Below are 230,686 nucleotides of genomic sequence, written 5' to 3' on the forward strand. Positions count from 1 at the left end.
TGAGTTTAAAGATTTTTCCTAAATCAAATCTCGTAGAAAATCCTCGTTTGCCTTTGCTTAAATGAGGTAAAATCCATTTTTCCAGTTTATCTTTGCTTATGAGTTCCAGATTTTAGTTCTTTTTTTTTGCAACTCTAAATTGCTAATTTTCTGGAAACTCTTTTTCTAAAAAAGTTTAAACAGGCTTAAATAAAAAATAAGAGTGGGGGTTGAAAAATTTCCACTTTTTTTGTGAATATTAGGAATATGGATCTTTATTTTTATAAGAGTTTTGTTACTTGATAAAGATGCGTTAAAAAATTTTGCTTGATATTTTCTAATTTGAATATCTTTAAAACCACAAAAATTTCAAATCTCAAATAAGAAATCTCAAATTTAGAAATGACTTTTAAAGAACAAATACAACAGGGAATTCCTACCGAATTACCTCAGCCAAAACCATACGAACAAAGTATCAATCACGCACCGAAACGTAAGGAGATTTTAACGGATGAAGAGAAAAAACTCGCTCTGAAAAACGCTTTACGTTATTTCGATCCAAAATTTCACGCAGAGTTATTACCCGAATTTAAAGAAGAACTGGAGAAATACGGAAGGATTTATATGTATCGTTTCCGTCCGGATTATGAGATGAAAGCGAGAGATATTGCGGAATATCCGGGAAAATCGGAGCAGGCAAAAGCGATTATGTTGATGATTCAGAATAATCTGGATTATGCAGTGGCGCAACATCCTCACGAATTGATTACTTATGGTGGAAATGGTGCAGTTTTCTCAAACTGGGCGCAATATCTTTTAACAATGAAATATCTGTCTGAAATGACGGACGAACAAACATTAACGATGTATTCCGGACATCCGATGGGATTGTTTCCTTCACACAAAGATGCGCCAAGAGTAGTCGTGACGAACGGAATGATGATTCCGAATTATTCCAAACCGGATGATTGGGAGAAATTCAATGCGTTGGGTGTGACACAGTACGGACAAATGACGGCAGGAAGTTATATGTATATTGGTCCACAGGGAATTGTTCACGGAACAACGATTACGGTTTTGAATGCGTTCAGAAAAATAAATAAAGAACCAAAAGGCGGATTGTTTGTGACTTCAGGACTGGGCGGAATGTCAGGAGCTCAGCCAAAAGCAGGAAATATTGCAGGTTGTGTTACGGTAATTGCAGAGGTAAATCCAAAGATTACCAAAATCCGTCACGACCAGAAATGGGTGAACGAAATTCACGAAAACCTGGATGAATTGGTTGCAAGAGTGAGAAAAGCTCAGCAAAATCACGAAACGGTTTCTCTGGCTTATCTTGGAAATATCGTTGAGGTTTGGGAGAAATTCGATGCAGAAAATTTAAGAATCGATATCGGTTCAGATCAGACTTCGCTTCACAATCCTTGGGCAGGCGGTTATTATCCGGTCGGACAGACCTTTGAGGAATCCAATACGATGATGGCAGAAAACCCTGAATTATTCAAAGAAAAAGTTCAGGAAACCTTGAGAAGACACGCGGCAGCTATCAATAAACATACAGAAAAAGGAACCTATTTCTTCGATTACGGAAATGCTTTCTTGTTGGAAGCTTCAAGAGCCGGAGCCGATGTAATGGCAGAAAATCCGACTTTGGGAAGAGAATTCAGATACCCTTCATATGTTCAGGATATTATGGGACCGATGTGTTTTGATTATGGATTTGGTCCGTTCCGTTGGGTTTGTACGAGCGGAAAACCGAAAGATTTACAGAAAACCGACGAAATTGCCTGCCAGATTTTAGAGGAAATGATTAAAAATTCTCCAAGCGAAATTCAACAACAGATGAAAGATAACATCCAGTGGATTAAAGGGGCTCAGGAAAATAAACTGGTCGTGGGTTCACAGGCGAGAATTTTATACGCTGATGCGGAAGGAAGAATGAAAATTGCTGAAGCCTTCAACAAAGCCATTGCCAATGGAGAAATCGGGGCAGTGGTTTTGGGTAGAGATCATCACGATGTTTCGGGGACGGATTCGCCGTACAGAGAGACTTCCAACATTTATGACGGCTCGAGATTTACGGCAGATATGGCGATTCACAATGTGATTGGCGACAGTTTCCGTGGGGCGACCTGGGTTTCTATTCACAACGGTGGCGGCGTTGGCTGGGGTGAAGTGATTAATGGTGGTTTCGGAATGCTACTCGATGGAAGCGATGATGCCGACAGAAGATTAAAATCTATGCTGTTCTGGGACGTCAACAACGGAATTTCCCGACGAAGCTGGGCAAGAAATGAAGGTGCTGTTTTCGCCATCAAAAGAGCAATGGAAGCCGAACCGAATTTGAAAGTGACACTGCCGAATTTTGTGGATGAGAGTTTGTTTTAAAACTTTTTAAATATGGAAAAACCTGCTGTGAAGCAGGTTTTGTTTATGAAATTGCAGATTTATCTTTTATTTATAGCGGATTATTGCCCGGAAGATATTATTTAAATTCTTAATTTTTTGATATTCCAGTTATGTATTCTCTCAAGCAATTAGGGGTAGAAGCATACTGGGATAAGTTCGAACATAGTGTTGCGTAATCAAATTTTAAATTACAGCTATATTTTTTTTCGAAAATGTCTGAATGTTTTTTATAGTCTAAGGATTGTAATCTAAATAAAAATAACTCTAATAGTTTAAGGAAAAATTTTCCTCGAAATCTACTTGTTTTATTTTCCGAAGAAAAAGCAGCTAGCTTTTTTTCAAAAGTTGCTGCATCTATTTTTTGTGCAGAAGAAAATATCTTTTCAATATTTTCGATTGTTGAGATTTCAGATATCTGATTTATATTTTCCAATCTTTCATCTAAAATATTTTTTGGAAATAGATCTTTTAAATTTTTATCAATATTTAATCTTGTGCTTTGTTTATTTGTATTTCTAATATCTGCCTGACAAGCTAACCAAATATTTAAATTATTAACAATTGAAATATATTTATTTAAAAGTTCACGATACATTTTCATGCACTTTACGAAATCCGGAGATTCTGGAGTAAATTTAAATTCAGCAATTAAAATTTTTGCTAAGCATTTTTCGGTAATGAAAAAGTTCTCAATGCTATAAGTAGGGGTTACATAGATTGTGTTTGCATAGTTATTGTTGTCAAAATCAGAGTCTATAAAGAATAATGTAGAAACTTCCTTATATACTGCAGAATTTTTAATCAAATTGTGAACTTTCACAACATTACCTTTACCATTACAGATAAAATCTTTTAATTCCTTATCATAAACTATGGTTTCTATTCTGATAGGATAATAAAACCTATCTTCTAAACCTTCATAGAATGCGTAAATGTTTTTTTGATTCTTTTTGTAAGAAAGCATAAACTGTGTATAAGCAACATGTTCATTTTCAGATTCTGATCTGAGTTTTTCTACGATATTATCACTCATCTTATCAATCAATATATACATTCATACCGGTTGCATACATATCCAACTCATTTTTGAAAATAAATGGTGAATGTGTTATGGCGACAAGAAACTCGCATTTATCAGATTCAATAATATCAGGTAAAAGTTGCTTTTGCCAATCTATAGATAAAGAAAGTTCTGGCTCATCAAATAGAACAATAAATCCTTTGTAATCTTCTAAATAAATTCTAGAAAAGATTGAAACAATTTGTTTCTCCCCAGATGATAGTTGGCTCAAATTTACTGGTTCCTCAGTAGAATTTCTTCTTATTTGTATTGTAACAGAACTTTCATCGAATATGATTGATTTATCAACTAAGTATTTGTTGCAAATCATTACGAATGTCTTTATTCGATTGTCTAACTCTTTCTGTTTTTCGTAGATTTCTATTAATTTTGTTAGAAAGAATACCAAATCTTTTTTTTCGTTTAGTTTTCGTGATTCTAAAATTCCCAAAATATTGTTGCGGTCATGTTCTGAAAGGTTTCCTCTAACCCTATTTAAGATAATTTCAATATCTGCCTTCTGTAATTTATTAATTTCAGTTTCGGATGGTTCTGGAAAACCTTTTAGCATTTGAGTTAGAATTTGTCCCGTAACAGCGGTGAATCCAGATAATGACATATCATTAATTTGTTTTAAAACATATGTAATTCTTTGGTCAACATCTTTCATTCCAAATTGAATTAAAGTGTCATTTTCAAAATGAAATATCTCATCTTCTTCTTCCTCTTCTTCAAAATAAAGTTCATCTTCAAAAGGACTATTGTAATGGCGTCTTATTGGTCCCAAATTTTGCAATTCCTCTTCAACTCTCCTATATGTGGGGAAATATATAATTGTTGATGTAATATTTTTATTAATAACTTTAATTATATCTTCAAAAATGATTACAAAATCGTCTAGTAATAATCTTATTAGACAATCAACAAGTATTGATGTTGGAGCGGAAAGAGTTCGGTTAATTTGATTGCTAACAATATAATTTAATATTTCATTATGATCTAAAGTATATTTTCCGTTTTCTTCTTTTGTAATTAATTGTTCTTTAAGATTATCGATGTTAGGAATAATATTTCTTAGCTCATTTACTAATTTTGTTGTTCCACGCTTCCGTTGTCTCTTGTCATCCATTAAATAAGATGTCAAATTTTCTTTAGTAAAAAAAATTACATCATTATTTTCGAAAGTAACTTCAATACTTACAAATGGAATCTTTAGAAGTTTACTCCATTTTCTAGTAAGAGTATAATATAAAGTATTTAAAATAGTTGTTTTACCTAATCCATTCTCTCCAATTAGAATTTTAATGTTTTCGTTGAAAGGTATTTCAACGTTATGAATATTAAATAGGCCTTTTATGCAAAACTTTGATATTTTTGACATGATATATATAGTTTTTTCAAATATACGTAAGCAAAATTAAACATCTATACGGATTTCCATAAAAAGGGAAAAAATTCAAAAAAATATTTCGAGATTAATTTCAAATCAAAACCTCTTGCATCCGCAAGACCTCACAAACACCCTTAAAACAAACTTCCTGCATCTGCATTTTGTTTAAAACAACTTTGTTTGTAACCTCATGCAATTGCAGGAAGTCTCCCACAAGTTGCGGGGAACTTCTTGCAACTGTATTTTATTTCCCACAAAATGTTTGAAACTAAATGCGGAATTATTTATATTTGTTTTGAGTAATTAATACATTTTTAACAAACAAACACATTAAACGATGAAAATTTCATTAGTGAGATTGAGCACTAAAGACCTTGCGACTTTGGCTCAGAGAATTATTTCAAACATTCAGTCAGGAAAATATCCTGTGATTTCCAACCATCCGCTTACCGCAAATTTGCAGACTTCCTACAACGAATACGATTTGGTGTATACCAAACAAATCTACAGCGGAAAAGGACAAGACGTTGCCAAAGCAGACCACGAAAGGGATGTCACTTACACCAATCTGAAAGCATTCCTTAACGGTTACCGAAAACTTCAGACAGCGCCTAATTATCAGTCGGCGGAAGATTTGTACAACGTTTTCAAAACTTTCGGACTGAATCTTGACCGTTTAAGCTATTCCTCACAGACCGCTCAGATGAAAAAGCTGATTGAAGAACTAGAAACTCCGCAAAACCAACAGAGCATATCGCTTCTTTCCCTGAATCCTGCTTTCACGGAAATGAAAACAAAGCATGAAAATTTTGAAACTCTGTTTGCAGATCAGGCGGATGCCAATGCAGATCTCCGAAATCAGTCGAGTGCTTCTGCCATCCGCAAAGATTTAGAGAAAAACCTGAAAGCGTATCTCAATCTGTTGACGGTCATGAAAGAAGTTCAGGGTTGGGAACTGCTCTACACCGATACGAATGAGCTGGTAAAGGCAGCAAAAAATTCGGAGGTGAAAAGGAAGGAAGAAAAACCGGAATAAATTATAAGGACTCAGCTAGGTGCTGAGTTTTTTTGTTGGAGCATAATTTGGCGTTCAGTTTGTCATCCTGTAAGGATCTAAATACGAATCTTTCCAAGCAGTTCTCTAATACTATATTGAGATCCCTACGGGATGACAAACTGTGTGTGGTAATGTGTTTGTGAGAGTTGAGTTTTGCAAAAAATAACCGCAACGTTTGTCATCCTGAAAGGATCTAAGCACGAATTTTTCCATGCAGTTCTCTAATACTATGCTGAGATCGCTACGGGCTGACAAAGTGTGTGTGGTAATGTGTTTGTGAGAGTTGAGTTTTGCAAAAAAATAACCGCAACGTTTGTCATCCTGAAAGGATCTAAGCACGAATTTTTCCATGCAGTTCTCTAATACTATGCTGAGATCCCTACGGATGACAAAGTGAGTGCGTATGTGTGTAAATGCGTTTACAGTATACAGAGTATGTGGTAAAAATTATTTATATTGGCTTAAATAAAAAACACATAATGATTGAATTCACAGAAGGAATATATACATTCTACGTTTATATTCTTACCAATAAAAGTAGAACTGTTCTGTACACAGGTGTAACAAATAATCTACACAAAAGGTTAAATCAACATAAGACAAAGTCAAATCTCAATTCATTTACCGCAAAATATAATATAGAATTCTTGGTTTACTTTGAAAAATTTGGATGGATTCAACAAGCAATTGAACGGGAAAAAGAAATAAAAAATTTAACACGGATTAAGAAATTAGAGCTGATAAGAATTAAAAATCTCAATATGGATTTTTTGAATGATTTGTTTCTACAAGAGTTTTGATACCATTGCGCGACTGTTTCCGAACAATTCTCTAATACTATGTTGAGATCCCTTCAGGATGACAAAATGGGCGTGAAACAGCTTGTGAATTCTGCTTTAAGAAAGAATATCATTACTAATCTGAATTTAGATGATAATAAGCGTCCTGTTTGTCATCCTGAAAGGATCTAAACTCAAGTCTTTCCAAGCATTTCTCTAATGCTAGGCGAGATTCCTACGGGATGACAAACTGTGTGTGGAAGTGTTTTTGTGAATATTGAGTGATGAGTTTAGCGAAAAAATATCCGATACTTAAAAATAATTCCTACTTTTGGGAGCAATTAATTTTTAACTAAAAATGGTCAGCCTATTTTGAGATATGACCCAAAAATGGAAATGAAAATCAAAAAAATAATATTCAGCATAATAACCGCTCTTGTTTTAATTATATCAATATTCCTTTATATGAATAGGGATAAATTTGTCTATGTAGGTTCAGTAGATATTATTGAAGTCGATTGCAGCAAAAAACGTCAAATCTTAACCGAAGTTTTAGAAAGTGACCAAAGGATTAGAAAATCAAATGAAGTCATCAAATACGCTAAAGAAGATCACAGGAATCAAGAATTAGTGATTAGCATTATTGAAAAGTGTGGTATGCCAACATTAAAGGAGGTGAATCAAAGACAAATGGATGCAATTTGGTTGGGACTGCAGCACAGTACTAAAGAAATCAGAAAAAAGTATTTTCCATATATCGAGAAAGCGGTAAAAAATGGAGACTTATCTAAGCAACAATATGCATTGATGAAAGACAGGATGTTAATGGACGACGGGAAGCCACAAATATATGGTTCACAAATAGAAAATAGTAAATTGTATCAATTAGAAAATCCTGAAACTGTGAACGAAAGAAGAAAAGAAATGGGAATGGAACCCATAGAGGATTATTTAAAGAATTTCAATATTCAGTTCAATCCGAATTAACAACACAACATATAATCACATAGACGACTCCGGTCATAATTAAATTAAATGGAGTTTGTCTCCCCGCTGATGCGAACATCTTGCTCGTACTCACTCAATTTAGTTTAAGATACGAGTTTAAAGCTTGCGCCAGCGAAGTATAACGCAGAAATATTCATTTTCAAAAAATCTTAGAAAGTATGAAAAAACCTGCTGTGAGGCAGGTTTTTTCTTTTTATGATAGCGCGGATTTATGATCCGTGTTTTGTTTTTTTGCTCACGGATTGCAAATCCGCGAGATCGGGTCATAACTCGACGAAATGCTGAGTTTTTTGTTTTGTGAATTTACTTCACCGCAATGTTTTATTAACACACAGTTTGTCTTCCTGAAAGGATCTAAGTGCAAATCTTTTCATTCAAATTTTATAATGCTATGTTGAAATCCCTATGGGATGACAAACCGTGAATAGAAGTGTACGCAGGAGTTTTGTTTATAAACAGATAAGCGCCATGTTTGTCATCCTGAAAGGATCTAAACATGAATTTTTCCAAGCAATTCTCTAATACTACGATCCCTACGGGATGACAAGGTGGGTGTGGTAGTATGTGTAAATGTTGAGCCTTGAATGTTAAGTTTTGTAAAAGAAAATAAGCGCAATCTTTGTCATCCTATAGAGATATGAAAACGAATCTTTGCAAGCAATTCTCTAATATTGCGTTGAGATCCCTGCGGGATGACAAAGTGGGTGGGAAAGAGTTATGAAAAAGGTAAGCAATAAGCACACAGTTTGTCATCCTGAAAGAATCTAAGTATGAATCTTTCCTAACAATTATCTAATACTATTTTGAGATTCCTGCGGGATGAAAAAGTGTATGGTATGATATTATAGAGTATGTGGGAAAAATTAGATTTATTGGCTTGAATAAAAACAACACATAATGATTGAATTCACTGAAGGAATTTATACGTTTTACGTTTATATTCTTACCAATAAAAATAAAACTGTTCTATACACAGGTGTAACGAACAATTTACGTAAAAGATTACACCAACATAAGACGAAGGTAAATCCTAACTCATTTACCGCAAAATATAATGTAGAATTCTTGGTTTACTATGAAAAGTTTGGATGGATTCAACAAGCTATTGAACGGGAAAAAGAAATAAAAAATTTATCTCGGACTAAAAAACTAGGGCTGATAAGAATTCAGAATCCAAATATGGATTTTTTGAATGATTTGTTTCAATAAGAGTTTTGAGACCATTACGAGATTATTTCATGAAAATTCTTTAATGTTCTGTTGAGATCCCTATGGGATGACAAGCTGTGTGTAGAAATCTGTGCAGGAGTTTTTGCTTATAAAAAATAACCGCAATATTTATCATCCTGTAAGGATCTAAACACGAATCTTTCTAAGCAGTTCTCTGATACTACATTGAGATCTCTACGGGATGACAAAATGATAGGTAAAGTATATTAAAGAAAATTACCTGTTTCCCTTAAACGTCACTCCCAAAGAAAACACAGGTTTTGTAAACTGATTTCCGTTGAGAAAGTCGCCATTCCCGAATACAAACTGATAGGCTGCCCGAGTAGTAAGGTAAATCCCAAGATCATCTTCTGAAATGGTTGCTAATTTTAGGGAAAAATCCAGTCCGCCCTGAACGTTATAGAAAATATCGCGGCTGAGTTTTTTAGGAACTTCATATTCATTTTCGTACCATATGCCATCAACTTCGGAATGGGAAATTTCGGTTGTCTTTTCATCGGGATTAACAAGGCTGAAAAAGTACAGACCGGTAGAAAGATAAGTGCTCAAAGCCACTTTATCGGTATTGATGAAATCATTCTGCGCTAAAAAATTCAGAATAATGTGATTGGAGCGGGTACGGTCTGCGGAGTAACCAAAATTTTCGCTGTATTTCTTGCTGGTAAAACTGAATGCTCCACCCAATGAGATTCGGTCGTTGACGTATGAACGTACATTTAGATTAGCGGCAGGCTGATATTTATAAATCGTAGGCTGCATTTCAACTCCGGCGAAGATGGCCAGCTTTTCTTTTTGTGCAAAAAATAATTGACAGCTCAGTAAAAGTCCTAAAATATAATGTGTTTTTTGCATGACTCAGTATTTTAAAGCTTAGTAGAGAAAAATATAAAAAATATTTATTGTTCCTCTTATTAATAAGACTCTGAAATGTCTAAATGGTTGCTTAATGAATGAAGGAAAATATAGTGACAAAAGCCGTAGGTTTGAGTAGCAGAATGAAATGAAGGGTATCGAAAGTTTTTCTGAAATGATGAACAAATTTATCCGTGAGCTCACTGGTTCTTGATACATTCCGATTTCATTGGACACTCGAACTGACGTATTCATAAGAATGAATGTCATTAGAATTTATTTAGAAATATTAGTATTAAAATGATATTTTTGGAAATATGAAATTATTGACCGCTAAAAAGATTAAAAACTCATGGAAGTTATTCGATGAGAAGAATAATTTTATTGGTGAAAGATTGTTTGTTGGTTTTTTAGGAAATCGTAAGCAATTGATATTGAATGATAAAATCTATAAAATCAGAAATTCTGGATTTTTTACAAACGAAATTCATTATGAAGATGAAAATGGAAGATTGTGGGTAAGAATTGATTTTGTTCATCAGAGGCTATTTTATTACAGCGAAACTGTTACTGAAATTTATTATTTAAAATCTAAATTGTGGTCGAAAAATATGTCTCTGCATAAACTTGAAAATGATAATTTGGTGATGCGTTTTAATTCTAAAAGGTCTTTTTCTACATATACATTTGAAATTGAGACTGATGAAAATTTTAACAATAACTTACTCAAAATGTCGTTTCTCGACCTTAATTTGAGAAATTTTGAAGATTGATTTATAACTTTATCCTAAAACGATGAACATGACTATCAAAATAAATTTATGAAAAAACTAGGAATCATAGGTTGTGGCTGGCTCGGAAATCACATCGCAGAACGATTATCAAATCAATATGAAATCTTTGCAACTACCACCACAGAATCTAAAACAGAAGAATTACAGTCCAAAGGATATCATACAACTTTGGTAAGTTTTCCCAATGAATTGAATGCAGAGATGAAAGAATGGGAAGTAGCAAAAGAATTGGATGCAATCATTATCAGCGTTCCGTTTTCTGGAATTAGAGGTGCGCAAATTCCGATGAATGACAAGAGACAAAACCTTCTGAACTTTCTTGGAGATTTTAAAGGACAGCTTTTTTTAGCAAGCTCGACCGGTGTTTATCCCGAAACAGAAAAAGAATTTACAGAAGACGATAAACCTGCACACGAAGTTGAAAGTGAAAGTTTTATCTTAGAGAAGTTTCCACAAACCAATATTCTAAGACTTGCTGGATTAATGGGCGGTCAAAGACTTTTAAAGAATTATACTATTTCCAATTTAGATCAGCTGGTAAATCATATTCATTATGCAGATATTTGTTCGGTTGTTGAAAAAATGCTCGATAATAAGTCTGAATCTAAAGTATATAATGTTGTTGCTCCGATTCACCCCAACAAAGAAGAGTTGATTAATGCACAGAAAGATTTGCCATATTCAGGAGAAAGAACAAAGGTTGGAAGAACAATTTCTCCTGAAAGATTGATTGAGGAATTGGATTTTGAGTTTCAATATCCTGATCCGAGGTATTTTCATTTGTAGATTTTTCTAACGCAACGTTCGCAAGAATTTTTTATTTAAAGCAGTCATATTTTTCCGTTCGCAAAGGCACTTCGTTCAGCTAAGGCTTTGGGCGATCGTTGCTGAGTGAAACGCCTTTGCGAACGAAAATATTCTCAAAAATTTAACATGAACCTTGCATTCTTTTGCGTTTAAAATGTAAGTTCAAATATTCTGATCAAATATTTATTATATTTGTCTCATAAATTGATACTAAAATTTATAAAATTATGATAGCTGAAATAGAAAAATATATAGAGATTCAAAATAATATTGATGAGATTCTGAAAAATTCTCCCTTCAAAATGTCTTATATTATTGAAAAATCAGGAATTAAAAAACCGACTTTCTTTAAAAAATTAAAAGAGAAAAGATTTACGCCTGAAGAACTTTTGATTATTTCAAAAACCATCGAACCTCAATGGAGAAATGAAACGAAAGAAGAAATTCTGGAATCGTTAAAACGTTCTGAGGAAGATTTTCGAAACGGACGTACACATGACTACAGAGAAGTGATACAAGCTACAAGATTAAGGTTGGAAAAATATAAAAATGGAAATTAAATTTTCTGATGAATCGCTTTCTGATTTAAGAAATATTGAAGAATTTCTGCTCAAAAAATGGAATACGAAAGTTTTTGAAAGTTTTCTAACGAAATTAGACGAAATAGTTGATATAATTTGTGAGGGAAATGTGGTTTTTGGTAAATACGAAAACACAAAGTATCACAAAGTTTTAATAACCAAGCATAATTCTCTTATTTACTTAATTGAAAATGATGTATTAGTTATTATTAGAATTCTCCAAAACTTCCAAGATCCTGATGAAAATTACCAATCTCTGAATGATTAAATCCATATTAGAACCTTTTTTAGCAATCAGTTTTTTGCTGTTGATATTTTCATACAGTCTGCAGGATTTATCATTGATTTATCCCTCCTATTTTCCGAAGCCGGTTTATGATTTTAAGAGAAACCCATTGAAGTCTTCAACGGTACAATTGGGAAAAAAGTTGTTTTATGATCCTATTTTATCGAGAAATAATACCATTTCCTGCTCGTCCTGTCATTTGTCGAATCAGGCTTTTTCTCATGCCGGAAATCATTTAAGCAAAGGTATTGAAGATGGGATTGGCGACAGAAACTCTCCGGCAATTTTCAATCTTGCCTGGCAAAAAACATTTATGTGGGATGGCTCGGTGGTGAATATTGATGTTCAGGCTTTGGCGCCAATCAATCATCCCAAAGAAATGGGTGAGGACATTAATGTTGCGGTAAGAAGAATTAATAAGTCTAAAGAATATAAAACACTTTTCTACAAAAGTTTTGGGGACAGTTTAGCGACCTCCGAACGTCTGATGAAAGCACTTTCACAGTTCCAACTGACAATTGTTTCTGCTAATTCTAAATATGATAAAGTAAAACAGGGAAAGGCAACGTTTACGCAATCTGAAAAAAACGGCTATCAATTATTTAAGCAAAACTGCAGTTCGTGTCATCAAGAGCCTTTGTTTTCCACATACGAATTTGCCAATAATGGACTATCTTATAATGCCGAATTAAAAGACTACGGAAAATGGAACAAAACATTTGAGCCTGCCGATAAGATGATGTTTAAAATTCCGAGTTTGCGAAATCTTGCTTTTACTTATCCTTACATGCATGACGGCAGATTTCAAACACTGTATGAAGTTTTGGAGCATTACGAAAAAGGAATTGAAAAAAGCCCGACTTTATCCAAACAGTTGGAAAAACCTATTGTTTTTACTACCAAAGAAAAAGAAGATTTACTGGCGTTTTTAGCAACTTTGAGTGATTCTGTTTTGGTTTCTAATGTGGAGTATCAAAAGACAAAATAAATTTTAAAGATTTTATTCCAAACAAAATTAAGGTTTTGAATGGAAGGTTTATAGATTTCTCCTTCGTCGAAATGACAAACTTTGTAGATTAGCTCTATTACAATAAAGCCTGCGTTTCTGCAGGTTTTATTTTATTTATTCACTAAAATATTTTCAATAGATTCCAGGATTTCCTTTTCAATACTGTCTTCGTCAAGGTTTTCGAGGGTGTAGTATTGCTCCTTCATCGCTGCGGTTCCTGTTCCGTTCTGGAAAATCGTATCCTGATGAATGCCGATTCTTTTTAAATTCTTATCGGCAACGAACATGATGTGCGGAAACTTGTCATTGGCATAAAAATTAGAATCTACATTCCTTGAAATTTGCAGCTTGATATTGGTTTGCGAATTGACGCCTAAACCGTTTTTAACTTCTTCGTTAAATGAAATCTTGCAGCCGAAACCGTTTTCTCTTAGCATTCTCCTGAATTCCTGCATTTTCGGGTCTATGTAAGTTTTACATATATTCCTGAAACCTTCAATAAACAAATCGTCCTCGCTTTTTTTCTTTTCAAGGCTTTCTTTGAGCTTCTGTTCTTCCGTTTTTAAGTTTGAAAATAAAGAATTGAGCTTATTGATATTTTCTTCTTTCATTTGAAATTTTGTTTTTCAATACGAATTGTACGGCGTAAATATTTTTCAAATATAATTAAAATCAAAAAAAGTTACCTCAGGAATTTATTTAATATCTATTGGTTCGACGGATTTCAGACACGACCAAGGTGCTTGTAAGACTATCGTGGAGACATTGGTTTCGTCTGTTGAAAAAGAACATTAAAAAGCCAATAAAGAATGTAAAAACATTAAGAATATTCGCAAAAAAGCGTCCTGTAGATTGCCCGAAATTTATCTTCGCACCATCAGTACTTAATAATTTGATGTTTAATGCTTTTTGCCCTATGGTTTGTTGAGAATCACTGCAGTGCATTAATGAAAAATACAGCCAACCGGGTAATAGCGGAACAATCGCCGAAGGAATAATAATGATAAAAACATCAAGCAATCTTGCCAGAAATCTTTCACCAAAATTCGCATAGCGATATTCAATAATTTCATTTGGATAATAAACCTTTATGGTCGTGTTGAGGTATTCTACTATCCCGATTTTGTTAGAATTATAGTTTGTATTGGTTGGTTGTGGGAGAATTTCAGGTGCTTTCTGAATTTCTTTATTGAGATTGATTGGCGATGGGGCAGGTGTTTCAAAAAGACTTTTCAGCTCATAGAGATTCCCTGCTTCTGTCCAGTTGTTGATTCCGTCGTGCAGAATGAGAGTGAATTTATTAATATTCAGATCTTTTAGCTCATTCAATGCATAAGGTCCTTTTCGGTTTCCAGCCTCGTGTATAAAATACTTTTGTTCCATAATTTGTATTGTTCTTTTTTTTGAGGCATAAATATATAAATTGCGGATAATTTATTAATCTTTTTTTCACTAGGAGAAGAAAATTTTCAGATATTTTGTTCAATAGATCATCCAGTTGTTTACAGATAATTGTTTTAGCAGATATTAATTCTCATTCAAATACCCTAAAAATAGAGCGAATCTATTAATTTCATGTTTTAAAAACAGATTTTTACGGCTAAATTTATTCTTTCAAATTTCAAAACTATTAAATATACAATTTTATGAATTCAGCTAATGAAGCATCATTCCGAGATTTGTTCAAATCCGAAAACGAAATTCCGGAAGAATATAAAGTTCCTGAAATTCATCAAAGAGAATATCTTCTCAACGGTGAATTGGTAGAATGGAACGGTGAGGTAACCGAAATTTATTCTCCTGTTTGCATTAAAACAGAAAATGGTTTAGAGAGAAAACTACTGGGAAGCATTCCGAATATAAGTCCGAAAGAAGCGATGGAGGTTCTGGATGCTTCGGTAAAAGCTTACAATAACGGTTTGGGAGAATGGCCAACCATGTCTGTAGAAGGAAGAATAAAATGTATGCAGAAGTTCGTTTATCTGATGATTAAAGAACGCGATCTGATCATCAAGCTCCTGATGTGGGAAATCGGAAAAACTTTGGCAGACTCTACAAAAGAATTCGATAGAACGGTAGATTATATCAACCAGACTATTGATGCACTGAAAGATTTAGACAGAGAATCTTCACGTTTTCAGCAGGCGGAAGGAACAATTGCCCAAATAAGAAGAGCTCCGCTTGGTGTGGTGTTGAGTATGGGACCTTTTAATTATCCTTTAAATGAAATTTTTACCACACTGATCCCTGCGTTGATTATGGGAAATACGATTTTGTTCAAACTTCCGAAACATGGAGTTATTGCGCATTATCCTTTATTAAAAGCTTTTAAAGAAGCTTTTCCGAAAGGAACGGTTAACACTTTATACGGAAAAGGTTCAGAAATCATCACCCCGATTATGGAGAGCGGAAAAGTGAATGTTTTGGCATTTATCGGTTCGAGCAAAGTTGCGAACGGATTAAAAAAATTACATCCGAAAGTAAATCGTTTAAGAGCTATTTTAAGTCTGGATGCAAAAAACGCAGCCATCGTAACCAAAAATGCAAATCTTGACATTGCTGTGAATGAAATTATTCTCGGAGCGCTTTCATTTAACGGGCAAAGATGTACGGCACTGAAACTGATATTCGTTCAGAAAGATGTTGCAGAAGAGTTTACTCAAAAATTAACAGCTGCGGTATCAGCTTTAAAACCAGGGCTTCCGTGGGAAAAAGATGTGAAAATCACACCGCTTCCTGAAGTCAATAAACCTCCTTATTTAAAAGAATGTATTGATGATGCTTTGTCAAAAGGAGCTAAAGTTCTGAATGAAAACGGCGGATTTACCGATGAATCTTTTGTGTTTCCGGCAGTTGTTTATCCGGTAAATAGCGAAATGAAGCTGTATCACGAAGAACAGTTCGGTCCTGTAATTCCTGTTGTTCCGTTTGATCATATTGAAGAACCGATCGATTATCAGGTAAATGCTGACCATGGAATGCAGGTAAGTATTTTCAGTGAAGATGCGATGGAAGTTTCCAGATTAATTGATCCGTTTGTGAATCTTGTGAGCCGCGTGAATATCAATTGCCAGGCTCAGAGAGGACCGGATAATTTCCCGTTCACCGGAAGAAAAGACAGTGCAGAAGGCACACTCTCTGTATTTGATGCGCTTCGTTCGTTCTCAATCCGTTCTTTGGTTGCTGCAAAAGTGACCGACTCCAACAAAGAATTGCTGAATACGATTGTGAGAGATCATGATTCTAATTTCCTGAGTACGGATTACATTTTTTAATTAGCATTTTCGATATAAAACAAAAACCGCAATAAAAAAATATTGCGGTTTTTGTTTTGATTAAGAACCAAATTTCATGCTACGAGAGGGTTTAAAAAGCAAACAGATATTGTTTTATTTTAATTAAATTTAGAAATGTTGTAAAAAAATATGTAACAAATATTTTAATGTTGTACTAACTCTACAGAGCGCAAGAAACCATGACCTCACAACAGGAATTTATAAGCAAAATCGAAAAACATAAAGGAATCATTTTTAAGATTTCTAAAATGTATATGGATGACAAAGATGATCGGGATGACCTTTTTCAGGAAATCACCTATCAGGTTTGGAAGGCTTATCCTAATTTTAAGGGTGAGAGTGAGTTTTCAACATGGCTGTACAGAATTGCATTGAATACGGCAATTATTTTCCTGAAGTCTGAAAAGAAAAGAAGCTTTATAGCTAACGAAGATTTTTCCAATTATAAGATTATCCAGGATGAATATGATCATGAAAAAGAAGAAAAATTAGCTGAAATGTATAAAGCCATCAATCAGCTGAATCCCATTGATAAAGCTTTTATTTTCTACTATCTTGAAGATTTTTCCGGAAGAGAAATTGCCGAACAGATGGGGATTTCCGAAGGAAATGTAAGAGTGAAAATGAATCGGGCAAAGAATAAACTGAAAGAAATCCTAAGTAACAAATAGTTCCGAGATACGGGATTCGAGTTCAGTAATCCATCTTATAACTTCGAATCTCGCAACCCAAAACCCGCAAAAAACAAACATTATGAATATAGATGAACTAAAAAATGCATGGAATGACGATGTTTCTGATGAGACACCGCAAATTTCAACAGAGCAGTCGCAAAAGATAAATCTCCCTTTAGAGAAGATCAGAAAAAACATGCGAATGGAATTCTGGTCGACAGTCGGAATATTGCTTTTCGGATTTGCCGTTGTATGGATTCCGGTTCCTGAAGCACCGTTTAAGTTTAAATTTTATTTAACGGTCTTATTGTTTTCAATGGTCATCGTGGTGTCTTTTTTCTTCAGCAAGTTTTTTAAACTGTACAGAGATATCAGTACTCCCATGATGAAAACATATGAATCTCTTCAGGATCTGATGTTTCAGTTTAAATTAAATGAGCAGTATTATCTTTCATTTATGCTGTCATTTGTACCGTTTTTGGTTTGTGAACTTATTATTGTAATTGAATTTATTCCGCATCGTGTTCCTTTGAGTGATTTAAAAATTGCGACCACTATTATTTCTTCACTTGCAATCGGGCTTTTTGGGTTGTTTTTACTTGCAAAATATTGGTACAAAAGCTTTTATGGGAAATATGTAAGAAAGATAGAACAACTTTTGAGTGAATTGCAGAAATGATAAAAAAGAAAATTTGAAAGAAGTCGCTACTTTTTCATATCGATTATAAGTCGTATCTTCGTTTCAATATCAATGAAATGACAGCAAAGTATTTTTTTATAGTGAATTATTCTTCGATCACGCTTTCGTTGTCTTTGTCATATTTGCATGATGACAAATTTTTAAAAAATTCTAAAGAGTTTATTTAATATCCCTGTCGCGACTCAGGGCAGGGCATTGTTAAGTATTTAAACTCAATTTTCATTTTTCTGAATGTGTATTCTGCATACCTGTCACCTTTTTTTGTGCATGGTTATGTCTGAGTCTGTTATTCAGCATTCGGAAATTCATTTTTTAGAATAAAAATTATGTCAGAACAAATTATTTTAACCACAGGAATATATGATTTAATAAAAGACCATTTAAGGAGAAAAAAGACAACTGCTGCAGAAGAAAAAGTACTTCTTTCACAGCTGAGGAACGCAAAGCAGGTATTGCGTAGAGATTTACCGAAAGATATAGTAACAATTAACTGTGAAGTAAAAATAAAAGATTCTTCACAACATCATGAGCAAAAATTTTTGATTGTACCTGATGATAAGGCAAAAGTGAAGAAAGGAAAATATTCGGTATTATCTGATATTGCTTTGGCAATCGTAGGAAATAAGGTCGGTAAAGTTATTGACTGGCCTTTTAAAGAAGGTAACAGAAAAATTGAAATCCTTAGTGTAGAACATATCAATTAATTTTTAAATATATGGTACTGAAGCTCCCAAATTGGGAGCTTTTTTAGATGTAATCTCTTGATATGAATGAACTTATTGAGTGTAATACGCCGGAAACTCTCTCAAAATAGAATACAAATCCCGCCATTCAAAATACCTCGGACTCACACTGTTTACATTTTCGAAACCTTTGTTTTTAAACAATTTCTTAGTTCGTGTTACATGAAAATATTGTGAAACGACAATGATGCTTTTAAAAGGATACTTTTTCTGAATTTCTAAGGTATTTTCAACGGTCAGTCTGGTATTATCACCTTTATTGTCTACAATGATCGCAGAAGAAGGAATGTTTTTAGTGATAAGATAATCTTTCATTTTCGAACCTTCATAAAAACCTTCTTTTCCCAAACCGCCACTCACGATAATCTTTTTAATGCGTTGATTTTGATAAAGCTGTACTCCCGTTTCCAGGCGTTTTTCAAGTCTTTCCGATAATGTCCCGTCTTTATTCACTTTATTTCCCAGAATGACTGCAACATCAGCTTTAGCTTCGGTATCCGATAAACCGTCAGAAATAATGTATGCAGAATGCATGACAAACCATACAAAAATGATAAAACAGATAATTTTAAAAGCTTTAATAATATGTTTCATTTAATTTAATCCCAAATTTTACTGTCTTTCAGCTTTTGAATATCACTTTTTACCCAATCCAGCTGGGTATCTTTTTTATCAATAATATCCTGCATACTTTCTTTAATTTCGACATCAGGAACAACGCCTTTCTGAGTATTTTCAAAAGTAATATTGGGCTGAACCAACAACAATCCAATCGGTAAATCTATTTTTGAATTCGGCAGTTTTTGGTATGAATAAAATCCGGCGACCGTTCCATCATTTGCTCCGCCTGTTTCTTCACCGACTAAAGTTACGCGCCTGTCAAATTTTAATTTGGATGAAATAATTGACGATGCCGAAAAACTTCCGCCATTAATCAGAACATAAACTTTTCCTCTAAAAGCATTGAGTTTCGGTTTTGTTAATTTATTTTCCTTCATTTTATAGTATGCAGTGCCGTCTTTTCCTTTGCGGATATTTAATGTCTGATAAATAAAATATCCGGGATAGGCTGCCGTTTTTAAGATAAATTCTAAAGGACTAGCTGTTCTGAAGTAGTTGGTTTTAAGCGGTGTTGAGGAGGAAGCCAATTGGGCGGGTTTAATGAGAACAAATGGTTCCGGCGCTAAATAAGAATACAGTTGGTTGATTTCGTAGAGCGAACCACCATAGTTTTCACGGATATCAATGATAAGATAAGAAGATTCTGCATCTTTAATTTTGGCAAAAGATTGTTTGTAAAACTTATTGGAAAATGTTCTTGAGAAACTTTTAATTTTCATGTAAGCAATTGTGCTGTCTTTGTCGAGAAATTTAAAATTCCTGTTGTAAGAACTCGTTGAAGCAACATAATCATTCAGTTTTTTTTCCGGACTGCGCTTTTTCTCGGCTTTGTCTTTTTCAAGGTCTTTTTTGTCTTTTGTTTCACGCTTTAAAGTCAGAGTTTGTCTTTTATCTTTGTAAAGGGTTTCGATTTTGGCACTGTCCATAATTCCTTTTTCGGCAACAAAAAAATTAAAGAAAACATCTTTCAGATAATGAGGAAAAAAAGTGCTGTTGTAGCCGTCACTGGTGATGAGATCCCGGTATTTCTTCAGATAGCCCGAAACCGGAACGTCATTAATGCTTAAAAGTTCAGTTCCTGGCTGTATGTTTTGAATGGAATCTTTATTTTCGATAAAATATAAATGATCGCCTTCTACATAATATTCAAACCTTCCGAAAAGCCCTTTTTTATTTTTTAAAGCTTTAATTTCTTTTCTTGAAAATCTTTTCGAGGGAATTCTCAACGACAAATGTCCTTCACGGATTTTTGTAATGACGGGCTGCAGTTTAAAATAAAACTGTGTCGGAGTAAGAGATTTATTGATGGTTGTTTTTAAACTGTCAAATTTAGAATCAAGATCTTTTTTTGAAATATACCAGTTGAGATTAGGGTGCATTTCCTGAAGTTTTCGGTAGGTGAAATCGATATCCTCACGAAGTTTTTCAGGTGGAATCATGCTTAATCTTTGTTCGTTATATTTTTTCACGGAAGTACAAGAAAAAACGGACAGAACAAATAATACGATTAAAATATATTTCAAAATATAGAGTTTTTGGATAACGAATTTAAAAACTTTTAGATATAATTCAGATTTTAATTTAGAGTATAATTTTTTTACCGCAAAAGAAACAAAAGATTTTATTTCGCTGAAGTTCTTCAAAAGTTTATAAAATTATGACATTGCAAGTTTTTTGCATTTGTGAGCTTTTGAACTTTCTATTTTCACAATTATTCTTTTGACTCTTTTGCGGTAAAAAAATTAAAGAGTAAAATAAAAAAAAGTAAAATTCATTTTCGTGCGTCATTGATGAAAGAGTACTAAACTTAAAGAAAGTTTTTTACATTTGAATTTCAAAATTACAGAATGGTTTATTTTATCATATTGGTTGCAGCTATTGCAATTTTCGCCTATTTAGTATTGTCGATGGAGGCTTTTGGAGCAGAACCGCAAGGTGAACGTCTGAAAAGAATGCTGAAGTCTGAAAATTATAAAGATAAGCAGTTTCAGAACCAAAGTTTCACACCATCTGTAGCAGAAGGTTACAGCATGCCGAAAATTGTGTTCAATTTTTTCTTTTCTAAAAAAGACCCATTGTTGAAACCGTTGAGGGCTATTCCCACTGTGCAGACTGATTTGAAAAATCTACCCGATCACGAAGATGTTTTTATCTGGATGGGGCACTCTTCTTATTTCATCAAAATTGATGGCGTTTCTTTTCTGATTGACCCTGTTTTGAGTACCTACGGTTCGCCGTTTAAGTTTTTTAATAAAGCCTTTGAAGGTTCAGACCTTTACAAACTACAAGATATTCCGAATATCGATTATCTCGTGATTACCCACGATCATTATGATCATTTAGATTATCCAACGGTAAAGTCTATTCGGGAAAAGGTAGGAAAAGTCATTATGCCGCTGGGCGTAGGAGCGCATTTTGAAAAATGGGGCTATGATCCCGAAAAGTTTATTGAAGAAAATTGGGACACCGCCGTCCGATTAAAAGATAATCTTAAAATAACGTTCACTCCTGCAAGACATTTTTCGGGAAGAAAATTCCATAGAAACAGTACTTTATGGACATCTTACGTTCTCGAAACTCCCACTAAAAAACTGTTTTTAGGCGGAGATAGTGGTTATGATACGCATTTTAAAACCATAGGTGAGAAATACGGTCCCTTTGATTATGCTATCATGGAAAACGGACAGTACAACGTAGCATGGAAATATATTCACGCTTTACCGGAAGATGTGATACAAGCGAGTCTAGATATTCAGGCAAAAAATATTATTCCCGTACATTCCGGAAAATTTGCGCTTGCTTTACATCCCTGGAATGAACCTCTGCAAAAAGTAACTCAACTTGGAAAAGAGAAAAATCTTCATATTCTCACTCCGAAAATTGGTGAAATCTTAGATTTGAATAATGCAGACCAGCATTTTCAGAACTGGTGGGAATAATTTAGTTAGTCGTGCCAGATTCCTTTGTATCTTTTGGGATGGTTTTCAAGCTGCTGTCTCACGAAATCGCATTCAGGGTCAATCATCAAGTCTTTTTCTTCTGCATAATTTACCAATTTATCCAAAAGTAATTTAGCATAACCGTGTCCCTCAAGATCTTCATTTATTTTAGTGTAGTAAACATTAAGGAGTCTTCCGTCAACAGAAATCGACATATAGCCTACCTTTTTATCATCAATTAATAATTGCAGCTCGTCCTGATAGGGCGTAATTTCAAACTTTATATTTTCCATAATACTGAGATTTTCGTTGATTAAAGATGAGTTGGGAGAATTTTCTCCTATTAAAATTACAAATTAAAAATGATAATGAATACAAATTCAGAGATTTTTAAAATGAATTGTTAATAAATTAAAAATGATTTCAGTAAAACTTTATGAATGTTTATAAAATAAATAAACTGTAATATTATCTTTGAATTTCTAAAATAATCATCAGATAAATAAATTTGAATATTGAATTATTTTCAACAATATCAATTCATTGTATTGTTTTTAACAAATATTAGCATGTTATAAAATCGATTTGGCATTTTAATTGAAAATTCTCTTATAGTTTTAATTTAAAAAAGATGTGAGATGAAAAAGTTATTATTAACCGCAATGATTGTCGGAACGTTTAGTTTAACGTATGCGCAGTCAGATTATTACAACGATTACAGAAGAAGTATTTCGGATGTAAATTGGGCATCGGTCATTACAGATTTGGTATTATCGCAGACGCAGGCCAATCAGATTTATGCTTTGAACGACAGATATAACGATTATAATTCTTGGAACAGAGTATACGTAAGTAATCCAGATAGATGGATAAACGACAGATATGTAGAGTTAGAAAGAATTATGGGGCATGACAAATATTTAAAATTTAAAAATAAATATTACAAAGGTCAGAATCCGGTAGCTGTTTATAACCGAAACAAGAATAATGATAAACGTTACAAACATATGGATAAGAAAGTAAAGGTATACAAACACAAAAACGGAAACGGACATCTATAAATCAATTATCAACTATACATTCAATTTTAAGAGCGACTGGTCGGCAGATCGGTTGCTTTTATTTTATTCAAAATTAAGTATTGTCATTTCGACGCAGAAGAAATCTAATTTTCTTAATAATTAAAAAACTCAAACTCTAAAATCCTCCAACTCAAATCGTCAATCATTTTATCAATTGAAATTATTTGTTACGATACTTTTGTTTGAATTTTATAATTTTACGCTATGGAATCTAATGAAACAATAAAAGGTTTTTACAAACGTGTCGGTCTGGAATGTATAAAAACACCCGGAGTAGGTCATTTTAATGTGTTTTCAAGAGAAAATTGCTCTTTGATTACGCCTTACAGCAGGAGAGATTATTACAAAATTTCATTGATCATAGGAAAAGGAAAGCTTCATTATGCCGATAAATGGATTTATGTAGACCAACCGGCTTTGTTATTTTCCAACCCTGTAATTCCCTATTCTTGGGAAGCGGAAAACAAGGATCAGAAAGGCTTTTTCTGTCTTTTTACCGATCAGTTTGTGCATGACGGAAACCGTTTGGGAAATCTTCAGGATTCTCAGCTTTTTAAAATTGGCGGAACACCTGTTTTCTTTATTAATGAAGAACAGCAGAAAACTGTCGCCGATATTTTTATTAAAATGATGACCGAAATTCAATCGGATTATCTGCATAAATATGATATGTTGAGGGCTTATCTTCATCTTTTGATCCACGAAACCATGAAAATGCATCCTGCAGAAAATTTTGAACCTTATCAGAATGCTTCGCAGAAAGTAGCTTCTTTATTCATGGAATTGCTGGAAAGACAGTTCCCGATCGACAGTCCGGAAAGATTTTTAAAATTGAAAAGTCCGGTCGATTATGCGGAAAATTTGTCGATTCACGTTAATTCTTTAAACCGTTCTGTGAAAGAGATTACGGGGAGAACGACCAGTCAGCAGATCACTTCGAGAATCATTCAGGAAGCCAATGCTTTATTGAAGCATACAGACTGGAATGTCTCTGAAATTGCTTACGGATTAGGTTTTGAAGAACCGGCTTATTTCACCAATTATTTTAAAAAACAGACCGGAATGACACCTAATGCAGTTCGAACTGCGGTTGTTTGATTTTTATAATTCTTCGTTTGATTTCTATATTGACATCGTCAGTCGGCTGCTGTAATTTTGTACTATAAATTTTAAATCACAATTATCATGAAATTTAGAAAATTAGGAAACACAGGAGAGCAGTTGTCTGCTATCGGTTTGGGATGTATGGGAATGAGCTTTGCATATGGACCGACAGACGAGCAGGAAAGCATCAAGACTTTGCACAAAGCATTGGATTTAGGCGTAAACTTCTGGGACACAGCAGACATGTACGCAAACGGAGAAAATGAAAAATTAATTTCAAAAGTTTTGGTTCCGAATCGTGATAAGATTTTTATTGCGACCAAATTCGGATTCAGGTTTAAGGACGGAAAAGCGAGCCACAGCGGTGCTCCCGGAACCTATTTTGACGGTTCACCGGAGTGGATTAAAAAAGCGGTTGATTTGAGTCTTCAAAGATTAAAAATTGATGAAATCGACCTGTATTACGCTCACAGAGTGGATCCGAATATTCCTGTTGAAGAAACAGTCGGAGCCATGGCGGATCTGGTAAAAGCCGGAAAAGTGAAATATTTAGGATTATCAGAAGCTTCTGCAGAATCCATCAGAAAAGCAAATAAAATTCATCCGATTACCGCTTTACAGTCAGAATATTCATTACTGACAAAAGATGTTGAAAAGGAAATTCTTCCGACCGTCAGAGAGTTGGGAATTACACTGGTTCCGTATTCTCCGTTGGCTAGGGGACTTTTCTCGAATATTAATGAGGTTCAGAATTTTGGCAACGAAGATTTCAGAAAATCACTTCCCCGTTATCAGGAAGAATATTTGGAAAACAACAGAAATTTAGCAAAAGAAATCAATGATTTTGCTCTGTCTAAAGGGGTGAAAGGTACTCAGCTGGCTTTGGCCTGGGTTTTAAATCAAGGTGAAGATATTATTCCGATTCCGGGTACAAAACGCATCAAATATTTGGAAGAAAACATTGCTGCGACGAACATCGAGCTTTCTCAAACCGATCTGGAAACCATAGAGTCTATCTTAAAAAAATACCCCAATACGGGTGAAAGATATAACGAAGGTTCTATGAAATTAGTAAACAATTAAAAAACAAATTTAGATTCCTGAATTTGGACTTGGGAATCTGATTTTCATGAAATTTTTTAGATCAGCAATGGTTACACTTAAAGAAAAAAATAAATTTATTGCTACGATTTTAGCATTTGCCGTAATCCCGATGTCGGGTTTGGCAACGGATATTTATCTTCCTTCAATGCCAAGTATGGCGACCGAATTGCATCAGCCGGAAAGTAATATTCAGCTTACTTTATCGATATTTTTAATCAGTTATGGCTTAACCCAGTTTTTTGCGGGAAGTATCGTCGATTCTTTCGGAAGATATAAAATCTCGATGGCTTCTCTGGCGTTGTTTGTCGTGTCGTTCATCATTACAGCAACAACTCAAAATATCTACATCATCTACGCAATGCGTGTGCTACAAGGAGTTTTGTCTGGATTTGCAGTCGTCTCCAAAAGGGCTTTCTTTGTGGATGTTTATGAAGGCGAAGCGAGGAAGCATTATCTCAGTATCATGACGATTGTCTGGTCGGTGGGTCCTATTATTGCGCCTTTTATTGGTGGATATTTGCAGAAAAACTTTGGGTGGCAGTCGAATTTTTATGTGTTGGCAGGATACAGCTTATTTCTTCTCATCCTTGAATTTATTTTTTCAGGCGAAACCTTGAAGAAGAGAAATCCTTTCCACGTTGAATTTTTGCTGAAGGAATATAATTCAATGTTTAAAGCCAAAGATTTCTTTTATGGAATGTTAATGTGCGGGTTGAGCTATTCGATGATTATGTTCTTCAATCTGTGCGGATCTTTCATTATTGAACACAAAATGGGCTATTCTGAGGTGGTTGCAGGCTACGTTTCTTTAATCCTTGGATTCGCCTGGATGGCGGGTGGTTTTTTAGGAAAAGCATTAATCAATAAAGCGTTTTTGCCGAAAATCCGTTATGCTAATTTCATTCAATTATTTTTAATCATTTTGATGTTTATTGCATCCTATTTTTCAAACAATATTTACAGTTTGGTGGCATTTGCGTTTTTAATTCACGTGACGGCCGGATTTATTTTTAACAATTATTTCTCTTATTGTATTGGAAGATTCCCGAATTCTGCAGGGATTGCAGGTGGTTTAACAGGCGGAATTGCCTTCATCATCACCTCAGCCATCAGTTACGGAATTGTAGCGGTGATCAAGCCTCAAATTCAGCTGGAAGTCGCAGAAGGATATTTTGTTTTGGGAATTTTAGGACTGTTTATTTTAAGTATGATTAAATTAAGAAAAGCACATGCATAATTTTTATATAAGATTTAAATTTTTTTTGATCGTCCACAATATGTTATAATTAAATGCTGTTTGCTGTAATCATGATTATTTTTACCACAACGTACGCTAAGGTTATCCACCAAGTTCACAACTATTGTGTTCCTTGTGAAATCTTTAGTGTGTTTCGTGGTTAAACCGAAGTATGATATATAACGAATATTTAAAAAATTTTCTACTACATAATTTTAACAATGACGCTGTCCAAAAAAAAACAATCTTTTTTTGGGCAGCCTCGCTGCATTCCAAGTGATAAAAGAAATTGGATTAGAGAATCATTCCGCCATCGATAAGGATTTCAGTTCCCGTCATAAAGCTTGCCACAGAATTGTCTGATAAGTAAACAACAGCTTTGGCAACATCCTCCGCAGTTCCCATTTTTTGTAAAGGAATTCCGCTGATCAGCCATTCATTAAGACCTTCCAGCGTTTTTTCGTCCAATCCGGCTTTTGTCATAATTTCTGTTTTTGTCGGGCCTGGACTTACCATATTCACTCTGATTTTCCTTGGTGCCAATTCGGCAGCGGCTGTTTTTGCAATAGAATTTAAAGCGGCTTTACTTGCCTGATAAATCGAGCTGTTGGGTTTGGAAGTTGTTGCAACATTCGATGAAAGGAATACCACTGAAGCGCCATCGTTCAGTAAAGGAATAAATTTACTCAAAGTAAAATAAGCTCCTCTGAAATTAATACCCATCACATTGTCAAAATTTTCAGCACTCATATTTTCAATAGAGCCTAAAGTTCCGGTGATTCCTGCATTAATGAACAAAATATCTACTTTTCCAAATTGTTTTTCAACATCCGCTTTTAACGTTTCAATATCTTCCAGTTTTCCCTGATCGGCTACAAACGGAATGGCTCCTAATTCTTCCGCAGCCTTTTCAACAGCTTCTCTTCGTCTTCCTGTGATGATTACCTTTGCACCATTTGCAATTAATTCTTTTGCGGTTGCATATCCAATTCCGCTGTTTCCGCCCGTTACGATGGCTAATTTGTTATTAAATGTACTCATTGTTTTAAAATTTTTGACAAAGTTATTGTAAATTGATATGCTTTTGTAACAAGTATCACAGAATATATCAGTATCATCAATGATATCATTTAACTTTGCAATTATGGAAAGAGATCAGACAGAAGAGCTTAGGGCATTACAGGATACCCTTTATTTCATCGGTGGGAAATGGAGAATTCCTGTTATCAATTCGCTTTGTAACGGCAACAGACGTTTTCGTGAGATTGAAAGAAGTATTCCGGGAATTACTACAAGAATGCTTTCAAAAGAATTGAAAGAAATGGAAATGAATAAGCTGGTTAAGCGAAATGTTTATCCCGAAACTCCCGTTTTAATTGAGTATGAACCAACCGAATACTGTCGAACGTTTGGAAATATCATTCAGGAAATGATTATTTGGGGTAGGGAACATCGAAAGGTGATTGTGGAGGATAAAATTTAGTTTTCTTAAATACAAATTTCACAAATGATACTGTTAAATATCAGTAGGAACGGGCTTTAGCCCGTTTCCATTTTTAAATACAATCTATTGGGCTTTAGCCAAAACTTAAAATTTATAATGTACTATGAAATTCATCTCTCCGAAATTAGATTATTACGGAAATTTTTATTTTAAACCATTAAGATTTTTATTAAGGAATTTAGAATATTAAGATGAGCTTTGCTTTTAGCATTGTGCTTATAAAAAATCAATTTGATTTTTCTTAATTAATCTTACTAACTTAAATGTTCTTAATGGTTGAAAAAATTCAGCAATCAAATTGTTCCATTAGTGTTTAAAAAAAGTTTAGACAAACAAAAAGCCCCTTTAAAAAAGGAGCTTTTCATCTATATCAAGATCGAGAATTAGATTCCGTCGATGATTTCATTTAAAACTGTACTTGGTCTCATCGCTGCATACGTTTTGTATGTATCCGTTTTGTAGTAACCCTCAATATCTTGTGGTTTACCTTGAGCACCAATGAGTTCAGTATTGATAACTTCTTCGTTTTCTTTCATTGCTTCCGCAATTGGAGCGAATTGTTGAGCCAATTCAGCATCGGCAGTCTGGTTTGCCAATGCTTCCGCCCAATACATTGCTAAGTAGAAGTGAGAACCTCTGTTATCGATTTCTCCAACTTTTCTTGCAGGAGATTTGTCAGTCGCTAAGAATTTAGCATTCGCTTCATCCAATGCATCCGCTAAAACCTGAGATTTTGTATTGTTTTGAGTTTGTGCTAAATGCTCTAAAGAAGCTTGTAAAGCTAAGAATTCACCTAAAGAATCCCATCTCAAATAACCTTCTTCAATAAATTGTTCAACGTGTTTTGGTGCAGAACCTCCAGCTCCTGTTTCGAATAAACCACCACCGTTCATCAATGGAACGATAGAAAGCATTTTAGCAGAAGTTCCAAGTTCAAGAATTGGGAAAAGGTCAGTCAAATAATCTCTCAATACGTTTCCTGAAACAGAAATCGTATCTTTTCCTTCTCTTGCTCTTCTTAACGTTTCAGTCATAGCATCCTTAACGTCAAGAATTTTAATATCTAGCCCATTTGTATCGTGATCAGCTAAGTATTTTTCAACTTTTTTGATCATTTCTCTGTCGTGCGCTCTTCCTTTGTCTAACCAGAAAATCGCAGGAGTATCAGAAAGTCTTGCTCTGTTTACCGCTAATTTTACCCAGTCCTGGATTGGAGCATCTTTAGTCTGACACATTCTGAAAATATCACCTTTTTCAACTTTTTGAGAAAGAAGAACGTTTCCGTTTTCGTCCTGAACTTCAACAGTTCCTTCCGCAGAAACCTGGAAAGTTTTGTCGTGAGAACCGTATTCTTCAGCTTTTTGAGCCATTAAACCTACGTTCGGAACAGAACCCATTGTTGTAGGATCTAACTTCCCGTGAGCTTTCATATCATCAATTACAGCTTGATAGAAACCTGCGTAAGAACGATCCGGAATGATCGCAACTGTATCTTCTTCGTTTCCGTCTTTGTTCCACATTTTTCCTCCGCCTCTTACCAAAGCAGCCATAGAAGCATCAACGATGATATCAGAAGGAACGTGGAAGTTTGTAATTCCTTTGTCAGAATTTACCATTGCCACTCTTGGTCCGTTTGTCAAAGCAGCTTCGATATCAGCTTTAATTTCAGCTTCCTGAGCATTTCCTTTGATTTTATCGAAAAGATCGGCAAGACCGTTGTTTGGATTGATATCTAAAGACTTGAAAGTCTCAGCATATTTAGTGAAAACTTCTTTGAAGAAAGTTTCTACAATCGCTCCGAAAATAATTGGATCAGAGATTTTCATCATCGTAGCTTTCAAGTGAGCAGAAAGAAGTACATTTCTGTTTTTAGCTTCTTCAATCGCTTCCTGAACGAAAGCTTTCAAAGCATTTAAATTCATTACAGAAGAATCGATAACTTCACCAGCCTGAAGACTTGCATAATCTTTCAACTGAGTTTCAGTACCATCGTTTGCTTTGAAAACGATTTTATATTTTGTAGCGTTTTCTACAGTCGTTGAAGTTTCGGTTCCGTAGAAATCACCTCCGATCATGTGAGCAACATCTGTTTTGCTGTCAGAAGCCCAATTACCCATTCTGTGAGGGTTTGCTTTTGCATAGTTTTTAACAGCTTTTGGAGCACGTCTGTCAGAGTTTCCTTCTCTTAATACAGGGTTTACAGCACTTCCTAAAACTTTAGCATATTTAGCCTTAATTGCTTTTTCTTCCTCGTTTTTAGGCTCAGAAGGATAATTTGGAACAGCAAAACCTTTAGCCTGTAATTCAGCAATAGCTGCATCCAACTGAGGAGCTGAAGCTGAAATATTAGGTAATTTGATAATATTCGCATCAGGTTGAGTTGCCAATTGACCTAATTCAGCCAAAGCATCACCGATTTTTTGGTCATCGTTCAAAAACTCAGGGAAGTTTGCTAAAATTCTTCCTGCCAAAGAAATATCCGGAACCGCGATCTCAATGTTTGCTGATTTTGTAAAAGCTTTTACAATCGGTAAAAACGAGTGTGTAGCCAACATTGGAGCCTCATCCGTAAGGGTGTAATAGATTTTTGATTTGTCTGACATTATAGTGTAATTTATTATTTGATTTTTAAGACTCACAAATTTAGTTAAATTTTAATTTTTTCCACTTTAATAATTAATGAGATTTTCCACTTTAAGAATTATTTAACCTTTATTTCAAGCAAAATCAACTGAAATTTGAATAAATTTGATAAACTTTAAAAATATAAATTATGTCTGCAATTACTTTAAAAGGAAATCCGGTAAATACTTTGGGCAGCCTTCCTGATGTAGGTTTCACCGTAAAAGATTTTGCGTTGGTAGATTCTGCTCTGAATGTGAAAACGCTTGAAAACTTTGAAGGAAAGAAAAAGGTATTTAACATTTTCCCGAGTATAGATACGCCTACTTGTGCATCTTCCGCAAGAAAATTCAATGAAGAGGTATCTAATCTTGAAAATACTGTGGTTATCAATGTTTCAAAAGATTTACCATTTGCATTGGGAAGATTTTGTGCTGCGGAAGGTCTGAATAATGTGGAAACACTTTCAGATTTCAGGGGTACTTTCGGTGATGATTATGAAGTAACGATTACAGATTCTCCGATGAAGGGGCTTTTGAGCCGTGCTGTAATTGTTACGGATGAAAACAATAAAGTACTTTATACTGAGCAGGTTTCTGAAATTGCTAATGAGCCTAATTATGAGGCTGCTTTGGTAGCTTTGAAATAGTAAGATTATTTCTCAATAAATTGAAATCATTCTGTTGTTTAACAGAATGATTTTTTTATTTTTGTGCATCAACGCAATAATCACCCATTGAAAAACAAGTTCACCTCTTTTACAATCATATGTTTTCTTTTTTATGGGAACGTTCTCCTTAAAGCACAGGAATATAAGGAGATTCTCGAATTGAAAAAGAAGTTGTCTTTTTCTACCCCGAATAATGAGAAAGTAAAAGTATACAGTGACTTAGCAAATCTCTATTCTGATTCTAAAAATATAGACAGTGCGATTCATTATTCTCAATTATCACTCCCTATTTATAAAAAAAATAATGATACAGAACAAATTGGAAGAGCTAATTTATTTATTGCCAATTTGTTTTTGCAAAAAAATGATTTAGCTACAGGTGAAAAATATTTAATTGAGTCAGAAAAATATCTTCACAAAACTGAAAATTATGAGAAAAGAGCAATGCTCAATCTTTTAATGGCAAGAATTAATACAGTTTATAAAAAAAATGATGTTTCCGCTAAATATTTTAATGAGATTTTAAAATATTACCACGATAAAAGGAATTTTGATAAAAAATTTGTCATGTACTCTTATCAGGGGCTTTATATCAACTATTTTGTGCAACAGGATTTTGTGAAAGGATTTGCTTCTCTCAAAACGTATATAGATTTTGTTGAAAAATATTATCCTGAAAGCCTATACTTAGCGTATAAAGATGCAGGAACTTTTTTCTTAACAAGCAGAGATAATAAGAAATCGTTATACTATTTTCAAAAGGCTTCGGAAATTGCGAGAAAAAATCGTGACCAGGCTCAGATTGTTGATATAGGAATGTCACTCGCTATGGTTTATGGCGAAACCAATCAGCTGGAGTTAGCAAAAAAAGAATTAAATGTTGCCAAAGATTATTATGAGTCAAAAAATAATAAGGCAGGTTTGGCATCGGTTTATTATTATCTTTCAGATATATATTCTAAAGAAAAAGATTATAGTATAGCTCAGGATTTTGCGGCTAAATGCATAAAGTTGAGTTCTGAAAACGACCCTCTTTATGATTACTATAAAAATCACAAAGGAAATGTAGAATTGAAAAAGATCATGGAAGATAGTATAGGTTTGAAAAATAATCAATCTAAGCTTTCTGAACTCAGCCAGCTGGTGAATGAACAACTCAAAAGTCTTGATCGTTTTTCTCAGTCAAAAACGGTTGTTTCACCAGAGCTTTTTATCCAAAATTACGAAGTTCTTCATCGGGCCTATGCATTTCTTGGAGATTATCCCCGTTCTTATTCATACTTGAAAAAAATGTATGAAACAAAAGAAAAGACCTATGGAATAGAGAAAATGAAAGCTCTTTCTTCTGTACAGTCTGAAACTGAAGTAGCCAACGAAAGAGCCCGTATTAAACTCGAAGAAGAAACCAAACGTATTCAGCTTCAAAAAGAAATCGAATTAAAAGCGCTCCGTTTTGAATACGAAAAAAAACAGGCTGCTGCAAAAACTGAAGAAGAGCGAAAAAGATTGGCGCTCGAAGAAGATCTAAAAAGAAAAGAAATTCAGATCAAATTCGATGAAGAGCAAAAGGCTGCTGCATTAAAATACAATCAGGAAAGAAATATTGCCAGAATCAATCAGGAGAAAAAAGATGCCATCGCAAAAGCTGAACTGGAAAGTTCACAAAATCAAAAAAATATCTGGGCAGTCGGAGCTGGTTTGTCGCTGCTTTTATTAGGTTTTGCAGGGTTTTCTTATAATCAAAAACGAAAAGACAATAAAAAAATCGCCGAAGAAAAAAAGAAATCTGATGATTTATTGCTCAATATTCTTCCACACGAAGTTGCTGAAGAGCTAAAAGAAAAAGGGAAGACCAGTGCCAAACATTTTGATGAAGTTTCAGTGTTGTTCACCGATTTTGTCAATTTTACGGCAAATTCAGAAAGAATTGGCGTTCAGGAAGTTCTTAATGAGCTTAATATCTGCTTCACAGAATTCGACAGAATCATGGAAAAATATGGTTTGGAAAAAATAAAAACCATTGGCGATGCGTATTTGGCTGTAAGCGGATTGCCGGTTTCTGATGAGAAGCATGGTAAAAACGCAGTAAGTGCCGGTTTGGAAATTCTTTCTTATATTCAACAACGGAAAAAAGACAACCCGAATGCACTCGACATAAGAATAGGAATTCACTCCGGACCTGTGATTGCAGGAATTGTTGGTGTGAAAAAATTCGCTTACGATATTTGGGGAGATACGGTAAATACGGCTGCGAGAATGGAGCAGAACAGTGTTTTAGGAAGGCTTAATGTTTCCGAAGCAACGTATAAATTAGTGAAAGATGACTTTACTTTCGAGCACAGAGGAAAAATAGAGACAAAAGGTAAAGGGGCTATGGAGATGTATTTTGTTAATCAGGTTTCATTTTAAATTTAAAAATTTTGAAAAAAAATATACTCTTTACATTTTTACTATTCATCTTTGCAGTATTGCAGAACATCTGTTTTGCGCAAAATTCTTTTGAAAAACCAACGGTCTTTACGGCTCAACAGATTAGAGAAGGAGCTTCAATTGAAGGGGAAAGCAAGTTTTACGATAAAGATAATCCTGCTTTTGCTTCACCGGATTTCGACGATTCAGCATGGAAATACATGAACTTCACTTCCAAAAAAGCTTATCATAAAGATCAGCCTTACTGGATTCGGTATTATTTTAAGATCGATTCTGCAATGGTGAACGAATCTCTGTGTTTTAATATCAGCCAGCTTGGCGCTTCGGAGATCTATTTAAACGGAAAAAAGATTGAAAGCATTGGTAAAATAGGAAATGCAAAATCAACTGAATTTAGGATAAAAAATGAGGTTCCTGCTTTGTTTTCTTTAGATAATACGGGGGTAAATGTTTTAGCAATACGATTTCTTCCCATCACAAAAACTAAAAAAACAGTCGTCAACTACAGTCCTATTGCGCTCGATATAGAATTAAACGCCGCTAATGACTTTCTGGATGATAAAGTTGATATGATGCAGGGCTTTAATTTTATTGCAATGCTTATTTGCGGTATTTTTCTTGCGCTTGGGTTTGTTCATTTGCTGTTATTTTTATTTTATAGAAAAGCTGTATACAATTTATATTTCTCTACCTACAACTTGTCCATTGGCTTGTTGAGCTATATGGTTCTTTCGTTTTATGAAATGACAGATCCGGATAAAATTAATACATATTCTTTCCTGTCATTTTTATCAATTGTGGTATTTGGCGCATCACTTACCGGTTTTGTCAATACACTCTTTGGAAAAAGCAAACTTCGGCTGAAAATCATGCTTGGTATCGCAGGGATATTTATTATTCTCTTTTATTTCAGCGCAGCACTTGCGGTTAGTTTTGTGTTTTTTTACATATTTATTGCTGCACTAGAATCTTTTTTCCTGATTATAAGAGCTATGATCAGAAGAGAAAAATCTGCATTTATTGTAGGGGGCGGAGTTTTGACGTTCTTCCTTTTTGTCATTATGCTTATTGTTTTTCAGATTTTAGATTCTTTAAATATTGTAGATCCTGATCAGCTTTTCGGGGATGATTTTATGGGGTATGCTCTGGGCTTTATATTTATCAGTTTTCCTATTTCAATTTCGGCGTATTTGGCTTGGGAATTTGCCTCAACCAATCTACGTCTGGTAAAACAGTTGGATGAAGTTAACAGATTATCCGAATTAAATTTAAAGCAGGAACAGGAAAAACAGCAGATTCTTCAGGATCAAAACGATTTGCTTGAAAAACAAGTCGATGAACGAACTTTTGAGCTCCAGAAAGAAAAACAGAAAACAGAGAACTTACTCCTCAATATTCTTCCCCACGAAGTTGCCGAAGAATTGAAGGAAAACGGAAGTTCAGAAGCGAAGTATTATGATGAAGTCAGCGTTTTATTTACTGATTTTGTTAATTTTACACAGAGTTCAGAGAAAATGGGCGCCGAAAAAATGCTGGTTGAACTGAATGAATGTTTTACGGCTTTTGACTTAATCATGGAAAAACATGGTTTGGAAAAGATTAAAACTATCGGTGATGCTTATCTGGCGGTTTGTGGGTTACCACTTAAAAATGAATGTCATGCTTATCAAACGGTTTTGGTTGCTTTGGATATCATTAATTTTATTGAAGAAAGAAAAAAGACCAACCCAAATGCTTTGGACATCAGAATCGGAATTAATTCAGGTTCTTTGATTGCCGGAATTGTCGGGGTAAAAAAATTCGCTTACGACATTTGGGGAGACACGGTAAATACAGCTGCAAGAATGGAGCAGAACAGCGAAAAAGGAAAAATAAATATTTCCGAATCGACCTATCAGTTGGTAAAAGAAAAAATAAACTGCGAATACAGAGGAAAAATCCACACCAAAGGAAAAGGCGATATGGATATGTATTTTGCACTTGAAATTAAAAATAAATAACTTATAATTTAACCACAAAAGAGACAAGAGACATTGTTTGTTTTTAAATTTTACATTTTGAAAATAAAACAAAACAAAACTTTTTTTAATGTCTTAGCTTAGTGAAACGCCTTTGCGAACGAAAAATATTTTCAAACATTTGAAAGAAATCTTTGCGAACATTGCGTTTAAATAAAACACGATTTATAAATGGAATACGAAAAATTAAAAAAAATCATATTAAACAGGCTTAAAGAAAATCTTCCTGAACATCTTTCCTATCACAGCGTCATGCACGTTAAAGATGTGATAGATTCTGTCGAAAAAATTGCTAAATCTGAAGGTGTAAATGATGAAGATTTGTTATTGCTGAAAACGGCGGCTTTGTTTCACGACACCGGATTTTTGTACGGTTCAAAAGAACATGAAGCAAAATCATGCGAAATTGCGGAAGAATATCTTTCAGATTACGGCTATTCTCAGGAACAGCTTGAGAAAATCAAAGGAATGATTATGGCGACAAAAATTCCACAAACTCCGCATAATCATCTGGAGCAGATCTTAGCCGATGCCGATTTGGATTATTTGGGGAGAGACGATTTTTTTACCATCGGAAATAAGCTTTTTGAGGAACTTTCCATGTTCGGAATCGTTAATTCTGAGCGTGATTGGAATTTATTACAGGAAAAATTCCTGGAAAGTCATCATTATTTTACCGAAACTGCCATCAAAAGCAGGAAAGACAAAAAACAGGACAACCTGAATATTATTAAAACAAAACTAAAAAACGACTAATCATTTTATGAGCTCACCAACTAAACATGGCCCGCTGTTTACCATTTCAGACATTATTTATCTTGTTTTGGGAGTTATTTCAGCGAGTTTTGCTTTGAAATCTTTCCTGGTTCCCAACCACTTTTTAGATGGTGGAGTTACGGGGATTTCCCTCTTACTTCATGAAGTTTATCATTGGAATTTAGGGGTTGTATTATTAGTTTTAAATATTCCTTTTATCGTTTTAGCGTATTTTCAGATCGGGAAACACTTTGCCATCAGAAGTTTTTTAACGATTTTATTAATTATTGTAACCATCTTTTTTGTTCCTTTTCCGGAATTGACACATGATAAATTATTAGTCGCTATGTTTGGCGGATTTTTCATGGGGATAGGTATCGGACTTTCTATGCGTGGTGGCGGAACTTTCGACGGAATGGAAGTTTTAGCTTTATTAACTTTGAAAAAAAGCAGCTTTAGCATCACAGAAATTATTTTAGGGATGAATGCCGTGATTTTCGTTATTGCAGCATTTATAAAAGTAGAAACGGCTTTATATGCAATTATGACGTATCTCGTGGCAAGCCAGATTACCAAATATGTGATTGAAGGAATAGAAGCGTACACCGGAGTAACCATCATTTCAGGAAACAGTGAAGAAATTAAAAAAGCATTGGTTCTAACCATGAATAAAGGGATTACCGTTTACAGGGGAGAAAGAGGTTTTATGAAAGAATCTTTTGAGCAAAGCCAGGATGCCGATATTATTTTTACGATCGTTACGAGATTAGAAGTAAGAAAATTACAGAATATCGTTCGTTCCATCGACCCAAAAGCATTCATTTTCACGCAAACAGTACGAGAACCTCAGGGCGGAATTGTAAAGGAAATTGTAAAGCATTAAAATAGACTTCTGAATTTTTACCGCAAAAGATGCAAAAGAGATAATTGAAAAAAATAGAAGTCTACAAAATGTAAAAACACTTATTGCTTTGTAAACTTTTGAACAGCATTAAAAGCAATAAAATCTTTTGAATCTTTTGCGGTAAAAAATAAAATATGCGTAAAGCCTTATGATTTTAACTCGTAAGGCTTTAATTTTGTACAACCAACAACCAACTAAGCAATGAAACGCTCCGGAACTGCAACATTACCCCTTCACTACGGCAAAGTACCGCCTTGGCTGTACGAACGCATGTCGATTCTTGGTTTATCCATTGTTGAAGTAATCCTTGCAGATTATGGAAAAAATGAGGTTTTGAAAAGATTGGCAGACCCGTTTTGGTTTCAAAGTTTTGGGGCAGTGATGGGAATGGATTGGCATTCTTCGGGAATTACCACGTCTGTAATGGGTGCGTTAAAACGCAGCATCAATCCGGTTTCTAAAGAGCTCGGACTTTATATTTGCGGCGGAAAAGGGCGATTCTCCAAGGAAACTCCGAATGAATTATTACTTATTGCTGATAAAACCGGATTAGATGGAAACGAGCTGGTTCGTGCAAGTAAATTATCTGCAAAAGTTGATAACACTGCGATTCAGGATGGATATCAGTTGTATCTGCACAATTTTATTTTATCTGATGAAGGAAGTTGGTCAGTCGTGCAGCAGGGAATGAACGATTCCGACGGAACAGCGCGTCGATATCATTGGCATTCCGAAAACATGGAATCTTTTGTCGATGCTCCGCATAAAGGGATTCAGGGAATCAACCGTGGAAATATTCTGAATTTAACAGCCACTGAAGCTCAGGAAAACAGAAAAGGAATTCTTGAAATTTCACATACCAATTCAGAAAAAATCATGCAGGATTTTGCGAATCTTATTCTGCCCAATCATCATGATGTTCGTGCTTCAGATGTAGATTTGAAAAAACTCGGAACATTATTGTACATGACGAGAGAAAATCAGCCTGAAAACTTCGAAGAATTATTATTGTTAAAAGGTGTTGGTCCGCGAACATTACAAAGTCTGGCTCTGGTAAGTGAAGTGATTCACGGGGCGCCTTCAAGATTTCAAGATCCGGCGAGATTTTCGTTTGCCCATGGCGGAAAAGATGGTCATCCTTTCCCGGTCCCGATAAATGTATATGATGAAACGATTTCTATTCTGCAGAAAGGAATTGAAAAATCCAAACTTGGAAATTCTGATAAGCTGCAATCCATCAATAAACTTCACACGGTAATTTCTGAAGCCGAAAAAAACTTTATACCCGATTTCGACATCAATGAGGTGATGGAAGAAGAACGGCAAAACTCATGGCGTTTTGGTGGTAAAACCGTTTTCGGTGATGCTGAAAAACCAGCACCTTCAAAGCCAATTCAGCTTTCTTTGTTTTAAATATTTTAGTATTCGACTCGTCAATTCGAGTGTTTTTTCGTGACAAAGTGGAGAAAAAATGTATCGAGAACCGGTGAATGATAAAAAAATAAGTCCTAAGCTCAATAGCTTCTCAATACGATTTTTTTCAAAAAATCTACTCGAAGTGACGAAAATAAATTAAAATATACAACGGATATGTTTTGATTAAAATATACCTGTTTGCCTACACTCAGATTTCTGTTTTAATTAAAATAAGGTTGTTTGTCTTCTCCTGGAAAACTGATTTATTTAAAACATACCTGTTTGCCCTTACACAGAAGCCTGTTTTTATTAAAACATGCATGTTTGTACTTTCAAAGAAATCTTTTTAGGTTAAAACATAGGTGTTTGTATTAAAACAGAAAACTTTTAAAGCTCAATGATACCTGTTTGCATTAAAACAGAAAATCAAATAGCATCAAACCGATGTATTCTTTCATAGATTGATCTGTTGAATAAAAATCTTTTATGATAAAATAAATCACAGAATTCCAATAAAAATTCTATTTTTAAGTTCAATTAAAACAGAACCAAAATGAGCAATAAAGCCTTAGAAATATGCTACGATTTTCCTTTTTTCTTGGATGATGAACTTCAGGAAGTGTTTCAGGCACATGAAAAAGTGTTTTTTCACAAAGGCGATCTCATTTTGGAGGAAGGAAAAACGGCTAATGAATATTATATTCTGGAGAAAGGTTTGGCCCGTTCTTTTGTCAATGATTTTAACGGGAATGAAGTCACGACTAATTTTTTCGTTGAAAATGAAATCATCATTGAAGTTTCTTCAATTTTTCAGAGAATTCCTACTCAGGAAAATATTGTCTGCATCACCGATTGCGAATGTTGGAAGTTCGATTTTGAAACCTTTCAGGAATTATTTCATAAAATCCCAAATCTCAGAGAATGGGGAAGAGCCTGGATGTCTCAACAGCTTTTTGTTTACAAACAACGTTCTGTGGAAATGTTTACGCTTTCTGCTACGAAACGTTATCTCAATCTTTTAGAGCAGAAACCTCATGTTATACAGTTTGCCCCGTTGAAGCAGATCGCTTCGTATCTTGGTGTGACAGACACTTCTTTAAGCCGAATCCGTAAAGAATTGGTTTCGCATCCCAAGAAAAATTAAATCTTGTCTTATGGCAAGTAGATTTCCGCTGCGACTTGGTAATTTTGGTTAAAAGTTTAACACTAAAAAAATTACAAAATGGAAATCACCCAGATTTATGTCAACCTTCCTATAAAAGATGTTCAGAAAACAAGAGATTTTTGGACGAAACTCGGATTTTCTATTAACGAACAGTTTTCCAATGAAAAAGCAATCTGTGTGATCATGAAGGCAGATCATATTTATACGATGTTTTTAAAGGAAGAATTTTTTCAAACATTTACAAACAGAGCTATTGCAAAGGGAGATACAACTCAAACGCTTCTTGCTATTGGAGTAAACAGCCGTGAAGAAGTTGAACATATGGTGAAAACTGCAACTGAAAACGGAGGCTCTACTTATAGTGAACCGCAAGATCATGGCTGGATGTATCAAAGAGCTTTTTCAGGTTTGAACGGACATCAGTGGGAAGTGATGTTTGCTGATATGTCTAAGCTTCCGACAGAATAAAATTTTAAATTAAGAATCTAATTAGTTTATGATCTTAGTGCTCTTATTCTACATGAACTTTGTTTATTTTTCTCTTAAAAATTAAAAATGTAAGCAATTTACTATTACTAAGAATTAAGAAATCAATCCGTTGATTCTTTTTAAGTAATTTAAGAATGAATAATTAAAATATTAAATTCTTAATATTAAATAAAATTTCAAAGATTAAACAAAGCTTTAAAAAATTACAAAAATGAAAATCAATCAAATCTATGTAAATCTTCCGGTAAAAGATGTTGAGAAAACAAGAGAATTCTGGACAAAAATAGGATTTTCAATCAACGAACAGATTACCGATGAAAAAGCCGTTTGTGTGATGATGAACGACAATATTCAGATCATGTTTTTGCAGGAAGAATATTTCCAGACATTTTCTGAAAGACCGGTTCCAAAAGGTGATACTACGCAGGTTTTAGTTGCCATCGGTTTAGACAGTCGCGAAGAAGTTAATCAGGTTGTAAATGCTGCAGTTGCCAATGGAGCTTATCAGCATGAAGAAGCTCAGGATCACGGTTGGATGTATCAAAATTCTTTCTGGGATATCAACGGACACGGGTGGAACGTGATATTTGCAGATCCGTCTCAACTGCCGACAGAATAGTTTAAACATTAATGATACAAACATTTTCCACAAATTTCATAGTCTTTTTCAAATAAAAAAAGATCTCTGTAATCAGCAAAATCTGCGAGAAACATTAAATATAAAATTCACAATATTTTTCACAAATAAATGCAGTCATCTGCGAAAATCCGTGAAATCTGTGGGAAATAAAAAAACAAAGCAAATGGATACACCAAGATCAAAAAAATTAGACATCATTATTCCTGCTTTTCGAGGTCACAGCCAAAATTTTCTAATGGTTCTCGACGGAATTTCAGAAGAAGATGCTTTGAAAAGGATTGAAGGCAGAACCAATCATATCATCTGGATGGTTGGAAACTTCCTGGACATGCGTTATGCAATGGCAAATGTTCTCGGGATGGAAGAAGAATTTGAATTCAAAGACCATTTCTTTCAGGGGAAAGCGTTGGATGAAAACCTGGTTTATCCGACTTTAGAGCAATTGAAAGAAAGTTTTCATAAAATTTCGCCATTGGTTTATCAGAAATTATTGGAAATAAACGATGAAGATTTAGATAAAGCTTTTCCGATGGGAATGAACATCGATTTCTTCCCTGAAACGGTTCTGAATTTTATTGGAATGTGCATCGGTCGTGAAGATTATCTGTGCGGGCAAATCGGTTTGATGCGCAGAATTCTGAACTATGAAGGTATGAAATATGATTTCGATAAAGATTTAAAATATTAAAAATGAATCCGGTTGAAAAAGGTCATAAGCAGGTCAACGGAATTAAGATGTATTATGAAATCTACGGTTCCGGAAAACCTTTGGTACTGATTCATGGTGGTGGCGGTTCGATTTTATTTGATTATAAAGAAGTGATTTCAAGACTGGAAAATAAATTTCAGCTTATTGGAATTGATCTTCAAAATCATGGAATGTCGGAGCATCGCAGTATTCCAGAAACTTTTGAACAGGACGCAAAAGATGTTGCCGAACTTCTGAAAGAAATCAATATAGAAAAAGCTTCGTTCTGGGGCTTCAGCAATGGTGGAAATACGGTAATGCAAATTGCTCATCTTTTTCCTGAAATGGTTGAAAAATTGATTGTTGCATCTGCTTTTTACAAAAGAAACGGAATGATGGATGGTTTTTTCGAAAGTATGATGGACGCAACTTTAGATTCAATGCCTGAGCCGCTTAAAATTAATTTTTTAAACTTGAATCCTGATTTTTCAGCGCTGGAAAATATGTTTGATAAAGACAGCAAAAGAATGCAGACTTTCGAAGACTGGAGTGAAGATATTTTAAAAGGAATAAAGTCTCCGACTTTGTTTATTTCCGGCGATCAGGATGTAATGAAACCTGAGCATGTTTTAGAAATGTGGCGTTTAGTGAAAAATTCTCAATTAATGATTCTCCCTGCAACACACGGTTCTTACATGATGGCCGATTTTGGGGGAAATGTTGATGAAATGCTGATAGATTTTACGGTAAACGAGGTTGAGAAATTTTTGAATAATTAAAATTAATAGAGTTTTCATCTGAATAGATTCTTCAATCCGCTTCGCTTCTTTCAGAATGCTAAGCCAAGTAAATATAACCTATAGCCTTTGCTGAGTGAAATCGAAGATTCGACGAAGTCAAACGCCTTTGCGAACGAAAATATGCGCAATTAAATTAAAGAAAAATCTTTGCGGACTTTGCGTTAAAATGAATATCTGAAGTAATTAAAAGATTGCTTCGTCGCTCCGCTTCTCGCAATGACAATAAAAAATATTAATAATTAAAAAATAAAAATCATGGCTAAATTAAATCCTTACTTAAATTTTGATGGGAAAGCAGAAGAAGCTTTCAATTTTTACAAATCTGTTTTCGGTGGAGAATTTGTAGGCGAAATCCATAAAATGGGAAATGCTCCCGGAACTGAAAATCTATCCGACGAGGAAAAAAACAGAGTAATGCACATTGCGCTTCCCATTGGCGGAGATTTGCTGATGGCATCAGATATTGTTCCGAGTTTCGGGCAGAATCTTACGGTAGGAAACAACAATTACGTTTCTATTTTCCCTGAATCTAAAGACGAAGCCGACAGACTTTTCAAAGGGCTTTCTGAGGGAGGAAATATCGAAATGCCGATTGAAGACCAGTTTTGGGGCGATTATTTCGGAAGTTTTCAGGACAAGTACGGTGTTCACTGGATGGTAAACTATAACGAAGAATATACAAAATAGTCTTATCTTTAAACTAAATTATATTAAAAAAGGGTAGCTGTTTGGGTTGCCCTTTTTACCTCAACCACAAAATTAGATACTATGGAACCTATTAAAATTGATATTACGATTTTAAAACCTGTTCAGAAGGTATGGGATTATTACAACGATCCAAAACACATTACAAAATGGAACTTTGCTCACGAAACATGGCAATGCCCAAGTTCAGAAAACGATTTGCGTGTCGGCGGAAAATTTAAAAACAGAATGGAAGCGAAAGACGGAAGTTTTGGGTTTGATTTTGAAGGAACTTACGATGAGGTGATTCCTAATAAAAGAATCAAATACCATCTGGAAGACGGCAGAAATGTTGACGTTGATTTTCATGAAATCGATACTGACACAACGAAAGTAGACATTGTTTTTGATCCTGAAAAACAAAATTCAGTGGAAATGCAGAGAGACGGATGGTATGCTATTCTGAATAATTTTCATAAGTACGTAGAAAACCACTAATAATCTTTTCATCATGATCAATTTGGTAATAATGGCAAAATGTTTAAGTTCCATTTGCGCTGTAAGTCATGTTGTCAAAGGGAACTTTTTAAAAGGGGTTATTGCAACGCCCGCAAGAAGAGCACTGGAAAAAGAGAAAATAGATTCGCTGGAAAAGTTATCAGATTATTCTGAGAAAGAAATCATGCAGCTGCATGGATTTGGTAAAAATACGATGCAAAAACTTAAGGTTTACATGAATGAGAATCATGTTTCTTTTAAAAATAATTAATAATTAAAATACACCATTTGTCATTCTGACGAAGGAAGAAGCTGTTTAATTTTAAACTAAAGATAGCTTCACCTCGTTCACAATGATGATTAAATTTAAAATTATGAACAACGATATTTTCCCCTGCCTTTGGTACGATGGGGAATCGAAAGAATCTGCAGAATTCTACTGCAACGTATTTAACGGGAAAATTACGGCAGATACACCTGTTGTGATGAATATTGAAATTTTCGGTCAGAAGTTAATGCTGTTAAACGGCGGACCTCAATTCAAAAAAAATGCCTCGGTTTCTTTTATGGTGATTTGTGAAACGGAAGATGAGGTTCAGAAATATTGGAATGAGCTTTCTGAAACAGGAATGGTATTAATGGATCTGAATGCTTATTCTTGGAGTAAAAAATATGGCTTGGTTCAGGATAAATATGGCGTGAGCTGGCAGATTTTCTTAGGTGAAAAACAGCGTGAACAAAAAATTATTCCGACTTTAATGTTCATCCATGAAAATAACGGAAAAGCAATGGAAGCAATGGAATTGTACACGAAAACTTTTCCGAATTCTAAAATCGGAAATATTTTAAGATACGGAGACGGTAGTGAAGGCTATCCCAACCCGGAGCCGGCTCAAAATATTCAACATGCTCATTTTGAAATTGATGGCTATAGTTTTTTCTGTATGGATAATTCTTACGATCATCAGTTTGATTTTAATGAAGGAATTTCAATGGTTGTGATGACCGATAATCAGGACCAAACCGATACATATTGGAATACTTTGACTTCGGATGGCGGAAGAGAAAGTATGTGCGGCTGGCTGAAAGATAAATATGGTTTTAGTTGGCAAATTGTTCCAAAAAAGCTGATTCAATTGATGAGTGATCCGGATCAGGAAAAAGCTCAGAAAGTGGTTATGGCAATGATGAAAATGCAGAAAATTGTTATTAAAGATTTAGAAGAAGCTTACAATTCTTAAAGTTTAAGCCGGAAGCTTGATGATGGAGGCTGGAAGTAATATTAAGTCTGAAAATAACTTCCCACATCCGGCTTCCATCATCCAACCTTTTCCTCTTCGGCTTGCTGTTTGATACATTTCCTGTAAAAGATTTGCTTATGAAGACACAGAACAAGTCAAAATCGCTTTCAAAAGTACCTAAAGACGGTTTGTATCCCGAAATCATCAGGAAAAATTATTTGGGAAGTAAAAAGTTGCTCAACAAAAAAGCACTTATTTCTGGAGGAGACAGCGGAATCGGACAAGCTGTTGCCGTTCATTTTGCAAGAGAAGGGGCAGATGTTGCCATCATTTACAAAGAAAGTGTGAAAGATGCCAAAGAAACTCAGAAACTGATCGAAAAAGAAGGTCAGAAATGTATTCTTTTAAAAGGTGATATTTCTAAAAAAATATTTAGAAATAATACTTTAGAAAAGATTAAAAAAGAATGGAAAACAATTGATATTCTGGTTAATAATGCCGGAATTCAGTTTCCTAAAAGTGAAATTTCTAAAATTAAAGACGAACAAATCAAAGAAACATTTGATGTCAATATTACTTCGATGATTTCATTTACAAGAGATTGTTTGGCTTTAATGAAAAAAGGCGGAAGAATTATTTGCACAACATCGGTTACTGCATATCGTGGAAGCAATCATCTTATTGATTATTCAGCGACAAAAGGTGCAATCGCAACATTTATCCGCTCACTCTCTGTAAACCTTGCCGATCAGAAAATTCTGGTAAACGGTGTTGCTCCCGGACCGATCTGGACACCTTTAGTAAAAGAAACTTTTGAAGATATAACCTCTTTTGGAAAAGATACTCCGCTGAAAAGGGCAGGGCAACCTTCAGAAGTAGCTCCGGCTTATGTTTTTTTAGCGTCAGAAGATTCAAGTTTTATAACGGGCGAAATTATCCACATCAACGGAGGAGATTTTGTCGGCGGATAATTAATTTTACCTAAACCTAACTTCAAAATATGGAACTTTTAAAATTTGAAATTAAAATAAATGCATCCCCCGAAAAAGTATGGACTGTGCTTTGGGAAGATACACATTACAGACAATGGACTTCCGCTTTTACACAAGGCTCTTTTTATATGGGAACCCTTGACGAAGGAAGTAAGGTACAGTTTTTAGACCCTGAAAATAACGGAATGTTCAGTAAAGTTGTAAAAAATATTCCCAATAAAGAAATGGTTTTTCTGCACTTGGGAGAAATTTACAGTGGAATTGAAACTCCGATGGATTGGGGCGATGCTACTGAATCTTACTTTTTGGAGGGAAATGAAGAAGAAACCAAACTCATTTTAGAAATAAACACAACAGAAGAGTTTAAGAGTTTTTTCGAAGAGAAAATTCCACAGGCAATACAGAATGTTAAAAATTTAGCTGAAAATCAATTATAATTCAACACCAATTAAGCGGATGAACTTCTATGTTGTGAAATTCGTGCTGAAAATTTGTGTCATTTGTGTTTAAATTAAAACAAACCAAAAATCAAAATATATGGAAACCTTATCATATGAAATTATAATCGATGCTCCCAAACAAAAAGTATGGGATGCACTTTGGGGAAACGAAACGTATAGTGAATGGACGAAATTTTTCAGTCCAGGTTCACAAATGAAATCTGATTGGCAAGTCGGAGGGAAAACTTATTTCACAAATACTGAAGGTGAAGGAATGGTTTCCACAATAGACAGTCTTGAAAAACCCGATCAGATAATTTTTAAACATTTAGGAATGGTGGACAAAGACGGTAACGAAGACACTCAAAGCAAAGAAGTAATGGAATGGAGTGGCTGCTTCGAAAAATATATCTTAATTGATTTTGATGGGAAAACAAAGCTTCATGTTGAAGTTCAAACCGAAAAATCATGGCGAGATCACATGGATAAAGGCTTTACGCAAGGCTTAGAGGTTGTGAAAAACATTGCAGAGGCAAATTAATATGAACTGAATAGTTTCATTCAGGAGGTTTTTTATAGAAAGCCTCTTTTTTATTTAATTTTAAAAAGTATAAGCTATTGAAATTTTGAAAGCATCATGAAATTATTAACAATTCTTTTTATCACATTTATTTTAGCATTATTGGGGACAAAAATTTTTCAGGGAGACTGGAATTTTCTTTTTTCAGGAAATTTAGGAATGGCCGTTTTCATCGCTTTTACAGGTTTTGCCCATTTCAAATTCCAGAAAGGAATGACCTTGATGATTCCCGATTTTATTCCGGCAAAAATGTTTTGGGTTTATTTTACCGGATTTATTGAAATTGCAGCAGCAGTCGGTTTAATGATTCCTTCAATCCGTGAGCTTACTGCTACTTTGCTGATTGTTTTCTTTATTTTGATTTTCGTTGCCAATATCAATTCATCCAAAAAGAATATTAATATTTTTAAGGCAGATTATACAGGTCCGGGAATGAGTTATCTCTATAAAGAAAGAATACCGATGCAGATTATTTTAATTGTATGGGCTTGGTTTTTCGGAATTTATTTGAATTAAAAAATAGATAAAAATAAATTGAATTACATCTGAATTAGGCAAAATTCAAAACCTTCTTTACGATTTTTATCTCTCATCAAAAAATCTTACTTTTGCATATCTATAAAAAAGTAAAAGAAAAGAATGAATTCCTACAAAAATCCTTTGGAAGAACGCTATTCAAGCGAAGAAATGTTGTTTAACTTTTCTCACAACAATAAATTCCAGAACTGGAGAAAGCTTTGGATTGCCCTTGCTGAAATCGAAAAAGACCTTGGCCTTGAAATCACAGACGAGCAAATCGCTGACTTGAAAGCCAATGCAGAAAATATCGATTACGATAAAGCTGCTGAATACGAGAAAAAATTCAGACACGATGTAATGGCTCACGTTCACGCTTACGGTGATGTAGCGCCTTCTGCAAAAGGTATTATTCACTTGGGAGCAACTTCGGCGTTTGTAGGAGATAACACAGATTTAATTCAGATCCGTGACGGACTTTTGATTTTAAAGAAAAAGTTGGTTAACGTAATGAAAAACTTAGCAGATTTTGCAATTCAATATAAAGATCTTCCAACTTTAGGTTTCACACACTTTCAGCCGGCTCAGTTAACAACTGTCGGAAAAAGAGCGACACTTTGGTTACAGAGTTTAGTTCTTGACATCGAAGAGCTTGATTTCTTCCTGGAAACATTAAGATTCAGAGGGGTAAAAGGAACTACGGGAACTGCAGCAAGTTTCCTTGAACTTTTCAACGGTGATTATTCTAAAGTGAAACACTTAGATAAAGAATTGTCAAAAAGATTCGGTTTCGAAAAGGTTTTCGGAGTTTCTGGGCAGACTTACGACAGAAAAATTGATGCTAAAGTTGTAGCGTTATTAGGAAATATTGCTCAGTCTGCACATAAATTCACCAACGATTTACGCTTACTTCAAAATTTGAAAGAAATTGAAGAACCATTCGAAAAAAACCAGATTGGTTCATCGGCAATGGCTTACAAGCGTAACCCGATGAGAAGCGAAAGAATCGGAGCATTGGCAAAATATGTAATGTCTTTAACGACAAGTTCTGCAATGGTGGCTTCAACTCAATGGTTTGAAAGAACTTTGGACGATTCTGCAAACAAGAGATTAACAATTCCTCAGGCGTTTTTAGCGGTTGATGCAATTCTATTGATCTGGAACAACATTATGAACGGAATCGTAGTGTATCCGAACAGAATCAACAAGCATATTATGGAAGAACTGCCGTTTATGGCGACGGAATACATCATTATGGAAGAGGTAAAAGCGGGTGGCGACCGTCAGGAAATCCACGAAGTGATTAGAGTTCATTCTATGGAAGCTTCCAAAAAAGTGAAAGAAGAAGGAAAAGAAAATGACTTGATCGAAAGAATTTTAAATGACGATTCTTTAAAATTAGATAAATCAAAATTAAAAGAGGTTCTTGATCCTAAAAACTTTATCGGCTTTGCACCGATTCAGACGGAAGAATTCATTGCCAATGAAGTTCAGCCAATTATTGAGGCAAACAAAGATCTGATAGGATTAGAGGCTGATCTTAAAGTATAAATATTGTGCAGTCTTTTCGGGCTGCATATTTTTTTAAAATTATACCTAAATTATTTATGACCAGAACGATTATTTCAGTTTTATTAATTTTAACCTGTCTCTTTTCAAAGGCTCAGGACAGAATTAATTTTACTGAAAAATTCAAAAAAGAGAATCAGGGAAAGTATAAAATTGAAATCAATGAGGCAAAGGAATTGATTCATATAATGCTGGCAATTACCAAATCCGGATTGGAAAATGATGATATGATTCAGCAGGAAGGTGTTTATTATAAAGATGTCATCTCATATTTTAAACCTTTTAAAGATGAAAAGATCATCAAAACTTTCGACTCTTTGCTGGTTGCTTCACCCTACAATTATATTTTTTTAACGGGAAATGGTATTTCCTATGATTTTAAAGGTGAGAAGCTCGTTAAAAATGAAATATTTGTCTTCCCGGCAACTGGTGTTTCAGGTATTAAAATCACTGAAAACCCAATTACGACTTACAAAAAAGAAATTGAAGATTTTGCGGTAAAGTCTAAGTTCAGAGAATTTTACAAAAAACAAAAGCCGTATTATTCTCAAATTATTTCCGATTATGATAGAAAAGCTAATCTGGGCAAACAGTGGAAATGGCTGGAGAAAAATTTTAAAACCAAAATCAACAGCTACATCATCTTCTGTTCACCACTCATCAACAGTTTGAACTACACCGGAGATTTTGACAACAATAATTTTAAGCTGATCTATATGGTTTTGCCACCACTCGATAACTTTGAAAAACTTTCGGAGCTTCAAAATGAGCTGTTCAATACAAGAGTGATGTTTACTGAGATTGACCACAATTATGTAAAAGCACCAAGTATCGCAAACAAAGAAGCTATTGATCAGTATTTTAAAGACAGGAAGATATGGACAGACGAAAATACAGAAGGCATTTTTGCCTATCCAAATCCGGTAAAAGTATTCGATGAATATATGACATATGGCGTTTTTGTTTTGTTCTGTGAAGACAATTATGATCAGAAAAATTTCCTTGAAACTAAGCAAAGCATCATTGCGCTGATGAAAGAAAGAGGTTTTCCGAAAATGCAGGAATTTACAGACAAGCTGCTGAAAGTTCGTGCAGAAAACCGTGATAAAAAAATTGACGATTGGTATCCCGAATTTTTAAAACAATTCGCTGAATAAAAGATAAATCTAATAAAATCCTGAACTTCGGTTCCTGAATCTAATAAAAAATGAACAAAAGAATTTTCGTAGAAAAAAGAGGAATTTTCGATGTTGAAAGTCCAAAAATTTTTGATGAAGTAAAAGCGGTGGTTCCGTCGATCCAAAGCGTAAAAGTATACAACGTTTACGATATTTTTGGATTAAACGATGGTGAATTTGAAAAAGTGGTCAACAGTACTTTCGTGGATCCGGTTACTGATATTCTAATCGAGGAAAATCCTGCACAGGGAATTCATTTCGCCTTAGAATTTTTGCCTGGTCAATATGATCAGCGTGCAGATTCTGCCCAACAGTGTATCGCTTTACTGACTGGAAATGAGAAGTCTAAGGTAAGAAGCGGTAAATTAATCGAATTTGAAGGAGTTTCTGAATCTGATTTAGTAAAAATAAAAGACCTTTTAATCAATAAAGTGGAATCTCAGGAAAAAGATCTGTCAATTTTAGACATTCCTGCGGAAGAAACACCTTCAAAAGTAATTGTTCACGAAAATTTCATCAACTTTGATGATGCTCAGCTTGAAGAATTCTTTAACAAGCACGATTTTGCATTAGGTTTGGATGATTTGAAATTCATTCAGGAATATTTCAAATCAGAAAACAGAAATCCTACGGAAACTGAACTTAAAGTTTTAGACACATACTGGAGCGACCACTGTCGTCACACAACATTTGAAACAGAATTGTCAAATATTGAATTTGAAGGACAGTTCAAACATACATTGGAAACTATTTTCAATGATTATATCGAAAAAAGAAAATTCTTAGGACGCGAATTGAAACCGATCTCTTTAATGGATTTGGCGACAGTTTGCGGAAGATATTTCCATAAAACTGGTAATTTGGAGAACTTGGTTGTTTCTGATGAAATCAACGCTTGTACCATCCAAATCGAAGCGGAATACGACGGTAAAAAAGAACCTTGGTATTTATTATTCAAAAACGAAACCCACAATCACCCGACAGAAATTGAGCCTTTTGGTGGGGCTTCAACGTGTTTAGGTGGTGCAATCAGAGATCCTTTGTCCGGACGTTCTTTCGTTTTCCAGGCGATGAGATTAACTGGTGCTGCAGATGTGTTGGAATCTGTGGACAAAACTTTACCGGGCAAATTACCTCAAAAGACCATCACAAAACAGGCTGCAAACGGATATTCTTCTTATGGTAACCAAATCGGTTTAGCAACTACAATGGTTTCTGAAATCTACGATGAAGGCTATAAAGCCAAAAGAATGGAAATTGGTTTCGTTGCCGGAGCGGTTCCTGTAGACTGGGTAAGACGTGAAAAGCCTGAAGCTGGTGATTCTATCATCATTTTAGGAGGTGCAACAGGTCGTGACGGAGTTGGAGGAGCTAGCGGAAGTTCAAAGGAACAGGACGAAACTTCTATCCATACGATGAGTTCTGAAGTTCAGAAAGGAAATGCCGTTGAAGAACGTAAAATCCAGAGATTATTCAGAAATCCTGAAGTAACGAGACTGATTAAAAAATCGAATGATTTTGGAGCGGGAGGTGTTTCTGTAGCGATTGGTGAAATTGCTGATTCTTTGGAAGTTAACTTAGATGTTTTACCTTTAAAATATGAAGGTTTGAACGGAACTGAACTGGCTATTTCTGAATCTCAGGAAAGAATGGCAGTTGTGGTTGAACCAAAAGATAAAGAACAGTTTATTAAATTCTGTGAAGCTGAAAACATTGTAGCTGTTGAGGTAGCAAAAGTGACGGATTCAGGAAGAATGCAGATGTTCTGGAAAGGCGATAAAATTGTTGACCTTTCAAGAGCGTTTTTAGATACGAACGGCTGTTCAAAAAGTCAGGAAGTTAAAATTACTCACTTGAATGAAGTAAAAGAAGAAACTCTGTCATTCAATGAGGAGAACTTTTTGAAAATTTTAGGAGATAAAAATGTTGCCTCTCAAAAAGGTTTGCTGGAAATGTTCGACTCTTCTATCGGTGCGACTACGGTGGCGATGCCTTTAGGTGGAAAATATCAGCAGACTTTGATGGAAGGAAGTGTACAAACGTTGCCAATTATCGGAGCAAAAGATATTGAAACGGTTTCTTTGGCGAGTTGGGGATTCGATACAGAGATTTCTAAGCAGAACTCTTTGTTGGGAGCTTCTTATGCAGTGGTAGAAAGTGTTGCAAAGATCGTTGCGATGGGTGGCGATTATAAAAATATCAGATTCAGTTTCCAGGAATATTTTGAGAAATTGGGTCAGAATCCTGAAAAATGGGGGAAACCTTTAGCTTCTTTGTTAGGAGCTTATGATGCTCAAATCAATTTCGGTTTGGCTGCAATCGGAGGTAAAGATTCAATGAGTGGAACGTATCAGGATCTGAATGTTCCCCCAACGTTGATTTCTTTCGCTTGTGCTAATGGAAAGAAGAAAAATATCATCTCTCCGGAATTTAAACAGACAGGAAATAAACTGTATTTCTTCAACCACATTCCACAGGAAAACGGGCTTCCAAATTATGATAAATTGAAAGCCATTTACGAATTCATTTTCGAGAATATCAAGGCTGGAAAAATCGTTTCTGTAAAAACGGTAAAAGAAGGCGGAGTTGCTGTTGCTTTGGCAAAAATGAGCTTCGGAAATAGATTAGGTGCTAATGTAAATATTGCTGATGAGAATATTTTATTAGCTAAAAATATCGGTAGCTTAGTCATAGAATCTCAGGAAGAATTAAGTTCTGTTGAACTTCAATTAATTGGTGAAGTTGAAAATTCAAATATTCTGAAAATCAGTAATTTTAATTTTGAAATCGAAAAATTACTTGAAGCAAATACGAATACATTTGAAAATCTTTTCCCAACTGTTGAAAAAGAAAAAATAACGGTTGAATTGGATGAGAAATTAAACTCAATCAATCCAAGAAATATCATTATCAAGAAACACGGAATTGCTCAACCAAGAGTTTTTGCTCCAGTGTTTCCGGGGACAAACTGTGAGTATGATACGTTAAATGCCTTTGCAAAAGAAGGCGCAATTGTCAACAGTTTACCGCTGAAAAATATCAATCACCAGTTGCTTGATGAAAGCATCGATGCGTGGATTGAAGAAATTAAACAGTCACAGATTTTAGCATTCTCAGGAGGGTTTTCTGCGGGAGATGAACCGGACGGTTCTGCTAAATTTATCGTAAATGTTTTGAAGAACGAAAAGATGAGAAACGCCGTTCACGAATTGCTTGACAGAGACGGAATGATTATCGGAATCTGTAACGGTTTCCAGGCGTTGGTAAAATCTGGATTGTTGCCTTATGGTAGAATCAAAGATCTGGATGAAAATTCTCCGACATTAGCTCACAACGCGATCAGAAGACACATTTCCCAGATGGTGAATGTAAGAGTAGTGAATGACGAATCGCCTTGGTTAAAAGGAATGAAGGATCAGGTATTCACGATTCCGATTTCTCACGGGGAAGGTCGTTTTATGGCTTCGGAAGCGGAAATTCAAAAGCTGTATGAAAACGGACAGATTGCAACCCAATATTTAGATTTAGAAGGAAATATCGCTCACGGAATGCCGTTCAATCCAAATAACTCATTGTTCGGAATTGAAGGAATTACGAGTCCGGATGGAAAAATATTCGGTAGAATGGGACACCCTGAACGTTTTGCAGAAGGTTTAATGAAAAATATTCCGACTGCGAATTATCATAATATCTTCAAAAATGGAGTGGAGTATTTTAAATAAGCTTTTAGTTTAGTTACTCAAATAACAATAAAAGGAAAATGACTGTCATTATTGGCAGTCATTTTTTTTGACAAATTGCAACATTTTTTCAATTCCTGAATCTTAATAATAGTAAGACCATCAAAAACTATTATATGAAACTTAAACAATTATTAAGCTTATCTGCATTTATCAGTTCCATTGCAATATTTTCCCAATCGTATAAAATCATTTACGATTTCAAATGGAAAACCGAAGAACATTCCAAAGATTATAATTCGGAATTAACTGTTTTATTAAAAAATGAAGATAAATCTTATTTCGAATCCTTAGCAAAATTTAAATATGATTCTATAAAAACAAATCTTGTCAATCAGGGAAGCAGAAGTTTTCCAGCTCCAAAGCAACAATGGAAATTACAGACTTTAATTTCAAAAGATTTGAAATCTCAAACTACAATTACAGAAGAAAATTTTTTCGATAAAGTTTATTTAACAACTTACAGATGCAAACCGATTTGGAAGATTCAACAGGAAAAAAGTAGATTGTTCAATTATAATGTTCAGAGAGCGGAAACGGATTTTGGAGGCAGAAAATGGATTGCTTGGTTTACCAATGAAATTCCAATTAGTGATGGACCATATAAGTTTTTCGGATTACCTGGTCTCATCCTGAAAATAGCAGATTCTGAAGAGAATTTTATTTTCGAAATCAAAGGGCTTACCAAAGAGCAAAATAATATTGAGGGAAGAAATGCATACACTGCGAAAGTGAATTTTACTCCAAAGCAATGGGAAACTTTCTGGAGCAAATATCAAAAAGATCCTTCGATGATTTTTGCCAATCTCAATTCTCCAAACGCTACTTTTACCTATGTCTATTACGGTCAGAATGTCGACAGCAAAGAAGCCAAAGATTCTTATAACAAAACTGAAAAAGAGAAAATAAATATTTTTAAAATTCCTATCGAATTAGAATTCTGCGAATAAGTTTCAGAAAAATTAGATACCATTAATTCTTTGTATTTATTTTAAAATTCAAATAAAAGTGAAAATTTTAAATAAAATAAAAATAAATTGCAACATTTAAAATCAAATTACGTCTACTAAGTAGAAACAAATAACAAGACTTATAATTTTTGAAAACAGCAACGGTAAATATCAGTGACAAAGAATTGTTGGAGCTCTGTAGTTCCGGAAACAATTCAGGGTATTCTCTGCTTTATCAGCGCTATTCAAAAGCGGTTTTCAATTCGGTGTTCCGTCTTGTGAATGACCGGGAAGATGCGGAAGATATTCTTCAGGAAGTTTTTGTAAAAGCATTTTCGGAAATCAAATCTTTAAAAAATACAGATAGTTTCGGAGGTTGGGTTAAGAGAATTGCCATTAATCATTCGCTTACATTTCTTCGCAAAAAGAAAGTTTATTTTCTGGAAATTGAAGATGATAAAATGTATGATGTAAAAGATGACGAATTGGAAGAAAAACTGGCTTTGGAATTCCGAATTGAAGAACTTCAGAATGCAATTGCAGAGCTTCCGCCGCAAATCAGAACGATTGTCAATCTTTTTCTGTTTGAAGAAATGCCGCAGGATGAAATTGCCAAAACGCTGGATATTCCGGCAGGTACGGTGCGAAGTTATTACCATCGCGCTAAGAAGAAAATTTTTGAAATACTCACTCAAAGATCTCAAAATGAAAGATACGCTTAAAGAATATATAAAAAATCATCGGGAGGAATTTGATACGCTCGAAGTTCCCGATGAAACATTTGATAAAATCATGTTCAGACTGGATGAACAGAATGTTTCTGATAAAAAAACAACCCCTTTGTTTGCCTGGAAAACATGGGTTGCAGCAGCTTCTGTAGCCGTTATTTTCAGTATGGGATTTTATACTTTTTGGAATCAGAAAGAAAGTGAAAAAACAATCGTGAAGGCTCAGGGAAAAATTAAAACAGAAGATGAAGATTTAGTTGATATTTTAAAGCAAAAAAATGTATCAGAAACTGCAAAAATAGAAACAGCTAAACAAGAAATTAAAAGTGAATCTTTTGTAAGTAACAATTTAGTTTCATCAAAAAAAATAAAGGAAACTAAAATTTTGGTTCAAAATAATAACGCAGAAAACGAAAACGATTTTGATAAAACAAAAGCATTAGAACTTTTGGATAATCAATATTCTGCGAGTTCAAGACTGCAGGGGATTGCTTTGTTGAAAGACTTTTCGGTTTCTGATAAACAAGTTATCGAAGTTTTATCTCAAAAAGCACTTTCAGATGAAAATACGAATGTGAGATTAGCAGCGGTGGAAACTTTGTCGGTGCATCTTCAAAATCCCGATGTTGGTAAAAATATGAGACAAATTTTTCTTCAACAAGACGATGCGATGGTGCAGAAAGAATTGATTACCATTTTAGCGAACCAAAATTCATCCGAGCTTAATACGGAAGTGAACGCAAAACTGAGAGAACTCACTTCAAACCCTACAACAGCGGCTTTCGTGAAAGATGAAGCATATGCTGTTTTGATGAAATATTAAAAGCTTTTATATAAACAGATAATTATTAACAAATTTAAACTCATGAAAAAGATATATTTAATCTTGCTTGCTTTATTTACGTTTTCTTTCCATGCACAGGAAAAAGGTGAGCAGACAAATTCTACAAAAGAAAATTCTAAAACTTATAAAGTCAAAAAAAACAACGGCAAAATTCTTCTCAACCTTGGAAAAGTGACGGTAGAAGGTTATAAAGGAAACGAAATCGTATTTTCTGTTCAGATAGAAGATGATGAGGAAGACAAGCGTGCTGAAGGGCTTCAGATTGTGAATGCTTTAGGACTTATTGACAATACAGGACTTGGAATTAATGTGAGTGAAAAAGATGGTGTTTTGGAAGTTAATTCCTTGAAAAAAATGTCATTTCCGGATGTAAAAGTGATGGTTCCTGAAAATATGATTGTTTCGTTTAAACATCAATCCCAATATGGCGGAGATGTGATATTCAGAAATATTCAGAATGAAATTGAGGTAGCTACAACTTACAACAGTATTCGACTGGAAAATATTACAGGTCCTGCAACGGTAAAATCTATTTACGGGAATATTGAAGCGGCTTTCAGTCAGAATGTGAAAGGTCCGTTGTCGATAATTTCGGTTTACGGACTTGCAGATGTTACGCTTCCTAAATCAACAAAAGCCAATCTGAAAACAACCACTAAATATGGAGAAATTTATATGTCTCCTGATTTCAAAATTGATGTTGATAAAAAAGAAGAACTGGTGAGTTATGGGAATGATTTGACCGGAAAAATAAATGGTGGCGGAACGAATATTGAAGTCCGTTCTGATTACAGTAAAGTTTATTTAAGAACAAAATGAAAATAGCACTCACTCTCGCAGTTAGTCTTGTTTTCGGTCTTACTGCAGCACAAGCAGACATTAATAAAAGTTTTTCTACAGATAAAAGCGAAAAATTATCACTGAAATTTGATTATCCACAACTCATCAAAATCAGTACCTGGGATAAAGCGGAAGTTCAGGTTGTAGGGAAGGTAAATATTAATGAGAATGAAAACAATGATGCTTTTCAGATTAAGGAATCAAAAGAAGGAGATTCTTTAGTTATTGAAGGCAAAATACCGGAAATAAAAAATATTCCCCGCAAAATTAAAGTGTATCAGGAAGATCAGAAATTGGTTTTTAAATCTCATGAAGAACTCCAGAAATATTCTAAAGACAACAACGTGACGTTTAATACCATTACGGATGGTGTGGATGCAGATATTCAGCTGGAAATAAAAGTTCCTAAATCTTTAATCACTAAAATTGAATCTAAATACGGGGTAATAGAGTTGAAAGATTTCAATGGGACAATCAATGCAAATGCTGTTTTTGGCGGAATTGATGCAACAATTTCAGATAAAATGGGAAAACTTTCTGCAGAAACGAATTTCGGTCAGATTTATTCAAATCTGGATACTAAATTTACAGGCAAAGACTCGGATGATTTTCGTACTTTAGTTACGGCAACATTTGGAAACGGTCCTCAATATAATTTAGAATCCAAATACGGAAATATTTATCTGAGAAAATAGCATATGAATAACAAAAATCATCATAAGAAAATGACTGTCATCAATGGCGGTCATTTTTCAGATCTGGAAGGATTTTATGAAGAAATTTCCCGGCTTTTTATGAAAAAAGAAGACTGGAAAGTCGGAACGTTGGATGGTTTTGACGATATTTTGTATGGAATTAATTCTGACATTACGTGGAAAGATTCTAAAAAGTCAAATGAAGATTTGGGTTTTGATTTGACTAAAGAATTTTATGAAAATAAAATCAAAATCGGAAAACCATTTAATGTACAATTGATTCAACAGAAATTAGATGATTTAATTGCCGGAAACGGACAAACTCTTTTTGAAATTTTGGTTGAAATTATTGAATCACATGAAAATATACAATTGATTTTAGAGTGATAAAGTTTAATTTTGGTTCAATGAAAAATAAAGTAAAAATACTCCGTGAACAGAAGAACCTCACTCAGGCTGAACTGGCTGAAAATTCTGGGCTTTCTTTGAGAACGATTCAGAGAATCGAGTCGGGGAGTGTGATGAAAGGTTTTACTTTAAAAGCTGTTGCGAAAGCTTTGCATACCAAACCTGAAGAATTGTTTTTTAGTGAAGAAAAAAGTATGAATGTTGACCGTGCAAAACTGATTAATTTCTCAGCCTTATGTGGATTGATTATTCCGTTTGGCGGTGTAATTTTTCCTTTAATCCTTACCTTAAAAACAAAAGATGACACCAATAAAATGTTGGGAAAAGAGATTGTAAGTTTTCAGATTGTCTTGGCTGTTTTTACTTCCGTTTTATTAATGGTTACTCCGTTTGTTCAGAAGTTTCTGTCGATTAAATTTCCTCTTTTTATTGTGGTTTTAGTACTTTTTATATCCATAAAATTGCTCGTCATTCTAAAAAACGGAGTCAGTTTGGGTAAAAATGGCAGTTTAGTTATCAGGTTGAAAAGCAGTATCTTGTGATCTGTATCGCGAAAATGTCGTAAAACTGTCGTCTCTTTTTTTAGTCAGAAAATAATTTTTAAAGCTAATCTTGCCGGAAAAATTATAATGAAACTTTTTAAACGAATTGCTCTTGCTTTTTTGATTCTTTTAACCTTGATTTTATCCGGCGGATATTTCTATTTCAATCAAAAATTCACACCGGAAGAAAATTATTTAACAGTACAAAACGAAAGCGGAAATATTCCCGTAACCTGGTTGGGAAGAGATAAAAATGTGATGCTGTTACCCATTCATTTTCAAGGTAATTCCGAAACTTATTATCTTCAGTTTGATACAGGTTCTCCATACACTCAATTCTATTCAAATTTCGTTAAAAATATAAAAGAAATTTCCGTGAAAAATGATCGAGCTGAAACTGCTTTTCATATCGGAAACACTGAAATTTCATCAAAGCAATTTAAAATTTTTGAAACTAAAAATTCAGATAATGATTCTTTAAAAGTCATCGGAACTTTAGGTGCTGATGTTTTGGAAGATCGAAAAACGGTTATTGATTTCAGAAATAATTTTGTTTTTTTGAATATTTCTGATGTTCCCAAAACATTCAAGTCAAATCTTATTGATTTTAAATTCAGCAAAAGAAAAAATTGTAATTTCAGGAGTTTTGAAAGGCAAGGAAAGAAAATTTCTCTATGATTCCGGAACAAGTGCTTATGAATTTCTTACCTACAAAGAAGAATGGGAAAAATTGAAATTGAAAAATGCAGAAGTGAAAACTGAAAACGCAAAATCCTGGAATCGTATTTTAACGACATTTACCACAAGATGTAATGAGAATATAAAGTTTGAGAATATGGAGATTCCTGTTCGGGAAATAACTTATGTTGAAGGTTTTTCAGATGGACAGTTTTCATTGATGAAATTCACTGGTATGTCCGGAATGGTCGGTAACAAAATTTTCCTCAATCACTGTATTTTTATTGACGGAAAAAATAAAAAGTTTGGTATTGATTGAATTAGCTAATGAAAATATACTTCCAATAGACCAAAACTCCCACGATTACAGAAAGAATTGTCATCAGCATAACCGCTCCCGCAGAAATATCTTTGATGAAGCCAATTCGGATGTCAAAATCTGGCTGAACGATATCACAGATTTTTTCAATAGCTGTATTGAAAATTTCAGCGGCTAAAACGCCAAAAGAAACGATTAGAATAAGAATTGTATCGATGTTCGAAAGTTTTAGATAAAAAATCAGAAACAGATTGACAAAGAAAGCCAACAATTCAAACTGAAAATTTCTTTCATATTTCATCATCAGAAAAATACCCCGGAAAGCATTCTGAAAACTTTTATGAATAGGTGGTTTACGCATGATTAAATATAAAGGTTGTAAATTTATTTTAGGCAGGAATTGGCATTAAACATCCAACTTCCAGCACCCGTCGTCAAAGATAAATTTATTTTGATGGATGTTAATAACTCTCAATATTATTTTTTCCTATCTGTTCTGTATTTATTATATTTGTAGAAACTTATTTTTAAATCTATGAAATTTATTATTTCAAGTGGTGAACTGCAGAAGGCTTTACAAACTGTAAGTGGCGTAATATCAAGTTCTCAGTCGAGACCGATTTTAGAAAACTATCTTTTTGAATTAAACGAAAATAACGTTACCATTACCGCATCTGATGGCGAAACTACACTGATTACTTCTTTGGAAGTAAAGTCTGATGATTCAGGTAAATTTGCTGTTCCTGCCAAGATTTTTCAAGATTTTATCAAAACGTATGGCGAACAGCCTTTAACTTTGGCGGTGAAAGACAACGCTGAAGGTACAGGAAGTCAGCTTGAAATTTTGGACGAGAAAGATAATTTTGCGGTAGCATTAGACAACGCAGATGATTATCCTGAACTTCCTGAATTTGATGCTTCACAGTCTGTAACAATGCCTGCAGGAGTTTTGTCTGAAGCTTTAACCAACACCCTTTTTGCAACAAGCAACGACTCTCTTCGTCCGGTGATGACGGGAGTTTTATTCCAGTTTGGGGAAAACGAGACGAACTTTGTTTCTACAGATTCTCACCGATTGGTTGTGTATAAAAGAACAGATTTGATGAACGCCGAGCCGATGGAATTCATCATGCCTAAAAAACCTTTGAATATTTTCAAAAATATTTTAGCAAGCTCAAACGAAGATCTTACCATCGACTTCAATGAGAATATGGCAAAATTTACTTTTGGTAAACATATCTGGATTTGTAGATTAATTGACGGGAAATATCCTAACTATACTGCGGTAATCCCGAAAGAAAACCCGAATGTATTGACCATTAACAGAAACCTTCTGTTAGGTGCAATTAAGAGAGCGTCAATTATGTCGAATAAATCGACGAATCAGGTTAGGTTTAAATTGTCTGCAAACATTCTTCATCTTCACGCAGAAGATACAGAATATGCAAACAAGGCAGACATGCAGATTCCTTGTGATTATAATGGGGAAGATATCAATATCGGTTTCAGTTCTAAGTTCTTAACAGAAATGTTGGGTATTTTAGGCGCAGATGATATCACGATGAAAATGTCTCAGCCAAACAGACCGGGAATCATTGAGCCGCTTGACGGACTTGAAGAAAACGAAAATATCTTAATGCTTTCAATGCCTGTAATCGGGTTGTAAAATGTAAGAAAAATATATGTAAAAAGGATTTCAATTTTGAAATCCTTTTTTTGTTTTATTGTGCAATATTTTATGGTTAAAATTGGTCATTTAAAGACTCTTTGATTTTGTAAAAAGCTGTCACGTAATTACTGTTAACGTTTTGGGGCTTTGCGATGGTGGGGCAATCGAAGCACAAATCTTCAATTTTGTAAAAAAGTTCAATCGAAGAGCAACCGTTGAACTTTGCAGTTTCGCCCCACTATTGCAAAACCCTTGTTACAGGCAGTTTTTATGTCAAGTCTTTTATATCGTCTTGAAATACGTGCTTTCTATGATAGTCCAAATAGTCTTCACGATTTTCAGGGAAAATTCTCATTTTGTTTTTAGCTGTTGGATTTATATTTAGTTTGTCCCAAGTGTATGAACTTAATTGAGTTCCGCAAATCAATTCTCCTGTGTCTGAAAATGTAATGTAACCTTGGTCAAACAGTCTGTCATAAGTTGGTGAAAGAGCCAATCCGTTCAAATAATCCAACGCTTGGTCTTCTCGTTTTTCTTTAATACAAACGCTATACGGTTTTATATGACTTGCTATTAGAAGTCTTTCGTCAGTTATTTTAGAAAACGGACATTGAGCCATATATTCAATAACTGCTTTTCTCTATCTTTCTTGCCCAATTCTATATGATTTTTTGATTTGTTCAATTTCGGCTGTATCGGCTGGAATTTCTTCAATCGTTTCCAATGCACTTGGGTGGACGAATGTTCTAAACTGATAATCCAATAAAATTCTGAAATAGAAAATTGGAAAATTGTTTTCTTCCGTTGGATTGGTTGGAACAATTTTTAGAATTGACAAATAACTGATTTTTGGAAGAATTAGTGTTCTCCAAAGTTTCCAAATATAATCGTCAGACCTTATATATCCACGATTTTGTCGTTGTGATAGGTTGTCTGATGCGTCATAAATTGTGAAAAATATATGTTCCGTTGGAAGATTTTCTACTTCTGAATATCGTTCTTGATAAAGTTGGCTAATGTCGTTATGATAAATTTGTTCTTGAGCATAATATTCAGCTTTTGCGTCATCTAAATATTTCAGAAGATTTGACTTACTGAAAAAACAAGTCATCTCTTGAACGATAGCACCACTTTCTTTTGCCGATTCTACTGTTTTTCTTTTTTTAGATGTGTCTATATGTTCTAATCCCCAAGTTGAATATTCAAAAAAGTTTAAAATTCTTTGTCCTAATTCTCCGCTATAAGTTCCAACGTGTTTTTTAGATTCTCCGTTTCCTTCAAATTGAGCTAATTTGATTGAACGATGAATAAAGCTGTCTTCTGCCCGAAAAGATTAGTCAATTTCACTTTTAATATTCTTTTTTGATAGAAACCCTTGAACAACTTCATCTATATCTTCATCAGGTAAATGTTCTCTTGTTTCAATGAAATTTAAAACTTTATTTAAAACTTCCCAACGGCTTTCTGCTCTAGGTATGTTCTCATTTTTATCTCCCATTTGCCAAGCAAACTCTATTGCGTATTCAATTATGTCATTTATTTTCATAATATACTATTTTCTAAAAATATTATTGTGATGATATTCTAAAAATTCTTTATTAGGTAAAAATCGTTTCGGCATTTCAATTTCTTTGTTTTCAAAATCCAAGAAAAATTTTTGAATGTTATTTTCTTTTTTGAAATCATCAAAATACTTTGAAACTTTTACTTTATAATCGAAATCAATCGTTATAAAACCTTTGTCAAATGCTTTATCGTGAATAGAATTTAAACACAATCCATTTTCGGGATTTAATCTATTTTTCTCGTCTTTTGACCAAGGTACGATATGGCTTGCAACTATAAAATCAGAAATTGAAATACCAGTTATACAACACTTGTTTTCATAAGAAGCTAAAACTGTACTTCTGAAAAAAGATTGGTTTACCCGGACTTTTACCAATGCTTCTCTTACTTTTCCTTCCTTTATTTCAATATCAATTTCTTCTTCTATTTCGATTGGTTTATTCAATAATTTGGCAAAACTAATTTCACTTTCATAGGCAAGAGTATTCCAATCTTGATAAAATTCTTCAAAAATAACTTTATCTAATTTTCCAGCATTACTTGCTCCTTTAATGTTTCTTTGTTTAAGTGATGGGTCTAAACTCGCAAAATTTACCAATTTCCAAGCAACGGCAGATGGTGTTCTTCCAATTGCGTTAGCTAATTCAATTACAAGTTTATGGTTGTAATTGATTTTACTAAAAGGTATTTTACAATACAGATTAAAAGCAACTATTAGTTCTTCTCGTGTCCAATTTCTTCTTTCTGTTGCCATATTTTAAATTGTTGCGTTAGGGATTGAAGTGGAAATCCTTTTTGTGAGGAACGAGCAAAAAGATTGGAACGGAAAGCCCGACCCGATAGGGGAACGCCCAAATAAATTTTTCATTTTATTGCGAATTTAGTGATGTCCATTTGTTTCATTAGGGCGATGTAAACATCTACGACACTTCCATCTCCTGCTTGTCGGTACATTTGTGTATCGCTTACAACTTGCTTGAAATCGTCACGAAATCCCATAAGTCTTAAACACTCTTTTGGTGTAAGTTTACGAATTCTGCCTTTGTTGTGTGTTACATAATTGTCCACACCCGCACGGTGCATTTTGTGCATTGATTGCAAAAGTGGTCTTGCAATCTCCAAGTCTGTTTTTATAGTTGTCTTAAAATTTTTAGTTCCAGGATTAAGCACATAATCTCGAACTTTATCGGACAAATAATATTTTTCTTCAACTTCGTTTACGTCAAAAATAAATTCATCAAAATCGCTTTCGGCTTGATGTTCAAACACAAAATCTCCGTGCCAATTAAATTGTTGGTTTGCCTTTTGGCAAAGTGCAATATCTCCATTTATCTGCGTATAGCGTTTTGTTCTGTTTTTTGAACTCGTTACGAATTTGATGCCTTTCTCTTTGAGATAATACTTTGTGTCTGTATAATCTTCCAAAAAATCCTGCATTTTGTGTTCTAATTCTACAGGTTCAGGAAAAGTGAAATCTGTAGTTTTATCTTTGAAACCAATTACAAAAATTCGTTCCCGATGTTGAGGCATTCCGTAATTTTTGGCATTCAAAACTTGATAGAAATATTTATAACCAAGTTCGTCAAATGTTGCTTTAATAGTTTCAAATGTGTTTCCGTTATCGTGGTTTACTAATCCTTTTACGTTTTCAAAAATGAAAACATTAGGTTGGCTTTCTTTTACAACTCTTGCAAATTCGTAAAATAGAGTTCCTCTTGTGTCGTCAAAACCTCTGCGTTTTCCAACCATAGAGAACGATTGGCAAGGGCTTCCTCCAACAAGCAAATCTAATTTTCCTTTGTATTTTTTTCCTTTGATGTCGTGAACATCTTTATACCAATTGCTTTCAGCAATTTCGTAATTGGCAAAATAACTCTGCTTAACGAAATCGTCAATATCACAAGCGAATTGAATTTCAGAATTTAGGTTTAATCTTTTTAGAGCGTATTCAATTGCTCCAATTCCTGAAAACATAGTTCCAATTCTAATTGTCGCATTTGGATTTAAAAATTCCTTTTCAGTCCAATTTGGTTCAAACTGAATTGATGTTTGTTGTGTGATGTAGTGGGTTAGTTGTTCATTGACAATATTCAAAACTTCACGATATTCAGGATAAGTTTTGAGTTCGTCAAATATTCGTGTCGAATAGTGGTAGTTTAGTAAAGTCGTTTTGTCGGCTTGTAAAACTTGGCAAAGATTGTCAAACTGTTCAATGTTAAGTTGCCGTTCGTCTTTTTCGATTTTTCCAAGTGTTGATGGGTCAAGGTCAATATGTGAAGCAACCTTGCGTAGAGGATAGCCCAACTCAATCCTTTTTTGTTTTATATATTCCCCAAAAGTTGTTTCCATATTTTTGTTTTATTTCGTTCGGACAATTTTTGCCCAAAAATATGGAATTTGTTTTTGTCTTACAAGTTTTGGTTGGATTTTATTGTCGGACGGTAGTTCTTAAAATTGCCTGTAACTTTTGGATTGACGCACTGCGCCAATCCATACTATAATTACGCTAAAATAAATAATTATCTATTTCAAAACAATTAAATCAACATTAAAAGAAAAATCTTCATTTCAATTATAATTGTATTGAACTTTTTGCTTCCAATTTCTCAATCAAATTACCCTTTACCACCGTAAAAGTATAATCTTTCGCTTCTGCAAAAGAAATCTCATATTTTCTCTCTATATTTCTCAAATCCTCAGGAAATTGAGATAAAAGATGATTGTAATAATCATCCAGGAAATCTTTTGATGGCATTTTGTAATTAATCTTTAACTGAAAACGTCTTAGAAGGGCAGTGTCAATAATTTCTGCGTGATTGGTTGCACAAAGAAGAAGTGCATTTTCAGGATAATAATCAATCAGCTGAATCAAAGTGTTGACCAATCTTCTCATTTCGCCGACATCTTTATCATCGCTTCCACGGGCTTTCCCAATTTGGTCGAGTTCATCCAGAAAAAGAACTGATCTTTCTCTTGCAGCCTTATCAAAAATCATTTTGATGTTCTGAGAAGTTTCTCCGATTCTTGAAGAAACAATATTGCTCAGGTTAAGAATGATAATATTTTTGCCTAATGCATTTGCAATGGCTTTTGCTGTCATGGTTTTTCCGCAACCCGAACTTCCCTGTAAAAGAATTTTGTTGTTGACAGGAAGACCGTATTCCTGCAGTTCTTTGATGTAAGTATGCTCTTTAATAAGCTGTACAAATTGCTGTTTGTTTTGTGGCTCAAGATAAACTTCATCAAGCGTGACAGCTTCTTTATCCTGAATGATAAGATTGTACAGATTCATAGTTGCAGAACATTAAATTTGCTTGCAAAGATAATTTATTTCAAGAATTTTTTTCCTTAAAATATATTAAGCTGAAAGAGTAAGCGTTTGAAAATCTCTTGAGAATTAAAAGATCTGAGAATCTTATGTTTTGGGCTCTTTTACTCCGGTTGAGTAAAAGAGCAGCAGTTAAGAACTGCAAACATAAAAAAAATAATAAAATTTGTTAAATAGAAGAATGTTTTTAATTAAAAACTAATTTCCTTCTCTTTTTACTGTTGCTAAATATGAAGTAATTAAAACAGCACATGTTGCAATACCGATATAAGCGATCATAATTATTGAATTTTTAATTAATTTAAATTTTGTTGCGAATATTATAATGCAAATTTACGGCAATTTTTATAATCTGCAAACTCTCTTATATGATGTTTGTCACTGTTTGGTGTTGGTTTAAAGGTGTTTTAAGAATTGTTTAGATTGTTGTTTCTTAGTTGTTAAGGGAATGTGTATTTGTTATTTGATTATTAAATTAATAAAAAAATGTAAAAATGGTAATTGTTCTGTGTTTGATGTTGTGGATATGTTAATTTGAAAATTATCAAAATAGTATGTTTTGCATTTAGAATTTTGTAATTCTTAAAATAAATTTAATATTGAATTAAAATAAATTTTAAGGGTAAATTTTTAAAGTAAAATCTGATCATTTTCACAGTAAAAACTCGCTCGTTTTCCTTTGCCTGTATCTTTTCGAATAATTTTTTCTCCGCATTTCGGGCAAACTTCACGATGATATACCTGAAAATGTTTTTTCAGTTCGTTGGTGCGTTTCCATTTCAGGAAATCGAAACTATAATCTTTTGTATGCTCAATGATTTTATCGAGTTGCTTTGTTGATAGATTCTTAATTTTGCTTTCAGGATGAATTTCTGCTCTGAATAAGGCTTCGTTTTTAATAATATTCCCAACTCCTGAAAAGATATCCTGATCCATTAAAGCATCACAAATCATCATTTCCGGATTTTGGCGCATTTTATTTTTTGCGTTTTCCGTATTCCATTTTTTGCTCATAATATCTGCTTCCCAGTCAATTTTCTTTAGCTCTTTATTATTGATGATTTTTACTGAACAGGTGTAAAAATAAACTTCTTCATTTTTGAATTGCAAGCCTAAGCGAAGGGTGTGACTGAGATTTTTCTTTTCAAAGAGACTGTAGGAACCATACATCAGCAGATGAATTCTGAAGCTGAATTTTTCAAAGACAAGAAAAGTAAGCTTTCCAAAAGTTCTGACTTCTTTTAGGGTTTCGCCGACAACTATATTTTTATCGGAAATAATGCTCCCTTTTGCATTGGTAACTGTTTTGCCTTCAAGTTTCAGCAAATCTTCTTTCATTAATAATATAGTAGGACCTTCAGGCATGATATGTATTTTCAAGAAAAATTCAAATATTATTCCTTTAAAAATAAAATTTGATTTAATTTTGAAAAATGATGAATTTGAACCAGATTTACACCAGTCATAGAACCGGTAATAATCCAAATACAAGAGCTTCAAGAACCGACTTTCAGAGAGATTTTGACCGGATTATTTTTTCGTCGGCCTTCCGTAGACTTCAAAATAAAACTCAGGTTTTTCCGCTTCCGGGAAGTGTTTTTGTTCATAACCGATTGACGCATTCTCTTGAAGTTTCTTCTGTAGGAAGAAGTTTGGGAAGTGTGATCGGAGAATTTATTGCCAACAATCACAAAAGTGAACTAACAGAAGATTCTAAGAATTTCTACAACCATAATTTAGGAAACGTAATTGCAGCAGCTTGTTTGTGTCATGATGTCGGAAATCCCGCTTTCGGGCATTCCGGAGAAGATGCGATTGCAAGTTATTTTGAAAGAAATGAAAGTGGTTTAAAATCAAAATTTTCAGAAAAAGAATGGTCCGATCTGGTTAATTTTGAAGGAAATGCCAATGCTATCCGTGTTCTTACTCATCAACAGCAAGGGAAAGATTTTGGCGGAACTCAGCTTACTTTTACCACTTTGGCGAGTATTGCAAAATACCCTTGCGAAGCGATTGCTAAGAAAAAGGGAATTATTCACAGAAAGAAATTCGGTTTTTTCCAGAATGAAAAAGAAACTTTCCTTGAAATTGCAAAAGGTGTCAGTCTGATTAAAGAAAATGACGAACCTTATATTTTCAAAAGACATCCTTTCGTTTGGCTCGTTGAGGCCGCTGATGATATATGCTACAATATTATCGACATGGAAGATGCGCATCGTTTGGGAATTGTTTCTACAGCAGACTGTAAAAACCTTTTCTTTGAATTGGTAAAATCGGAAACCGATGATATTGAAAGAATTGATTCAAAACTAAGCTCCATCGGAAATGAAAATGAGCAGATTTCTTATCTGAGAGCAAAAGTGATTAATGCTTTAATCAATAAATCGGTTGAGCTTTTTAAATCTAATTTTATTACTATTCTTGAAGGAAACTTAGATAAAGCGCTTTTGGATATTTATAAATCTGAAAACAAAACCTTACAGGATATTGAAAGTTTTTCCATTGAGAAAATCTACAATCACAGAGCTGTGGTGGAAATTGAAAATGCCGGTTACAATGTGATGTATGAATTGCTTGATCATTTTATTCCTTCCATTTTAAAAGCCAAAAACGAGAGAAAGTCTTATGATACAAAAGCTTTAAAACTTATTCCGAAACAGTTTGTTTATGAAGAGGGTAGTGATTACCAGAAAACCTTGGGAGTGATTGATTTTGTTTCCGGGATGACCGATAATTATGCAACAGACCTTTACCGAAAAATTAAAGGAATCGACATTGGAATGACGATGTAATTTATTCAGTTTCATTTGACACATTTGTAACTTTTTTGTATCTTATCGACATATCCAATTAAAAATAAAACATTATGGTGTATTTAGGTATTTTGGTCTTTTTCGGACTTATAACATTATTTGCTTCGTTCTTCATCGTAAAGCAGGAGACAGCAGCAATTGTTGAACGTTTAGGGAAATTTAATTCTGTGCGTCATGCAGGATTACAGCTTAAAATTCCTTTTATTGATCAGATCCCAAGAAGAATGAATCTTAGAATTCAGCAGCTTGATGTGATGATTGATACCAAGACTTTGGACAATGTTTTTATTAAAATGAAAATTTCCGTACAATATCAGGTAATCAGAACTCAGGTTGGAGATGCATATTACAGACTTGAAAATCCTGAAGCCCAGATTACTTCATTCGTTTTTGATGTAGTAAGAGCGGAAGTTCCGAAAATGAAGCTGGATGATGTTTTCGTCCGAAAAGATGATATTGCTGTAGCGGTGAAAGGAGAGTTACAGGAAGCAATGAACAGTTATGGTTACGATATCATCAAAGCTTTGGTAACCGATATCGATCCGGACGAACAGGTAAAACATGCCATGAACAGAATCAACGCTGCTGAACGTGAAAAAACAGCTGCTGAATATGAATCTGAGGCACAGCGAATCAGAATTGTGGCCGTTGCAAAAGCTGAAGCAGAATCTAAAAAACTGCAGGGGCAGGGTATTGCAGATCAAAGAAGAGAGATTGCAAAAGGTCTTCAGGAATCTGTCGGAATGCTGAACTCAGTCAATATCAAACCACAGGAAGCCTCTGCATTAATTGTTGTAACGCAACATTACGATACTTTGCAGTCGATTGGTGCTAATAACAGAAGTAATTTAGTGCTATTGCCAAATTCTCCGACTGCTGCAAGTTCGATGCTGAATGATTTGGTGGTTTCTATGGCGGCAACGCAGAAGATTGACGATGCTATTGGTTAGTAAAAGGAATCTTTAATAATATTTAAAATACCTCTCAGATTTTTGAGAGGTATTTTTTATTTTTTCACTTTAGAAATCTCCTTTACCAAAATATATCTTATGGAAGAACCATCCATTGGCGGATTTTCAATTTTTTCGGTTCGTACTTTTAAAGTGTATTCAAAACCGGGTTCGTAAGTGAAACCTTCGATATTGCTGTAGAAATTTTCCCAATTGCCGGATTCTTTTTCTTTTACCTGAAGACATTTCATCGGAGCAACTCCAGTGCAGTCGGCCGTTTCCGGTCCTACGATAAATATTTTTTCATCAGTTCCTGTTGTGTTGGCTGTTGTACAGTACGTCAAGGTAAACAATGCCATTGCAGGAAGAGTTGTTTTCAGAATGGTTGTAATACTTTTCATAAACTTATTTTTTAGCCTAATTGACAATTACCGTGCCGAATTTTTTCTATGCATTTTCTCTCGTTTATGAGTTTTCAATAATCTAATTTGAATATTTCTGATCCTTTAACCCGAAATGGTAATGATGCAGAATTAATCAATACTACATGAACATGAAGTAAAGAAATTAAAATGTACTGCTAAAGGCTTTCTTATAATTTGGATGATTATTGTATTTTCGTTTTTCAAATAAAAAGATCAATGACGAATAGAAGTGGGGCAGGGATATTGTTTTTTACAGCGGTTTTTCTGTGTAATGCACAAAAAATAAAAAAAGAAGATGTGATCGGGTTCTGGAAGCTGAAAGAAGCTGGGTTTTACGAAAATGGTAAAAAGGCAGTCAAAGATTTTGATGATTGCCGCCTGATGAGAAATTATTCTATAAGGGAGGATGGGTTTGCAATTTATAACCGTATACAAGGAAGTTCCGGAAATTGTACGCCTAGTGAACCAAGACTTTCTTTCTGGAAAATAAATGAGGACAGAATTGTGTTTTACGTAGAAGATCAGATTCTCGAAGAATCTGTTATTACTTTAAATAAGGATAAAACAATTACATTATCATCCTACATTCCTATACGTATTAAAGTTGATGGAGACAAGTTGGCAGAAAAAGTAATGAATACTGTTCATTATGATATTCTTGAAAAGCAATATTGATGATAGCATTAAATTTCTAAGATAAAGTTACCTATTTGGAGATATAACATCGGTTTTTGTGGTTTGGTGCAAACATGCAAAGGTATTGACCATTATGCCGTTAAAATTAATTTTATGTTTCAAAAAATAACAAAATCCCCTCACAAAATTTGATGACAATTACAATTTCTGTGATTCTTCAGGTTTGTTTTCATTGCCTGTGAATTTCTGCTTTCCAATCAATAGTTCAAAAAACAGCCGGAAATCTGAAATCAAAGACCACAATGGATACCTGAACGTAGCCGGCTTATTTTTTTCAATAATAGCATGACTCAACCAAGCAAAACCATATCCAAAGATGGGAACATACCATAAAAAACGTTCTTTACCTGAATAAATCACGTATCCAATGACAAAAAACACTAAAAAAGTTCCGATAAAATGGAAAATCCGTGTTCCTGTTTTGCTGTGCTCAGTGAGATAATATTGATAAAACTCGGCGAAGGTTTTTATTCTTTCAGACATGGCGTTTATAGTTTTGAGGTCCTAAAAGAATATTAGCAATAATTCCGCCAAATACTTAAAGAATGAAGAGGATGAAAGGTTGAAAATCAATATGTTGATTTAAGCATTCTTGCCTAATGCTTTTTAAAGCTTTCATTTTGTTAGGGTTATTTTGAATATTATAAACCTGAATGATGATTATCCTAAAAAATTATCAGTAATTTAAAGTTCCAATCATAAAAGTTTTGGAGGCATTTAAAGCTTGTGAATTTTTAGTCAGTTCTTTTACAACACCCTTGTTGTTAATATAGCTGGAATGAATAAAATAGGTGTCTTTGTTTTCACGAGTAATGAAACCTGTATGAAAATCTAAACCGACAAGATACACCTGATTTTTATCTTTACTTAAAATATAGTTATCTAAATCCTGTCTTTTGCTAAAATATTTGAAGTCTTTGCAAAGCTTTTTTATCATAATAGATGAAGCTTGTTGTGCCAAATAAGTTCGGTTGATATCAAAACCAAAATCGGTTAATGTATTGGTTACAAAATAACCGCAGGCAATTGTTCCTTTTTGTGGCTCTCTCGAGGTCCCATTAAATGACCATGGAGTAGAAGTCCAGTAATCTGGAATATCATAATTGATATATTTAAAAAGATAATTCTTTTTCTCGTCTCTCGACTTTCTATTAATTGAAGTTAGAAATTCTTTATAGGGAATTTTCTTCGCTTCTGATTTTTCTGTCGATAAATTTTCTTCAGATTCAATTTTAGATTTGTTGCATCCGATAACAATTAAAAATAATAAACCTAAGAGATATTTCATTACTTAATTAAGCGTTTCTAAGCTTGCTGTTTTTATATCCGTAACAGAAATAAATAATTAAGCCTACAGCAAACCATAAACCGAAATAATACCAGTTTTCGTGGCTCATTCCTGTAAGAAGATATAGACATGAGCTTAAACCGATTAATGGGATCAGTGAAAAGTTTTTAATGAAAGTAATTAGACAAAGAGCAAGATTTATTAAGATAAAAAAGAAAATAGAAGCTCTGAATTCACCTTCTTTTGGATCTTTCCAGTCCATCAGATTATTAAAGAAAGATGGTTGGTAAAAATAAAATCCAATCAGTCCGCCAATAAAGATGATAGGAAAAATTATTTTCCCGTTAATATAAGGAAGATGAAAACGTCCTTTAAGTTTTTCTTTAGGAGGAAGCATCAAAACTCCTGCGCAAACCAATACAAAGGCGAAAATAGTTCCGATACTTGTAAAATCTAAAATGAATGTTTTATCTGTGAAAATAATAGGAACTCCCACTACAATACCGGTAACAATTGTTGCAAATGAAGGAGTTTTATATTTAGGGTGCACATCCTGAAATTTTTTAGGCATCAATCCGTCACGGCTCATGGCGTACCAGATTCTCGGCTGTCCCATCTGGAAAACCAATAAAACAGTAGTAATTGCTACAATTGCCACGAAAGAAACCGTAAGCTCCATCCATGCAACATTAGCATTAGACTTTTCAAATATAAAGGATAGTGGATCTCCGATATTGTCAAATTTTCTGTAATCTACCATTCCGGTTAAGACTAAAGTCAGAGCAATATAAATTACCGTACAAAGAACTAAAGAAATGATCATCCCTTTTGGCAAAGTTTTCTGCGGATCTTTTGTTTCTTCAGAAAGTACGCTCAATGCATCAAAACCAATATAAGCAAAGAAAACTCCTGAAACGGCACTCATTACTCCGGCAAAACCATTCGGCATAAAAGATGGCATTCCTGTTTCCAAGCTTACGGGAGTCCAGTTTTCAGTATTTAAATAGGCACATCCAACCAAAATAACCAAGATAATTACGGCTAATTTTAAAATAACCAAAGAGTTGTTGAAATTTTTACTCTCTTTCACACCACGGTAGCAAAGCCATGTAATTAATCCATTGATAACTAACGCGGGAATATCAACAATAAATTTTAAACTTCCTAATAATGGTGCATTTACCCATGCATTAATGAGCTCTTTGTTTTCAGAGCCTTTTTCAAATGCTTTTTTAGCTTCAGTATAACTACAGGTTAAGTAATCAGGAATATGCATTCCAAGGCGCTCAAGAAAACTTGTAAAATAATCCGACCATGAGAAAGCAACATAAATATTTCCGAAAGAATATTCCATAATTAAAGCCCAGCCAATTACCCAAGCTATTAATTCACCAAAACTTGCATAAGCATACGTATAAGCAGAACCGGCTTTCGGAATTCGGCTTGCAAATTCAGCATAGCATAACGCTGTAAATCCGCAGGCAAAACCACAAATCAGGTACAGAAGAATAACACCGGGACCGCCTCTGAAAACAGCTTCACCCAAACTACTGAAGCTTCCGGCTCCAATGATGGCTGCAATACCGAAAAATACGATGTCCCAGACTCCAAGAACTCTCAATAAATTGGTAGATGTGTCTGATTCTGAGTATTGTTTTCTTCTGAAAAGTTGATTCATTGAAAGATTATTTATTTTGAAAAAAACAAATGTAATTATTTCTGATAAATAATTAAGATTTTCTTAATATTTCTTCATGAAAAGTTAATTAATATTAAAAAATAATCCACATACTAACATTATGTAAAAATGCTTGTTTATACAATATCTTTTTGATATTTTCGTTCATAATTTGTGGATAAAATCTTATCTGAAATTTAAAATAAATGGTCTCATTTTTGAAGCCTTTCCCATTTTAAAATTTGATATTAATGAAATCAAAAAAAATACTTTTAGCGGCTGCTGTTTTTTATTTCGGAGTCTCCGAAGCGCAACAGTCTCAATACTTTACCCAAAAGGAAAACTACAGGTTTAATCTTGCTCAGAATCTTTATCAGACTAAAATATACAACGCTTCCCAATACGAATATGCTCGACAGTATTTCTACAATCAGAATCTGGTGCAGTCGAAAAAAGAAGCGGCGCAGTTTTTTGATAACGTAATCGGAGTTATTCTTCAGAAAAATCATGCGGAAGAGGGTTTGACGGCTTTCATGAAAGAATATCCGAACTCGGCGTATTTTGCTCAGGCAAATTTACCTTTGGCAGATTATTATTTGGCTAAAAAGGATTTTAAGGAAGCATTAAAAACTTTAAAGAAAGTAAATCAATATCAATTAACCAAAGAAGAAAATACACAATATATTCTGAAATTGGGATATGCTAAATTTATGATGGGCGATTCTAAAGGTGCGATTGATGCGCTTGAAGAAGCTTATAAAACTGCCGATGAATCTCAGAAAGGCGATATTGCCTATATGTTGGGACACCTGCATTATTCAAAAAGAGAAAATGATCAGGCTTTTCAATATTTTGATTCAGTAAAAGATCAGCCTAAATTTTCAAAACTGGTGCGTCCGTATTATGTGCAGATGTATTATAATGATAAAGATTACGACAAGGCGATTTCGGAAGGAACAGCTTTATTAAATGAAGATATTTCAGATTCTTATAAAGCGGAAGTTCACAAAATCATCGGGGAATCTTATTTCATGAAGAATGATTACAACTCTGCTTATCCGCATCTGAAAGATTATTTGGCGGTACAGCTGAATCCTTCAGAAAATGATTTGTATGAAATGGGATTTGTTGCCGCACAGCTGAAAAAGTATGATGAAGCAGTTTCTTACTACAACCAATTACTGAACAGCAATTCAGCATTGGCACAAAATGCTTATTATCAGTTGGGAAATGCTTATTTGGCGGTTGATAAAAAACAGGAAGCTCTTTCTGCATTCCGTTCGTCTTATCAGATGGATTATGATAAGAGTGTGAAAAAACTGGCTCACGAACAGTACGCAAAATTAAGTTACGACATCGGAAATCCTTTTGAAAACCCTACAAACGTTATTCAGGATTATATTACCATCAACACCAATGATCCGAAAACTTCGGAAATGAGATCGCTTTTGGTGAAATCTTATCTGTATTCCGGCAACTTTAAAGAAACGCTGAATGCGATTGATAAATTACCAAATTCAACTCCTGAAACTGACAAGGTAGATCAGGAAGTTTCTTATTTGCTGGGAACGGAAGAGTTCAATAAAGGTAATTTTGATGAAGCTGAAAAGTATTTCCTGAGAAGTTTAGAATTTGATTTAAATAAAGAATTCCACAGCAGAGCGTTGTATTGGTTAGGGCAGGTTTATTACCAGAAAGGAAATTATCCTTCTGCAATTGTTCGTTATGAAAAATTGTTGAACGAAACTTTCCCTGAAAGACAACAGCTTCCTTACGATTTGGGGTATGCTTATTTTAAGTCTAAAAAGTTTGATCAGGCTGAACAGTATTTTACACAGTATTTAAAAAATCCAAAACCTGAGTTTAAAAATGATGCTGAACTTCGTTTAGCAGATATTAATTATGCCAATAACGATTTGGATCAGGCGATTGCGATTTACGATAAAAACAATGAAGATGCTACAGATTATACTTTATACCAAAAAGCTTTGGCTTTAGGATTTAAAGACGACAATGCAGCAAAAATCACCAACTTAAAATCACTGATTTCAAAATATCCTGCGTCAGAATATATCGATGATGCACAGTATGAAATTGGTGTAGCTTATGCAGCTCAAAATGATTACAATAACTCAAATGATTTCTTCGGAAAAGTTGTTAAATCTTCCTCTGATAAAGATTTGGTAGCAAACGCATCGATTTACAGAGCGCAGAATTATATCGACCAAAATCAAAATGATAAAGCATTATCTGAGCTGAAATCTTTAGGCGAACAATATAAAAATACGGCGTATGCACAGAAAATTGTTCAGGCTGCAAAACCTATCTTCACAAAAAGCGGTGATGTTTCAGGATATGAAAGTTTCGCAAGAAATATCGGTGTAAATGTTGATGCATCAGAAATTGACGAAATCAATTTATCAACCGGAAAACAGTATTTCACGAAGAAAGATTACAAAAATGCAATTTCTTATTACGAGAAATATTTAACTCAAAATCCAACGGGAGAAGGTCTTTATCAGGCTAAATATGAGTTGGGAGAAAGTTATTATCAGACGAATAATCCTACAAAAGCATTGCTGGTTCTTCAAGAAGTTGCCAATGTTCAGAATGATTATCAGGATGATGCTGCAACGAGAGTTTCTCAAATTTATATTGCACAAGGGAATTCGGCTGAGGCTAAAAAATATTTAGAGAACATTAAAAATTCATCGAATATCAACGTTAAAAATTACGCCAATGTTGAATTGATGAAAATGTATGCGGAAGAAAAGAATTTCTCAGAAGCTGAAAAATTAGCCAATGCCGTAATTGCCAACAATAAAAACTCTGCAGCAGTCATTGAAACCGCAAAAGTAATCAAGGCGAGAAGTCTGATGAATTCAGGAAAGGATAAAGATGCTCAAACAGCGTATACTGCTCTTGAAAAATCATCCAATACTGAAGTTGCTGCTGAAGCATTGTATGCAAAAGCATTCTACCAGAATAAAGGAAAAGCATTTAAGTCATCCAACGAAACCATCTTTAAAATTGCCAATAACTACGCATCAGAAGATTATTGGGGTGCAAAAGCTTTGGTATTGATGGCGAAAAATTATGTTGGTTTAAAAGATAATTATCAGGCGAGTTATACCTGTGACCAGATTATCGCAAACTATGCCGATTTCCCTGAAATTGTAGCGGAAGCAAAGGAGGTTAAAAAGACTATTAAAAAGTAAAATCAGAAAGAATGAAACTTAAAGTTTTAATATATTTTTTTTCATTATCCGGTTTGCTTTGTAGCTGTATTCCTTCATATAATGTAGCCAAGGAATATAGAAATGTGAAAGCAGATTTTTCAAAACAAAACGTTTTTGTTGCGAATAAGGATTTGAAAAAAGAGTATGAAATTTTAAAACATTCAGATATTTATAATATTGTTGATGATAGTACAAATACTGCTATATTAAAGCTTTATCCCATTCATTCATATAGTCCGCCATGTGGAAATCCGATGATTGGAAGTATGTTGACTGTAGGACTTCTTCCGTCTTATTTTCCATATACTGAAACGTACAGTTATGATATTACCGAAAACAATACAACTAAAAATTATCAATACAAATTAGAAGTTTATCAAAGCCTTTGGCTGTTTAATATATTCAGGCTTGGTAAAACTTATACAAAGCAAACTGGGAAGGTTTTATTGGGCAATTATATAGCTTCAAATAAATAAGTTCTCATCTATTTTTCAAATAAAGAAAATATGAACAAGAAAATTCAAATATTATCTATATTATTCTTAGGAGTTTCGTCTGTAGCGTTTTCTCAGATTAAAGAAGAAAAGCTGATTCTTAATAAAAAAAGAGAGCCGGAAGTAAAGAAAATTGAGAAGAAAAAAACTTCTGTCGTGATTGAGAAAAATTACCCACCGGAAGAGAAATCTGCAAATCCTGTGAAATATACGATTACGGATGTTCCTGCAGTTTCAGATTTTAAAACTTCAACGATTCAGGGAGAAGATGTGGCTCCGAAATTTGATGGAACAGCACAGAATAATTATTTCCAGCTGGGAATGGGAAATTATGGGAAAATTTTAGCAGATGCTAATATTTCGACAACCCTAAAAAATAAACTTGAAGTTGGAGCAGATGTTCACGTTTTATCAACCAACGGACTTAAAAAAGTGTATCCTTGGGATTCTAAACAGAGCTCGGCAACATTGGGCGCTTTCTTAAATTCTTACGGTGAAAAGGGGAAAATCAATGTGAACGCTGAATATGGTTTAAACAACTATAATTACTACGGAATTTATGCTTTGGCGCCTTCTGCGGATGTTGATTTGAAGCAGAAAGTCAATCAGTTTAAGGTAAATGGTTACTACGACTTTTATTCAAATGAAATTCTGAATGATGTACGAGTGAAATCTTCATTTTTATCGGATCATTTTGATGCAAAAGAAAATCAGGCTTCCATTTTGGCAAATCTTTCAAAACATGCTGTAGAACTTGGAAAAAGCGGAATCGTTATGAATACTGATTTAGGTTTAGGCTTGGAAACTGTAAAAACAGATTTTGCTTTATTAAATAAAAACTCAGCAACGTTTTTCAATGGAGGAATTACTCCGAAACTGACTTTCGCTAAAGGAGAATCTTATTTGATGTTAGGCTCAGGAATCAATTTTCTGAATGCAAGAAATTCCAACTTAATTTTAGAGGAAGAATTAAAAAATAACAAGACCTACTGGTTTCCACAGGCTGAATTTCAGGTGGCGGCTTCAAAAGAATTTAAATTCTACGGTGGAGTTGACGGTGGTTTAAAACTAAATACTTACGCTGAACTGTTACAGGAAAATCCGTTTTTGGTATCTGATCAAATGTTGAGACCTACGGAAACGCAGTATCATGTATATGCAGGTTTAAGAGGAGATATCGATGAAACTTTTAAATATGATGTTTCTGCAGGTTGGGGAAAAATGAAAAACATAATGTTTTTCGGAGCGAATAATCTTTTCTCGAATGAGTTTACTTTAGACAGACCGGGTTACGATTTTGCGAATACTTTTTCGGCAGTATATGATGACGGAAATGTAAGCGATATCAAAGGGAGTTTACAGTATTTTCCTTTAGAAAACCTTATTTTGGATGCTGACGTAAGGTTTTTAAAGTATGATTTAAAAAACTACGATAATATCTACAACGTTCCTTTATTGACCGGAAGCATCGGTGCAAAATATACCATGTTTGAGAAAAAACTGTCTTTAGGCTTCAAAGGAATTTTTGCAAGCGACAGGACGACCAATTCGTATATGCTTGAAGGAGTGGGGAATCCGTCGTTGTTTTTTCAGTCTACAGAAGATACCGATGATAAAGTTGGTGGATATGCTGATTTAAACTTATCCGCAGAGTATAAAATTCACAAAAATTTCAGTATTTTCGCACTCGGAAACAATCTTCTAAGCTCAAAATACCAAACGTACAAAGGCTACAAAGTTCTGGGTGCACAGGTTGTGGGAGGTGTGAAGATTACATTCTAAATATTGGTAAATGATAAGCGATGAATGATTGTTATATCAATTATTAATAATCGGCTGCATAGTTTAATGGATAGAACTTCGGATTTCGGCTCCGACAGTGAGGGTTCGAATCCTTCTGCGGCCACAATGCTAAAATGGCTCTAATTTAATCTAAATTGAGCCATTTTTCTACATAACAAGCTGTAGTAATATTTTATATTTTAGATAAAGTAAAAATTTGTTAGTATAAGAGCTTAAATAATTAAATAAAAAAAGTGAATCAATCGATTCACTTTTACTTTCTCTATATTTTTGATTACCCCTCAATAAACTCCAAAAGATCCTTATTAATAGTTTCGTGCTCCGTAGTCGGCATTCCGTGAGGGAAACCTGGGTAAGTAATTAACTTTCCGTTCTTTAATAATTTAATTGATTTTAATGCAGCATTTTCGATAGGAACAATCTGGTCATCTTCACCGTGCATTACCAAAACAGGAATATCCACCGCTTTCAAATCTTCCGTGAAATCTGTTTCAGAAAACGCTTTGATTCCATCATAATGAGCAACAATTCCACCCATCATTCCCTGTCTCCACCAGTTTCTTTGTACACCTTCTTTTACATTAGCGCCTTCTCTGTTGTATCCGTAGAAAGGGAAAGTCAAATCAATATAAAATTGGTTTCTGTTGTTCAAAGTTTGCTCTCTGATATTGTCAAAAACTTCCATTGGAACTCCGTCCGGATTACTTTCGCTTTTTACCATTATCGGCGGAACTGCACTGATTAAAACCGCTTTTTTAGCTCTACCATTAGCATATTTGTTTACATAGCGGATCACTTCACCGCCTCCTGTAGAATGTCCGATATGAACAACATCTTTCAAATCTAAAAACTCAACCAATTCTGCAGCATCAGAAGCATATTGCTCAATCGTGTGGTTATAAATATTCTGACTTGATCTTCCGTGACCTCTTCTGTCGTGAGAAATCACTCTGTAACCTCTCTGTAAAAAGAAAATCACCTGTGCATCCCAATCATCAGACGATAAAGGCCATCCGTGGTGAAACATCAATACCGGTCCTTCTCCTTGATCTTTATAAAAAATTTCAGTTCCGTCTTTTAATTTTAGTGTACTCATTTTGTTTAAATTTTTAATGTTGTGATTAATTTATTTGATAATATTTGTTGTCTTATTTCTTTAGCAAATGTATGATGGATAAAGTTGATAGAAATTAATCTAGTTTAATTTCGCACATTTTGTTGAATATTTTTTATTGGGGCAGCTGTTTCCGCCTTCCGCTCCCAATCTTTTCACTCCGCTGCGCTGCGTAAAAAGGATTTCCGCTCAAGTCGGGCTGCGTGAGATTCGCTGTTAAAAAAACTTAATTGTACTTTTATAAAGTTTAGTGTGAACTTACACTAACTTAAGTGTAAAAAACTTTGTGCCTTTTGTAGTTTACCCAACCGCATTCTCCCGTATCAGCTGAAACAAATCCATCGCACTGCCATTGAATTTTTTATCATTCACGAAAAAAGAAGGCGTTCCGTTCACACCGCTCATGATTCCGCTTTCAAAATCCGAATCTACTTTATCTTCCAGTTCAGCCTTCTGAATATCTGTTTTAAACTGAGAAACATTTAATCCTATTTTTTCTGCAAGCTCAAATAAGAACAATTCATTCAGAGATCCCTGATTTTCGTAGATCGCATCGTGCATTTCCCAAAATTTCCCCTGAAGATTGGCCGCTTCAGCTGCAATGGCGGCAGGTCTTGCGTATTGATGCATTTCCGACAAAGGAAAATTCCTGAAAACAAATTTTACCTGACTTCCGAATTCTTTCATTAATTCTTTCAAAACAGGATAAGCGGCTCCGCAATACGGACACTGATAATCGCCGTATTCTACAATTACAAGGTCGGCATTGTCGTTACCTTGGGCGTGGTCAGTTGTGCTGACTGATGGTTTTAGTGACATAATTATTTTGTGTTAAGATTTTCCAAAGCTTCTAATATTCCGTCTGCGCCGGGATTGATGGCGGTAGGAGACAGGTAGCTCCATTCGATGATGCCATCTTTGTTAATGACGAATAATGCGCGTTTGCATTCTCCTTCCTCATCATCGTAAACGCCGTATTTTTTTGCTGTTTCTCCTTTTGCTTCAAAGTCGGCCAACAATGGGAAATGTAGGTTTCTGGATTGTGAAAAAGCAAGATGACACCATTTGCTGTCCACAGAGATTCCAAAGAGTTCTGCGTCATATTTATGGAAGAACTTCAAAGTTTCGTTGTATAAAGCCATCTGGTCGCTGCAAACCGGACTCCAGTCTGCGGGATAAAAAGCGAGGATGACATTTCTACCTTTAAATTCTGATAAAGTGACTTTCTGGTCTGGTGTTGCAAACAATGTAAAATCGGGAGCAGCAGTACCTTTTTGTAACATAATATTTAGTTTTTGGGTGTTATTGAATTGAAAATTAATCCTCTACAAGTTAGCAATAAAACTGCAGGTAAAAGCAAAATCCAGTTTTTCAATATACTTAGTAAGAAGGGAGCCGTCACAGCGCCTGACAAAAAGCCCATCCACAAAAGCAAGAGATAGATTGCATTTTCCTTAGCCTCGTTCTTCTCATTTTCATCATTACTCATCGTGAATATTGCCATATTTTTAGCAAGGCTGTTTAATGTTCCGGTTACAAAATCTGTATTCACTTTCAGGGTTCCGATAGACGTTACAATCGTATTCATCATTCCCATTGCAAAACCGATGATGGTAATCGAAGGAATCACAGGGATTTGACGGTAATAATTAATAAAAGTATAAAGCATCAAAATTCCCGAAACAATATAAAAAGTAATCGTTTTAAGGCTGCATTTCTTCCATAATGAAAAACAGGTCCCGGCAAAAATTCCAATTAAGAAACTACCAATTACTGTAACTGATGTGATAATGACTTCATATTTTCCACTGGAAAAAGCCGCTCCCAATTGCGTGGTGTTTCCACTCATAAAGGAAACATAGGTTTTCCATTTGATCAATCCCGTTGCGTCGATATATCCTGCGATGAAGGCTAAAAAGATGGCCAATTTCTCCTGTACTTTAATTTCGTCGGATGACAGAAGAGATTTTTCCGCAATCAAAACCGTTATTTTTCAGGTTGAATGAATACTTTTTTCGAAGGAAATTTCTCAATTTCGCCTTCCTTCAAACCAAAATTCGTTACGACAACATCTTTCGGATTTCCGGCCAACCATTCGCTCAGATCAATGGATTCATAGGTTCCACTGTTGAAGCCAATCAATACTTTACAAACCGTATCGCCTGTATTTTTGATGTAATGTCCGGCTCCCATCGGAACATAACCGACATCTCCCGCACTAAACTGTTCGGTAACAATCGTACCTTCCGCTAAGAAAACCGACATCTCGGCCTGTCCGGAAATAAAATACTGCCATTCATCAGCGTTCGGATGCCAGTGCATTTCTCTTAAAGCGCCGGGTTGAAGTTCCAGAATAGAACCAGCCATTGTTTTGCTGATAGGAAATTCTTTACTCGTTACCAATCTCTGCAAACCACCTCCGGGAATGATTCTCGGCTGCTGGGAATGCAATGGATAACGGTGAAGATTGGTTAATTCAATATCAGATTCTTCAGGTCTTGCTGTGGCATTGAAAGATAATTCATCCGGAACAATTCCTGCTGCGAAATAGACTTCTTTTTGTGGTAACGCTGCCACTTCTTCAAGAGTTAAACCTAAGTTCTGGGCGGCAATTTCAGGCGGTACACTGGATATAAAATCTGTAATGCTGAATGTGTGATCTTCAGAAAAATTACCGTTATCAAAGATCAGAATGAAATGACACTCTTCCGTTCCTGTCGCCTGGATCGAGTGCCCGTACCCTTTTGGGAAATACCATACATCTCCCGGTTCAAAATTATCGGTATAGCTTTTTCCGTCCGGATGAATAATAGTGGTACGAACGGTTCCTGAAATCACATACGCCCATTCTGCGGCATTGGCGTGCCAGTGCAATTCTCTCATACTTCCGGGCTGCAGTCTCATAGAAACTCCGGCAATACCAATTGATGCAGGAAAATCTTTTACGGAAGCACCTCTTGTAGTTCCTCGGTCATTAGTACGTGGGTTTTGTTTTTCTAACTCGTATTTGAAGCTTAAAGTTGAAGTATTCATCATATTATTTTTTAGTGATTATTAATAAGTGTCTGTCTTTAATTTCTATTGTAAAACTACTCCTGAATCTGTGATTTTTAAGCTTTCATTCGGTGAACGGGCAAAATGAGTCGTTGAGTTTTATGATATAAAAGATGATGATTTTTTTTTCAGCTCCGTAGGAGCATTCTGTTAATAGATTGAAATTTGGTCGGGAGGAGTTCCGTAGGAACGACCTTATAATTACTGGTTCACAGGTCGCTTTTACAGAGCTTTAATGTATCTTTATATGTTTATCTATTAATAGTTAATCCCGATGGGATTTTTAATCTGAACAATTTATTTTAGATTAAAGTAAAATGTATTTTATTTCAAACAAGCTACAGGAAACAAAACACAAAGTCTTTTGGTTACAAACAGATTGTTTTTAAACAAAAAAATCACCGGATGAACCCAATGATTTTAATTACTATATAAAATGTTGATTTTAAAAAGGCTGATTGTATTTGCCTGTCAAAGCTTTGTTTTCGATACTTTTTGCAAAGTTGGGCGTTTCTTCGTGGTTGTGAGCATCAGAGGCGGCTTGTCTTGAAGCTGCGGCATCTGCAAGATTAATATTGTGCTCTTTCAAATATTCGAACATTTCCGGAGTTGCTGTTGCGTGGATTTCATTGGTGTACAAAGTCGTGTTGTCATCAATTTTTGTGGCTTTCAGCTCCCATAAAACCTGGACTTTCGTTCTTCCGTTTTTGGTAATGGAATCGGAGATTGATAACATTCTGCAATAATCCGGGCGATACAGTGTGGCTACATAATGCTGAACCATCAAAGCGTCTCCGATTGTTTCAACATTTAGCGAAACCGGTTCGCCGTCAAAAGTAGTAGAAATAGCGGCTCCGATGTGCTGGGTTGAGCATCTTTGATATTCGGCGTCGGGCAAGTTTAATAACCAATCTGCGATGTTAACTTTTTCGAATGGTGCATTGATAATAGCGGTTACACTTGAGTGAGACAGTGCGTTTTCTGGTGTTTGTAGAATTTCCATAATGTTTTTGGTTTTAATTTTAATTGTTTGTATTAATTGATGATGTAAAGCTACAGTCAACTTAATGGAAAATCAGTTGATGTTCGATGAACAGCCAGAAACTGTCGTTGGATGCGTGCTTATATTTATTAACGAATAGAGAGAAATAATAACTTTAATATATATCACTTTTGTCATTCCGTAGGAATCTCAACAAAGTATTTAAAATAATAATTTAGATTCCAGCGGAATGACAAAAGCGAAAAGCCTTTATTATAATCAAAAAAATCACTGCATTTTACAGTGATTCTTATGTGATTAATATTATTTAAAAAGCCATTTCCTAATCAGTTTCGTATAATTCGGCATTACAGCAAAAACCATTAGAAAAACAATACAGCCTGAAACTAAAAGTCCGTCTGAATAATGATTTGCAGGGATTTTTAAAAATCTTAAAAAGGGGAGAAGTACCAATGGAACCAACAATGACAAAGGATAAATGGCTGACCAGGTTACCAGGAACTGTTTCCATCGTACGGGAACTTTTGTTTCATTTTCAGTTTCAAAAAGAAAATCGAGCCCGGATTTTATTTTGTAATTATCATTTTTTCGGAAAAGTGGATTGGCTTTTTCAATCAGTTTTTTTCTGTCGTCAGATTCCATCCATTTTTTGAGATTTTCAATAGTGTCAAACCGAATGATTACCGTGTAAATAAACGTAAGATGGGGAATCGGGCGCACAATCTGATGGTCAATAAAACCTTCTGAATGCTTTGTGAGCGGAACAATATGCTCCAGCCATTTTTCGTATTCTGTCTCTTTGCCGTCTAAAACGTGATGGGTAATTACGACCGATGCGCCTTGAGTTTCCATACTCTTAATTTTAAATGAATGATATTTAAAAAGCTCTTTTATACTGCCACGGAATCTCAACTTTCAATTCCAATTCTTTCGCGGAATGTAAGGCAAAATAAGGGTCACGCAAATGTTCTCTGGCGATGAAAATCAAATCTGCCTCATCATTCACGATAATATCATTTGCCTGAACAGCTTCGGTAATCATCCCGACCGCACCTGTTGCAATCCCGGTCTGTTGTCTGATAGTTGATGAAAACGGAACCTGATAATTAGGAAAAACACGGTCTTTGCTGACGTTGGCAAATCCACCGCCTGAAGCCGTGATAAGATCGACACCGTTTTCCCTGAGAATTTTTGCGAGAATAATGCTGTCATCCAAAGTCCACGCATCCGGTGTTTCCAGATAATCGACCGCCGAGATTCTCACCAAAAGAGGCATTCCGTCAGGAATTGATCTTCGTACTTCGCCAACAGTTTCTACCAGAAAACGGATTCTGTTTTGCAGACTTCCGCCATATTCGTCATTTCTTTTATTAATGACTGTGGAATAGAACTGGTGGAAAAGATAACCGTGACCGGCGTGCAGTTCTATGGTGTCAAAACCTGCCTCCACAGCTCTGTGTGAAGCTTCTACAAATTTTACTTTCAACTCCTGAATTTCATCAACCGTCAATTCCTCAGGAATCACACCGTTCATTTCTGTAGGCGAAGAGGATTTTACAGTCCAGCCACCTTCTTCTTTAGTAAGTGGTTTCATTTTTTCGTTGGGATGTTTCAGGCTTCCTTTTCCACCGGAATGCCAGAGTTGCATTCCTATTTTTGCATCCTGCTCGTGTACAAAATCGACAATGTTTTTCCACGCATCTTTCTGCTCGTCATTCCAGATTCCGACGTCGCTCAGAGTAGCTAAACCTTCTGGAGATACAGCGGTGCATTCGGTCATTATCAAACCTGCTCCGCCAACGGCTCTTCCACCGAGATGGACAAGATGCCAATTTCCCGGTATGCCGTTTTTTGCACTGTATTGTTGCATTGGTGATACCACGATTCTGTTTTTCAGGGTCAGCTGGCGCAGGGTTAAAGGTGAGAATAAGTTCATTATATTTTATATTTACAGTGATTGTAAAAATAATTTGCTTTCATCAAGTGATTTCAGCAAAATATCTTCTGTTTCTTCCAAAGTCTGTTTCGATATTGGATTTTCTTCGTTGGTTAATTCCAAAATGTTGAGTTTTTCCTCTAATAATGGTAGTAATCCCATTATGGCAACACTTGATTTCAAATCGTGTGCTCTTAATTTTACGACCGTAAAATCGGCTTTTTCATAACCCGATTCCATTTCCTGAAGATGCCCCGGAATTTTGTCTAAAAACTGCAGAGTGACCGTTCTTTCAAAATCTTTGTCACCATTGCTGATGGATTTCATATAAGTAAGATCAATATATTGATAAACAGTACTGTTTTCGTTAGCTTTTGCTTGATTATTTTTACCTTCTTTCAATCCGAAACCTGAAATCAATTTAAATAATTCATCTTCATTAACGGGTTTGGAAATATATTCGTTCATTCCGCGGCTCATACATCTTTCGCGTTCTCCCGCCAATGCGTGTGCCGTCATTGCGATAATCGGGATATCAAGTTTTAGTTCTTCACGGATTTTTTGTGTTGCAGCATAACCGTCCATTTGTGGCATCTGAATATCCATTAAAATCAAGTCGCAATCGTTATTTCTGAGATATTCCACCGCTTCCAGACCATTGTTTGCAATATCATAATCAATGTTCCATTGCGATAGAAGATGTTTCATCAGGCTTTGATTGATCGCGTTATCATCTACAATTAAAACTTTTAAAGGTACATTGGATTTATCTTTGAAATAATTGATGTTAACAGAAGGCGCCCCATTAATCTGTTCTTTCGCAATGGCATAAGGAATGAAAAAATGAAAAGTCGTGCCTTTTCCCTGTTCACTTATTACCTCAATATTGCCATTTTGCAATTGAATCAGACTTTTTACTATCGATAAACCAAGCCCAGTTCCACCGTAATTTCTTGTTGTAGAATCTTCTCCTTGATTAAATCTTTCAAAAACTTCGCTGAGCTTTTCTTTATCGATTCCAATTCCGGTATCCGAGACTTTAAAACCGACAATGACTTCATTTTCTGTCAGTTGTTTATTGTAAATTTCAATAGTAATGCTACCTTGATGGGTAAATTTGATGGCATTTCCGATGAGATTGACTAAAATCTGAGTTAATCTTGTTGCATCACCATTCAAAGTGTCGGGAATAGATGGATCTATCTTACTGGAAATCGTCAATCCTTTTTCTTTGGCGCGCTCCACAAAAAACGTTTCGACAGAATTCACCAATCCATTGATACTGAATATTCCTTTGGTAATGCGCATCATTCCGGCTTCGATTTTTGATAAATCCAGAATATCATTGATAATCGCCATCAGATTTTCTCCTGAACGTTGAATGGATGAAACGAACTCTTTTGAAGTCTCATCCAATGGTCTTTTCTGTAAAAGGTTGGTAAAGCCCAAGATTCCGCTCAGAGGTGTTCGGATTTCGTGACTCATATTAGCAAGAAAATTTTCTTTGGTTTCCGCGGCAACGGTTGCTTTTTTCTTAGCTACGTCCAATTCCTGAATTAATAATCGTTGACGTTTGAACTGGCGGAGAATATGATAGCCAACGATGGATCCGCTTAAAATCAAAAGAATCAGCAAGGAAATATCATACAATCTGGCTTTCTGTCCCATTTCCTCGTTTTTTTTGCTGAGGTCTACCATATGAAGTTTACGGCTTTCATAGATCTTTGCCGTGATAGAAGTAATCTCATTTGATATTTTTCTGGCTCTTGGGTTGGCAATGGAAGTCTGATCGTCCATATTTCCGAGGGTATGATAACGAAGCAATAATTTGTCCTTCGTTGTTTTCTTGTCCATCGCGAGGACGCTCAACCGGTGAATTAATCTTTCTTCTTCCGCATCAGCATTATCTTTGGAAAGAGAATCCAGAAAGTTTTCTATCTGGCTGATCTTTTGGTCGATGCCTTCAAGGTGGGTGGTATCATTGGTGGCAATGGAAGCTCTGATTCGGCTTTCAACACCCAGAATGTCACGGTCGATTTCACGCAGATGATTGCTGGAACGCAATTCGTTGAGAAGCTTATTGTTATTACGGATTAGCTCCTTTGTATTTTGAGCTGAATTAATCTGAACGGCTATCAATAGGAGAGAACCCGCAATAAATGTGAGGATGATAAAATAGCTGAAGCGCTTGTTGTTCATTATTGAGGATATCTTTTTCATAAATGTTTTTCTTTGTTTTTAACCCAAAGTCCGCAAAGATTTTTTTACTCTTATTGAAAATATTTTTTAAGCTCGCAAAGACGTTTGACTTCGTCGAATCTTCGATTTCACTCAGCAAAGATTTCAAGATTAAGTTTGTCATTCCGTAGGAATCTAAGCGATGATTTAAAAATGAATCTCTAAAAAATAAGTATAGATTGACTTCGTCGAACCACTTCGTTAGGTTTCCTACGGAATGACAAACTCCTGTTTTTATATTGAGGTTTCTTTTGCGTTGAATCTCTTGCAGCCCGACTTGAGCGGAAATCCTTTTTTGCTTGTTCTTTAGTTCTATTTAAACTGAAATGTTCTGCAAAAAAGATTGAGAGCGGAAGGCGGATTAAGCTGCCCAAATCCTAAAAAACATTCATTCTCGAGTTGAGCGCTTTTCTGTACGCATCTGCAACGGGAATGAATTTTCCGTTAATCATAATTCCGCCATCCTGAAGGGTGTCTATCTTGCCGACGGAAACGATGTAAGACCGATGAACCCTGATGAAATGATCTTTCGGTAGACGTTCTTCCGCCGTTTTCATCTTGCCGTGGATGGCAAACATTTTTTCTCTTGTATAGAACTTAACGTAGTCGCCCATTGCTTCTGCATACAAAATATCATCCAGTTTCAGGCGTCTTGTAATATTGGAATCCCGTACGAAAATAAACTCGTCTTTTGTGATTTCTACATTTTCCTTTCGGCTTTCAAGAATAGCCTGTGCTTTGCTTACTGCCTGTAAAAATCTTGCCGGCATCACAGGTTTTAACAGATAATCTGCGATATTCAATTCGAAAGCTTCGAGTGCATATTCTTTATTAGATGTAGTGAAAATGATGATCGTTTCTTTTCCGGAGAGATTCTTGGTGAGTTCTATCCCTGTCATTTCAGGCATTTCGATGTCTAAGAAAATGAGATCAACAGGATGGGTCTGCAGATAATTGTAAGCTTCAATCGCGTTGGAAAATTCATTGACAATTGTAAGACTCGGAATTTGTTTTGCCAAATGTGATAATGTTGTTCTTGCAATGTCGTTGTCATCGACGATTAAAGCTTTCATAGGGATAGTTATTTATGATTTTACACAAATATAATTATTCCTTTTTTCTTTTCCCAATTATCTGAAGTATGAACGGATCATCCAGGCCATTTCTTCGTGGGTTTCCATCAATCCCGTAATGAAATCGCTGGTTCCGTAATCTTTGAATTCTTCGGCAAAAGGGGTGATGTTTCCTCGTAGAAATTCAATGATGCTTTCGTGGTCGCTCAAGAGGTCTTTCATATAGCCTAAACCATCGTTGGTTCTGTCGCTGTATTCTGTAAGATGGGTTAATTCAAGGTAAGCCTTCATTGTTGCTGGTGCAAAATGTCCGATTTTTCGCATACGTTCTGCAACACTGTCAATCAGTTCATCCAATTGTTTGTATTGCTCTTCGAAAAAAATGTGATTGGCGTGGAAATTATCTCCGGTGACGTTCCAGTGTGCGTTTCTTGTTTTGATATAAAGTACAGTTTCATCAGCTAAAAGTTTTGCCAATTGATCTGCAACAGCTTGTGTGTTTTTTTCTGTAATTCCGATTTTTGTTTTCATAATAGTGAGATTTAAGTTGTTCTTTTTTGATGATGTAAAGTTCGGATGGAATATTGTTGAATTGAGAGATTTTTCGGTGAACGGGCAAAATGAGTCGTTGAATTTGGTATTGAAAAAATATTTTATCTGGATTTGATTGAAAATATGATTTATTAAACTAGTTAAATGTGAAACAAATCTTACCTCCATAAATTTGTCATATCAAAATTAAACAATCAACAAAATGGAAAATAGAATATTAGGGCTGCACCATATCACAGCGATTGCAGACAACGCAAAAAGAAACTTAGATTTTTATACTCAGGTTTTAGGAGTAAGACTGGTAAAGAAAACCGTAAACTTTGACGATCCGGGAACCTACCATTTTTATTTCGGAAACGAAGAAGGAACTCCGGGAACGATCTTAACGTTCTTTCCTTGGGAAGGAATTGGTAAAGGAACCAACGGTTCAGGTTTGGCAACGCACATCGGATATTCTGTTCCAAAAGGAAGCCTAGAGTTTTGGAAAAACAGATTGCAGCAGTTTAATGTAAACGTTGAAGAAGGAGAAATTTTCGGTGAAAAACTGATTTCATTTCAAGACCCGGACGGTTTACAATTACAATTCATCGAATCTTCTACGCAAGATGACAGAAAAGTCTGGACAACCGATGATATCAAAGACGAAAATGCTTTGAAAGGTTTCCATAACATCACTTTAACCTTGAAAAAAGCTGATCCAACGATTAAAGTTTTAACGGATATTTTCGGATACGATTTACAAAAACAGGAAGGCGAAAGATACAGATTTGCAACCGATGCCATTGAAACTGCAAATCTTGTAGATATTATTGAAAACGATAAAATTCTGGCTGGAAGAAATGCGGGAGGAACCAACCACCACGTAGCTTTCAGAGTAAAAGATGACAATATTTTAATGGAATTCCGTGAAAAAGTAATGTCTGCAGGATTGAATATTACCCCAAAAATAGACAGAGATTATTTCTACTCATTGTATTTCCGTGAACCGGGCGGTGTTTTATTCGAAATCGCAACCGACAATCCAGGATTCACTGTAGATGAACCATTAAATGAATTGGGAAATAATTTAAAACTTCCAAAACAGCACGAACCTTTACGTTCAAAAATAGAAGAAGTGTTGCCGAAGTTATCATAGGTCATTCATTATCATTAATTAACAGAGTAATTTAGCAATAAACAATAAGCAATAATATTATGGAAACAACAAAAGTAGTTTTAGAAAACGCAAGAGGAGAAGTTCAGCTGTTCTCAGACGATAAAAAGGCAGGTAAAATGGATATTTCGGTGATTAAAGATAAATTAACTGTTTATCACACCGAGGTTGATGACGAATATGCAGGAAATGGTTTTGCGAAATTATTATTAAATCAATTGGTTTCTTATGCCAGAGAAAATGATTTGAAAATCGTTCCACTTTGTCCGTATGTTCACGCGCAATTCAAACGTCATCCGGAAGAATACAGCGATGTCTGGTTTAAAGAAGAAGCATAAAATCTGAAGAACAAACACTGAAAGCCATTAACAATCAACAAATACCATCAACTAAAATGTCACTCATCACAGGACTTCATCACGTTACCGCTATCACAGGCGATACACAGGAAAATATAGATTTTTACACCGGAGTTTTAGGACTTCGATTGGTAAAAACAACCGTTAACTTTGATTATTCTGAGGTTTATCATTTGTATTTCGGAGACGAATTCGGAACTCCGGGAACTATTATGACAACTTTCCCTTATGGAAAAGGCTTAATCAACGGAAGACACGGCAAAGGAATGCTAAATACGACTGCTTTCTCGGTTTCGATGGATGCTTTGGATTATTGGACGAACCGTTTGGAACAGTTTAATATTCCTTTTAAACAGCCTCAGCAAAGATTTTCGGGCGAAGTTTTTATTTATCTGGAAGATTTTGACGGATTGGGTTTGGAGCTGGTTTTCAATGAGAAGGATGATAGAAAAGGTTACAGCAATGGATTTATTCCGAAAGATTTTGCCCTCAAAGGAATTCACCACGTAGAAATCTGGCTTGATGCTTACGAAAGAACTGCAGCTTTGCTGACTACTCAAATGGATCATCAATTAATTGCAGAAAGTTCAGACCGATTCAGATTTGGAACTGAAGATAAACCGGGGAAATATGTCGATTTGCTATGCACACCGACTGCTCTGAAAGGTTTGGCGGGAAGAGGAACCGTTCATCACGTCGCTTTTGCCACTCCGAATGCGGAAACTCAGCTTGAAATGATTGAAAAATTAAACCAATTCGGGTTGGAACATACCGAAGTGAAAGACAGAAAATACTTCACCTCTGTATATTTCAAGGAGCCGGGCGGAGTTTTATTTGAAATCGCCACTTCAGGACCAGGTTTCGATGTGGATGAAGAATTGGCGTCTCTGGGGGAGCATTTGAGCCTGCCATCACAATTTGAAGAACAAAGAGAACATTTGGTTGAGGTTTTACCCCAATTTAATTATCCAACAGAAAAATACAGATAAAAATGAGTCATATTTTAGATATAAAAACAGGAGGAAAATCATTGAATGAAGCTGAAAAAGTTTTAATAATGATTCACGGAAGAGGCGGAAGTGCTCAGGATATTTTGAGCCTATCCCAACATTTGAATGTAGAAGGCTATGCATTACTGGCACCACAGGCTACGAACGGAACCTGGTATCCTTTTTCATTCATTGCACCAACAGAACAAAACGAACCTTGGTTGTCCTCAGCAATAGAGACTATAGGAAAAACGGTTCAAACTGCTTTGGATGCAGGAATAAAGGCTGAAAATATTTACTTTTTCGGATTTTCACAGGGTGCGTGTTTGACATTGGAATTTTTGGCAAGAAATGCCCGAAAATTTGGTGGGGCGGTTGCTATCATCGGCGGAGTTATTGGTGAAAAAATCAATCGTGAAAATTACAAGGGCGATTTTGCACATACTCCGATTTTCCTGGGAACGAGTAATCCTGATTTCCACGTTCCGGTGGAGAGAGTGTATGCAACCGCGAATATTTTGAAAGAAATGAATGCTGATGTTACCGAGAAAGTCTATGCCAACTTCGGACATTCAATCAATCAGGAGGAAATTGAATTGGCAAATTCTATTGTTTTTAAATGATTTATTCAAAGTAATTTTTAAAAATATTTTCTCGCAGATTTTTCTGATTTAGCAGATTTCACTGATCTGCTAAATCAGAAAAATCTGCGAGAATTTAAAATACTTTTAAACTCCAATAAAAATTAATCACATAATGAAAATCACAAGAATATTCAGCGACGAAAACGGCGACTCTCACTTCGAAGACGTAGAAATTCCATTAATCAATCAAGGCGAAATTGGATTTTTGTCAGAAGATATCAATGTCAAAAAATTGCAGTTCCGAAAAGTTTCTGCCGAGTATGATTACGATTTTCATCACGCTCCACAAAAGCAATATATTGTATTGTTGGATGGTGGCGTAGAAATTGAAACTTCATTAGGTGAAATCAGACAGTTTCAAACGGGAGAAATTCTTTTGGTAGAAGATATTTCCGGTAAAGGTCACAAAACCAAAAACCTCGAAAAGAAGGAAAGAACTTCACTTTTTATTCATTTATAAATTGTAAAAATGAAAACATTAAATTTTTTAGTGATTGGAAAAAATCAGGAAATTCTTGAAACTTTAAAAAGAATCATCGAAAATAACGACGGCTGGAAAGCGGAAATCCGAAGTGATGAAACTGTTTGCGGGGATTATATTAAAGAAAATCAGGTTGATATCGTTTTATTAAGTTCCGGTTTGGATGAGAAATTTGAAAATGACATCAAAGTTTTTTGTTCAGCTTTGGATAAAGATGTGAAAGTAATCGACCATTACGGTGGAGGAAGCGGGCTTCTGAAGAATGAAGTTTACACACTTTTTCCTAATTTGCAGCCGTAAAATAGATTTATGTTTCAAAATATCATCAAAAACATCTCGCGGTTTGTAACTTTAACTCCAGAAGAGGAAAAGATTTATGAAGATTTGCTCACACTTCAGAAGTTTCCGAAGAAAACGCATCTTCTGCGTGAAGGAGAGATTTGCCAGTTCGAAGGTTTTATAAAAGAAGGTTGTGTGCGGACGTATTATCTTGATGAAAATGGCTTTGAAGTGACGCTTCTGTTCGCTGTTGAAGACTGGTGGATTACCGATATTGATTCTTTTAATAACAAAACACCTTCGAAGATTTTTATCGAAACGCTGGAAGATACCGAAATCTATATGCTGACTTCGGAAACGAAAGAGGAATTGCTTTATAAAGTTCCGAAGTTTGAAAGAGCCTTCCGAATGATGATGCAGCGTTATGTGGTGACACTTCAAAACCGCTTGGTTAATACGATTTCGCAACCTGCAACAGACCGTTATCTGGAATTTATAAGAGTGTATCCTACAATTCCGCAGCGTGTAGCGCAGTATTATATTGCCTCTTATCTTGGGGTTTCTAAGGAATTTGTGAGTACAATCCGTAAGCGTCTTGCGAATAAAGGAAAATAATAGAACTTAAATGTCAAATATGAAAATATCTGGCATTTTTTTTTGCTCAAAGTCTATTTATTAAACTAGTTAAATGTGCAGGAGTTTTCATCAGTTTAAATTTGCTGTATTAAAACGAATAAATAACAACAGATATGGACAGAAAAGATTTTTTAAAGAAAGGATTATTGGGAACAGGAATGTTTGTCGCATCCGCTTCATTAGGCAATACAATGAAAAATGAGATTGACGAAATCGAACCGTTAGAACCAATCGGATATAATCATTTACCAAATACGGATTCAAAAATTAAAGATAATTCTGTTTTTCACAAAGCAGATTCCAGAGGGAAAGCCGACCACGGTTGGTTAGTCAGTAATCATACCTTCAGTTTTGCCAATTATCATAATCCGGAGAGAATGCATTTCGGAGTTTTAAGAGTTCTGAATGATGATAAAGTTGAGGCTGGAAGAGGTTTCGGAACACATCCACACGACAATATGGAAATCATCAGTATTCCGTTGGAAGGTGATTTGGAGCATAAAGACAGTATGGGAAATTCTGCGATTATCAGGAGTGGAGACATTCAGGTAATGAGTGCAGGAACCGGAATTATGCACAGCGAGTTCAATAAAAATAATGACAGTCTGGTAAAGTTTCTTCAAATCTGGGTTTATCCAAACAAAAGAAATGTAACACCAAGATATGACCAGATTACTTTAGACAAAATGAAAAGCCAGAATCAATTCCAGCAAATTCTTTCTCCAAATCCAGATGATGAAGGTGTTTGGATCCATCAGGACGCTTGGTTTCACTTAGGGAATTTTGAAAATAATATCGAAACCAATTATCAGATTAAGAAAAATGGAAATGGTGTTTATGCATTTATTCTAAAAGGAAGCGCAGAAATTGAAGGTCAAAAACTGGAAAAAAGAGACGGTTTCGGAATCTGGGATATTTCCGCTTTGAACATTAAATCGACTTCAGAAGATACAGAGATTTTGTTGATGGAAGTTCCGATGACGATGTGATAGAAAAAATTAAACAGTCACTTTTTTAGGAGTGAATATTTAAAAATATTTAGGCTTGGATTTTATTATCTGAGCCTATTTTTTTGTCTAAAATCAAATTGATTTTTCTAAGTGATTTGTATTTTAAATATATGATTATTAAATTTTTACAATTTAAAATGAGCATATATTACTTAGATTTTAGATGTTTTTTATAATACGATTAAAAATTAATTTCAACTTTTTTCATCAAAAATTAATTTATTAAACTAGTTAAATGTGTAGGCTTTCCAGCTGCCCTAAATTTGTCATATCAAAATCAAACAAATACTAAACAGGTTTTGAAAATCAAACTGACAATATAACAAAACAACATTAAAAAATTAAACATTATGAAAAAGTTAATCTTAACATTCGCAACAGTAGTATTATCGGTAACAGCATTTGCTCAAAAAGCGGGATCTACAATGCTAAACCCAACCAACCACGCTTTGGTTTTAATTGACCACGAAGGACAAATGGCATTCGCAACAAAAAGCATAAGTATGGAAGAATTGAGAAACAATGTAGCCTTGATTTCCGGAGGTTCAAAAATCTTCAATGTTCCTACAGTCGTTACTACGGTAGCAGAAAAGTCTTTCGCCGGACCTGTTTTTCCAGAAATTTCAGCAGTATATCCTGAAGCCACAAGTGGATATGTAGACAGAACAACGATGAACACGTCGGAAGATTTAAATGCTCACAAAGTGATTACAGGAAAAAATAAGAAAAAACTTGTTCTTGCTGGTCTGTGGACAAGCGTTTGTATCGTAGGCCCGGCTTTATCTGCCATTGATGAAGGATATGAAGTGTATGTGATTACAGATGCTTCGGGTGATATTTCTAAAGAAGCTCACGACCAGGCGGTTACAAGAATGGTTCAGGCTGGAGCGCATCCCATTACATCTGTACAATATGTTCTTGAACTACAGAGAGATTGGTCTAGAAAAGAGACTTACAAGCCAGTAAACGATTTAATGAAAAAATATGGTGGCGCTTACGGATTAGGAATTCAGTACGCTCAGGATATGCTTAAACACTAATCAATTTCAACAATGGCAGGTTGAAAACCGACCTGTCTTTTTTCTTCAAACCATTAAAAAGTAAATTATGAAACCACTACATAAAATTCTATTCTCAATCGCCTTAAGTGCAGGATTATTCAATGCACAAAAAGCAGATTTAATTGTAACTAACGGAAAAATAACAACAATGGATGACAAAAATCCGGAGGTTCAGGCGGTTGCAATTAAGGATAACAAAATTTTCCAAACCGGAACAACTGCTCAGATGTTGAAACTAAAAGATTCAAAAACAAAAATCATCGATGCTAAAGGCAACAGAGTGATTCCAGGATTATTTGACAGTCATTTGCACGTGATTCGTGGCGGAAGATTTTACAATACAGAGCTTCGTTGGGACGGTGTAAAAACGTTGAAAAGAGCTTTGGAAATGCTGAAAGAGCAGGCTCAGAGAACGCCGAAAGGTCAATGGGTAAGAGTAATAGGTGGTTGGAACGAATATCAGTTTGAAGAAAAAAGACTGCCTACTTTGGCAGAAATCAACGAAGCGACAGGTGACGTTCCGGCTTTCGTAATGTATCTGTACGGAAAAGCCTGGCTGAATAAAGCAGGTTTAAAAGAATTAAAGATCAATGGCGACACGCCAAACCCGACTCAGGGTTTAATCGAAAAAGACAACAATGGCGAACCGACCGGTTTATTGGTTGCAGAACCGAATGCATTTATCCTGTATTCAACTTTGGCTAAATTACCAGAATTGTCTGAGGCTGAAAAAGAGAATTCAACGCTTCAATATATGACTGAGCTTAATCGTCTTGGTGTGACAGCTGTGATGGATGCAGGTGGCGGTTTCCAGAATTTCCCTGACGATTACGGAACAACGGATACTTTGAATAAGCAGGGAAAAATTACGGTTCGATTACCTTATTATTTGTTTGCCCAGAAAAAAGGTTCTGAATTAGCAGATTACACCAAATGGACAGGAATGGTAGACATCGATGACCACGGGCATAACGACCACAACGGAATTGATTATCACGTAGAAGGTGGCGGCGAAAATCTGGTTTCAGATGGTGCTGATTTTGAAAATTTCCTTTTCCCAAGACCCGAATTACCTGTAACGATGGAGAAAAATATGAAAGAAGTCGTGAGTCTTTTGGTTAAAAAAAGATGGCCTTTCAGAATCCACGCAACGTATAATGAAAGCATCACAAGATTTTTAAATGTAATTGAGGAAGTAGATAAAGAAACATTTTTGAACGGACTGGTTTGGTTTTTCGACCACGCAGAAACGGTTTCTGAAGAAAATATGAAACGCATCAAAGCTTTAAACGGTGGGATTGCAGTGCAACACAGAATGGCTTACCAAGGCGAAAGTTTCATCCACCGTTATGGAAAAAAAGCAGCTTTGGCCTCTCCACCGGTAAAGAAAATGCTGGAAATGGGAATTCCTGTCGGATTGGGAACTGACGGAACGAGAGTCGCAAGTTATAATCCTTGGGTTGCTTTATACTGGATAACTTCAGGTAAAACTTTGGGTGGAACTCAGGTTATGGCAAAAGAAAATGTTTTGGACAGAAAAACAGCGTTGTCGCTTTCCACTTTTGGAGGATATGAATTGATAAAGGATTATGAAAAAGGAAAAATCAAAAAAGGATATTTCGCAGACCTTACGATTTTAGATAGAGATTATTTTAATATTAATGAAGAAGAAATTAAAGATATCACTTCAAAACTAACAGTTGTTGACGGAAAAGTGGTGTATGGTGACGAAACTTATAAAGATGTTGCTCCAACTTCGCTTCCTGTACTTCCTGAATGGTCTCCTGTAAAATACTACGGAGGATATCAGACAAAATAATCATTAATGAAAATACTAAACGCAAAGTTTTAATGAAGAACACATTAGATAAGAAGGCAAAGATTGGCGACAAAGTCGCTTATGAAGCAAGCTTTTTAAAATCAATGAAATTGATTCTTCTTTGCTCTCTTAATTCTTCTGTTTCACAATAAATCTTTGTTTTAAAATTTTCAAACAATACGAAATATTCGAAAAACTCAAACCTAAATCAATGAAAAAGTTAATTCTACTATTATTTATCGCTCAGATTTTTCTTTCGGCAAATATCTCCGCACAATTTAAACTGATGAGGTTTGATGAAAATTATGCAACTTATCAGGATTCAACAAAAACATTTTATAATTCATTAAAATATATTCCATTTTCCGAAAAAAGCAATGATAAATATTTATCCTTAGGCGGAGAAGCGAGAGCAGAGTTTGTAGAATTTAATAATGAAGACTGGGGAAGATTGGGAATCGGAAGCAATCCGTTTTTTATCCAGAGATATACGGTTCATGCGGATTTGCATCTAGGTTCAAGAGTGAGAGTTTTCGGACAGCTGAGAAGTGCATGGGAAAACGGAAGAAAGAATGGACCAAGGCCGATTGATGAAGACCATCTGAATGTTCAGAATCTTTTTGTTGATATCGATGCGGTGAAAAATGAAAAAGAAAAACTGACCGTTCGTGCCGGAAGACAAGAGCTAGATTATGGAAGCGGAAGATTGATTTCTGTAAGAGAAGGTCCCAACTTGAGACTTTATTTTGATGGACTGAAACTGATGTATCAACGAGGGAATTTCAAATCGGACGCGTTTATGATGATGGCAAGCGAAATCAATACGGGAGCGTTTGACAATAAATTTTCTAAATCAATTAATCTTTGGGGAAGTTACAATACTTTGATTCTTCCGAAAAGTGGGAATTTAGAATTTTATTATCTGGGAATTCACAGAAAAGAATCACGTTTTGAAGACGGAATAGGAGATGAGACAAGACATACTTTAGGCGGAAGATTTTACAGATACGGAGGCGGTTTTATTTACAATATTGAAGGCGCTTATCAGTTTGGAAACTTCAATAATAGTAAAATAAGTGCGTGGACAGCCTCTGCAGATATCGGATATCTATTCGAAAATGTGAAAGGAAAACCAACCATTAATTTTCGCAACGATTATATTTCGGGAGACAAAAATAAAAGTGACAGAAAATTAGGAACTTTCAACCCGCTTTATCCGAAAGGTGGTTACTTTGGATTCAATCCGCAAATCGGACCTGTAAATTTGATTGACATTCATCCTTATGCAACGGTGGATTTGAATAGCAAAATGACTATTCAGGCGGATGTGGTTTTCAACTGGAGATACTCTTTACAGGACGGTGTTTACAGACCAAGTGGTTCTCTGAATCTGACTTCAATGAATTCTAAAAAAAGATACATTGGGACAGCCTTTTTAGGAAGCTTTAATTATAAAATCAACAAATTTTTCACTTTCAATACAGGAATTCAATATTTCAAAACCGGTGAGTTCGTAGATGATATTATCGAAAATGACAAAAACGGACTTTTTATTAATTCTAGATTTGTATTTAAATTTTAATAAATCGATTTGAGAATTTGAGATGTGCTCATTTTAAAAATGAATTATAATAATTATCTCACATCAATGTCAGAATCCAACTCTACAGCTACCTTTGATAAACATTAAACAAAAATAAATTAACAAAATAACAATCAGCCAATAGCTATAAACAAAAAAATATGAAAAATACACTAAAAAATACCTTAAGCAAATCATTATTAATTGCGGGATTGGTTTTCTCCACTTTAACTTTTTCTCAAACTGCAACAGCCAATTCTTCTGCAACTCAGGCAAAAGTGGGAACATCAAAAAACTGGGGTTCTGTTGATGGAATTTCTATGATTGGGTTGGTTCAGGGACCTTCTTCTGCAGATGCTCAGTTACAGGTTGTCTGTGTTTTCGAATATACGGATAACGATATCCACAGTGCTCAGGCGTTACCAGCGAACCTTAACGGATTGGTACATCTTGACGAAGCGCTAAAAGGTGAATTTACAAAAATCAGACAGACAGGTTTATTTAACGGTCATTCTTTGGAAACAATATTGATTACGCCTCCGGCAGGTTCTATGTCAGCAAAAAAACTGTTATTAATTGGTTTAGGTGATCGCAATAATTTCACTCCGGAACTAATGACTTCAGTAGGGGAAGTTGCGGCTCGTGAAGCGATGAGATTAGGCGTCAGTAATTTTGCTTTTGCAAGCGATTTAAAAGACGCCGGAATTGATTCTCCAACAGCTTTGGTAGCAGGAAACGTAGTGAAAGGCATTGTGAATGCAAACCGGTCTGAAACATATTTGAAAGAACATCATCTTTCCAAAACTAAGAGATTGAAAAAAATATATCTGCTGGCTGGCCCGTCTTTCTTTGAGGTTGCAGGTGGCGGGATTCAAAGTGCGATTGCAGAAATGAAGAAATAGAATTTTAAAATAAACACTAAATGGCAACAACTTAAAGGATTGTTGCTATTGTTAGATATGGACTTAACAGAACTGCACGAAAATAATATAGTAGTAGATATAAATAATATTTAGAAGGTCTTAAAGTGCATTCAATAAAAATTAAAAGACTTTAATTTTTTTTAAGCGGAGCAACTAGGCCCACCAATTACCATAAATTTTGATTAATAGATCCTTAAATTTAAAGGTAATTATCTGTTAGGCTCTACAGAACAAGAAAATATTTTTGATTTTATAAAAATAATTGAGCAAAATCATTTTGTAAATCAATATTTTTACAAAAAACAACAAATGATTAAAAATAAGCATAATAGAAGATGAATTTGCAGTAAGAAAAAGATTATTTATGAAATGTTGAAGAAAAGGAAGCCTTAGAGCTATTGAAAATGATAAAACAACGGTAATACTTAATGTTCTGATAATTAATTAAGAAAATCAAAAACACAATAATGAAAAAACTAATAACAACAACTCTTTTATTATGCCTGCTTTTTGCAACACAATCCTGCGAAAAGAATACCGTTGAAAAACAACTCGCCAATCAGAAAATAAAAGAGAAACATCGGTAATAAAGAATAATTCAGGCATCCAGACCGTAAAGAATTTTTTGAATTGGTACAAAACCAATCAGAATATGCTTTATAAATTTCAAAGCATCAAAGGTGGCATTCTTTCAGAAAATGAAGATGCGGAAAACTATTATGTTGATTTCAAACAAGTGGATAAGGAGGTGAAATTCCTTTCAGATTCGAAATTATTTACTCAGAATTTTCTTAATCAATATCGTCAGAAATATGTTGAAGGCGATGAGCATTTCAAACAAGATCCAGAAAATGACGGTCCGTCTTTCGGATTTGATTATGATTATTTCTTTATGACCCAGGACGATTATGAATCTGATTTAAAGAATATTGATAAGGTTGAATTCAGTTCTATTTCTGAAAATGATTTCACCAGATTTGTGAAATTTCACCTGGATATTTGTGGAATGACTTACCAATATACACTCAAAAAGGAAGATGGTCATTGGAAAATCGACAAAATACAAAGTATATCCTAAGTTTTCTATTTACTACGAATCATAAATTGTCTCAAACGGATTGTAAATGGTTCTAATTTATATCAAGCGAGAGTTTTATGTTTGAACAAATATTTCATTTAAAATGAATAATTTACTTACAATTTTAATATTAATTCTGATTATTCAATCTTGTGAAAATAAGACTGAAAAAACGATTGAGAAATCACATCAGGAGAAAACTGAAAAAGAATGGACCAAAGAAGAAGTGAGAGAACTTACTGGAAGTTTGTATGCCAAATTTGATGATGACGATATCGATGAGGATTTCAACATTATAAAAAATAATGATGATATTGTGCAGAGTGTGCTTTCGGTTTCTTTATCATCGGAAAAGAAAGATGTTGAAATCAATCTGCTCAATAACAGTGTTTTGTATAATAACAATGAGTCCTATTATTACACATTTTTTAATGTTGACAACAAAAAAGTCTGCACAGTAACCATAGAATATGCCGAGCAAGAAACAATTCCCGCAATATCGGGCGAAAAGAAAAATTTAACTGAAAAAATTAAATACAGATTTAATAATCAGAATCGTAAAATCCAAGTGATTGGCTACGAATTATCTTATCAGAAAGCGTCAAAATTCATCACAAAATCTTTTAATTTCATCACAGGAAAATTCATTGTGACGAGAAAAGAAAATGGAAAGACATCCAATGAAAACGGCTGGGCAGAAGAGCTCGAAAATATCTATGTGGAAGATTGGACTTTTCCTTTTCTAAGAGACAAAATCTTTTGGTATGGCAATGGGGCAGAATGATTTAAACATTAATTATAATTTTATGAAATCAATCAGGAATATATTTTTCTTATTACTGTTAGCAATGTTGGGTTGCCAAAATGATAAGAAAGAAAATTTGAAAATCGAAAAATCGGTTGAGCGGAATTCCGAAGAAAACAAAATTGTACAATTGAAAGGTCATTATAATGCTGAGGAAGATATTTGGGAAAATCCTGACCCAGCTTTTGATAATCGTATCAGTTTTGATAAAAGACTTTATGCTACTTTCTACAAATTGGATCAAGAAGGAGAGATTCTTGGAGTTGGTTTAATCAATAAAAAAGGAAATGTAATTGCTCAACCTATTTACAGTAGTGTTACAATAGATTCATTACAGAATGATATTTTTCAAGTAGGCAATTCTCAAAATAAATATGGCTTAGTCAATAAAGAAGGTGTTGAAATTTCAAAGCCTCAATTTGATTTCATTTATCTGGGTAAAGATATGGATTCTTTGGAAACTGAATTAGGAATCATAAAGGTTTCTAAAAACGGAAAAAAAGGGTATATTAATAGAAAGGGAGAAGTTGTAATTCCTGCGCAGTATTATAATTTGTCTTTAATGGGAAAAAATTTAGTAATGTTTGAAAAAACTTTTCCAACCAACCAAGAAGGTTCAGTTTCTACAAGATGGGGAATTATGGACTTTAATCAAAAAGTGATAAAAGATGCAATATTTGGTTATCCTGATAAACTGAAAAATGGAAAAGTAACACTTGTAGTGGCAGGAAACACATATACAGATAAAGGAAACACATATGCAACACCAGGAGAAGCATATACTTTTTATGAAGATGGAAGAATGGAAAAACAATAATACGTAGTATATATCTTACTTAGGAATGATTTTATATTTAAATTGTTTAAAATATAACGAATTGTAATTCGCTCAACTTATATTTGAAAAAATAATATTATTAAAACGAGAATCATTAGCTTAATACAATGAAAAGAATACTATCAATATTTATTATTTTACCATTTGTTCTTTCCTGCAACGGACAAGAAAAATCTGGAGCAAAATCACTTGCTGATGGAGCTTTACAATTGGAAAATTTCGATTTCAACACCAATATTTCAACCCTTCTTTCCGAAAATACCAAAAGCAAAGAGTATAGTGGATATTATCAGGTGAAATCTGAAATGATTGAGGTTGATACTATTTCTGACGGTGAATTTATCGGAAGCGAAAAACCTGTAAGAGTTGAATATAGACAACGTAGTTTTTCTACTCGTGATGTTCTTGCCAATTTTGATGATTTTGAGTTCAATGCGATTAATTTTGTAACGAATATGGATGGGAAATTAATGCTCATCAATGCAGTTGCCGGAGAAACCAATAAAGATAAAACGGAAAATTTTGTTTCTAAACTCAACAAAAAATACGGAAACTCAAAGAAAACCAAAGGCGAATTTGTTGGACAAAATTTTGACATCTACACTTGGCAACTGAAAGACAGAATCATAAAGTATAACTTAGTTTTTGATGATGAAAAAAGCACTTTGAAGATTGGCGGAGACAAAAATCCCCATTACAAAGCGTATTTATTTATCATCAAAAAAGAATTTCAAAATGAGATTTTTGGAAAAGTGAGTTCGGGAGATTTTGTTTATTTGGAGTAAAATCTAAATGTACAAACACAAAATTTAATTAAACCGATGAAAAAAATAATACTAAAAATATATCTAGTTCTCTCGATACTTTTGGTGTCAGATGGTGTGCTGTATTATTTCTGGAAAATCAGTTTTGCAGGTTATTACAGCGATGTTATTTTGTTTTGGCTTTGGATCTTAACAAGTTTTGCAGTGATCGTTCTGTTTTGGAAAAAACTATTGGCGAAATTATTATTAGGAACATTGATCGTGGCATTGATCCTGAGTATTTTACCGATGATGCTGCCGTTTTACACCATATTTTTTGCAATGACACCTTTCGGTTCCAGAATGCAGAAAGATCTGAATCAAAATTATAGAGCTCAGATTGTTGGTTACAGCGTGATGACGCGTCCTTGGCTGGAAATCATTGAGAAAAAAGGAATTTTTGAACAGCAAATTATCCATTCTACAGATCACGATATTTTTAAAAATGACGGAAATTTGAGGGTTAGTGTGGCGAAAGACATCCGATTTGATAGTGAAGCAGATAATACTTTAAGCCTTGTTTTGTTTTATGGCGGACCTAATTACAAAGTTACTTTTAACAAGAAAACAGGGAAAGTTAAAGCCATTAAAACTCATTAGTTAAACTAAAAATTATGCTATGAAAATCAATTTTTTTATTTTGTTGTTAATGTTTTGTTTGAGTAAAAATTTTGCTCAAAACAAGAGTAATGATTTTTACAACGATATTAAGAACTATGATATTTCCGGGATTCTTACGGCTGAAACTATAATTACTGATGATAATGAAACTTTGAAAAAACCCGAACCGATTGGTTTTATTGGGAACGATTATCAGAGATTTTATATCCATTTTATTTCAGTGATTAAGAGTAATGACAATCCTTACGAATATCTTGTTCAGGGAAAAACTAAGGTGAAAGAAACAATTCGACCTTTTCAGGGAACGTTGACGATCAAAAGTGCCACCGTTGGAAAAGATGCTGATTTCCCAAATCATCTTCAAGGTTTCGCCACTTGCGAAATCAATTTTTATGAAGACCGGAAAATGACTTCCACAGGTTCTATCAAAGGTACAATGACTGTGGGATACATCATTGATAAAAATAAACTCAAGTATAATTCTTTGGCTTATGATACGGATGGTTTTAGTAATAATGAGTTTAAAGGAAAATGGACAAGCTATAAAACAGGCGTTTCAAAAAAATGCAACTGGGGCGATTACAGAATTCCGGAAAGTGGTGATTTGGATATTGGAGCGGGAGAATTTTCGCCGGATCCAAAATATTTTGACAAAGGCTGGAAATATTATATCCTTTCAATGTACGGCGAAACGGAGTTGAATACCAATCTGGGAAAGAAGAAAGAGAATGAGAAATGGTGGAAATAGAATTTTAAATGATTGAAATGAAGAAGTTTTTATTATTAATTATAATTTTCACTTTGCAATCCTGCATAGAAGAAAAGCAGAAGACAATTGGAAAAAAAGAACCTCAAAAAATTACAGAAACAAAGCCAATTTCTGAAGAAGATGATGTAACGTCATTTTGCAATTTTGCTGTGATTGTCGATAAAGACGGTTACGTGAATGTGAGAGAAAAAGAGTCGGCGAACAGCAAAATCATCGGAAAGATAAAATCGGGAGAAGCAGTTTTTATTTTTGAAGATTTAGACACAGATTGGTTGAATATTAGCTTTGATAACAATAGAAAATCCGGTTATATACATCGTTCAAGGATCAAATATATCAAAGATCTTGAGAAAATACCTTCTGTAGATACTCACGATAACAAGGCGGTTTTTCATTTAAACGATATCGATATCAATATCAAAACGGGTGATTTTGATTATGAATCCAACAAAAAATACTTTTCTGAGACAGATTTTCCAATCACAAAATACAAAGGCCGCGAAATGTGGGGAACAGACGGAACAATTCCTAAAAGTTATTACCAGTCTATTACTGTGAAAATAGGAAATCAGAAAATCGAAATCCCCAAGAAAGATATCGAAGACCTTTTCAATCCCAACAATGGTTACACCGAATGTTATTATGACAAAGTAAATAATTCGATATACATCCATTTGTCCAATTCCGACGGAGCGGGTTCTTATGTCGCATTATTCAAAATCGAAAACGACGTTTATAAGGGAAGACAAGTTGAGATACCTTTTTAAAAATTGAATTGATAATTGAATTAAAACAAAAAATGATGACTAGGTTTTTACTTCAAATAGTATTAATATTAACAAGCGTTTCGGCTTTTGCAAATGACGGCGCATTTTTCGCGAAAGGCAATCAGTTGATTCCAATCAATGAAACCTATATTACGGTCAAAAAGGAAATTTTAACTCTGAAAAAAGTGCGAAATCAAGTGATTGAAGTTACAGTTTATTATGAGTTTTTCAATCCAAAAGAAGACAAAAAAATAACAGTTGGTTTTGAAGCTTTTTCGCCGGAAGGAGATGTAGAAGGTGCTCCAAAAAACGGGCAACATCCGTATATGAGAGATTTTAAAGTGGAGCTCAATAATTCGGTTTTGAAATATAATGTTTCTTACGTTGCCGACTCGTTATACAATAAAAATGGGAAGATAAAGTCTTTGGATTTAGCCAAATTCAATGGTAACAAAAGCGGAAATAATGTCGATTTCTTTTACGTTTATCATTTTGAAGCCAATTTCAAAAAAGGACTCAACATCATCAAGCATACTTACAATTATGACGTTTCTGGTTCGATAGATTACAACTATGAATTTGAATATGTTTTGACCGCGGCCAATCGTTGGGCGAATAAACAGATTGATGATTTTACATTGATTATTGATGTTGGCGAGTTTGAAACATTTTCTATCAACAAAACGTTCTTCAAAAATTCTAATGAATGGCAGATTAACGGCATCGGAAAAACCGAAGATATCAAAGGAATTAAAAATTCTTTTATCGAAAGTGATGCTTTGAAATTTCATTTACAAAAAGGCAACATTGTTTTCCGGAAGAAGAATTTCAAAATCAATGGTGATTTGTTTTTGTATGCTCAAAACTATTTGGGAATTCAGGATTTGGAATACATTCCGTTCTCTTATTATCAGCAAGAAAATATTGCGGAACCTAAAAATGATCTGGAAAGAAAAATACTCAAGAATTTACCATTTGCGAGACGCGGTTATATTTTTCAGAATCCGGAATTAAGTCAGTTTTACAAAAAAATGGAGTGGTACATTCCTAATCCTGCTTATAAACCGGAAACGGAAATCCTTACTGACGGGGAAAAGAAGTGGATTGAGAAATGGAAATAAAACGAAATTAAATTACAAAAAGATGAAAAAATATGTATTGATTTTTTGCTCCTCTTTTCTTTTGTTTTCTTGTGAAAAAGCGGACAAACACGATGGAAATGTTAAGAAAACATCAGATACAATTTCTGAGAAAGAATATTTTACAGGTAGTTTCAAAAAAGAATTCGAAGGAGTCTGGCAAAAAGAAACCGAATATCAAACGAATACAATCAAGATAGAATTCGAATCTGGTAAAAATTACGCAACCGTGATTGATATTGGCTCGGGCGAAGCTCCACCTTTGAAATTAAAGGCTTTCCAGAGAGGGAATATGTTGTTAATTCCACCTGAAGGAATAAATAATTATTGTGAACTGAGAGTAAAAAATGGCCAACTTATCTTTTTGATACCATCAGATGGAAAACAGGCAGAAGTAAAAATAATTTTTAACAAAATAAAAGAATGATTTTTTAAATTCATTTTCAAAAAAAATAACGAATTGTAAGTCATTCCCAGCGAATATTTTACAAGGAACAAACGAACTTTATAATTATGGAATAATTGTGATGAAAAAAGTATTCGATAAAGGTTCGGTTACAATTACAACCTACGATGAAAAATGGAATTTATTGGAAACTAAGACTGAAACCAAAAGTAATATTGTAGAAGCAGGAATCGCCAATCCGGATGAATATGAACATCATTTGACAGCTGAATAAACTGAATTTGAAATTCTAATTTACAATTATAATAAGCAGTAATGTTTATCTAATTTTTTGAATTCAGAGTCTAATTAATCATCAGCTACGTTTGAAAGAAAAACGATTTACTATATTTGTCCTGTAAAGCGAATCTCAATGTTCAAAAAAGTATTTACTGTCTTTATTCTTAGCTTCGGTATGGCTATCTGTTCAGCGCAACAGGTTCGACCTTCAAAATCATCAGAAATTTACCGTGATCTAAAAACCTTGAAAAACTTACCTAAAGTTCTATACATCGCCGCTCATCCCGACGATGAAAATACAGGGTTGTTATCCTGGTTAATCAATGGACAGAATATAGAAACGGGTTATTTGTCTTTAACAAGAGGTGATGGCGGTCAGAATTTGTTGGGGACAGAGCAGGGGGCAGCTTTGGGACTGATCAGAACGCACGAGCTTTTAGAGGCAAGGAAACTGGACGGAGCGAAACAGTTTTTCACGCGTGCCATCGATTTTGGGTTTTCTAAAAATACGACCGATACCTTTAAACAGTGGGATGAAAACGCCATCACAGCAGATGTTGTCTGGGTTATTCGCCAATTTCGTCCTGATGTGATTATCTGTCGTTTTCCGCCCAATGCTGCGGCAGGTCATGGACAGCACGCTGCTTCGGCTGTGCTTGCTGAAAAGGCTTTTAAGCTTGCTGGTGACAAAAAAGTTTTTCCCGATCAGCTTAAATATGTGAATGTATGGCAACCTAAAAGAATTCTCTGGAACACGTTCCGCTTTGGCGCTGTGAATACAACTGCAGAAAACCAACTGAAAATAACCGTCGGACAATACGATCCTCAGCTTGGAGTCGGCTATGGCGAGCTTGCCGGTCTGAGCAGAAGTTTACATAAAAGCCAAGGTGCCGGAACGCAGTCTGTTGCAGGCATCAAAACAGAATATTTTTCACATGTTGATGGAGAAGCTGCAAAAAAAACGTTCTTTGATGGCATCAGTAAAAGCTGGACATCAGAGGGAAGTCCGGAAATTGACCGGGCATTAGATCAGATTATTTCCACTTTTAATGGCAATCATCCTGAAAAAAGTTTACCTGCACTGCTGGATTTACGGAAAAAGATCATGGCTGTAAAAAATTCAGATCTTAAAAAGGATAAACTGAAATCTTTGGATCACATTATTTTGAGCTGTGCGGGATTTATGGGCGAGGTCGTGACCAGTAAGGCTGAAGCAGTTGCCGGAGAAAATCATAGCTTTAAATTAAATGTAATTTCACGCGCTGAGATTCCCGTTGTCTTAGAAAATGTTAAGTGGCTGGATAAAGCTGAAAAACTGAATCGTAATCTGTCTAAGGATTCTTTGATCAGCATTGCGCACGATATTCAGATTCCTTCAGATGCAGCACTTACAGAACCTTATTGGTTGGTAAAACCTCCCGTAAATGCAGCAACTTTTTCTGTTCCAAATGATACTTTAGTCGGTTTGCCTGAGACTGAATCTCCTTTAAATGTTTTGCTTGGTTTAAAAATCGATTCGGAAAATTTTCAGGTTAAGCTTCCTTTATCTTTCAAGAAATTAGACCCCGTTCGTGGTGATGTGGTTGAAGCTCTGCGCATCGTTCCTGCACTGGAACTGAAATTTACACAACCACTTTATTTAGTTAAAGAAAATGAAGATTTACATTTGAGTTTAAACTTTAAGGTTAATTCAAATAAACAGTTTAATAATGGAAAAGTGAATCTTTTGTTTAACGGAGAAAGAGTAGGCGGTGGTGATTTAAAATCAATCAATGGAAAAGATGTTACCGTTGATTATGTCATTCCAAAAACCAAGCTTACTTCAATAAAATCAAATCAGTTGCAATTGGATGCCAATTTTGTTGCAGATGGAATTACGTATAATAAAAAGCAAGTATTAATTCAGTATCCTCATTTGCCTTCTTTACAATATTTTACGGCTGCCACTGTAACTTTGATGAAAGGCGATATTCAGTCTAAGGTTAAAAAGGTAGGTTATGTACAAGGTGCAGGAGATTTCATTCCTGAGTTTTTACGCATTGCAGGAATTCAGGTAGATGTGCTGAAAGACGAAGATTTTTATGGCAATTTAGATGAATCTGGCGGAAATCAAAATAAACTTTCTCAGTATGATGCTATCGTATTTGGAGTTCGAGCCAATAATACCGAGAAAAAACTGGGCCGATGGATGCCGTTTTTATGGTCTTATGTAAAAGCTAGCGGTAATCTGATAATGCAGTACAACACCAATCAGGATATAACCGTTAATCAGTTGGGAATATATAATTTTACCATTGCCAATAAGCGTGTTACCGAAGAAAATGCTGAGGTGAAATTTTTAAACCCCAATCACAAACTGCTGAATTTTCCCAATAAAATCACTGCCAATGATTTTAACGGCTGGGTTCAGGAGCGTGGCGCGTATTTTCCCGATAAATGGGATGACACCTATGAACCGCTTTTTGAAATGCACGACACTGGTGAGGAGCCTCTTCAAGGTTCCACTTTATATGCCAAATATGGAAAGGGCAATTTTATTTATACTCCTTTGGCATTTTTCAGACAGTTGCCTGTAGGAAATGTTGGGGCAGCCCGTTTATTTTTAAACTTCTTATCTGCACAGAAAAACTGATGAGTAAACCACAGAAAAACTGGAATTTCTGGTACAGCCTTCTAGCGATTGCTTTGGCAGTGCAAATCGCATTTTATTATTTTTTCACTAAATTTTGGCAATGAGCATAATAGATTGGACAGTTCTTATATTTACGCTGGTTGCCGTGGTAGTTTACGGTGTTTTCATCGGCCGTGGCCAGAAAAGCAATGAATCTTATCTTAAGGCTGACAATAAAATGCCGTGGTACATTGTGTTAATAGGTATTATGGCGACTCAGGCCAGTGCGATTACGTTTCTCTCGGCACCCGGTCAGGCGTATACCGACGGAATGCGTTTCGTGCAGTATTACTTTGGTTTGCCTTTGGCGATGATTGTCATCTGTATTACTTTCATTCCGATCTTTCAACGGTTGAATGTGTATACGGCCTATGAGTATTTAGAGAATCGCTTCGATAAAAAAACAAGAGTACTCACCTCATTGCTTTTCCTTTTTTCCAGAGGTTTATCAACCGGAATCAGTATTTATGCGCCGAGTATCATTTTATCAACTGTATTAAACTGGAATATTTATTTGACAAATGTTTTGACGGGTGGGATTTTGTTGATTTATACCTACATTGGCGGTGCCAAAGCAATTGCTCACACACAGAAATTACAGTTTCTGATCATTTTGGGAACAATGGCTTTTGCAGGTTATCTTCTGATCGAAAATATGCCCAATGGGATTGGGTTTAATGATGCGCTTTATCTTGCCGGTAAATCAGGAAAACTGAATGTCATCACCACAGAATTCGACTGGAAAGATAAGTACAATATCTGGAGTGGATTGATTGGCGGATTTTTCCTTGCACTTTCCTATTTCGGAACAGATCAAAGTCAGGTTGGTAGATACATCACGGCGAAAGATAATACCAACGCCAAAATGGGTTTGTTGCTGAACGGTCTGGTTAAAATTCCGATGCAGTTTGCAATTCTCCTGATAGGCGCTTTGCTTTTTGCCTTTTTCTCTCTGAAGCCGGCTCCGATTTATTTTAACGAAAGATCTTATGAGACTTTAAGGGTGACACAACCTGCGCAGACTGCCGGATTCGAAAAGGAACATAAGAATCTTCAGCTAAAATTTAATGCAGAGTCGAAGGAAATTTTAAAACTGAAAAAAACTAATTCGCCTGAACTTAATCAAGCCCTTCTGAATTTTAAAACCACGCAAAATGACATAAAGTCGCTTCATGGAAGGGTAGAAGAGGCCATCAATAATGCTGATGCCAATGCTGAGAAAACAGATACCAACTACATTTTCCTTTATTTCGTGAAAAATACACTACCTGCCGGAATGATCGGTTTGCTGTTTGCAGTCATTTTTCTGGCCAGCTGGGGTTCTATTTCCGCAGCGCTGAATTCTTTGGCAGCATGTTCTTTAAAGGATGTTCATTTAATCTTTAAAAAAGAAATTCCCGATGATATCACAGAATTGAAATACAGCCGTCTGCACACCTTAGCTTGGGGAATTTTCTCCATCGGTGTTGCGATGTTTGCCACGCAGATGGGTTCGTTAATAGAAGCGGTGAATGTGCTGGGCTCTCTTTTTTACGGACCGATACTCGGAATTTTTCTGGTAGCTTTTTATTATAAAAAAATCGATGGCCGGAATGTTTTTGTTTCTGCAATTTTGGCGGAGATCACTGTTATTGGCGTATATCAGTTTGATATCGTTTCATTCCTATGGCTTAATGTGATTGGAGCTGCGGCAGTGATTATATTTTCAGCCATCGGATCATTGTTTTATAAGCCAAAAGAATTAACTTCGTAAAAGATAAACCTTAAAGAACAGATTACATAATATGAATACAATCTTCAAATCAACAACCATGATTGTTGCTGCCATGACTATCTCAGTGAATGCATTTGCACAGGAAACTAAAAAGCCGGCAAGCCCGCCTATGACAGCTACAGGAAAAATTAAAGATGCCAACATCACTATCGCATACAGCAGTCCGTCTGTAAAGGAGCGTAAAGTTTGGGGTGAGTTGGTACCTTATAATAAAGTTTGGCGTGCGGGAGCCAATGAAGCCACAACTTTCGAAACCGACAAGGAAATTACCATTCAGGGCAAAAAACTTCCTGCAGGGAAATACAGCTTTTTCCTGATTCCTAAAGAAAGCGGAACCTGGACTGCAATTTTTAACAAAGAAGCTAAACAGTGGGGTTCTTATGATTACAAAGAAGCACAGGATGCATTACGTGTTGATATTAAAACAAAAGCTTTACAGACAAAACAGGAAGCTTTGGTGTATAAAATCAACAAAAACGGATTTACAGTAGATTGGGATAAAATCTCAGTTCCTGTAGAGATAAAATAAATTTAAATATAGAAAATTAAAGTCCTGCTAATGCGGGACTTTTTTGTTTAAATTTCTTATTAAATGATTATGCCAGTAGTTCATGGAATTTTGAATAACAAGAAAAATCTCAGCTTTTGGCATTTTTATTGTTAATGTGGTAGCAACCAAAACCACTCATTTATAAATTTACTTTTTTTTAACCTCCTTAGAGATAAGGAGGTTTTGTTATATTGAAGTTTATAATTTTGTATCACAAATAAACAGGTATCCAATAAAGTTTTTAATCTTTAATACACTTCTGTAACAATCCCGTCTGCAATGATTCCTGAATTATCATGCAGCTGAAAATCCATGCCCTCGTACAAATTTTCAAGGAATGGTTCAGCATTAAGTAAAGTAATATGAACTAATGCTAAGTCTCCCGGAAAAATTAAATCTCTATCTTCAAAATTCTGTACTGCGATAAAAGATTTTAATTCAAAAGGAAATTTGATTTCAGAGCGGTATCCTGTAGAAACAGGAGTAATAAGACCTCCTTTTTCTGTAGGAAAATAATTAATCTGAGCTTTAAAATGCAATGGATATTTCTTCATGCCAATATAATCAGACAAATATATGAAAACCAAAGCTAAATGATATTTACTCTTATAGATTTAGATTATGAAGAAGTATATTTTGTTATCAATTCTGTAAAGCTAATTTGCATTAAATCTTAAAATTCCTGCATTTTTATTTTTTTTAATAATTAACGGGCATACAATTTGTGTAAATAAAAGTAGATTTTGTAAATATAGTTTATCAGCATTTGCAGGATAAAGAGTGAAAATAAATTTTACTTAAAGCTTGAAAATAATTATATGAGCGATTTATTAAATATATATATCCAGGCACTGGATTCGGCCAATTCGGGTATTATTATCACTGACAATACTCAGCAAGATAATCCGATTATTTATTGTAATAAAGCATTTGAAAACATAACAGGCTATGATCATGATCAGATTATAGGTCATAATTGCCGTTTCTTACAGGCTCAGGATCGTTCACAGGATGAGCGGTTTATTATTAAAAACTGCATTGAAGAGGAAAAAGATTGCCGTGTGGAAATCAGAAATTATAAGAAAAACGGCAAATTGTTCTGGAACGAACTGTATATTTCACCGGTAAAAAATGAAAAAGGCGAAATCACTCATTTCATTGGAGTACAGAATGATGTGACCAGCAGAAAAAAAGCAGAGTACGAACTCAGAGAAGAAAAATCATCAATTGAAAAAAAAATACTGGAACGAACAAAAGAGCTTGTAGAGAGTGAGGCATTTCTTTCAAGTATCATTCAGACGGTGAGAGAGAGTCTGCTGGTTTTGGATTCTAATTATAAGGTACTTAGCGCAAACAATCATTTCCTGAATTCTTTCAAGGTTTCAAAAGAGGAAACTGTAGGCAAGCTTTTATTTGAATTGGGAAATCATCAGTGGGATATTGAAACCTTGAAAGAGTTGCTTACAAATATCCTTCCTACCAATAACCCTGTCATCGATTATGAAGTTGAACACGTATTTCCGCATATAGGAAAAAAAATTATGCTTCTTAATGCATATCGAATCGAATTTGAAGGACAATATAAAGACAGAATACTTATTGCCATTGAAGACATCACTGAAAAAAAAGAGACCGATCGAAGAAAGGATGATTTTCTGTCTATTGCCAGTCACGAACTGAAAACACCATTAACAACGATAAAAGGCCTTATTCAGATACTGCAACGTATGGTTCCGCCTGAAAGCAGTGAAAAATTTGAGAATACACTGGATAAGGTATCGGTGTATGTAGATCGGCTAAATGATCTGATATCAGATCTGTTGGATACTTCTAAAATACAATCAGGTAACATAGAACTGCATAAAGAAGAATTTAATATTGATTCTGCTGTTGCTGAAACAATAGACAATCTTTCCGTAGCTGCACCCAATCATACTATAACTTTAAATGGTAAAACCAATGCTGTTATAATGGGAGATGAACTGCAGATTTCTCAGGTGCTGAATAATCTGATCTCAAATGCCATAAAATATTCTCCTGGTTCAGATAAGGTTGAGGTTTACATTAGCAAAGTTGGAAATTTTGTCAAAGTTTCTGTTCGTGATTACGGGATGGGAATCAGTGAGCAGGATAAAACTAAAATTTTTGATCGCTTTTTCAGGGTTAGGGATATTCAGAAGAAATTTCCCGGCCTGGGAATCGGATTGTATATTTCGCACGAAATTATTGCAAACCACAACGGAACTTTGTGGGTAGAAAGTGAAATAGGTGAGGGTTCTACGTTTAGTTTTACACTTCCAATACTGAAAAGTTAATTAAAATGAGAATGAAAACAATTATGGTTTGTGACGACGATCAGGGTATCGTCGATGTATTAGAAATATTTCTTGATGCGGAAGGATTCAATGTTGTTACGGAAATTAACAGTACGAATTTGCTTAAAAAGATTGAGACTTCTCAACCTGATTTGTTACTGCTTGACCTTTGGATGCCCTTGCTATCCGGAGATCAGGTGCTCAAAATGATCAGAAATACCGAATCAATAAAAAGGCTGCCCGTTATTGTGCTGTCTGCAAGTGTTGATGGTTCAGACATCGCCGAAGACGCGGGAGCTGATGACTTTGTTGCTAAGCCATTTAACCTGGATGATATCATTGACAAAATTAAAGTTTTTTTAGATTAATAAGTTTAAACAGTAGAATGATTAGCATATCGATATATTATAATTGCATTAAAGGGTTACTTTCAGAGTGTTTTTCAAGAAGTAAATTTATTTTAGAAATAATTTCATTCATATCAAAAGGCTTAGCAATGAATGAGTCTGCACCAGCTTCAAATGCAATGGCATCACCTTCCACGCTTGCCGAAAAAACAATTACCGGTATATCTTTAAGATCTTCGATTGATCGGATTGATCTCAAAATCTGTTCACCCGAAATAAGGGGCATCCATAAATCCAGTAATATCAGGTCAGGTTTATTTTCATGTATCTTTTTAATGACTTTAGTGCTGTCAATCTCAGTAATGGGCATAAATCCCTGCATTTCCAGCATGACCTCCAAAACATCAACAATACCCTGGTCGTCGTCACAAACTAGAATTTTTTTACTATTCATCTTATCAATTTTTATTTAGCAAGTTTAAATGCTTAATTGTTTTCTATAGCAAAAATAATTCCATTTCAATATGTTGAGATTAAAAATCAGGCAGTGAAATCAAATCATAAAATACTTAGGTTCATTTGTACATTTAATTTTTTACCGATCATAATTATATTGTTGTAAGGGCATTGATTACTTTTATGCATTTGTTATAATGATTTTTATCATCCACATATTCAATTTCATCTCTTTTGAAGCTGTTCAATACAGTATTTTTTCATTTAATTATTGTTTAAATTTGTTTAATAATTGTGCAGTCTATGAACGATCTTTTACAGAAACTGACATCAGTTGAGCATGGCTTCAAGCCATTTGAAGTGGAAGCTCAAAAAATACTTGATCATAAAAGTTTATCGGAATCAAAATCATTAGCTTTAGATATGCTTCGGAGTGACTATTACCAGGTCCGATGCTGTTCCATTTTTATTTTAGGATTTATTGCTGCCAGAGATAGTACGGTACTTCTGTTGCTCAAGGATACAGCGCGCTCGGATGAAAGCTGGCAGGTACAGGAAATTATTGCAAAAGCATTTGATCAGTACTGTAAAGATACTGGCTACGAAAATTCACTCCCTGAAATTAAAACTTGGCTTGGCGATAAGCATCCCAATGTTTGCCGTGCGGTTACGGAAGGACTAAGAATCTGGACAGGCAGGTCTTATTTCAAAGCGCATCCTGAAGTGGCTATTGAACTTATAAGCCAGCATAAATCAAGTGATAGCGAATATCTCCGGAAGTCAGTTGGCAATTCGTTAAGGGATATCAGCAAAAAGTATGGAGAACTGGTGAAAAATGAAATATCCAAATGGGATCTTCAGGATCAGCGTATTGCTTTCACCTACGATTATGTACTAAAGAGACACTGATGAGATTTTTTTTCGGAGAAATATTTAAAAACAAATAATGAAAACCATGAAAAAAATATTGATTATTAACGGTCATCCGAATAAGGCATCTTTTAATTTTGGAATTGCAGAAGCCTATAAAAAAGGAGCTATTGAATCCGGCGCTGAAGTAAAGGAAATTATTATTGCGGAGCTAAATTTTAATCCTAATCTTCAGTTTGGATATCGGAAAATAATGGAACTGGAACCTGATCTTGTGGAAGCTTGGGAAAAAATCATTTGGGCAGATCATCTTGTTTGGATTCATCCTGTGTGGTGGGGAGGCTTACCGGCGATTATGAAGGGATTTATTGACAGGTTGTTTTTGCCGGGACGAGCCTTTAAGTACAGAGAAAATTCTGTCTGGTGGGACAAACTCCTGAAAGGTAAAACAGCGCATATTATTACAACATTAGATCAACCGGGTTTATATTACAGGTTAATGTTTGGAAGGCCAAGTGTAAATCAGCTCAAAAAATCGGTTTTACAATTTTGTGGAATAAAACCGGTAAAAGTTACTTACATCGGCATCATTAAAACCTCCGATGAAAATCAACGAAAAATTTGGCTTAATAAAGTAAGATGGGCTGGAAGAAAACAAAGCTGATTTACTCATATTATCATTCAACATTGCCTTTGTATTTTTCAATACCATTCACATAAAGAACTGATTTGTTGGAATCGTATTTATAGTGTTCATCTTGATAGATCTCGTTATTGACCTTGTTCAGAATAAATGTTTTGTTTTGGTCATCATCTTCCGGTAAGAAGAGCTCGAGTTTGGATTGGTCATCATTAAATAGAATAAAGGCACTGATAACCGCTTCATCTTTTTTATATTCAATGGGATTCAGCCGAAATCCTTTATTAAAAACCTGAATACAATCCTGTTGAAGTTGGCTCCATGTTTGTCCTGCTGAGGTAATACATCCGTGATTATCTTTATAAGAACCAGGCGCTTCGCGCTTTTCTTTAATATTGTTTTCTGCGGTTTTAACGGATTTATTACAAGAGGTCAGCCCAAACAGAAAAATAGCTGTTAAAATCAGTTTTTTCATATGAATCATATTATTGTATTGGTAGCCTGCAATACAAATGCCAATACCAATACTTTTATCTGTAATACCTCAGATTCTGATAGCACTTGTTTTTTTTCCAAAACAATTTTAGCTAAGGTACATTTTCTTTAAACGGACTTACACTGATTTCTATCATCAGGTTTTCAAAATAGAAATAAAATCCGAAGGTATTCCGGATGTTCTTTGGCCCGCTTTCAAATTTAAGTTGTTCATTTTGCGAAAGTTTACCGAATAGTGCAAGAACAGTTTCTTTATCTTGTTGGTAAAAACCAATATGAAAATTCTTGGGGTACACAGGTAAGTTTTCTTCATTGTTAAGGATCTGTCCCCAGATAACCAATGCAAAGTTATTGTTGTTTTCCAGCACAGCCATTTTGTTGTTCCGGTTTATGGTTAATGTAAAGCCCAGATCTCTCGTAAATAAAGCAACAGCTTGCTCCACATTTTTTACGACCAGATTGATGTGATTTAAATCCATTTCAATTTATTTTCTAAAACAAAATTAGTTTCGTTTCATAAGACTTAATTGGATAAATCGGTCATTTTCGTTTTTGCTTAAGAGCGTTGGCCTTACTCCGGAAAATTTCTTTACATCACGGATAAAGTGAGACTGATCACCATAATTCAGCTCCGGATAAAGATGTCCGTTTTTCAGCTGTTGCAGTGAATTTGAAAAGCGGATGATGTTAAGGTATGATTTTAACGTAATTCCAAACCAATTGTGGAAATATCGGTTCATCTGTCTGCTGCTCCATGATGATAGTAGTGCCAATTTACTTACGGTGATTTCTCCTTTCGACTCATATATAAGCTCAAAAACCTTCTTTATTCTTCTGTCGATTTCTTTTGAATATTGTGAGGAAACAATATTGCAGGCTTTTTGATAAAAACATTGAAAATCGGTTAAATCCTCTTTTGAAAATCCCCAATAATCAGTCGGTAACATCTCTCGCGTGTCTTGTAAAGTTGAGAACGAATGCCCAAAAATATATTCAGCAGCCAAGGGATAGAAGCTAATCGCAAACATTGTTGATTTTGGAAAAGGTGGTTTAGGTACCGGATGAGAACAAATTCCCGAAATGAAAATTTCAAAAGGTTCATTTTCCGATACGAAAAGGAACAGGTCTATTTTCCCATCCGGAACGATAATGCCTTCTGTTTTTTGATCAGAATGGTTTTTTACCATCCAGATGCTTTCCACAAGATCTTTCAGTGAACTGTACGGCTTAAGGGAAATGTATTCCAAGTGATTTCCTTGCAGACTCATCTGTTTAAGGTTGATCTTGCAAAAATATAAAAGTTTTATGCTTCGATAAAATTTACCAAAATAATCTTTTATTCTAATCAGAATTTTAGTCGATTTATAATATCTTCTTTCGAATTTCTGGAAATAGGAATGTGATGGGAGCCAATGTTTATAATATGGCCATTTATTGCAGTAATGCGATTCAGATTGACAATATAAGACCTGTGTGTTTGCACGAACATATTCTTCGGAAGTTTTTCAAACATTTGCTTGAGCGTGATATAGACAATTTCTTTTGAGCTAATAGTATGAAGAATGACATAATTCTCTAAGCTCTCTACGAAGAGTAAATCAGCTATCAGTATCTTTTTTAACTGCTTATTGCTCTTCACGAAAATATGATCTTTGCTGATGTCCGTTTTTTCGTTTTGAAAAATAGAATAAACCTTATTGACGGACTTCAAAAACCTCTCAAAAGAAACGGGTTTCAGAAGATAATCTACAACATTGAACTCATAACCTTTCAAAGCATATTGCTCATAAGCGGATACGATAATGATCTTCGGCGAATTTTCCAGACTGGATAATAGTTCTATTCCTGTCATTTCCGGCATTTCAATATCAAGAAAAATAAGGTCTACAGATTTCGTTTTTAAAATATTGTTGAGTTGAAGAGCATCCTCACACTCGCCGACTAATGATAAAAATTCTATTTTTTTGATATAGCTTTTTAAACCTTTTCTGGCAAAGGGTTCATCGTCTGTGATCACACATCTTATTTCCATATCAGATCGTATTGAGTATTAATTTAACGAAGAACAGATCGTCAACTTGTTCATATTTAAAATCATAATTTCCGGAATATAGCAGGTGAAGGCGTTTTACCAAATTACTGAGCCCAATTCCTGTAGTACTTGGATGTTCTTTTTGTCGCATTGACGATACCGTATTTTCTACAGTAAAAACAATTCTGCTATTCTCCAATTTCAACTGTATTTTTATTTTGTATTCTCCACCTACATATTTAAAAGCATTTTCGATGATTGGTTGAAACAAAAGAGGATGTATTTTCTGTTCCTTCAATAGAGGGTCAAAATAAATATCCAGCTTCAACCGTTGGCTCATCCGCATTTTCTGAAAAGTAATGTAGGCTCTCAAATAAGTGATTTCCTGCTCAAGTGTCACATCCTTTTCGATGTCATAAAGCTGATAGCGAAGAAGATCCGATAGTATTTCAATACTTTTTTTAGCCTCATCATTATTGTCATCTATCTGAAAATAGATCGTGTTCAAAGCATTGAAAAGGAAATGAGGATGATATTGTGATTTTAGGAATTTCAGTTCCGCTTCTGACCGATCTGCTTTCAGTTTTTCTAAGGCCCATTTTTGTGTTTGGTAATTTCTATCACTAAAATCTATTCTTATTAAAGTATAATAAATCAGCAGAAAAGGTATGAAACAGACATTGATAAGCATATAATCGATCCATCCGTTTTCCATATAGAAGATTCCGATATACTGACCACATAAAAGCAAAATATTGATAACGGACAATTGTAGAATGACTTTAAAATACTCCGTAATCAATGATTTTCTTTCATCTGAAAATTTAGATTTTTGAAGCGCTTTTCGCCATAGGAAATCATATGAATAACAGATGAAGATCGTAAAGAATATCGCTATCAAATGTAAGTTCATATTGCCTGACCAAAAAACGTCGTGATGAGTTAAATCCGTAATTGCCCGCAAGGTGTTGAACAGAATTAACCCAACAAAGAACGGATAGAACCAACGCAGTGAATTTTTTATTTGGTCTGTTGAGATCATTTAGATTATTAAAATTACAAAATTATAAGAATTTAATTCTTTAATCCAAAAAGAGGCCTGATCCAGCGTAATCTTCTGATGCCAAACTCGTAGATAATGATACTGAAACCAAATGTACCAATAACCATTAAAGAAAACTTTAAACCAAAATCCCATCCGGTATGTTTGATATAATAACAGAGAATCACAATGACTGTCTGATGCAGGATATAAAGTGGATAGACGGATTCATTAGCGTAAGAAAGAAACCTGCTGGATCTGTTAAGATATGTGGCGCCATATCCGAAAATACAAAGAATCCAGGACCAGCAGTTAAAGACTTTTACTAACGAGAAAGCATATGTTTTTCCCTGAAAATTACAATTTTCTGATGATAAAAGAATAAGAACAGGAAATGCGATCAGACCACTTATTAAATATAAATGTTTATTCATTTGTACTGAATCCCAAAATACATCTTTAAGAGAAATAAATAGAAATCCAGACATAAATAAAGTACCATAATTGATCAGGTTGAACCAATCTCCAAATAATGCATGAGTAGAAGGATAGGCAGGAGCTAAATAGCATTCGAAAAGAAAAAGTGGAATGATGAATGCAAATAATCCAAAACTTTTGTTAATTAAATACCTTAATTTCTTGATAATAAATGCCTCAGGATTACGTACAATATGTAGAAAAAATGGTATTAATACTAAAGAAAATATTAAAAGATAGAGGACAAACCACAGATGATGCCAAGAGATAGCGCCACCTTCTGGATAAGGCTTCCAGAATGATTTATCCAAATAAAAATCTATGTAATTCCCGTCAAATAGGCCTTTATCCAGCCATTCGTAATAAACCTGAGGCGGTACGATAAATGCCATTCCGAAAAGCAAAGGGATCAAAAGTCTCTTTATACGTTCTTTGGCTAATTGAAGACCAGTTCTTTTTGAAAGTGCAAAATAAGTTCCCATTCCTGATATGACAAAAAGAATAGAAAGTCGCCACTGATTGAGAAATAGCATAGGTAAAACCAATCCTTCATGAATGTTTACATCTTTGATATGGTTATGCCAAGGCACGAAAACCATTCCCACGTGATAAAAAATAAGCAATCCAAAAGCAATAACCCTGAGGTTATCCAGATCATATCGTCGCATAGTTATACTTTTTAGAATCTCTAAAGTATTGCTATACTGAAACATTGAAAAAATTATATGACGAGTCGTATGATTTTCTTGATGAATGGTAAAATCGATTTAAAAATGGGTTTCTCTTGTTTCTTTATCTTTGTTGAATTAGAATTATTCTGTGATTAATTGATTGTAATTTTAATTAGAAAATGAAGTTGAAATTTTACAAGCCTAAAAGTGAATTCCTTGAAAAATATGTTCAGGGCTATTATTTCACTCAGAGAAATAAGGGCTCTGAACCCTTACATTATCTAACCTTTCCTAATAACTATACTATTGTTACGGTAATGCAAAATGTCTCGTTTAGCCAAATTAATAATAGAATGAAAATCAAGCCATCAGAAAAGGATGAGATTTTTGCTAATATGGTTTACCGTTACACTTCTCCCATCGAAATATTGTACGAAGAACCTGTCAATGAAATTACAATTTACTTTAAACCTTTAGGAATCAATTTTTTTGTTGAAAATCCTGGACTGTTTTTTGTTCAGGACCATACCAAAGTGATCAAGTTCAATCCTTTTGAAGATTTTAAAACGGAAATGGAAAAAATCCTGAATCTGAACAATCAGGAAATGCAGATAGAACAACTTGAGAATTACTGGCTTTCAAAATATATTGACAAAGGTTTTTTGGGACTGGAAGGAATCATAAAAGAGATAGAAACTGATGGTAAAATTGATGAGGTTGCAAAAAAGAATAACATTTCCAGACAATATCTGAATAAATTATTTCAGAAAAATATAGGAAAATCTGCTGCTGAATATCGTAGAATTCATCGTTTCAGGAAATCAATAGCTGAGAAAAATGAAATAAAAAACCTCACAGAACTGTCGCACGAAAGCCTTTTTTATGATCAGTCCCATTTTATCAGAGATTTTAAGGAATTAACCCATAAAACACCTAAATCTTTTTTCAAAAATGTAGAAATTGACAGGGAAGTTGTCTGGCTGTTCATCTGAATGTTTCCATTTTTACAATTTTGCTTCTGTAAAATGTGATTTCTTTGTCGAATTAATTTTGAGATGTTGTCAGTTTATTAGCATATAAATCTCATAAAAAATAATTCTAATGATTACCAGATTTTTGATCGTGATGCTGTCATCTTTTTTAAATATTGTGTATGGACAAAAAATAGATGAAGCTAAACTGCAGGTTTTATTAAAAAAAGCTGAAGAAACGCATTCAGAGGCCGTTATAATTTATCAGGACAATCAATTGGTTGCTGAGAAATACTTTGGTATTGGTAACCCGGATGTGAAGATTGAAGCTATGTCCTGTACCAAAAGTATTGTAGGGCTTTCCGTAGCCTGCCTTTTGACCGATGGCTTGATTAAAAGCCTTGATACTCCAATTGCGGATTTTTACCCTGAATGGAAACAGGGGCAGAAAAAGCTGATCACCATTCGGCATCTTGTTAATATGACTTCCGGTATGCAGAATAATCCTAACGCATCAGTGGAAATCTATCCCAGCGATAATTTTGTACAATTGGCACTTGCAGCGGAACTCTCTAAAAAACCGGGAGAAGCTTTTGAATACAATAATAAGTCACTGAATCTGATGGCAGGGGTTATAATGAAGATCACAGGTAAAAGAATGGATGAGTATATTGGGGAAAGGCTTTTTAAGCCACTGAAAATTACAGATTATTCCTGGACATTAGACAATGCCGGTAATCCGCATGTGATGTCTGGATGCCAGATTAAGCCAAAAGATTTAATCAAGCTTGGTTTATTGTTGCTAAACGATGGATATTACAATAATAATCAAGTGATCGCAAAAGAGCACATTGTCGAAGTAGTTGCCCCGTCTGCTCAGTATAAAGGGTATGGAATGCTTTGGTGGCTCGATTACGAGAACACCATATCAATTGTAGACAATGAGATTATCAACAACTTGAAAAAAGCGAATGTATCAAAAGAATTTATCCGTAAAGTCATTAGAATGAAAGGAGTCTACCGCTCAAATGAGGATTTTGCAGCTAAGTTACAGACTGTTTTTGGTAACAATCCGTATGAACATATCAGTCAGCATCTTAAACCTGGTCTGCGTTTAAGAAAAAGAAATTTTAGCGGAAATGTAACTTACCGTGCGGATGGTTATCTGGGAAACTATATTATTGTCAATCCAAAAGAAAAGATTGTTGCAGTTAGGATGATCAGTCATCAGAGTTTTAAATCTGATGGGGATGGTTTTGCAGATTTTGGAAAGGAAATCCTTAAGATAACACAGTGAAAAAACCTTTAAATTTTAATTATTATCGATTGCAAATGATAAATAAGAAGTGTATAAAATTGTCAATAGCGTTCAAAAGTAATAATGAATTAAGTAAATCAAATTTATAAACTGTTGAATTTCCCCGAAGCTTGAGCATTGCTATTTTTTCTCAAGTTGAAGAGAAAGTTAGAATCACTAACAATTTCAGCACTTCGGAGTAAAATAAGACAGTCATCAAATACTTTATTTTAACATATTTCTCATATTATCGTTCAATATTTTTTAGTTTTAATTATTATACACCATGCAATTATATTGCGTTACTGATCAGATAAGTTACTTTCCATTGTTACGAAGATCCATATGAATAATCGGATAATCTTTACCAGAGCCGTCTTTTTCTGATCGTCCTGTTTTTCTGAACCCTAATTTTTCATAAAATCCGATAGCTTGATAATTTTGCTCATTAACATCAACCTTTGTAATGCCTTTCGTTTCATCCATAAATTGAAATAAGCTCTTTCCATAGCCTTTGCCACGGTAGTCATTGCTAATAAAAAGCATTTCGAGGTTTCCTTCTGATACCGATGAAAATCCGACAGGTTTCCCATTTTCAATAAGGAGAAAAACTTCGAGATTGGGCAGATAATCTTTTGGGATGACTTCTTTAAAATAAATAAAATCTTCTTCGGCAAGAAAGTCGTGAGTAGCTTTGACCGCAGATTCCCAAATTTCCATAATTCTTGGATAATCTTTTAGGGTTGCGAGCCTGATTTGTGTTGACATAATTTTAAAAATTAATAAATATAAATAAATTAAATATTCAGTGATGGTTTTCGAGATGCAATTGTATAAGCCTCTTTCATTACCTCGGAATAGGTTGGATGGGCATAACTCATTGTAGCCATATCATTTGCGGTTACTTCATATTCCAGTCCTACAACGGCCTGTGCAATCAAATCCGCCGCGCGTGCGCCGATGATATGCACTCCCAAAAGTTCGCCATATTTCGGGTCGGAAAGCACCTTTACAAAACCTTCCGTTTCCATTCCCGCTCGGGCTCTGGCATTCACGGCAAACGGAAATTTACCGATATTATATTCCACTCCCTGTTTCTTTAATTGCTCCTCGGTGGCGCCTACAGAAGCTACTTCAGGCCAGGTGTACACGACTGAAGGGATACGATCATAATTGATATGAGGTTTCTGACCATTGATTCTTTCCACTACAAATACTGCTTCTTCTTCTGCTTTGTGAGCCAGCATTGCGCCACCAACGACATCTCCAATCGCATAAATGTTTGGAGCTTTTGTCTGAAGCAATTCATTGACCTTCATCGTACCATTGCTATTCAATTCCACGTTGGTATTTTCTAAACCCAGATTGGTTACATAAGGTTTTCTGCCGACGGCCACCAGAATATAATCAGCGGTTAGATCTTGTTCTTCTCCTTTTTTATTTTTGAAATAGACCTTAGCGGTGTTGCCCAGATTTTCAGCTTTGTAAACGGCTTGTTGAAGTTTAATTTCCACACCCTCTTTGGTTAATATCTTGGTTAAAGCTTTTCCTAATTCACTATCCATTGTAGCAATAAGATTATCAGCATATTCTAAGATAGTCACTTTGGTTCCGATCCTGTTGAATATGGAAGCCATTTCCACACCGATTACGCCGCCACCAATAATTACGATGCTCTCGGGCTTTTCCTGTAATTCCAAAGCTTCGGTAGAAGTGATGATTCTCTTTTTGTCGATAGTAATGCCCGGAATTGTGGACGGTTTTGACCCTGTAGCAATAATAAACTTATCTGAATTAATAACAGTTTCAGTCTGATCATCGTGTACAATTTTCAAAGTTTCATTATTAACAAAAGAACCTGAGCCGTGGAAAACCGTGATCTTATTTTTTCTCATCAGAAAATCCAGACCTTGTGTGTTTTTGGTCACTACTTCGCTTTTTCGCTTAAAAAGCTGTTCAATATTGAGCCGGAGATCCGAATATTCAATACCGTGTGCTCCGAAACTATTAAGTGCATCTGAATAATGGTGAGTGCTGTCTAGCAACGCTTTGGTAGGAATGCAACCTACATTGGTACAAGTGCCGCCCAAAGTATTATACTTTTCAATAATTGCAGTTTTATATCCTAATTGAGCGCTTCTGATAGCAGCTACATATCCGCCGGGACCTGACCCTATTACGGTAATATCAAATGTTTCCATTGTATTGTTTAAATATTTTAATTGTCAAAAAAAATAAACCGATCGGTCTTTTTGTAAGCAAAAAAATTATGCTTTCAAATTTTTGATCAGTTTCTCTAAAAAAGACATCGCTATATTCAGCTCTGTCATATGGCTGTTGACCTTTGCCTGCATAAACGCACCTTCGATCATCGAGATCATTACTACAGCAATTTCGGTCGGATTGGTATCTGATTTTATTTCGTTTCTTTCTATTCCGCGTTTGATTTGATTTTCGATGGATGTTTTCCAAAAGTCCAGGGCTTTTTGTACACGTTTCTGAAGTGATGGATGCGTATCATCAGCCTCCGTAGCAGTATTTAAAATCGGGCAGCCTGCCTGTAAATACGGATATCTGAAATAGTTTTTGTATGTGTGGGGATAAACCAGCAATCTTTCGATAGAATCTTCAGTGGCTAAAATTCGTTCTTTCATATGCTGCGTTACCTTACCAAAATTGTAGTCGAATACGCTTAATGCAATCTCATCCTTATTCTCAAAATTACCATAGATGCAACCTTTTGAAAGTCCGGTGGCGCTCATTACATCATTTATGGATGTACCTGCGTAACCTTTCACGTTAAAAACGGTCGAAGTTTTTTCGATGATCAGCTGCTTGGTATTTTCGGATTTTTGAGTTTTCATCAGCAATAATTCTTATCCGTGACAAAGTTAAATAAAAAATAGAACAATCGGTCTTTTTTTAAGCAAATAAAAAAACATCTGGATAATTGGTGTTTTACGATAAATCTAAATTATATTTTTTTAAATTAATTGTTTACCAAGTAGCTATTGATTCAGCGATGAAAAATGTTTGAAGAAGATGATTTGTGGCTGCTATTTGACAGAAATTCATTCTGTTTTTTGCTTGTATTAATATCTAAATATCTCTTCAATTTTCAGTGATTCCGTATTCTATTCCCCATTTATAAAGTTCATTAATGATGGGTTCTAATTTCCGGCCTTTGGGTGTTAAAGAATATTCAACAGTTGGTGGAACCGTTGCAAAGGCTTCGCGAATGACAATATCATTTTCCTCCATATTCTTCAATTCTTTCACAAGCATTCGTGTGCTTATACCCGGTATCAATCTTTCCAGTTCTTTGAAGCGCCTCTTTCCGAAAATCAAAGCATAAATAATTGACATCGACCATTTTCCTCCAATAATGTCTAAGATCTTTTGCAGTTCACATTTATTTTCAGATTTCTCAATTTTTTCTTTGTTCATAAAGCTATGATTTACAGTAAAAGTTACATTCAGGTTATTAGTATACATTGGTGTAACTACTTGCAAAAGTAAAGTAATGGAAATAGATTTGCAACTTAATTTAAAAAATATTATCCATTATGTATGATTCTTTGAAAGGGAAAATCGCCTTAGTAACAGGCGGTACAAAAGGAATAGGTAAGGCGATAGCCGATAAACTAAGTGCAAGCGGCACATTGGTCGTAATTACGGCTCGTAATGACGTAAAAGAGAACTCCGGCAACCATCATTTTATTGCGGCTGATCTTACCCAGGCAGACAGCGCAGAAAAGATCGCTAACGAGATACTAGGAAAGTATGGCAGAATAGACATCATCGTAAATAATGCCGGCGCCAATTCAAGTCCGGGTGGAGGTTTCAGCACGTTGCAAGATGAGGATTGGTTCAGAGACTGGGAGCTAAATTTTATGTCTGTTGTTCGTATGAATAAAGCTTTGCTCCCTGCGATGCTTGAACGGCAAGAAGGTGTGATCATCAATATCTCTACCGGAGCCGCAAAACTGCCTATCTGGGAAATGACGATGTCTTATTCATCGGCAAAAGCAGCTTTGAATGTGTACAGCAAAGCACTGGCAAATGAAGTTGGTTCCAAAGGCATCAGAGTGAATACAGTCTCTCCCGGTGTTGTGAAGACTCCACTGATGAACGAATTCATTGAGAATATCGCTAAGCAGTCAGGAACCAGTTTTGAAGATTCTTTTCAAAATATTATTGATACGGTTGGCGTACCGCTGGGAAGGATGGCAGAGCCTGAAGAAGTAGCCAACATTGTTGCATTTCTGGCATCTTCTGAAGCTCAATATATTACAGGAACCAATATTTCTGTAGATGGCGGATCGTTACCGGTTGTTTAAAGGTTTTTAGCTATTGTAAAGATAGGGTCGTTTCAATTCAGGCTACAAGAAGCTTTTAATAGGCAAATGAGTCTACGGTCTAAAAAGGTCGTATTATCTGATCATGACCGAAGAAATATTGAAATATTTGCTCAAGGTTTTAGAAAGAATTTTAGAAATTACAATCCCGTCATGTCGTTATGACGGGATTGTAAAATTCAAATAAACTCAATTGATTAATAATAGGAAAAATAATATTGCTTATACCTCAGTGGTGGGGGGTGTTTTTCAAAACCCTGTTAAGACTTCTGACGGTAACACCAAGATAAGAAGCCATATCTTCTTTTGAAATTGAAATTTCCTGTCTGGATTGCAGTTCCAGAAGCTTATTCAGACTATGCTCGATAGTATAAACCTGTTGATAGGAAGCTCTGCTTGACGTATTGATAATGCGTTCTGCGAAAACATTTAACAGCAGATTGTTTAGTTGAAGGCTCTGTTTGATGAGTTGTGAAAAATGATCTGGAGCAATGGCATACACCGTGACGTCTGTCATTGCCTCAATATTGCATAGGCAAGCAATCTGCCGAATGAACTCAATTTCACCGATGATCTCACCATTGCCTAAAAACTCAACGATATATTCCTTGTCATTGTTTTCCGTAAAAAAACATTTGGTAATGCCTTCTTTTATGACCATTATCTTCGTTGCATTTTCATTTTGAGAAAATAACTTCTGTCCTTTGGAGTATTGCTTTACGATAATATTTTCCTTCCGTTCCTGTTGTTCGTAAAGTTTCTGGACATAAGTCAAAAAAGATTGGTTGGTTCGTAACATATATTGCTTGGGACAAATGTCCTTTTTTCAGGTTATTACTTTTTTGAATTTTGCTTTTTCAAATACAAAAATAAAGAAATGAAAAACAAGATTAAAACAATCGCTTTTGATGCAGATGATACGTTGTGGATCAATGAACCCTATTTTCAGGAAGCCGAAAATCAATTCTGTATTTTATTGGAAGACTATCTTCCTCAGCATTCGGTGTCGCAGGAACTGTTTAAAACTGAAATGAAAAACCTGCACCTTTATGGTTATGGCGTAAAGGGGTTTATATTATGTATGATTGAAACAGCAAGCAGGATTTCCAACACCACTATTCCGGTGAAATTTATTGACGAAATCATAGCTATAGGGCACGAATTACTGCAAAAACCTATCGAATTATTATCCGGTGTGTCTGATACTTTGGAAAAGCTGAAAGGTGATTACAGATTAATCGTAGCCACTAAAGGTGATTTACTGGACCAGGAACGAAAACTGAAAAAATCCGGATTGGAAGGTTATTTTCATCATATCGAAATTATGAGTGATAAGAAAGTTAGCGATTATCAAAAGTTATTAAAACATTTGGACTGCAAGCCCGAAAATTTCCTGATGTTAGGTAATTCCATTAAATCTGATGTACTGCCTGTTTTGGAGCTGGGTGGCTACGCAGCGTATATTCCTTACCACGTAACCTGGGCGCACGAGCAACATCATCCTGTTTTGAGTCACGGCAAATTTGTGGAATTGAAAAGTATTGACGATGTTCTAGTTTATCTGTAGAAAATGGAAATCAATGATAAATCGGTTCCTTTTGTTCAATAGGAAGCGGTGCCAGTTTTATTATGGCGGGAAATCAGGGACACCGGCACGACTGGATATCGACCTTTCCATTTTTCTATATGTCAGAAGTGGAAGATTTCAGAAATGCGAATGACGGATTTCAAAGATCGGGAGATACAGTAATAGGAAATGATGTTTGGATCGGAAGTGAAGCTATGATTATGCCCGGTATAAACGTCGGAGATGGAGCCGTCATTGGCAGTAGGGCCTTAGTAACCAAAGATGTTGAAGCTTATGCAGTCATCGGTGGCAATCCCGCAAAACTAATCAAGAAAAGATTTTCTGACGAACATGTTGATATGCTCCTGGAAATGCAATGGTGGAACTGGAATGAAAAGCTTCTAAAGAATGCTATGCCTTTGCTATGTGATGGAAACATCCACGCTCTGTATGATTTTTATAAACGGTATATTACATTTGAGAAGTAATGTCAAAGAATTCAAGCAGAATTTTTTACACTTTGCTGTAGTAATCAAAACTGAGGTAAAATATTCTGATAACAAGCAAAAAGAGTCAGTTTATCTGTTAATTATTACTGATGTTTTGAGTTTATTTTTTGTGCCCATAAATTCTTTGAAATTCATGTTTTAGTAAATAAACAGCCTCTTCCATATCTTTCTCATTCATAGAAGCAAAACCAAAGCGAAAAGCATTTTCTTCTACGCTTGCCGTTTTTATTGTAATCCCTTTAAGTTCTAGCAGGCTCAACGGATATTGCGAAAATAGTCGCACCCAGATTGCCATACCGCCGGAAGGTAATTGATAGGATATATAGCCATTCAATTCTTTTGTTAACAAGCTGTGTAGATAATTGCGGCGCTGCTGATATATTTTTTTAGCCTTTTTCAGGTGTCTTTTCAGTTCACCCTCTTTTATCATCGTTGCAAGGGCGTTTTGCATATAGCCGTCGCCACCGATGTCTACCGCACTACGCAAAGCTACACTTTGAGCAATAAGATTTTTTGGAGCTACCATAAAGCCGATCCGTATCGAGGGATCCAGCATTTTGGAAAATGAGCCGATGTAAATCACGTTGCCATCGTGTCCCGCACTTGCCAATGGAAGATACGGAGATGAGCTGTAGTGATAATCATAGTCGTAGTCATCTTCAATAATTGCAAATGAAAAGTCCCGGGAAAGTTCTAATAATTTCATTCTTCTTTCCACAGTCAGTGTTACAGTTGTTGGATAATGATGATGTGGAATCACATAAACGGCGTTTATTTTTTGACTATTGCATATCTCTTCGATAGCATCTACATCAATGCCGTCACCATCTACATCAACCTCTATGATTTTTGCCCCAGTTTCTTTGAATGCAGTATTTGCTGTAGGATAACCAGGCCGCCCTGCAATAATGGCTGTATCGTTATTCAATAAGAGCTGTGAAACGAGATAGATACTCATTTGTGCTCCGTGAGTAATAATGATATTTTCAGAGGATATATTGATTCCTCTGGTCTGTGACAGAAAATCTGCAAGTTCATTTCTCAGTTCTGATGTTCCCTGAGCGGTATTGAGGTGTGCATTTCGGACCGCTTGTTTACGTGTAGTCAACGAACGGTAGGTTTTCAGAAGACTATCGATTGGAGATAGCCGAACGTCCGGATATCCATCATCAATAACAATATCGGATACTGAAATCTGAAGGTTTGCTACTTCATCTCCTTCAATAGTTTTAAAGGGTAGGTTAAAATTATTTTCATACGGTTGGGATATATTTGAAGATCTCCATATTTGAGGCTTTAATGTAGGAATGTTAGCAGATACAGCAACATACTTTCTTGGAATAATCACGATCCAGTCTTGTGCATACAATTCATCATAGGCTGCCAAAACAGTTTTCCTGTGCACACCCAGAGTTTTTGCCAGCTCCCGGCTTCCCGGCAAATGAGTTCCTGCTTTTAAAATTCCGTTTCTTATAGAATTAGTAATGCAAACTGCAATCTGGCGGTAAATTGGGATTCCTATATTGTTATCAATAATTACAATTCTGTCGAACGGAAGCATCTGGACTATATTATATATTAAAACTGGACGCTAAAGGTAGTCCTTTTGTGGGATAAATTTGCAACACAAAACAAACAAATTAAAAAATGAATTACACCATTAAACAAGCAAATCTTGAAAACCTGGATGAAACGGCAGTACTTTTTAACCTGTACCGGATATTTTACCGACAGGAAGATGATTACGAAAAATGCAGAAATTTCATCAGGGAAAGATTGGACAATGATCAGTCTGATATTTTTCTCATTTATGTGGATAATAAAGCTGTCGGATTCGTACAGTTATATAAGCTGTACCATTATGTCAAGCTGGCAAAACAGTGGCTTTTGAGTGATCTTTTTGTACACCCAGATTATAGAGGAAAAGGTCTTTCCGTTGCGCTTATAGAACGTGCCAAAAAATGGTGCGATGAAACCGGAGCTTGTGGATTAATGCTTGAAACCGAAAAAACAAATGATATTGGTAATACATTATATCCTCGATGCGGATTCGAATATGATGGTCTGCATAACTATTACTATTGGTGGAGATAGATCGGAAGGTTCCAAAACAATGATTTCGTTTTCTTACAATTTATGCTGTGAAGATGTATCTACATTTGTGTCAGAAAGAACTAAAAAATGTGTCGTCATGGAGTATTTATATCAACAATATTTGTCAGAAAACAGAAATCTATTTTGCCTATGAAGGCTTTATGGCCTGGGATTAATTTCTCATAGTATAACTATCCGCCGTTGATGAGAATAGCTCATCAGCGGTTTTTATTGTTCATCAGCATTGTAAAATTTTAAATACATTTGTTTAGGCTAAGAACCATTCCAAAAGTTAAAAATATGAAAGGTTATAATAGTTACCGAATATCTGCTCCTACAGAATTTAAAGATATTTTTTCACATTTTTACTATGCAGAAAACAGATCTGGAGAAACTGTAGAAAAAACACTTTTACCTTCATATCAGACGATAATGATTTTCAGTTTGAGTACTCCCGCATCGTTTATTTCTAAAAATAAAGAGGAGATTAAAGTTGAAAAATGTATTGTATTGGGGCCTATAAAACATGCCTTTAACTATATTTTGCCTGAAGACGCCGAAATTTTGGTTTGCAATTTTAAAGACGATGCTTTTTTCAGGTTTTTTGGAAATGCAGCGTTGGCTGATGATTTAGCAATGCATCCGGATGAATTGCTAAATCAGAATTGTTTTACAACACTTTGGTCCGAATTAAAAAACATTGATTCTAATGAAAACCGGGTTCAAGCTATGTTGGATTTTTGTCAGCCCTATTTACGGGATCGTAACAGTATTGCAGAACAAATTGCTGCCTTTGACCGCACTAGCTTCAGCCCAATAAAAGAAATCTCTAAAAAGAACAAATTATCCGAAAGATCATTACAGACGAATCACAAAAAACATTTTGGATATACCTCAAAGGAGATTTATCGGTATCATCGCTTTTTAAAAGCAATTCAGATTATCCAGAACAATTCCTGCCAAAACATTAAAATAGACTGGTTTGATGTCATCAATCAATGCGGTTATTATGACCAAAGCCAACTTATCAAGGATTTTAAGCATTATATTCATCTAAGCCCTTCCAAATACCTGAAATTCCAGGAGTCCATATGTGATCCTAAGAATTAATTGAATATTCATAGTTTTTATAAAGATCATACAATCAATATTATAATTGGTTTGGTCTTATCTGTTTTTTTAACCATACAAATATGTAAAAAAGGAGATTTCGTTTTCTTACAATTTTAGCTCCTGTAATACACCGAATTTTGAGGTATTAAAAAACAGTTTTATGAAACGTACAAATCTTTTAATTACAGGAGCAACGGGAAGTGTAGGAACACAACTCGTTAATAAATTGGTTAATATGAATATCTCTTTTAGAGCCCTTGTCAGAAACAATGATCAGGGAGACCTGATGGCTCATTTGCCACAAACCGAAATAGCAGTTGGTGATCTCTCGGATAGCGATAGCCTTGTTCAGGCATTGCAGGGAATCGAGAAAGCATTTTTGCTTACAAACTCATCAGAGCAAGCCGAAGAACTTCAGCTTAATTTCGTGGATGCGGCATATAAAGCAGGTGTAAAGCATATTGTGAAATTATCTCAGCTGGCTGCCAATGAGAATTCTCCCGTACGTTTTCTCAGATATCATGCTGTTGTTGAAAGCAGGATCAAAGAATTGGGAATGAATTATACATTTTTACGTCCCAATTTGTTTATGCAGGGTCTTATAGCGTTTGGACATTCCATTAAATATGAAGGGAAGTTTTATGGTTCGTTGGGAAATGCTGCAGTTAGTGCTGTTGATATCCGGGATATTGCAGGAGTTGCAGCGAAGGTATTAACAGAGAATGGGCATGAAAACAAAATCTACGATATAACGGGAGAGGAATCTCTTACCCATTTTCAAATGGCAGAAATATTTTCCCGCATATTGAAAACAGAAATCAGCTATATAGATTTAAATTCAGAACAAATGCATGGAGCATTAACTGTTGCCGGGTTTCCTGAATGGCAAATAGGAGGTCTTATAGAAGATTATGCTCATTATGCAAGAGGAGAAGCCTCTGAAATTTCTAATACTGTTTCTAATATAACGGGAAAACCTGCAATCGGTTTCGAACAGTTTGTTCATGATCATTTAAAGTTTTTTAAATAATTCATTAATCTTAAAAATAATAAACAATGAAAATGTTAATGTATAGTTTTCTTTTATTAATAGGATTACTTATAATAACGGTTATTGGTCTGGAAGTATTCACTTCATACACTGTGTCAGAATCTATCAATGAAAAAGCCCCTGTAAAAACCTATCAGGAAATTACAATAAATGCCCCTGCTCAAAAAGTTTACCATATTATGAGTGATATAGACCATTGGGAAGATTGGCATAATGATGTTAAAGATCCTAAACTAAACGGGCCATTCAGAAAAGGAAGCTCTTTTGATTGGAAAAGTGGTGGATTAACCATTCATTCGACTTTGCATACCGTATTGCCAGAACATACAATTGGCTGGTCAGGTAAAGCTTTCGGAGCATTTGCAATTCATAACTGGTCATTCATAGAACACGAAGGAAAAACAACGGTGAAAGTTGAAGAAAGTATGGAAGGGTGGTTAGTATCACTATTAAGCAATACATTTCAAAAAGGCCTGGAAAGCTCATTGAAAACGTGGCTAAAGAATCTTAAAGTAAAAGCGGAAAAAAAGTAAATTTAAAATACTTATTTTAAAATGATTTATAGATTGAGAATCCTATCAGGACTCTCAATCTATTACCGTAAGGATAATAGTAGAAATGTATGAAGTTTTAAATCATTATTAAATCAATTTTCTATTCTGGTGAAGAGACTTATTGTCCATCGAAATTCCATTATCGGTAATTTTATAATCGCTTACATGCAAAAATGGTAAAAAAAAATATTAATTTTTGATGTTTTTTTTGTTTAAAAGTGTTTTTTTTACACTTGTTTTTATTTTTTTTTAACTTTTTTTTTCTTAATTCTTATCATAATATTTATATCCAATAATAAAACATTTTCTTATTGTAATTTTTGATATAAATACTTGTTAATTGAACTATTACAATATTTATAAGTATAAATTTAATGATAACCTTATCATATTTTATATGTGAATGTTTTCATAATAAATCGATATGTAAATCGTTGATATTTAGGTGTTACTGTGGAAAATATTTTTTTTATTCAATTGAATTTTTATATTTGTCATGTTACATAAATGTTAACACGTCAGATGAACTCAAACTTTATTCATACATATGTATCGGTGGATTGTGTTGTTTTCGGATTTGATCACGAAAATCGACTGAATATTTTACTGGTTGAACGCCACCTTGATGAGAAAAGACAAATTAAGCTTCCCGGAAGTCTTATTTTTAGTGATGAAGATGTGGATGATGCGGCCCAAAGAGTTCTACATGAATTGACCGGTATAAAGAAAATGATCCTTAAACAATTCAAGTGTTTTGCAGATCCCATGAGAGCAAATAATGAGAATGATATTAAATGGATGGGAATGGAGTATAAGCATCATATTGACAGAATTATTACAGTAGCATACTTATCTCTTTGTAAAATAGATCATAAAATTAACAGCACAAAATATAGTACGGTAGATTGGTTCCCGGTTGATGAAGTTCCTTCTCTGCCATTTGATCACAATAAAATTATCAATGAATCTTTAGTGGAAGTAAGAAAATGGATAGAACTGGATTTCTCTATTATTTTTGAGCTTCTTCCAAAGAAGTTTACCATCAGACAGCTCTATCAGTTATACAGCGCTCTGAGTGAAAAGTATATTGATATTAAGAATTTCCATAAAAAAATATCTTCCTTCAGTTACATTGTTCCGTTGGATGAGATTGAAACCAATGTATCGCACCGTGCAGCAAGATACTATAAGTTTGATGCTAAGATTTACAAAAAAAACAATACTAAACTAATAAAATAATTCTCTTCTCTACATTATGTATTTACTAGGCTATGATATCGGCAGCTCGTCTGTGAAAGTTTGTCTCATTGAGGCATCCAGCGGAAAAGTGATTGCATCAGAATTTTCTCCTAAAAAAGAAATGAAAATCACTGCTGTTCATCCCGGTTGGGCAGAACAGAATCCTGTCGACTGGTGGACAAACCTGAAGCTTGCTCATGAAGCCGTAATGCATGAGTCGGGAATACATCCCGAAGATATTAAAGGAATCGGAATTACCTGGCAAATGCACGGCTTGATTTTGGTGGATAAAGATCAGAATTTATTAAGACCTTCCATCATCTGGTGCGACAGTCGTGCCGTTCCTTATGGAGAAAAAGCTTTCAAAGAAATCGGAGAAGAAAAATGTCTGTCTCATTTACTGAATTCGCCGGGAAATTTTACCGCTTCAAAATTAGCCTGGGTAAAAGACAACGAGCCGGAAATTTTTGAAAAGATTGATAAAATAATGCTTCCGGGAGATTATATCGCCATGAGACTTTCCGGAGAAATCGGAATGACGATTGAAGGATTATCAGAAGGGATTTTCTGGGATTTTAAAAACAATTGTATTTCTGAAGATGTTATCAATTATTATGGAATTCCGAAAAGCTTTTTCCCTGAAATTGTCCCGACATTCGGTATTCAGGCAACAGTTTCTGCTGTGGCAGCTGAAGAATTAGGATTAAAAGAAGGAACCCCGATTTCTTACAGAGCGGGAGATCAACCGAATAATGCATTGTCATTAAATGTTTTCAATCCCGGAGAAATTGCTTCTACAGCGGGAACTTCAGGGGTTGTTTATGGAGTTTTGGATAAGCTGGATTATGATAAATTATCAAGAGTAAACACTTTTGCGCACGTAAATCATTCCGAAGAATTAACAAGATTGGGCGTTTTACTTTGCATCAACGGAACGGGAATTTTAAATTCCTGGTTAAAGCATAATCTCGCAACATCTTTATCTTCTTATGGAGATATGAATGATTTAGCATCACTTTCACCAGTCGGAGCCAAAGGTTTAAGCATTATTCCTTTCGGAAACGGAGCAGAAAGAGTGCTTGAAAATAAGGAAACGAATTGTTCCATCCACGGAATTAATTTCAATATACATACAAAAGGAGATATTTTACGTGCTGCGCAGGAAGGCATTGTTTTCTCCTATGAATACGGAATGAATATCATGAGAAATATCGGAATGGATATTCAAGTAATTCGTGCAGGAAATGCCAATATGTTTTTAAGTTCGATTTTCAGAAAATCACTGGCCGGAGTGAGTAATGCTGTTATTGAGCTTTATGATACAGACGGAGCGGTAGGTGCCGCAAGAGCCGCCGGAATGGGAATCGGTTTTTATGCAGATTCTAAAGAAGCTTTTGCTTCTCTCGAAAGAATTGCTGTCATAGAACCCCAATTAGAAAAGCGAGAACAATATCTGGAAGCCTATTCAAGATGGAAACAACATCTTAACGAAATAGTATAATCCCACAACAAAGGAATTTTCCATTGTACTTATTGACCTTTTGAGATCAGTGAGCTGGGGAGTCTTACGTCAATTTTAACACTAAACTAAAATTAAAACAACATATATGAACACTTTAACAGGTACAAAAGAGTTTTTTACAGGTATCGACAAAATCAAGTTTGAAGGAAAAGAAAGCAGAAATCCAATGGCTTTCAGATATTATGATGCGGAAAGAATTGTCATGGGCAAACCTATGAAAGACTGGACGCGTTTTGCAATGGCTTGGTGGCATACGTTATGTGCCAACGGAAGCGATCCTTTCGGGGGACCTACCATTCACCATCCTTGGGATATCGGAAATGATGCCGTGACAAGAGCCATGCATAAAATGGATGCAGGTTTTGAATTTATGTCTAAAATGGGCTTCAATTACTATTGCTTCCACGATATTGATCTTGTAGATCCGGCAGATAACTGGAAAGATTATGAAAAAAATCTACAGACTATTGTAGAATATGCAAAACAAAAGCAGCAGGAAACAGGAATTAAGCTTTTATGGGGAACAGCCAACGTTTTCACCCACGAAAGATACATGAACGGAGCTTCTACCAACCCAAATTTTGATGTGGTAGCTTGTGCAGGAACTCAGGTTAAAAACTCTATCGATGCTACAATCGCTCTTGGTGGTGAAAATTACGTTTTCTGGGGTGGTAGAGAAGGTTATATGAGTCTTTTAAACACAGATATGAAGCGTGAAAAAGATCATTTGGCGCGTTTCCTTTCCATGTCGAGAGACTATGCCCGTCAGCAAGGTTTTAAAGGAACTTTCCTTATTGAGCCAAAACCGATGGAACCTACAAAACATCAATATGACTACGATTCTGAAACGGTAATCGGCTTCTTAAGACATTACGGATTAGATAAAGATTTTAAATTAAATATTGAAGTTAACCACGCGACATTGGCAGGTCATACTTTTGAGCATGAACTTCAGGTAGCGGTAGACGCAGGACTTTTAGGAAGTATCGATGCGAACAGGGGAGACTATCAGAACGGATGGGACACAGATCAGTTCCCGGTAGATTATTATGACATGGTTCAGGCTTGGTTGGTACTTTTGCCAGCTGGAGGTCTAGGAAATGGAGGAGTAAACTTTGATGCTAAAATCAGAAGAAACTCTATCGATCCTGAAGATTTGTTTATCTCTCACATTTCAGGAATGGATGTTTTTGCAAAAGGGCTTTTAGCAGCAGCAGATATTCTTGAAAACTCAGATTATAAAAAATTAAGAACAGACCGTTATGCTTCGTTCGACAACGGAAACGGAAAGGATTTTGAAGACGGAACGCTTACTTTGGAAGATCTTCAGAGAATAGCTCATGAAATTGGGGAACCACAGCCAAAAAGCGGAAAACAGGAATTGTTTGAAGCTATTGTGAACATGTATATCTAAATAAACGTAAAAAGGCTGCCGAATACTAAGAATTTATCAGAATTATAATGATTATCAGCTTTTTTATTCAACCCTAATATTTAAAAAATAATAATTATGAACCGATCTTATTTAGCTAAAACCAATAAGGCTGCCCTCTTTTTTGCGATGGCTTTATTGCCTTCCGGCTTAGCATACTCTCAGACTAAAAAAGATACTGCTGCTAAAGAGAAAAAAATAGAAGAAGTGGTGGTTATCGGATATGGTACGCAAAGAAAAGAGGCTGTAACAGGCTCTGTTGCTACTGTAAAAGGAGATGCGCTTCGCGAAGTGCCTTCAGCAAACATTACTCAGGCACTACAGGGAAGAACTGCAGGAGTTGATATTGCACAGACATCTACGAAGCCTGGTGCAACAATGCAAATCAGAATTCGTGGAGTAAGGTCGTTAACGGGTGATAACAATCCGTTAATTGTACTCGATGGTATTCCCTTCGTAGGTTCGTTGGGTGATATCAGCTCAAGTGATATTAAAAGTATTGATATTCTTAAGGATGCTTCCGCAACTGCCATTTACGGTTCACGTGGGGCAAACGGTGTTATTTTAGTAACAACAAACAGAGGATCTAAAGGTCAGAAACCTAGATTTACATATAATGGCTTTACAGGTGTACAGACTCTTTTCTCGAAATATCCTATGATGGATGGTCCTAAATATGCTCAATTGAGACAGGACGCTGGAAATTTATATGGATTGGGAACCGATGAAACATTAGATACCAATACAGATTGGCAAGACCTATACTATAAACCGGCAATGATGACCAGCCAAGATATAGGAGTTTCTGGTGGAACTGACGGAGGTAATTACAATGTTGGGCTATCTTATTTTAAGCAAAATGCATTAGTACCAATTCAGAATTACGAAAGATTTTCTTTGAGAATAGGCCTTGATCAGCAAGTTGGTAAAAATTTCAAATTTGGTTTCACTACGAATACCAACTATACCGTATCCGAAGGGAATGGAATTGCAGCTGCTCCAACGTTAGGAAATTCTCCTCTGGCAAATCCCTATAATGCAGATGGTAGTTTTAAAAGAACCATCAGTACGGCATCAAACGTAGATCAAGGATGGGTATATACTAGGAAGACTGTTGAAGCCCTTGGTGACAAATATGTTGATGAAAGTAAAGCTTTCGCCTCATACAATAATATATATGGAGAGGTGAATTTACCATTGTCAGGTTTGAAATATAGATTAAATTTGGGACTTGATTATCGTACGTCTAATAGTGGTAACTACACAGGAGTAGGTGTTTTCAATGTCAATGCTGCAGCACCTTCGGGAGCTGGAAAGGGTAATAACCAGACCTACCACTGGGTGTTGGAAAATCTCTTGACATACGATAAAACTTTCGGAAAGCACAAAGTTAATGCGGTAGCTCTTTACTCAGCCGAACAAAATAGGTATATTAGCTCTTATATGAGTGCCAGAAATGTGCCTGGAGATTTCTTTCAATACTATAATTTAGGGCAATCTCCACAGGCAGATATCAGAGTGGATCCAAACGACCAGATTTACCAGCAGTGGGGTCTAATGTCTTACATGGGAAGAGCTATGTATACGTATAACAATAAATATATGTTAACTGCAACTTTACGTGGTGACGGTTCATCTCGATTAGCACCTGGAAACAAATGGCATACCTATCCTGCGCTATCACTTGGATGGAATGTTACAAATGAATCTTTTATGCAGAATTTTACATTTGTTAATCAGTTTAAATTGAGAGCAGGTTGGGGACAAACCTCAAATCAGGCAGTTAATCCTTATTCAACACTAGGTGTATTATCCGTGGTGCCATATAATTTTGGCAGTACTAACGGAACTGGTCTGTACGTTAGTTCTGCTCCAAATCCTAATTTGGGTTGGGAATACTCTAAAACACAGAATTATGGGGTTGATTTTGCATTTCTTAATAATCGCTTGACAGGTACTGTCGAGTATTATAGAACCAAAACAGAAGGGCTTCTTCAGGCAGTGGCACTTCCACCGTCGAGCGGTTTAGGTTCCCAGACAGCCAATGTTGGCTCTACAGAAAATAAAGGATGGGAATTTTCTTTAAACGGGACCATTATAGAAAGTAAAGGTGGTTTTACTTGGGATGCGGGAGTTAATTTATATACAAATAGAAATCAAATCCTTTCTTTAGCTTCAGGTAGAGAAAGAGATGAAGGGAATTTATGGTTTGTAGGACATAATATTAACGCTTTATTTGACTATCAAAACATTGGGCTTTGGCAAGAAGGAGATCCTTATCTTAATATTCTTGAACCACAGGCAGGTGCAGCAGTAGGAATGATAAAAGTACTGTACACAGGAGGATATAATGCTGACGGAACCCCGGTGAGAGCAATAGGTCCGGCTGATAGACAGATTATTGATACAGCACCAGATTTTCAAGGTGGTTTCAACATGCGTTTTGCTTATAAAAACTTTGATCTAAGTACAGTGGGAGCTTTTCAACATGGAGGTGTTTTGGTAAGTACATTATATGGATCAACCAGCTATCTTAATAGATTAACAGGTAGAGGTGGGAACGTAGATGTTGATTACTGGACAGAAGAAAATCCAAATGTAAGATATCCAAAACCGGGTGGTCTTAGAGAAGGAGATAATCCAAAATATTCTTCTACTTTAGCAATGTTTGATGGCTCATATCTAAAACTTAGAACCATTACACTAGGATACAGTGTGAGTAAAGATTTTTTAAAAGATTTAAATCTTTCTAGCCTAAGAATCTATTTCACAGTAACTAATCCGGTAGTACTTTTCTCACCATATCATAAAGAATCGGGTATGGATCCTGAACCAAATTCAATGGGAGACCAAAACCAAGCTGTAAACTCAGGGTACAGATCAAGACAGCTGGTGATCGGAACCAATAACCCTTCCACCAGAAATTATTTAATGGGGCTTAATTTAACATTCTAAAAAAGTAAGGTCATGAAAAATTTTAATAAAAAAATACTTATAGGCTCATTATTTCTATCTTTGGCATTCACAGGATGTAATGAAATTCTAGATGAACAACCACGTGCAAACTATACAGTAGATTTCTTCAGCACAGAAGATGGTATACGACAAGGCGTGACAGCATTGTACCGACATATGAGAACATTATATGGAAATGGCTATTTTATGAGTAATTGCCAAAATGGTACTGATGAAGCTACTTGGGGACAAAGTGCTGATGGAAATTTTAAGGATTTAGATATGACAGGCAATATCGGAAGTCTTAATTCAAATTCTTTCCCACCAAGTATGATTTGGGGTTCAGTTTTTCCTTATATTAATACTGCAAATGGTATTATTGAGAAAGGTCCAAGTTTCGGAATTCAAGAATCTCTGGTTTCGGAAGCCCGATTCTTCAGAGCTTTTGATTATTTCTTATTAGTTCAAACCTATGGTGGTGTTCCATTGGATCTTGGTTCGGGTGAGCTGACTTTTAACACTTCTGCAGTTACAACGTCAGTTAGAAATACTGTTCCAGAAGTTTATACAAAGGCAATATTCCCAGATCTTTTGAAGGCTATTGATAATCTTCCTGCCCAACCGAGAGTTACTGGCGGTGTTACAAAAAATGTAGCCAGACTTTTCTTAGCTAAAGCATACTTAACATATGGTTGGTGGTTGGAGAATCCTAATAATATACCTACTTATCCTGAAACACCGAGAACAGATCCTGCTGGACATAATGCACAATGGTATTATCAACAGGCATATGATATTGCGTTGGCAGGTATTAATAATCCTGGTCCTTATTCTTTGCAACCAACATTTTATGATGTTAATGAAGGTTCGAAAGATCGTAACAGCGAGTGTATGCTCTATGCAGATCATACTGCATCAAGTCAATATTATAACGAAGGAGATCCTACTGGCTTTGGTGCTGCTTGGTCACCAGATAATTTTGCTGCTTGGATGCAGACCTGGAATTATACCAATTTAAAAAGTAGTAAAACAGCGGCGTGGGCTCCTGCAGATATTGTAAGCTCGGTTCAACGTGCTGCTACACAATCTTTGGGAAGACCATGGGTACGTATGGCACCCCCAATTGGAGTTATTAAAAATACTTTTGCAGACAAAACATTAGACTCGCGTTATGATGGAACATTTGTAACTACATACAGAGGAAACTGGGAAAAGGCCGGTCTGGGTAATATTACACTATATAACGCCAATTCCTTGCCAGTACAACCTGGAGGAGCTATCCTGACATTTTTAAATGATGATACTCAAACTCCTGAATATCCTAAATCTACTGATGCAAATTATAATAATGGACAGGGACAGAATGGTGTTGGAGCGGGAACTTTACCGGGAAGAGCTGATTGGGTGGTTGCACCTAATGGTATCAGTAGAATGGTTTATCCGGGTCTGTGGAAAATAGGAACGTATAGCACATTGGATCCAAACGGCTTAGGATATCCAAATGCAGGTCTTACAAGACCTTTCAATGTAGCAAAATTCTCAGAATTCTATTTTATTGCAGCAGAGGCAGCAGTGAAGGGCGCTTCTGGAGTAATGTCTGCAAGAGATCTCATCAACGTAATCAGAGCCAGAGCAGGAAAATGGAGGTTTAGCAACGCTCAAAATACTACATTTATTGCTGATAACAGTGCTGCATTAACAGCAGCTACACCTTCAACAATAACAATTGATTACATTTTGGCAGAACGTTCTAGAGAGTATTATGGAGAATTTTACAGATGGTATGACCTCATTCGTACTCAGAAATGGAACGAAGTAGCTGCAACTTATCAGATCGGTGGTGTTAACTATGGAGATCATACTCCTCAGACTTTCACAAGAAACATACAGAAGTTTCATTACTTGAGACCAATTCCGCAAAGTCAATTAGATAATATGAGTTTGAGTGCTGCTGAAAAAGCAAAATACCAGAATCCTGGTTATTAAGATTATAAAAATACATTCATATTAACCTCAACAAAGCGGGTGTGTTCTGCACCTGCTTTGTTTTAACAAAGAGAATCAAATGGAAAAAACATGGCGTTGGTTTGGGAAGAACGATAAAATTAAATTACAAACCCTTCGACAGATTGGTGTGGAAGGTATTGTTTCTGCGTTGCACGATATTCCGAACGGAGAAATCTGGAGCTTAGAGGCTATTAACGATTATAAAAATTATATAGAAAGTCACGGTCTTCGCTGGTCTGTTGTGGAGAGTCTTCCGGTAAGCGAAGCGATCAAATACGGAGGTGAAGACCGTAATTTTTTGATAGAAAATTATATCAAAAGTCTCGAAAACTTAGGAAAAGCAGGTGTAACTACGGTTTGTTATAATTTTATGCCGGTTTTAGATTGGGCAAGAACAGATCTTTTCCACGAATGGGAAGACGGTTCATCGTCATTATATTTTGATAAAGCAAGATTTGCTTATTTTGAAATTCATATTTTAAAAAGAGAGGGTGCAGAAAATGATTATACTCGTGAGATTCTCCAAAAAGTTGAAGAATTAAAAAATACACTCACAGAGAAAGATAACAATGATTTGATAGATTCAGTTATTGTAAAAACACAGGGATTCGTTAATGGAAATATCAAAGAGGGCGATTTAAATCCGGTAGAAAAATTCAATAATTTATTGGCTTTATATGATGGAATTGATAAAAACCAGCTTAGGGAAAACCTAAAATATTTTCTTGAAAAAATAATGCCTGTCTGTGAAGAATGGAATATCCAGATGTGTGTGCATCCCGATGACCCACCTTTTGCTCTGCTAGGCCTACCAAGAATTGTAACTAATGAGGAAGATATCGATTGGTTCCTGAATGCTGTGGATAATCCTCACAACGGATTGACATTTTGCGCAGGTTCTTTGAGTGCCAATCTTCAGAATGACGTTCCGAAGCTGGCTCAGAAATTTGCCCACAGAACAAAGTTTGTTCATTTGAGAAGCACCAATGTTTTTGAAAACGGAGATTTTATCGAAGCCCATCATTTAGGCGGAAGAGGAAAACTAATTGACGTTATCCGAGTTTTCGAAAAAGAAAATCCAGATTTACCAATGAGAATCGACCATGGAAGATTGTTGTCAGAAGATATTGATAAAGGCTACAACCCCGGTTATTCTTTCTTAGGAAGAATGCTGGCTTTGGGGCAGATTGAAGGAGCAATGGCAGCTGTCAATTCTGAATCAAGATAAGGAGAATCCGAAGGATTCAATATCAGTAACCGTAGGTGTAACCTATGGAAAAAGAGCAGAACAATCCAACGCACCCGAAGGGTTCAATATTATCATTTATCAATCATCATTTATCAATAATTAAAAATGAACGAAATATTCAGCATAAAAGATAAAGTAGCGGTCATTACAGGTGCTTCCGGCGTTTTGGGAGGAAGCCTTGCCAAAAGCTTTATCGAAGCCGGAGCAAAAGTAGTGGCTTTGGGTAGAAACCAGGAGACGCTGGATTCCCGTATAAAGGAACTTACAGATTTAGGAGGTGATGCATTTGCCGTTGAAGCTAATGTAATGAACATTGAAAACCTCGAAAATGCATCAAAGAAAATCATAGAAAAGTACGGTAAAATAGATATTTTGCTGAACATTGCAGGAGGAAATATTCCTTCAGCAACATTATCTCCAGAGCAGTCATTTTTCGATATGAACATCAGCGGATGGGATGAGGTAACCGACCTTAACATCAACGGAACCGTTTATCCAAGCTATGTTTTCGGAAAAGTGATGGCAGAGCAGAAAAGCGGAAGTATCGTGAATATTTCCTCAATGGCAGCTTATTCGGCAATTACAAGAGTGGCAGGTTATTCGGCGGCGAAATCAGCAATTACAAACTTTACACAATGGTTAGCTTCTGATTTAGCTTTAAAATTTGGAGATAAAATCCGTGTCAATGCCGTTGCTCCCGGATTTTTCATAGGAGATCAAAACCGTGCCATTTTACTGAATCCGGATGGATCTTTATCAGACAGAAGCAAAAAAGTAATGGCCAAGACACCAATGCAAAGATTCGGAGAAGTGGAGGAACTCAATGGAACAGTGCAGTTTCTCTGTTCGGATGCCGCAAGCTTCATTACCGGTGCTTTAATCCCTGTAGATGGCGGTTTCAGTGCTTTCAGCGGGGTATAATTTGTAGTTATTTTCTTCATATAGTTAAGGCCTTAATTTATTATTTTAGGTTAAGGTCTTTTTCAATTTTTTATAAAAATCCTAATAATCTAAAAATATAATAATGAAACAGAGACTAATGCAATCGATTTTTTCAGCACATAAAACCGGCATTATTGCAGCAGCAGCTCTACTTTCTGTAAGCAATATTTCTGCCCAGACATTCACCGATTTTCAATATAAAGGAAACGACAAAATATACAACGACAATCCTTTAAAATCAGACGAATTCTATTCTCCTATTCTCCAGGGCTGTTATCCCGACCCAAGCATCACCAAAAAAGGAGATGATTATTATTTGGTAAACTCTTCTTTCTCAATGTTTCCGGGTGTTCCGATTTTCACCTCTAAAGATTTGGTGAATTGGAAGCAGGTTGGACACGTTCTTGACAGACCTTCTCAGCTTAAAGTTGAAAAAGGTGGCGTTTCTCAGGGAATTTACGCGCCGGATATCAAATACAACAAGTACAATGATACCTTTTATATGATTACCACCCAAATCGCGGGGGGAGTCGGCAATATGGTCGTGAAAACCAAAGACCCGGCAAAAGGCTGGAGCGAAGTCCAGAAACTGAATTTCGATGGAATCGACCCTGCCATCTTCTTCGATGATGACGGAAGAGCTTACATCGTTCACAACGACGCTCCACCAAAAGGAACAGAGCAGTATCAAGGTCACCGCGTCATCAAAATGTGGGATTACGATTTGGAAAAAGACCAGGTTGTCGCAGGTTCAGACAGAATTATTGTAAACGGTGGAGTGGATCTTTCTCAAAAGCCAATTTGGATTGAAGGTCCGCATTTGTACAAATACAAAGGAAAATATTACCTGATGTGTGCGGAAGGCGGAACCGGAGGTAACCACAGCGAAGTAATTTTTATGGCAGATTCTCCGAAAGGACCATTTGTTCCCGCTAAAAACAATCCAATTCTTACGCAAAGATATTTTCCTAGAGACAGAAAGGAAAAAGTGGATTGGGCGGGTCACGCCGATTTGGTGGAAGGCCCGAACGGACAGTGGTACGGCGTATTTTTAGCCATTCGTCCCAACGAAAAAGGACGTGTAAATCACGGTAGAGAAACCTTTATTCTTCCGGTGGATTGGAGCGGAACTTATCCTGTGTTTCAAAATGGTTTGGTTCCGATGAAGCCGAAATTGAAAATGCCACAAGGTGTTCAGAATCAAACCGGACAAAACGGATTCTTTCCGAACGGGAATTTCACGTATAATGATAAACTGACCGATAAAAACCTCGATTTCCGTTGGATTGCAATGCGTGGACCGCGTGAAAACTTCATTACGACTACAAAAACGGGTGTTAAAGTGAACCCGATGGAAACAAATATCAAAGCGTTGGCTCCGATTTCATCTTTGTTCCACAGATTACAGCACGAAGATTTTGAGACATCTGTAACCCTTGATTTTAAACCTAAATCTGAAAAAGAATTGGCCGGAATTACGCTCTACCAAAGCGAAACATTCAATTACGTTTTTGGTATTACGAAGAAAGACAAAGATTTCTACCTTGTTCTGGAAAGGACTGAAAAAGGAAGTTCAAAACTGATTGCAAGTGAGAAAATTTCATTAGGTAAGACCATTAAATTCCAGGCAGTTGGTGAGAAAGATAACATTAGCTTTAATTATTCTTTGGACGGCAAAAATTTCAAAAATCTTGGCGGTCCGGTTTCTGGCGATATCCTTTCTACCGATGTTGCAGGAGGTTTCACTGGAAGTTTGATTGGATTGTACAGTACTTCTTCAAACGATATTGTGCCAAATTAACATTGAAACAATCGTACATAATATCAATAGGAACGGGCTTTAGCCCGTTTTCAAAGAAAAACAATCAATCGGCTTTAGCCAAAACTTAAGATAATATAGGCTTTGATACGATAAGCCAATTTGAAATAAACAGTTAGTATTAGCAATGTCACACTGAGCTTGTCGAAGTGTTTTTTAAGATTGATTAAAATCAACCAAACCAAAATATCAGAATCGTGAAAATTAATCAACCATTTTATATAGTTTCTTTTTTGGGATGTATCGGGCTGAATCTTCTTTCAGCCCAGGTAAATCCTGTAAAAAAACAGGAGACAACGGCATTCAGGAACCCGATTATCTGGGCAGATGCACCGGATTTATCAATCACCAGAAATGGCGACGATTTTTACCTGATAAGCACCACAATGCATCTTATGCCAGGTGCTCCGGTAATGCATTCCAAAGATTTGGTCCATTGGGAAATGTCGAGCTATGTTTTTGATACACTAAATGATAATTCAAAATACGATTTGATTGACGGAAGCGTTTACGGGCGCGGACAATGGGCGTCGTCCATCCGTTTTCACAAAGGAAAATATTACGTTCTGTTCTCCCCGAATGATGAGCCTTTCAAATCCTATTTCTATGTTTCCGATAACCCTGAAAAAGGCAATTGGAAGCTCATCACGAGAACCAGACATTTTCACGATGCATCTTTGCTTTTCGATGATGATGATAGAGTTTACGTTTTTACTTCCAACAAAGTTTTTGAGCTGAGTCCGGATTTTAAAACCATTATCGGAAATCAGGACGGAACGGAAGTTTTCCAGAAAGATGCTTCGGAAACCGGACTTTTGGAAGGTAATCAAATCATTAAAAAAGACGGTAAATATTATATGATGATGATTTCCTGGCCGAGAGGTGGAAAACGCCGTCAGGAAGTGTACAGAGCTGATAAAGTAACCGGGCCTTATGAGAAAAAAGTCATTCTTGAAGACAATTTTCTTGGATTTTCCTACGCAGGACAAGGTGCTTTGATTGACGATAAAAATGGTAATTGGTATTCACTGATTTTCCAAGACAGAAATGGAGTAGGAAGGGTGCCTATTTTGCTCCCTGTAAAATGGGAAAACGACTGGCCAATTTTGGGCGACAACGGAAAAGTACCTTTGACGGGTGAAATTCCGCTTCCACCATTTAAACCGAAAAATCATTTGGTAGAAAGTGACGAATTTTCCGACAAAAAAATGAAAATTCAGTGGCAGTGGAATCATAATCCTGTCAACACAGCTTGGTCTTTATCCGACAGGAAAGGCTTTTTAAGGTTAAAAACGAATAGAGTCGTCGATAATCTATACCTGGCTCCGAATACGTTGACCCAAAGAATGGAAGGTCCTACATCCAGTGGTATAGTTGCTTTGGATGTAAAAGGGATGAAAGACGGTGATGTAGCAGGTTTCAGTGCGTTCAACGGCGATTCAGGGATTTTATCTGTGGTAGTGGAAAATGGTAAAAAGTTTATTGTCTTTTCAACAGATGAAGTCAGTTTAGATAATAAAACGAAGGCGGTTACAAGTGTTAAAAAAGAAGAAAAAAAGAGAATCCCATTAAACTCGGACAAAGTTTATTTTAAAATTGATGCCGATTTTAATCTCGGAAAAGATTTGGCTAATTTTTATTACAGCACCGACCAAAAAAACTGGACAGAAATGGCAAAAGATTACAAAATGATTTTCGATTACCGAAGATTTTTTATGGGTTCCAAATTTGCGATTTTTAATTATGCTACCAAAAATCTGGGAGGTTTTGTAGATGTTGATTTTTTCAGAGTGAATATAAGTTCGGAATAATTACAATTGAATAATTTGGGCAGCTTTATCCGCCCTCCGTTCCCGCTTTTTTGTTCCGCTTTGCTCCACAAAAAGAGCTCCACTCAGGTCGGGCTGCGGAAGATTCGCTGTTAAAATAAATTAGGATTATTGCTCCATAGGAGCATCCTGTTAATAGCAAATAATTGTTAAAACCCCAAAGCCTCGTAGAGGCGACCTGTTAATTACGACAATGATAATTAACATTAAAAATGTAAAAAAGATAAAACCCTTGTCGGTCTTATTTTTTTGTCTAAATTAATAAGTGTAAAAATTACAAATAAAAATTTATGAAAAATTCCCTGATATTCACTGTCACTTTTCTATTGTATGGTCTGTGTGTTTCTGCGCAAAATACTGACAGACAGGCGCCGCAAGGTTTTGATGTGGAAAGAAAAGATATTCCGCACGGAAAAATTGATACCATTCAATATGCTTCAAAAACCGTTGGAACTACAAGGAAAGCATTGGTTTACGTACCGCCGGGATTCAAAAAAGGGGAAAAATATCCTGTTCTTTATCTTCTTCACGGCATTGGCGGCGATGAAAAAGAATGGTTTAACCAAGGAAAACCGAATGTTATCCTGGACAATCTCTACGCACAGGGAAAACTGCAGCCGATGATTGTCGTTTTGCCGAACGGCCGTGCGATGAAAGATGACAGAGCAACGGGAAATATTATGGCTCCGGATAAAGTCGAAGCTTTCGCAACTTTTGAAAAAGATTTGCTGAATGACCTGATTCCATTTGTAGAAAAAAAGTATCCTGTCAAAAAAGACCGTGAAAACCGGGCTTTAGCGGGTTTGTCAATGGGAGGTGGACAAACACAGAATTTTGCTTTCGGCAACATCGATAAATTTGCTTGGCTGGGTGCATTTTCTTCAGCACCCAACACCAAAGAACCAAGCAAGCTTTTACCTAATCCACAAGATGCGCTGAAGCTGAAACTGATTTTTATTTCCTGTGGCGATGCAGACGGATTGATGCCTTTCAGCAAAAGAACCAGCGATTATCTGAAGAAAAATAAAATCCCGCACATTTTCTACATCGAACCGGGCGGCCACGATTTCAAGGTTTGGAAAAATGATTTATACATCTTTTCACAGCTCTTATTTAAGTCTGTTGATAAAACTAAATTTGATGGATTTACCGTTTTGGGAACGCCTGCAGCAACCAATATCAGGAATGCACAATACCCTCAAATTCTTTCCGACGGAAGAGTGATGTTCAAGATAAAAGCTCCGGAAGCGCAAAAAGTTCAGATTGATTTAGGAAAAAAATACGACCTCAAAAAAGACACAGACGGCTTTTGGACAGGAACAACGGATGTACAAAGCGGAAGCTTTCATTATTATTCTTTGCTGATTGATGGTGTTGCAGTTGCAGACCCTTCAAGCGAAACATTCTACGGAATGGGAAGATATGCCAGCGGAATCGATATTCCTTTTGATGGCGATGATTTTTATGCTTTAAAAGACGTTCCGCACGGTGATATTCGTATCAAAATTTTCTATTCTAAAGTGACCAATTCTTGGAGGAGAGTTTTCATTTATACGCCAGCGGGTTACGACCAAAATGCTTCCGAATCATTTCCAGCTTTATACATTCTCCACGGCGGAGGCGAAGATGAAAGCGGTTGGGCCAATCAGGGTAAAACCAATCTGATTTTAGATAATCTGATTGCGGAAGGTAAAGCTAAAAAGATGGTCATCGTTATGCCGGATGCCAATATCGGACAAGGCGGAATCCGAAATTTTGGCGAACGCAATCTCCAGATGTTTGAAAAAGAGCTGAAAGAATCCATCATTCCCTTTGCCGAATCCAATTACAGAATAAAAAAAGGTAAAGAAAACCGCGCTTTGGCCGGACTTTCAATGGGTGGAATCTATACACTTTATGCCGGGATTCAAAATTCAGATATGTTCTCAAGTCTGGGTGTTTTTAGTTCAGGATATATGTTGCCGATGCTTCAGGATGTTGCCGACAAACAGTACAAATTTTTAAATGAAAATAAATCTGCCTTTTCATCCAATATCAAAAATTTCTGGATTTCAATGGGCGGAAAAGAAGATATTGCTTACGAAAATGGTCAGAAAATGCTGAAAGAGCTGGATAAAATCGGAATTAAATATTCGTATAGAGATTATCCGGGAGGTCACAGCTGGCCGGTTTGGAGAGACAGTTTGCATCAGTTTGCACAGGAGCTTTTTAAATAAACATTAAATATAAAAATAGAGATTTGTCTTATTTGCTTAATAAAAATAAACTTGTTTGTTCTTGAAAAAGCATTAAGTATTCTTAGAATGATTTGCTAAAATTCTTGTCTGATAAAAATAGAATATAATAAAACAGGTCGCTCTTACAGAGCTTTTAATTCTGAAAATATTGTTTTCTATTAACGGTTCGCTCCAAAGGAGCTGTATTTAGTCCCAGCGGGACTTTCTGATAGTAGAAAAAACAAAGTAAAAAAAACAAAGCTCCGGAGGAGCGACCTGTTGATTTATACTATTAATATTTATAAAGAAAATTGATAAATCAGGCTTAATTTCTTAATGTTCTAATCCAAAATCAATCCACCAATGAATTTCAACAGAATAAAAATCAAAACACTTATTATCACGGTCGTTATCGTATCGGGAAATATTGTTGCGCAATCTTATCAGAAGACATATTCAGGATTGAAGTTTTCTAATGATAATATGAATGTTGAAGTGAAATTGTATGGAGAAAATACGATTAGAATTATTAAATATCCTGCCGGAAAATCATTTGACAAAAACAGTTTGTCAGTCATCAAAAAAGAACAGAAAACTAAATTTTCAGTTTCAGAAAACAATCATATTATTTCATTAAAAACAAATGATGTACAGCTTCTTATTGATGCTAAAAATGGTGAAATAACGTACAATTCACCTTCAGGAAAAGAACTATTAAAGGAAACCGGAAGCGATTTCAAACCTTTTAATGATGCGGGAAACCCGACTTATTCGGTGACACAGTCTTTTCAGCTGGAAAAAGATGAACCCATCTACGGCTTAGGAATTTTACAGAACGGAAAAATGTCACAGCGAAATACGGATGTTAAAATGATTCAGAATAATACCTGGGATTTTGTGCCGTTTTTTCAGTCTGTGAAAGGGTATGGCGTTTTTTGGGATAATTATTCACCGACTCAATTTACCGATAAACCAGACAAAACATCATTCTCATCGGAAGTTGGGGAAGGAGTGGATTATTATTTTATCTACGGAAAAAATGCGGATGGTGTAGTTGCAGGAATGCGAAATCTTACGGGAAAAGTGCCGATGATTCCTTTATGGACTTATGGTTTCTGGCAGAGCAAAGAGCGCTACAAAAGTCAGGATGAACTGGTAGATGTAGTGAAAAAATACAGGGAATTAAAAGTACCTCTTGACGGAATCATTCAGGATTGGCAATATTGGGGCAACAATTATCAGTGGAATGCGATGGATTTCATCAGCCCTGATTTTCCCGATGCCAAAAAAATGATACAGGATATTCACGATATGAATGCGCATCTTTCGGTTTCCATCTGGTCGTCATTCGGACCGATGACCAATCAGTACCGTGAAATGGATAAAAAAGGAATGCTGTTCGATTTCAAAACCTGGCCGGAATCTGGCCGGGAAGTTTGGCCTCCCGATATGAATTATCCTTCAGGAGTCCGTGTTTACGATGCTTACAATCCCGAAGCCAGGGATATTTACTGGAAATATCTCAACAGAGGCGTTTTCAGTCTTGGTGTAGATTCTTGGTGGATGGATTCTACGGAACCGGATCATCTCAGCCAAAAACCGGAAGATTTGGACACCAAAACTTATCTTGGTTCATTCCGAAAAGTGAGAAATGCGTATCCGCTGATGACCGTTGGTGGCGTTTACGACCATCAGCGTGAAACTACGAGTGATAAAAGGGTTTTTATTTTGACGCGTTCGGCTTTTGCAGGACAGCAAAGATACGCAGCTAATACGTGGTCGGGCGATGTCAACTCTTCGTGGGAAATGTTGCGCAATCAGGTTCCGGCAGGTTTAAATTTCAGCCTGACTGGAAATCCAAATTTTAATTCTGATATCGGCGGTTTCTTTGCCGGTGTTTATAAAAGAAACGGAGGCGCCAACAATCCGATGTTTCAGGAATTGTACGTGCGTTGGTTGCAATACGGAACTTTCACGCCAATGATGCGTTCCCACGGAACCGATGTTCCGAGGGAAATTTATCAATTCGGGAAAAAAGGAGATGTGGTCTATGATGCGATAGAGAAATTTATCAATCTTCGTTACAGTATGTTGCCCTACATTTATTCCGTTTCTTGGGATGTTTCTAAAAATAATTCGAGTTTTTTGAGAGCACTTTCGATGGATTTTTCATCAGACAAAAAAACCTGGAATATCAATAATGAATATCTTTTCGGTAAATCATTCTTAGTTGCACCAATTCTGAATGCTCAATATACTCCTGAAAAAATAGTAAAAACCGATGAAAATGAAGGCTGGAATAAAACCGATGCCAGCAAAAAAGAAAATTCGCTTTCCAATATAGATTTCACTCAAAATAAAACTGTGAAAGTCTACCTTCCTGCCGGTGCAGACTGGTTTGATTTCTGGACGAATGAAAAACACAAAGGCGGTCAGGAAATCGAAAAATCTGTTAATCTTCAAAGCATTCCTTTGTATGTTAAAACGGGAAGCATCATTCCGTTTGGTCCTGATGTACAATATGCTACTGAGAAAAAATGGGATAACCTTACCGTAAAAATCTATCCGGGAACTGACGCAGATTTTATCTTATACGAAGACGAATTCGATAATTACAATTATGAAAAAGGAAATTATACTGAAATCCCATTCCACTGGAACGAAAAATCAAAAACATTAACGATAGATTCCCGAAAAGGAAATTTTAAAGGTATGATTGATAAACGGAATTTCAATATAATCCTTCCTGATGGTCAACAAAAATCGGTGAATTATTCCGGAAAGAAAGTGAATGTCAATTTTAAATAATCTTAAAATATTTAATTATGAAATTTGTAAGTTTAATAACGATTTTAGGATTTTTTCAGATTTCCTTAGCTCAAAATCCCATCATTCAGACGAAATTTACCGCCGATCCTGCACCAATGGTTCATAATGACACGGTTTTTCTGTACACAAGCCACGATGAGGACGATGCTTTCGGATTTAAAATGAAAGACTGGTTACTATACACTTCCACAGATATGGTCAATTGGACAGACCACGGTGTCATGGCTTCTCTTAAAGATTTTAAATGGGTAAATACCGACAACGGTGCCTGGGCGCCACAGGTTGTTGAAAGAAAAGGGAAATTCTATATGTATTGTCCAATGCCCAACAATATGGGGATTGGAGTCTTGGTGGCGGACAGTCCGTATGGTCCTTTCACCGATCCTATTGGTAAGCCTTTGATTAAAAATTCTCTGGATGACATCGATCCCACAGTTTTAATTGACGACGACGGGCAGGCTTATCTCTACTGGGGAAATCCGAATCTTTGGTATGCTAAACTCAACGAAGATATGATATCTCTTGCCGGCCCAATTACCAAAGACCCTTCGTTTGCGAAGGTCAAAGACCAGCCAGATCCTTTCAAATATCAGGAGGGACCTTGGGCGTGGAAAAGAAACGGAATCTACTATATGGCTTATGCTTCTAAATGTTGTCCGGAAGGGATTGGTTATGCAATGGCAAAATCACCTACAGGTCCTTGGAATTATGGAGGTGTGATAATGGATGGCGACCAGAGATCCAGCGGAAATCATCCCGGTATCATAGATTTCAAAGGCAAATCTTATGTTTTCGGATTCAATCATATGCTTAGAATGCAGACGATGAGCAAACATTACGAACGTAGGTCTGTTAGTGTCACAGAAATTACCTACAATGCAGATGGAACCATTCAGAAGCTTCCTTTCTGGACTACGGATGGTGCAAAAAGAGTGGGCACTCTGGACCCTTATAAAAAAGTTGAAGCAGAAACTATGGCTTACAGCGAAGGTCTGAAAACAGAAATGGTCACAGAATGGGAACGCAATCAACCCTATAACAGAGGTAAAAAAATCACAGACCGTGTCATCGTTACCTCTATTAACAATGGTGATTATATTAAAATCCAAGGGGTAGATTTTTCCAAAGGCGTAAAATCTTTGGATGTAAACGTTGCTTCTCTCTATGGGGGAAAAATAGAAGTGCGTTCAGATGCTCTTAATGGGTCATTGCTGGGAGTTGTTAACGTTACAGGAAAGGGTGAGGGAGACCTATATAAAACCATTAATACACCTCTGAAAAGTGTAAAAGGAATCCACGATTTATATTTTGTTTTTAAAGGTGAAAAAGACCCTTTCTATTTCGATTGGTGGAAATTTAATGAAAATTAAAGCTGAATTCAGAAATATCAATAGGAATGGGCTTTAGCCCATTTTATAAAGAAAGAATATGGGTGGCTTTAGCCAAAACTTATTGTTATGAGTTACATTAATTATTAGTTAAAATTTTAAAAATGTTCAGATTTAAACTTTTTGTTCTCAGCTTTCTCATTGCCGGATGCTATTTAAATGCGCAGTCAACCGTTTGGCTGGACCAATTGGATTTGAGCGTGGCAACACAGGGACACGGAAAACCCGGCATCAATACTTCGGTGGACGGAAAACCTATGACGATTGCCGGCGAAGTTTTCAAAAGAGGTTTTGGTACGCACGCTGAAAGTTCTTTGTTGATTAAATTAAATGGCAAAGCAAAAAGCTTTTCCTCAATGGTGGGAATGGATGATGAAATCAAAGGGCAAAATCCCGCTGCCGAATTTGAAATTTACGGCGACAACAAAAAGCTTTGGTCCAGCGGAATAATGAAATTAGGAGATAAAGCAAAGCCTGTTTCCGTTTCGCTGGAAGGTATACAACAAGTAGAATTAGTCGTAACAGATGGCGGAAACGGACCTTATTATGACCACGCTGATTGGGCAGATGCCAAATTTGAAACAGCAGACGGTGCAAAACTGATAACATTTAATCCGATTTCATCAGTACCATATATTTTGACGCCAAAACCTGCGGCAACGCCAAAAATTAACTCAGCAGGCGTTTATGGCGTTCGTCCCGGCTCACCTTTTTTGTTCAGGGTTGCAGCAACAGGTGAAAGGCCAATGACTTTTACGGCAAAAAATCTTCCGAAAGGTTTAACAATAGATTCACAAACTGGAATCATCACCGGAAAAATAGATACGAAAGGAACCTATGAAGTCCTTTTAACAGCTAAAAATGCTAAAGGCTCGGTTTCTAAAAAATTAAGAATAGAAAGCGGTGACAGAATAGCTTTGACACCAACAATGGGATGGAACAGCTGGAACTGTTTCGGGCACGAAGTTTCTGCCGATAAAGTAAAACGCGCTGCCGATGCTTTGGTTAAAACAGGGCTTATAAACCACGGCTGGAATTATATCAATATCGATGATTCCTGGCAATACAACAGAGATGGAAAAGACCCGTCTTTCAAAGGGAAAATGCGTGATGAAAACGGTTATATTTTAACCAATTCAAAATTCCCGGATATGAAGGAATTAACCGATTACTTTCATTCAAAAGGTCTTAAAGCAGGAATTTATTCCTCTCCCGGACCCTGGACTTGCGGTGGTTGCGCAGGAAGCTACGGCTACGAAAAGCAGGATGCCGAAAGCTACGCAAAATGGGGAATCGATTATCTGAAATACGATTGGTGCAGTTACGGAGGAGTGATTGACGGTTTGCCCGATAACGACCCTAATAAAGTTTCTTCCCTCAATTTTCAGGGTGGAGGAGATTTGGATAAAGGCGTAAAGCCATTTAAATTAATGGGAGATTTATTAAAAACCCAGCCTCGTGATATTGTGTATAATCTTTGCCAATACGGGATGGGCGATGTCTGGAAATGGGGAAATGATGCCGATGCGCAATCCTGGCGAACAACCAATGACATCACCGATACCTGGGCAAGTGTTAAAAATATTGCTTTGGCTCAGGACAAAGCGGCTTCTTACGCAAAACCCGGCAACTGGAATGACCCTGATATGTTGGTAGTAGGCGTCGTAGGTTGGGGAAATCCACATCAGAGCCGATTGAAACCGGACGAACAATATTTACATATCAGTCTTTGGAGCATTTTTTCTGCACCATTACTGATTGGTTGCGACCTAGAGAAACTGGATGATTTTACTTTAAATCTTTTAACGAATGATGAGGTCATTGCCGTAAATCAGGATGCTCTGGGAAAACAGGGCGTTTGTCTTCAAACAATTGGCGAATTGAAAATTTATGTAAAAGACCTTGAAGATGGCGGAAAAGCGGTGGCTTTTGCCAATTTCGGAAGGGAAAAAGTGGATATGTCTTATAAAGATTTCAAACAGCTCGGGATTTCCGGTCGCCAAACCGTAAGAGATATCTGGAGACAGAAGGATATTGCAAAAATCAATACAACGAATCAGGCATTATCACTGGATATTCCGGCGCACGGTGTGGCTTACTATAAATTTATTTCATCAAAATAATTTAAATATGATTCAATTTAAATCAAAATATATCGCATTATCATTTTTGCTGGCAGGAATTTGTATTTCTGCCCAAAATCCCGTAATCCAGACTCATTTTACACCGGATCCTGCACCGATGGTGTACAAAAACAAAATGTATGTCTACACCGGAGACGATATTCCCGGCTATGATTTTTATTATATGACGAAATGGAGAGTATATTCTTCTGATGATATGGTCAACTGGACCGACCACGGTTCTCCACTGTCACTGGAATCTTTCAGCTGGGCCCGTGACAGAGCCTGGGCGGCACAATGCATTGAACGTAATGGCAAATTCTATTGGTACATCTGCGTTCAGACCGTTGATAACAATATGGCGATTGGCGTTGCCGTATCTGACAGTCCGACAGGCCCTTTTAAAGATGCACTCGGAAAACCATTGGTGACAACGGGAACCTGGGATAATATCGACCCGACGGTTTTTATTGATGATGACGGACAAGCCTATTTATATTGGGGGAACAGCAAATTATTTTACGTGAAGCTCAACAAAGATATGGTTTCGTATGATGGAAAAATCACCGAAATTCCACAATCGGTGGAAGCTTTTGGAGGATTGAGACGTCCCGGAAGAAACGATGAGGTTTTGCAGAAACAGGAACAGTTTAAAGATGTTTTCGTGGAAGGACCTTGGTTCTACAAACGCAACAAGCAATATTATATGATGTATGCCGGAATGACCGACCGAACCGAATGTCTGTCTTATTCTATAAGCGATTCGCCGACCGGACCGTGGAAATATCAGGGAAAAATAATGACCGGCCAACCTACCAACAGTTTTACCAACCACGGCGGGATTATCGATTTTAAAGGAAAATCCTACCTGTTCTATCACACAGGATTATTGCCCGGCGCAGGAAGTTACGGAAGGTCAACGTCTATTGAAGAATTCAAATACAATCAGGATGGAAGCATCCCGAAAATTGCAATGACTAAAGAGGGCGTAAATCCCGTTGCAACACTCAATCCCTACAAAAGAAATGAAGCACAAACGATGGCGTGGTCAGAGAAATGCAGCACTTCCGAAAACAAAAAGACGGGAGTTTATGTTTCCGATACCAGAGTGGGAGGTTATATCAAAGTTCGTTCGGTGGATTTTGAAAAAGGCGCCTCTGAATTTTCAGCTTCAATTGCCGCAGGTGTTGACGGAGGAATTTTAGAAGTGAGATTGGATAAATTGGACGGAAATAAAATTGCCGAGATTGAAGTTCCTAGAACCGGAGGTTGGGAAGAATTTAAAACCCTTACATCAAAAATTTCAGAATCGGTTTCCGGCGTTCACGATGTTTATTTTGTCTTTAAAGGTAAAAACATTACAGCCGGAAGAGTTCTTTTCAATTTTGACCACTGGAGTTTTCAGAAAAAATAAATTAAAATTCTTTTGTTAGAATTAATAACGTAAGACTTTTATAAGCGTTAGCGGCTTTGTGAACCTAAAGAAAATATTTATAAAAAAACTTTGAGCACTTAGTGTTCAAAATCAAAAAATTAAATATGAAAAAAACAATACTCAATCTCTGTTTAATAGCATATTCGGGAATATTATTTTCCCAGAATCCCATTATTCAGACCAATTATACGGCAGACCCTGCGCCAATGGTCTATAACGACAGGCTTTACGTCTACACCACTCACGATGAGGACGATTCCACCTGGTTTGTAATGAACGACTGGAAGGTCTATTCCACCAACGATATGGTGAACTGGACCGACCACGGAAGCATTCTGAGTTATAAAGATTTCGACTGGGCAAAACGTGATGCCTGGGCAGCGCAATGCGTGGAAAGAAACGGCAAATTCTTTATGTACGTTCCGATGTGGTCTAAAACCAACAATAAAGGAGCGATTGGTGTTGCAGTGGGTGACAGTCCGTTTGGCCCATTTCACGACCCGCTTGGAAAACCGTTGGTTCAGAGTGAATGGGGCGATATTGACCCGACGGTTTTTATTGATGACGACGGTCAGGCCTATATGTATTGGGGGAATCCCAAACTTAAAATGGTTAAGCTCAATCAGGATATGATTTCCTATTCCGGCGATATTGTAGAAGTGCCAATGACCGCAGAATCTTTCGGAAAAAGAGACGGAAAAGAAAACCCAGAAAGACCTACAAAATACGAGGAAGGACCTTGGCTGTACAAAAGAAAAAATCTGTATTATCTGTTCTGGCCGGGCGGTCCGCTTCCTGAATTTATCGGATATTCAACCAGCAAAAGTGCACAGGGACCGTGGAAATACGGCGGAATGTTAATGCCAACCGAAGGAAAATCTTTCACCAACCATCCCGGAATTGTTGATTTCAGAGGAAAATCCTATTTCTTTTATCACAATGGCGCTTTGCCGGGAGGAAGCGGGTTCACAAGGTCTGTGAGTGTGGAAGAACTTAATTTTAATAAAGACGGTTCGATTTCGCCCATCAAAATGACAAATGGAATTACCAAAGCCATTGCCACCGTTAATCCTTATGCTTTTAATCAGGCGGAAATGATTGCGTGGTCGGAAAATGTAAAATCTTATCAGAACAAAGAAGCAGGCGTCTTCATCAAAGCTAAAAAAAGTGGCGCTTATACGAGCGTGAAAAATGTTGATTTTGGTAAAAAAGGAGCATCAGCATTTTCAGCCAGAGTTGGAACGACACACAACAGCGATGTGACGATGGACGTTCATCTGGACAATGTAAGCGGACAAGTTATCGCTACGGTAAAAGTTCCGTTGACAGGAGGAGACGACCGTTGGGAAACGGTAAAAGCCGAAGTGAAGGAAAAAATTACCGGTGTTCACGATGTATATTTTGTATTTAATGGAAAAGCAGCAAAAGATATAATGTTTTTCGATTATTGGACTTTTCTTGAAAATAATTAATTATGATTAAACTTTTTTTTAAACTATCACTCGCCTTTAGTATTCTCATTATGAATACTGTTTTTGCGCAGGTTGCAGAAATCTTCAGTCCTGACGGAAAATTGAAACTGAATGTCTTTTCAGAAAACGGAAAAGCGCTTTATAATGTTACTTTTCAAGGGAAAACAATGCTTGATAAATCTCCATTGGGCTTAATCACCAATGAATCTGATTTCTCTAAAAATTTAAAATTCATTGACAGCAAAAAAGATAAAATTTCCAAAAATTACACCAACGAAAAAATCAAAAAATCACAAGTCAGTTATACAGCTAATACTCTGACAATCAATTTTACCAATGCAGATAACTTCAATATCGGAATTGAATTTCGGGTGAGCGATAATAATGTCGCATTCAGATATGAGATTCAGCCGATGAAAGACCGTTTGAGCGCAATTGTACAATCGGAAATTACAGGTTACAGATTTCCGTCTCAAACCACGACTTTCCTTTCTCCGATGATGAAGCCGATGACAGGTTTTGCCAGAACCGCTCCAAGCTACGAAAGCGGTTATAAAGCTGATGCAGAATTAGGAACAAAAGCCGATTATGGTTACGTTTTCCCTGGACTATTTCATATTGGAAATGACGGCTGGATTTTATTGTCTGAAACAGGAGTGAACAGTTTGTACTGCGCTTCTCATTTGGATACGACTTCAGAAAAAAATCTTTATCAGGTTGCTTATCCGAATATGGCTGAAAACAATGGTTTCGGAAGTACCGGAGCTGCCATTTCACTTCCGGGAAAAACACCTTGGAGAACTATTACGATTGGCGATTCTCTGAAACCGATTGTTGAAACGACGATTCCTTTTGATGTCGTAGAACCGATGTATGAACCTTCACAAAAATACACTTTCGGAAAATCTACCTGGAGCTGGATTTTGTGGCAGGACAACAGTATGAATTATGAAGACCAGAGTCTCTTTATCGATTTAGCATCAAAACTCGGTTATGAATACATTTTGATTGATGCACTTTGGGACAAAAATATCGGAAAAGAGCGAATGAAAGACCTCATTCAGTATGCCAAATCCAAAAATGTTGAGGTATTGCTTTGGTATAATTCCAACGGTGCTGCGAACGACGCGCCGATGGGACCGAGAAATAAAATGAGCTCATCCATCGAACGAAAAAAGGAAATGAAATGGCTGAAAGATATCGGTGTAAAAGGTCTGAAGGTCGACTTTTTCGGAGGCGACAAGCAGGAAACGATGCGTCTTTATGAAGATATTCTTTCCGATGCCAACGATTTTGGATTAAAAATCATTTTCCACGGAGCAACTTTGCCGAGAGGCTGGGAAGTGATGTACCCGAATTATGCAGGAAGCGAGGCTGTTTTAGCTTCGGAAATGCTGTATTTTTCAGAAGACGTCCGCAAACAGGAAGCGTTTTTCGCAACATTACATCCATTCATCAGAAATACGGTCGGAAATATGGAGTTTGGCGGGACTTTCCTGAATAAATATTTAACAAAATCCAATAAGGATAAAAATAAAAGATACACCACAGATGGTTTTCAGTTGGCAACGGCGATTCTGTTTCAAAATCCGGTTCAGATGTTTGGTATAATGCCGAATAACCTGACCGATGCTCCAAAATTCCAGCTCGATTTTATGAAAGATGTTCCGACGCTTTGGGATGAAACAGTGTTCATCGATGGATATCCCGGAAAATATTCCGTGATTGCCAGAAGACATCAGAATCAATGGTATGTTGCAGGAATTAATGCAGAAAAAACGGTTAAAAATCTGAAAATCAGTCTTCCAATGTTTGCCGGGAAAACTGTGAAATTCATCAATGACGATGCTCAGGGAAATTCTTCTGAAAAAGAAGTAAAAGTGAATGCAAAAGGTGATTTTAACATAGAAATCCAGCCAAACGGAGGTTTTGTTTTGAGGTATTGATTTTATAGTTTGGGCAGCTTAATCCGCCTTCCGCTCCCGCTTTTTTGCCTCCGCCTTGCTACGGCAAAAAGAGCTCCGCTCAAGTCGGGCTGCATAAGATTCATCGCAAAAGAACCAAAGGGTTCAATATCAATAGCCGTAGGTGCAACCTATGGAAAACGAAATGTAAAATAAAATGTGAACCCTGAAGGGTTCAATTACGTAAAACCTGCAAGATTTCATTATTAATAAAATAAAAAATTATGAACCAAATAAAAATATTTTTTCTCGTCACATTATTCGGATTTTGTTTGCAGCTTAATGCAACAGAACGATTCATCAGCACAGAAAAAAATTCAGAAACAATTGTATTGAAAGAAAAATCAGTCAGCCTTTCAGTTTTTGTCAATTCCGGAATAGATAATGGAATTTTAAGAGCGGTTAAAAATCTTCAATCTGATTTTCAAAAAGTAACAGGTGTTCAACCTGCTCTTATTTCCCAAAATTCCGGAGCGAGCGGAATGCTCATCATTATTGGTGAAGTTGGGAAAAGCAAAACCATTGATGCTTTAATTAAAGCTAAAAAAATTGATGGAAATTCAATCAAGGGAAAGAATGAAAAATTTATCATTCAAAATATCAGCAATCCATTTCCCGGCGTTTCTGAAGCAATTGTGATTGCAGGAAGCGACAAACGCGGAACAATTTACGGAATCTACGAAATGTCGCAGCAAATCGGGGTTTCACCCTGGTATTATTGGGCGGATGTTCCGGTTGAGAAAAAAGAAAATATCTATTTTAAAAAAGGAATTTACACAGACGGAGAACCTGCAGTAGAATACCGTGGAATTTTCCTGAATGATGAAGAACCTTCACTCGGAGGATGGGCAAGAGCAACGTTTGGAGGAATCAATTCTAAATTTTACGAAAAAGTTTTTGAACTGATTCTTCGTATGAAAGGTAACTACATCTGGCCTGCGATGTGGGGAAAAGCGTTTTATGATGATGACGTTTTGAACGGACCTTTAGCCAATGAAATGGGAATTATTATGGGAACTTCGCACCACGAACCGATGGCTCAGGCTCAAACCGATTGGCACCGATACATCAAAAAAAATAATCTTCCGAATGTCTGGGATTATTCTAAAAATGAGAAAGTTTTGCAGGAATTCTGGAAATTGGGGCTGGAAAGAAGCAAAAACTGGGAAAAACTAGTCACAGTCGGAATGCGCGGCGACGGTGATGAAGCGATGGGAGAGGGAACTAATATTTCCTTACTTGAAAAAATCGTGAAAGACCAACGAAAAATTATTGCTCACGTAACAGGAAAAAAAGCAGAAAAAACACCTCAGGTCTGGGCTTTATATAAAGAAGTTCAGGATTATTATGACAAAGGAATGCGAGTTCCAGACGATGTGATTTTGCTATTTTGTGATGATAACTGGGGTAATGTTCGAAAACTTCCGGACCTTTCAAAACCTTTGCATAAAGGCGGTTACGGAATGTATTACCACTTTGATTATGTGGGTGGACCGAGAAATTCAAAATGGATCAATATCAGTCCGATTCAGAGAGTTTGGGAACAGATGAATCTTTCCTACGAACATAAAGTGGATAAGGTTTGGGTCGTCAATGTCGGGGATTTGAAGCCGATGGAATTTCCTATCAGCTTTTTCCTTGAAATGGCCTGGAATCCAAAGCAATTCAATTCAAAAAATCTTTTGGAATATACTGAAAAATGGGCTGCACAGCAATTTGGTGAAAAATACGCCAAAGAAATTGCGGAAATGATTAATCTTTATTCAAAATATAACCGCCGTGTAACGCCTGAAACATTGGACTGGAAAACTTACAGTCTTCAAAATTATAATGAATTCGAAACGGTTTTGAATGATTATCGAGCATTGGCATTAGAAGCTTTACGTCTGAAAGAGAAGATTCCTGCAGAATATCAGGATGCCTATTTTCAACTTGTTTTATATCCGATTGATGCGTGCAGCAATTTGTATGAAATGTATTATGCGGTGGCAAAAAACAAAGAATTGGCAGCTAAAAAAGATGTCGAAGCTAATATTTATGCCGATAAGGTGAAAGAATGTTTTGATAGAAATGCTTATCTCGATAATCAGTATAATAATGTCATTGCCGGTGGAAAATGGCAGCATATGATGGACCAGATGAAGATTGGATACAAAGCCTGGTTTGACGGGAAAGAAAATATAATGCCTGAAGTTACCCATGTTTCTGACGCTGATATCCCGAAAGAAAAAATGTTTCAGGAGAAAAACGGCTATGTTTCCGTTGAAGCGGAAAATTTTGCAAGAATGGGCAATTCAGAGCGAATCCATTGGGAAGTGATTCCTGATTTCGGAAAAACAAAATCCGGTGTGACGACCTTTCCACAAAACGCCTATCCAAAATCTGATGAAAATATTTATCTGGAATATGATATGAATTTTGAATCCAAAGGAGAATTTGAAGTCCAGCTTTTATTAGCTCCAACTTTAAATTATAATCATAACAAAGGTTTGCGTTATGAAATTTCTTTTGACGGTGGAACTCCGCAGATTGTCAATTTCAATGGTCATTACAAAGGGGAATTGGGAAGATGGCAATCCGAACATATCATTAAGTCTGCAACGAAACACCAGATTTCTCAACCTGGAAAACATACATTTCGATTCCGTGTTCTGGAGCCGGGAATCGTGCTGGAAAAAATATTGATCAATACGGGAGGTTTACAGCCTTCTTATCTGGGTGCACCGGAAAGTGAAATTCTTCACTAAAAATCATCAGAATATTAATAATAATCTACGTTTTGCCTATGAAACATTAATCTATTTCACCTCTAAATTCTAAGTATCGTTTTTCAACAAAATAATGTACAGGAAAGAGCTAAGGATCTTGTAGTATAACCTTATTTACGATAGCTGCCTGAAACTTTTCAGGGTATTTTCTTGATGGTTTTTAATCATAAACTGTCTTGAAGGGGATTGTATTATCCAAACTTTACTGAAAATTATCAAAATTAAAACTAGAACATTATGAGAAAAATTTTAAACCGGATGCTTGCTCTGGCGCTAGGCATCACCTGTACTCAATTTGCAGATGCACAGACAGCGTTGCCTGCAAAAGTAAAAATCGACAAAAATATTGTGTATCAAAAAGTGACCGGCTATGGTGGTTTCGTATGTAGTCCGCAGTTTGCATACAATCACATGACTCCGGCGGAGATTCAAAAACTTTGGGGAACCGGCGCAACCGACGCAGGATACAATATTTTGAGGTTATATATTCCTGAAAATCAAGCGGACTGGCCGCAGGTTTTAGCAACTGCTCAACAGGCAAAGGCAATGGGACTGATCGTTTTCGCAAGTCCCTGGACAATGCCTGCAGCATGGAAAACAAATAACCATTCAAATGCCGTTTTTACGGATGCTAATGGTGTGCAGCAGATCGGCTATCTGAAACCTGAACATTATCAGGATTACGCTTTACATTTGAACAGTTTTGTAACCTATCTTGCAAATAATGGCGTGGCGCTGGATTATATTTCAATTCAAAACGAGCCGGACGAAATGGCGCAATACGCGGGCTGCATCTGGACACCGACACAGATCGCAAATTTTGTAAGGGATTACGGGCAGCTCATCAACTGTAATGTCATCGCTCCAGAAAGTGTTGGTTTTACAGATAATTTTGCCAATGCATTTTTAAATACGGCAACCATGGCCAATTTTGAAGTTTATGGCGGACACCAATATGGAAGTATGCAGTCGGTGTATAAGCAGTTTCAGGCGAATAATAAACAGATTTGGCAGACAGAATATCTGATCAACTGGAACTCTAATACAAGTGTTCCCGCACGTGATTTCAGCTGGTCGATTGATGGTTTTTCTTTTGCGAGAGCGGTCAACAATGCGATGCTCGGAAATGTGAATGCATGGGTACATTATGCATCCAAAAGATATTATGGAATGATGGGGGATGGTACAAACGGAACCGTTGCAGGTGAAATGACCAAACGAGGTTACATTTTATCTCAATATGCTAAAACCACCACCAACAAAAACAGAATTGATACCAAATGGGAAGTGGCAACAGGCAGTCTGGAAGGTTCTTCCTATATTTCTCTGGATGGAAATCAGGTGACGTTAATGGTAATAAATTCCTCCTCAAACACTTATAATCTTAAGGTGGATCTTCCTTTTTATACCAATTCTGCGAACAGCATTACTACTTCTCAAACACAGAATATGACGTCGGCGCCGCTGACCTTTACTACCGATACATTCAGACCGCAGGTGTCTGTGGCACCGTCTAGTGTAATGACTTTTGTGTTTACGAAAAGTGGCGACCGACCTGCTTCTAACATGACCGGAACTGAAATTCATTACAACAAAATTGAAACTTTAGCAACGACAAATCCGGCCTTTGGTACAGCACACCAGATTTCGGGGCAGACAGTGACGTTTTACAATTCGACACCGCTTTTCAGCCAAAATATGACGGCGGCAAACGGATATATTGCTTTGAATGACCGTTATAATAAATTGGTTTTAAATGTTTTAAGTTATACGACAACGCTTGGTCAGTCATCATCAAATACCACATTGTATTATGTTGATAATGACAATGTGGTAAGAAATTACAATTATGGAAGTGTGAATTTGCCAGCACCAGGATCCGGAAGCTTTAATCTGGTCTTTGATCTTTCTAGAGCAACGCTTCCGTTCGGATGTAAAGGAATTTTAGGTTTAAGAAGCGGAAATTACAGTTCTATTTTAACCTTAAACCTGGGTGATGTGTATTTTAATGTCGGAAATGAAAGAGCGGCAAAATTTACCGGAGCATATACTGAGACAGACAGCAGTCTTTTGGATGCGATGGAAAACAACCAGTATACTTCATTAGATTTCCGTACGGTTACCGGCATCACGCCAACTTCAAGCTGGATCGCTGGTTCTGAGAACAAGAACAGTATTTTTTACGTCAACAACAGTGTGGCAAACACCAATACCAATGTCATTTCAGGAACAAACTGCACGACACTGACGCTTTCAGATCAGGGCAAAGATTTCCAGGTTCCGTTTGATTTTACGGCGGCTTCGGCAACCTACACCAGAAATTTCAACGGCTACGGAGTTGTTTTATTGCCATTTCAGGCAGCAGTTCCGGCGAATGTAACGGCTTACACGATGATTCCCGGCTCAGGCAGTGTGGCATGTTCACCGATAACAGGAATGATTCCGGCCAATACTCCGGTGTTAATCGCAGCGACAGGAACGGTCACTTTCACAGGAACCGGATCTGTATCAACCCCAAAAGCGATTACGGTAAACCAGGTGAATGGCGTTTATCACCAAATTAAAGTTTATGCAGGGGCGTATGTTTTAAAAACAGAAAACAACGTGACCGGATTTTACAAAGTGGTTGCAGGGAGCGAACCAATGATTGATCCTTTCCAGGGATATATTACAGAAGGAAATCCGTATACTGCAGTATTTTTACCGTTGAGTTTTGCTACTTTGGCCACCTCAGAATCTGCAGTTAATGCTGATGAGGTACAGGTATATCCAAATCCTGTTAAGACCGAGTTTTTCATTGATGTTAAAAAAGGTAACGCTTTCTACACAGTTTACGATGCGAAAGGAAGTATGATTATTTCGAAAAGAGAGCTTTCTTCAGGAAAAAACAAAATTGAAGCATCAAATCTGCCTTCAGGTCTGTATTTCGTAGAAGTAACGGTTGCAGGAAATACATCTGTGCATAAGTTAATCAAAAAATAAAGATTTGATTTTTCATCAACAGATTAAGCCATCAGATTTTTTCTGGTGGCTTTTTAGGTATAAAAAATTAAACAAATTAAGTGTTAATTATACATTTATTAATTATATTATGATATATTTGCTTTTACCGAATTGAAATATCATTTTATAGTGATTCCACAATAAAATTGATCTAAAAAAATTTTATCCCATGAAAAAACTTTTTTTCTCTCTGTCAATACTAATTTGTGCCTTTTCATCCGCACAAACTTTTAAATACCCTTTCCAAAACCCCAAACTTCCTGTTGAACAAAGAATCGAAAATCTTCTCGGATTACTAACCGTTGATGAAAAAATCGGGATGATGATGGACAATTCCAAAGCAGTTCCGAGACTGGATATTCCCGGTTACGGTTGGTGGAACGAGGCACTTCACGGTGTTGCAAGAGCAGGAACATCAACGGTTTTTCCGCAGGCAATCGGAATGGCAGCGACTTGGGATGTCCCGGAACATCTCAAAACGTTTGAAATGATTTCCGACGAAGCCCGTGCAAAATACAATAGATCTTTTGATGAATCTCAAAAAACCGGACGTTACGAAGGTCTTACCTTCTGGACGCCGAATATCAATATTTTCCGCGATCCGAGATGGGGAAGAGGTCAGGAAACCTATGGTGAAGATCCTTATTTGACATCAGTTTTAGGCGTTGCAGCCGTAAAAGGTTTGCAGGGAAACGATCCGAAATATTTTAAAACGCACGCCTGCGCCAAACATTTTGCCGTTCATAGCGGTCCGGAATGGAACCGTCATTCTTACAACGCCGAAGTTTCAAAAAGAGATTTGTATGAAACCTATCTTCCGGCTTTCAAAGCATTGGTTCTGGAAGGAAATGTAAGGGAAGTGATGTGCGCGTATAATGCATTCGACGGACAGCCTTGCTGCGCCAATAATACTTTGCTGACAGAAATTCTCCGTGGAAAATGGAACTACGATGGAATGGTTGTTTCTGATTGCTGGGCTTTGGCAGATTTCTACCAGAAACAATATCACGGAACGCATCCTGACGAAAAAAGTACCGCCGCAGATGCTTTGAAACATTCTACAGATCTGGAGTGTGGCGATACATATAATAATTTAAACAAATCTCTCGCAAGCGGTTTAATCACAGAAAAAGACCTCGATGTTTCGATGCGAAGAATTCTGAAAGGTTGGTTTGAATTGGGAATGCTCGACCCAAAATCTTCCGTTCACTGGAATTCCATTCCATATTCAGTTGTGGATTCTGAAGAGCATAAAAAACAGGCTTTAAAAATGGCTCAGAAATCTATTGTTCTGATGAAAAATGAGAATAATGTTTTGCCTTTAAATAAAAATATCAAAAAAATCGCAGTTGTAGGTCCAAATGCTGATGACGGACTGATGCAATTGGGAAATTACAACGGAACACCTTCTTCCATCGTAACGATTTTGGACGGAATCAAAACCAAATTTCCAAACGCAGAAATCATTTATGAAAAAGGAACTGAAGTTGCCGATCCGTCTTCCAGAACTTCGCTTTACCAAAACTTTTTAAGCCAGAAGAATGGTGAAAAAGGAATGAAAGTTACCTTTTTTAACAATAATGAATTCAAAGGAACTCCCGCTAATGTTTCTGTAAATAAAAGCGGAATCAATTACAACAGTTTTGGCGGAACTCAGCTTGCCCCGAATGTCGGAAGAGAAAATACATCGGCTATTATTTCCGGCGTTTTCAAAAGCAATTACTCCGGCGATGTGATTCTTTCACCATCAACATCAGATGTTTACACGCTTTTTGTTGACGGAAAAGAAATCGCCACCAGAAAAGGTCCCGATGCAAGACATCCTTCAGAATTTCCTGTGAAAATGGAAAAAGGGAAAGAGTATAACATAGAATTACGTCACACCCAAAAAGGGAAATATGTAAGCATCACTTTTGACGTGTACAGAAAAGATCCTGTTAATTTTGCTGCCGTAAAGGAAAAAGTGAGAGATGCGGACATTATTGTCTTCGCAGGCGGACTTTCTCCAAGTCTGGAAGGTGAAGAAATGATGGTAAATGCAGAAGGTTTCAAAGGCGGCGATAAAACGTCTATCGATCTACCAAAAGTTCAACGCGAATTGCTGACTGAACTAAGAAAAACAGGAAAACCAGTTGTTTTTGTTCTGTGTACAGGAAGTTCATTAGGTTTAGCGCAGGATGAAAAAAATTATGATGCTTTGATTAGCGCTTGGTATGGTGGACAATCCGGCGGAACTGCCGTTGCAGACGTTTTGGCGGGAGATTACAATCCATCAGGAAGATTACCGATTACATTCTATAAAAATCTGGAACAGCTTGACAATAATTTGTCTAAAACCAGCAAACATCAGGGTTTTGAAAACTACGATATGGTCGGAAGAACCTACCGTTATATGACTGAAAAGCCATTATACGCTTTCGGTCACGGGTTGAGTTATTCAAAATTTGTTTACGGAAATGCTAAGCTGGCCAAAAGCACCATTAATTCTAATGAAAATCTGACGATTACAGTTCCAGTTACCAATAATTCGGAAAGAGACGGTGAGGAAGTGATTCAGGTATATGTAAAAAGAAATAATGATTCTTCGGCACCAGTAAAGACTTTGAGAGCTTTTGAAAGGGTTTTAATTAAATCTAAGGAAACAAAAAATATTCAATTAACGATTTCTAAAGATTCATTTACATTTTATGATGAAAAAGTAGATGATTTGGCTCCGAAAGCAGGAGACTACACCATTTTCTACGGCGGAACTTCTGATGAAACAGGTTTGAAAAGCCTTCAATTGAAAATAAACTAATCTTTGCTATTAAAACTAAATTTTAATTAAACACAAATCGAAGATTCGGGAGAATTAAAAAAGACAAAATATAATTATATCTCAAAAGTCTGCAAAATAAAAAATCAAAGATTTTTTAAGCTTATGTGTTCTTTTTATATCAATTATTAAGCTTAAAAATTAAAGTACTAAAATCTTTTGTGCCTTTTGTGGTTAAAAACTGTTCAAAAATTAATCAATGAAAACAAGATCTAAAATATTTGCAACCGCATTTTCTTTAAGCGTAGCCTTCTTTTCAGCCCAAAATAAAACTATCAAAACCCATTTCCTCGATTTGGACGGAACTTCTACCAACATCAAAATCCAGCCAACGATGTACGGGATTTTCTTCGAGGACATCAACTTTGCGGCAGACGGTGGATTGTATGCTGAACTGATTAAAAACCGCAGCTTCGAGTTCGACGAACCTTTAACCGGCTGGAAACAACCCAACACAAAAACATTGTCTCCCAATTTAGATTCCGGTTTTTTAACAATTATAACAGACAAATCCAAAACCAATAAAAACTACGCAAGAATCACGGTCTGGAATGATAAAAATTATGTGCTGGAAAATGAAGGTTTCAGAGGAATCGGTCTGCATCAAGGAGAGAAATATGATTTAAGCTTCAATCTGGAAAATGTGTCAGGCAATATTTCTGTCATCAATACAAGTCTGATGGATGAAAACGGAACAGTGATTTCCTCAGTATCTACCATCATAAAAGGTGGAGGCTGGCAAAAATACAATGCTGTTTTTGTACCTTCCAAAACCGTTGAAAAAGCAAAGCTTCAAATCACTTTTACCGGGAAAGGCGTTGTGAATATGGATATGATTTCATTGTTTCCTCAAGACACCTGGAAAGGCAGAAAAGGTGGAATGCGAAAAGATTTGGTTCAAAAATTATATGATTTACAACCCGGATTTTTACGTTTTCCTGGTGGATGTATCGTCGAAGGAAGAACCTTAGCAGAGCGATATCAATGGAAAAAGACGATTGGTAAAGTGGAAGACCGCGAAAATCTTATCAATAAATGGAACAACGGATTCGCCCATCGTCTCACGCCGGATTACTGGCAATCTTTCGGGCTTGGCTTTTTTGAATATTTTCAGTTGGCGGAAGATCTAGGCGCAGAACCACTTCCGATTTTAAGCTGTGGAATGGCTTGCCAGTTCAATACAGCCGAACTTGTAAAAATGGAAGATTTGGATCCTTACGTTCAGGACGCTTTGGATCTGATTGAATTTGCAAACGGTGATTCCAATACGAAATGGGGAAAAATTCGTGCTGAAATGGGACATCCAAAACCTTTTAATATGAAATTCATCGGTGTTGGAAATGAGCAATGGGGTGCAGATTACATTGAACGCTACAAAGTTTTTGAAAAAGCGATTCACGCCAAATATCCCGATATCAAAATCATTTCCGGAAGCGGACCGTCTCCCGATGGCGAATTTTTCGATTACGGCTGGAAAGAACTTAAAAAACTGAATGCTCAGATTGTTGATGAACATTACTACAATTCTCCGGAATGGTTCTTAAAAAATGCAGATCGATACGATAAATACGACCGAAGAGGACCAAAAGTTTTTGCCGGAGAATATGCCGCACAATCGGTTGGCGTTGTAAAACCTGACAATAAAAACAATTGGCTGACCGCACTTTCGGAAGCCGCTTTTATGACCGGATTGGAACGCAACGCAGATGTCGTGACAATGACTTCCTACGCACCGCTTTTCGCTCACGCAGACGGTTGGCAATGGACGCCGGATTTGATCTGGTTCAATAATTTGAAATCTTACGCTACTCCGAATTATTACGTTCAGAAATTATTCTCCAACAACAAAGGAACAGATTTAATTAAAATCTCCGAAAACGGAAAACCGTTGAAAGGCGAGAACAATCTCTATGCATCGGCGGTTCGTGATCTTAAAAAAGGAGAAACCATCATTAAAATTGTTAATGCTGATCCTCAGGAAACCTCAGTTGAAATCAATCCGGAAAATAGTAAAATGGGCAGTCAATTCACCAAAATTGTACTGACTTCTGCGGGACTTTCCGATGAAAATAATTTCCAATCAGAAGCCATTACACCAAAAGAAGAAACGCAGGCCATTAAAAAAGGAAAGATTTCTGTTGAAATTCCGGCAAATTCTTTAGTTATTTTGAAAATAAAATAGCTTCAAAATACCATAAATAAAGGATAATTTAAAATTAAGTGTAAATATTACATTTATTTAAAATAGAATCTTATATTTGTTTTAACTCTTAAACAAAAAACCGGAGAATTCTTTAAGGTAAATGAAAACTTAATGAAAAATCTTTGTAGAATGTAATCTATTGCATCGGTTATTTTAAAAAGAGGTAAAAACAAATAATCAAAATAAATCACTTTCGTTAATGAAAAAATACGTTATCGGCTTAGACTACGGAACAGACTCTGTTCGGGCCGTTTTGATTGATACGGAAAATGGGGCAGAACTGGGAACTTCCGTAAGCTATTACCAAAGATGGAAAGAAGGAAAGTTCTGCAAGCCGGAAGAAAACCAATTTCGTCAGCATCCGCTCGACCACATCGAAGGTTTGGAAAAAACCATTTCAGCCGTTGTCAAAGAAAGTGGCGTTGCGTCGGAAAATATCGTCAGCATTTGTATTGATACGACAGGTTCGTCACCGCTTCCCGTGAATAAGGATGGAATTGCCTTGTCACTTATGCCTGAATTTTCAGAAAATCCGAATGCAATGATGGTGTTGTGGAAAGACCATACTTCCATTGATGAAGCCGAAGAAATCAATCATCTGGCAAGAAACTGGGGCGGCGAAGATTATACAAAATTTGAAGGTGGAATCTATTCTTCCGAATGGTTTTGGGCAAAAATTCTTCACATCAACAGAGAAGATGAAGCGGTGAAAAATGCCGCATACAGCTGGATAGAGCATTGCGATTACCTCACATTTTTACTTTCCGACAATGCGGATTTAGCGTCTTTTAAAAGAAGCCGTTGTGCAGCCGGTCACAAAGCAATGTGGCACGAATCGTGGGATGGACTTCCTTCCAAAGAATTTCTCGGTCAGCTGGATTCTTCACTGGCAGAACTTCGAGACAGGCTGTACGATAAAACCTACACGTCCGATGAAGTTGCCGGAAATCTGAACGAAGAATGGGCAACAAAATTGGGCTTAACAACAAATACGGTAATTGCTGTCGGAACTTTCGACGCTCATTCCGGAGCGGTGGGAGCAAAAGTAGAGGAGAATACACTAATCAGAATTATGGGAACGTCAACCTGTGATATTATGGTGGCTCCCAACGAAATCATCGGCGACAAAACAGTTAAAGGAATCTGCGGACAGGTCAATGGTTCCGTGATTCCGGGCTTGATGGGATTAGAAGCGGGGCAATCTGCATTTGGTGATGTTTTGGCGTGGTACAAAGACATTCTGACCTGGCCTACACACAATATTCTGATGAATTCCAATGTCATTGATGAAAATCAAAAACAGTTGCTAAAAGAAGAAATAGATAACAATCTTATTCGCAATCTCACTTTGGAAGCGGAAAAAATTCCACTTTCGGAGGTGGTTCCGGTTGCCTTGGATTGGATTAACGGACGAAGAACACCAGATGCCAATCAGGAACTGAAAATGGCAATCAGCAACCTTTCCTTGGGAACAAAGGCACCGCATATTTTTAAAGCTTTGGTGAATGCCATTTGTTTTGGCGCTAAAAAAATCGTTGACCGTTTCGAAGAAGAAGGCGTAAAAATCGAAAAAGTGATCGGAATTGGTGGCGTTGCCAGAAAATCCCCTTTCATTATGCAGACGTTGGCCAACGTTCTTAATATGCCGATTGTAGTGGCAGCTTCAGACCAGGCTCCGGCTTTGGGCGCAGCTATTTATGCGGCTGTTGCAGCGGGAATTTACCCGACTGTTCAGGAAGCGAGCCAGAAAATGGGTTCCGATTTCGAAGCAGAATATTTCCCACAAGTGGAAAAAGTAGAAAAATATGCAGAATTTATGAAACAGTATCAGATTCTCGCAGATTTCACCGAAAATAATATCAAATCAAAGAAAAAGTTGACGGTTGAAAGTTTATAGTTGATAGAAGTTAAAGCAGAAAAGCTCCGTAGGAGCGCTCTGTTAGTAGCCAGAACGGTGATGAAAAAAACAAAGCTCCGTAGGAGCGCCCTGTTAATAGCAAATATGTAAATATTATCATCACAAAGAGAGCCTCGTAGAGGCGACCTGTTAAATAATTACAATCATTTAAAAACCAAAAACCATCAACTAAAATTATTATGGCAGCTTAATCCGTCTTCCGCTCCCGCTTTTTTGTTCCGCTATGCTACACAAAAAGAGCTCCGCTCAAGCCGGGCTGCGATTGATTCGTAGGAGAGAACCCGAAGGGTTCAATATGAATAGCCGTAGGTGAAACCTATGGATAAAAAACAGATTTTCAAAAAAATATGCAAATAAAATGAGCATCTATAAAGAATTAAAACGAGAATGTTACGAAGCCAATATGCAACTCGATGCATTAAAGCTGGTTGTTTACACATTCGGAAATGTGAGCGCCGTTGACCGTGACAAAGGAATATTTGCTATCAAACCGAGCGGTGTTCCTTACGAATTACTGAAACCGGAAGACATCGTGATTTTAGATTACGATGCCAATGTGGTGGAAGGAAATTTAAGACCATCTTCCGATACTAAAACCCACGCTTATCTCTACAAAAACTGGTATAACATCGGCGGAATTTCTCATACACACGCCATCTATTCCGTAGCTTGGGCACAGGCGCAACTGGATATTCCAATTTTTGGAACGACGCACGCAGACCATCTGACAACAGATATTCCCTGCGCACCGCCGATGCGAGACGATTTAATCGAAGGAAACTACGAATACAACACCGGAATCCAGATTCTGGATTGCTTCAAAGAAAAAGATTTGTCTTACGAAGAAGTAGAAATGGTGCTCATCGGAAATCACGGGCCGTTCACGTGGGGGAAAAATGCTGAAAAAGCCGTTTACAATAGCAAAGTTCTAGAAACTATCGCCGAGATGGCTTATCTCACAAGGCAAATTAATCCGAACGCACCCCGTTTGAAAGATTCACTCATTAAAAAACATTACGAACGGAAACACGGTAAAAATGCCTATTATGGACAGTAGTTTGGCTTTTGGCAATTGTCATCGTTCCATAGAAAACTACGAACCCGAAGGGTTCAATATCAGTAGCCGTAGGTGAAACCTATGGAAAAAAGTTGCAAAACCCTACAGAATCCGAAGGATTCAATTTAAATAGCTTAAAAAATATAACTAAACATCAATAATCATTTATAAATCATCATTTATAACTATGTTAACACCTCTCAATACGAAAGAAATCTGGTTCATCACCGGAAGCCAGCATTTATACGGTCCTGAAACATTAGCGCAGGTTGCGGAACATTCAGCGAAAATCGTGGAAGCTTTAAACGCTTCTTCACAGATTCCTGTGAAAGTGGTTTTGAAGCCAACCGTAAAAACAACAGAAGAAATTTTTGAAACACTTACAGCTGCCAACTTTGCAAAAGATTGTATCGGAATCGTAACCTGGATGCACACATTTTCACCTGCAAAAATGTGGATTCGTGGACTGACCGCATTACAAAAGCCAATGTTGCATCTTCACACGCAGTTCAACCAGGATATTCCGTGGTCTAAGATGGATATGGACTTTATGAACCTGAATCAGGCTGCACACGGCGACAGGGAATTCGGATTTATGGTGAGCCGTCTTCGCAAAAACAGAAAAGTCGTTGTAGGACATTGGGCGGAAGAAAGAGTTCAGAAACAGATTGGAGAATGGAGTAGAGTTGCCGCAGGTTGGGATGATTGGCAAGGTGCGAAGTTCGCCCGTTTTGGTGACAATATGAGATTTGTAGCCGTTACGGATGGCGATAAAGTAGAAGCGGAAACCAAATTCGGATTTTCAGTCAATACTTGGGGAATCGGGGATTTGGTAAGCGTTGTCAATTCCATTGGTGATGGTGAAATCAAAACATTGATTGAAGAATATGAAGCTTCATACAAAATGGCAGAATCCCTTCTTTCGGGAGGTTCAAACAGAAAATCTCTGGAAGTTGCCGCAAGAATTGAATTAGGTTTGGAAAAATTCCTGAAAGAAGGAAATTTCAAAGGTTTTTCCGATACTTTCGAAGACCTTCACGGCTTGGAACAATTGCCTGGAATTGCCGTTCAGAGATTGATGGAAAAAGGTTACGGATTTGCCGGAGAAGGTGATTGGAAAACTGCCGCTTTGGTTCGTGCAATGAAAACGATGGGACAAGGCCTTGAAGGCGGAAATGCCTTTATGGAAGATTATACGTATCATTTAAATCCTTCAAATCCTTCGATTTTAGGTTCGCATATGTTGGAAGTTGACCCTGTTTTGGCGATTGACAAACCATCTTGTGAAATTCATCCATTAGGAATTGGCGGAAAAGCTGACCCGGTTCGTCTGGTTTTCAATTCAAGAGGAAATATCGATTCTTTAAATGCCGCTTTGATGGATTTCGGAAATCATTTCAGACTGTTAATCAACAAAACAAAAGCGTTGGAAATCACTGAAGAATTGCCAAAACTTCCGGTTGCGAGAGTCCTTTGGAAACCGCTTCCTGACCTGTACACGGCGGCTGAAGCCTGGATTTTGGCCGGTGGAGCACATCACACGTGTTATAGTGAGAACATCAGCGTAGAACAATTGGAAGATTTTGCAGAGATTGCAGGTATCGAATCGCTTGTTATTGATGAAGATACGAAAATCCGTGATTTTAAGAAAACACTTCGCTGGAATGAAATATATTATCGTTAAACTTGCAAAACTTCTAAAAAATGAGAAAAACAAGTATCAACCTGATAATTCTTTTTGCCGTTTTATGTATTTTCGGGTGCAATAAAAAAGAAAATCAATCAAAAACTCAACCGGAAACAATGGAAAACATACAGGTTTCAGATTACGGAGTCACGTCAAAAGGCGATTCCATCAAAAAATATACTTTAACCAACAAAAACGGGATGAAGCTGGAAGTCATTAACTTCGGCGGAATTATCACTTCACTTACCGCTCCCGACAAGAACGGAAAATACGAAGATGTCGTTTTAGGATTTACCAAGCCTGAAGATTATTTCAACGGAAATCCATATTATTTCGGGGCATTGATTGGCCGTTACGGAAACAGAATTGCCAATGCCAAATTTACTTTGGAAGGCAAATCATATGACATCGACAAAAACGACGGGCCAAACAGTCTTCACGGCGGAAAAGAAGGATTCCACACCAAATTCTGGAATATTGAACCAGTGAAAGATGCAAAATTCCCGACTTTGAAACTGACTTACACCAGCGCTGACGGTGAAGAAGGTTATCCGGGAAAATTAACGACAACCGTTCTGTATACTTTGACAGATGATAATGCTTTGGAAATTTCTTACGAAGCGGAAACCGATAAACCGACTGTGGTGAATTTGACTCAGCATTCGTATTTCAATCTTTCAGGGAATTTCTCAAAAACCATTCTTGACCACGAATTGCAGATTAATGCGGATAAATTTACACCAGTTAATGAAACTCTAATTCCTACAGGTGAGCAAAAAGTGGTGAAGGGAAGTGTATTCGATTTCACAGCTTCAAAAGCAATTGGAAAAGATATCAATGCAGATGACGACCAACTGAAAAAAGGAAAAGGCTACGACCACAACTGGATTCTGAACGGAAGCGGATTGAGAAGCATTGCCAAAGTTTATCATCCTGAATCAGGAAGAGTAATGGAAGTTTTGACCGATGAACCGGGCGTTCAGTTCTATTCCGGAAACTTTTTGGATGGAAAATTTGATACAAAGACTGGCGGAAAAAATGAATTCAGAACAGGCTTTTGTTTAGAAACACAACATTTTCCGGATTCTCCAAACCAGGCTTCTTTCCCTTCTACAGAACTGAAGCCGGGACAAAAATACCAGTCGAAAACAATTTACAAATTCTCAGTTAAACAATAAAGTATGGGAAATTTAGCAACTATTGATATCATCATATTTCTGATTTATTTTGTGGTGGTAGCCGGTTACGGAATCTGGATTTATAACAAAAAAAAATCTGCAGCAACAGGTAGTAAAGATTATTTCCTGGCGGAAGGTTCACTAACCTGGTGGGCGATTGGAGCAAGTTTGATTGCTTCCAATATTTCAGCGGAACAGTTCATCGGAATGTCCGGCGAAGGATTTTTCGTCGGCGTAGCAGTGGCAGCTTATGAATGGATTGCAGCATTGGCGCTCATCATTATTGCCATTTGGTTCATTCCGATTTATCTTAAAAACAAAATTTATACGATGCCGCAATTCCTGGAAACCCGTTACAACAAATCGGTTTCCCTGATTATGGCGGTATTCTGGCTGTTTTTATATGTGATTGTCAACCTGACTTCAATTCTTTATTTAGGAGCTTTAGCAATTGATACGCTGTTGGGCGGCGGTCATCTTCATATCATTATGATTGGATTGCTTCTAATGGCATTATTAATCGGTCTTGGCGGTATGAAAGTAATCGGTTACACCGACGTAATTCAGGTGGCGGTTTTGATTATCGGAGGTTTTGCTACCGTTTATATGGCGTTGCAAATTGTCGACCAGAGAATCAACGGAGCGGCTGTAGGAAATGCTTTGACAGGATTTCAGACCTTGATGAATGAAGCGCCGCAACATTTCAAATTAATGCTGGAAAAACCGGTTAAAACAACGACAACTTTAGCAATGCCTGAAAATCTGGATGTTCAGAAATATGTGGTTTTACCGGGATTGGCAATGTATTTTGCAGGACAATGGATTGTTAATTTAAATTATTGGGGTTGTAACCAGTACATCACGCAAAGAGCTTTGGGAGCTGATTTAAAAACGGCGAGAACCGGAATTTTATTCGCAGGATTCCTTAAATTATTTATGCCGATTATCGTAATGCTTCCGGGAATTGCAGCTTACGTTTTGTATACAAAAGGACATTTGCCTGGCTTTAACGGAGTGAAAGACGGAGCATATTCTGCAATATTAGGATTTTTGCCTGTTGGTCTGAAAGGTCTTGCAGTAGCGGCTTTGACGGCAGCAATCGTTGCTTCTTTGGCAGGGAAAGTGAACAGTATCTCAACGATTTTCACATTAGACATTTATAAAAAATATTTGAAGGCTGATGCAACGGAAATCCAGATGGTAAGAACCGGAAGATGGGCAATTATCATTGCAATGTTTGTGGCTTTGGCATTTACTTGGACAGATGCTTTGGGAATTGGTGGTGAAGGTGGATTTACCTTTATTCAGAAATATACAGGATTTATCAGTCCGGGTGTTTTTGCGATGTTCCTTTTAGGAATGTTCTGGAAAAGAACAACCGGAACTGCAGCTTTGGTAGGCGTAATTTTAGGATTCGTTCTGGCGATTTTCTTCAATAGTTTTGCTGTGGAAATTTTCGGAAAAGAAACTTGGCTATATACAGCTTTCACGTATGAAAAACTGGAAAACGGCGTAGTTCACACGATTACCGAAATTCCGTTTTTGATTAATATGGGTTGGTCATTCTTCTTCACGGTTCTGACGATGGTTGGGATAAGTCTTGCCGGTCCGAAAGTGAACCCGAAAGCATTTGCAATCGATGCATCAATGTTCAAAGTGGACAACAGAACATTGGTTTTAATTGTTGTAACATTACTTTTATTAACAGCACTTTACGTGAGATTTTGGTAAGTTTAAGGTATTATAAAAAGGATGTCATTGAGGCATCCTTTTTTTATTTTTTATAATTTTTGATTGTATTTTGAAAACCTATTTTCTTTTCATCGATACCGAAACCACAGGAATCCCGAAACGATGGAGCCTGCCTTATTCTGAGAAAGATAACTGGCCTTCCGCAGTTCAGGTGGCCTGGGTTATTTATGACGAAAATGCCCAGGAAGTTAAACGTGAAAATTTTTATATTTTTAATGAGGATTTGAAAATCAGTTCGAAGTCATTGAAAATCCACGGGATTACCAAAGAATTTCTAAGTAAAAACGGACAGGAAAGAACATTGGTTTTAGAAAAGCTTTCAACGGATATAAAAGAATTTCAACCCTTGATTACGGGACATTTTACAGAGTTTGATATTCATACACTAAGCGCCGATTTTTACAGGGCAAACCTGAAAAATCCTTTTCTGCAGAGTCATTTCTACTGCACAATGCTTAAAAGTAAAGAGTATGTTGTTAATCCAGAAGCTGATTATTTTAAGCTGCCTCAGCTTTACGAGTTTCTTTTTAATGAAAAAATGGAACATCTCCACAATGCGATGATCGATGCAGAAATAACTGCAAAATGTTTTTTTGAAATCCGGAAACGCGGAGAGGTTTCAGAAACCGACTTTCAGAATATTCATCAGAAAATTGAATCTGGTTTAAAGTTTTTAACCCATAAAATGAAATAACTATGATGCAGGAAAAAATTATTTCACTTTTAAAAATAACAGAACCCTTTCATCTTTTACCCGAAACAGTTCTTGAAGAAATTTCTGAATCTTTTACCCAAACCGAGTTTTCCAAAGATACATTGGTCTATCGCCAGGAAGTGACGGAAATGAGAGGGGTAGACATTATTGAATCCGGAGAATACGAAACATTTTTTTTCGATGCAGCGGAAAACAAAAGATGTATTTCGATACACCATTCGCCTTATTGTTTTGGGGGAATATCTGTGGTTCTGAACAGAGTACGTGCATTGAAATCGGCGATTGCCAAAAAGGGAACTGTTGTTTATACATTACCGAAAAAGGAATTTTACGAGTTGTGTAACGCGTATGAAGATTTTTTCCATTATTTTACATCAGATTTCGGTAAAAAAATGCTGGATGAGGAATTTTCTCATTTTGTGAAAACGCCTGCAACGTTTGAAGAAAGTTATTTTGCGGCTGACCAGCTTTACTCAAGAAAAATAAAAGGAATTACCTATAAAAGTATTGTTTCCTGCGAAGAAAATACTCCTGTTTTTGAGGCAGCCCAAATAATGGCTGCCCATAAGGTAAGCTGCATCTTTGTGAAAAAATCAGCAAGTGACGAAATTATCGGCTATGCGACAGATATTACCTTGCGAGATAATGTTATCGCCCGCTGCCTGGATTCCAGAATTGCAATTTCTGAGGTGATGGATAATCCCATTGTAAGTATTTCCAGCGACGCCTATCTTTATGAAGCGGTTCTGATGATGTTTAAAACCAAATCAAGATATCTTCTCGTACAAGATAATGGCGAATATGTAGGCTTTCTGAGCAGAAATCGCCTGTTGAGCGAGCAGGGACAAAGTCCGCTTGTTTTTATTCAATCGGTAAAGCAGGCTGAAAGTGTAGAAGAACTTAAGAAAAAATGGAAGCAGGTCCCGGATATTATTACTCAATTATTGGGAAGGGGAGTGCACGGTGAAATTGCCAGTCAGGTCATTACAACAATTGCCGATACAATAACAGGAAAAGTAATAGAAAAAGTTATCAGGCAGATAGGAAAACCTCCTGCAAAATTTGCGTTTATCGTGACCGGAAGCGAAGGCCGGAAAGAACAGACTCTAAGCACAGACCAGGACAACGGAATTATCTACGAGGATAAAGCCAATGAACACCGCGAAATGGTAAGGGAATATTTTCTGGATTTTGCCAAAAAAGTTTCGGATGATCTCAATACCATTGGCTTTGAATACTGCAAAGGAAATTTTATGGCAAGCAATCCCAAATGGACCCATTCTCTTTCTCACTGGAAAAGAAATTACAACCAATGGATCGAAGAATCGGTGCCGGAAACCGCAATGAAGCTTTCCACTTTTTTCGATTTCCGTTTTATTTATGGTGAAGAAAGTATTGTGAAAGACCTGAAAAACTATATCAAGGAAAAATTAGCTTCACCCAATCAGCTGTTTTTTGCTCATATTGCCAAAAATGCTTTACAGTACGAACCGCCTTTGACTTTTCTGAAAAGAATTAAAACCCAGACCATCGGGAAATCAGAGGTTTTCGATATCAAAACTGCGATGTCGCCAATTGTAGATTTGCTCCGTGTGTATGCGTTGAAAAACCAATTGGAAATAGAGAATACCGGCGAACGAATGAAAAAGCTGACGGAAATAGGAGTTTTCACGCAACAGCAATACAACGAAATGCATCAGTCTTACTATTATCTGATGGCACTTCGGCTAAAAAATCAGGCGAACCAGAGCAATATTGATAAAAAGCATCCTGATAATTATATAGAAATCAGTAAACTTACCAAAATAGAGCGTGTCACTTTAATCGAAATCTTCAAAACCATTGCCAATTTCCAGCTGGGAATCAAAGTGAAATTTACAGGAAGTTTTTAAGTTTAAATCTTAAACATAAACCCTTCCGCAATTTTCTTATTGTATTTTTCTTCATCGAAAGTGTAAAGAAAAGACCCTTTTTTAGACGAGCTCATATCTTTTCCTTCCGTTTTCACAAGAATATCCAGCGCATTGATTTTGCTGATGAAATTCCGCTTGTCATACTGTTCGTTGAAGATGGCTTCGTATAAAGTCTGCAGATCTTTCATCGTGAATTTTTCCGGCAGAAGCTCAAAACCGATAGGTCGTGTGGAAGCCCTTCTTCTAAGTCTCAGAACTGCATCTTTCACCATTTCATTATGGTCGAAAATCAGGCTCGGAAAATCCTGCAGATCAAACCATTTTGCACTGTATTTTTCATTGATCTGAATATTTTTTTCAATATTAATCAGTGCATAATACGAAATCGACATAATTCTCGCCGTCGGTTCGCGGTCGATTTGAGTATAGGAATTGAGCTGTTCAAGATAAATATTTTCCAGTCCGGTAAGTGTGTTCAGGACACGCTGTGCCGCTTCATCAGAGGTTTCTTTGTCCCCGATAAAACCACCCATTAATGACCATTCACCCATTTTCGGTTCAAAATTCCTTTGTACCAGAAGGATCTTGAGATTTTCACCATCGAACCCGAAAATAATGCAGTCAACAGCTACCAGATGTCGTGGAAAATGAGAATAGTCTTGTGTCATCGATTATAATTTTTATGCAAAGTTAATGCTTTTAGGCTTTGATTTTACAGTTGAAACCATATAAATGTATTTTATACACTTTATTTTACTTTTTATTTTTAAAAAATCCAGATTTCATCATTTACCTTAATATTTTGGGAGCAATTAATGGCTCTGAAGCTTACATTTTATTCATTAAAAACATTAAAAACAGATGAACTCAACGTTAAAAATATGTTAAAATTAAATTTCCTTTCATTTTAAATTTACCCGAAAACTATAGTCAAGGCTTAGTCTTAAAAATACGATAAGTTATTTATATAAATTACTCACGCCTTCACTCGGTATTCCGTATTCATTTTTATACAAGCGGTTTAGCCGTATGGTTCTGATTATCGTGATTTTTAATAATCTTAATTTTTATGATAAGTCCTTGCCGTTTTCAGCTTTTTTCTAAGACTTTAAAATATACTTTTTTTTGATTCCATCGGCTTATTCTGCAAAATTCTTTGTCATATTGATTCTTTCTTTTATTTTTAGAAATGTTGAATAGACATTTATTAATGAATAAAAAATCGCTGGTAGTATTTTTAGGTTTAGGCACGCTTGCTTTTGGGCAGGTGAGCAAAACGGTCAGTTATTTTCCGCTGAATAAGGTCGCTTTGTCTGAAAGTGTTTTCAGCAGGGCGATGCAGACAGATAAGAACTATATTATGTCGATGGATGCCGACCGTTTGTTGGCTCCATATCTGAAAGAAGCGGGACTCAATCCTAAAAAACCAAATTATCCAAACTGGGAAAACACTGGATTGGATGGTCATATCGGCGGGCATTATATTTCAGCATTGGCTTTGATGTATGCTTCTACAGGCGATACCAAAGTAAAGCAGCGCCTCGATTATATGATCGATGAGTTGGAGCGTTGCCAAAATCTTTCAGGAAACGGCTATATTTCCGGCGTTCCGAATGGCAAAAAAATTTGGAAAGAAATCTCAGATGGTAATATTCGCGCATCAGCTTTCGGACTGAATGACCGTTGGGTTCCATTATATAATATTCACAAAATTTATTCAGGTTTGCGTGATGCCTATTGGTATGCAGACAGTGAAAAGGCAAAAAAAATGCTCATCAAACTTACTGATTGGATGGCGGATGAAGTTTCCGGACTTTCCGATGAGCAGATTCAGGAGATGCTGAGAAGTGAACACGGCGGACTGAATGAGGTTTTTGCCGATGTTTATGACATTACAAAAAATGAAAAATATTTAAAGCTTGCGCATCGTTTTTCACACCTTGCCATTTTAAATCCTTTGCTGATTCACGAAGATAAACTGACAGGAATTCACGCCAATACGCAGATTCCGAAAGTGATTGGCTTCAAAAGAATTGCCGATTTGGAACATAATAAAGAGTGGAACAGTGCGGCAGATTTTTTCTGGACGAATGTTACGCAAAAACGTTCAGCAATTATCGGTGGAAACAGTGTCAGCGAACATTTCAATCCAACAACCGATTTCAGCGGAATGATTAAAAGTATTGAAGGTCCCGAAACCTGCAATACCTACAATATGCTGAAACTGACCAAAGAACTTTTCGCGACCAATCCAAAATCATCTTACTTAGATTATTACGAAAGGGCTTTATACAATCATATTCTTTCCACTCAAAATCCAGAAAAAGGTGGTTTTGTGTATTTTACGCCGATGCGTCCCGGTCATTACAGGGTCTATTCGCAGCCGGAAACCAGTTTCTGGTGCTGTGTCGGTTCGGGAATGGAAAACCACGCGAAATATGGCGAAATGATTTATGCGCATTCGGATAACAATTTGTATGTCAATCTGTTTATTCCGTCTGTTTTAAAATGGTCGGAGAAAAAAATGATTGTAAGACAGGAAAATAATTTTCCTCAGACCCCTTCCACAAAATTAATTTTTGACCTTGCGCCAAAATCCGAAATCAATTTAAAATTAAGAGTTCCGGAATGGACGAATGCTTCACAGATAAGCGTTTCCGTCAATTCAAAAAATATAAATATTCCTGTCGATTCCGAAGGTTATATTAACATCAACAGAAAATGGAAAAAAGACGATGTTGTCGAAATGAAAATGCCGATGCATCTTTCCGCGGAACCGCTTCCGGATAATTCCGATTATTATGCATTCAGATACGGACCCATCGTTTTGGCAGCCAAATATGGCAAAGAGAACCAGCAGGGATTGTTTGCCGATGATAGTCGTGGCGGGCATATTGCGCACGGACCTCAAATTCCGTTGAATGATATTCCCACAATTTTAGGAACTTCGACAACTGTTTTGGATCATTTAAAGCCTGTTAATCAAAAAGATTTAACATTTAAAATTAGCGGTCTTTATCCTCAGAATAAATTCAGTAACGGGTTAGAACTTGTTCCGTTTTATCAAGTCCAGGAAGAGCGATATATCATTTATTTTCCTCAGGCAACTCAGGATAAAATCGAAATCATTCAGCAGAAAAAAGCTCAGGAAGAAGAAGCTGTCCGAAAACTGGATAATATCACAACAGATAAAATTCAGTTAGGCGAGCAACAGCCGGAATCCGATCACTTTTTTGACAGCAAAGATGCTTACGATGGTTATATGGAAGACAGGCATTTCCGCGATGCAAAAGGTTGGTTCAGCTATCAGATGAGAAATAAGGATAAAAATGCAAAATACCTTTATCTTCTGTACTTTGATGCCAATAACAATCGTACATTGAATACCGAAGTCAATGGAATTAAAGTGTTTTCAAAAGATTTTGAAGGGAAAATGGGAAGCTCACCACAAACATTGTTAATCCCGGTTCCCGAATCGGAAAAGAATAAAGAGACACTCACCGTAAAATTTATTTCAGGCGAAAAATCTCTGACTCCAAAAATTATTGAAGTGAGGTTACTGAACGAATTACCAAAATAAAACTAATATGTCAAATAATATTTTCACTAAAATTCTAGGCTTATTTCTATTGATTTGCAATCTTTGTGTTGAAGCTAAAATCAAGCTTCCCGCATTGGTTTCGGACGGAATGGTTTTACAACGCAACCAGAAATTAAATATTTGGGGAAAAGCCGATGCCAATGAAAAAGTAGAAGTGAAATTCCTCAACAAAAACTACAAAACGACTGCAGACCAAAACGGCAACTGGAAAATCGTGCTTCCTGAGCAGAAAGCAGGCGGTCCGTACACAATGACCATCAACGAAATAACCCTGAAAGATATTTTGATTGGTGACGTTTGGCTGGCTTCAGGACAATCGAATATGGAATTGCCGATGCGCAGACTAACTCCATTATATTCGAATGAAATTAAAAATGCTAACAATCAGAATATCAGGTTTTTTACAGTTCCTCAGAAATATAATTTCAAGTCGCCACAGACTGAATTAGATGGTGGAAAATGGGAAGCTACCAATCCTCAAACCATTCTGAACTTCTCTGGTGTTGCGTATTTTTTTGCTAAAGATGTAAGTGAAAAAAATAAAGTTCCGGTAGGAATTATTCATTCCAGTTTGGGAGGTTCTCCGATTCAGGCTTGGATGGATGAAAATTCTTTGAAAAAATATCCTGAATATCTCGACGAAGCAAAAAAATGGCAGAATGATGACTTGATAAAATCTACGGAATCTTCTGAACAGGCGCTCAGCAAGGTTTGGTATGCGGAATTAGACCAAAGTGATATTGGACTCAATCAACATTGGGAAAAATTTGATTTAAATGATTCTGATTGGAAAACGATGCAAATTCCCGGTTCATGGGAAGACAAAGAAGGTTCTTTTGAGGGCTCGGTTTGGTTCAGAAAAGAAATTACTTTAACGAAAAATCAGGCAGGAAAATCAGCATTTTTAAATCTTGGAAGAATCAAAGATGCTGATGTAACCTATATCAACGGGACAAAAGTCGGAAATGTAACCTATGAATATCCGCCACGTTGGTACGACGTTCCGGCCGGAATTTTGAAAGAAGGCAAAAACGTCATTGCCGTAAGAGTTTCCAACGGGAGCGGAAAAGGGCAGTTTATTGCAGATAAACCGTATTACCTTGAAATCGACGGACAAAAAATAGATTTAAAATCCGAATGGAAATATAAAATCGGGACAAAAATGGAAAAAATGGCGCCCGGAACGACCTTTATCCGTTGGAAGCCGACAGGATTATATAATGCGATGATCAATCCTTTAATTAATTATAATATCACGGGAGCAATCTGGTATCAAGGCGAAAGCAACACCGGAAAACCAAAAGAATATGGCGATTTGTTAACCACGATGATTACAGACTGGAGAAATAAATTCAATAACAAAGAAATGCCATTCATCACCGTTCAATTGGCTAATTTTATGGAGTCAAAAGCACAGCCAATAGAAAGTAACTGGGCGGAACTCAGAGATCAACAACGTAAAGTTTCGCTAAATGTTCCGAATGCCGGACTTGCCGTAATCATCGATGTCGGAGAATGGAATGACATTCATCCACTCGATAAAAAAACAGTAGGTGACAGGTTGGCTTTGCAGGCGATGAAATTGGCTTACGGGAAAAACATCGTTACAGACGGACCGGTTTATCAATCAATGAAATCAAACGGAAATAAAATCGTTCTTACTTTCAAATCCGGAACGGATGATTTCACTCCCGTTGCCGAACTGAAAGGTTTTGCCATCAAAAATGCCGATGGAAACTGGTCTTGGGCAAAAGCAAAAATCGAAAGTAAAACAATTGTAGTGTGGAATGATTCGGTGACAAATCCCGTTGCAGTCCGTTATGACTGGGCAGACAATCCCGATGGAAACCTGAAAAACAAAACCGGACTTCCTGCATCACCTTTCACAACGGAATAACTCAAGGCTTAAATTCCTTAATTTAAATAAACTTGTTTATTTCTAATTTATTTAAACATTAAGGATTTAAGAAATTTAATAATAAGTGAAAATTTTAAGAAATTAACAAGTCAATTTTATTTAAGAAAAATTAAGTCACTTAAATTCTTAATGTTTAAAAAATCTTTCATCTATCAGTCTATTATCTATTTATCTCAATAAAAAACAACCATAAACTATATGAACAATCCATCTCAGAAAATATCTGTCGTTGAAAAAATCGGCTACAGTTTGGGAGATTTAGCGGCCAATCTGGTTTTCCAGACTTTGGTAACTTACTTAGCTTATTTTTACACCGATATCTACGGATTAAAGCCGGAAGACGCTTCCATTATCACTTTGATCGTCGGACTTATTGCCGGTTTCGGGTTCAATCCGCTGGTCGGCGCTTTGGCAGACAGAACCCGAACCAAATGGGGGAAATTCCGTCCGTGGATTTTATTTTCTGCCGTTCCGTTGGGTGCAGCAGCACTTTTTGCATTCAGTACACCCAATTTTTCGTATCAGGGAAAAATGGTTTATGCAGCAGCAACTTACACAATTTTATTACTCCTGTATGCGGCTAATAATTTACCTTATGCAGCATTGAGCGGAGTGATTACAGGCGATATGGGCGAACGAAACAGTATTTCCTCTTACCGTTTTGTTGCGGTAATGTTTGCCCAGTTTTTCGTACAGGTGTTTATGTTGCCGATAATTTTATCAGTCGGGCAAGGAGACAAGGCAGCCGGAATTGAAATTGTAATGACCTGGTTGGCGATTATCGGAACCATTATGTTGCTCATCACATTTTTCACAACCAAAGAAAGAGTCATTCCAAAACCGGAACAGGAATCTACTTTGGGAGCCGATTTAAAAGATTTAAAGAAAAACAAACCTTGGATCATAATGTTGGTAGTTACAGCTTTGATTTTCATTACTTTGGCAATGAAAGGCGGTTCATACGTTTATTATTTCAACAATTATGTCGATGAAACTTCTTTGAAAAATTTCATTTCGCCGATTACCGCATTTTTCAGTTCCATCGGGATGAATTTCTTCGGTGAGGACTCTCGTTCAGCAGGTTTCGGGTTGTTCAATGCAGGCGGAATTATTATGATGATTGTTGGAATTACCTTCTCAAAAAGATTTGCCGATAAATACGGGAAAAGAGATGCGTTCATCGCTTCCCTGTTTATTTCAACTTTATTTATTGTTGCATTCATCTTTTATCCGCCAAAATCAGTAGAATTAATGTTCCTTTCTCAGATTCTGCACGGCTTTTTCTACGGAATCAGCACCCCGTTGCTTTGGGCGATGATTGCTGATGTCGCCGACTATTCCGAATGGAAAAACAACAGACGCGCCACTGCCATTATTTTCTCAGCAATGATGGTTGGGCTAAAAGTAGGATTGAGCATTGGAAGTTCATTGGTTTCTTCCATTATCGGGCATTACGGCTACATTTCATCCGAAGGAACCGAAAACGTTATTCAACCAGAATCCGTTGCAAACGGCGCTCAGATGCTGGTCAGTATTTTTCCGGCCATTCCGTTCTTTGCAGCGTGTGGATTATTAATGTTCTACGAAATCAACAAAAAAATGGAAACCCAAATCGAACAGGAACTCAAAGAAAGAAGAAAAAAAGAAGATTAATATTGGTTTAATGATTTGGGCAGCTTTATCCGTCTTCCACTCCCGCTTTTTTGTTCCGCTTTGCTCCACAAAAAGAGCTCCGTTCAAGCCGGGCTGCGAGAGATTCACTGTTAAAGTCTTGTCAAGGTTTCAAAACTTGATAAAGCTAGAAGATTAAAGAGTAAGATTTTTGTATTTCTTCGCTGAGTTTACGCCTTTGCGAACCTTAAAAAGTATAGTAGTCGAAAAAATCTTTGCGCTCCTTTCGTTTAAATTTAAAAAAGAATAGTTATGAAAAAAATAATCGCATTATTAGGAATTTTAGCCTTGACCGTTTCGTGCAAAACAGCAAGCTCTGCATCCTCAAAAGATTCCCTGAAAGATGCCTACAAAAATAAATTCTACATCGGAACCGCAATGAGCCTTCCGCAAATTGACGGTACTGATGTAAAATCGGATGAAATCATCAAAAAACAATTCAGTTCCATTGTTGCGGAAAACTGTATGAAATCAATGTTCATTCAACCTCAGGAAGGAAAATTTTTCTTTGGTGATGCCGATAAATTCGTAGAATTCGGAGAAAAGAATAAAATGTTCATCATCGGTCACACGTTGATTTGGCATTCACAGTTACCAAGATGGTTTTTTGTGGACAAGGACGGAAAAGATGTTTCTCCGGAAGTCCTGAAACAGAGAATGAAAAGCCATATCTCAACGTTGGTCGGCAGATACAAAGGTCGTGTAAAAGGTTGGGATGTGGTGAATGAGGCGATTATGGAAGACGGAACCTACAGGAAATCCAAGTTTTACGAAATCTTGGGCGAAGAATTTATTCCGCTTGCTTTCCAATATGCGCAGGAAGCTGACCCAAATGCCGAACTCTATTACAACGATTACAATGAATGGTTCCCTGAAAAAGTAAAAACTGTTACCAAAATTGTAAAAGATCTTAAATTAAGAGGAATTCGTATCGATGGAGTAGGGATGCAGACTCACGTAGGATTGGACAATCCAAAACTGGAAGAATACGAAAAAGCAATCACCGATTACGCAGCAGCCGGAGTAAAAATCAACGTTACCGAAATGGAAATCAGCGCACTTCCTTCACCTTGGGGAACTTCTGCGAACGTTTCCGACAAAGTAGAATACGAAGCAAAAATGAATCCTTACACCAAAGGATTACCTGAAAATGTGACGAAAGAGTGGGAAAACCGTTATCTGGATTTCTTCAGACTGTTCCTGAAACATCAGGATAAAATAAGACGAGTGACATTGTGGGGCGTTACCGACAATCAATCCTGGAAAAACGATTTCCCGGTAAAAGGCAGAACCGATTATCCGTTGCCATTCGACAGAAATTACCAGGCAAAACCAGTTGTAGAGAAATTAATTCAATTAACGAAAGAAAAATAATTATTAAACCACAAAAGTAACAAAAGACTTCTTTGTAGCTAAGAACATCAAAAGAACAAAAAAGCAAAACGTCTACTGCAGCTTCCTTTTTTGAACTTTTGATTAGCTGAAATTTTCAATCATTTCTTTTGTGACTTTTGTGGTTAAAAAATAAATCTATTACCTAAAAATCTAAACTATAAAATGAACAAAGCAAAATACCTTTTCCCGAAAGATTATATGGCAGACCCTTCCGTACACGTTTTTGAAGGAAAACTTTATATTTATCCATCACACGACCGTGAAAGCGGCACCGAAGAAAACGACAACGGCGACCATTTCGATATGAATGATTATCACGTTTTCTCCCTTGATGATGTGGAAAATGGCGAAGTTACGGACCACGGCGTTGTTCTTTCGATAAAGGATATTCCTTGGTCGGGAAGACAGTTATGGGATTGCGATGTAGCCTTCAAAAATGGCAAATATTATATGTATTTTCCGCTGAAGGACAAAAACGATATTTTCAGAATTGGGGTTGCGGTGAGCGATAAACCTTATGGACCATTCATTCCGGAAAAACATCCGATGATGGGAAGTTACAGCATCGACCCTTGTCTTTTTGAGGATAACGGAAAGCATTATATGTATTTCGGCGGAATTTGGGGTGGGCAATTGCAACGTTACAGAAATAACAAAGCATTGGAATCTGCCATCCTTCCTGCCGATAATGAGCCTGCCATTTCATCAAAAGTAGTGTTGTTAAGTGATGATATGCTGGAATTTGGCGAAGAACCGAAAGATGTCGTGATTTTGGACGAAAACGGAAATCCTTTGCTTCACGGTGACAAACATCGTTTTTTTGAAGCATCCTGGATGCATAAATACAATGGAAAATATTACTTCTCTTATTCCACAGGAGACACGCATTTGATTTGTTATGCAACAGGTGATAATCCTTATGGTCCGTTCACTTTTCAAGGCGAAATCTTGACACCTGTTGTGGGTTGGACCACACATCACAGCATTGTGGAATTTAAAGGGAAATGGTATCTGTTTTTCCACGATTCTGTTCCAAGCGGCGGAAGAACGTGGCTGAGAAGTATGAAGGTTGTCGAAATTGAATATGATAAAGACGGTAAAATCAAAACCATTGAAGGTTTAGAAGAATAATCTATAAAAGTCCCGAAGGGACGATTTAACGAAGGATAGGATAAAATCCTATTATCAATAGGAACGGGCTTTAGCCCGTTTAAAAAAGTGACATACCATTTGGCTTTAGCCAAAACTTAAATAATTTTAAAAATTTAAGAATGCAACATTTCCGACATTACATATTACTGTTTCTAATTCTTCCGTTAATGGCTTTTGCTGAAGATGGAAGTCAGTTATGGTTGAGATATCCGGTCAATCCGAAGCCAAGAAATATTGTTAATTCAAACAGTAAAAGTCCTACCATTGAAATTGCCAAAAAGGAACTGAACCAACATTGGGTAGGACAAGCCGTTGATTTAAAAATTGATAGATTTCCGGACAGTTTCAAGGATGGTTATAAAATCGTTTCTACTCCGAAAAAAATCAGCATTTTGGCAAAAACAGACTTAGGATTGTTGTACGGAAGCTATCATCTGTTGAATTTACAGCAGCAGAAAGCCAATTTTTCTAATCTGAAACTTGAAGAAAAACCTTCCTATGATGTAAGAATTCTTAACCATTGGGACAATCTCGACGGAACCATTGAACGTGGTTATGCCGGCCATTCGCTTTGGAAGTGGGAAGACTTACCTAATAAACTTTCGCCGAGATACGAAGAATATGCAAGAGCCAACGCATCCATCGGAATCAACGCAACAGTTCTTAATAATGTAAATGCTTCACCGAATATGCTTCGTGAAGATTATCTTAAAAAAGTCAAAGTTTTAGCTGATATTTTCAGACCTTACGGAATCAAAGTTTACCTGTCCGTCAATTTTTCTTCACCAAAGGTTTTGGGAGGATTACAAAATTCAGACCCGTTGAATCAGGATGTTCAGAAATGGTGGAAAGATAAAGCGGCAGAAATTTATAAACTGATTCCTGATTTCGGAGGATTTTTGGTAAAAGCCAATTCCGAAGGCCAGCCCGGACCGCAGGATTACGGAAGAACGCACGCAGACGGAGCCAATATGATGGCAGATGTTTTGAAACCTTATGGCGGAATCGTGATGTGGAGAGCGTTTGTATACAGTCCAAGCAAAGAAGACCGTGCGAAACAGGCGCATCTGGAATTTGTTCCATTAGACGGAAAATTCAGGGATAATGTGATTATTCAGATTAAAAACGGACCTATCGATTTTCAGCCGAGAGAAGCATTCAATCCGCTTTTTGGAGCATTGAGAAAAACTTCGGAAATGGTTGAATTTCAAATTACTCAGGAATATTTGGGACAGGCTAATCATCTGGTTTATCTTGCGCCGTTATTCAAAGAAACATTGGGCAGCGATACTTTTTCAGATGGAAAAGGTTCTACGATTGCTAAAATCACGGACGGAACTTTGCGACCTGCAAAACTGACTGCCATTTCAGCAGTTGCCAATATAGGGGAAGATCAAAACTGGACGGGTCATCACTTTGCACAGGCCAATTGGTACGCTTTCGGACGTCTGGCCTGGAATCACGATTTAACCTCAGAACAGATTGCGGATGAATGGATTAAAATGACTTTCACGGATGACAAAAACTTTGTAAATCCTGTCAAAGAAATAATGCTTATTTCACGGGAAACTGTCGTAGATTATATGATGCCGCTTGGTCTTCACCACATTTTTGCCGGCGGACACCATTACGGTCCGGAACCGTGGGGCGATTACAAAGGCGGAAGACCCGACTGGTCGCCAGTATATTATCATCAGGCCAATACAGAAGGAATCGGATTCGATAGAACAAAAACGGGAAGCAATGCCGTTTCGCAATATTTTCCGCCATTGAATGAAATCTATGGAAACATCAAGACAACTCCAGAAAATCTGATTCTATGGTTCCATCACGTTCCGTGGGATTATAAAATGAAAGATGGAAAAACACTTTGGGATGAGTTGTGTTACAAATATGATTTGGGTGTTCACGAAGTGAGAGATTATCAGAAAACCTGGGACAAAATGCAACCTTATATTGATCAGCAAAGATTCTCTGATGTTCAGGATAAACTGAAAACTCAGGCTGAAGATGCCGTTTGGTGGAAAGATGCGTGCCTGTTATATTTCCAGACATTTTCCAAAAGACCAATTCCGTCTGATATCGAAAAACCTGTTCACCAGCTTGAAGATTTAAAAAAAATCAAACTCAATATGAGACATCATAATTAATCAATCTATTTAAACTTAAACAAATAACTTTCTAAATCTTTTTGAGACAGGAAGTTGTTTGTTTTGTAAATTAAGTGTAATTTTAACACTTAAATAAAATCATTTAACTTTAATGAATATATAATCAGATTTCTTAATAGCTCGTTTGTCATTCCGAAGGAATCTCAACAGAACTAAAATAGAGCAGTTTAGATTCCTGCGGAATGACAAACAGAGTCAAAATAATAAAATAATCAAATCTAATAACTAAAACTAATAACGAGTAAAATAATTAATAACAAGTAAAAATCTATATATGAAATTTTTTATTGACACTGCCAATCTTGATCAGATAAGAGAAGCTCAGGATCTGGGAATTCTTGATGGCGTTACAACGAATCCGTCCCTGATGGCAAAAGAAGGAATCAGCGGGAAAGAAGCTATTTTGCAGCATTACAAAGACATTTGTGAAATTGTAGACGGCGATATTTCGGCAGAAGTACTTTCCACAACTTATGAAGAAATGATAAAAGAAGGCGAGGAATTGGCAGCCATCCATCCGAATATCGTGGTAAAAGTTCCCATCATCAAAGACGGAATCAAAGCCATCAAATATTTTTCGCAAAAAGGAATCAGAACCAACTGTACCCTGATTTTCTCAGCCGGACAGGCACTTTTAGCGGCAAAAGCAGGAGCAACTTACGTTTCTCCGTTCTTAGGAAGACTGGATGATGTTTCCACAGGCGGTCTTCATTTAATCCAGGAAATCAGAACCATTTTCGATAATTATGGATATGAAACTGAGATTTTGGCAGCATCTGTTCGCCATTCTATGCATATCATCAACTGTGCAAAAATTGGCGCCGATGTCGTAACTTGTCCTTTGCCACCGATTTTGTCATTGCTGAAGCATCCTTTAACGGATTCCGGCTTGGAGCAGTTCATCAAAGATTCACAAAAAATGCAATAAAAATATGCACGATATTTCAAAACTAAAAAGTATCGCTTCTCAGGTCAGAAGAGATATTGTAAGAATGGTTCACGCCTGCCAGTCGGGACATCCGGGAGGTTCATTAGGATGTACAGATTTTCTTGTAGCTCTTTATTTTGATGCGATGAAAAGAAAAGAAGGTTTCGATATGACAGGAAAAGGCGAAGATGTTTTTTACCTTTCCAACGGCCATATTTCTCCTGTTTTTTACAGCGTTTTGGCGCACGCAGGCTATTTCGACAAATCTGAGCTGGCCACTTTCAGAAAGCTGAATTCCAGATTGCAGGGACATCCGACGACGCACGAGCATCTTCCCGGAGTTCGCATTGCTTCCGGTTCGCTTGGACAGGGAATGTCTGTGGCAGTTGGTCACGCGGTCGGAAAGAAATTAGATAAAGATCCGAATTTGGTGTTCAGTCTTCACGGCGATGGCGAATTGCAGGAAGGGCAGAACTGGGAAGCCATTATGTATGCTTCTCACAACAGAGTTGACAATCTTATCGCAACGGTCGATTACAATGGTCAGCAGATTGATGGGCCGACTTCAAAAGTCCTTTCATTAGGTAATCTGAAAACCAAGTTTGAAGCTTTTGACTGGAAAGTTCTTGAAGTGGAAAACGGAAACGATATGAAAGAAATTCTGAAAGTTCTGGACGAAGCCAAATCTTTAACAGGGAAAGGTCAGCCGATTTGTATTCTTCTGAAAACAGAAATGGGTTACGGTGTCGATTATATGATGGGAACACACGCGTGGCACGGAAAAGCACCGAATGACGAGCAATTACAAAAGGCTTTAGATCAGTTAGAAGAAACTTTGGGAGATTATTAATTTGAGAATTATTTGGGCAGCTTAATCCGTCTTCCGTTCCCGCTTTTTTGTGTCATTGCGAACGAAGTGAAGCAATCCATAGAACGTTACAACGCGCAATGTCACAAAAAGAGCTCCACTCAAGCCGGGCTGCGAGAAATCGAGGAACAAGATTCATCGATTCAAAATAAAAATAATAAAGTGGAGATAGATTCGCCGTTCCAAATCAATCAATGAATAAAACATTCAAGAGAAAAAGTTTTCGGGAAGAACAATGAAATTTATTGTGATGTTAAATTACAGGTCACTCCTACGGAGCTTGATGCTCTAAACTTAATTTTGCTATTAACAGTTCGCCACGCTGTGGCTCAATCTAAATACGTTTTAGAATAATAAATGCTCCGTAGGAGCGAACTGATAATAGATCAAAAATAATTCGGCATCACAAAACCTCGTAGAGGTGACCTGTAAAGCTTTTAGTATTCACAAAAAAAATATTTTGTAAAAACATCGGATAAAACTTACTTGAGGAATCCACTTTCTTAGCTGAGCGAAGCGCCTTTGCGAACGAAAAATATCCTCAATAAGATAAAAAAATCTTTGCGCTCTTTGCTTTAAAAATAACCAACAATTAATCAAATGAAAAAATATACCTACACAGAAAAAAAAGACACCCGAAGCGGCTTCGGAGCCGGAATGGCAGAATTGGCCGATAAAAATCCCGATGTTGTCGGACTTTGCGCTGACCTGATTGGCTCATTAAAATTTGAAAAATTCATCGAAAAAGCACCGGAAAGATTCTTCCAGGTCGGAATTGCAGAAGCCAATATGATTGGAATGGCAGCAGGTTTGGCAACGGAAGGCAAAATTCCGTTCACAGGAACATTTGCCAACTTTTCTACCGGAAGAGTGTACGACCAGATTCGTCAGTCGGTGGCTTATTCAGGGAAAAATGTGAAAATTTGTGCATCTCACGCTGGCTTAACTTTAGGTGAAGACGGCGCAACGCATCAAATTCTCGAAGATATCGGATTGATGAAAATGCTTCCCGGAATGACGGTCATCAACACTTGCGATTACAACCAGACCAAAGCGGCAACCATTGCGATTGCAGATTATGAAGGTCCGGTTTACCTAAGATTCGGAAGACCGGTAATTCCTGTTTTCACCGATGAAAATCAGAAATTTGAAATCGGGAAAGCCTGGATGGTGAATGAAGGAAAAGATTTAACAATTGTTGCAACAGGCCATTTGGTTTGGGAAGCCATCAAAGCCGGCGAAATTCTGGAAGAACAAGGCATTGATGCAGAAATCATCAATATCCACACCATCAAACCATTGGATTCTGAAGCGATTTTAAAATCTATAAAGAAAACAGGCTGTGTAGTAACCGCAGAAGAACATAATAGATTAGGCGGCTTAGGCGACAGCGTTGCACAGCTTCTGATTACGGAATATCTTGCACCACAGGAATATGTTGCCGTCAACGACAGTTTCGGAGAAAGCGGAACGCCTGATCAACTGATGGAAAAATACGGATTAACTGCGAATGATATCGTGGCGGCGGTTAAAAAAGTGATGAGCAGAAAATCAGAAAGTTTGTAAAATTGCATTGTTAGAAATGCGGTTATTTAACCACAAAGTACACTAGGTTTTTCACAAAGTTCGCAAGTTTTGTGTTCCTTGTGGATTTCTTTGTGTTCTTAGTGGTTAGAAAAGTGATTAGCAGAAATCAGAAAGTCTGTAATATTGTGTTATTATAAACCACAATGAACAACAAGTTTCTCACAAAGGTCACAAGCTTTGTGCTCCTTGTGAATCTCTTTGTGCTCTTAGTGGTTAAAAAGAAGGTCATCGAAACAGGAAAAGAGAAAAGTCTCGGTTATCAATATGAATCCTGTCACGTCACAAACTGTCTTCTCCGATTGAGCAGGACAGTTACCTAATCAGAAAACCGTAACTTTAGTCATTAATTTAAATTTAAACTTTCCATTCAATATAATTTGCAGATTTTATGCAGGAGAATTTAATCAATTACACAAAAGAGGCCTTTCGGTCGGCTTTTGAATCGGAGCCGGAACGAATTTTTCTTGCTCCAGGAAGAATCAATATCATTGGAGAACACGTCGATTACAGCGACGGATTTGTACTTCCGGCTGCCATTGATAAACATATTTGCTTTGCCGTAAAAAAAACAGAAGATTCTAAAATCTCTTTTTTTGCAAAAGATTTTAACGATTCTTTCAGTTTTGATGTTAATGAAAAACAGTTTCCGGTTTCGCAGACCTGGGTCAATTATTTGTTGGGCGTTTTTAATGTCATTCAGGAATCGGGAAAAGAAGTCGGAGGTTTGCAGATTGCTTTCAGCAGCACGATTCCGATGGGTTCCGGTTTATCATCATCGGCAGCTTTGGAATGTGGGTTTGCTTATATTCTCAACGAAATTTTTGATTTACATTTAAATAAAAAAGAAATAGCGGTCATTGGTCAGAAATCCGAACATACCTTTGTAGGCGTAAAATGCGGCATTATGGACCAGTTTTCGTCAGTCTTCGGAAAAGAGCATAAAGTGATTATGCTCGATTGCAATTCTTTGGAACATCAGTATTTTGAAGCGAATATTGATGGTTACAGTTTAGTTCTTTTCGACAGTTGCGTAAAACATACCCATCTTACTTCCGGTTACAACGACCGAAGAAGAGATGTTGACAACGGCAAAAAAATATTGTGGGAAAAGTTTCCTGAAATACAAAAATTCAGAGATTTCAGTTTTGAGATGCTTGATGAGACAAGAACAGAAATGGGAGAGATTTCCTATAAAAGATGCTTTTACCTTCTCAAAGAAATCAAAAGGGTGGAAAAAGCCGCAAAAGCTTTGTCAGAAGGTGATGTCGAACATCTTGGTCAACTTTTGAACGAAACGCATTCCGGACTTTCGACCGAATTTGAAGTTAGCTGCGATGAGCTCGACTTTATGGTTGAGGAAAGTTTAAAGGAAGAAGGTGTTTTAGGGGCAAGAATTATGGGTGGCGGTTTTGGCGGCTGCAGCATTAATCTTATTAAAGATGAAAATGTTGATCAGATTATCGACGCTATCAGTGCAAAATATAAAAAGGCTTTCGACATCGAAATGAAAGTCTACAGAGTAAAAATATCGGACGGAATTAATGAATACAAAGAAAATGAATTCGTCATTTAATCAGAAAAAACATCCGCACAGAAGATACAATCCGCTTTTGGACGAGTGGATTCTGGTGTCGCCTCAAAGAGCAAACCGCCCTTGGCAGGGACAGACCGAAAAAACTTTACAGGAGCAGCTTCCGGCTCACGACCCGAATTGTTATTTGTGCTCCGGAAATGTTCGTGTTAATGGCGATAAAAACCCTGATTACGAAGGCGTTTATGTTTTTGATAACGATTTCGGTTCATTGATGAAAGATGAAGTTGAGTTTTCTGAGAAAACGTCGGATTTCTTTTTATTAAAACCCGAACGAGGTATCAATCGTGTCATCTGTTTCTCTGAAAATCATAGTCTAACACTGCCTGAAATGGAAGTTGATGACATCAAAAAAGTCGTTGATGTTTGGCAAAATCAGTACGAAGAATTGGGAAATCTGGATTACATCAATCACGTTCAGATTTTCGAAAATAAAGGTCAGGTGATGGGTTGCAGCAATCCGCATCCGCACGGACAGATTTGGGCACAATCGTCGGTGCCATCTATTGTTGTAAAAACCCAGGGAAACCTTAAAAAATATTTTGACAAAAACGGAACTTCACTCTTGGAAGATTATGTGAAAAAAGAGCTGGAAATCAACGAACGAATTGTTCTTGAAAATGAAAATTTCGTTGCATTAGTTCCTTTCTGGGCAATCTGGCCTTACGAAACAATGATCGTGAGCAAAAGAAAAATTGAAAATCTGATTAAGTTCTCCGAAAATGAAAAGCATTCTTTAGCATCAATAATAAAAGATTTAACCACGAAATACGACAATCTTTTTGAAATTTCATTTCCATACTCGGCAGGAATTCATCAGTCGCCAACCGACGGAAAACCTCATCCTGAATGGCATTTTCATATGCATTTTTATCCGCCTTTGCTGAGAAGTGCGGAAGTGAAAAAGTTTATGGTAGGCTATGAAATGTTGGCAGAAGCTCAGCGTGATATTACACCGGAGCAGAGTGCGGCGATATTGAAAAGTCTTTCAGTAACACATTATAAAATTCAATCCAAATAGGATTTTCAGAACAAGTCTTATTTTAAGCTACATTGATATCCTCTTAAATAAAAGGAAATAGTAATTTTTATTCTTTACTATTTTTATCTGGAAATTTTTGAGATAGCATTTTATTAAATATACTTACTCTTAATTAGAATTATTGCTTAAAGCAATTTACCGAGTAAATCTTGTTAATGAAATGGTTATATTATCATCCAATATTGTGATTGTGATGTTCTGTGTATTATTTCCGGTACTGATTAACAATATATTTTCCGAAAGCTGAAAATATTCCTCTAATTTTATAAAATCGTACTTTTCACGCCAAAGAATATTAGAATAAAAAGGTTTATGATGTGTTCCAATATTTGTACTGAGCTGAATATATCTTTTTGTAATCTTTAGCAGATATTCATCATTGTAGAACACTCCAATTAAATCAGTATTATTCATATAGTGCTGTTAAAAATGGTAAATTCATAATTACCTTATGATTAATATCTAAAATGGTTTGAAGAAAATGATCCGGCAATCTCTCAGATACGTACTTTTTGGAAAGAAATCAGTTTTATATAAGAGTTTGTGTTTTATCTTTTAATTATTGAATTGTTTCTACTGCAACTTTCCAAAAAGCTCATATCATCATGGTAATTGACTATTTATTATGAATTGGTATTAATTTCTAATGCGCCATTGATGTCCGGTTTTAGGAGGGTCAGGATAATTGTCTTCTATCGAATGACTTCGGATACTGTCTATACGTTGCGTTCTTGATGCGTTAGATTCAGGCGTTATTTTTTCTTCTAATTTCATATCCTCAGCGGCGGTATTTTCGATTTCCCTGCACGAAATGGTATTCAGACATAATAAAATGACTAAAGAGCTAATGATTTTTAGTTTCATAATTTTTGGTTTGAATTGTCTAAAGATCCGGCCGGGAATTGTTTTAAATTTCTTGCTGCTAAGGTATTATGGATAAAATACCCCAACAAAAGGATGTGGGTCTGATTTTAAAAACAAATACGTAAATATTTTTAAAATTTTAACAAATGTACTCTTTATGTGTTTGTACATCAATGGTTTATTAGAAGTGTGTTTTTTTCAAAATTTAGTTAGTTTATATTCGATGACGATAAAAATTGAGTAATTTAGCCGGCTGATAAGAGTTTTTAATGATGGGCAGATCGGTAGCAGTCTTAGTTTTCATGTTTTGTATGTCTTCTTTTTATGGACAGGATTTTTATTCTGAATTGAGAAAAAAGTATTGGGAGTACGAAGAAAATGACGATAAGGCATTCAATTATATCAATCTCTATATTATAACAGCCAAAAAACAGAAAAACTATTCAGAACTATTTCAGGCATATGATGATGCAATCAGATTTTCTTCCCAAAATAAATTGAAATATGCCGACAGTGCGATTGCTGCCGCAAAGCTGTCGGGTAATAATGACCTCATCGGAAATGCTTATTTAGGCAAGGGTACGGTATATTATTTTACATACAGGAAATTTCAGCCTGCACTTAATGAATATCTGAAAGCAGATAAATACCTTCTTTATTCAAATGATTATTTTCTCAAATATCAAAACCTTTATCATATAGGTGTTGTTAAAAGCTATTTGGGATATTATAAAGAAGCATCTGAGATTTTTATAAAATGCATCAAATTTTTTGAATCTAATCTGCAAAAAGACGTCCATCCAAATATTTTATTCAACAACAGACGGGGATATTACAATTCACTGCACCAGTTGATTGTATGTTATCAGGGACTGCACCAGTTTCAGGCTGCAGAGCTGCTGATCAATAAAGCTTTGAAAAACATTCCGGACGAAGCAGAGTTCTTTCAGGAGAAAAGTTATTTTTATAAAAGTTTAGGAGTAAACGACTTTTATTTTAAAAGATATGATAATTCATTATACAACCTTCAAAGATCACTCTCAGGTTTAAAGAAAGTAAATGATTTTTCCTGGTCATCTGTGGTGTATTTTTACCTTGGGCAGAGCCATTCTAAAAAGGGAAATACCGGTAAATCACTTGAAAATTACAGAAAAGTTGATTCTATTTTTAATAAATACAGTTATATCATTCCTGAAGTAAGAAATAATTATGAAGAATTGATAAACCATTATAAGCAGTCGAAAAATACCCAGAAGGAACTCTATTATACAAAACAGCTTTTGAAAGTGGATAGTGTGTTGTCTTACGATTTTAAATATTTAAGCAATAAAATTCACAAAGATTATGAAACAAAGACTTTATTGGCTGCTAAAGCCCAGCTTGAGAAAAAAAACAGTACGAGCAACATTCTCTTGATCATTTCTGTCTTATTATCAGGTATTCTTATCTGTATGGTTTTATATTGGTTCAGAAGGAAAATAGAAATTCAAAAAAAGTATGATCATTTAATACATGAAATCAACTCTTCAAAAGTAGAAGAAACTGTTTCCAACACATCGGCAAGAGAAAAAAATTCCAAGCTTGATTCAGGTGTTGTTTCAAATCTTAATAAAAAATTTGCTGAATTTGAGAAGAATAAAGGATTTCTTGAAAAAGGAGTTACTGCAGGCCGTCTCGCAATAGAGTTTGAAACCAATGCAACTTATTTATCTCAATTTATGAATGAATTCAAAGAAAGTAATTTTAATACTTATATTAATAAACTGAGAATTAAATATGCTGCAGACCAGATTTACAGACATAAGGACTGGAGAAAATACTCAGTCGAAGATATCGCAATCGCTTGCGGCTTTAGTAATCGCCAAAGTTTTTCAAATTTTTTCTACGAGCAAAATGGCATCAGGCCTGCAGAATTTTTGAAAAGGGTAAGGGAAGAAGTTATGGTAGAGAAGATTACTGAGTAGGCAAGTTTATACTTGAAATATACTACGTTCAAAACAGATTGTTTCAGCTGTCAAAACAATGTCGTATCTTGAAGCTCAGATTCTTAATGAAGAATAAATTATTAATAACCAGATCACTAATAAATATGAAAACACTTTTTACATTTGTTTTTTCAATGCTGATATCATTGTTTTTTCCACAAAAAGTTACCCAAATCAAACATTTGGATGGTAAGTCTGTTAGCAGCGAAGTACTGCAAAAAAGATTACAACAAATTGTAGATAGTGCCAATCTTGCGGGGCTACAGGTAGCAATCGTCAATAAAAATAAAATAGTTTGGAGTAGTTCTTTTGGATATAAGGACGTCGAAAATCAACAAAAACTGGATGACAATACAGCTATGTATGCCGCATCACTTACGAAACCTATAAGTGCTTATATGTTTTTGAGGCTGGTAGACAAGGGAATATTCGATCTTGATAAGCCCATACATTATTATCTGAAAAAACCGATAAAAGAATATCCTAAATGGAAAGATTTAAATGAGAATATCGAATCATTTAATCTCATTACACCCAGAATGCTGCTAAGCCATAGCGCGGGATTACCGGTTTTAAGACAGTTGTATGACAATAAGGTGTTGTTTTTGGCGAAGCCGGGTGAAAAATATTATTATTCGAACGAAGGTATTAATTTACTTGGTTTTGTTGTAGAGGAATATACCGGAAAAACTTTACAGACAATTGCTGTTGAAGAAGTGTTTGTTCCTTTGAAGATGACTGCTACAAGTATGATTTGGGAGCGTAAATTCGAAAACAACTTTTCTAATGGTTATTTCAGCGACGGGAAAAAATACGGGTCGGAAAGACGTGAAACTGCTCGTGCGGCAGGCTCTATGACAACAACAGCAATAGATTATTCCCGGTTTATTATTCAGCTTATGAAAAGGAAAGGGCTGAAAGAAAATACGATGAACCAAATGCTTTCACCACAGATTGCAGTAAAAAGCAAGAGAGGTTTTGGCCCTTTAAAAGATACTTTTACCAATGATAATGACGAAATAAAGCTGTCTTGGGGTCTTGGTGTAGGATTGTTTCAATCATCTTATGGTCCCGGATTTTTTCATACAGGACACGGAGATGCCAATCAAAATTTTGCACTGGGTTTTCCGGATAAAGAAATTGCTGTTGTATTGATGAGCAACAGCGAAAATTTTGAGCATGTAAGTAAACAAATTCTTGAAACCTGTGTCGGCAAAAGCAATGTTCCGTTGAAATGGCTCGGGCATTCTGATTAATTAATGAAGATTTACAAATACATCACCAGATAAATTAAGATGAATCTGAAATGTTTCGATAAACAATTATTACTTTAGTTCGATCCATGTTGGTGCATGGTCACTGGTCTTTTCCCATCCGCGCACATATTTGTCAACTCCGGCATGTATAAGGTCAGAACTTAAATAGGGACTGATAAGGATATGATCGAGCCTTATTCCTGCATTACGGTCATATGCATGGTAAAGATAATCCCAGAATGTGAAAATTTGCTCATCGGGATAAATTTTTCGTAAAGCATCTGTCCAACCTTTTTTCTCTAATTCCTGAAAGGCTTTTCTGACTTCTTTTCTGAATAAAGCATCATTTTCCCATTTTTCAGGTTTGTAAACGTCAAATGGAGTGGGAATAATATTAAAATCACCGATAAGAATTGCGGGAAGCTCCATTTTTGTAAGCTGACCGGCTCTTTTTTTTAAACGTTTTATCCATGAAAGCTTATATTCGAATTTTGGTCCGGGATAAGGATTGCCATTAGGAAGGTAGAGACAGCAAATTACTTTTTGGTCTACAATTGCTTCAATATATCTGCTTTGCATATCTTGCTCATCGCCGGGAAGACTGTCCTGAACTTCTTGTATTTCATGATTTTTTGAAAGAATAGCAACACCGTTCCAGCTTTTCTGTCCCTTCCAGATAGCTTTATAACCTGCATTATTGATTTCAGTAATCGGAAATTTATTTTGAGGACATTTCAATTCCTGCAGACAAACAATATCTGGCGCAGATTCTTTAAGCCATTTCAGCAGGACGGGAAGTCTTCCGTTTACTCCATTCACATTGTAAGTTGCTATTTTCATATATGGCTGATTAAATTCATAATTAAATTCAAAGACTATTCCATTATGAATTAATCAAAACGATTCAAAGAGTTTACTGGAATACATTGCCATAAATTTCAAATATTATGTAGAAGTTTTTTGCTTTATGATTCTGATTATAATATGTGATATATGCAATACGTAATTTTGAAGTCTAATATCTGGTTTAAATAATCTGCATAAGGCAATTATTGCTGTGCAAATGTTTCTTCAATAATGTAATCTGGAGGTATAAATAATTGATTTTGATTTTAAAATGCGTGTTATGAAATTTTTTATATTCTGTTTTCTTTTGTTTTTTTCTCTGTTACCGGCACAGGATCTCAGCGCGAATCATATTTCGGAGATTGCGTACTATGATTTAGACCATTTAGATAAGGCAATGATTCAGGTATATGGATTCAAAAGAGTTCAGGATATTGAAGATGATAATCAGAGAGTATATACCAACGATAGTCACAAAATTGGGGAATTAATCGTAATTACTGTGATAAAAAAAGCGGGAAGCTGCTCAAATATTCTAAGTATTGTAAACGCTTCATCAGATAGTGTGCTTAAAATCAGACAAGATCTGCCAAAAATTGGCTACTTATATAAAGGCAAGCAAAAATTATCAGCAGATATTTTCTTTTCCTTATTCGTAAAAGATAAGCTAACCGTCGCAATTACCGAACAGGTCACTCATACTGGCGCATATCAGATTCTTGTAACTTGTAAATAATAGAGAAACCTATGATTGTGCTGTTTTGTAAGTATCTAAAAGCCTTGATTATAGATTTATTAATTTCTTAATGGTACAGTATTTCTTTTATTGCGATTGATCTGCAGTTTTATTCAATGGAATAATTGTTGCACAGAATGAAATACCATTTTACAATGTAATTCCCAAAAAAATCACAAAAATCTAAATAAATATTATTATGCTTATATCACCGGAACTATTAGAAAAATATGGAGCAGAAACTGAATTTTTTGAACCTCATCATATAATTTTTCGTGAAGGCGATATTCCTAAATTTTATTATCAGGTTCTTGACGGAAGAATTAAGCTTAATAATTATAATGAAGACGGTAAAGAGCTGATTTTTGCGATTTTAGATAAAGGCTTAAGCGTTTGCGAACTCCTTTTGTTTATTGATAAAACGTATCCCGTAAATGCCATCACTTTTGAAAAATGTACCGTTATAAAGCTTCCGAAACTTAGCTTTGAAAAACTTTTGGATGAAAATCCCGATGTTTCACGAGATATAAATAAATTTCTTTCAGAACGGCTTTATTACAAATATATCATGCTTGAAAATAATTCTTCACTGCGTCCTGATGTTCGTGTACAGGGTGCTTTGAATTATTATAAAAGTTTTACAGACAAGACCGAAAAATTCTCTTATGAAATTCCTTTAACAAGGCAGCAATTAGCCTCTCTCACAGCACTAAGGGTTGAAACGGTTATCAGAACGGTAAAGAAACTCGAAAAGGATGGTGCATTAAAAATTATTAACAGAAAGATTTTTGTTTAAGAATTAATTTTTTTGCCTCAAATAATTGCTGACGTGGAAGAGGATGCTTTCTTCCACAGATATAAAATGATATTGCAGTTCAAGTATAATTTTCAGGTTGGAAAGTTTAGGATATAATGAAAGGAAATCAATATTGGCTTGAGTCAGCATCCTCAGTTCCGGAAATATTTTGCCTAAAAATAAGTTTAAAAAACAGCCAATCTGTAAAATTTTTTTAGTAAGAATTAAAGTTTTTCTTACCTCGTTAAGATTACTTGAAGTTCTCTTTGCTGCAAAAACGGTTTTGCCATTTTTCAGAAGCTCAAGAACAATACTCTTCCCAAAATTCCTGTTGCTCCCGTAACCAATACCATATCTTATTTTTTTGTGCTGATCCACGCATTCATATATTCCCGATTCATTCTTGCAATATTGTCAAGAGATATATTTTTCGGGCATTCCACTTCGCAGGCTCCGATGACGGAACAATTTCCGAAACCTTCATCATCCATCGCTTTTACCATATTCAAAACTCTTCTTTTCGCTTCAACTTTTCCCTGAGGAAGCAGCGCAAAATGAGAAACTTTTGCCCCTACAAAAAGCATGGCAGCTCCATTCGGGCAACAGGCGACACATGCCCCGCAGCTTATACAGGCAGCGGCATCCATAGCTTTATCGGCATCTTCTTTAGGAACGGCAATGGCATTGGCATCAAGTGTATTTCCTGAAGTATTTACGGAAATAAATCCGCCTGCAGCCATAATCCGGTCAAAGGAACTGCGGTCTGTAATAAGGTCTTTAATAACAGGAAAAGCTACACTTCGCCACGGTTCAATTACAATAGTTTGCCCGTCTGTGAACATTCTCATGTGAAGCTGGCAGGTTGTAATCCCTGTATCGGGACCATGAGCTCTTCCGTTAATGTATAGTGAACACATTCCGCAAATGCCTTCCCGGCAGTCGTGATCGAAAGCTAAAGGCTCTTTTTCCTGTGCAATAAGTTGTTCATTCAAAATGTCGAGCATTTCAAGAAATGATGAATCGGTGGAAATATCAGAGACGTTATAAATTTCAAACTTTCCTTTTGTTTTTGAATTTTTTTGTCTCCAGATCTTTAAGGTAAGGTTTAAATTTTTCCTGGTGCTCATAGTATTTTGATTTGGTGATACTAAATATAAATCTAAAGTTTTTATCAGTTTTATGACCGGCCTCATAAGGCGTTATAAATGATTTACTAATTTTAACTGATGGGATAAACGATTAGACTTGCTAGTGAAAATTTATTGATAGTCTTTATGAGGTATGTCATAAAATGCATAAAAATATCCTCTTATCTTTGACTTGATGATGCATTTTTAGTATTTACAGCTTTATCTTTGGAACTCTTCTGTAATAGGAGAGTTCTTTTTTTTATTATAAATTTTTTAGAAAAAAAAAGAGACCATCAGTCTCTTTTAATTAATCTTTTCCGGTTTCTGTTCCAAGAAAAATATCTTTGCTCAGATCAATCTTGCAATGATCGGTGAGTATATGAACTTTTAAGTTTTCTGCATATACCGGGAACCCTTTTTCTACACTATCTACATTGGTTTGTCCGATATTTTCAGCATCAACGAGCCATACCATCCCGGATCCTCTACAGGTAGCATTGTATCCGTCTTCAATGACAAGAGCTGTATCTTCGCCAAGACCGATTCCCCAACATTCACGATTGAGAAGCACGGCATGTACAAGCCTTCCGAATCTTGCACGATGGATAAAATGGGTGTCTATGATACAGTTTTCCAGAAAACCTAATCCTGTATCAAATTCAATGTCGTGTTCTAAAATTGCTTCACCGTTTATTGCTTCAACAATCACAATTTTTGGTATGCACATTGCGCCCGCGCTGGTTCCGGCAATCGTGAAATCTTCTTCATTTCTATATTTTTCTTTTAATAAGTCGGTGATGACAGACTGCTCCAGAGTTTTGCAGATTCTTTCCTGATCTCCGCCTGTGAAGAATATTGTTTTTGCTTCTTTTATTCTTTTAAAATGGTAATCGGCATGTACCTGATCATCACAGATATCCAGAAAATCAAAATTAGAATAACCTATTTCTTTAAATGTTTTTGTATAGGTTTCTCTCATGTCTTCGGGATCGGAAGTTGCTGTGGTAATAACTTCGATGCGGTCATCTTTTGATTTTACTAATAATTTGAGAATTTCTTTTGGCGAGAAATTGTTGTTCTTGCTTTTCATTTCCGGATCGCTGCCGTCTTTATCTTCTTTGCCGCCAATGATAATCAATCTTCCTTTTGGAATCATATTTCTAAATGTTTTTGGTTTTTAATTGATATTATTTGTGTTCATGAAATTTAAACTGTAATCAAAGATCTGTGGTTTAATGCGCTCTCCTGTAAGAAGGTCAACTGCACAGCCGTCTACAAGAATGTGTCCTTTTAGATTTTTTACATATACCGAAACACCTCTCTTAAATGGTTTAATGCTTTTTGCACTCACTTCTTTTGCATTCACAATCATTGCAGAGCCATTGCCTTTACACAATGCCTGGAATCCCTTTTCAATAATTACCGACATTCCTCCACAAACAGATAAACCTAAGTCGTTTTGATGGGAAAGCACCGCTTTTGCCAATGTTTTGAATCCCGTTCTATGATCCTGAGGTGTACTGATGATACAGCCTTTAATAAAGCCAAGACCTTTTTCGATACTTTTACATCCTATCATAAGATCTGTAAGAATAGCTGCTGAATTATTGATTCCTACCATTGTGAAACTTTCATCTTCTATAAATCTCTTGTGAATAAGTTCTGAAATGGAATTGTATGTAAACAAAGAAGTGGTTTCAAATTGATTTCCGATCAGAATAACTGTTTTTGCTTTAAATATTCTTAAGTAATAATCGTTTTCATAATCGCTTAGCTTTTCGGAATAAATTACTCCAAAATTATAATAGCCCCTTTGAAGTAATTCTGCAGAATATATTTCACTGAAATTGTCAGAATTTATTGAAAAAGAAGAGATAATCTCAATGCGGTCCTCTTTTTTGTTTGGCAAAAATTCGAATACCTTGTTGTTTTCTTCTTTTCGAAAAGCAAATTTTTCTTTGTTGTGATTTTTCGTAATGACGCTGTGTCCGATGACAATGATTTTTCCTTTTGGATACATGGCAGATTATTCATTATCGGTTTTTATATCGGTGCTGTCGCTTCCCATTTGCAGGGTATCTGCTATTTCGTTCAGGGTTTTAATGGTGTCAGATTTTTGATCATTCACCGTCTGTCTTTTGTTTTCCTGATCGGTATACTGCGTTTCAGATTTTGTACAGGCAGCTAAAATGGATAGCGTCCCGAATAATAGTGCTAAATTTTTCATGTTGTTGATTTGGTTATTTCAAACTTAAGCACGAAACGTTGAAAAACTTATGATGCGAATCATAGTGGTACGAAAATATTCCAATTAATATCAAATATACATAAAACAAAGTAATTATACAAATTGTACCACATCTTACACGATTTATCATTGTTCGTAATCATTTGGCAGATAAATTGTTGCAGGTACGATATTGCAATTTGCATATCACCAAACATTAAAATAATATTATGAAAAATTCAATCTTAAGCATTCTTGCGTTTGCAGCAATTGTTGCCTGCAAAAAAAGTGACACAACAAACACTGAATCATCAGCGGACACCTCAACTGTTACAGCTCCTGCTGATACAGGCATGATGACAAACGATTCTACGGCCGTTTCTAATGGTACAGAAACACAATCAACATTAAGCGATCAGGACAAAAAATTTGCAGAAGTTGCTGCAAAAGGTGGGATGATGGAAGTAATGGCAGGACAGCTTGCTGCTACCAATGCATCAAATGAAAAAGTAAAGGCATTGGGAGAGATGATGGTAAAAGACCATACGAAAGCCAATGATGAGCTGAAAAATTGGGCTGCTAAAGTTGGTCATCAACTGCCGACAAGCTTAGATGCTGAAAAACAAAAAGTATATGATGATCTGAAAGCTAAAAAAGGGGCTGATTTTGATCGTAAATACACAGATCTTATGGTAACCGATCACAAAAAAACGATTGCCGATTTTAAAAAACAGGCTTCAGATGGTTCTGAGGCATCATTGAAATCTTTTGCAGAAAAAACGATTCCTGCTCTTGAACATCATTTAATGGAATCGGAAAAAGCAAAAGCTACTGTAAAATAGCAGATTAATTGTGTAAATCCATCTTAATTTATTAGCATTTATAAAGTTATACTGAACAACTGACTTATCATCAGCCGTTTTTCAGTATAACTTTTTTTTATTCTTAATCTTGATCGTTTAAAATTACTATATCATTCATGAACTGTTGGGTTAGACATGTTTTCAAGCTTACTGCTTACAAACGGCTTCATTTTATCAAAGGTTAATAATTTTGAATATAAAACCTAAAGTTTGTATTGTTTACATCATTATTTAATGTGTTATATGCTTTTAAATCAAAATGTTGCTTTTGATTAAATAATAATCACAAGATGGGATGTGTACTGTGGTATGCTATTTGTAATGACTACTTAGAATAAATAAGAGTCATGAAATATATACAACGAAAATATTTTTCCTTTTTAAAATATATCAAAAAAGTGGCCTTTGTAGACAAAAATATTGTCTGAAAAAAGCTATAGATAATAAAAGAAACTTAGTTATTTTAGTACAAAATAATATTACATTTTTCCGTAATTATTCTTTGTGATGAATAATAAATTTTCCTAGCTTGAATATGAAAATCATTTATTCAAATTTTATATTATTGAATTCTTGCAATCGTTGTAGGGATTTTTTTGTTTTCATTTTTATACTCTAAAATCTTTCTTAAGCAAAATATGATTTTGAAATTTTATTTCTGAGTTTACTTAAAATCATCTGTTTATCTGTGTTTTTTTATAATTGTCTGATCTTTAATATGTAGACAGGATGGGACAGGATGCTGTAGTTTACGTTTGTTGTTAGATTAGTTAACACAAAATTAATATTATGAAAAAATCACTACTATCTGGTAAAGTTCTCAAATCTTTGCTGTTTTGTGGATTAGTGTTTTCCACTGCAGAATTAAGCGCTCAGACACTTGCTTTTCCTGAAGCGACCGGTTTCGGAAGATTTACTACCGGGGCAAGAGGTGCTGCTAATCCGCAAATTTATCTGGTAACCAATTTAAATGACAGTGGTCCTGGCTCATTCCGTGATGCGGTAAGTCAGCCGGGAAGATTTGTCATCTTTAAAGTCGGGGGAATTATCAACTTACAATCTGTCGTAGCTGTAGCAAGCAATACAACAATTGCAGGTCAAACAGCTCCCGGAGAAGGTGTCTTGTTTTTAGGACCAAGAGTATCGTTTACAGGGGCAAACAATACGATTGCAAGATTTCTTCGTCTTCGTTATGGCGGAACTTCTCAGAATCAGGACGCTTCCGGAATTGCAAACGGAGCGAATATCATTCTCGATCACATGACTTTCAGCTGGGGTACAGATGAGGTATTTTCCATCAATTGGGATAATAATGGTACAAGTCCTGATAATATTACGATTCAGAATTCTATTATCGGACAAGGGTTACATCGTCATAACCATTCAGCAGGTGGATTAATTCAGCCTCCTGCAGGTGGAAAAGTCAGTTTGATTGGAAATTTATATATATGCAATAAAACACGTAACAATAAGATTAAAGGAATTAATGAGTTTGTAAACAATGTTGTTTACAACTGGGGAAATTACGGAAACACCTACGGTCATACCCAATCCGGAGAAGCATACATTATGGGAGGAGATTCTGCGGGGGCATCGTATGCAAATATCATTAACAATTATTTCATAGGTGGTCCCAATACAAGCAATACTGTTTCTACGCCATTCAGTGTAGGAAATGCCAACTTTAATTTATACGGAGAAGGAAATTATTTTGATAATAATAAAAACGGAATATTAGATGGGACTTTGGTTCCGCAAAACTTAACGGGTTATCCCGTGGGAGATATAGCAGCAATACAATCAGCTGCTTATGATTATCCGATGAAAAATCCCACGCTAACTGCACAGGCTGCATTCGATAATATTGTGGCAAAGGTAGGCGCTTCATTTCCAAAAAGAGATCAGGTAGACCAGTTAATGGTTTCAGATCTAATGTCGAAAGGAACTACAGCAACTTATGTATATGTACAAAGTGACTTGACTACTCAATTTGGTTTTACCAATGGAGGTGCAGGACATATTTATGGTGCTCCCGCTCCGCTGGATTCAGATAATGATGGGATGCCGGATGCATGGGAAACTGCAAATGGTTTGAATCCAAATGTTTTTGATGCTTTGGCGGTAAGTGCAAATCATGCTCCGTATCTGAATATTGAGGTTTACATCAACAGTTTACCAAGCAGTACACCTCCGGCTTTTATTATCCCGCCAACCAATTTGAATTTTACCAATGCGGTTTCTACTCAGGTTCCGCCTTCGAGCTCATTAACGGTGAATTGGTCAGATAATGCCAATAACGAAACCAATTATATAGTTGAGCGTTCAAATGACGGGACAAACTTTACGGTAATTGCAACACTTCCTGACAATGCAATCAGTTATAATGATACAGGATTGACTCCTAATACTCAATATTATTACAGGGTAAAAGCCATCAATGCTATAGAATCTTCTGTTTATACATCTAATGCTTCTGTTACCACACCACCAATTCCTTCTGCTCCGATGAAGGCAGCTAATCCTAATCCTACTAACGACAATAATCAGGTAGAATTGAGTAATGGTAATCTATCGTTAAAATGGACAGGAAGCACAAACACGTCAACCTATTCTGTATATTTCGGAACAGATCCTCAGAATTTAACAAATTTGGGAACAGTACCATATAGCACAACACCATCATATTCACTTACCAATTTAAATACGGCCACAAATTATTATTGGAGAATTGATGCGGTTAATAGTCTTGGTACTACCACTGGAGATGTCTGGACTTTTCGAGCACTCACTCCAGGTATTGTTGGAAATTGGCCATTCTCTGAAGCACCTTCTGCAGGAACTCAGATTACAGATATAAGCTCATTTGCTAACCATGGCGTTTTAGATACTGCCTTTGACAACAGTAATGTAAGAGTACCGGGTAAAGAAAATAATGCTCTGGATTTTGCAACAGCATCAAATAATATGTATATAGCAAGTATTCCGCATCAGGATCAGATATTATTCAACAATAATTCTTTTACGGTTTCTTTCTGGATGAAAGCGCCAACAAGCATGATTCCGTCGTCGTCTTCCACGAGTCTTTATGTGTTGTGTAAAGGATCTTTTACTAAAAATACAACGACAGGTGCAACAGGGAAACGTTTTAATGTAGAAATTAAAGGCGGTCAGCTAAGATATGCTATTGATGATGACGTTACTAAAAAAGAAATCACATCACCGATAGCCAATTATTTTACAGGAAATTGGGTTCATGTAGTCATCCAGAGAGATATCGCAGCGCATAAAATGAGAATTTACACAAACGGCGTTTTAAGCAGTGAAGGCGATGAGACTGCGGTTACAGGTATTGGTGAGGCAACTGATCTGGTGCTTGGAAATATTGGTGAGTTGGAATTCCTTTCCACAGCAAATGCTCCCGCTCCATACAAAGGTGCTTTTGATGAACTTACAATGTATAATTATGCATTAACATCTACAGAAATCAGTGCTTTATACAATCAGGCAGTCTTAGGAAATGCAGAATTCAGCATCAGTAGAAATGCAGGAACAGTATATCCGAATCCTGTTAAAGACCAGCTTTATATTAAACTTCCGGCTTACAAAAGATCAAATCTTACGGCAACAATATTTGATATGAGCGGTAAAATTATCATAAAAGAAAAAATTAATGCAGCTGGAAATGGTATCTTCAAATTAAATATTGGCAACAGAAAAATATCAGGAAACTATATTCTGAATGTTTCCGGGGAAGATCTTAACAGCAATTTTAAAGTAATTTTTGAATAATTCAACGTAAATTTCATTCATATTATATTAATAAATCCTTTCAAAGCTCTTTGAAAGGATTTATATTTTAAATTGTTTTTAGCTTAAAATTTCCAACATGAAAGAGCAGGATGCTCCAACTCCTCAAAAATTATACTTTTATTTTCGTTTATTAGCTATACAAAATCGATTATGAAATTTCAAAATATATCAAAGCTTTTCTTAACTTTTTCACTTCTTTTTTTCTCTTCGGCGGAATTTAAAAGTCAAGATAAATTCCCAGACGGAACCGCCATTCCGAAATGGTTCAAAGAAAACAAACCAACTGACATCAATAAATTGGGCAAGAAATACATCATCACAGATTTTGGGGTGAAGAACGACAGTACAATTCTTCAGACAAAGCAAGTTCAAAACATTATCGATGAAGCTTCAAAAAACGGAGGTGTCATTGTCGTACCAAAAGGAACCTTCCTCATCAGTTCTCTTTTCTTTAAACAGGGAACACACTTATATTTAGAAAACGGAGCAAAATTAAAAGGAAGCGATGATATTAACGATTTTCCGGTAGTAACAACGAGAATGGAAGGTCAGACCGTGAAATATTTTCCGGCTTTAATTAACGCAGACGGATTAGACGGTTTCACGATTTCAGGAAAAGGAACTTTGGACGGAAACGGATTAAGATATTGGAAATCATTCTGGAAAAGACGCGAATGGAATCCTAAATGTACCAATATGGATGAAATGAGACCTAGAATTATCTATGTTTCCAATTCAAAAAATATTCAGATTGAAGGAATTACAGTGAAAAATTCGCCGTTCTGGAGTACACATTACTACAAATCCCAATTCGTAAAATTATTAAACTTAACAATTTTAGCGCCGAAAGAACCTGTAAAAGCACCAAGTACAGACGCAATCGACATCGATGCGTGTTCAAATTTCCTGGTGAAAAACTGTTATATGTCGGTAAATGACGATGCCATTGCTTTAAAAGGAGGAAAAGGTCCAAAAGCGGATACAGACCCGAATAACGGAGAAAACAGAAACATTATCATCGAGGACAATACCTTCGGATTCTGCCATTCTGCGCTCACTTGCGGAAGCGAATCGATTCACAACTACAACATTATTTTCAGAAACTCTACCGTAAAAGATGCTTCAAGACTGTTGCACCTGAAAATGCGTCCCGATACGCCTCAACATTACGAATACATCACTTTAGATAACATTAAAGGAAACGTAAAAACTTTCATTTACGCTAAAGGCTGGAATCAGTTTTTTGATTTAAAAGGAGAAGCAAGACCGAGAAAAGGATTGGCCAATAATATTACCATCAAAAATATAGATTTAAGTTGCGAAACAGCGTTTTCTATTGAGAAATCGGATTTGTTTGATTTGAAAGATTTCACTTTTGAGGACTTAAAAATCAAGGCTTTAAAACCTGAAATGGAAAACTTGAATAACATTCAAAATTTAAAGCAAACTAAGGTTAATGTGACGAAAGTAGCTTCTCTTACGCAATCCTATGATAAAAAAGACGACTCCGACATCGCTGCAAAATAATGAGTTTTTCTTTCAAAATATTAGCTCTGTTATGTGTTTGTTCACAGTTTTTGTTTTCTCAGTCCAAAGAAATCCAATTCTTAACTGGGAAAGACGCTGAACACACCAAAGAATGGGATTTTTGGATAAACTCCGGTAGAAAATCAGGAAGCTGGAGCAAAATCAATGTGCCTTCTCATTGGGAGCAACAAGGTTTTGGCTCGTACAATTACGGTCGGGATTATGTGACGTATGGTAAAAACTTCAAGTTCCACGACGAAACGGGTTTATACAAACACAAATTCACCGTTCAGAATTCGTGGAAAGGAAAAACCGTCAACATCGTTTTTGAAGGTTCAATGACCGACACCGAAGTGAAAATCAACGGAAAATCGGCGGGAGCCATTCATCAGGGCGCTTTTTATGAATTTAAATATGATATTTCCGATAAAATTCAATTTGGAAAAGAAAATGTTTTAGAAGTTAAAGTTTCCAAAATGTCAGCTGATAAATCGGTCAATAACGCAGAACGATTAGCTGATTATTGGATTTTAGGCGGGATTTTCCGCCCGGTTTATTTGGAAGCCAATCCGAAAGAACATATTTTATCAACGGTAATTGATGCTAAAGCAGACGGAACTTTCCGTTCGAATATTAGCTTGAAAGGAATTAATTCCACAAATAATTTGAAAGTTGAAATTTTTGATGTTAAAAATAATCTGGTTGGCGAATCTCAGGTTCAGATTCAAAAAGGAGATACTTTAAAACAGATTCAGTTTTCTATTAAAAATCCAAAACTTTGGACGGCAGAAACTCCGAATTTATACAAAGCAAAATTCACCTTAAATAAAAACAAAAAAACAATCAGCCAAACCGAAGAAAAGTTCGGTTTCAGAACCATAGAAATCCGAAAAGGCGACGGAATTTTCATCAATGGAACAAAGGTGAAAATGAAAGGCATCAACCGCCACGTTTGGTGGCCGGAAACAGGTAGAGCTGTTACGGAAAGTATCGATTTAATGGATGTTCAGCTCATTAAAGAAATGAATATGAATGCCGTCCGTTGTTCTCATTATCCGCCGAATAAATCGTTTTTAAAAATTTGCGATTCGCTCGGTTTATACGTTTTGGATGAATTGGCGGGTTGGCAAAAAAAATACAGCACAGAAGTCGGGAAAAAGCTCGTAAAAGAAATGGTAACAAGAGATGCAAATCATCCTTCAATCATTTTTTGGAGCAATGGAAACGAAGGCGGACATAATTTTGATCTGGATGCAGAATTTGCAAAATACGACTTGTCAAACCGTCCCGTTATTCACGCACATCACAAGCCTGGAAATGCTTTCAACGACATCGACTGCAATCATTACGAAGATTATTACAGCACAAAAAATATCCTCGAAGGCGAAAATATCTATATGCCGACCGAGTTTTTACACGCACAAGACGACGGCGGTGGCGGAACTTCTCTCGCCGATTATTGGGAACTGCACTGGAATTCCAAAAAAGGGGCGGGCGGTTTTTTATGGGCTTTTGTGGATGAAGGTTTGGTACGAACGGATTTTAATAATCAGATTGATGTCAATGCGATTAATGCGCCCGATGGAGTTTTAGGGCCACATCGTGAAAAGGAAGGTAGTTTTTACGCCATCCGTGAAATTTACAGTCCGGTAAAAATTGATTTGAAATCGTTGCCCAATGATTTTAACGGAAATATTCCCGTAGAAAACCGCTATCATTTTACGAATTTAAAAGATTGTCAGTTTGAATGGAAACTGGTGAAATTTAAGACACCTTTTTCTTCTGAATCAGGTTTTGATATTATTAAAACAGGAAAAGCAGAATCTCCAAGTATTCAACCGACTGAAAAAGGAACTATCAATTTAAATCTTCCTTCAGATTGGAAAACAAGTGAAGGTTTATTATTGACTGCAATGGACGCTTTCGGAAAAGAAATCTACACCTGGACTTGGAAATTGAATTCGCATGAGGAAATTTCAAAACAGTTTTCTAAATCTTTAATTAAAGAATTTCCGGTTTCTGTGACTGAAAATGATGCTGAATTTATTTTAAAATCAGACGAAAAAGAATTTGCCATTGGGAAAAAAGATGGTTTATTAAAATCAGTCATTGTCGATAAAAAAGGCAAAAAAATGACCTTCAAAAACGGCCCTGTTTTCGTGAACGGAACAATGGAATTATCATCCATAAAATCTTTTACAGAAGAAGGAATTTTAGAAGTTGAAGTTCGTTACAAAAACGGAAATAAAATCATTTGGAAACTCAATCCGAATGGGATTTTAGAGTTAAATTATGAATATTCTTTAGCGGGAGATTATCAATTTTCAGGCGTAAGTTTCGATTATCCCGAAAATTACGTCATCAATGCAAAATGGCTTGGAAAAGGTCCTTATCACGTTTGGAAAAACAGAACTCAGGGGCAGACTTACAATGTTTGGCAAAATTTAAAAAACTCAACAAGAACCGGACAGTCTCCTTGGATTTATCCTCAATTTAAAGGTTATTTTGATGATGTCTCGTGGTTGCAATTGGATACCGCAGAAGGAAAAATTACGGTCGGGACCAAAGAAGAAAAAATGTTTGTCAGACTTTTCGATTTTTACGGAATTTATGGAGCAGAAGGTTATCCGAAATTGCCAAGCGGAAATATTTCTTTCCTCGATGCGATTCCACCGTTGGGAACTGTTTTGGCGTTTAACATTAACGATAAAACCGAATCGTTAGGACCGGAAAGCGAACCGAATCATTTGAACGGAACCTTTAAAAGAACCTTATATTTCTATTTTGGTTTGCCAGATTTAGGCGATGAAAATAAACAGTTTACAATGCCAAAAGAAAATATTTTGACGGATTAATAATGAAAAAAGAATTATCATTTTTAGTAATGCTTATCTGTTCATTTTATTTTGGACAGCAAACCAGTTTCAAGTTTGATTTTGGCGGAGACAGGGTAGAAAAAGGTTTTATTCCGATTCATCCGACTTCAAAATTTGATAGAAAGGTAGGTTACGGATTTATGGATATTTCCGGCTTAAAATCTGTCGATAATGGCGGAAATGCTTTGACGGGAGATTTCATCACAAGTGACAGACCTTTCTATTTTTCGGTGGCAATTCCTGAAGGGAATTATGATATGCGACTGAATTTAGGTGGTACTCAAGGAAGTTCGGAAACAACAGTCCGTGTAGAAAACCGTCGATTGATGTTGAATGATATTAAAACAAAACAGGGCGAAATTGTTGAAAAAACAATCACCGTTCACGTTAAAGATAGCATCATTAGAAATCAAAACGGTGAAAAAATCGGAATTGTAAAATTAAAACCAAGGGAAACAAAATATTTACATTGGGACAATTTGTTGACAATTGAATTTAATGATAAAGCGCCGAAAGTGTGTTCAGTCATCATTCAACCCAACAAAAACGCAAAAACAATTTTCATCACTGGAGATTCAACGGTTGTAGACGCGCAGTATGAACCTTGGGCGTCGTGGGGTCAAATGTTGCCGTATTTTTTCGTTCCGAATGAAGTGGTTATCGCCAATTATGCCGAAAGTGGAGAAACTTTAAAAGCCTTCGAAGACCGTCACCGAGTCGATAAAATCTGGAACAAAATAAAGCCTGGAGATTATCTGTTCATCCAGTTTGGACACAACGACCAAAAATCTGGAAATAGTATGAAATCGGGTTACAGAAAAAGATTAAAAGAGTGGATTTTAAAAGCAAAACAATTAGGAACAATTCCCGTTTTGGTTACCTCGATGAACCGCAGAGTTTTTGATGAAAACAATAAAATCGTCAACACTTTAGACGATTTTCCTGACGCAATGAGAGAAATTGCAAAAAAAGAAAAAGTGGATTTGATTGATTTGAATGCCTTAAGCAAAACTTTGTTCGAAGCGATGGGACCGGAGGTAGCGAAGAAAGCATTTGTCTATTATCCCGCAAACGCTTACCCAAACCAACCAAATGCCTTGGCAGACGATACTCATTTCAATCCATATGGTGCTTATGAATTGGCGGAATGTGTCGTAAAATCCATCGTTGACCAAAATTTACCTTTAAAAAAATACATTTCAAAGAATTATAAAAATTTTAACCCCAATAAACCCGATGATGTTGAAAAATTCCATTGGCCGGAATCTGTCTTTATGGAATCTTTAAAGCCTGATGGAAATTAATTGCTGTGAATAAAGATATACAGTTTGTCATTCAGAACGAAACGAAGTGGAGTGAAGAATCTCAATTTAAATAGATTTCTCGTTCCTCGAAATGACAAAACTTAAAAAAAATTAATAATGAATATTAGAAACATCATAAAACTCAGTGTCATCTGTTTTGCCTTCGGAAATCTCTCCGCACAAAATCCGTGGCCGAAGGCGACCAACACCGCTCAACCGTGGACGCGTTGGTGGTGGATGGGAAGTGCCGTTGACGAAAAAGGTCTGGACAAACAATTGACAACCCTTTCCAAGGCAGGTTTCGGTGGAGTAGAAATTGTCCCGATTTATGGCGCAAAAGGATTTGAGAATAAATACATCAATTACCTTTCTCCGGAATGGATGAAAATGCTGCAGTTCACTACCAACAAAGCGAAAAGTCTGAAAATGGGTGTTGATATGGCAGTTGGAACAGGCTGGCCAATCGGCGGACCACAAGTTGATGAACAGGATGCTGCAACCAAAATGATTGTTCAGACTTACAGCATTCAGCCCAATGAAAAATTTTCTGAGAAAATTGTTTTAAAAGACGAGAAACAGAAGAATTTAAAGGCCACAAAACTAGACATCGTTACCGCTTACAATGAAAAAAATGAAGCTGTAGTTTTAACAGATAAAGTGACTCAGGACGGAACTTTAAACTGGAAACCAACCTCTGGAAAATGGATAGTCTACGCAGTTTTTGTGGGCAAAACTTTACAGAAAGTAAAACGTGCCGCTCCGGGTGGTGACGGCTATACGTTAGACCATTTTTCTCCCGACGCGACGAAGGATTATCTGAAAACTTTTGATAAAGCTTTTGGAAATTCAAATTACGGAATCCGTTCATTTTTCAATGACAGTTATGAGGTTTATGGCGCAGACTGGACTTCTGATTTTAAAGAAGAATTCAAAAAAAGAAGAGGCTACGATTTGGCTCCTTACATTAAATATTTGGTAGAGGATAATGAAAGTGAGATGGCAGGAAGAATAAAATCCGATTACCGTGAAACGATGAGCGAACTGATTTTGCAGAATTTTACAGAAAATTTCACGAATTGGGCGCATTCCAAAAGCTCAAAAAATACGAATCAGGCGCACGGTTCGCCGGGGAATTTGCTTGATTTATACGCTGCAGTCGATATTCCTGAATCTGAAACTTTCGGAAGTACAAAATTTGATATTCAGGGTCTGAGAAGAAATCTGGAAGACATCAATACAAAGGAAATTCCCGACATCAATATGTTGAAATTTGCTTCTTCGGCGGCAAACATCACAGGAAAACCTTTAATTTCCAATGAATCTTTTACCTGGCTGACAGAACATTTCAAAACGTCTTGGTCGCAGGTAAAACCGGAAGCTGAGCAGATTTTTTTATCAGGAATTAATCACATTTTTTATCACGGAACGACGTATACGCCGGCTGATGTTCAGTTTCCGGGCTGGTTGTTTTATGCTTCGACGAATTTCGTTCCGGAGAATTCTTTGTGGCCGAATATTAAAGGTTTAAATTCTTACGTCGAAAGAACACAATCAGTTTTACAAAGTGGAAAATCGGATAATGAAATCCTGATGTACTGGCCAATTTATGACCAATGGGCAAATCCGAAAGGAAAGGATATGGCTTTCAAAATTCATAATATTGAAAAATGGCTGCATCCAACTGTATTTTATGAAAACCTAGAGAAATTAGGAAAATCCGGGTATTCTCTGGATATGATTTCGGATAAAATGATTGGTGAAGCGAAGTTTGAAAATCAGAATATTCAGGTTTCTAAAAATGGCGGTTCTTATAAAGTTTTGATTATTCCTCAACTGAATTATTTCTCAGAATCTACATTAAAAAACATTTTAAACTTGGCTCAAAATGGTGCTTCTGTGATTTTTCAAAGCGAGCCGAAAAATGTTCCGGGATTTTTTGAATTTGAAAAAAGAAGAAACGAATTACAATCTTTATGGGCAAAAATTCCTTTTCAGAAAGACGGGAATTTACAATCAGCCACATTCGGAAAAGGAAAAATTGTATTGAGTTCTGATGTTGAAAAAGCGTTGGAATATTTAAAAATTGAAAGAGAAAAACTGACGGATACAGGATTGAAATTCGTCAGAAGAAAGTTCGACGGTGGAAAATATTATTACATAGTCAATCACACGTCAAAAGAAATCAATCAAAATATTCCATTGAATTTTATCGGAAAACAGGTTGCTTTAATGATTCCTGAAAACGGAGATTTTGGTGTTGCTGAAATTCAGAATAATTCAGTTAAAGTTCAACTGAAATCAGGAGAATCATTAATTTTAAAAGTTTCAGAAACTCCAGATAATTCAATTTCAAAATGGAAATATATTGAAAAAACAGATACTCCGATTGTTTTAAATCAGCCTTGGCAACTTACTTTCAAAGATGGCGGTCCCGAACTTCCGAAATCAAAAAAATTAGACCAACTTCGACCTTGGACTAACTTTACTGAAGATTCTTCAACGCAGAGTTTTTCAGGAACCGGAGTTTACACCACTTCATTTAAATTAAATAAAAAAGCCGACGATTTTGTACTGAAATTCGATAAATTATATGAAAGTGCAAAAATCATCATCAACGGACAGGAGGCAGGAATTGTTTGGAGCCTTCCGTTTGAAATCAACGTCGGAAAATATTTGAAAAAAGGAAAAAATACCATTCAGATTGAGGTTTCCAACCTGATGGCCAACCGAATCCGTTATATGGACCAGAATAAAATCCAATGGCGGAATTACCACGAAATTAATTTTGTCAACATCGACTACAAACCGTTCGATGCTTCCAACTGGAAAGTACAACCTTCAGGTTTAGATGGCGAAATTCAATTAATTCCAATTCATTATTCAAAATAAATTAAAAAATGAAACATTATTTGTTGAAAAAGTGACAAAATAATTTTATCGAAGATAAAATCTTTGCGCCTTAAAAAAGTATTTTTCTCATTAACTTGCGTCTTTGCGAAAAACCAACAAATAATTTAAAATAAATAGATATGAAGCAGAATATCGTAAAAACATTAGCATTAGGAACGCTCCTCACATTCGGATTTTCCAATGCCCAAAACAAACCGAAAGTCGTTTTGGATAACTTTTTCAACAACGAAAAAAAGGAAAATAAAGAAACCAAAGTCCTTGAATCTTGGCATTACACGTGGAACGACACTTCCAACGGAGGATTTTCTTTGCTGGGCGAAATTTTCCAAAAACAAGGCGCAGAAATCAGTACTTTGACGACGGCTCCTTCCAAAAAAGACTTGAAGAACGCTAATATTTACATCATTGTTGATCCCGATATCGACAAAGAAGCGTACGGAGGAAAAGCCAATCTTATTGATGCCAATTCCATCAAAAACCTTACAGAATGGGTAAAAAAAGGCGGTGTTTTGGTTTTGATGAGCAACGACAACGGCAATTCTGAGTTTGAACATTTCAACAAATTGGCGGGAGAATTCGGGATTCATTTTAATGATGACAGTTACAACCGCGTTCAGAAAAGGGAATTTGAGCAGGGAAAAGTAATGGTTCCGGCTGGAAATGAGATTTTCTCCGAGCAAAAATTATATATGAAAGAAGTAAGTTCGATGGACGTAAAAGCTCCTGCCAAAGCCATTTTGACGGCAGAAGGGAAGAACATTGGAGCGATTGCAAAAGTTGTCAAAGGAACCGTTTTCGCATTGGGAGATCCGTGGTGCTACAACGAGTATATCGACGGCAAAAAACTTCCGGCAGATTTCACCAATTATCAGGGAACTGAAGAATGGGTAAAATGGTTGCTGAAGCAGGTTTCTAAAAAATAATTGAATTTGTGCAATCGATTGAAGTTGTGTAATTAGAATTATTTGGGCAGCTTTTACCGCCTTCCGCTCCCAATCTTTTTTGCAAGAAATCTCAGTCTAAATAGAACTTAAAGAATACGCAAAAAAGGATTTCCGCTCAAGTCGGGCTGCGAGAGATTCTACGTAAAAATCCTTGTCAAGGTTCAAAACCTTGACAAGGATTGGAATTAAAAAGGATTAAAATCAGTAGAAACGGGCTTTAGCCCGTTTAAAAAAATGAGGTTTCAAATTCGGCTTTAGCCAAAACTTATAAGATTTATGAAAATCAAATATATCTTCATTACATCCGCTATTTTTCTTTCGCAAACATTCTTTGCGCAAAGACAAATGGAGTACCTGAAAAGAGGAATCGTTGCCATTCCTGCAGAATCAGGCGTTTTTATAAGTTGGCGTTTGCTGGGAACGGAAGCTCAGAACACCCATTTCGATGTGTATCGTACAGAAAATAATCAGACCAAAAAACTGAATGAAAAGCCGTTACTCAATGAAACCAATTTTTTGGATAAAACCGCTGACAAAGGAAAAAATTATACCTATTTCGTAAAATCAAATACTGAACATCAGGACGTTGACCAAGATTTTGCAAAGTACACAGCCAATCAAAAACCTTATTTTTCAATTCCTTTAAAAACTCCTCAAGGTTACACGCCAAATGACGTTTCAGTTGCTGATTTGGATGGAGACGGAGAATACGAAATCATCCTTCATCAAACCGGAAGGTCGCACGATAACAGTCAGAAAGGAGAAACAGATCCGCCGATTATTCAGGCTTATAAACTGAACGGACAGTTTTTGTGGGAAATCAATTTAGGTAAAAATATCAGGGAAGGAGCGCATTATACGCAGTTTTTGGTGTATGATTTAGATCAAGATGGGAAAGCGGAAATCGTTATGAAAACCGCCGACGGAAGCAAAGACGGAAAAGGAAAATTTATTGGAGATCCAACCAAAAATTACGTCAACGAAAACGGAATGATTCTTTCCGGTCCGGAATTTCTAACGGTTTTTAATGGAGAAACAGGTGAAGAAATAAACACAGTCAATTATCAGGTTCCCAGATTTGCAGGCAGTTTGAATCCGACCAACGAAGAAATGACCGAAACCTGGGGTGATGCCAAAGGAAACCGTATCGACCGGTTTTTGGGAGCTGTTGCTTACTTGGACGGAAAAACTCCAAGCGTAATTATGTCGAGGGGATATTACACCAGGACAGCTATTGCAGCCTGGGATTATAAAGATAAAAAACTCAGTCTTCGCTGGCTTTTTGATACCGAAAGCTCGGAAGAAAATAAAAAATATCGGGGACAGGGAAATCATAATTTAACGATTGCCGATGTTGACAATGATGGAAAAGATGAGATTGTTTTCGGCGCAATGACGGTTGATGATGACGGAAAAGTGTTGAACAGTACAGGTTATGGGCACGGAGACGCTTTACACGTTGGAGATTTAGATCCATCCAATCCAGGATTGGAAATTTTTGATATTCAGGAGCGATTTGATGATGCAGGAGCTCATTTCAGGGATGGGAAAACGGGAAAAGTACTATGGAAATTACCTTCATTGGAATATAGTTCGAAAAGTAAGTTTCAGGGACCGGGAAGGGGATTGTCTTTAAATATTGATCCCCGTTATGAAGGTTCGGAATGTTGGGCGACAGGAGCCGGATTGAAAGGAGTTTACAGCTCAAAAGGAAAAAAAATCAGCGATAAAAATCCACCTGCAAATATGGGGATTTATT

At 36.1% G+C, this 230,686-nt stretch carries 203 protein-coding genes, 1 tRNA gene and 1 pseudogene (1 of these 205 cut by a window edge); 149 read left to right on the plus strand and 56 right to left on the minus strand.

Annotated elements, in window-relative coordinates; genetic code table 11:
- The first annotated feature begins 381 nt into the window (after positions 1-381).
- The gene (locus tag ACR1PN_RS00005) at positions 382-2,367 is read left to right on the plus strand and encodes a urocanate hydratase (RefSeq protein WP_433978317.1); all 1,986 of its coding nucleotides are present in this window, start codon (positions 382-384) and stop codon (positions 2,365-2,367) included.
- A gap of 109 nt (positions 2,368-2,476) precedes the next feature.
- Here ACR1PN_RS00005 and ACR1PN_RS00010 read toward each other — a convergent pair whose 3' ends face one another.
- Entirely contained in the window at positions 2,477-3,421 is a 945-nt protein-coding gene (locus ACR1PN_RS00010) for a DUF4435 domain-containing protein (protein WP_433978318.1), read from the minus strand.
- A 4-nt stretch (positions 3,422-3,425) separates the two neighbouring features.
- Positions 3,426-4,829: an AAA family ATPase gene (locus tag ACR1PN_RS00015; RefSeq protein ID WP_433978319.1), complete on the minus strand. Its 1,404-nt coding sequence runs from the start codon at positions 4,827-4,829 to the stop codon at positions 3,426-3,428.
- A 346-nt stretch (positions 4,830-5,175) separates the two neighbouring features.
- Between ACR1PN_RS00015 and ACR1PN_RS00020 the strand changes: the two genes are divergently transcribed.
- The 5 genes from ACR1PN_RS00020 to ACR1PN_RS00040 all read left to right on the plus strand — a co-directional run bounded on the left by ACR1PN_RS00020 (position 5,176) and on the right by ACR1PN_RS00040 (position 8,891).
- On the plus strand, positions 5,176-5,874 hold the full coding sequence (locus ACR1PN_RS00020; protein WP_433978320.1) for a DUF6261 family protein: 699 nt from the start codon (positions 5,176-5,178) through the stop codon (positions 5,872-5,874).
- Between the two features lie 500 nt (positions 5,875-6,374).
- Positions 6,375-6,695 carry a GIY-YIG nuclease family protein gene (locus ACR1PN_RS00025; protein ID WP_433978321.1) on the plus strand — a complete coding sequence of 107 codons (321 nt, stop codon included), beginning with the start codon at positions 6,375-6,377 and terminating at the stop codon, positions 6,693-6,695.
- Between the two features lie 39 nt (positions 6,696-6,734).
- Entirely contained in the window at positions 6,735-6,866 is a 132-nt protein-coding gene (locus tag ACR1PN_RS00030) for a hypothetical protein (RefSeq protein WP_433978322.1), read from the plus strand.
- Between the two features lie 204 nt (positions 6,867-7,070).
- Complete coding sequence (locus ACR1PN_RS00035) at positions 7,071-7,661, plus strand: DUF6624 domain-containing protein (RefSeq protein WP_433978323.1); 591 nt, start codon at positions 7,071-7,073, stop codon at positions 7,659-7,661.
- Positions 7,662-8,579: 918 nt separating this feature from the next.
- Positions 8,580-8,891, plus strand: coding sequence for a GIY-YIG nuclease family protein (locus ACR1PN_RS00040; protein ID WP_433978324.1), 312 nt, complete (start codon positions 8,580-8,582; stop codon positions 8,889-8,891).
- 237 nt (positions 8,892-9,128) lie between these two features.
- Here ACR1PN_RS00040 and ACR1PN_RS00045 read toward each other — a convergent pair whose 3' ends face one another.
- Positions 9,129-9,764, minus strand: a complete 636-nt coding sequence (locus ACR1PN_RS00045; protein WP_433978325.1) for a hypothetical protein — start codon at positions 9,762-9,764, stop codon at positions 9,129-9,131.
- Positions 9,765-10,081: 317 nt separating this feature from the next.
- Here ACR1PN_RS00045 and ACR1PN_RS00050 point away from each other — a divergent pair, with 317 nt between their 5' ends.
- The 5 genes from ACR1PN_RS00050 (at position 10,082) to ACR1PN_RS00070 (ending at position 13,220) form a co-directional block, all read left to right on the plus strand.
- Complete coding sequence (locus ACR1PN_RS00050; RefSeq protein ID WP_378181705.1) at positions 10,082-10,537, plus strand: hypothetical protein; 456 nt, start codon at positions 10,082-10,084, stop codon at positions 10,535-10,537.
- Between the two features lie 48 nt (positions 10,538-10,585).
- Positions 10,586-11,344: an NAD(P)-binding domain-containing protein gene (locus ACR1PN_RS00055; RefSeq protein WP_433978326.1), complete on the plus strand. Its 759-nt coding sequence runs from the start codon at positions 10,586-10,588 to the stop codon at positions 11,342-11,344.
- 248 nt (positions 11,345-11,592) lie between these two features.
- Entirely contained in the window at positions 11,593-11,925 is a 333-nt protein-coding gene (locus ACR1PN_RS00060; protein ID WP_433978327.1) for a hypothetical protein, read from the plus strand.
- Positions 11,915-12,214 carry a type II toxin-antitoxin system RelE/ParE family toxin gene (locus ACR1PN_RS00065; protein WP_433978328.1) on the plus strand — a complete coding sequence of 100 codons (300 nt, stop codon included), beginning with the start codon at positions 11,915-11,917 and terminating at the stop codon, positions 12,212-12,214. The genes ACR1PN_RS00060 and ACR1PN_RS00065 overlap by 11 nt, the downstream gene beginning before the upstream one ends.
- Complete coding sequence (locus tag ACR1PN_RS00070; RefSeq protein WP_433978329.1) at positions 12,207-13,220, plus strand: cytochrome-c peroxidase; 1,014 nt, start codon at positions 12,207-12,209, stop codon at positions 13,218-13,220. The genes ACR1PN_RS00065 and ACR1PN_RS00070 overlap by 8 nt, the downstream gene beginning before the upstream one ends.
- Before the next feature lie 131 nt (positions 13,221-13,351).
- Here the strand turns inward: ACR1PN_RS00070 and ACR1PN_RS00075 are convergent, their stop codons facing one another.
- Both ACR1PN_RS00075 and ACR1PN_RS00080 read right to left on the minus strand, forming a co-directional pair.
- Positions 13,352-13,852, minus strand: coding sequence for a hypothetical protein (locus tag ACR1PN_RS00075; protein ID WP_433978330.1), 501 nt, complete (start codon positions 13,850-13,852; stop codon positions 13,352-13,354).
- A gap of 88 nt (positions 13,853-13,940) precedes the next feature.
- Entirely contained in the window at positions 13,941-14,624 is a 684-nt protein-coding gene (locus tag ACR1PN_RS00080) for an RDD family protein (RefSeq protein WP_433978331.1), read from the minus strand.
- Between the two features lie 263 nt (positions 14,625-14,887).
- Here ACR1PN_RS00080 and ACR1PN_RS00085 point away from each other — a divergent pair, with 263 nt between their 5' ends.
- The 4 genes from ACR1PN_RS00085 (at position 14,888) to ACR1PN_RS00100 (ending at position 18,615) form a co-directional block, all read left to right on the plus strand.
- A complete protein-coding gene (locus tag ACR1PN_RS00085; RefSeq protein ID WP_433978332.1) occupies positions 14,888-16,516 on the plus strand; it encodes an NADP-dependent glyceraldehyde-3-phosphate dehydrogenase in 1,629 nt (542 codons plus the stop codon).
- 200 nt (positions 16,517-16,716) lie between these two features.
- Entirely contained in the window at positions 16,717-17,208 is a 492-nt protein-coding gene (locus ACR1PN_RS00090; RefSeq protein WP_433978333.1) for an RNA polymerase sigma factor, read from the plus strand.
- Between the two features lie 82 nt (positions 17,209-17,290).
- Complete coding sequence (locus ACR1PN_RS00095; RefSeq protein ID WP_433978334.1) at positions 17,291-17,890, plus strand: hypothetical protein; 600 nt, start codon at positions 17,291-17,293, stop codon at positions 17,888-17,890.
- Between the two features lie 347 nt (positions 17,891-18,237).
- Positions 18,238-18,615, plus strand: a complete 378-nt coding sequence (locus ACR1PN_RS00100) for a GreA/GreB family elongation factor (protein ID WP_433978335.1) — start codon at positions 18,238-18,240, stop codon at positions 18,613-18,615.
- 72 nt (positions 18,616-18,687) lie between these two features.
- Here ACR1PN_RS00100 and ACR1PN_RS00105 read toward each other — a convergent pair whose 3' ends face one another.
- Positions 18,688-19,248, minus strand: a complete 561-nt coding sequence (locus tag ACR1PN_RS00105) for a YdcF family protein (RefSeq protein ID WP_433978336.1) — start codon at positions 19,246-19,248, stop codon at positions 18,688-18,690.
- Between the two features lie 5 nt (positions 19,249-19,253).
- Positions 19,254-20,798 carry a S41 family peptidase gene (locus tag ACR1PN_RS00110; protein ID WP_433978337.1) on the minus strand — a complete coding sequence of 515 codons (1,545 nt, stop codon included), beginning with the start codon at positions 20,796-20,798 and terminating at the stop codon, positions 19,254-19,256.
- A 324-nt stretch (positions 20,799-21,122) separates the two neighbouring features.
- On the opposite strand from ACR1PN_RS00110, the gene ACR1PN_RS00115 reads away from it, so the two are divergent.
- On the plus strand, positions 21,123-22,214 hold the full coding sequence (locus tag ACR1PN_RS00115) for an MBL fold metallo-hydrolase (protein WP_433978338.1): 1,092 nt from the start codon (positions 21,123-21,125) through the stop codon (positions 22,212-22,214).
- Positions 22,215-22,219: 5 nt separating this feature from the next.
- On the opposite strand, the gene ACR1PN_RS00120 is transcribed toward ACR1PN_RS00115, so the two are convergent.
- On the minus strand, positions 22,220-22,507 hold the full coding sequence (locus ACR1PN_RS00120; RefSeq protein ID WP_433978339.1) for a GNAT family N-acetyltransferase: 288 nt from the start codon (positions 22,505-22,507) through the stop codon (positions 22,220-22,222).
- A gap of 345 nt (positions 22,508-22,852) precedes the next feature.
- Between ACR1PN_RS00120 and ACR1PN_RS00125 the strand changes: the two genes are divergently transcribed.
- The 4 genes from ACR1PN_RS00125 to ACR1PN_RS00140 all read left to right on the plus strand — a co-directional run bounded on the left by ACR1PN_RS00125 (position 22,853) and on the right by ACR1PN_RS00140 (position 26,741).
- The gene (locus tag ACR1PN_RS00125; protein ID WP_433978340.1) at positions 22,853-23,275 is read left to right on the plus strand and encodes a hypothetical protein; all 423 of its coding nucleotides are present in this window, start codon (positions 22,853-22,855) and stop codon (positions 23,273-23,275) included.
- A 225-nt stretch (positions 23,276-23,500) separates the two neighbouring features.
- Positions 23,501-24,394, plus strand: coding sequence for a helix-turn-helix domain-containing protein (locus tag ACR1PN_RS00130; RefSeq protein WP_072960585.1), 894 nt, complete (start codon positions 23,501-23,503; stop codon positions 24,392-24,394).
- 87 nt (positions 24,395-24,481) lie between these two features.
- Positions 24,482-25,483 carry an aldo/keto reductase gene (locus tag ACR1PN_RS00135; protein ID WP_433978341.1) on the plus strand — a complete coding sequence of 334 codons (1,002 nt, stop codon included), beginning with the start codon at positions 24,482-24,484 and terminating at the stop codon, positions 25,481-25,483.
- Positions 25,484-25,529: 46 nt separating this feature from the next.
- A complete protein-coding gene (locus ACR1PN_RS00140; RefSeq protein WP_433978342.1) occupies positions 25,530-26,741 on the plus strand; it encodes an MFS transporter in 1,212 nt (403 codons plus the stop codon).
- A 294-nt stretch (positions 26,742-27,035) separates the two neighbouring features.
- Here the strand turns inward: ACR1PN_RS00140 and ACR1PN_RS00145 are convergent, their stop codons facing one another.
- Entirely contained in the window at positions 27,036-27,782 is a 747-nt protein-coding gene (locus ACR1PN_RS00145) for an SDR family oxidoreductase (protein WP_433978343.1), read from the minus strand.
- 103 nt (positions 27,783-27,885) lie between these two features.
- Between ACR1PN_RS00145 and ACR1PN_RS00150 the strand changes: the two genes are divergently transcribed.
- Positions 27,886-28,224: a winged helix-turn-helix transcriptional regulator gene (locus ACR1PN_RS00150; protein WP_248876955.1), complete on the plus strand. Its 339-nt coding sequence runs from the start codon at positions 27,886-27,888 to the stop codon at positions 28,222-28,224.
- Between the two features lie 404 nt (positions 28,225-28,628).
- On the opposite strand, the gene ACR1PN_RS00155 is transcribed toward ACR1PN_RS00150, so the two are convergent.
- Positions 28,629-30,848, minus strand: a complete 2,220-nt coding sequence (locus ACR1PN_RS00155; RefSeq protein ID WP_433978344.1) for an NADP-dependent isocitrate dehydrogenase — start codon at positions 30,846-30,848, stop codon at positions 28,629-28,631.
- A 170-nt stretch (positions 30,849-31,018) separates the two neighbouring features.
- Between ACR1PN_RS00155 and tpx the strand changes: the two genes are divergently transcribed.
- The 31 genes from tpx to ACR1PN_RS00310 all read left to right on the plus strand — a co-directional run bounded on the left by tpx (position 31,019) and on the right by ACR1PN_RS00310 (position 60,285).
- The gene (gene tpx, locus ACR1PN_RS00160; protein WP_433978345.1) at positions 31,019-31,516 is read left to right on the plus strand and encodes a thiol peroxidase; all 498 of its coding nucleotides are present in this window, start codon (positions 31,019-31,021) and stop codon (positions 31,514-31,516) included.
- 87 nt (positions 31,517-31,603) lie between these two features.
- Complete coding sequence (locus ACR1PN_RS00165) at positions 31,604-33,946, plus strand: adenylate/guanylate cyclase domain-containing protein (RefSeq protein ID WP_433978346.1); 2,343 nt, start codon at positions 31,604-31,606, stop codon at positions 33,944-33,946.
- 11 nt (positions 33,947-33,957) lie between these two features.
- Positions 33,958-35,967 (plus strand): adenylate/guanylate cyclase domain-containing protein, encoded by a 2,010-nt coding sequence (locus ACR1PN_RS00170; RefSeq protein WP_433978347.1) that lies wholly within the window; start codon positions 33,958-33,960, stop codon positions 35,965-35,967.
- A gap of 189 nt (positions 35,968-36,156) precedes the next feature.
- On the plus strand, positions 36,157-36,741 hold the full coding sequence (locus ACR1PN_RS00175) for an HD domain-containing protein (RefSeq protein ID WP_072960552.1): 585 nt from the start codon (positions 36,157-36,159) through the stop codon (positions 36,739-36,741).
- A gap of 7 nt (positions 36,742-36,748) precedes the next feature.
- Complete coding sequence (locus ACR1PN_RS00180; protein ID WP_433978348.1) at positions 36,749-37,624, plus strand: YitT family protein; 876 nt, start codon at positions 36,749-36,751, stop codon at positions 37,622-37,624.
- Between the two features lie 222 nt (positions 37,625-37,846).
- Positions 37,847-39,058, plus strand: coding sequence for a DUF763 domain-containing protein (locus tag ACR1PN_RS00185; protein ID WP_433978349.1), 1,212 nt, complete (start codon positions 37,847-37,849; stop codon positions 39,056-39,058).
- Positions 39,059-39,614: 556 nt separating this feature from the next.
- Positions 39,615-40,205 carry a Crp/Fnr family transcriptional regulator gene (locus tag ACR1PN_RS00190; RefSeq protein WP_072960542.1) on the plus strand — a complete coding sequence of 197 codons (591 nt, stop codon included), beginning with the start codon at positions 39,615-39,617 and terminating at the stop codon, positions 40,203-40,205.
- A gap of 78 nt (positions 40,206-40,283) precedes the next feature.
- Positions 40,284-40,694 (plus strand): VOC family protein, encoded by a 411-nt coding sequence (locus tag ACR1PN_RS00195; protein WP_433978350.1) that lies wholly within the window; start codon positions 40,284-40,286, stop codon positions 40,692-40,694.
- Positions 40,695-40,926: 232 nt separating this feature from the next.
- Positions 40,927-41,334, plus strand: coding sequence for a VOC family protein (locus ACR1PN_RS00200; protein WP_433978351.1), 408 nt, complete (start codon positions 40,927-40,929; stop codon positions 41,332-41,334).
- A 184-nt stretch (positions 41,335-41,518) separates the two neighbouring features.
- Positions 41,519-42,043, plus strand: coding sequence for a DinB family protein (locus ACR1PN_RS00205; protein ID WP_433978352.1), 525 nt, complete (start codon positions 41,519-41,521; stop codon positions 42,041-42,043).
- Positions 42,044-42,045: 2 nt separating this feature from the next.
- Positions 42,046-42,822: an alpha/beta fold hydrolase gene (locus ACR1PN_RS00210; RefSeq protein ID WP_433978353.1), complete on the plus strand. Its 777-nt coding sequence runs from the start codon at positions 42,046-42,048 to the stop codon at positions 42,820-42,822.
- 276 nt (positions 42,823-43,098) lie between these two features.
- Complete coding sequence (locus ACR1PN_RS00215; RefSeq protein ID WP_072960528.1) at positions 43,099-43,530, plus strand: VOC family protein; 432 nt, start codon at positions 43,099-43,101, stop codon at positions 43,528-43,530.
- 81 nt (positions 43,531-43,611) lie between these two features.
- Positions 43,612-44,025 carry an SRPBCC family protein gene (locus ACR1PN_RS00220; protein WP_433978354.1) on the plus strand — a complete coding sequence of 138 codons (414 nt, stop codon included), beginning with the start codon at positions 43,612-43,614 and terminating at the stop codon, positions 44,023-44,025.
- A 31-nt stretch (positions 44,026-44,056) separates the two neighbouring features.
- Positions 44,057-44,296, plus strand: a complete 240-nt coding sequence (locus ACR1PN_RS00225; protein WP_378173696.1) for a hypothetical protein — start codon at positions 44,057-44,059, stop codon at positions 44,294-44,296.
- A gap of 103 nt (positions 44,297-44,399) precedes the next feature.
- Entirely contained in the window at positions 44,400-45,266 is an 867-nt protein-coding gene (locus ACR1PN_RS00230) for a VOC family protein (RefSeq protein WP_433978355.1), read from the plus strand.
- A gap of 137 nt (positions 45,267-45,403) precedes the next feature.
- Complete coding sequence (locus ACR1PN_RS00235; RefSeq protein ID WP_378173690.1) at positions 45,404-46,237, plus strand: SDR family oxidoreductase; 834 nt, start codon at positions 45,404-45,406, stop codon at positions 46,235-46,237.
- A 29-nt stretch (positions 46,238-46,266) separates the two neighbouring features.
- Entirely contained in the window at positions 46,267-46,695 is a 429-nt protein-coding gene (locus ACR1PN_RS00240; protein WP_433978356.1) for an SRPBCC domain-containing protein, read from the plus strand.
- Between the two features lie 100 nt (positions 46,696-46,795).
- Positions 46,796-47,239: an SRPBCC family protein gene (locus ACR1PN_RS00245; protein WP_433978357.1), complete on the plus strand. Its 444-nt coding sequence runs from the start codon at positions 46,796-46,798 to the stop codon at positions 47,237-47,239.
- A 96-nt stretch (positions 47,240-47,335) separates the two neighbouring features.
- On the plus strand, positions 47,336-47,794 hold the full coding sequence (locus ACR1PN_RS00250) for a DoxX family protein (protein WP_433978358.1): 459 nt from the start codon (positions 47,336-47,338) through the stop codon (positions 47,792-47,794).
- 123 nt (positions 47,795-47,917) lie between these two features.
- Positions 47,918-49,345 (plus strand): adenylosuccinate lyase, encoded by a 1,428-nt coding sequence (gene purB / locus ACR1PN_RS00255; RefSeq protein WP_433978359.1) that lies wholly within the window; start codon positions 47,918-47,920, stop codon positions 49,343-49,345.
- Positions 49,346-49,401: 56 nt separating this feature from the next.
- The gene (locus ACR1PN_RS00260) at positions 49,402-50,520 is read left to right on the plus strand and encodes a DUF4932 domain-containing protein (RefSeq protein WP_433978360.1); all 1,119 of its coding nucleotides are present in this window, start codon (positions 49,402-49,404) and stop codon (positions 50,518-50,520) included.
- Between the two features lie 50 nt (positions 50,521-50,570).
- Positions 50,571-54,263, plus strand: a complete 3,693-nt coding sequence (locus tag ACR1PN_RS00265; RefSeq protein ID WP_433978361.1) for a phosphoribosylformylglycinamidine synthase — start codon at positions 50,571-50,573, stop codon at positions 54,261-54,263.
- A 134-nt stretch (positions 54,264-54,397) separates the two neighbouring features.
- On the plus strand, positions 54,398-55,231 hold the full coding sequence (locus ACR1PN_RS00270) for a GLPGLI family protein (protein WP_433978362.1): 834 nt from the start codon (positions 54,398-54,400) through the stop codon (positions 55,229-55,231).
- A gap of 149 nt (positions 55,232-55,380) precedes the next feature.
- Positions 55,381-55,953, plus strand: coding sequence for an RNA polymerase sigma factor (locus tag ACR1PN_RS00275; protein WP_433978363.1), 573 nt, complete (start codon positions 55,381-55,383; stop codon positions 55,951-55,953).
- Positions 55,937-56,782, plus strand: coding sequence for a HEAT repeat domain-containing protein (locus tag ACR1PN_RS00280; RefSeq protein WP_433978364.1), 846 nt, complete (start codon positions 55,937-55,939; stop codon positions 56,780-56,782). Before ACR1PN_RS00275 ends, ACR1PN_RS00280 begins: the two co-directional genes overlap by 17 nt.
- A gap of 42 nt (positions 56,783-56,824) precedes the next feature.
- A complete protein-coding gene (locus ACR1PN_RS00285) occupies positions 56,825-57,622 on the plus strand; it encodes a DUF4097 family beta strand repeat-containing protein (protein WP_433978365.1) in 798 nt (265 codons plus the stop codon).
- A complete protein-coding gene (locus ACR1PN_RS00290; protein WP_433978366.1) occupies positions 57,619-58,338 on the plus strand; it encodes a hypothetical protein in 720 nt (239 codons plus the stop codon). Before ACR1PN_RS00285 ends, ACR1PN_RS00290 begins: the two co-directional genes overlap by 4 nt.
- 3 nt (positions 58,339-58,341) lie before the next feature.
- Positions 58,342-58,725, plus strand: a complete 384-nt coding sequence (locus ACR1PN_RS00295; RefSeq protein ID WP_433978367.1) for a ribonuclease inhibitor — start codon at positions 58,342-58,344, stop codon at positions 58,723-58,725.
- Between the two features lie 20 nt (positions 58,726-58,745).
- Positions 58,746-59,288 (plus strand): helix-turn-helix domain-containing protein, encoded by a 543-nt coding sequence (locus ACR1PN_RS00300; RefSeq protein WP_433978368.1) that lies wholly within the window; start codon positions 58,746-58,748, stop codon positions 59,286-59,288.
- An 87-nt stretch (positions 59,289-59,375) separates the two neighbouring features.
- Positions 59,376-59,966 (plus strand): hypothetical protein, encoded by a 591-nt coding sequence (locus tag ACR1PN_RS00305; protein WP_433978369.1) that lies wholly within the window; start codon positions 59,376-59,378, stop codon positions 59,964-59,966.
- The gene (locus tag ACR1PN_RS00310) at positions 59,935-60,285 is read left to right on the plus strand and encodes a hypothetical protein (RefSeq protein ID WP_433978370.1); all 351 of its coding nucleotides are present in this window, start codon (positions 59,935-59,937) and stop codon (positions 60,283-60,285) included. The genes ACR1PN_RS00305 and ACR1PN_RS00310 overlap by 32 nt, the downstream gene beginning before the upstream one ends.
- Before the next feature lies 1 nt (position 60,286).
- On the opposite strand, the gene ACR1PN_RS00315 is transcribed toward ACR1PN_RS00310, so the two are convergent.
- A complete protein-coding gene (locus ACR1PN_RS00315) occupies positions 60,287-60,646 on the minus strand; it encodes a diacylglycerol kinase family protein (protein ID WP_378173637.1) in 360 nt (119 codons plus the stop codon).
- A 174-nt stretch (positions 60,647-60,820) separates the two neighbouring features.
- Between ACR1PN_RS00315 and dnaN the strand changes: the two genes are divergently transcribed.
- Positions 60,821-61,951, plus strand: a complete 1,131-nt coding sequence (dnaN, locus tag ACR1PN_RS00320; RefSeq protein WP_378173634.1) for a DNA polymerase III subunit beta — start codon at positions 60,821-60,823, stop codon at positions 61,949-61,951.
- Between the two features lie 271 nt (positions 61,952-62,222).
- On the opposite strand, the gene ACR1PN_RS00325 is transcribed toward dnaN, so the two are convergent.
- The 7 genes from ACR1PN_RS00325 to ACR1PN_RS00355 form a co-directional block, all read right to left on the minus strand.
- Positions 62,223-62,573, minus strand: a complete 351-nt coding sequence (locus tag ACR1PN_RS00325; RefSeq protein WP_433978371.1) for an HNH endonuclease — start codon at positions 62,571-62,573, stop codon at positions 62,223-62,225.
- A 21-nt stretch (positions 62,574-62,594) separates the two neighbouring features.
- Entirely contained in the window at positions 62,595-63,065 is a 471-nt protein-coding gene (locus tag ACR1PN_RS00330) for a hypothetical protein (protein WP_433978372.1), read from the minus strand.
- A gap of 222 nt (positions 63,066-63,287) precedes the next feature.
- Positions 63,288-63,500, minus strand: coding sequence for a hypothetical protein (locus tag ACR1PN_RS00335; RefSeq protein WP_433978373.1), 213 nt, complete (start codon positions 63,498-63,500; stop codon positions 63,288-63,290).
- 6 nt (positions 63,501-63,506) lie between these two features.
- A complete protein-coding gene (locus ACR1PN_RS00340) occupies positions 63,507-64,274 on the minus strand; it encodes an HNH endonuclease (RefSeq protein ID WP_433978374.1) in 768 nt (255 codons plus the stop codon).
- A 110-nt stretch (positions 64,275-64,384) separates the two neighbouring features.
- Positions 64,385-65,869, minus strand: a complete 1,485-nt coding sequence (gene dcm, locus ACR1PN_RS00345) for a DNA (cytosine-5-)-methyltransferase (RefSeq protein WP_433978375.1) — start codon at positions 65,867-65,869, stop codon at positions 64,385-64,387.
- A gap of 223 nt (positions 65,870-66,092) precedes the next feature.
- Positions 66,093-66,812, minus strand: coding sequence for an AAA family ATPase (locus ACR1PN_RS00350; RefSeq protein ID WP_433978376.1), 720 nt, complete (start codon positions 66,810-66,812; stop codon positions 66,093-66,095).
- 666 nt (positions 66,813-67,478) lie between these two features.
- The gene (locus ACR1PN_RS00355) at positions 67,479-68,213 is read right to left on the minus strand and encodes a DNA-formamidopyrimidine glycosylase family protein (RefSeq protein WP_433978377.1); all 735 of its coding nucleotides are present in this window, start codon (positions 68,211-68,213) and stop codon (positions 67,479-67,481) included.
- Positions 68,214-68,284: 71 nt separating this feature from the next.
- Here ACR1PN_RS00355 and dgt point away from each other — a divergent pair, with 71 nt between their 5' ends.
- Both dgt and ACR1PN_RS00365 read left to right on the plus strand, forming a co-directional pair.
- Positions 68,285-69,640 carry a dGTP triphosphohydrolase gene (gene dgt, locus ACR1PN_RS00360; protein WP_433978703.1) on the plus strand — a complete coding sequence of 452 codons (1,356 nt, stop codon included), beginning with the start codon at positions 68,285-68,287 and terminating at the stop codon, positions 69,638-69,640.
- 74 nt (positions 69,641-69,714) lie between these two features.
- A complete protein-coding gene (locus ACR1PN_RS00365) occupies positions 69,715-70,611 on the plus strand; it encodes an SPFH domain-containing protein (protein WP_378173619.1) in 897 nt (298 codons plus the stop codon).
- A 56-nt stretch (positions 70,612-70,667) separates the two neighbouring features.
- On the opposite strand, the gene ACR1PN_RS00370 is transcribed toward ACR1PN_RS00365, so the two are convergent.
- Positions 70,668-71,012 (minus strand): DUF4377 domain-containing protein, encoded by a 345-nt coding sequence (locus ACR1PN_RS00370; protein WP_433978378.1) that lies wholly within the window; start codon positions 71,010-71,012, stop codon positions 70,668-70,670.
- Between the two features lie 240 nt (positions 71,013-71,252).
- On the opposite strand from ACR1PN_RS00370, the gene ACR1PN_RS00375 reads away from it, so the two are divergent.
- On the plus strand, positions 71,253-71,711 hold the full coding sequence (locus ACR1PN_RS00375) for a lipocalin family protein (protein WP_433978379.1): 459 nt from the start codon (positions 71,253-71,255) through the stop codon (positions 71,709-71,711).
- Between the two features lie 159 nt (positions 71,712-71,870).
- On the opposite strand, the gene ACR1PN_RS00380 is transcribed toward ACR1PN_RS00375, so the two are convergent.
- From ACR1PN_RS00380 to ACR1PN_RS00390, 3 genes are all read right to left on the minus strand, one after another.
- A complete protein-coding gene (locus ACR1PN_RS00380; RefSeq protein WP_433978380.1) occupies positions 71,871-72,215 on the minus strand; it encodes an Mpo1-like protein in 345 nt (114 codons plus the stop codon).
- A gap of 193 nt (positions 72,216-72,408) precedes the next feature.
- Positions 72,409-73,020, minus strand: a complete 612-nt coding sequence (locus ACR1PN_RS00385) for a hypothetical protein (protein ID WP_433978381.1) — start codon at positions 73,018-73,020, stop codon at positions 72,409-72,411.
- 7 nt (positions 73,021-73,027) lie between these two features.
- On the minus strand, positions 73,028-74,698 hold the full coding sequence (locus tag ACR1PN_RS00390; RefSeq protein WP_433978382.1) for an APC family permease: 1,671 nt from the start codon (positions 74,696-74,698) through the stop codon (positions 73,028-73,030).
- 251 nt (positions 74,699-74,949) lie between these two features.
- On the opposite strand from ACR1PN_RS00390, the gene ACR1PN_RS00395 reads away from it, so the two are divergent.
- The 4 genes from ACR1PN_RS00395 (at position 74,950) to ACR1PN_RS00410 (ending at position 80,337) form a co-directional block, all read left to right on the plus strand.
- A complete protein-coding gene (locus tag ACR1PN_RS00395) occupies positions 74,950-77,916 on the plus strand; it encodes a tetratricopeptide repeat protein (protein WP_433978383.1) in 2,967 nt (988 codons plus the stop codon).
- 11 nt (positions 77,917-77,927) lie between these two features.
- Entirely contained in the window at positions 77,928-78,413 is a 486-nt protein-coding gene (locus ACR1PN_RS00400; protein WP_378173597.1) for a hypothetical protein, read from the plus strand.
- Positions 78,414-78,443: 30 nt separating this feature from the next.
- Entirely contained in the window at positions 78,444-80,213 is a 1,770-nt protein-coding gene (locus tag ACR1PN_RS00405; protein ID WP_433978384.1) for a TonB-dependent receptor, read from the plus strand.
- Between the two features lie 52 nt (positions 80,214-80,265).
- Positions 80,266-80,337 (plus strand) — tRNA-Arg (locus ACR1PN_RS00410).
- 171 nt (positions 80,338-80,508) lie between these two features.
- Here the strand turns inward: ACR1PN_RS00410 and ACR1PN_RS00415 are convergent.
- The 11 genes from ACR1PN_RS00415 to ACR1PN_RS00465 all read right to left on the minus strand — a co-directional run bounded on the left by ACR1PN_RS00415 (position 80,509) and on the right by ACR1PN_RS00465 (position 91,183).
- A complete protein-coding gene (locus ACR1PN_RS00415) occupies positions 80,509-81,330 on the minus strand; it encodes an alpha/beta fold hydrolase (protein WP_433978385.1) in 822 nt (273 codons plus the stop codon).
- A gap of 318 nt (positions 81,331-81,648) precedes the next feature.
- The gene (locus ACR1PN_RS00420; RefSeq protein ID WP_433978386.1) at positions 81,649-82,167 is read right to left on the minus strand and encodes a DsbA family protein; all 519 of its coding nucleotides are present in this window, start codon (positions 82,165-82,167) and stop codon (positions 81,649-81,651) included.
- 2 nt (positions 82,168-82,169) lie between these two features.
- The gene (locus ACR1PN_RS00425) at positions 82,170-82,631 is read right to left on the minus strand and encodes a redoxin domain-containing protein (protein WP_433978387.1); all 462 of its coding nucleotides are present in this window, start codon (positions 82,629-82,631) and stop codon (positions 82,170-82,172) included.
- A 5-nt stretch (positions 82,632-82,636) separates the two neighbouring features.
- A complete protein-coding gene (locus tag ACR1PN_RS00430; protein WP_433978388.1) occupies positions 82,637-83,329 on the minus strand; it encodes a YoaK family protein in 693 nt (230 codons plus the stop codon).
- Between the two features lie 5 nt (positions 83,330-83,334).
- Positions 83,335-84,384 carry a cupin domain-containing protein gene (locus ACR1PN_RS00435; RefSeq protein ID WP_433978389.1) on the minus strand — a complete coding sequence of 350 codons (1,050 nt, stop codon included), beginning with the start codon at positions 84,382-84,384 and terminating at the stop codon, positions 83,335-83,337.
- A 463-nt stretch (positions 84,385-84,847) separates the two neighbouring features.
- Entirely contained in the window at positions 84,848-85,405 is a 558-nt protein-coding gene (locus tag ACR1PN_RS00440; RefSeq protein WP_433978390.1) for a hypothetical protein, read from the minus strand.
- A 303-nt stretch (positions 85,406-85,708) separates the two neighbouring features.
- Positions 85,709-86,257, minus strand: a complete 549-nt coding sequence (locus ACR1PN_RS00445) for an antibiotic biosynthesis monooxygenase (RefSeq protein ID WP_433978391.1) — start codon at positions 86,255-86,257, stop codon at positions 85,709-85,711.
- 25 nt (positions 86,258-86,282) lie between these two features.
- Positions 86,283-87,341: an NADH:flavin oxidoreductase/NADH oxidase gene (locus ACR1PN_RS00450; RefSeq protein WP_433978392.1), complete on the minus strand. Its 1,059-nt coding sequence runs from the start codon at positions 87,339-87,341 to the stop codon at positions 86,283-86,285.
- A gap of 12 nt (positions 87,342-87,353) precedes the next feature.
- Positions 87,354-89,561: an ATP-binding protein gene (locus ACR1PN_RS00455; protein WP_433978393.1), complete on the minus strand. Its 2,208-nt coding sequence runs from the start codon at positions 89,559-89,561 to the stop codon at positions 87,354-87,356.
- A gap of 395 nt (positions 89,562-89,956) precedes the next feature.
- Positions 89,957-90,652, minus strand: coding sequence for a LytR/AlgR family response regulator transcription factor (locus ACR1PN_RS00460; RefSeq protein ID WP_433978394.1), 696 nt, complete (start codon positions 90,650-90,652; stop codon positions 89,957-89,959).
- Between the two features lie 57 nt (positions 90,653-90,709).
- Positions 90,710-91,183 carry a Dps family protein gene (locus tag ACR1PN_RS00465; protein ID WP_433978395.1) on the minus strand — a complete coding sequence of 158 codons (474 nt, stop codon included), beginning with the start codon at positions 91,181-91,183 and terminating at the stop codon, positions 90,710-90,712.
- A 223-nt stretch (positions 91,184-91,406) separates the two neighbouring features.
- Here ACR1PN_RS00465 and ACR1PN_RS00470 point away from each other — a divergent pair, with 223 nt between their 5' ends.
- From ACR1PN_RS00470 to ACR1PN_RS00590, 25 genes are all read left to right on the plus strand, one after another.
- Positions 91,407-92,339 (plus strand): ring-cleaving dioxygenase, encoded by a 933-nt coding sequence (locus ACR1PN_RS00470; RefSeq protein ID WP_378173557.1) that lies wholly within the window; start codon positions 91,407-91,409, stop codon positions 92,337-92,339.
- 59 nt (positions 92,340-92,398) lie between these two features.
- Positions 92,399-92,695: a GNAT family N-acetyltransferase gene (locus tag ACR1PN_RS00475; RefSeq protein ID WP_300230282.1), complete on the plus strand. Its 297-nt coding sequence runs from the start codon at positions 92,399-92,401 to the stop codon at positions 92,693-92,695.
- 56 nt (positions 92,696-92,751) lie between these two features.
- On the plus strand, positions 92,752-93,705 hold the full coding sequence (locus tag ACR1PN_RS00480) for a ring-cleaving dioxygenase (RefSeq protein ID WP_433978396.1): 954 nt from the start codon (positions 92,752-92,754) through the stop codon (positions 93,703-93,705).
- A 2-nt stretch (positions 93,706-93,707) separates the two neighbouring features.
- A complete protein-coding gene (locus tag ACR1PN_RS00485) occupies positions 93,708-94,328 on the plus strand; it encodes an alpha/beta hydrolase (protein ID WP_433978397.1) in 621 nt (206 codons plus the stop codon).
- Between the two features lie 133 nt (positions 94,329-94,461).
- Positions 94,462-94,809 (plus strand): hypothetical protein, encoded by a 348-nt coding sequence (locus tag ACR1PN_RS00490; protein ID WP_433978398.1) that lies wholly within the window; start codon positions 94,462-94,464, stop codon positions 94,807-94,809.
- Positions 94,810-94,818: 9 nt separating this feature from the next.
- The gene (locus tag ACR1PN_RS00495; protein ID WP_248876681.1) at positions 94,819-95,130 is read left to right on the plus strand and encodes a hypothetical protein; all 312 of its coding nucleotides are present in this window, start codon (positions 94,819-94,821) and stop codon (positions 95,128-95,130) included.
- Positions 95,131-95,139: 9 nt separating this feature from the next.
- Positions 95,140-95,724, plus strand: coding sequence for a Crp/Fnr family transcriptional regulator (locus tag ACR1PN_RS00500; RefSeq protein WP_433978399.1), 585 nt, complete (start codon positions 95,140-95,142; stop codon positions 95,722-95,724).
- 134 nt (positions 95,725-95,858) lie between these two features.
- On the plus strand, positions 95,859-96,734 hold the full coding sequence (locus ACR1PN_RS00505) for a pirin family protein (protein ID WP_433978400.1): 876 nt from the start codon (positions 95,859-95,861) through the stop codon (positions 96,732-96,734).
- Positions 96,735-97,105: 371 nt separating this feature from the next.
- On the plus strand, positions 97,106-97,795 hold the full coding sequence (locus tag ACR1PN_RS00510; protein WP_433978401.1) for an isochorismatase family protein: 690 nt from the start codon (positions 97,106-97,108) through the stop codon (positions 97,793-97,795).
- A gap of 67 nt (positions 97,796-97,862) precedes the next feature.
- Positions 97,863-99,635 (plus strand): amidohydrolase, encoded by a 1,773-nt coding sequence (locus ACR1PN_RS00515; protein ID WP_433978402.1) that lies wholly within the window; start codon positions 97,863-97,865, stop codon positions 99,633-99,635.
- A gap of 211 nt (positions 99,636-99,846) precedes the next feature.
- Positions 99,847-101,217, plus strand: a complete 1,371-nt coding sequence (locus ACR1PN_RS00520; protein WP_433978403.1) for an alginate export family protein — start codon at positions 99,847-99,849, stop codon at positions 101,215-101,217.
- Between the two features lie 161 nt (positions 101,218-101,378).
- Positions 101,379-102,119 (plus strand): M17 family peptidase N-terminal domain-containing protein, encoded by a 741-nt coding sequence (locus ACR1PN_RS00525; RefSeq protein WP_433978404.1) that lies wholly within the window; start codon positions 101,379-101,381, stop codon positions 102,117-102,119.
- 673 nt (positions 102,120-102,792) lie between these two features.
- A complete protein-coding gene (locus ACR1PN_RS00530; protein ID WP_433978405.1) occupies positions 102,793-103,218 on the plus strand; it encodes a DUF3828 domain-containing protein in 426 nt (141 codons plus the stop codon).
- Between the two features lie 103 nt (positions 103,219-103,321).
- Complete coding sequence (locus ACR1PN_RS00535) at positions 103,322-104,002, plus strand: hypothetical protein (RefSeq protein ID WP_433978406.1); 681 nt, start codon at positions 103,322-103,324, stop codon at positions 104,000-104,002.
- Positions 104,003-104,024: 22 nt separating this feature from the next.
- Positions 104,025-104,840, plus strand: coding sequence for a WG repeat-containing protein (locus ACR1PN_RS00540; protein ID WP_433978407.1), 816 nt, complete (start codon positions 104,025-104,027; stop codon positions 104,838-104,840).
- A gap of 128 nt (positions 104,841-104,968) precedes the next feature.
- Positions 104,969-105,646 (plus strand): hypothetical protein, encoded by a 678-nt coding sequence (locus tag ACR1PN_RS00545; RefSeq protein ID WP_433978408.1) that lies wholly within the window; start codon positions 104,969-104,971, stop codon positions 105,644-105,646.
- A gap of 36 nt (positions 105,647-105,682) precedes the next feature.
- Positions 105,683-106,264 (plus strand): hypothetical protein, encoded by a 582-nt coding sequence (locus ACR1PN_RS00550; RefSeq protein WP_433978409.1) that lies wholly within the window; start codon positions 105,683-105,685, stop codon positions 106,262-106,264.
- Positions 106,265-106,283: 19 nt separating this feature from the next.
- The gene (locus ACR1PN_RS00555; protein WP_433978410.1) at positions 106,284-107,033 is read left to right on the plus strand and encodes a hypothetical protein; all 750 of its coding nucleotides are present in this window, start codon (positions 106,284-106,286) and stop codon (positions 107,031-107,033) included.
- A gap of 17 nt (positions 107,034-107,050) precedes the next feature.
- Positions 107,051-107,821, plus strand: coding sequence for an SH3 domain-containing protein (locus ACR1PN_RS00560; RefSeq protein WP_433978411.1), 771 nt, complete (start codon positions 107,051-107,053; stop codon positions 107,819-107,821).
- 35 nt (positions 107,822-107,856) lie between these two features.
- Positions 107,857-108,942 (plus strand): YARHG domain-containing protein, encoded by a 1,086-nt coding sequence (locus ACR1PN_RS00565; RefSeq protein ID WP_433978412.1) that lies wholly within the window; start codon positions 107,857-107,859, stop codon positions 108,940-108,942.
- Between the two features lie 22 nt (positions 108,943-108,964).
- On the plus strand, positions 108,965-109,387 hold the full coding sequence (locus ACR1PN_RS00570) for a hypothetical protein (RefSeq protein WP_433978413.1): 423 nt from the start codon (positions 108,965-108,967) through the stop codon (positions 109,385-109,387).
- Between the two features lie 100 nt (positions 109,388-109,487).
- Positions 109,488-109,640 (plus strand): hypothetical protein, encoded by a 153-nt coding sequence (locus ACR1PN_RS00575; protein WP_433978414.1) that lies wholly within the window; start codon positions 109,488-109,490, stop codon positions 109,638-109,640.
- 138 nt (positions 109,641-109,778) lie between these two features.
- Positions 109,779-112,277, plus strand: a complete 2,499-nt coding sequence (locus tag ACR1PN_RS00580; RefSeq protein ID WP_433978415.1) for a PIG-L family deacetylase — start codon at positions 109,779-109,781, stop codon at positions 112,275-112,277.
- 100 nt (positions 112,278-112,377) lie between these two features.
- Positions 112,378-114,069: a sodium:solute symporter gene (locus ACR1PN_RS00585; RefSeq protein ID WP_433978416.1), complete on the plus strand. Its 1,692-nt coding sequence runs from the start codon at positions 112,378-112,380 to the stop codon at positions 114,067-114,069.
- A 31-nt stretch (positions 114,070-114,100) separates the two neighbouring features.
- The gene (locus ACR1PN_RS00590) at positions 114,101-114,619 is read left to right on the plus strand and encodes a DUF2911 domain-containing protein (RefSeq protein ID WP_433978417.1); all 519 of its coding nucleotides are present in this window, start codon (positions 114,101-114,103) and stop codon (positions 114,617-114,619) included.
- Between the two features lie 269 nt (positions 114,620-114,888).
- Here the strand turns inward: ACR1PN_RS00590 and ACR1PN_RS00595 are convergent, their stop codons facing one another.
- Positions 114,889-115,194, minus strand: a complete 306-nt coding sequence (locus ACR1PN_RS00595) for a hypothetical protein (protein WP_433978418.1) — start codon at positions 115,192-115,194, stop codon at positions 114,889-114,891.
- Between the two features lie 264 nt (positions 115,195-115,458).
- Here ACR1PN_RS00595 and ACR1PN_RS00600 point away from each other — a divergent pair, with 264 nt between their 5' ends.
- Both ACR1PN_RS00600 and ACR1PN_RS00605 read left to right on the plus strand, forming a co-directional pair.
- Positions 115,459-116,955: a PAS domain S-box protein gene (locus tag ACR1PN_RS00600; RefSeq protein WP_433978419.1), complete on the plus strand. Its 1,497-nt coding sequence runs from the start codon at positions 115,459-115,461 to the stop codon at positions 116,953-116,955.
- A gap of 23 nt (positions 116,956-116,978) precedes the next feature.
- Complete coding sequence (locus tag ACR1PN_RS00605) at positions 116,979-117,323, plus strand: response regulator transcription factor (protein WP_433978420.1); 345 nt, start codon at positions 116,979-116,981, stop codon at positions 117,321-117,323.
- A 37-nt stretch (positions 117,324-117,360) separates the two neighbouring features.
- Here the strand turns inward: ACR1PN_RS00605 and ACR1PN_RS00610 are convergent, their stop codons facing one another.
- Complete coding sequence (locus tag ACR1PN_RS00610) at positions 117,361-117,756, minus strand: response regulator (protein WP_433978421.1); 396 nt, start codon at positions 117,754-117,756, stop codon at positions 117,361-117,363.
- Positions 117,757-118,061: 305 nt separating this feature from the next.
- Here ACR1PN_RS00610 and ACR1PN_RS00615 point away from each other — a divergent pair, with 305 nt between their 5' ends.
- Both ACR1PN_RS00615 and ACR1PN_RS00620 read left to right on the plus strand, forming a co-directional pair.
- Positions 118,062-118,667, plus strand: coding sequence for a DNA alkylation repair protein (locus tag ACR1PN_RS00615; RefSeq protein ID WP_433978422.1), 606 nt, complete (start codon positions 118,062-118,064; stop codon positions 118,665-118,667).
- A 46-nt stretch (positions 118,668-118,713) separates the two neighbouring features.
- Positions 118,714-119,292 carry an NAD(P)H-dependent oxidoreductase gene (locus tag ACR1PN_RS00620; protein WP_433978423.1) on the plus strand — a complete coding sequence of 193 codons (579 nt, stop codon included), beginning with the start codon at positions 118,714-118,716 and terminating at the stop codon, positions 119,290-119,292.
- Positions 119,293-119,305: 13 nt separating this feature from the next.
- Here the strand turns inward: ACR1PN_RS00620 and ACR1PN_RS00625 are convergent, their stop codons facing one another.
- From ACR1PN_RS00625 to ACR1PN_RS00650, 6 genes are all read right to left on the minus strand, one after another.
- On the minus strand, positions 119,306-119,743 hold the full coding sequence (locus ACR1PN_RS00625) for a hypothetical protein (protein WP_433978424.1): 438 nt from the start codon (positions 119,741-119,743) through the stop codon (positions 119,306-119,308).
- 112 nt (positions 119,744-119,855) lie between these two features.
- Complete coding sequence (locus ACR1PN_RS00630) at positions 119,856-120,242, minus strand: VOC family protein (RefSeq protein WP_433978425.1); 387 nt, start codon at positions 120,240-120,242, stop codon at positions 119,856-119,858.
- A 24-nt stretch (positions 120,243-120,266) separates the two neighbouring features.
- Entirely contained in the window at positions 120,267-121,031 is a 765-nt protein-coding gene (locus tag ACR1PN_RS00635) for a DUF6597 domain-containing transcriptional factor (RefSeq protein WP_433978426.1), read from the minus strand.
- Between the two features lie 77 nt (positions 121,032-121,108).
- Positions 121,109-121,795, minus strand: a complete 687-nt coding sequence (locus ACR1PN_RS00640) for a LytR/AlgR family response regulator transcription factor (protein ID WP_433978427.1) — start codon at positions 121,793-121,795, stop codon at positions 121,109-121,111.
- Position 121,796: 1 nt separating this feature from the next.
- On the minus strand, positions 121,797-122,708 hold the full coding sequence (locus ACR1PN_RS00645) for a sensor histidine kinase (protein WP_433978428.1): 912 nt from the start codon (positions 122,706-122,708) through the stop codon (positions 121,797-121,799).
- Positions 122,709-122,869: 161 nt separating this feature from the next.
- Positions 122,870-123,982, minus strand: a complete 1,113-nt coding sequence (locus tag ACR1PN_RS00650) for an acyltransferase family protein (RefSeq protein WP_433978429.1) — start codon at positions 123,980-123,982, stop codon at positions 122,870-122,872.
- 356 nt (positions 123,983-124,338) lie between these two features.
- Here ACR1PN_RS00650 and ACR1PN_RS00655 point away from each other — a divergent pair, with 356 nt between their 5' ends.
- Together ACR1PN_RS00655 and ACR1PN_RS00660 are read left to right on the plus strand one after the other, a co-directional pair.
- Positions 124,339-124,977 carry a helix-turn-helix domain-containing protein gene (locus ACR1PN_RS00655; protein ID WP_433978430.1) on the plus strand — a complete coding sequence of 213 codons (639 nt, stop codon included), beginning with the start codon at positions 124,339-124,341 and terminating at the stop codon, positions 124,975-124,977.
- A gap of 109 nt (positions 124,978-125,086) precedes the next feature.
- A complete protein-coding gene (locus ACR1PN_RS00660; RefSeq protein WP_433978431.1) occupies positions 125,087-126,253 on the plus strand; it encodes a serine hydrolase domain-containing protein in 1,167 nt (388 codons plus the stop codon).
- A gap of 318 nt (positions 126,254-126,571) precedes the next feature.
- Here the strand turns inward: ACR1PN_RS00660 and ACR1PN_RS00665 are convergent, their stop codons facing one another.
- From ACR1PN_RS00665 to ACR1PN_RS00680, 4 genes are all read right to left on the minus strand, one after another.
- Positions 126,572-127,021, minus strand: coding sequence for a GNAT family N-acetyltransferase (locus ACR1PN_RS00665; RefSeq protein ID WP_433978432.1), 450 nt, complete (start codon positions 127,019-127,021; stop codon positions 126,572-126,574).
- Positions 127,022-127,050: 29 nt separating this feature from the next.
- The gene (gene lpdA / locus ACR1PN_RS00670; RefSeq protein WP_433978433.1) at positions 127,051-128,454 is read right to left on the minus strand and encodes a dihydrolipoyl dehydrogenase; all 1,404 of its coding nucleotides are present in this window, start codon (positions 128,452-128,454) and stop codon (positions 127,051-127,053) included.
- Between the two features lie 66 nt (positions 128,455-128,520).
- The gene (locus tag ACR1PN_RS00675; RefSeq protein ID WP_433978434.1) at positions 128,521-129,117 is read right to left on the minus strand and encodes a TetR/AcrR family transcriptional regulator; all 597 of its coding nucleotides are present in this window, start codon (positions 129,115-129,117) and stop codon (positions 128,521-128,523) included.
- A 247-nt stretch (positions 129,118-129,364) separates the two neighbouring features.
- Positions 129,365-129,700 (minus strand): winged helix-turn-helix transcriptional regulator, encoded by a 336-nt coding sequence (locus tag ACR1PN_RS00680; RefSeq protein WP_248876707.1) that lies wholly within the window; start codon positions 129,698-129,700, stop codon positions 129,365-129,367.
- 119 nt (positions 129,701-129,819) lie between these two features.
- On the opposite strand from ACR1PN_RS00680, the gene ACR1PN_RS00685 reads away from it, so the two are divergent.
- Positions 129,820-130,593, plus strand: coding sequence for an SDR family oxidoreductase (locus ACR1PN_RS00685; RefSeq protein WP_433978435.1), 774 nt, complete (start codon positions 129,820-129,822; stop codon positions 130,591-130,593).
- A gap of 247 nt (positions 130,594-130,840) precedes the next feature.
- Here ACR1PN_RS00685 and ACR1PN_RS00690 read toward each other — a convergent pair whose 3' ends face one another.
- Positions 130,841-131,410, minus strand: a complete 570-nt coding sequence (locus ACR1PN_RS00690; RefSeq protein ID WP_433978436.1) for a Crp/Fnr family transcriptional regulator — start codon at positions 131,408-131,410, stop codon at positions 130,841-130,843.
- A 78-nt stretch (positions 131,411-131,488) separates the two neighbouring features.
- Here ACR1PN_RS00690 and ACR1PN_RS00695 point away from each other — a divergent pair, with 78 nt between their 5' ends.
- A complete protein-coding gene (locus ACR1PN_RS00695) occupies positions 131,489-132,178 on the plus strand; it encodes an HAD family hydrolase (protein WP_433978437.1) in 690 nt (229 codons plus the stop codon).
- Positions 132,179-132,198: 20 nt separating this feature from the next.
- A pseudogene (locus ACR1PN_RS00700) lies at positions 132,199-132,666 on the plus strand (CatB-related O-acetyltransferase); the annotation flags it as partial.
- Positions 132,667-132,787: 121 nt separating this feature from the next.
- Here ACR1PN_RS00700 and ACR1PN_RS00705 read toward each other — a convergent pair.
- On the minus strand, positions 132,788-134,248 hold the full coding sequence (locus ACR1PN_RS00705; RefSeq protein WP_433978438.1) for a PLP-dependent aminotransferase family protein: 1,461 nt from the start codon (positions 134,246-134,248) through the stop codon (positions 132,788-132,790).
- An 86-nt stretch (positions 134,249-134,334) separates the two neighbouring features.
- Here ACR1PN_RS00705 and ACR1PN_RS00710 point away from each other — a divergent pair, with 86 nt between their 5' ends.
- The 32 genes from ACR1PN_RS00710 (at position 134,335) to ACR1PN_RS00865 (ending at position 186,908) form a co-directional block, all read left to right on the plus strand.
- Positions 134,335-134,781, plus strand: coding sequence for a GNAT family N-acetyltransferase (locus ACR1PN_RS00710; protein WP_433978439.1), 447 nt, complete (start codon positions 134,335-134,337; stop codon positions 134,779-134,781).
- Positions 134,782-134,828: 47 nt separating this feature from the next.
- Positions 134,829-134,957 (plus strand): hypothetical protein, encoded by a 129-nt coding sequence (locus ACR1PN_RS00715; protein ID WP_433978440.1) that lies wholly within the window; start codon positions 134,829-134,831, stop codon positions 134,955-134,957.
- A gap of 124 nt (positions 134,958-135,081) precedes the next feature.
- Positions 135,082-135,891, plus strand: coding sequence for a helix-turn-helix domain-containing protein (locus ACR1PN_RS00720; protein WP_433978441.1), 810 nt, complete (start codon positions 135,082-135,084; stop codon positions 135,889-135,891).
- Positions 135,892-136,054: 163 nt separating this feature from the next.
- Entirely contained in the window at positions 136,055-136,924 is an 870-nt protein-coding gene (locus tag ACR1PN_RS00725; protein WP_433978442.1) for an SDR family oxidoreductase, read from the plus strand.
- Positions 136,925-137,037: 113 nt separating this feature from the next.
- Positions 137,038-137,478 carry an SRPBCC family protein gene (locus ACR1PN_RS00730; protein ID WP_433978443.1) on the plus strand — a complete coding sequence of 147 codons (441 nt, stop codon included), beginning with the start codon at positions 137,038-137,040 and terminating at the stop codon, positions 137,476-137,478.
- A 543-nt stretch (positions 137,479-138,021) separates the two neighbouring features.
- The gene (locus tag ACR1PN_RS00735; protein WP_100376955.1) at positions 138,022-138,738 is read left to right on the plus strand and encodes an NUDIX hydrolase; all 717 of its coding nucleotides are present in this window, start codon (positions 138,022-138,024) and stop codon (positions 138,736-138,738) included.
- Positions 138,739-138,754: 16 nt separating this feature from the next.
- Entirely contained in the window at positions 138,755-140,239 is a 1,485-nt protein-coding gene (locus ACR1PN_RS00740) for a xylulokinase (RefSeq protein WP_433978444.1), read from the plus strand.
- Between the two features lie 106 nt (positions 140,240-140,345).
- Positions 140,346-141,674, plus strand: coding sequence for a xylose isomerase (gene xylA, locus ACR1PN_RS00745; RefSeq protein ID WP_433978445.1), 1,329 nt, complete (start codon positions 140,346-140,348; stop codon positions 141,672-141,674).
- Between the two features lie 96 nt (positions 141,675-141,770).
- Positions 141,771-144,647 (plus strand): SusC/RagA family TonB-linked outer membrane protein, encoded by a 2,877-nt coding sequence (locus ACR1PN_RS00750; protein ID WP_433978446.1) that lies wholly within the window; start codon positions 141,771-141,773, stop codon positions 144,645-144,647.
- A 12-nt stretch (positions 144,648-144,659) separates the two neighbouring features.
- Entirely contained in the window at positions 144,660-146,633 is a 1,974-nt protein-coding gene (locus tag ACR1PN_RS00755; protein ID WP_433978447.1) for a RagB/SusD family nutrient uptake outer membrane protein, read from the plus strand.
- A 79-nt stretch (positions 146,634-146,712) separates the two neighbouring features.
- Positions 146,713-147,882 carry a mannonate dehydratase gene (uxuA, locus tag ACR1PN_RS00760; protein WP_433978448.1) on the plus strand — a complete coding sequence of 390 codons (1,170 nt, stop codon included), beginning with the start codon at positions 146,713-146,715 and terminating at the stop codon, positions 147,880-147,882.
- A gap of 126 nt (positions 147,883-148,008) precedes the next feature.
- Positions 148,009-148,824, plus strand: a complete 816-nt coding sequence (locus tag ACR1PN_RS00765) for an SDR family oxidoreductase (protein WP_433978449.1) — start codon at positions 148,009-148,011, stop codon at positions 148,822-148,824.
- A gap of 103 nt (positions 148,825-148,927) precedes the next feature.
- Entirely contained in the window at positions 148,928-150,646 is a 1,719-nt protein-coding gene (locus ACR1PN_RS00770; RefSeq protein WP_433978450.1) for a glycoside hydrolase family 43 protein, read from the plus strand.
- Between the two features lie 215 nt (positions 150,647-150,861).
- The gene (locus tag ACR1PN_RS00775) at positions 150,862-152,475 is read left to right on the plus strand and encodes a glycoside hydrolase family 43 protein (protein WP_433978451.1); all 1,614 of its coding nucleotides are present in this window, start codon (positions 150,862-150,864) and stop codon (positions 152,473-152,475) included.
- Positions 152,476-152,783: 308 nt separating this feature from the next.
- The gene (locus ACR1PN_RS00780) at positions 152,784-154,709 is read left to right on the plus strand and encodes an alpha/beta hydrolase-fold protein (RefSeq protein WP_433978452.1); all 1,926 of its coding nucleotides are present in this window, start codon (positions 152,784-152,786) and stop codon (positions 154,707-154,709) included.
- 363 nt (positions 154,710-155,072) lie between these two features.
- Positions 155,073-157,517 carry a TIM-barrel domain-containing protein gene (locus tag ACR1PN_RS00785; protein ID WP_433978453.1) on the plus strand — a complete coding sequence of 815 codons (2,445 nt, stop codon included), beginning with the start codon at positions 155,073-155,075 and terminating at the stop codon, positions 157,515-157,517.
- A 17-nt stretch (positions 157,518-157,534) separates the two neighbouring features.
- Positions 157,535-158,908 (plus strand): glycoside hydrolase family 43 protein, encoded by a 1,374-nt coding sequence (locus ACR1PN_RS00790; protein WP_433978454.1) that lies wholly within the window; start codon positions 157,535-157,537, stop codon positions 158,906-158,908.
- Positions 158,909-159,030: 122 nt separating this feature from the next.
- The gene (locus ACR1PN_RS00795; RefSeq protein WP_433978455.1) at positions 159,031-161,049 is read left to right on the plus strand and encodes an NPCBM/NEW2 domain-containing protein; all 2,019 of its coding nucleotides are present in this window, start codon (positions 159,031-159,033) and stop codon (positions 161,047-161,049) included.
- Between the two features lie 7 nt (positions 161,050-161,056).
- Positions 161,057-162,463, plus strand: a complete 1,407-nt coding sequence (locus ACR1PN_RS00800) for a glycoside hydrolase family 43 protein (protein ID WP_433978456.1) — start codon at positions 161,057-161,059, stop codon at positions 162,461-162,463.
- A gap of 125 nt (positions 162,464-162,588) precedes the next feature.
- A complete protein-coding gene (locus tag ACR1PN_RS00805; RefSeq protein ID WP_433978457.1) occupies positions 162,589-163,956 on the plus strand; it encodes a glycoside hydrolase family 43 protein in 1,368 nt (455 codons plus the stop codon).
- 2 nt (positions 163,957-163,958) lie between these two features.
- Positions 163,959-165,902, plus strand: a complete 1,944-nt coding sequence (locus ACR1PN_RS00810; protein WP_433978458.1) for a glycoside hydrolase family 97 catalytic domain-containing protein — start codon at positions 163,959-163,961, stop codon at positions 165,900-165,902.
- Positions 165,903-166,144: 242 nt separating this feature from the next.
- Positions 166,145-168,667 (plus strand): glycosyl hydrolase 115 family protein, encoded by a 2,523-nt coding sequence (locus ACR1PN_RS00815; protein ID WP_433978459.1) that lies wholly within the window; start codon positions 166,145-166,147, stop codon positions 168,665-168,667.
- A gap of 258 nt (positions 168,668-168,925) precedes the next feature.
- Positions 168,926-171,670: a T9SS type A sorting domain-containing protein gene (locus ACR1PN_RS00820; protein WP_433978460.1), complete on the plus strand. Its 2,745-nt coding sequence runs from the start codon at positions 168,926-168,928 to the stop codon at positions 171,668-171,670.
- A 190-nt stretch (positions 171,671-171,860) separates the two neighbouring features.
- Positions 171,861-174,488, plus strand: a complete 2,628-nt coding sequence (locus ACR1PN_RS00825; RefSeq protein WP_433978461.1) for a beta-glucosidase H — start codon at positions 171,861-171,863, stop codon at positions 174,486-174,488.
- A gap of 217 nt (positions 174,489-174,705) precedes the next feature.
- Positions 174,706-176,688 (plus strand): alpha-L-arabinofuranosidase C-terminal domain-containing protein, encoded by a 1,983-nt coding sequence (locus tag ACR1PN_RS00830; RefSeq protein ID WP_433978462.1) that lies wholly within the window; start codon positions 174,706-174,708, stop codon positions 176,686-176,688.
- A gap of 220 nt (positions 176,689-176,908) precedes the next feature.
- On the plus strand, positions 176,909-178,606 hold the full coding sequence (locus ACR1PN_RS00835) for a ribulokinase (protein WP_433978463.1): 1,698 nt from the start codon (positions 176,909-176,911) through the stop codon (positions 178,604-178,606).
- A gap of 379 nt (positions 178,607-178,985) precedes the next feature.
- On the plus strand, positions 178,986-179,684 hold the full coding sequence (locus tag ACR1PN_RS00840; protein ID WP_378173294.1) for an L-ribulose-5-phosphate 4-epimerase: 699 nt from the start codon (positions 178,986-178,988) through the stop codon (positions 179,682-179,684).
- A gap of 187 nt (positions 179,685-179,871) precedes the next feature.
- On the plus strand, positions 179,872-181,368 hold the full coding sequence (gene araA / locus ACR1PN_RS00845; protein WP_433978464.1) for an L-arabinose isomerase: 1,497 nt from the start codon (positions 179,872-179,874) through the stop codon (positions 181,366-181,368).
- A gap of 20 nt (positions 181,369-181,388) precedes the next feature.
- Entirely contained in the window at positions 181,389-182,549 is a 1,161-nt protein-coding gene (locus ACR1PN_RS00850; RefSeq protein WP_433978465.1) for an aldose epimerase family protein, read from the plus strand.
- 3 nt (positions 182,550-182,552) lie between these two features.
- The gene (locus ACR1PN_RS00855; RefSeq protein WP_433978466.1) at positions 182,553-184,280 is read left to right on the plus strand and encodes a sodium:solute symporter family transporter; all 1,728 of its coding nucleotides are present in this window, start codon (positions 182,553-182,555) and stop codon (positions 184,278-184,280) included.
- Between the two features lie 70 nt (positions 184,281-184,350).
- Positions 184,351-184,995: a 3'-5' exonuclease gene (locus tag ACR1PN_RS00860; RefSeq protein ID WP_433978467.1), complete on the plus strand. Its 645-nt coding sequence runs from the start codon at positions 184,351-184,353 to the stop codon at positions 184,993-184,995.
- 2 nt (positions 184,996-184,997) lie between these two features.
- A complete protein-coding gene (locus ACR1PN_RS00865) occupies positions 184,998-186,908 on the plus strand; it encodes a DUF294 nucleotidyltransferase-like domain-containing protein (RefSeq protein WP_433978468.1) in 1,911 nt (636 codons plus the stop codon).
- Positions 186,909-186,910: 2 nt separating this feature from the next.
- Here ACR1PN_RS00865 and ACR1PN_RS00870 read toward each other — a convergent pair whose 3' ends face one another.
- Positions 186,911-187,597, minus strand: a complete 687-nt coding sequence (locus ACR1PN_RS00870; RefSeq protein WP_433978469.1) for an NUDIX hydrolase — start codon at positions 187,595-187,597, stop codon at positions 186,911-186,913.
- A 542-nt stretch (positions 187,598-188,139) separates the two neighbouring features.
- Here ACR1PN_RS00870 and ACR1PN_RS00875 point away from each other — a divergent pair.
- The 11 genes from ACR1PN_RS00875 (at position 188,140) to ACR1PN_RS00925 (ending at position 204,832) form a co-directional block, all read left to right on the plus strand.
- Positions 188,140-190,509, plus strand: coding sequence for a beta-L-arabinofuranosidase domain-containing protein (locus ACR1PN_RS00875; protein ID WP_433978470.1), 2,370 nt, complete (start codon positions 188,140-188,142; stop codon positions 190,507-190,509).
- A 7-nt stretch (positions 190,510-190,516) separates the two neighbouring features.
- Positions 190,517-192,427 carry a sialate O-acetylesterase gene (locus ACR1PN_RS00880; protein WP_433978471.1) on the plus strand — a complete coding sequence of 637 codons (1,911 nt, stop codon included), beginning with the start codon at positions 190,517-190,519 and terminating at the stop codon, positions 192,425-192,427.
- A 219-nt stretch (positions 192,428-192,646) separates the two neighbouring features.
- Positions 192,647-194,101 carry an MFS transporter gene (locus tag ACR1PN_RS00885; protein ID WP_433978472.1) on the plus strand — a complete coding sequence of 485 codons (1,455 nt, stop codon included), beginning with the start codon at positions 192,647-192,649 and terminating at the stop codon, positions 194,099-194,101.
- A gap of 270 nt (positions 194,102-194,371) precedes the next feature.
- Positions 194,372-195,493 (plus strand): endo-1,4-beta-xylanase, encoded by a 1,122-nt coding sequence (locus ACR1PN_RS00890; RefSeq protein WP_433978473.1) that lies wholly within the window; start codon positions 194,372-194,374, stop codon positions 195,491-195,493.
- Positions 195,494-195,676: 183 nt separating this feature from the next.
- The gene (locus ACR1PN_RS00895) at positions 195,677-196,645 is read left to right on the plus strand and encodes a glycoside hydrolase family 43 protein (RefSeq protein ID WP_433978474.1); all 969 of its coding nucleotides are present in this window, start codon (positions 195,677-195,679) and stop codon (positions 196,643-196,645) included.
- Between the two features lie 140 nt (positions 196,646-196,785).
- Positions 196,786-198,816 carry an alpha-glucuronidase gene (locus ACR1PN_RS00900; protein ID WP_433978475.1) on the plus strand — a complete coding sequence of 677 codons (2,031 nt, stop codon included), beginning with the start codon at positions 196,786-196,788 and terminating at the stop codon, positions 198,814-198,816.
- Positions 198,817-199,111: 295 nt separating this feature from the next.
- Complete coding sequence (fsa, locus tag ACR1PN_RS00905; RefSeq protein WP_433978476.1) at positions 199,112-199,765, plus strand: fructose-6-phosphate aldolase; 654 nt, start codon at positions 199,112-199,114, stop codon at positions 199,763-199,765.
- Positions 199,766-199,769: 4 nt separating this feature from the next.
- Positions 199,770-200,615: a transketolase gene (locus ACR1PN_RS00910; protein WP_433978477.1), complete on the plus strand. Its 846-nt coding sequence runs from the start codon at positions 199,770-199,772 to the stop codon at positions 200,613-200,615.
- Positions 200,616-201,233: 618 nt separating this feature from the next.
- Complete coding sequence (locus ACR1PN_RS00915; protein ID WP_433978478.1) at positions 201,234-202,199, plus strand: transketolase family protein; 966 nt, start codon at positions 201,234-201,236, stop codon at positions 202,197-202,199.
- Between the two features lie 409 nt (positions 202,200-202,608).
- Entirely contained in the window at positions 202,609-203,793 is a 1,185-nt protein-coding gene (gene galK / locus ACR1PN_RS00920; protein ID WP_433978479.1) for a galactokinase, read from the plus strand.
- Positions 203,762-204,832 (plus strand): UDP-glucose--hexose-1-phosphate uridylyltransferase, encoded by a 1,071-nt coding sequence (locus ACR1PN_RS00925; RefSeq protein ID WP_433978480.1) that lies wholly within the window; start codon positions 203,762-203,764, stop codon positions 204,830-204,832. Before galK ends, ACR1PN_RS00925 begins: the two co-directional genes overlap by 32 nt.
- A gap of 156 nt (positions 204,833-204,988) precedes the next feature.
- Here ACR1PN_RS00925 and ACR1PN_RS00930 read toward each other — a convergent pair whose 3' ends face one another.
- A complete protein-coding gene (locus ACR1PN_RS00930) occupies positions 204,989-205,267 on the minus strand; it encodes a hypothetical protein (protein WP_433978481.1) in 279 nt (92 codons plus the stop codon).
- A gap of 222 nt (positions 205,268-205,489) precedes the next feature.
- Complete coding sequence (locus ACR1PN_RS00935) at positions 205,490-205,717, minus strand: hypothetical protein (protein WP_433978482.1); 228 nt, start codon at positions 205,715-205,717, stop codon at positions 205,490-205,492.
- Positions 205,718-205,986: 269 nt separating this feature from the next.
- Here ACR1PN_RS00935 and ACR1PN_RS00940 point away from each other — a divergent pair, with 269 nt between their 5' ends.
- Together ACR1PN_RS00940 and ACR1PN_RS00945 are read left to right on the plus strand one after the other, a co-directional pair.
- Positions 205,987-207,681 (plus strand): helix-turn-helix domain-containing protein, encoded by a 1,695-nt coding sequence (locus ACR1PN_RS00940; protein WP_433978483.1) that lies wholly within the window; start codon positions 205,987-205,989, stop codon positions 207,679-207,681.
- Positions 207,682-207,806: 125 nt separating this feature from the next.
- A complete protein-coding gene (locus tag ACR1PN_RS00945) occupies positions 207,807-208,958 on the plus strand; it encodes a serine hydrolase domain-containing protein (RefSeq protein WP_433978484.1) in 1,152 nt (383 codons plus the stop codon).
- Positions 208,959-209,027: 69 nt separating this feature from the next.
- Here the strand turns inward: ACR1PN_RS00945 and xth are convergent, their stop codons facing one another.
- Positions 209,028-209,798, minus strand: coding sequence for an exodeoxyribonuclease III (xth, locus tag ACR1PN_RS00950; protein ID WP_378173211.1), 771 nt, complete (start codon positions 209,796-209,798; stop codon positions 209,028-209,030).
- Between the two features lie 286 nt (positions 209,799-210,084).
- Here xth and ACR1PN_RS00955 point away from each other — a divergent pair, with 286 nt between their 5' ends.
- Positions 210,085-210,540, plus strand: a complete 456-nt coding sequence (locus ACR1PN_RS00955; protein WP_433978485.1) for a hypothetical protein — start codon at positions 210,085-210,087, stop codon at positions 210,538-210,540.
- A gap of 199 nt (positions 210,541-210,739) precedes the next feature.
- Positions 210,740-211,336, plus strand: a complete 597-nt coding sequence (locus ACR1PN_RS00960) for a Crp/Fnr family transcriptional regulator (protein ID WP_378173204.1) — start codon at positions 210,740-210,742, stop codon at positions 211,334-211,336.
- A 3-nt stretch (positions 211,337-211,339) separates the two neighbouring features.
- Here the strand turns inward: ACR1PN_RS00960 and ACR1PN_RS00965 are convergent, their stop codons facing one another.
- The 5 genes from ACR1PN_RS00965 to ACR1PN_RS00985 all read right to left on the minus strand — a co-directional run bounded on the left by ACR1PN_RS00965 (position 211,340) and on the right by ACR1PN_RS00985 (position 214,693).
- Positions 211,340-211,714, minus strand: a complete 375-nt coding sequence (locus ACR1PN_RS00965; protein WP_433978486.1) for a hypothetical protein — start codon at positions 211,712-211,714, stop codon at positions 211,340-211,342.
- Positions 211,693-212,463: a succinate dehydrogenase/fumarate reductase iron-sulfur subunit gene (locus ACR1PN_RS00970; protein ID WP_433978487.1), complete on the minus strand. Its 771-nt coding sequence runs from the start codon at positions 212,461-212,463 to the stop codon at positions 211,693-211,695. The genes ACR1PN_RS00965 and ACR1PN_RS00970 overlap by 22 nt, the downstream gene beginning before the upstream one ends.
- Positions 212,464-212,773: 310 nt before the next feature.
- Positions 212,774-213,622: a cyanophycinase gene (locus tag ACR1PN_RS00975; RefSeq protein WP_433978488.1), complete on the minus strand. Its 849-nt coding sequence runs from the start codon at positions 213,620-213,622 to the stop codon at positions 212,774-212,776.
- A gap of 21 nt (positions 213,623-213,643) precedes the next feature.
- A complete protein-coding gene (locus ACR1PN_RS00980; protein ID WP_433978489.1) occupies positions 213,644-214,486 on the minus strand; it encodes a hypothetical protein in 843 nt (280 codons plus the stop codon).
- Positions 214,487-214,492: 6 nt separating this feature from the next.
- Positions 214,493-214,693, minus strand: a complete 201-nt coding sequence (locus tag ACR1PN_RS00985) for a hypothetical protein (protein ID WP_433978490.1) — start codon at positions 214,691-214,693, stop codon at positions 214,493-214,495.
- A 230-nt stretch (positions 214,694-214,923) separates the two neighbouring features.
- Here ACR1PN_RS00985 and ACR1PN_RS00990 point away from each other — a divergent pair, with 230 nt between their 5' ends.
- The 8 genes from ACR1PN_RS00990 to ACR1PN_RS01025 all read left to right on the plus strand — a co-directional run.
- Positions 214,924-215,535 carry a DUF4142 domain-containing protein gene (locus tag ACR1PN_RS00990; protein WP_433978491.1) on the plus strand — a complete coding sequence of 204 codons (612 nt, stop codon included), beginning with the start codon at positions 214,924-214,926 and terminating at the stop codon, positions 215,533-215,535.
- Between the two features lie 810 nt (positions 215,536-216,345).
- The gene (locus tag ACR1PN_RS00995; RefSeq protein WP_433978492.1) at positions 216,346-219,345 is read left to right on the plus strand and encodes a LamG-like jellyroll fold domain-containing protein; all 3,000 of its coding nucleotides are present in this window, start codon (positions 216,346-216,348) and stop codon (positions 219,343-219,345) included.
- A 171-nt stretch (positions 219,346-219,516) separates the two neighbouring features.
- The gene (locus ACR1PN_RS01000) at positions 219,517-220,893 is read left to right on the plus strand and encodes a rhamnogalacturonidase (protein ID WP_433978493.1); all 1,377 of its coding nucleotides are present in this window, start codon (positions 219,517-219,519) and stop codon (positions 220,891-220,893) included.
- Entirely contained in the window at positions 220,893-223,748 is a 2,856-nt protein-coding gene (locus ACR1PN_RS01005) for a glycoside hydrolase family 2 TIM barrel-domain containing protein (protein ID WP_433978494.1), read from the plus strand. Before ACR1PN_RS01000 ends, ACR1PN_RS01005 begins: the two co-directional genes overlap by 1 nt.
- 2 nt (positions 223,749-223,750) lie before the next feature.
- Positions 223,751-225,073, plus strand: a complete 1,323-nt coding sequence (locus ACR1PN_RS01010) for a rhamnogalacturonan acetylesterase (protein ID WP_433978495.1) — start codon at positions 223,751-223,753, stop codon at positions 225,071-225,073.
- A 117-nt stretch (positions 225,074-225,190) separates the two neighbouring features.
- Positions 225,191-227,962 carry a glycosyl hydrolase gene (locus ACR1PN_RS01015; RefSeq protein WP_433978496.1) on the plus strand — a complete coding sequence of 924 codons (2,772 nt, stop codon included), beginning with the start codon at positions 225,191-225,193 and terminating at the stop codon, positions 227,960-227,962.
- A 140-nt stretch (positions 227,963-228,102) separates the two neighbouring features.
- Positions 228,103-228,906 carry a DUF4350 domain-containing protein gene (locus tag ACR1PN_RS01020; protein ID WP_433978497.1) on the plus strand — a complete coding sequence of 268 codons (804 nt, stop codon included), beginning with the start codon at positions 228,103-228,105 and terminating at the stop codon, positions 228,904-228,906.
- Positions 228,907-229,203: 297 nt separating this feature from the next.
- Positions 229,204-230,686 carry the 5' portion of a rhamnogalacturonan lyase gene (locus tag ACR1PN_RS01025; protein WP_433978498.1) on the plus strand. It continues 392 nt past the right edge of the window, so the window shows 1,483 of its 1,875 coding nt (coding positions 1-1,483); its start codon is at positions 229,204-229,206; the stop codon falls past the right edge of the window.

The sequence above is a fragment of the Chryseobacterium sp. RLHN22 genome (assembly GCF_051011795.1).
Taxonomy (GTDB): Bacteria; Bacteroidota; Bacteroidia; order Flavobacteriales; family Weeksellaceae; genus Chryseobacterium; species Chryseobacterium zhengzhouense.

Excerpts from the sequence above, each read along its gene's own strand:
- ACR1PN_RS00005 (WP_433978317.1), top strand. The coding sequence starts at position 382 with ATGACTTTTAAAGAACAAATACAACAGGGAATTCCTACCGAATTACCT.
- ACR1PN_RS00010 (WP_433978318.1), bottom strand. The coding sequence starts at position 3,421 with ATGAGTGATAATATCGTAGAAAAACTCAGATCAGAATCTGAAAATGAA.
- ACR1PN_RS00015 (WP_433978319.1), bottom strand. The coding sequence starts at position 4,829 with ATGTCAAAAATATCAAAGTTTTGCATAAAAGGCCTATTTAATATTCAT.
- ACR1PN_RS00020 (WP_433978320.1), top strand. The coding sequence starts at position 5,176 with ATGAAAATTTCATTAGTGAGATTGAGCACTAAAGACCTTGCGACTTTG.
- ACR1PN_RS00025 (WP_433978321.1), top strand. The coding sequence starts at position 6,375 with ATGATTGAATTCACAGAAGGAATATATACATTCTACGTTTATATTCTT.
- ACR1PN_RS00030 (WP_433978322.1), top strand. The coding sequence starts at position 6,735 with ATGTTGAGATCCCTTCAGGATGACAAAATGGGCGTGAAACAGCTTGTG.
- ACR1PN_RS00035 (WP_433978323.1), top strand. The coding sequence starts at position 7,071 with ATGAAAATCAAAAAAATAATATTCAGCATAATAACCGCTCTTGTTTTA.
- ACR1PN_RS00040 (WP_433978324.1), top strand. The coding sequence starts at position 8,580 with ATGATTGAATTCACTGAAGGAATTTATACGTTTTACGTTTATATTCTT.
- ACR1PN_RS00045 (WP_433978325.1), bottom strand. The coding sequence starts at position 9,764 with ATGCAAAAAACACATTATATTTTAGGACTTTTACTGAGCTGTCAATTA.
- ACR1PN_RS00050 (WP_378181705.1), top strand. The coding sequence starts at position 10,082 with ATGAAATTATTGACCGCTAAAAAGATTAAAAACTCATGGAAGTTATTC.
- ACR1PN_RS00055 (WP_433978326.1), top strand. The coding sequence starts at position 10,586 with ATGAAAAAACTAGGAATCATAGGTTGTGGCTGGCTCGGAAATCACATC.
- ACR1PN_RS00060 (WP_433978327.1), top strand. The coding sequence starts at position 11,593 with ATGATAGCTGAAATAGAAAAATATATAGAGATTCAAAATAATATTGAT.
- ACR1PN_RS00065 (WP_433978328.1), top strand. The coding sequence starts at position 11,915 with ATGGAAATTAAATTTTCTGATGAATCGCTTTCTGATTTAAGAAATATT.
- ACR1PN_RS00070 (WP_433978329.1), top strand. The coding sequence starts at position 12,207 with ATGATTAAATCCATATTAGAACCTTTTTTAGCAATCAGTTTTTTGCTG.
- ACR1PN_RS00075 (WP_433978330.1), bottom strand. The coding sequence starts at position 13,852 with ATGAAAGAAGAAAATATCAATAAGCTCAATTCTTTATTTTCAAACTTA.
- ACR1PN_RS00080 (WP_433978331.1), bottom strand. The coding sequence starts at position 14,624 with ATGGAACAAAAGTATTTTATACACGAGGCTGGAAACCGAAAAGGACCT.
- ACR1PN_RS00085 (WP_433978332.1), top strand. The coding sequence starts at position 14,888 with ATGAATTCAGCTAATGAAGCATCATTCCGAGATTTGTTCAAATCCGAA.
- ACR1PN_RS00090 (WP_433978333.1), top strand. The coding sequence starts at position 16,717 with ATGACCTCACAACAGGAATTTATAAGCAAAATCGAAAAACATAAAGGA.
- ACR1PN_RS00095 (WP_433978334.1), top strand. The coding sequence starts at position 17,291 with ATGAATATAGATGAACTAAAAAATGCATGGAATGACGATGTTTCTGAT.
- ACR1PN_RS00100 (WP_433978335.1), top strand. The coding sequence starts at position 18,238 with ATGTCAGAACAAATTATTTTAACCACAGGAATATATGATTTAATAAAA.
- ACR1PN_RS00105 (WP_433978336.1), bottom strand. The coding sequence starts at position 19,248 with ATGAAACATATTATTAAAGCTTTTAAAATTATCTGTTTTATCATTTTT.
- ACR1PN_RS00115 (WP_433978338.1), top strand. The coding sequence starts at position 21,123 with ATGGTTTATTTTATCATATTGGTTGCAGCTATTGCAATTTTCGCCTAT.
- ACR1PN_RS00120 (WP_433978339.1), bottom strand. The coding sequence starts at position 22,507 with ATGGAAAATATAAAGTTTGAAATTACGCCCTATCAGGACGAGCTGCAA.
- ACR1PN_RS00125 (WP_433978340.1), top strand. The coding sequence starts at position 22,853 with ATGAAAAAGTTATTATTAACCGCAATGATTGTCGGAACGTTTAGTTTA.
- ACR1PN_RS00130 (WP_072960585.1), top strand. The coding sequence starts at position 23,501 with ATGGAATCTAATGAAACAATAAAAGGTTTTTACAAACGTGTCGGTCTG.
- ACR1PN_RS00135 (WP_433978341.1), top strand. The coding sequence starts at position 24,482 with ATGAAATTTAGAAAATTAGGAAACACAGGAGAGCAGTTGTCTGCTATC.
- ACR1PN_RS00140 (WP_433978342.1), top strand. The coding sequence starts at position 25,530 with ATGAAATTTTTTAGATCAGCAATGGTTACACTTAAAGAAAAAAATAAA.
- ACR1PN_RS00145 (WP_433978343.1), bottom strand. The coding sequence starts at position 27,782 with ATGAGTACATTTAATAACAAATTAGCCATCGTAACGGGCGGAAACAGC.
- ACR1PN_RS00150 (WP_248876955.1), top strand. The coding sequence starts at position 27,886 with ATGGAAAGAGATCAGACAGAAGAGCTTAGGGCATTACAGGATACCCTT.
- ACR1PN_RS00155 (WP_433978344.1), bottom strand. The coding sequence starts at position 30,848 with ATGTCAGACAAATCAAAAATCTATTACACCCTTACGGATGAGGCTCCA.
- tpx (WP_433978345.1), top strand. The coding sequence starts at position 31,019 with ATGTCTGCAATTACTTTAAAAGGAAATCCGGTAAATACTTTGGGCAGC.
- ACR1PN_RS00175 (WP_072960552.1), top strand. The coding sequence starts at position 36,157 with ATGGAATACGAAAAATTAAAAAAAATCATATTAAACAGGCTTAAAGAA.
- ACR1PN_RS00180 (WP_433978348.1), top strand. The coding sequence starts at position 36,749 with ATGAGCTCACCAACTAAACATGGCCCGCTGTTTACCATTTCAGACATT.
- ACR1PN_RS00185 (WP_433978349.1), top strand. The coding sequence starts at position 37,847 with ATGAAACGCTCCGGAACTGCAACATTACCCCTTCACTACGGCAAAGTA.
- ACR1PN_RS00190 (WP_072960542.1), top strand. The coding sequence starts at position 39,615 with ATGAGCAATAAAGCCTTAGAAATATGCTACGATTTTCCTTTTTTCTTG.
- ACR1PN_RS00195 (WP_433978350.1), top strand. The coding sequence starts at position 40,284 with ATGGAAATCACCCAGATTTATGTCAACCTTCCTATAAAAGATGTTCAG.
- ACR1PN_RS00200 (WP_433978351.1), top strand. The coding sequence starts at position 40,927 with ATGAAAATCAATCAAATCTATGTAAATCTTCCGGTAAAAGATGTTGAG.
- ACR1PN_RS00205 (WP_433978352.1), top strand. The coding sequence starts at position 41,519 with ATGGATACACCAAGATCAAAAAAATTAGACATCATTATTCCTGCTTTT.
- ACR1PN_RS00210 (WP_433978353.1), top strand. The coding sequence starts at position 42,046 with ATGAATCCGGTTGAAAAAGGTCATAAGCAGGTCAACGGAATTAAGATG.
- ACR1PN_RS00215 (WP_072960528.1), top strand. The coding sequence starts at position 43,099 with ATGGCTAAATTAAATCCTTACTTAAATTTTGATGGGAAAGCAGAAGAA.
- ACR1PN_RS00220 (WP_433978354.1), top strand. The coding sequence starts at position 43,612 with ATGGAACCTATTAAAATTGATATTACGATTTTAAAACCTGTTCAGAAG.
- ACR1PN_RS00225 (WP_378173696.1), top strand. The coding sequence starts at position 44,057 with ATGGCAAAATGTTTAAGTTCCATTTGCGCTGTAAGTCATGTTGTCAAA.
- ACR1PN_RS00230 (WP_433978355.1), top strand. The coding sequence starts at position 44,400 with ATGAACAACGATATTTTCCCCTGCCTTTGGTACGATGGGGAATCGAAA.
- ACR1PN_RS00235 (WP_378173690.1), top strand. The coding sequence starts at position 45,404 with ATGAAGACACAGAACAAGTCAAAATCGCTTTCAAAAGTACCTAAAGAC.
- ACR1PN_RS00240 (WP_433978356.1), top strand. The coding sequence starts at position 46,267 with ATGGAACTTTTAAAATTTGAAATTAAAATAAATGCATCCCCCGAAAAA.
- ACR1PN_RS00245 (WP_433978357.1), top strand. The coding sequence starts at position 46,796 with ATGGAAACCTTATCATATGAAATTATAATCGATGCTCCCAAACAAAAA.
- ACR1PN_RS00250 (WP_433978358.1), top strand. The coding sequence starts at position 47,336 with ATGAAATTATTAACAATTCTTTTTATCACATTTATTTTAGCATTATTG.
- purB (WP_433978359.1), top strand. The coding sequence starts at position 47,918 with ATGAATTCCTACAAAAATCCTTTGGAAGAACGCTATTCAAGCGAAGAA.
- ACR1PN_RS00260 (WP_433978360.1), top strand. The coding sequence starts at position 49,402 with ATGACCAGAACGATTATTTCAGTTTTATTAATTTTAACCTGTCTCTTT.
- ACR1PN_RS00265 (WP_433978361.1), top strand. The coding sequence starts at position 50,571 with ATGAACAAAAGAATTTTCGTAGAAAAAAGAGGAATTTTCGATGTTGAA.
- ACR1PN_RS00270 (WP_433978362.1), top strand. The coding sequence starts at position 54,398 with ATGAAACTTAAACAATTATTAAGCTTATCTGCATTTATCAGTTCCATT.
- ACR1PN_RS00280 (WP_433978364.1), top strand. The coding sequence starts at position 55,937 with ATGAAAGATACGCTTAAAGAATATATAAAAAATCATCGGGAGGAATTT.
- ACR1PN_RS00285 (WP_433978365.1), top strand. The coding sequence starts at position 56,825 with ATGAAAAAGATATATTTAATCTTGCTTGCTTTATTTACGTTTTCTTTC.
- ACR1PN_RS00290 (WP_433978366.1), top strand. The coding sequence starts at position 57,619 with ATGAAAATAGCACTCACTCTCGCAGTTAGTCTTGTTTTCGGTCTTACT.
- ACR1PN_RS00295 (WP_433978367.1), top strand. The coding sequence starts at position 58,342 with ATGAATAACAAAAATCATCATAAGAAAATGACTGTCATCAATGGCGGT.
- ACR1PN_RS00300 (WP_433978368.1), top strand. The coding sequence starts at position 58,746 with ATGAAAAATAAAGTAAAAATACTCCGTGAACAGAAGAACCTCACTCAG.
- ACR1PN_RS00305 (WP_433978369.1), top strand. The coding sequence starts at position 59,376 with ATGAAACTTTTTAAACGAATTGCTCTTGCTTTTTTGATTCTTTTAACC.
- ACR1PN_RS00315 (WP_378173637.1), bottom strand. The coding sequence starts at position 60,646 with ATGCGTAAACCACCTATTCATAAAAGTTTTCAGAATGCTTTCCGGGGT.
- dnaN (WP_378173634.1), top strand. The coding sequence starts at position 60,821 with ATGAAATTTATTATTTCAAGTGGTGAACTGCAGAAGGCTTTACAAACT.
- ACR1PN_RS00325 (WP_433978371.1), bottom strand. The coding sequence starts at position 62,573 with ATGGCTCAATGTCCGTTTTCTAAAATAACTGACGAAAGACTTCTAATA.
- ACR1PN_RS00330 (WP_433978372.1), bottom strand. The coding sequence starts at position 63,065 with ATGACTTGTTTTTTCAGTAAGTCAAATCTTCTGAAATATTTAGATGAC.
- ACR1PN_RS00335 (WP_433978373.1), bottom strand. The coding sequence starts at position 63,500 with ATGAAAATAAATGACATAATTGAATACGCAATAGAGTTTGCTTGGCAA.
- ACR1PN_RS00340 (WP_433978374.1), bottom strand. The coding sequence starts at position 64,274 with ATGGCAACAGAAAGAAGAAATTGGACACGAGAAGAACTAATAGTTGCT.
- dcm (WP_433978375.1), bottom strand. The coding sequence starts at position 65,869 with ATGGAAACAACTTTTGGGGAATATATAAAACAAAAAAGGATTGAGTTG.
- ACR1PN_RS00350 (WP_433978376.1), bottom strand. The coding sequence starts at position 66,812 with ATGAATCTGTACAATCTTATCATTCAGGATAAAGAAGCTGTCACGCTT.
- ACR1PN_RS00355 (WP_433978377.1), bottom strand. The coding sequence starts at position 68,213 with ATGCCTGAAGGTCCTACTATATTATTAATGAAAGAAGATTTGCTGAAA.
- dgt (WP_433978703.1), top strand. The coding sequence starts at position 68,285 with ATGAATTTGAACCAGATTTACACCAGTCATAGAACCGGTAATAATCCA.
- ACR1PN_RS00365 (WP_378173619.1), top strand. The coding sequence starts at position 69,715 with ATGGTGTATTTAGGTATTTTGGTCTTTTTCGGACTTATAACATTATTT.
- ACR1PN_RS00370 (WP_433978378.1), bottom strand. The coding sequence starts at position 71,012 with ATGAAAAGTATTACAACCATTCTGAAAACAACTCTTCCTGCAATGGCA.
- ACR1PN_RS00375 (WP_433978379.1), top strand. The coding sequence starts at position 71,253 with ATGACGAATAGAAGTGGGGCAGGGATATTGTTTTTTACAGCGGTTTTT.
- ACR1PN_RS00380 (WP_433978380.1), bottom strand. The coding sequence starts at position 72,215 with ATGTCTGAAAGAATAAAAACCTTCGCCGAGTTTTATCAATATTATCTC.
- ACR1PN_RS00385 (WP_433978381.1), bottom strand. The coding sequence starts at position 73,020 with ATGAAATATCTCTTAGGTTTATTATTTTTAATTGTTATCGGATGCAAC.
- ACR1PN_RS00390 (WP_433978382.1), bottom strand. The coding sequence starts at position 74,698 with ATGAATCAACTTTTCAGAAGAAAACAATACTCAGAATCAGACACATCT.
- ACR1PN_RS00395 (WP_433978383.1), top strand. The coding sequence starts at position 74,950 with ATGAAATCAAAAAAAATACTTTTAGCGGCTGCTGTTTTTTATTTCGGA.
- ACR1PN_RS00400 (WP_378173597.1), top strand. The coding sequence starts at position 77,928 with ATGAAACTTAAAGTTTTAATATATTTTTTTTCATTATCCGGTTTGCTT.
- ACR1PN_RS00405 (WP_433978384.1), top strand. The coding sequence starts at position 78,444 with ATGAACAAGAAAATTCAAATATTATCTATATTATTCTTAGGAGTTTCG.
- ACR1PN_RS00415 (WP_433978385.1), bottom strand. The coding sequence starts at position 81,330 with ATGAGTACACTAAAATTAAAAGACGGAACTGAAATTTTTTATAAAGAT.
- ACR1PN_RS00420 (WP_433978386.1), bottom strand. The coding sequence starts at position 82,167 with ATGTCACTAAAACCATCAGTCAGCACAACTGACCACGCCCAAGGTAAC.
- ACR1PN_RS00425 (WP_433978387.1), bottom strand. The coding sequence starts at position 82,631 with ATGTTACAAAAAGGTACTGCTGCTCCCGATTTTACATTGTTTGCAACA.
- ACR1PN_RS00435 (WP_433978389.1), bottom strand. The coding sequence starts at position 84,384 with ATGATGAATACTTCAACTTTAAGCTTCAAATACGAGTTAGAAAAACAA.
- ACR1PN_RS00440 (WP_433978390.1), bottom strand. The coding sequence starts at position 85,405 with ATGGAAATTCTACAAACACCAGAAAACGCACTGTCTCACTCAAGTGTA.
- ACR1PN_RS00445 (WP_433978391.1), bottom strand. The coding sequence starts at position 86,257 with ATGGAAACTCAAGGCGCATCGGTCGTAATTACCCATCACGTTTTAGAC.
- ACR1PN_RS00450 (WP_433978392.1), bottom strand. The coding sequence starts at position 87,341 with ATGAACTTATTCTCACCTTTAACCCTGCGCCAGCTGACCCTGAAAAAC.
- ACR1PN_RS00455 (WP_433978393.1), bottom strand. The coding sequence starts at position 89,561 with ATGAAAAAGATATCCTCAATAATGAACAACAAGCGCTTCAGCTATTTT.
- ACR1PN_RS00460 (WP_433978394.1), bottom strand. The coding sequence starts at position 90,652 with ATGAAAGCTTTAATCGTCGATGACAACGACATTGCAAGAACAACATTA.
- ACR1PN_RS00465 (WP_433978395.1), bottom strand. The coding sequence starts at position 91,183 with ATGAAAACAAAAATCGGAATTACAGAAAAAAACACACAAGCTGTTGCA.
- ACR1PN_RS00470 (WP_378173557.1), top strand. The coding sequence starts at position 91,407 with ATGGAAAATAGAATATTAGGGCTGCACCATATCACAGCGATTGCAGAC.
- ACR1PN_RS00475 (WP_300230282.1), top strand. The coding sequence starts at position 92,399 with ATGGAAACAACAAAAGTAGTTTTAGAAAACGCAAGAGGAGAAGTTCAG.
- ACR1PN_RS00480 (WP_433978396.1), top strand. The coding sequence starts at position 92,752 with ATGTCACTCATCACAGGACTTCATCACGTTACCGCTATCACAGGCGAT.
- ACR1PN_RS00485 (WP_433978397.1), top strand. The coding sequence starts at position 93,708 with ATGAGTCATATTTTAGATATAAAAACAGGAGGAAAATCATTGAATGAA.
- ACR1PN_RS00490 (WP_433978398.1), top strand. The coding sequence starts at position 94,462 with ATGAAAATCACAAGAATATTCAGCGACGAAAACGGCGACTCTCACTTC.
- ACR1PN_RS00495 (WP_248876681.1), top strand. The coding sequence starts at position 94,819 with ATGAAAACATTAAATTTTTTAGTGATTGGAAAAAATCAGGAAATTCTT.
- ACR1PN_RS00500 (WP_433978399.1), top strand. The coding sequence starts at position 95,140 with ATGTTTCAAAATATCATCAAAAACATCTCGCGGTTTGTAACTTTAACT.
- ACR1PN_RS00505 (WP_433978400.1), top strand. The coding sequence starts at position 95,859 with ATGGACAGAAAAGATTTTTTAAAGAAAGGATTATTGGGAACAGGAATG.
- ACR1PN_RS00510 (WP_433978401.1), top strand. The coding sequence starts at position 97,106 with ATGAAAAAGTTAATCTTAACATTCGCAACAGTAGTATTATCGGTAACA.
- ACR1PN_RS00515 (WP_433978402.1), top strand. The coding sequence starts at position 97,863 with ATGAAACCACTACATAAAATTCTATTCTCAATCGCCTTAAGTGCAGGA.
- ACR1PN_RS00520 (WP_433978403.1), top strand. The coding sequence starts at position 99,847 with ATGAAAAAGTTAATTCTACTATTATTTATCGCTCAGATTTTTCTTTCG.
- ACR1PN_RS00525 (WP_433978404.1), top strand. The coding sequence starts at position 101,379 with ATGAAAAATACACTAAAAAATACCTTAAGCAAATCATTATTAATTGCG.
- ACR1PN_RS00530 (WP_433978405.1), top strand. The coding sequence starts at position 102,793 with ATGCTTTATAAATTTCAAAGCATCAAAGGTGGCATTCTTTCAGAAAAT.
- ACR1PN_RS00535 (WP_433978406.1), top strand. The coding sequence starts at position 103,322 with ATGAATAATTTACTTACAATTTTAATATTAATTCTGATTATTCAATCT.
- ACR1PN_RS00540 (WP_433978407.1), top strand. The coding sequence starts at position 104,025 with ATGAAATCAATCAGGAATATATTTTTCTTATTACTGTTAGCAATGTTG.
- ACR1PN_RS00545 (WP_433978408.1), top strand. The coding sequence starts at position 104,969 with ATGAAAAGAATACTATCAATATTTATTATTTTACCATTTGTTCTTTCC.
- ACR1PN_RS00550 (WP_433978409.1), top strand. The coding sequence starts at position 105,683 with ATGAAAAAAATAATACTAAAAATATATCTAGTTCTCTCGATACTTTTG.
- ACR1PN_RS00555 (WP_433978410.1), top strand. The coding sequence starts at position 106,284 with ATGAAAATCAATTTTTTTATTTTGTTGTTAATGTTTTGTTTGAGTAAA.
- ACR1PN_RS00560 (WP_433978411.1), top strand. The coding sequence starts at position 107,051 with ATGAAGAAGTTTTTATTATTAATTATAATTTTCACTTTGCAATCCTGC.
- ACR1PN_RS00565 (WP_433978412.1), top strand. The coding sequence starts at position 107,857 with ATGACTAGGTTTTTACTTCAAATAGTATTAATATTAACAAGCGTTTCG.
- ACR1PN_RS00570 (WP_433978413.1), top strand. The coding sequence starts at position 108,965 with ATGAAAAAATATGTATTGATTTTTTGCTCCTCTTTTCTTTTGTTTTCT.
- ACR1PN_RS00575 (WP_433978414.1), top strand. The coding sequence starts at position 109,488 with ATGAAAAAAGTATTCGATAAAGGTTCGGTTACAATTACAACCTACGAT.
- ACR1PN_RS00580 (WP_433978415.1), top strand. The coding sequence starts at position 109,779 with ATGTTCAAAAAAGTATTTACTGTCTTTATTCTTAGCTTCGGTATGGCT.
- ACR1PN_RS00585 (WP_433978416.1), top strand. The coding sequence starts at position 112,378 with ATGAGCATAATAGATTGGACAGTTCTTATATTTACGCTGGTTGCCGTG.
- ACR1PN_RS00590 (WP_433978417.1), top strand. The coding sequence starts at position 114,101 with ATGAATACAATCTTCAAATCAACAACCATGATTGTTGCTGCCATGACT.
- ACR1PN_RS00595 (WP_433978418.1), bottom strand. The coding sequence starts at position 115,194 with ATGAAGAAATATCCATTGCATTTTAAAGCTCAGATTAATTATTTTCCT.
- ACR1PN_RS00600 (WP_433978419.1), top strand. The coding sequence starts at position 115,459 with ATGAGCGATTTATTAAATATATATATCCAGGCACTGGATTCGGCCAAT.
- ACR1PN_RS00605 (WP_433978420.1), top strand. The coding sequence starts at position 116,979 with ATGGTTTGTGACGACGATCAGGGTATCGTCGATGTATTAGAAATATTT.
- ACR1PN_RS00610 (WP_433978421.1), bottom strand. The coding sequence starts at position 117,756 with ATGAATAGTAAAAAAATTCTAGTTTGTGACGACGACCAGGGTATTGTT.
- ACR1PN_RS00615 (WP_433978422.1), top strand. The coding sequence starts at position 118,062 with ATGAACGATCTTTTACAGAAACTGACATCAGTTGAGCATGGCTTCAAG.
- ACR1PN_RS00620 (WP_433978423.1), top strand. The coding sequence starts at position 118,714 with ATGAAAAAAATATTGATTATTAACGGTCATCCGAATAAGGCATCTTTT.
- ACR1PN_RS00625 (WP_433978424.1), bottom strand. The coding sequence starts at position 119,743 with ATGAAAAAACTGATTTTAACAGCTATTTTTCTGTTTGGGCTGACCTCT.
- ACR1PN_RS00630 (WP_433978425.1), bottom strand. The coding sequence starts at position 120,242 with ATGGATTTAAATCACATCAATCTGGTCGTAAAAAATGTGGAGCAAGCT.
- ACR1PN_RS00635 (WP_433978426.1), bottom strand. The coding sequence starts at position 121,031 with ATGAGTCTGCAAGGAAATCACTTGGAATACATTTCCCTTAAGCCGTAC.
- ACR1PN_RS00640 (WP_433978427.1), bottom strand. The coding sequence starts at position 121,795 with ATGGAAATAAGATGTGTGATCACAGACGATGAACCCTTTGCCAGAAAA.
- ACR1PN_RS00645 (WP_433978428.1), bottom strand. The coding sequence starts at position 122,708 with ATGAACTTACATTTGATAGCGATATTCTTTACGATCTTCATCTGTTAT.
- ACR1PN_RS00650 (WP_433978429.1), bottom strand. The coding sequence starts at position 123,982 with ATGCGACGATATGATCTGGATAACCTCAGGGTTATTGCTTTTGGATTG.
- ACR1PN_RS00655 (WP_433978430.1), top strand. The coding sequence starts at position 124,339 with ATGAAAATCAAGCCATCAGAAAAGGATGAGATTTTTGCTAATATGGTT.
- ACR1PN_RS00660 (WP_433978431.1), top strand. The coding sequence starts at position 125,087 with ATGATTACCAGATTTTTGATCGTGATGCTGTCATCTTTTTTAAATATT.
- ACR1PN_RS00665 (WP_433978432.1), bottom strand. The coding sequence starts at position 127,021 with ATGTCAACACAAATCAGGCTCGCAACCCTAAAAGATTATCCAAGAATT.
- lpdA (WP_433978433.1), bottom strand. The coding sequence starts at position 128,454 with ATGGAAACATTTGATATTACCGTAATAGGGTCAGGTCCCGGCGGATAT.
- ACR1PN_RS00675 (WP_433978434.1), bottom strand. The coding sequence starts at position 129,117 with ATGAAAACTCAAAAATCCGAAAATACCAAGCAGCTGATCATCGAAAAA.
- ACR1PN_RS00680 (WP_248876707.1), bottom strand. The coding sequence starts at position 129,700 with ATGAACAAAGAAAAAATTGAGAAATCTGAAAATAAATGTGAACTGCAA.
- ACR1PN_RS00685 (WP_433978435.1), top strand. The coding sequence starts at position 129,820 with ATGTATGATTCTTTGAAAGGGAAAATCGCCTTAGTAACAGGCGGTACA.
- ACR1PN_RS00690 (WP_433978436.1), bottom strand. The coding sequence starts at position 131,410 with ATGTTACGAACCAACCAATCTTTTTTGACTTATGTCCAGAAACTTTAC.
- ACR1PN_RS00695 (WP_433978437.1), top strand. The coding sequence starts at position 131,489 with ATGAAAAACAAGATTAAAACAATCGCTTTTGATGCAGATGATACGTTG.
- ACR1PN_RS00705 (WP_433978438.1), bottom strand. The coding sequence starts at position 134,248 with ATGCTTCCGTTCGACAGAATTGTAATTATTGATAACAATATAGGAATC.
- ACR1PN_RS00710 (WP_433978439.1), top strand. The coding sequence starts at position 134,335 with ATGAATTACACCATTAAACAAGCAAATCTTGAAAACCTGGATGAAACG.
- ACR1PN_RS00720 (WP_433978441.1), top strand. The coding sequence starts at position 135,082 with ATGAAAGGTTATAATAGTTACCGAATATCTGCTCCTACAGAATTTAAA.
- ACR1PN_RS00725 (WP_433978442.1), top strand. The coding sequence starts at position 136,055 with ATGAAACGTACAAATCTTTTAATTACAGGAGCAACGGGAAGTGTAGGA.
- ACR1PN_RS00735 (WP_100376955.1), top strand. The coding sequence starts at position 138,022 with ATGAACTCAAACTTTATTCATACATATGTATCGGTGGATTGTGTTGTT.
- ACR1PN_RS00740 (WP_433978444.1), top strand. The coding sequence starts at position 138,755 with ATGTATTTACTAGGCTATGATATCGGCAGCTCGTCTGTGAAAGTTTGT.
- xylA (WP_433978445.1), top strand. The coding sequence starts at position 140,346 with ATGAACACTTTAACAGGTACAAAAGAGTTTTTTACAGGTATCGACAAA.
- ACR1PN_RS00750 (WP_433978446.1), top strand. The coding sequence starts at position 141,771 with ATGAACCGATCTTATTTAGCTAAAACCAATAAGGCTGCCCTCTTTTTT.
- ACR1PN_RS00755 (WP_433978447.1), top strand. The coding sequence starts at position 144,660 with ATGAAAAATTTTAATAAAAAAATACTTATAGGCTCATTATTTCTATCT.
- uxuA (WP_433978448.1), top strand. The coding sequence starts at position 146,713 with ATGGAAAAAACATGGCGTTGGTTTGGGAAGAACGATAAAATTAAATTA.
- ACR1PN_RS00765 (WP_433978449.1), top strand. The coding sequence starts at position 148,009 with ATGAACGAAATATTCAGCATAAAAGATAAAGTAGCGGTCATTACAGGT.
- ACR1PN_RS00770 (WP_433978450.1), top strand. The coding sequence starts at position 148,928 with ATGAAACAGAGACTAATGCAATCGATTTTTTCAGCACATAAAACCGGC.
- ACR1PN_RS00780 (WP_433978452.1), top strand. The coding sequence starts at position 152,784 with ATGAAAAATTCCCTGATATTCACTGTCACTTTTCTATTGTATGGTCTG.
- ACR1PN_RS00785 (WP_433978453.1), top strand. The coding sequence starts at position 155,073 with ATGAATTTCAACAGAATAAAAATCAAAACACTTATTATCACGGTCGTT.
- ACR1PN_RS00790 (WP_433978454.1), top strand. The coding sequence starts at position 157,535 with ATGAAATTTGTAAGTTTAATAACGATTTTAGGATTTTTTCAGATTTCC.
- ACR1PN_RS00795 (WP_433978455.1), top strand. The coding sequence starts at position 159,031 with ATGTTCAGATTTAAACTTTTTGTTCTCAGCTTTCTCATTGCCGGATGC.
- ACR1PN_RS00800 (WP_433978456.1), top strand. The coding sequence starts at position 161,057 with ATGATTCAATTTAAATCAAAATATATCGCATTATCATTTTTGCTGGCA.
- ACR1PN_RS00805 (WP_433978457.1), top strand. The coding sequence starts at position 162,589 with ATGAAAAAAACAATACTCAATCTCTGTTTAATAGCATATTCGGGAATA.
- ACR1PN_RS00810 (WP_433978458.1), top strand. The coding sequence starts at position 163,959 with ATGATTAAACTTTTTTTTAAACTATCACTCGCCTTTAGTATTCTCATT.
- ACR1PN_RS00815 (WP_433978459.1), top strand. The coding sequence starts at position 166,145 with ATGAACCAAATAAAAATATTTTTTCTCGTCACATTATTCGGATTTTGT.
- ACR1PN_RS00820 (WP_433978460.1), top strand. The coding sequence starts at position 168,926 with ATGAGAAAAATTTTAAACCGGATGCTTGCTCTGGCGCTAGGCATCACC.
- ACR1PN_RS00825 (WP_433978461.1), top strand. The coding sequence starts at position 171,861 with ATGAAAAAACTTTTTTTCTCTCTGTCAATACTAATTTGTGCCTTTTCA.
- ACR1PN_RS00830 (WP_433978462.1), top strand. The coding sequence starts at position 174,706 with ATGAAAACAAGATCTAAAATATTTGCAACCGCATTTTCTTTAAGCGTA.
- ACR1PN_RS00835 (WP_433978463.1), top strand. The coding sequence starts at position 176,909 with ATGAAAAAATACGTTATCGGCTTAGACTACGGAACAGACTCTGTTCGG.
- ACR1PN_RS00840 (WP_378173294.1), top strand. The coding sequence starts at position 178,986 with ATGAGCATCTATAAAGAATTAAAACGAGAATGTTACGAAGCCAATATG.
- araA (WP_433978464.1), top strand. The coding sequence starts at position 179,872 with ATGTTAACACCTCTCAATACGAAAGAAATCTGGTTCATCACCGGAAGC.
- ACR1PN_RS00850 (WP_433978465.1), top strand. The coding sequence starts at position 181,389 with ATGAGAAAAACAAGTATCAACCTGATAATTCTTTTTGCCGTTTTATGT.
- ACR1PN_RS00855 (WP_433978466.1), top strand. The coding sequence starts at position 182,553 with ATGGGAAATTTAGCAACTATTGATATCATCATATTTCTGATTTATTTT.
- ACR1PN_RS00865 (WP_433978468.1), top strand. The coding sequence starts at position 184,998 with ATGATGCAGGAAAAAATTATTTCACTTTTAAAAATAACAGAACCCTTT.
- ACR1PN_RS00870 (WP_433978469.1), bottom strand. The coding sequence starts at position 187,597 with ATGACACAAGACTATTCTCATTTTCCACGACATCTGGTAGCTGTTGAC.
- ACR1PN_RS00875 (WP_433978470.1), top strand. The coding sequence starts at position 188,140 with ATGAATAAAAAATCGCTGGTAGTATTTTTAGGTTTAGGCACGCTTGCT.
- ACR1PN_RS00880 (WP_433978471.1), top strand. The coding sequence starts at position 190,517 with ATGTCAAATAATATTTTCACTAAAATTCTAGGCTTATTTCTATTGATT.
- ACR1PN_RS00885 (WP_433978472.1), top strand. The coding sequence starts at position 192,647 with ATGAACAATCCATCTCAGAAAATATCTGTCGTTGAAAAAATCGGCTAC.
- ACR1PN_RS00890 (WP_433978473.1), top strand. The coding sequence starts at position 194,372 with ATGAAAAAAATAATCGCATTATTAGGAATTTTAGCCTTGACCGTTTCG.
- ACR1PN_RS00895 (WP_433978474.1), top strand. The coding sequence starts at position 195,677 with ATGAACAAAGCAAAATACCTTTTCCCGAAAGATTATATGGCAGACCCT.
- ACR1PN_RS00900 (WP_433978475.1), top strand. The coding sequence starts at position 196,786 with ATGCAACATTTCCGACATTACATATTACTGTTTCTAATTCTTCCGTTA.
- fsa (WP_433978476.1), top strand. The coding sequence starts at position 199,112 with ATGAAATTTTTTATTGACACTGCCAATCTTGATCAGATAAGAGAAGCT.
- ACR1PN_RS00910 (WP_433978477.1), top strand. The coding sequence starts at position 199,770 with ATGCACGATATTTCAAAACTAAAAAGTATCGCTTCTCAGGTCAGAAGA.
- ACR1PN_RS00915 (WP_433978478.1), top strand. The coding sequence starts at position 201,234 with ATGAAAAAATATACCTACACAGAAAAAAAAGACACCCGAAGCGGCTTC.
- galK (WP_433978479.1), top strand. The coding sequence starts at position 202,609 with ATGCAGGAGAATTTAATCAATTACACAAAAGAGGCCTTTCGGTCGGCT.
- ACR1PN_RS00925 (WP_433978480.1), top strand. The coding sequence starts at position 203,762 with ATGAATACAAAGAAAATGAATTCGTCATTTAATCAGAAAAAACATCCG.
- ACR1PN_RS00930 (WP_433978481.1), bottom strand. The coding sequence starts at position 205,267 with ATGAATAATACTGATTTAATTGGAGTGTTCTACAATGATGAATATCTG.
- ACR1PN_RS00935 (WP_433978482.1), bottom strand. The coding sequence starts at position 205,717 with ATGAAACTAAAAATCATTAGCTCTTTAGTCATTTTATTATGTCTGAAT.
- ACR1PN_RS00940 (WP_433978483.1), top strand. The coding sequence starts at position 205,987 with ATGATGGGCAGATCGGTAGCAGTCTTAGTTTTCATGTTTTGTATGTCT.
- ACR1PN_RS00945 (WP_433978484.1), top strand. The coding sequence starts at position 207,807 with ATGAAAACACTTTTTACATTTGTTTTTTCAATGCTGATATCATTGTTT.
- xth (WP_378173211.1), bottom strand. The coding sequence starts at position 209,798 with ATGAAAATAGCAACTTACAATGTGAATGGAGTAAACGGAAGACTTCCC.
- ACR1PN_RS00955 (WP_433978485.1), top strand. The coding sequence starts at position 210,085 with ATGAAATTTTTTATATTCTGTTTTCTTTTGTTTTTTTCTCTGTTACCG.
- ACR1PN_RS00960 (WP_378173204.1), top strand. The coding sequence starts at position 210,740 with ATGCTTATATCACCGGAACTATTAGAAAAATATGGAGCAGAAACTGAA.
- ACR1PN_RS00970 (WP_433978487.1), bottom strand. The coding sequence starts at position 212,463 with ATGAGCACCAGGAAAAATTTAAACCTTACCTTAAAGATCTGGAGACAA.
- ACR1PN_RS00975 (WP_433978488.1), bottom strand. The coding sequence starts at position 213,622 with ATGATTCCAAAAGGAAGATTGATTATCATTGGCGGCAAAGAAGATAAA.
- ACR1PN_RS00980 (WP_433978489.1), bottom strand. The coding sequence starts at position 214,486 with ATGTATCCAAAAGGAAAAATCATTGTCATCGGACACAGCGTCATTACG.
- ACR1PN_RS00985 (WP_433978490.1), bottom strand. The coding sequence starts at position 214,693 with ATGAAAAATTTAGCACTATTATTCGGGACGCTATCCATTTTAGCTGCC.
- ACR1PN_RS00990 (WP_433978491.1), top strand. The coding sequence starts at position 214,924 with ATGAAAAATTCAATCTTAAGCATTCTTGCGTTTGCAGCAATTGTTGCC.
- ACR1PN_RS00995 (WP_433978492.1), top strand. The coding sequence starts at position 216,346 with ATGAAAAAATCACTACTATCTGGTAAAGTTCTCAAATCTTTGCTGTTT.
- ACR1PN_RS01000 (WP_433978493.1), top strand. The coding sequence starts at position 219,517 with ATGAAATTTCAAAATATATCAAAGCTTTTCTTAACTTTTTCACTTCTT.
- ACR1PN_RS01005 (WP_433978494.1), top strand. The coding sequence starts at position 220,893 with ATGAGTTTTTCTTTCAAAATATTAGCTCTGTTATGTGTTTGTTCACAG.
- ACR1PN_RS01010 (WP_433978495.1), top strand. The coding sequence starts at position 223,751 with ATGAAAAAAGAATTATCATTTTTAGTAATGCTTATCTGTTCATTTTAT.
- ACR1PN_RS01015 (WP_433978496.1), top strand. The coding sequence starts at position 225,191 with ATGAATATTAGAAACATCATAAAACTCAGTGTCATCTGTTTTGCCTTC.
- ACR1PN_RS01020 (WP_433978497.1), top strand. The coding sequence starts at position 228,103 with ATGAAGCAGAATATCGTAAAAACATTAGCATTAGGAACGCTCCTCACA.